Source organism: Mesorhizobium sp. M0898 (assembly GCF_040319695.1).
GTDB lineage: Bacteria > Pseudomonadota > Alphaproteobacteria > Rhizobiales > Rhizobiaceae > Mesorhizobium.
Genome location: NZ_JAMYOE010000001.1, coordinates 111,336 through 338,858 on the forward strand (window position 1 = coordinate 111,336; position 227,523 = coordinate 338,858).

At 62.1% G+C, this 227,523-nt stretch carries 222 protein-coding genes, 2 tRNA genes, 1 pseudogene and 1 riboswitch (2 of these 226 running past the window's edge); of the genes and pseudogenes, 107 read left to right on the forward strand and 118 right to left on the reverse strand.

The features are described 5' to 3' along the window. The 4 genes from NKH90_RS00560 to NKH90_RS00575 form a co-directional block, all read right to left on the reverse strand. Positions 1–298, reverse strand: partial view of a DnaJ domain-containing protein gene (locus NKH90_RS00560; RefSeq protein ID WP_352816520.1) — the beginning only. Its footprint begins 401 nt before the window's first position; 298 of the gene's 699 nt are visible here — the first part of the coding sequence; it begins with the start codon at positions 296–298; the stop codon falls past the left edge of the window. Beyond that, a complete protein-coding gene (locus NKH90_RS00565) occupies positions 298–1,029 on the reverse strand; it encodes a vWA domain-containing protein (protein WP_352816523.1) in 732 nt (243 codons plus the stop codon). The genes NKH90_RS00560 and NKH90_RS00565 overlap by 1 nt, the downstream gene beginning before the upstream one ends. Before the next feature lie 125 nt (positions 1,030–1,154). Further along, on the reverse strand, positions 1,155–1,592 hold the full coding sequence (locus NKH90_RS00570; protein WP_352466463.1) for a DUF1489 family protein: 438 nt from the start codon (positions 1,590–1,592) through the stop codon (positions 1,155–1,157). Between the two features lie 85 nt (positions 1,593–1,677). Further along, the gene (locus tag NKH90_RS00575; protein WP_352816526.1) at positions 1,678–3,081 is read right to left on the reverse strand and encodes an L-serine ammonia-lyase; all 1,404 of its coding nucleotides are present in this window, start codon (positions 3,079–3,081) and stop codon (positions 1,678–1,680) included. A gap of 170 nt (positions 3,082–3,251) precedes the next feature. Between NKH90_RS00575 and NKH90_RS00580 the strand changes: the two genes are divergently transcribed. Next, positions 3,252–4,007 carry a DUF599 domain-containing protein gene (locus NKH90_RS00580; RefSeq protein WP_352816529.1) on the forward strand — a complete coding sequence of 252 codons (756 nt, stop codon included), beginning with the start codon at positions 3,252–3,254 and terminating at the stop codon, positions 4,005–4,007. Here NKH90_RS00580 and NKH90_RS00585 read toward each other — a convergent pair. From NKH90_RS00585 to NKH90_RS00610, 6 genes are all read right to left on the reverse strand, one after another. Then, positions 3,944–4,753: a YdcF family protein gene (locus tag NKH90_RS00585; RefSeq protein ID WP_352816532.1), complete on the reverse strand. Its 810-nt coding sequence runs from the start codon at positions 4,751–4,753 to the stop codon at positions 3,944–3,946. The two genes, NKH90_RS00580 and NKH90_RS00585, sit on opposite strands and share 64 nt — an antisense overlap. 27 nt (positions 4,754–4,780) lie before the next feature. Beyond that, positions 4,781–6,346, reverse strand: coding sequence for an amidase (locus tag NKH90_RS00590; RefSeq protein WP_352816535.1), 1,566 nt, complete (start codon positions 6,344–6,346; stop codon positions 4,781–4,783). Next, complete coding sequence (locus tag NKH90_RS00595; protein ID WP_352448798.1) at positions 6,346–6,804, reverse strand: GNAT family N-acetyltransferase; 459 nt, start codon at positions 6,802–6,804, stop codon at positions 6,346–6,348. Before NKH90_RS00595 ends, NKH90_RS00590 begins: the two co-directional genes overlap by 1 nt. Before the next feature lie 7 nt (positions 6,805–6,811). Continuing rightward, positions 6,812–7,099, reverse strand: a complete 288-nt coding sequence (gatC, locus tag NKH90_RS00600; RefSeq protein ID WP_023674910.1) for an Asp-tRNA(Asn)/Glu-tRNA(Gln) amidotransferase subunit GatC — start codon at positions 7,097–7,099, stop codon at positions 6,812–6,814. 75 nt (positions 7,100–7,174) lie between these two features. Then, entirely contained in the window at positions 7,175–7,591 is a 417-nt protein-coding gene (locus tag NKH90_RS00605; RefSeq protein ID WP_352816539.1) for a hypothetical protein, read from the reverse strand. Between the two features lie 24 nt (positions 7,592–7,615). Continuing rightward, positions 7,616–8,323 carry a metal-dependent hydrolase gene (locus NKH90_RS00610; RefSeq protein WP_352816514.1) on the reverse strand — a complete coding sequence of 236 codons (708 nt, stop codon included), beginning with the start codon at positions 8,321–8,323 and terminating at the stop codon, positions 7,616–7,618. A gap of 116 nt (positions 8,324–8,439) precedes the next feature. Here NKH90_RS00610 and ruvX point away from each other — a divergent pair, with 116 nt between their 5' ends. Then, positions 8,440–8,925 carry a Holliday junction resolvase RuvX gene (ruvX, locus tag NKH90_RS00615; RefSeq protein ID WP_352471671.1) on the forward strand — a complete coding sequence of 162 codons (486 nt, stop codon included), beginning with the start codon at positions 8,440–8,442 and terminating at the stop codon, positions 8,923–8,925. On the opposite strand, the gene NKH90_RS00620 is transcribed toward ruvX, so the two are convergent. From NKH90_RS00620 to NKH90_RS00630, 3 genes are all read right to left on the reverse strand, one after another. After that, positions 8,892–9,203, reverse strand: coding sequence for a DUF6105 family protein (locus tag NKH90_RS00620; protein WP_352471672.1), 312 nt, complete (start codon positions 9,201–9,203; stop codon positions 8,892–8,894). The two genes, ruvX and NKH90_RS00620, sit on opposite strands and share 34 nt — an antisense overlap. Continuing rightward, positions 9,203–9,757 (reverse strand): hypothetical protein, encoded by a 555-nt coding sequence (locus NKH90_RS00625; RefSeq protein WP_352471674.1) that lies wholly within the window; start codon positions 9,755–9,757, stop codon positions 9,203–9,205. The genes NKH90_RS00620 and NKH90_RS00625 overlap by 1 nt, the downstream gene beginning before the upstream one ends. Before the next feature lie 159 nt (positions 9,758–9,916). Further along, complete coding sequence (locus NKH90_RS00630; RefSeq protein WP_352502371.1) at positions 9,917–11,545, reverse strand: DNA alkylation response protein; 1,629 nt, start codon at positions 11,543–11,545, stop codon at positions 9,917–9,919. A 155-nt stretch (positions 11,546–11,700) separates the two neighbouring features. Here NKH90_RS00630 and NKH90_RS00635 point away from each other — a divergent pair, with 155 nt between their 5' ends. From NKH90_RS00635 to NKH90_RS00720, 20 genes are all read left to right on the forward strand, one after another. Further along, entirely contained in the window at positions 11,701–12,663 is a 963-nt protein-coding gene (locus NKH90_RS00635) for an aspartate carbamoyltransferase catalytic subunit (protein WP_352448791.1), read from the forward strand. Then, positions 12,663–13,949 (forward strand): dihydroorotase, encoded by a 1,287-nt coding sequence (locus NKH90_RS00640; protein ID WP_352816544.1) that lies wholly within the window; start codon positions 12,663–12,665, stop codon positions 13,947–13,949. The genes NKH90_RS00635 and NKH90_RS00640 overlap by 1 nt, the downstream gene beginning before the upstream one ends. Before the next feature lie 58 nt (positions 13,950–14,007). Continuing rightward, positions 14,008–14,595: a glycerol-3-phosphate 1-O-acyltransferase PlsY gene (gene plsY, locus NKH90_RS00645; protein WP_352455728.1), complete on the forward strand. Its 588-nt coding sequence runs from the start codon at positions 14,008–14,010 to the stop codon at positions 14,593–14,595. Continuing rightward, a complete protein-coding gene (gene dprA / locus NKH90_RS00650; protein ID WP_352540581.1) occupies positions 14,592–15,716 on the forward strand; it encodes a DNA-processing protein DprA in 1,125 nt (374 codons plus the stop codon). Before plsY ends, dprA begins: the two co-directional genes overlap by 4 nt. Positions 15,717–15,761: 45 nt before the next feature. Next, on the forward strand, positions 15,762–16,157 hold the full coding sequence (locus NKH90_RS00655) for a hypothetical protein (RefSeq protein ID WP_352816548.1): 396 nt from the start codon (positions 15,762–15,764) through the stop codon (positions 16,155–16,157). Between the two features lie 298 nt (positions 16,158–16,455). Further along, entirely contained in the window at positions 16,456–17,718 is a 1,263-nt protein-coding gene (locus tag NKH90_RS00660) for a site-specific integrase (protein ID WP_352816551.1), read from the forward strand. A gap of 143 nt (positions 17,719–17,861) precedes the next feature. Continuing rightward, positions 17,862–18,071: a hypothetical protein gene (locus tag NKH90_RS00665; RefSeq protein ID WP_352816553.1), complete on the forward strand. Its 210-nt coding sequence runs from the start codon at positions 17,862–17,864 to the stop codon at positions 18,069–18,071. Beyond that, positions 18,068–18,277 carry a hypothetical protein gene (locus tag NKH90_RS00670; protein ID WP_352816556.1) on the forward strand — a complete coding sequence of 70 codons (210 nt, stop codon included), beginning with the start codon at positions 18,068–18,070 and terminating at the stop codon, positions 18,275–18,277. Before NKH90_RS00665 ends, NKH90_RS00670 begins: the two co-directional genes overlap by 4 nt. Next, a complete protein-coding gene (locus NKH90_RS00675) occupies positions 18,274–18,825 on the forward strand; it encodes a helix-turn-helix domain-containing protein (RefSeq protein WP_352816559.1) in 552 nt (183 codons plus the stop codon). The genes NKH90_RS00670 and NKH90_RS00675 overlap by 4 nt, the downstream gene beginning before the upstream one ends. Beyond that, positions 18,822–19,127 (forward strand): DUF6074 family protein, encoded by a 306-nt coding sequence (locus NKH90_RS00680; RefSeq protein ID WP_352816562.1) that lies wholly within the window; start codon positions 18,822–18,824, stop codon positions 19,125–19,127. Before NKH90_RS00675 ends, NKH90_RS00680 begins: the two co-directional genes overlap by 4 nt. Positions 19,128–19,243: 116 nt before the next feature. Continuing rightward, a complete protein-coding gene (locus NKH90_RS00685) occupies positions 19,244–19,876 on the forward strand; it encodes a hypothetical protein (RefSeq protein ID WP_352816565.1) in 633 nt (210 codons plus the stop codon). A gap of 288 nt (positions 19,877–20,164) precedes the next feature. Further along, entirely contained in the window at positions 20,165–21,406 is a 1,242-nt protein-coding gene (locus tag NKH90_RS00690; protein ID WP_352816568.1) for a phage portal protein, read from the forward strand. Beyond that, positions 21,399–21,923, forward strand: coding sequence for an HK97 family phage prohead protease (locus NKH90_RS00695; protein ID WP_352816571.1), 525 nt, complete (start codon positions 21,399–21,401; stop codon positions 21,921–21,923). The genes NKH90_RS00690 and NKH90_RS00695 overlap by 8 nt, the downstream gene beginning before the upstream one ends. Further along, complete coding sequence (locus NKH90_RS00700) at positions 21,920–23,059, forward strand: phage major capsid protein (protein WP_352816573.1); 1,140 nt, start codon at positions 21,920–21,922, stop codon at positions 23,057–23,059. Before NKH90_RS00695 ends, NKH90_RS00700 begins: the two co-directional genes overlap by 4 nt. 29 nt (positions 23,060–23,088) lie before the next feature. Next, entirely contained in the window at positions 23,089–23,532 is a 444-nt protein-coding gene (locus NKH90_RS00705; RefSeq protein WP_352816575.1) for a hypothetical protein, read from the forward strand. Positions 23,533–23,706: 174 nt separating this feature from the next. Beyond that, positions 23,707–23,979 (forward strand): spike base protein, RCAP_Rcc01079 family, encoded by a 273-nt coding sequence (locus NKH90_RS34775; RefSeq protein ID WP_502898792.1) that lies wholly within the window; start codon positions 23,707–23,709, stop codon positions 23,977–23,979. Positions 23,980–24,346: 367 nt separating this feature from the next. After that, positions 24,347–24,952, forward strand: a complete 606-nt coding sequence (locus NKH90_RS00710; RefSeq protein WP_352816577.1) for a head-tail connector protein — start codon at positions 24,347–24,349, stop codon at positions 24,950–24,952. Between the two features lie 29 nt (positions 24,953–24,981). Next, a complete protein-coding gene (gp17, locus tag NKH90_RS34780) occupies positions 24,982–25,326 on the forward strand; it encodes a tail completion protein gp17 (protein WP_502898796.1) in 345 nt (114 codons plus the stop codon). A gap of 47 nt (positions 25,327–25,373) precedes the next feature. Next, on the forward strand, positions 25,374–25,730 hold the full coding sequence (locus NKH90_RS00715; protein WP_352817166.1) for a phage terminase small subunit P27 family: 357 nt from the start codon (positions 25,374–25,376) through the stop codon (positions 25,728–25,730). Beyond that, positions 25,699–27,315 carry a terminase large subunit gene (locus tag NKH90_RS00720; protein ID WP_352816580.1) on the forward strand — a complete coding sequence of 539 codons (1,617 nt, stop codon included), beginning with the start codon at positions 25,699–25,701 and terminating at the stop codon, positions 27,313–27,315. The genes NKH90_RS00715 and NKH90_RS00720 overlap by 32 nt, the downstream gene beginning before the upstream one ends. A gap of 8 nt (positions 27,316–27,323) precedes the next feature. Here the strand turns inward: NKH90_RS00720 and NKH90_RS00725 are convergent, their stop codons facing one another. The 4 genes from NKH90_RS00725 to NKH90_RS00740 all read right to left on the reverse strand — a co-directional run bounded on the left by NKH90_RS00725 (position 27,324) and on the right by NKH90_RS00740 (position 30,305). Next, positions 27,324–27,794, reverse strand: a complete 471-nt coding sequence (locus NKH90_RS00725; protein WP_352816583.1) for a hypothetical protein — start codon at positions 27,792–27,794, stop codon at positions 27,324–27,326. Positions 27,795–28,090: 296 nt separating this feature from the next. Further along, positions 28,091–28,510, reverse strand: a complete 420-nt coding sequence (locus tag NKH90_RS00730; RefSeq protein WP_352816586.1) for a hypothetical protein — start codon at positions 28,508–28,510, stop codon at positions 28,091–28,093. A 251-nt stretch (positions 28,511–28,761) separates the two neighbouring features. Next, complete coding sequence (locus NKH90_RS00735) at positions 28,762–29,055, reverse strand: sunset domain-containing protein (RefSeq protein ID WP_352816588.1); 294 nt, start codon at positions 29,053–29,055, stop codon at positions 28,762–28,764. A 344-nt stretch (positions 29,056–29,399) separates the two neighbouring features. Further along, positions 29,400–30,305: a hypothetical protein gene (locus NKH90_RS00740; RefSeq protein ID WP_352816590.1), complete on the reverse strand. Its 906-nt coding sequence runs from the start codon at positions 30,303–30,305 to the stop codon at positions 29,400–29,402. Between the two features lie 85 nt (positions 30,306–30,390). Here NKH90_RS00740 and NKH90_RS00745 point away from each other — a divergent pair, with 85 nt between their 5' ends. Both NKH90_RS00745 and NKH90_RS00750 read left to right on the forward strand, forming a co-directional pair. Next, complete coding sequence (locus NKH90_RS00745; protein ID WP_352816593.1) at positions 30,391–30,759, forward strand: hypothetical protein; 369 nt, start codon at positions 30,391–30,393, stop codon at positions 30,757–30,759. 81 nt (positions 30,760–30,840) lie between these two features. Continuing rightward, a complete protein-coding gene (locus tag NKH90_RS00750; RefSeq protein WP_352816597.1) occupies positions 30,841–31,086 on the forward strand; it encodes a hypothetical protein in 246 nt (81 codons plus the stop codon). Positions 31,087–31,349: 263 nt separating this feature from the next. Here the strand turns inward: NKH90_RS00750 and NKH90_RS00755 are convergent, their stop codons facing one another. Both NKH90_RS00755 and NKH90_RS00760 read right to left on the reverse strand, forming a co-directional pair. After that, the gene (locus tag NKH90_RS00755) at positions 31,350–31,829 is read right to left on the reverse strand and encodes a hypothetical protein (protein WP_352816600.1); all 480 of its coding nucleotides are present in this window, start codon (positions 31,827–31,829) and stop codon (positions 31,350–31,352) included. Between the two features lie 235 nt (positions 31,830–32,064). Beyond that, complete coding sequence (locus tag NKH90_RS00760) at positions 32,065–32,775, reverse strand: hypothetical protein (RefSeq protein ID WP_352816603.1); 711 nt, start codon at positions 32,773–32,775, stop codon at positions 32,065–32,067. An 80-nt stretch (positions 32,776–32,855) separates the two neighbouring features. Between NKH90_RS00760 and NKH90_RS00765 the strand changes: the two genes are divergently transcribed. Further along, a complete protein-coding gene (locus tag NKH90_RS00765) occupies positions 32,856–34,181 on the forward strand; it encodes an AlbA family DNA-binding domain-containing protein (RefSeq protein WP_352816606.1) in 1,326 nt (441 codons plus the stop codon). A gap of 171 nt (positions 34,182–34,352) precedes the next feature. Here the strand turns inward: NKH90_RS00765 and NKH90_RS00770 are convergent. Further along, positions 34,353–34,428: transfer RNA gene (locus NKH90_RS00770), tRNA-Lys, on the reverse strand. Positions 34,429–34,537: 109 nt separating this feature from the next. Further along, entirely contained in the window at positions 34,538–34,750 is a 213-nt protein-coding gene (locus NKH90_RS00775; RefSeq protein WP_352816609.1) for a hypothetical protein, read from the reverse strand. Here NKH90_RS00775 and NKH90_RS00780 point away from each other — a divergent pair. After that, a complete protein-coding gene (locus tag NKH90_RS00780; RefSeq protein ID WP_352766632.1) occupies positions 34,737–35,198 on the forward strand; it encodes a BA14K family protein in 462 nt (153 codons plus the stop codon). The genes NKH90_RS00775 and NKH90_RS00780 overlap by 14 nt on opposite strands. Positions 35,199–35,276: 78 nt before the next feature. Here NKH90_RS00780 and glpK read toward each other — a convergent pair whose 3' ends face one another. The 15 genes from glpK to NKH90_RS00855 all read right to left on the reverse strand — a co-directional run bounded on the left by glpK (position 35,277) and on the right by NKH90_RS00855 (position 51,714). Next, complete coding sequence (gene glpK, locus NKH90_RS00785; protein WP_352816612.1) at positions 35,277–36,770, reverse strand: glycerol kinase GlpK; 1,494 nt, start codon at positions 36,768–36,770, stop codon at positions 35,277–35,279. Positions 36,771–36,915: 145 nt separating this feature from the next. Beyond that, the gene (locus tag NKH90_RS00790) at positions 36,916–38,643 is read right to left on the reverse strand and encodes an ABC transporter substrate-binding protein (RefSeq protein ID WP_352471681.1); all 1,728 of its coding nucleotides are present in this window, start codon (positions 38,641–38,643) and stop codon (positions 36,916–36,918) included. A 78-nt stretch (positions 38,644–38,721) separates the two neighbouring features. Next, positions 38,722–38,988 carry a DUF2160 domain-containing protein gene (locus NKH90_RS00795; RefSeq protein ID WP_352471796.1) on the reverse strand — a complete coding sequence of 89 codons (267 nt, stop codon included), beginning with the start codon at positions 38,986–38,988 and terminating at the stop codon, positions 38,722–38,724. A 173-nt stretch (positions 38,989–39,161) separates the two neighbouring features. After that, on the reverse strand, positions 39,162–40,076 hold the full coding sequence (locus NKH90_RS00800; protein ID WP_352448784.1) for a carbohydrate ABC transporter permease: 915 nt from the start codon (positions 40,074–40,076) through the stop codon (positions 39,162–39,164). Between the two features lies 1 nt (position 40,077). Next, the gene (locus tag NKH90_RS00805) at positions 40,078–40,944 is read right to left on the reverse strand and encodes a carbohydrate ABC transporter permease (protein ID WP_023674893.1); all 867 of its coding nucleotides are present in this window, start codon (positions 40,942–40,944) and stop codon (positions 40,078–40,080) included. A gap of 1 nt (position 40,945) precedes the next feature. Next, a complete protein-coding gene (locus NKH90_RS00810) occupies positions 40,946–42,013 on the reverse strand; it encodes an ABC transporter ATP-binding protein (protein ID WP_352471682.1) in 1,068 nt (355 codons plus the stop codon). Between the two features lie 9 nt (positions 42,014–42,022). After that, entirely contained in the window at positions 42,023–43,102 is a 1,080-nt protein-coding gene (locus tag NKH90_RS00815) for an ABC transporter ATP-binding protein (protein ID WP_352540586.1), read from the reverse strand. A gap of 39 nt (positions 43,103–43,141) precedes the next feature. Continuing rightward, positions 43,142–44,668 carry a glycerol-3-phosphate dehydrogenase gene (glpD, locus tag NKH90_RS00820; protein ID WP_352471685.1) on the reverse strand — a complete coding sequence of 509 codons (1,527 nt, stop codon included), beginning with the start codon at positions 44,666–44,668 and terminating at the stop codon, positions 43,142–43,144. A 125-nt stretch (positions 44,669–44,793) separates the two neighbouring features. Beyond that, positions 44,794–45,561, reverse strand: coding sequence for a DeoR/GlpR family DNA-binding transcription regulator (locus NKH90_RS00825; RefSeq protein WP_023674889.1), 768 nt, complete (start codon positions 45,559–45,561; stop codon positions 44,794–44,796). A 128-nt stretch (positions 45,562–45,689) separates the two neighbouring features. Then, a complete protein-coding gene (locus NKH90_RS00830) occupies positions 45,690–47,102 on the reverse strand; it encodes a pyridoxal phosphate-dependent decarboxylase family protein (RefSeq protein WP_352816617.1) in 1,413 nt (470 codons plus the stop codon). 58 nt (positions 47,103–47,160) lie between these two features. Then, complete coding sequence (locus NKH90_RS00835) at positions 47,161–47,892, reverse strand: proteasome-type protease (RefSeq protein WP_254817354.1); 732 nt, start codon at positions 47,890–47,892, stop codon at positions 47,161–47,163. Between the two features lie 31 nt (positions 47,893–47,923). Continuing rightward, the gene (locus tag NKH90_RS00840) at positions 47,924–48,718 is read right to left on the reverse strand and encodes a transglutaminase family protein (RefSeq protein ID WP_352816620.1); all 795 of its coding nucleotides are present in this window, start codon (positions 48,716–48,718) and stop codon (positions 47,924–47,926) included. Positions 48,719–48,779: 61 nt separating this feature from the next. Beyond that, positions 48,780–49,721 carry an alpha-E domain-containing protein gene (locus tag NKH90_RS00845; protein WP_023674885.1) on the reverse strand — a complete coding sequence of 314 codons (942 nt, stop codon included), beginning with the start codon at positions 49,719–49,721 and terminating at the stop codon, positions 48,780–48,782. A 171-nt stretch (positions 49,722–49,892) separates the two neighbouring features. Beyond that, positions 49,893–51,305: a circularly permuted type 2 ATP-grasp protein gene (locus NKH90_RS00850; RefSeq protein WP_352816623.1), complete on the reverse strand. Its 1,413-nt coding sequence runs from the start codon at positions 51,303–51,305 to the stop codon at positions 49,893–49,895. Positions 51,306–51,477: 172 nt separating this feature from the next. After that, a complete protein-coding gene (locus tag NKH90_RS00855; protein WP_023674883.1) occupies positions 51,478–51,714 on the reverse strand; it encodes an Lrp/AsnC ligand binding domain-containing protein in 237 nt (78 codons plus the stop codon). A gap of 236 nt (positions 51,715–51,950) precedes the next feature. Here NKH90_RS00855 and NKH90_RS00860 point away from each other — a divergent pair, with 236 nt between their 5' ends. Then, on the forward strand, positions 51,951–52,370 hold the full coding sequence (locus NKH90_RS00860) for a DUF4864 domain-containing protein (RefSeq protein WP_352455762.1): 420 nt from the start codon (positions 51,951–51,953) through the stop codon (positions 52,368–52,370). Between the two features lie 9 nt (positions 52,371–52,379). Here NKH90_RS00860 and NKH90_RS00865 read toward each other — a convergent pair whose 3' ends face one another. The 8 genes from NKH90_RS00865 to coaD all read right to left on the reverse strand — a co-directional run bounded on the left by NKH90_RS00865 (position 52,380) and on the right by coaD (position 58,580). Then, positions 52,380–53,759, reverse strand: a complete 1,380-nt coding sequence (locus NKH90_RS00865) for a glycosyltransferase family protein (protein WP_352682859.1) — start codon at positions 53,757–53,759, stop codon at positions 52,380–52,382. Positions 53,760–53,980: 221 nt separating this feature from the next. Continuing rightward, positions 53,981–55,111, reverse strand: coding sequence for a tRNA guanosine(34) transglycosylase Tgt (gene tgt / locus NKH90_RS00870; protein ID WP_352502505.1), 1,131 nt, complete (start codon positions 55,109–55,111; stop codon positions 53,981–53,983). 8 nt (positions 55,112–55,119) lie between these two features. Then, entirely contained in the window at positions 55,120–55,389 is a 270-nt protein-coding gene (locus NKH90_RS00875) for a hypothetical protein (protein WP_352816625.1), read from the reverse strand. Next, the gene (gene queA, locus NKH90_RS00880; RefSeq protein WP_352540593.1) at positions 55,379–56,464 is read right to left on the reverse strand and encodes a tRNA preQ1(34) S-adenosylmethionine ribosyltransferase-isomerase QueA; all 1,086 of its coding nucleotides are present in this window, start codon (positions 56,462–56,464) and stop codon (positions 55,379–55,381) included. Before queA ends, NKH90_RS00875 begins: the two co-directional genes overlap by 11 nt. A gap of 12 nt (positions 56,465–56,476) precedes the next feature. After that, positions 56,477–56,875 carry a hypothetical protein gene (locus tag NKH90_RS00885; RefSeq protein WP_352682863.1) on the reverse strand — a complete coding sequence of 133 codons (399 nt, stop codon included), beginning with the start codon at positions 56,873–56,875 and terminating at the stop codon, positions 56,477–56,479. Beyond that, a complete protein-coding gene (locus NKH90_RS00890; protein WP_352471694.1) occupies positions 56,872–57,384 on the reverse strand; it encodes a peptidylprolyl isomerase in 513 nt (170 codons plus the stop codon). The genes NKH90_RS00885 and NKH90_RS00890 overlap by 4 nt, the downstream gene beginning before the upstream one ends. Before the next feature lie 29 nt (positions 57,385–57,413). Beyond that, entirely contained in the window at positions 57,414–58,004 is a 591-nt protein-coding gene (locus tag NKH90_RS00895) for a peptidylprolyl isomerase (RefSeq protein ID WP_352471695.1), read from the reverse strand. A gap of 75 nt (positions 58,005–58,079) precedes the next feature. Beyond that, a complete protein-coding gene (gene coaD / locus NKH90_RS00900; RefSeq protein ID WP_352448768.1) occupies positions 58,080–58,580 on the reverse strand; it encodes a pantetheine-phosphate adenylyltransferase in 501 nt (166 codons plus the stop codon). A 195-nt stretch (positions 58,581–58,775) separates the two neighbouring features. On the opposite strand from coaD, the gene NKH90_RS00905 reads away from it, so the two are divergent. Next, positions 58,776–58,928 (forward strand): hypothetical protein, encoded by a 153-nt coding sequence (locus NKH90_RS00905; protein WP_352540595.1) that lies wholly within the window; start codon positions 58,776–58,778, stop codon positions 58,926–58,928. A gap of 53 nt (positions 58,929–58,981) precedes the next feature. On the opposite strand, the gene gyrA is transcribed toward NKH90_RS00905, so the two are convergent. Together gyrA and NKH90_RS00915 are read right to left on the reverse strand one after the other, a co-directional pair. After that, positions 58,982–61,786: a DNA gyrase subunit A gene (gene gyrA / locus NKH90_RS00910; protein ID WP_352471697.1), complete on the reverse strand. Its 2,805-nt coding sequence runs from the start codon at positions 61,784–61,786 to the stop codon at positions 58,982–58,984. Between the two features lie 149 nt (positions 61,787–61,935). Next, positions 61,936–62,763, reverse strand: coding sequence for a helix-turn-helix transcriptional regulator (locus NKH90_RS00915; RefSeq protein ID WP_352816630.1), 828 nt, complete (start codon positions 62,761–62,763; stop codon positions 61,936–61,938). Between the two features lie 86 nt (positions 62,764–62,849). Between NKH90_RS00915 and NKH90_RS00920 the strand changes: the two genes are divergently transcribed. Next, positions 62,850–63,380, forward strand: a complete 531-nt coding sequence (locus NKH90_RS00920; RefSeq protein WP_352816633.1) for a hypothetical protein — start codon at positions 62,850–62,852, stop codon at positions 63,378–63,380. 75 nt (positions 63,381–63,455) lie between these two features. Next, the gene (locus NKH90_RS00925; protein ID WP_023674869.1) at positions 63,456–64,085 is read left to right on the forward strand and encodes a MarC family protein; all 630 of its coding nucleotides are present in this window, start codon (positions 63,456–63,458) and stop codon (positions 64,083–64,085) included. An 8-nt stretch (positions 64,086–64,093) separates the two neighbouring features. On the opposite strand, the gene NKH90_RS00930 is transcribed toward NKH90_RS00925, so the two are convergent. After that, complete coding sequence (locus NKH90_RS00930; RefSeq protein ID WP_023674868.1) at positions 64,094–64,519, reverse strand: OsmC family protein; 426 nt, start codon at positions 64,517–64,519, stop codon at positions 64,094–64,096. Between the two features lie 123 nt (positions 64,520–64,642). Next, positions 64,643–65,155 (reverse strand): single-stranded DNA-binding protein, encoded by a 513-nt coding sequence (locus NKH90_RS00935; protein ID WP_352448761.1) that lies wholly within the window; start codon positions 65,153–65,155, stop codon positions 64,643–64,645. 208 nt (positions 65,156–65,363) lie between these two features. Here NKH90_RS00935 and NKH90_RS00940 point away from each other — a divergent pair, with 208 nt between their 5' ends. The 9 genes and pseudogenes from NKH90_RS00940 to NKH90_RS00980 all read left to right on the forward strand — a co-directional run bounded on the left by NKH90_RS00940 (position 65,364) and on the right by NKH90_RS00980 (position 72,638). After that, positions 65,364–65,753 carry a cupin domain-containing protein gene (locus tag NKH90_RS00940; protein WP_352816638.1) on the forward strand — a complete coding sequence of 130 codons (390 nt, stop codon included), beginning with the start codon at positions 65,364–65,366 and terminating at the stop codon, positions 65,751–65,753. An 82-nt stretch (positions 65,754–65,835) separates the two neighbouring features. After that, positions 65,836–66,150 carry an ArsR/SmtB family transcription factor gene (locus NKH90_RS00945; RefSeq protein WP_352448759.1) on the forward strand — a complete coding sequence of 105 codons (315 nt, stop codon included), beginning with the start codon at positions 65,836–65,838 and terminating at the stop codon, positions 66,148–66,150. Next, on the forward strand, positions 66,147–66,671 hold the full coding sequence (locus NKH90_RS00950; RefSeq protein ID WP_352816641.1) for an SRPBCC family protein: 525 nt from the start codon (positions 66,147–66,149) through the stop codon (positions 66,669–66,671). Before NKH90_RS00945 ends, NKH90_RS00950 begins: the two co-directional genes overlap by 4 nt. Positions 66,672–66,697: 26 nt before the next feature. Then, positions 66,698–66,931: pseudogene (locus NKH90_RS00955) on the forward strand (ATP-dependent Clp protease proteolytic subunit); the annotation flags it as partial. A 14-nt stretch (positions 66,932–66,945) separates the two neighbouring features. Next, entirely contained in the window at positions 66,946–67,308 is a 363-nt protein-coding gene (locus NKH90_RS00960) for a hypothetical protein (RefSeq protein WP_352816644.1), read from the forward strand. A 696-nt stretch (positions 67,309–68,004) separates the two neighbouring features. Next, complete coding sequence (gene uvrA / locus NKH90_RS00965) at positions 68,005–70,926, forward strand: excinuclease ABC subunit UvrA (RefSeq protein ID WP_352471703.1); 2,922 nt, start codon at positions 68,005–68,007, stop codon at positions 70,924–70,926. Beyond that, the gene (locus NKH90_RS00970; RefSeq protein ID WP_352540604.1) at positions 70,926–71,336 is read left to right on the forward strand and encodes a DUF302 domain-containing protein; all 411 of its coding nucleotides are present in this window, start codon (positions 70,926–70,928) and stop codon (positions 71,334–71,336) included. The genes uvrA and NKH90_RS00970 overlap by 1 nt, the downstream gene beginning before the upstream one ends. Continuing rightward, positions 71,333–71,803, forward strand: coding sequence for a GNAT family N-acetyltransferase (locus NKH90_RS00975; protein WP_352816648.1), 471 nt, complete (start codon positions 71,333–71,335; stop codon positions 71,801–71,803). The genes NKH90_RS00970 and NKH90_RS00975 overlap by 4 nt, the downstream gene beginning before the upstream one ends. Positions 71,804–71,831: 28 nt before the next feature. After that, positions 71,832–72,638, forward strand: a complete 807-nt coding sequence (locus tag NKH90_RS00980; RefSeq protein ID WP_352816651.1) for a DUF72 domain-containing protein — start codon at positions 71,832–71,834, stop codon at positions 72,636–72,638. 45 nt (positions 72,639–72,683) lie between these two features. Here the strand turns inward: NKH90_RS00980 and NKH90_RS00985 are convergent, their stop codons facing one another. The 6 genes from NKH90_RS00985 to urtA all read right to left on the reverse strand — a co-directional run bounded on the left by NKH90_RS00985 (position 72,684) and on the right by urtA (position 78,872). Further along, entirely contained in the window at positions 72,684–72,884 is a 201-nt protein-coding gene (locus NKH90_RS00985; protein ID WP_352816654.1) for a hypothetical protein, read from the reverse strand. A gap of 211 nt (positions 72,885–73,095) precedes the next feature. After that, on the reverse strand, positions 73,096–73,791 hold the full coding sequence (gene urtE / locus NKH90_RS00990) for an urea ABC transporter ATP-binding subunit UrtE (protein ID WP_352682903.1): 696 nt from the start codon (positions 73,789–73,791) through the stop codon (positions 73,096–73,098). Between the two features lie 70 nt (positions 73,792–73,861). Next, complete coding sequence (urtD, locus tag NKH90_RS00995) at positions 73,862–74,608, reverse strand: urea ABC transporter ATP-binding protein UrtD (RefSeq protein WP_023674855.1); 747 nt, start codon at positions 74,606–74,608, stop codon at positions 73,862–73,864. A gap of 7 nt (positions 74,609–74,615) precedes the next feature. Then, positions 74,616–75,848, reverse strand: a complete 1,233-nt coding sequence (urtC, locus tag NKH90_RS01000; protein WP_352455696.1) for an urea ABC transporter permease subunit UrtC — start codon at positions 75,846–75,848, stop codon at positions 74,616–74,618. After that, positions 75,845–77,461, reverse strand: coding sequence for an urea ABC transporter permease subunit UrtB (urtB, locus tag NKH90_RS01005; RefSeq protein ID WP_352816657.1), 1,617 nt, complete (start codon positions 77,459–77,461; stop codon positions 75,845–75,847). Before urtB ends, urtC begins: the two co-directional genes overlap by 4 nt. 100 nt (positions 77,462–77,561) lie before the next feature. After that, positions 77,562–78,872, reverse strand: a complete 1,311-nt coding sequence (gene urtA / locus NKH90_RS01010; protein WP_352455694.1) for an urea ABC transporter substrate-binding protein — start codon at positions 78,870–78,872, stop codon at positions 77,562–77,564. Positions 78,873–79,173: 301 nt separating this feature from the next. Between urtA and NKH90_RS01015 the strand changes: the two genes are divergently transcribed. Further along, positions 79,174–79,569, forward strand: coding sequence for a hypothetical protein (locus tag NKH90_RS01015; RefSeq protein ID WP_352502497.1), 396 nt, complete (start codon positions 79,174–79,176; stop codon positions 79,567–79,569). A 46-nt stretch (positions 79,570–79,615) separates the two neighbouring features. Here NKH90_RS01015 and NKH90_RS01020 read toward each other — a convergent pair whose 3' ends face one another. Next, positions 79,616–80,326: a purine-nucleoside phosphorylase gene (locus NKH90_RS01020; RefSeq protein ID WP_352682887.1), complete on the reverse strand. Its 711-nt coding sequence runs from the start codon at positions 80,324–80,326 to the stop codon at positions 79,616–79,618. Positions 80,327–80,409: 83 nt separating this feature from the next. Next, positions 80,410–82,983 carry a cell cycle histidine kinase CckA gene (gene cckA / locus NKH90_RS01025; RefSeq protein WP_352816662.1) on the reverse strand — a complete coding sequence of 858 codons (2,574 nt, stop codon included), beginning with the start codon at positions 82,981–82,983 and terminating at the stop codon, positions 80,410–80,412. A gap of 203 nt (positions 82,984–83,186) precedes the next feature. Here cckA and NKH90_RS01030 point away from each other — a divergent pair, with 203 nt between their 5' ends. After that, positions 83,187–83,939, forward strand: a complete 753-nt coding sequence (locus NKH90_RS01030; RefSeq protein WP_352816664.1) for a hypothetical protein — start codon at positions 83,187–83,189, stop codon at positions 83,937–83,939. 83 nt (positions 83,940–84,022) lie between these two features. Here the strand turns inward: NKH90_RS01030 and dksA are convergent, their stop codons facing one another. Continuing rightward, complete coding sequence (gene dksA, locus NKH90_RS01035) at positions 84,023–84,439, reverse strand: RNA polymerase-binding protein DksA (RefSeq protein WP_023674847.1); 417 nt, start codon at positions 84,437–84,439, stop codon at positions 84,023–84,025. 260 nt (positions 84,440–84,699) lie between these two features. Here dksA and NKH90_RS01040 point away from each other — a divergent pair, with 260 nt between their 5' ends. The 6 genes from NKH90_RS01040 (at position 84,700) to NKH90_RS01065 (ending at position 91,247) form a co-directional block, all read left to right on the forward strand. Then, complete coding sequence (locus NKH90_RS01040; RefSeq protein WP_352471715.1) at positions 84,700–85,203, forward strand: SixA phosphatase family protein; 504 nt, start codon at positions 84,700–84,702, stop codon at positions 85,201–85,203. Between the two features lie 62 nt (positions 85,204–85,265). Then, positions 85,266–86,744: a YcjX family GTP-binding protein gene (locus NKH90_RS01045; RefSeq protein ID WP_352816667.1), complete on the forward strand. Its 1,479-nt coding sequence runs from the start codon at positions 85,266–85,268 to the stop codon at positions 86,742–86,744. Then, positions 86,741–87,835, forward strand: a complete 1,095-nt coding sequence (locus NKH90_RS01050) for a YcjF family protein (RefSeq protein ID WP_352770349.1) — start codon at positions 86,741–86,743, stop codon at positions 87,833–87,835. Before NKH90_RS01045 ends, NKH90_RS01050 begins: the two co-directional genes overlap by 4 nt. Positions 87,836–87,922: 87 nt before the next feature. Continuing rightward, a complete protein-coding gene (locus NKH90_RS01055) occupies positions 87,923–88,477 on the forward strand; it encodes a hypothetical protein (RefSeq protein WP_352816669.1) in 555 nt (184 codons plus the stop codon). Positions 88,478–88,842: 365 nt separating this feature from the next. Continuing rightward, positions 88,843–90,678: a monovalent cation:proton antiporter-2 (CPA2) family protein gene (locus NKH90_RS01060; RefSeq protein WP_352682898.1), complete on the forward strand. Its 1,836-nt coding sequence runs from the start codon at positions 88,843–88,845 to the stop codon at positions 90,676–90,678. 20 nt (positions 90,679–90,698) lie between these two features. Further along, on the forward strand, positions 90,699–91,247 hold the full coding sequence (locus NKH90_RS01065) for a DUF924 family protein (RefSeq protein WP_352448961.1): 549 nt from the start codon (positions 90,699–90,701) through the stop codon (positions 91,245–91,247). 24 nt (positions 91,248–91,271) lie between these two features. Here NKH90_RS01065 and folK read toward each other — a convergent pair whose 3' ends face one another. The 3 genes from folK to folP are packed head-to-tail and all read right to left on the reverse strand — an operon-like array spanning position 91,272 to position 92,988. Continuing rightward, the gene (gene folK / locus NKH90_RS01070) at positions 91,272–91,796 is read right to left on the reverse strand and encodes a 2-amino-4-hydroxy-6-hydroxymethyldihydropteridine diphosphokinase (RefSeq protein ID WP_352471720.1); all 525 of its coding nucleotides are present in this window, start codon (positions 91,794–91,796) and stop codon (positions 91,272–91,274) included. Beyond that, positions 91,780–92,139: a dihydroneopterin aldolase gene (folB, locus tag NKH90_RS01075; protein WP_352471721.1), complete on the reverse strand. Its 360-nt coding sequence runs from the start codon at positions 92,137–92,139 to the stop codon at positions 91,780–91,782. Before folB ends, folK begins: the two co-directional genes overlap by 17 nt. 3 nt (positions 92,140–92,142) lie before the next feature. Then, positions 92,143–92,988 carry a dihydropteroate synthase gene (folP, locus tag NKH90_RS01080; RefSeq protein ID WP_352540612.1) on the reverse strand — a complete coding sequence of 282 codons (846 nt, stop codon included), beginning with the start codon at positions 92,986–92,988 and terminating at the stop codon, positions 92,143–92,145. Between the two features lie 96 nt (positions 92,989–93,084). Between folP and NKH90_RS01085 the strand changes: the two genes are divergently transcribed. Beyond that, on the forward strand, positions 93,085–93,702 hold the full coding sequence (locus NKH90_RS01085; protein WP_023674836.1) for a DUF922 domain-containing Zn-dependent protease: 618 nt from the start codon (positions 93,085–93,087) through the stop codon (positions 93,700–93,702). Positions 93,703–93,903: 201 nt separating this feature from the next. Continuing rightward, a complete protein-coding gene (locus NKH90_RS01090; protein WP_352540613.1) occupies positions 93,904–95,385 on the forward strand; it encodes an MDR family MFS transporter in 1,482 nt (493 codons plus the stop codon). Positions 95,386–95,411: 26 nt separating this feature from the next. Here the strand turns inward: NKH90_RS01090 and NKH90_RS01095 are convergent, their stop codons facing one another. The 3 genes from NKH90_RS01095 to NKH90_RS01105 all read right to left on the reverse strand — a co-directional run bounded on the left by NKH90_RS01095 (position 95,412) and on the right by NKH90_RS01105 (position 97,309). After that, positions 95,412–96,440: an NAD(P)/FAD-dependent oxidoreductase gene (locus NKH90_RS01095; protein WP_352540614.1), complete on the reverse strand. Its 1,029-nt coding sequence runs from the start codon at positions 96,438–96,440 to the stop codon at positions 95,412–95,414. 82 nt (positions 96,441–96,522) lie between these two features. Further along, positions 96,523–96,843 carry a 2Fe-2S iron-sulfur cluster-binding protein gene (locus NKH90_RS01100; RefSeq protein WP_023674833.1) on the reverse strand — a complete coding sequence of 107 codons (321 nt, stop codon included), beginning with the start codon at positions 96,841–96,843 and terminating at the stop codon, positions 96,523–96,525. A gap of 97 nt (positions 96,844–96,940) precedes the next feature. Beyond that, a complete protein-coding gene (locus NKH90_RS01105; protein ID WP_292660938.1) occupies positions 96,941–97,309 on the reverse strand; it encodes an Hpt domain-containing protein in 369 nt (122 codons plus the stop codon). Between the two features lie 285 nt (positions 97,310–97,594). Between NKH90_RS01105 and NKH90_RS01110 the strand changes: the two genes are divergently transcribed. Further along, complete coding sequence (locus NKH90_RS01110; RefSeq protein WP_352816674.1) at positions 97,595–103,981, forward strand: apolipoprotein A-IV repeat region-like domain-containing protein; 6,387 nt, start codon at positions 97,595–97,597, stop codon at positions 103,979–103,981. 104 nt (positions 103,982–104,085) lie between these two features. Here NKH90_RS01110 and NKH90_RS01115 read toward each other — a convergent pair whose 3' ends face one another. Genes NKH90_RS01115 through NKH90_RS01130 form a run of 4 tightly spaced genes read right to left on the reverse strand, consistent with a single transcriptional unit; the run spans position 104,086 to position 108,171 of the window. Continuing rightward, a complete protein-coding gene (locus NKH90_RS01115) occupies positions 104,086–104,742 on the reverse strand; it encodes an ABC-type transport auxiliary lipoprotein family protein (RefSeq protein WP_352471800.1) in 657 nt (218 codons plus the stop codon). A gap of 37 nt (positions 104,743–104,779) precedes the next feature. Beyond that, positions 104,780–106,153 (reverse strand): MlaD family protein, encoded by a 1,374-nt coding sequence (locus NKH90_RS01120; protein ID WP_352471728.1) that lies wholly within the window; start codon positions 106,151–106,153, stop codon positions 104,780–104,782. A gap of 13 nt (positions 106,154–106,166) precedes the next feature. Beyond that, a complete protein-coding gene (locus NKH90_RS01125) occupies positions 106,167–106,985 on the reverse strand; it encodes an ABC transporter ATP-binding protein (protein ID WP_352613792.1) in 819 nt (272 codons plus the stop codon). Between the two features lies 1 nt (position 106,986). Then, entirely contained in the window at positions 106,987–108,171 is a 1,185-nt protein-coding gene (locus tag NKH90_RS01130; protein ID WP_352816678.1) for an ABC transporter permease, read from the reverse strand. Between the two features lie 78 nt (positions 108,172–108,249). Between NKH90_RS01130 and dgcA the strand changes: the two genes are divergently transcribed. Next, positions 108,250–109,233 carry an N-acetyl-D-Glu racemase DgcA gene (gene dgcA / locus NKH90_RS01135; RefSeq protein ID WP_352502484.1) on the forward strand — a complete coding sequence of 328 codons (984 nt, stop codon included), beginning with the start codon at positions 108,250–108,252 and terminating at the stop codon, positions 109,231–109,233. Here dgcA and NKH90_RS01140 read toward each other — a convergent pair. Further along, positions 109,204–110,421, reverse strand: coding sequence for an MFS transporter (locus NKH90_RS01140; protein ID WP_352471733.1), 1,218 nt, complete (start codon positions 110,419–110,421; stop codon positions 109,204–109,206). The two genes, dgcA and NKH90_RS01140, sit on opposite strands and share 30 nt — an antisense overlap. A gap of 127 nt (positions 110,422–110,548) precedes the next feature. Then, entirely contained in the window at positions 110,549–111,370 is an 822-nt protein-coding gene (locus NKH90_RS01145; RefSeq protein ID WP_352816681.1) for a UDP-2,3-diacylglucosamine diphosphatase, read from the reverse strand. Between the two features lie 120 nt (positions 111,371–111,490). On the opposite strand from NKH90_RS01145, the gene NKH90_RS01150 reads away from it, so the two are divergent. From NKH90_RS01150 to NKH90_RS01170, 5 genes are all read left to right on the forward strand, one after another. Beyond that, complete coding sequence (locus NKH90_RS01150; RefSeq protein ID WP_352816684.1) at positions 111,491–112,270, forward strand: SDR family oxidoreductase; 780 nt, start codon at positions 111,491–111,493, stop codon at positions 112,268–112,270. An 85-nt stretch (positions 112,271–112,355) separates the two neighbouring features. Further along, positions 112,356–112,733 (forward strand): hypothetical protein, encoded by a 378-nt coding sequence (locus NKH90_RS01155; RefSeq protein ID WP_352816687.1) that lies wholly within the window; start codon positions 112,356–112,358, stop codon positions 112,731–112,733. A 52-nt stretch (positions 112,734–112,785) separates the two neighbouring features. Then, positions 112,786–113,049: a hypothetical protein gene (locus tag NKH90_RS01160; protein WP_352816690.1), complete on the forward strand. Its 264-nt coding sequence runs from the start codon at positions 112,786–112,788 to the stop codon at positions 113,047–113,049. Further along, a complete protein-coding gene (locus NKH90_RS01165) occupies positions 113,046–113,354 on the forward strand; it encodes a hypothetical protein (protein WP_352816693.1) in 309 nt (102 codons plus the stop codon). Before NKH90_RS01160 ends, NKH90_RS01165 begins: the two co-directional genes overlap by 4 nt. A 216-nt stretch (positions 113,355–113,570) precedes the next feature. Next, positions 113,571–115,895: an NADP-dependent malic enzyme gene (locus tag NKH90_RS01170; protein WP_352682916.1), complete on the forward strand. Its 2,325-nt coding sequence runs from the start codon at positions 113,571–113,573 to the stop codon at positions 115,893–115,895. 12 nt (positions 115,896–115,907) lie between these two features. Here the strand turns inward: NKH90_RS01170 and NKH90_RS01175 are convergent, their stop codons facing one another. Next, positions 115,908–116,528 (reverse strand): DUF1287 domain-containing protein, encoded by a 621-nt coding sequence (locus NKH90_RS01175; protein ID WP_352613795.1) that lies wholly within the window; start codon positions 116,526–116,528, stop codon positions 115,908–115,910. A 267-nt stretch (positions 116,529–116,795) separates the two neighbouring features. Between NKH90_RS01175 and NKH90_RS01180 the strand changes: the two genes are divergently transcribed. Beyond that, on the forward strand, positions 116,796–117,980 hold the full coding sequence (locus NKH90_RS01180) for a DUF2865 domain-containing protein (RefSeq protein ID WP_352766696.1): 1,185 nt from the start codon (positions 116,796–116,798) through the stop codon (positions 117,978–117,980). Here the strand turns inward: NKH90_RS01180 and gltX are convergent. The 5 genes from gltX to NKH90_RS01205 all read right to left on the reverse strand — a co-directional run bounded on the left by gltX (position 117,898) and on the right by NKH90_RS01205 (position 124,495). Further along, the gene (gene gltX, locus NKH90_RS01185) at positions 117,898–119,271 is read right to left on the reverse strand and encodes a glutamate--tRNA ligase (RefSeq protein ID WP_352471740.1); all 1,374 of its coding nucleotides are present in this window, start codon (positions 119,269–119,271) and stop codon (positions 117,898–117,900) included. The genes NKH90_RS01180 and gltX overlap by 83 nt on opposite strands. Before the next feature lie 133 nt (positions 119,272–119,404). Then, entirely contained in the window at positions 119,405–121,210 is a 1,806-nt protein-coding gene (locus NKH90_RS01190) for an ABC transporter ATP-binding protein (RefSeq protein ID WP_352613797.1), read from the reverse strand. A 382-nt stretch (positions 121,211–121,592) separates the two neighbouring features. Continuing rightward, complete coding sequence (locus tag NKH90_RS01195) at positions 121,593–122,006, reverse strand: GNAT family N-acetyltransferase (RefSeq protein ID WP_352770323.1); 414 nt, start codon at positions 122,004–122,006, stop codon at positions 121,593–121,595. 27 nt (positions 122,007–122,033) lie between these two features. Next, on the reverse strand, positions 122,034–123,716 hold the full coding sequence (locus NKH90_RS01200) for an NAD+ synthase (protein WP_352770321.1): 1,683 nt from the start codon (positions 123,714–123,716) through the stop codon (positions 122,034–122,036). A 65-nt stretch (positions 123,717–123,781) separates the two neighbouring features. Continuing rightward, positions 123,782–124,495: a DNA-3-methyladenine glycosylase I gene (locus NKH90_RS01205; protein WP_352770319.1), complete on the reverse strand. Its 714-nt coding sequence runs from the start codon at positions 124,493–124,495 to the stop codon at positions 123,782–123,784. An 83-nt stretch (positions 124,496–124,578) separates the two neighbouring features. Between NKH90_RS01205 and NKH90_RS01210 the strand changes: the two genes are divergently transcribed. Both NKH90_RS01210 and NKH90_RS01215 read left to right on the forward strand, forming a co-directional pair. After that, positions 124,579–125,142: a DUF1003 domain-containing protein gene (locus NKH90_RS01210; RefSeq protein WP_023680015.1), complete on the forward strand. Its 564-nt coding sequence runs from the start codon at positions 124,579–124,581 to the stop codon at positions 125,140–125,142. After that, the gene (locus tag NKH90_RS01215; RefSeq protein WP_352502473.1) at positions 125,139–125,726 is read left to right on the forward strand and encodes a DedA family protein; all 588 of its coding nucleotides are present in this window, start codon (positions 125,139–125,141) and stop codon (positions 125,724–125,726) included. The genes NKH90_RS01210 and NKH90_RS01215 overlap by 4 nt, the downstream gene beginning before the upstream one ends. Before the next feature lie 3 nt (positions 125,727–125,729). On the opposite strand, the gene NKH90_RS01220 is transcribed toward NKH90_RS01215, so the two are convergent. The 6 genes from NKH90_RS01220 to NKH90_RS01245 form a co-directional block, all read right to left on the reverse strand. Continuing rightward, complete coding sequence (locus NKH90_RS01220; protein WP_352770316.1) at positions 125,730–126,317, reverse strand: hemerythrin domain-containing protein; 588 nt, start codon at positions 126,315–126,317, stop codon at positions 125,730–125,732. 40 nt (positions 126,318–126,357) lie between these two features. Further along, entirely contained in the window at positions 126,358–126,717 is a 360-nt protein-coding gene (locus tag NKH90_RS01225; RefSeq protein WP_352471749.1) for a diacylglycerol kinase, read from the reverse strand. A 77-nt stretch (positions 126,718–126,794) separates the two neighbouring features. Next, positions 126,795–127,214 (reverse strand): GFA family protein, encoded by a 420-nt coding sequence (locus tag NKH90_RS01230; RefSeq protein ID WP_352770313.1) that lies wholly within the window; start codon positions 127,212–127,214, stop codon positions 126,795–126,797. 149 nt (positions 127,215–127,363) lie between these two features. Continuing rightward, positions 127,364–128,737 carry a class II 3-deoxy-7-phosphoheptulonate synthase gene (locus tag NKH90_RS01235; protein ID WP_254820158.1) on the reverse strand — a complete coding sequence of 458 codons (1,374 nt, stop codon included), beginning with the start codon at positions 128,735–128,737 and terminating at the stop codon, positions 127,364–127,366. Between the two features lie 179 nt (positions 128,738–128,916). Further along, positions 128,917–132,414: a transcription-repair coupling factor gene (mfd, locus tag NKH90_RS01240; RefSeq protein WP_352770309.1), complete on the reverse strand. Its 3,498-nt coding sequence runs from the start codon at positions 132,412–132,414 to the stop codon at positions 128,917–128,919. 13 nt (positions 132,415–132,427) lie between these two features. Then, on the reverse strand, positions 132,428–132,715 hold the full coding sequence (locus NKH90_RS01245) for an FAD assembly factor SdhE (protein WP_352471754.1): 288 nt from the start codon (positions 132,713–132,715) through the stop codon (positions 132,428–132,430). A gap of 91 nt (positions 132,716–132,806) precedes the next feature. On the opposite strand from NKH90_RS01245, the gene recG reads away from it, so the two are divergent. Further along, positions 132,807–134,915: an ATP-dependent DNA helicase RecG gene (gene recG, locus NKH90_RS01250; protein ID WP_352816698.1), complete on the forward strand. Its 2,109-nt coding sequence runs from the start codon at positions 132,807–132,809 to the stop codon at positions 134,913–134,915. On the opposite strand, the gene NKH90_RS01255 is transcribed toward recG, so the two are convergent. Together NKH90_RS01255 and glmS are read right to left on the reverse strand one after the other, a co-directional pair. Further along, entirely contained in the window at positions 134,867–135,619 is a 753-nt protein-coding gene (locus tag NKH90_RS01255) for a DUF502 domain-containing protein (RefSeq protein WP_352502468.1), read from the reverse strand. The genes recG and NKH90_RS01255 overlap by 49 nt on opposite strands. Before the next feature lie 80 nt (positions 135,620–135,699). Beyond that, positions 135,700–137,523 (reverse strand): glutamine--fructose-6-phosphate transaminase (isomerizing), encoded by a 1,824-nt coding sequence (gene glmS, locus NKH90_RS01260; protein ID WP_352502467.1) that lies wholly within the window; start codon positions 137,521–137,523, stop codon positions 135,700–135,702. A gap of 287 nt (positions 137,524–137,810) precedes the next feature. Between glmS and NKH90_RS01265 the strand changes: the two genes are divergently transcribed. Then, complete coding sequence (locus tag NKH90_RS01265; RefSeq protein WP_352817170.1) at positions 137,811–138,104, forward strand: hypothetical protein; 294 nt, start codon at positions 137,811–137,813, stop codon at positions 138,102–138,104. A 1-nt stretch (position 138,105) separates the two neighbouring features. On the opposite strand, the gene glmU is transcribed toward NKH90_RS01265, so the two are convergent. Together glmU and NKH90_RS01275 are read right to left on the reverse strand one after the other, a co-directional pair. Then, positions 138,106–139,467, reverse strand: a complete 1,362-nt coding sequence (gene glmU, locus NKH90_RS01270) for a bifunctional UDP-N-acetylglucosamine diphosphorylase/glucosamine-1-phosphate N-acetyltransferase GlmU (RefSeq protein WP_352816702.1) — start codon at positions 139,465–139,467, stop codon at positions 138,106–138,108. A gap of 130 nt (positions 139,468–139,597) precedes the next feature. After that, positions 139,598–140,545, reverse strand: a complete 948-nt coding sequence (locus NKH90_RS01275; protein ID WP_352816705.1) for an AraC family transcriptional regulator — start codon at positions 140,543–140,545, stop codon at positions 139,598–139,600. 128 nt (positions 140,546–140,673) lie between these two features. On the opposite strand from NKH90_RS01275, the gene NKH90_RS01280 reads away from it, so the two are divergent. Next, positions 140,674–141,567 carry an SDR family oxidoreductase gene (locus NKH90_RS01280; protein WP_352816708.1) on the forward strand — a complete coding sequence of 298 codons (894 nt, stop codon included), beginning with the start codon at positions 140,674–140,676 and terminating at the stop codon, positions 141,565–141,567. Between the two features lie 24 nt (positions 141,568–141,591). Here NKH90_RS01280 and NKH90_RS01285 read toward each other — a convergent pair whose 3' ends face one another. Further along, positions 141,592–142,338 carry a cytochrome c biogenesis CcdA family protein gene (locus NKH90_RS01285; RefSeq protein WP_352471765.1) on the reverse strand — a complete coding sequence of 249 codons (747 nt, stop codon included), beginning with the start codon at positions 142,336–142,338 and terminating at the stop codon, positions 141,592–141,594. Between the two features lie 188 nt (positions 142,339–142,526). Here NKH90_RS01285 and NKH90_RS01290 point away from each other — a divergent pair, with 188 nt between their 5' ends. The 9 genes from NKH90_RS01290 to rpmG all read left to right on the forward strand — a co-directional run bounded on the left by NKH90_RS01290 (position 142,527) and on the right by rpmG (position 152,208). After that, positions 142,527–142,904, forward strand: coding sequence for a COG4315 family predicted lipoprotein (locus tag NKH90_RS01290; RefSeq protein ID WP_352502462.1), 378 nt, complete (start codon positions 142,527–142,529; stop codon positions 142,902–142,904). A gap of 446 nt (positions 142,905–143,350) precedes the next feature. Continuing rightward, positions 143,351–145,966, forward strand: a complete 2,616-nt coding sequence (gene topA, locus NKH90_RS01295; RefSeq protein ID WP_352816711.1) for a type I DNA topoisomerase — start codon at positions 143,351–143,353, stop codon at positions 145,964–145,966. Between the two features lie 6 nt (positions 145,967–145,972). Further along, complete coding sequence (gene rnr / locus NKH90_RS01300) at positions 145,973–148,279, forward strand: ribonuclease R (RefSeq protein WP_502898793.1); 2,307 nt, start codon at positions 145,973–145,975, stop codon at positions 148,277–148,279. Then, on the forward strand, positions 148,279–148,731 hold the full coding sequence (locus NKH90_RS01305) for a DUF983 domain-containing protein (protein WP_023679976.1): 453 nt from the start codon (positions 148,279–148,281) through the stop codon (positions 148,729–148,731). Before rnr ends, NKH90_RS01305 begins: the two co-directional genes overlap by 1 nt. A gap of 72 nt (positions 148,732–148,803) precedes the next feature. Further along, on the forward strand, positions 148,804–149,538 hold the full coding sequence (locus NKH90_RS01310) for an NUDIX hydrolase (RefSeq protein WP_352502460.1): 735 nt from the start codon (positions 148,804–148,806) through the stop codon (positions 149,536–149,538). A 16-nt stretch (positions 149,539–149,554) separates the two neighbouring features. Then, positions 149,555–150,730 (forward strand): MFS transporter, encoded by a 1,176-nt coding sequence (locus NKH90_RS01315; protein WP_352770286.1) that lies wholly within the window; start codon positions 149,555–149,557, stop codon positions 150,728–150,730. A 110-nt stretch (positions 150,731–150,840) separates the two neighbouring features. Further along, a complete protein-coding gene (locus NKH90_RS01320; RefSeq protein ID WP_352471771.1) occupies positions 150,841–151,302 on the forward strand; it encodes a YqfO family protein in 462 nt (153 codons plus the stop codon). Between the two features lie 51 nt (positions 151,303–151,353). Beyond that, positions 151,354–151,722, forward strand: a complete 369-nt coding sequence (locus NKH90_RS01325) for a YybH family protein (RefSeq protein ID WP_352816715.1) — start codon at positions 151,354–151,356, stop codon at positions 151,720–151,722. Positions 151,723–152,040: 318 nt separating this feature from the next. After that, entirely contained in the window at positions 152,041–152,208 is a 168-nt protein-coding gene (gene rpmG / locus NKH90_RS01330; RefSeq protein WP_006201775.1) for a 50S ribosomal protein L33, read from the forward strand. 68 nt (positions 152,209–152,276) lie between these two features. Here the strand turns inward: rpmG and NKH90_RS01335 are convergent, their stop codons facing one another. The 8 genes from NKH90_RS01335 to NKH90_RS01370 form a co-directional block, all read right to left on the reverse strand. Next, complete coding sequence (locus NKH90_RS01335) at positions 152,277–153,344, reverse strand: ABC transporter ATP-binding protein (RefSeq protein ID WP_352682943.1); 1,068 nt, start codon at positions 153,342–153,344, stop codon at positions 152,277–152,279. A gap of 4 nt (positions 153,345–153,348) precedes the next feature. Then, the gene (locus NKH90_RS01340) at positions 153,349–154,197 is read right to left on the reverse strand and encodes a carbohydrate ABC transporter permease (RefSeq protein WP_352502457.1); all 849 of its coding nucleotides are present in this window, start codon (positions 154,195–154,197) and stop codon (positions 153,349–153,351) included. Further along, a complete protein-coding gene (locus NKH90_RS01345) occupies positions 154,197–155,120 on the reverse strand; it encodes a carbohydrate ABC transporter permease (protein WP_352816719.1) in 924 nt (307 codons plus the stop codon). Before NKH90_RS01345 ends, NKH90_RS01340 begins: the two co-directional genes overlap by 1 nt. A 212-nt stretch (positions 155,121–155,332) precedes the next feature. Further along, positions 155,333–156,610: an ABC transporter substrate-binding protein gene (locus NKH90_RS01350; protein WP_031212851.1), complete on the reverse strand. Its 1,278-nt coding sequence runs from the start codon at positions 156,608–156,610 to the stop codon at positions 155,333–155,335. Positions 156,611–156,639: 29 nt separating this feature from the next. After that, entirely contained in the window at positions 156,640–157,827 is a 1,188-nt protein-coding gene (locus NKH90_RS01355) for a PLP-dependent transferase (RefSeq protein ID WP_352816722.1), read from the reverse strand. 14 nt (positions 157,828–157,841) lie between these two features. Then, positions 157,842–158,558, reverse strand: a complete 717-nt coding sequence (locus NKH90_RS01360; RefSeq protein WP_352816389.1) for a FadR/GntR family transcriptional regulator — start codon at positions 158,556–158,558, stop codon at positions 157,842–157,844. 463 nt (positions 158,559–159,021) lie between these two features. Next, positions 159,022–160,395: a PleD family two-component system response regulator gene (locus NKH90_RS01365; RefSeq protein ID WP_352471778.1), complete on the reverse strand. Its 1,374-nt coding sequence runs from the start codon at positions 160,393–160,395 to the stop codon at positions 159,022–159,024. A gap of 33 nt (positions 160,396–160,428) precedes the next feature. Next, complete coding sequence (locus tag NKH90_RS01370) at positions 160,429–160,800, reverse strand: response regulator (protein ID WP_006334976.1); 372 nt, start codon at positions 160,798–160,800, stop codon at positions 160,429–160,431. 218 nt (positions 160,801–161,018) lie between these two features. Here NKH90_RS01370 and NKH90_RS01375 point away from each other — a divergent pair, with 218 nt between their 5' ends. After that, on the forward strand, positions 161,019–161,318 hold the full coding sequence (locus NKH90_RS01375; protein WP_352502452.1) for a DUF3572 domain-containing protein: 300 nt from the start codon (positions 161,019–161,021) through the stop codon (positions 161,316–161,318). Beyond that, complete coding sequence (locus NKH90_RS01380) at positions 161,315–161,968, forward strand: hypothetical protein (RefSeq protein WP_352816726.1); 654 nt, start codon at positions 161,315–161,317, stop codon at positions 161,966–161,968. Before NKH90_RS01375 ends, NKH90_RS01380 begins: the two co-directional genes overlap by 4 nt. 9 nt (positions 161,969–161,977) lie before the next feature. Here NKH90_RS01380 and NKH90_RS01385 read toward each other — a convergent pair whose 3' ends face one another. Together NKH90_RS01385 and NKH90_RS01390 are read right to left on the reverse strand one after the other, a co-directional pair. Continuing rightward, on the reverse strand, positions 161,978–163,306 hold the full coding sequence (locus NKH90_RS01385; protein WP_352816729.1) for a hypothetical protein: 1,329 nt from the start codon (positions 163,304–163,306) through the stop codon (positions 161,978–161,980). 348 nt (positions 163,307–163,654) lie between these two features. Beyond that, positions 163,655–164,230, reverse strand: a complete 576-nt coding sequence (locus tag NKH90_RS01390) for a GNAT family N-acetyltransferase (protein WP_352816732.1) — start codon at positions 164,228–164,230, stop codon at positions 163,655–163,657. Positions 164,231–164,298: 68 nt separating this feature from the next. Between NKH90_RS01390 and NKH90_RS01395 the strand changes: the two genes are divergently transcribed. Then, positions 164,299–165,627 (forward strand): DNA polymerase IV, encoded by a 1,329-nt coding sequence (locus NKH90_RS01395; RefSeq protein ID WP_352471784.1) that lies wholly within the window; start codon positions 164,299–164,301, stop codon positions 165,625–165,627. A 150-nt stretch (positions 165,628–165,777) separates the two neighbouring features. On the opposite strand, the gene NKH90_RS01400 is transcribed toward NKH90_RS01395, so the two are convergent. Continuing rightward, complete coding sequence (locus NKH90_RS01400) at positions 165,778–166,284, reverse strand: hypothetical protein (protein WP_352816736.1); 507 nt, start codon at positions 166,282–166,284, stop codon at positions 165,778–165,780. A 173-nt stretch (positions 166,285–166,457) separates the two neighbouring features. Here NKH90_RS01400 and NKH90_RS01405 point away from each other — a divergent pair, with 173 nt between their 5' ends. After that, positions 166,458–167,339 carry a DMT family transporter gene (locus tag NKH90_RS01405; RefSeq protein WP_352471788.1) on the forward strand — a complete coding sequence of 294 codons (882 nt, stop codon included), beginning with the start codon at positions 166,458–166,460 and terminating at the stop codon, positions 167,337–167,339. Positions 167,340–167,353: 14 nt separating this feature from the next. Here the strand turns inward: NKH90_RS01405 and dnaE are convergent, their stop codons facing one another. Together dnaE and NKH90_RS01415 are read right to left on the reverse strand one after the other, a co-directional pair. Beyond that, positions 167,354–170,881, reverse strand: a complete 3,528-nt coding sequence (dnaE, locus tag NKH90_RS01410) for a DNA polymerase III subunit alpha (RefSeq protein ID WP_352816739.1) — start codon at positions 170,879–170,881, stop codon at positions 167,354–167,356. Positions 170,882–171,345: 464 nt separating this feature from the next. Further along, entirely contained in the window at positions 171,346–173,358 is a 2,013-nt protein-coding gene (locus tag NKH90_RS01415; protein ID WP_352816742.1) for an acetyl-CoA carboxylase biotin carboxylase subunit, read from the reverse strand. A gap of 213 nt (positions 173,359–173,571) precedes the next feature. Here NKH90_RS01415 and NKH90_RS01420 point away from each other — a divergent pair, with 213 nt between their 5' ends. The 7 genes from NKH90_RS01420 (at position 173,572) to NKH90_RS01450 (ending at position 178,571) form a co-directional block, all read left to right on the forward strand. Beyond that, complete coding sequence (locus NKH90_RS01420; protein WP_352816745.1) at positions 173,572–174,699, forward strand: S-(hydroxymethyl)glutathione dehydrogenase/class III alcohol dehydrogenase; 1,128 nt, start codon at positions 173,572–173,574, stop codon at positions 174,697–174,699. Further along, positions 174,696–174,968, forward strand: a complete 273-nt coding sequence (locus NKH90_RS01425; protein ID WP_352451332.1) for a hypothetical protein — start codon at positions 174,696–174,698, stop codon at positions 174,966–174,968. Before NKH90_RS01420 ends, NKH90_RS01425 begins: the two co-directional genes overlap by 4 nt. A gap of 20 nt (positions 174,969–174,988) precedes the next feature. Continuing rightward, positions 174,989–175,558, forward strand: a complete 570-nt coding sequence (gfa, locus tag NKH90_RS01430) for an S-(hydroxymethyl)glutathione synthase (RefSeq protein WP_352451333.1) — start codon at positions 174,989–174,991, stop codon at positions 175,556–175,558. Between the two features lie 66 nt (positions 175,559–175,624). Further along, positions 175,625–176,092, forward strand: coding sequence for a YaiI/YqxD family protein (locus NKH90_RS01435; protein WP_352454435.1), 468 nt, complete (start codon positions 175,625–175,627; stop codon positions 176,090–176,092). 5 nt (positions 176,093–176,097) lie between these two features. After that, positions 176,098–176,775: a DUF1345 domain-containing protein gene (locus tag NKH90_RS01440; protein WP_352473888.1), complete on the forward strand. Its 678-nt coding sequence runs from the start codon at positions 176,098–176,100 to the stop codon at positions 176,773–176,775. Positions 176,776–176,878: 103 nt separating this feature from the next. After that, a complete protein-coding gene (locus tag NKH90_RS01445) occupies positions 176,879–177,760 on the forward strand; it encodes a cytochrome b/b6 domain-containing protein (protein ID WP_352816747.1) in 882 nt (293 codons plus the stop codon). A 1-nt stretch (position 177,761) separates the two neighbouring features. Further along, positions 177,762–178,571, forward strand: a complete 810-nt coding sequence (locus tag NKH90_RS01450; RefSeq protein ID WP_352816750.1) for a molybdopterin-binding protein — start codon at positions 177,762–177,764, stop codon at positions 178,569–178,571. Positions 178,572–178,594: 23 nt separating this feature from the next. Here NKH90_RS01450 and NKH90_RS01455 read toward each other — a convergent pair whose 3' ends face one another. Then, a complete protein-coding gene (locus tag NKH90_RS01455; protein WP_352816753.1) occupies positions 178,595–179,197 on the reverse strand; it encodes a DUF3011 domain-containing protein in 603 nt (200 codons plus the stop codon). 86 nt (positions 179,198–179,283) lie between these two features. Here NKH90_RS01455 and NKH90_RS01460 point away from each other — a divergent pair, with 86 nt between their 5' ends. Continuing rightward, the gene (locus tag NKH90_RS01460) at positions 179,284–180,114 is read left to right on the forward strand and encodes a transporter substrate-binding domain-containing protein (RefSeq protein ID WP_352816756.1); all 831 of its coding nucleotides are present in this window, start codon (positions 179,284–179,286) and stop codon (positions 180,112–180,114) included. 358 nt (positions 180,115–180,472) lie between these two features. Continuing rightward, the gene (locus NKH90_RS01465) at positions 180,473–181,048 is read left to right on the forward strand and encodes a Fic/DOC family protein (RefSeq protein ID WP_352816759.1); all 576 of its coding nucleotides are present in this window, start codon (positions 180,473–180,475) and stop codon (positions 181,046–181,048) included. A 170-nt stretch (positions 181,049–181,218) separates the two neighbouring features. Here the strand turns inward: NKH90_RS01465 and NKH90_RS01470 are convergent, their stop codons facing one another. After that, positions 181,219–182,217, reverse strand: coding sequence for a hypothetical protein (locus tag NKH90_RS01470; protein WP_352816760.1), 999 nt, complete (start codon positions 182,215–182,217; stop codon positions 181,219–181,221). A gap of 204 nt (positions 182,218–182,421) precedes the next feature. Beyond that, positions 182,422–182,508: riboswitch (glycine riboswitch) on the forward strand. Between the two features lie 148 nt (positions 182,509–182,656). On the opposite strand from NKH90_RS01470, the gene gcvT reads away from it, so the two are divergent. Genes gcvT through gcvP form a run of 3 tightly spaced genes read left to right on the forward strand, consistent with a single transcriptional unit; the run spans position 182,657 to position 186,976 of the window. Next, a complete protein-coding gene (gene gcvT, locus NKH90_RS01475) occupies positions 182,657–183,775 on the forward strand; it encodes a glycine cleavage system aminomethyltransferase GcvT (protein ID WP_352816762.1) in 1,119 nt (372 codons plus the stop codon). A gap of 5 nt (positions 183,776–183,780) precedes the next feature. Further along, complete coding sequence (gcvH, locus tag NKH90_RS01480; protein ID WP_352451343.1) at positions 183,781–184,149, forward strand: glycine cleavage system protein GcvH; 369 nt, start codon at positions 183,781–183,783, stop codon at positions 184,147–184,149. Between the two features lie 16 nt (positions 184,150–184,165). Next, entirely contained in the window at positions 184,166–186,976 is a 2,811-nt protein-coding gene (gcvP, locus tag NKH90_RS01485; protein WP_352816764.1) for an aminomethyl-transferring glycine dehydrogenase, read from the forward strand. 72 nt (positions 186,977–187,048) lie between these two features. Here gcvP and NKH90_RS01490 read toward each other — a convergent pair whose 3' ends face one another. After that, complete coding sequence (locus NKH90_RS01490; protein ID WP_352500839.1) at positions 187,049–188,218, reverse strand: GGDEF domain-containing protein; 1,170 nt, start codon at positions 188,216–188,218, stop codon at positions 187,049–187,051. Between the two features lie 272 nt (positions 188,219–188,490). Here NKH90_RS01490 and parE point away from each other — a divergent pair, with 272 nt between their 5' ends. Together parE and NKH90_RS01500 are read left to right on the forward strand one after the other, a co-directional pair. Then, a complete protein-coding gene (gene parE / locus NKH90_RS01495) occupies positions 188,491–190,542 on the forward strand; it encodes a DNA topoisomerase IV subunit B (RefSeq protein WP_352816767.1) in 2,052 nt (683 codons plus the stop codon). A 42-nt stretch (positions 190,543–190,584) separates the two neighbouring features. After that, positions 190,585–192,651, forward strand: a complete 2,067-nt coding sequence (locus tag NKH90_RS01500) for an FUSC family protein (protein WP_352816769.1) — start codon at positions 190,585–190,587, stop codon at positions 192,649–192,651. Here NKH90_RS01500 and NKH90_RS01505 read toward each other — a convergent pair. Continuing rightward, on the reverse strand, positions 192,648–193,769 hold the full coding sequence (locus NKH90_RS01505; RefSeq protein WP_352816772.1) for a DUF2336 domain-containing protein: 1,122 nt from the start codon (positions 193,767–193,769) through the stop codon (positions 192,648–192,650). The genes NKH90_RS01500 and NKH90_RS01505 overlap by 4 nt on opposite strands. Positions 193,770–193,879: 110 nt before the next feature. Here NKH90_RS01505 and NKH90_RS01510 point away from each other — a divergent pair, with 110 nt between their 5' ends. Together NKH90_RS01510 and NKH90_RS01515 are read left to right on the forward strand one after the other, a co-directional pair. Continuing rightward, the gene (locus NKH90_RS01510) at positions 193,880–194,371 is read left to right on the forward strand and encodes a MaoC family dehydratase (protein WP_502896453.1); all 492 of its coding nucleotides are present in this window, start codon (positions 193,880–193,882) and stop codon (positions 194,369–194,371) included. A gap of 3 nt (positions 194,372–194,374) precedes the next feature. Further along, positions 194,375–195,256, forward strand: coding sequence for an HpcH/HpaI aldolase/citrate lyase family protein (locus NKH90_RS01515; protein WP_352500843.1), 882 nt, complete (start codon positions 194,375–194,377; stop codon positions 195,254–195,256). Between the two features lie 20 nt (positions 195,257–195,276). On the opposite strand, the gene NKH90_RS01520 is transcribed toward NKH90_RS01515, so the two are convergent. Beyond that, complete coding sequence (locus NKH90_RS01520; protein WP_352816777.1) at positions 195,277–195,861, reverse strand: nitroreductase family protein; 585 nt, start codon at positions 195,859–195,861, stop codon at positions 195,277–195,279. A 156-nt stretch (positions 195,862–196,017) separates the two neighbouring features. Between NKH90_RS01520 and NKH90_RS01525 the strand changes: the two genes are divergently transcribed. Then, positions 196,018–196,983 (forward strand): RgsD C-terminal domain-containing protein, encoded by a 966-nt coding sequence (locus NKH90_RS01525; RefSeq protein WP_352817173.1) that lies wholly within the window; start codon positions 196,018–196,020, stop codon positions 196,981–196,983. Between the two features lie 159 nt (positions 196,984–197,142). On the opposite strand, the gene thrS is transcribed toward NKH90_RS01525, so the two are convergent. The 4 genes from thrS to NKH90_RS01545 all read right to left on the reverse strand — a co-directional run bounded on the left by thrS (position 197,143) and on the right by NKH90_RS01545 (position 200,867). Beyond that, a complete protein-coding gene (gene thrS / locus NKH90_RS01530; RefSeq protein ID WP_352816780.1) occupies positions 197,143–199,116 on the reverse strand; it encodes a threonine--tRNA ligase in 1,974 nt (657 codons plus the stop codon). 167 nt (positions 199,117–199,283) lie between these two features. Beyond that, complete coding sequence (gene blaOXA / locus NKH90_RS01535; RefSeq protein WP_352816783.1) at positions 199,284–200,099, reverse strand: class D beta-lactamase; 816 nt, start codon at positions 200,097–200,099, stop codon at positions 199,284–199,286. Positions 200,100–200,245: 146 nt separating this feature from the next. Beyond that, a complete protein-coding gene (gene yidD, locus NKH90_RS01540; RefSeq protein ID WP_352451412.1) occupies positions 200,246–200,620 on the reverse strand; it encodes a membrane protein insertion efficiency factor YidD in 375 nt (124 codons plus the stop codon). A 79-nt stretch (positions 200,621–200,699) separates the two neighbouring features. Next, positions 200,700–200,867, reverse strand: a complete 168-nt coding sequence (locus NKH90_RS01545; protein WP_352473909.1) for a hypothetical protein — start codon at positions 200,865–200,867, stop codon at positions 200,700–200,702. A gap of 91 nt (positions 200,868–200,958) precedes the next feature. Here NKH90_RS01545 and NKH90_RS01550 point away from each other — a divergent pair, with 91 nt between their 5' ends. Then, on the forward strand, positions 200,959–201,873 hold the full coding sequence (locus NKH90_RS01550) for a LysR substrate-binding domain-containing protein (protein ID WP_352500847.1): 915 nt from the start codon (positions 200,959–200,961) through the stop codon (positions 201,871–201,873). On the opposite strand, the gene NKH90_RS01555 is transcribed toward NKH90_RS01550, so the two are convergent. Then, a complete protein-coding gene (locus NKH90_RS01555; protein WP_023678879.1) occupies positions 201,870–202,316 on the reverse strand; it encodes an iron-sulfur cluster assembly scaffold protein in 447 nt (148 codons plus the stop codon). The two genes, NKH90_RS01550 and NKH90_RS01555, sit on opposite strands and share 4 nt — an antisense overlap. Positions 202,317–202,556: 240 nt before the next feature. Here NKH90_RS01555 and folE point away from each other — a divergent pair, with 240 nt between their 5' ends. The 3 genes from folE to NKH90_RS01570 all read left to right on the forward strand — a co-directional run bounded on the left by folE (position 202,557) and on the right by NKH90_RS01570 (position 204,754). Then, the gene (gene folE, locus NKH90_RS01560; RefSeq protein ID WP_352466975.1) at positions 202,557–203,192 is read left to right on the forward strand and encodes a GTP cyclohydrolase I FolE; all 636 of its coding nucleotides are present in this window, start codon (positions 202,557–202,559) and stop codon (positions 203,190–203,192) included. A gap of 35 nt (positions 203,193–203,227) precedes the next feature. Beyond that, on the forward strand, positions 203,228–203,698 hold the full coding sequence (gene hisI / locus NKH90_RS01565; RefSeq protein WP_352473912.1) for a phosphoribosyl-AMP cyclohydrolase: 471 nt from the start codon (positions 203,228–203,230) through the stop codon (positions 203,696–203,698). Positions 203,699–203,782: 84 nt separating this feature from the next. Then, entirely contained in the window at positions 203,783–204,754 is a 972-nt protein-coding gene (locus NKH90_RS01570; RefSeq protein ID WP_023678882.1) for a patatin family protein, read from the forward strand. A gap of 19 nt (positions 204,755–204,773) precedes the next feature. Here NKH90_RS01570 and recJ read toward each other — a convergent pair whose 3' ends face one another. From recJ to NKH90_RS01595, 5 genes are all read right to left on the reverse strand, one after another. Further along, a complete protein-coding gene (recJ, locus tag NKH90_RS01575; protein WP_352451358.1) occupies positions 204,774–206,558 on the reverse strand; it encodes a single-stranded-DNA-specific exonuclease RecJ in 1,785 nt (594 codons plus the stop codon). Positions 206,559–206,618: 60 nt separating this feature from the next. Further along, entirely contained in the window at positions 206,619–207,602 is a 984-nt protein-coding gene (glpX, locus tag NKH90_RS01580; protein ID WP_352451359.1) for a class II fructose-bisphosphatase, read from the reverse strand. Positions 207,603–207,746: 144 nt separating this feature from the next. Then, complete coding sequence (locus tag NKH90_RS01585; RefSeq protein WP_352816787.1) at positions 207,747–209,060, reverse strand: homoserine dehydrogenase; 1,314 nt, start codon at positions 209,058–209,060, stop codon at positions 207,747–207,749. Between the two features lie 40 nt (positions 209,061–209,100). Next, the gene (locus tag NKH90_RS01590) at positions 209,101–210,318 is read right to left on the reverse strand and encodes an LL-diaminopimelate aminotransferase (protein ID WP_023678886.1); all 1,218 of its coding nucleotides are present in this window, start codon (positions 210,316–210,318) and stop codon (positions 209,101–209,103) included. A 40-nt stretch (positions 210,319–210,358) separates the two neighbouring features. Then, positions 210,359–210,691 (reverse strand): hypothetical protein, encoded by a 333-nt coding sequence (locus NKH90_RS01595; RefSeq protein WP_352647805.1) that lies wholly within the window; start codon positions 210,689–210,691, stop codon positions 210,359–210,361. A 151-nt stretch (positions 210,692–210,842) separates the two neighbouring features. On the opposite strand from NKH90_RS01595, the gene phaC reads away from it, so the two are divergent. The 3 genes from phaC to NKH90_RS01610 all read left to right on the forward strand — a co-directional run bounded on the left by phaC (position 210,843) and on the right by NKH90_RS01610 (position 214,365). Then, positions 210,843–212,669: a class I poly(R)-hydroxyalkanoic acid synthase gene (gene phaC / locus NKH90_RS01600; protein WP_352816790.1), complete on the forward strand. Its 1,827-nt coding sequence runs from the start codon at positions 210,843–210,845 to the stop codon at positions 212,667–212,669. Between the two features lie 216 nt (positions 212,670–212,885). Next, positions 212,886–214,115, forward strand: a complete 1,230-nt coding sequence (locus NKH90_RS01605) for a YcbK family protein (protein ID WP_352816792.1) — start codon at positions 212,886–212,888, stop codon at positions 214,113–214,115. Positions 214,116–214,290: 175 nt separating this feature from the next. After that, positions 214,291–214,365 (forward strand) — tRNA-Glu (locus tag NKH90_RS01610). Positions 214,366–214,489: 124 nt separating this feature from the next. Here the strand turns inward: NKH90_RS01610 and NKH90_RS01615 are convergent. Then, entirely contained in the window at positions 214,490–214,786 is a 297-nt protein-coding gene (locus NKH90_RS01615; RefSeq protein ID WP_023678889.1) for a DUF982 domain-containing protein, read from the reverse strand. A gap of 296 nt (positions 214,787–215,082) precedes the next feature. Here NKH90_RS01615 and map point away from each other — a divergent pair, with 296 nt between their 5' ends. Beyond that, complete coding sequence (gene map, locus NKH90_RS01620; RefSeq protein WP_352451363.1) at positions 215,083–215,910, forward strand: type I methionyl aminopeptidase; 828 nt, start codon at positions 215,083–215,085, stop codon at positions 215,908–215,910. Between the two features lie 52 nt (positions 215,911–215,962). Continuing rightward, positions 215,963–216,709, forward strand: coding sequence for a RadC family protein (gene radC / locus NKH90_RS01625; protein WP_352766770.1), 747 nt, complete (start codon positions 215,963–215,965; stop codon positions 216,707–216,709). Between the two features lie 88 nt (positions 216,710–216,797). Here radC and NKH90_RS01630 read toward each other — a convergent pair whose 3' ends face one another. From NKH90_RS01630 to NKH90_RS01640, 3 genes are all read right to left on the reverse strand, one after another. Continuing rightward, positions 216,798–219,377: a bifunctional diguanylate cyclase/phosphodiesterase gene (locus tag NKH90_RS01630; protein ID WP_352766965.1), complete on the reverse strand. Its 2,580-nt coding sequence runs from the start codon at positions 219,375–219,377 to the stop codon at positions 216,798–216,800. A 447-nt stretch (positions 219,378–219,824) separates the two neighbouring features. Then, a complete protein-coding gene (locus tag NKH90_RS01635) occupies positions 219,825–220,868 on the reverse strand; it encodes a class I SAM-dependent methyltransferase (protein WP_352816795.1) in 1,044 nt (347 codons plus the stop codon). Positions 220,869–220,927: 59 nt separating this feature from the next. Next, entirely contained in the window at positions 220,928–222,022 is a 1,095-nt protein-coding gene (locus NKH90_RS01640; RefSeq protein WP_352685539.1) for a glycosyltransferase family 4 protein, read from the reverse strand. 494 nt (positions 222,023–222,516) lie between these two features. On the opposite strand from NKH90_RS01640, the gene NKH90_RS01645 reads away from it, so the two are divergent. From NKH90_RS01645 to ctaD, 6 genes are all read left to right on the forward strand, one after another. After that, positions 222,517–222,873 (forward strand): SPW repeat protein, encoded by a 357-nt coding sequence (locus NKH90_RS01645; protein WP_352451366.1) that lies wholly within the window; start codon positions 222,517–222,519, stop codon positions 222,871–222,873. A 131-nt stretch (positions 222,874–223,004) separates the two neighbouring features. Then, positions 223,005–223,454: a DUF2231 domain-containing protein gene (locus tag NKH90_RS01650; RefSeq protein ID WP_352470450.1), complete on the forward strand. Its 450-nt coding sequence runs from the start codon at positions 223,005–223,007 to the stop codon at positions 223,452–223,454. Beyond that, the gene (locus NKH90_RS01655; RefSeq protein ID WP_352816798.1) at positions 223,454–224,800 is read left to right on the forward strand and encodes a PQQ-dependent sugar dehydrogenase; all 1,347 of its coding nucleotides are present in this window, start codon (positions 223,454–223,456) and stop codon (positions 224,798–224,800) included. The genes NKH90_RS01650 and NKH90_RS01655 overlap by 1 nt, the downstream gene beginning before the upstream one ends. Positions 224,801–224,893: 93 nt before the next feature. After that, entirely contained in the window at positions 224,894–225,082 is a 189-nt protein-coding gene (locus NKH90_RS01660) for a hypothetical protein (protein WP_352567649.1), read from the forward strand. Positions 225,083–225,141: 59 nt separating this feature from the next. After that, positions 225,142–225,957 carry a cytochrome c oxidase subunit II gene (gene coxB / locus NKH90_RS01665; RefSeq protein ID WP_352500857.1) on the forward strand — a complete coding sequence of 272 codons (816 nt, stop codon included), beginning with the start codon at positions 225,142–225,144 and terminating at the stop codon, positions 225,955–225,957. 91 nt (positions 225,958–226,048) lie between these two features. Then, positions 226,049–227,523: the 5' portion of a cytochrome c oxidase subunit I gene (ctaD, locus tag NKH90_RS01670; RefSeq protein WP_352816800.1), read on the forward strand. The gene runs 295 nt beyond the window's last position; 1,475 of the gene's 1,770 nt are visible here — the first part of the coding sequence; its start codon is at positions 226,049–226,051; its stop codon lies beyond the right edge, outside the window.

Sequence of the window (227,523 nt, forward strand, 5' to 3'; positions counted from 1 at the left end):
CGTGATCGAGTTCCATCTCAAGCGCCGCCGTACGAACTGTCGAACGCTTGCCTGCCGCCAGTTTGGCTGCCGGCCGATTCATGCGCATGGAGCCGTACCAGGCGAGCGCAGCCGACAGGATCAAGCTCCCGATGCCCTCGCGCCCGACCAGCAGCACGGCGACGCCGACCAGCCCGAGCAGCACAGGTCCAAGCGTCCTCATGCCGCCTGCAAGCTTCGCCGGATCGGCGCGCAGGAAGATGGTGAGCATGCCGAGAAACACCAGAAGCAATGCTACGAAAGCGATAATCGCGCCCATCAGTTTCCGCCGCCCCGCATATGCTCGATCATCAGTCGGTCCTCCGGCCTGCCCCGGGCCTCCAGTGCCTTCAGCCCGCCGGTGGCAAACACGGCGACGGACGAAAGCAGGCCGGCCAACGTCGCGGCAGCCCGCCGATCGAACCTGAACCAGGCCCCTTTCGACAGCCGCGCAATTTCCTTGAACGCCTTTTCCGCAGCGGCATCATGGCCCTCCTGAAAGACGAAGACAGGAACGCCGTGCAGACCGAGGCTGCCGGCCTTTTCGGCCAGATCATCTATGTTTTCTTCCATCGCGTCGCCGATATAGACCAGCGCGTTGACCTTGGCCGCCGCCGTCTGTTTCAGCGCGTGGGCGAGCACCTTGCCGATCTGGGTACGGCCGCTGCGGCAGTTGATGCGCGTCATCAGCTGTTTCAGAGCTGCGGTATCGGTGACGAATGCGGATGAGCGGCACTCGCCAAGGCCGCGAAAATGGACAAGTTGAACCTTGAGCGCCCCGGCCTTGCCGACGGCGTCGAACATCTCGGCCTGCAGCGCACAGGCGAGATCCCAGGTCGGCTGGCGGCTCATTGTCGCGTCGAGGGACAGGATCAGCCTGCCTGAACCGGTGGCGGATGCAGCGAGCGTCCTTGCCTGACGGAGAAACGCGTCGATGTCGCCGGTGCTCGATTGAGACTCGACCGGCGCAGGATTGGCCCTTGCAGGCACGGGCTGCTTCTTGTCGCTCATGACATTCAAGATGTGGCGTTGTTCCCCGGCTTGCAAGCCCAGATGGGGCGACCTGGAGGACCTGTGATGATGGCACCTGCGGACAGCGCTTCGGCTGGTGGTCTTGGCGTTTGCGTTTCTCGGCGTCAGAGCAGGCCGAGATCGGCAAGCTCACGCCTGAGCTTCGGCGGCATCTCGATCAGCCCGGCTTTGCCCTTGCCGAGATCGGCCGGCGCGTCCGCCGGCTTCAGGTAGCGCCACCCCTGGAATGCACGGCGCGGTTGCCAGTCAGTGCGCACGACCTCGGGATCGAGGATCAGATGGCAACGGCCGATGCCCTCGTCATCGGTGAAGGGCCGGATTTCGGTGATCAGCTGGCGGCATTGGACATTGCCCTTGATCACCCAGTAGAGCGAGCCGCCGTCGGTAATCTCGGCGCCACGCGTCGGCACCATGCGGGTGGTGTGGTAGTGCTCGGCCGGTTCGCCGGCGCGGCGCCGCTCGTCGAGACGGAAGGCAATCCACTCTTCCAGATCCTCGACGCTGTCACAGCCGACGCAAAGCTTTATGAGATTGAGAGACATCGTTTAAGGTTTAGTCCAGCACGCGAACGCGTCAACGGCCTGATCGACTTCTCCACAGTGGTGGTCCATGCCGCCAGATTGGCGCTCAGCACTCCACGACATTGACGGCCAATCCGCCAAGGCTGGTTTCTTTGTACTTTTCGTTCATGTCGAGGCCGGTCTGGCGCATCGTCTCGATCGCGGCATCGAGCGGCACGAAATGAACGCCGTCGCCCTTGATGGCCAGCGAAGCGGCGGTCACCGCCTTGACGGCACCAAGCGCGTTGCGCTCGATACACGGCACCTGCACCAGGCCGCCGACCGGATCGCAGGTCATGCCGAGATGATGTTCCAGCGCGATCTCGGCAGCATTCTCGACCTGCTCGGGCGTGCCGCCCATGACGGCGCACAATCCCGCCGCAGCCATTGCCGAAGCCGAACCGACCTCGCCTTGGCAGCCGACTTCCGCCCCCGAGATCGAAGCATTGGTTTTGATGATGCCGCCGACGGCCGCCGCCGTCAGCAGGAAATCGCGAATGCTGGGCTGGTCGGCTTCGGGATGGAAATGCAACCAGTAGCGCAGCACTGCGGGCAGAGTGCCGGCCGCCCCATTGGTTGGCGCGGTGACGACACGGCCGCCGGCGGCGTTCTCCTCGTTGACCGCCATTGCATAGATCGACAGCCAGTCATTGGCGAGCAGCGGGTTGGGCCGGTTCTGCTGCCATTGCTCCTGCAGCTTGTCGTGCAGCATCCGCGCACGACGGCGCACCTTCAGTCCGCCCGGCATGACGCCGTCTTGCGACAGGCCGCGCTCGATGCACCCCTTCATGGCGCTCCAGATGTCGTCGAGGCCGGCGTCGAGCTCCTCGCGCGACATCTGCGTTTCCTCGTTGACGCGCTTCATCTCGGCGATGGAAAGGCCACTTTTCGCTGCCATTGAGAGCATTTCGACGGCGTTCTTGAACGGATACGGAACCTTCTTGCCTTCGGTTGTCGCCGAGCCCCTCGCCTTCATCCGCTGCAGTTCTTCCTCGGACACTACGAAGCCGCCGCCGATCGAATAATAGACGCGCCTCAGCAGCAACCGGTCGCCGGCATCATGGGCAGAGAAGGCCATGCCGTTGGCGTGACCCGGCAGCGGCGTCTTGCGATCCAGCACAAGATCCGTTGCCGGGTCGAAACGGTAGGACGGATGGCCGGGCGGCGAAATCCGTTTCTCGGCGGCGATGCCAGCGACGATGCCGTCTGCTAGGTCGGGATCCACCGTCTGCGGCGTCTGGCCCGCGAGGCCGAGCACCACGGCTCGGTCGGAGCCATGGCCGATGCCGGTATAGGCGAGCGAGCCATGCAGGCTGGCAGCGATCCGGTCGACCTTGGCGCCGGCCGGGCGCGGCCAGTCGTCTCCCGCAATCTCGTCGAGAAACCGCCGCGCGGCCGTCATCGGCCCCATCGTGTGCGAACTCGATGGGCCGATGCCGATCTTGAACAAGTCGAAAACCGAAAGGAACACGTGGGCGTTTTCTCCTGGGACCCTGTTGAGGTCTACATATAGGAATTCCCATCATGTTTTCCGCTGTTTTGAAGATTGCGGCGCTGCGCCTGCCGACCTTGTTTGCTCCGGCAGCGACATTCCAGCTTCGGCCATCGAAGCGTTACTGCCGCCTGTGGTAAAAGCAACGCATGAGCGATTCCTTTCACCTATCGACGGCCGACCTTGCGGCGCTGGGGTTCTTCCTTACCGCGTGGGTGCTGCATACGCTCGCCGCCGACGGAATGCTGGTCAGCCGCATGTCGCTGACGAGGGCTATGAACACGCAGCGCGAGGCCTGGATGCGGACCATGGCCGAACGCGAGATCCGCATCGTCGACACCGCCATCATGAGCGGGCTGCAACAGGGGACCGCCTTCTTTGCCTCCAGTTCGCTGATTGCGATCGGCGGCTGTTTTGCCCTGCTCGGCGCCTCCGATCAGGTTCTGACCGTGCTGAGCGACCTGCCGTTTGGCGCCACGTCCTCACGCGCAGCCTTCCAGACGAAGGTGCTCGGGCTGGTGCTGATCCTGGCCTTTTCCTTCTTCAAATTCGGCTGGGCTTACCGGCTGTTCAACTATTGCTCGATCCTGATCGGCGCCGTGCCGATTCCGCATGGCGAGGCGTCGCGCAATCCGGTCACCGAAACGGCGGTGTGGCGTGCCGCGCGCATGAACATGTTGGCCGGAAAGCATTTCAATTCGGGCCTGCGCGGCGTGTTCTTCTCGATTGGCTATCTTGGCTGGTTCGTCGATCCCGCGGTGTTCGTCCTGTCGACGCTGCTGCTCCTGGCGGTGCTGGTGCGCCGCCAGTTTTTCTCGGCGGCGCGGCAGGCGGTGCTCGGTCAGCCGCCCGGCCCAACATCCGGCGCCGGAAAAGGCCGGTCTATCCGGCCCGACAGCCAGTAGGCAATCAGCCCGATCCATTCACGGGTCGCGATGGTTGTGGTCTGCAGTGCTTCGTTGGCATCCGTGCGGAACAGGCCGATGCCTTCCCTGCCGGAGGTGCGGTAGTCGACCGGCCACGGAACCGTCGCAAAACCGGCTTTGTCGAACAGCGCCTTGGCGCGTGGCATGTGGAAGGCCGAGGTCACCAGCAGCCAGGTCTCGCCCGGTTTTGGCGTGATCAGTTGCTTGGTGAAGACCGCATTCTCGTAGGTGTTGCGTGATTTGCCCTCAAGGACCAGCCGATCGGCCGTCACGCCGAGCGCAGTGAACAGGCGTGGAGCTGTCGCCGCATCGCCCTCGTCTTCGCGGACCATTGCAATGGGGCCACCTGAAATGACGACCCTCGCTGTCGGAAAACGCCGTGCCAGCACGGCTGCCTCGACCAATCGGTCGCCACTGGCGTTGAGTTCATAGCCACCGCGGACGAAGTTGATGGCGCTCTCCATACCGCCGCCGAGCACAACGATTCCGTCAACTCGTTCCGGCAGCGGTGGCTTGGGGAAACGCTCCTCGAGCGGATTAAGCATCACTGCGCCGAGCGAGGTCCACGCCGAGAGTGCAAGGACAAGGAATGCCAGCACGCTGCCGGTGGCAAACAGCCTCTTGCGCCCGACCAATGCCGCAAGCAATCCAGCCAGCAGCAGGATGATCGCGAGATTAAGCGGCTGGACGAAGAGCCACAGAGCCTTGGAGACATAGAAGAACATCCCTCACCCCTCAGATGAGAAACGATCCTACCACCATTTTTCCGGCTGAAATGTGCCGGCCGCCTGTTCGATGACGTGGGCGGTCTGGAACAGCGTTTCCTCGTCGAAAGGCCGGCCGATCAGCTGCAGGCCGAGCGGCAGTCCCTTGGCGTCGAGCCCGGCTGGAACCGCTATGCCGGGCAAGCCGGCCATGTTCACCGTCACCGTAAAAATGTCATTGAGATACATCTTGACCGGGTCGGCGGCCATGTCCTCGTCGGCGATGCCGAAGGCAGCGGAAGGCGTTGCCGGCGTCAGGATGACGTCGACGCCTGCTGCAAATACATTTTCGAAGTCACGCTTGATCAGGGTTCGAACCTTCTGCGCCTGCAGATAGTAGGCATCGTAATAGCCGGCGGAAAGCACATAGGTGCCTATCATGATGCGGCGCTTGACCTCCCGCCCGAAGCCGGCGGCGCGGGTCTTTTCATACATGTCGACAATGTCCTTGCCGGGCACGCGCAAGCCATAGCGGACGCCGTCGTAACGGGCGAGGTTGGACGAGGCTTCGGCCGGCGCCACGATGTAATAGGCCGGCAGCGCGTATTTTGTGTGCGGTAGCGAGATATCGACGATCTCGGCGCCGGCATCCCGCAGCCAGGCAATGCCTTTCTGCCACAGCGCCTCGATCTCCGCGGGCATGTCGTCGACACGATATTCCTTTGGGATGCCGACCTTCATGCCTTTGATCGGGCGGCCGATCGCCGCCTCGTAGTCCGGCACCGGCAGGTCGACGGACGTCGTGTCCTTCGGGTCGACCGAAGCCATCGACTTCAACAGGATCGCGGCATCGCGGACGTCGCGCGCGATCGGCCCGGCCTGGTCGAGCGACGAGGCGAAAGCTACGATCCCCCAGCGCGAGCAGCGGCCGTAGGTCGGCTTGATGCCGACCGTGCCGGTGAAGGCGGCGGGCTGGCGGATCGAGCCGCCGGTGTCGGTGGCGGTAGCGCCGGCGCACAGGAAGGCCGAGACCGCTGATGCCGAGCCTCCGGACGAACCGCCCGGCACCAGTTGGGCATTGTCCAACGTGCGCGCGGTCCTGGTGCCGCCCGCCGAAACGAAGCCGCCCTCGCCCTGATGTGTCGTCGGCATCACCACCGTGTCGAGGCGCGAACGCCGCCACGGGTTGATGACCGGCCCGTAATGCGAGGTCTCGTTGGACGAGCCCATGGCGAACTCGTCCATGTTGAGCTTGCCGAGCATGACGGCACCATCCGCCCACAGATTGGCGGTGACCGTCGATTCGTAGCGCGGCTTGAAGCCGTCCAGCACATGGCTGCAGGCCTGGGTGTGGACGCCTTCGGTGCCGAACAAATCCTTGATGCCGAGCGGGATACCCTCGAGCGACCCGCCCTCGCCCTTGGCCAGTTTCGCGTCGGAGGTCTTGGCCATGTCGCGCGCCTTGTCGTCGGTGACCACGACGTAGGCATTGAGCGCCGGATTGGCTCGCTCGACCGCCGATAGATAAGCCTCTGTGATTTCGGTGGCTGTGATCTCCCTGGAGCGCAATTTGGCGCGGGCCTGCGAAATCGTCAGCTGGGTAAGGTCGCTCATCAGGCAAGGCTCTTTTCGTAAAACACCGACCACTCGGAATCGGGATAATCCAGCACCGGGCCGCAGCGCGAAAAACCGGCGCGTTCGTAGACGGTCCAGGCGGCGGGATGACGGTCGCCCGTCTCCAGCACCAGACGCTTAAGCCCTTCTTGGCGCGCCAGCGCCTCGATACGCTCGACAATCTTCGCGCCGATCTTGTGGCCGCGATGCGACGGTCGCGTATACATGCGCTTGACCTCGCCGACGACAGCATCGTGGCGCTTCAGTGCGCCGCAACCGATGGCAAGGCCGTTGTCGCGGGCGATGAAGACGGTCGTGTCGCGGTCCGCCATCTGCTCGACCGTCAAATGGTAGCAATGCTCCGGCGGCGTCAGCTCCAGCAATGTGGCGTTGAGCTCCTCGACCAGCCCACGCACATCGTCCTGCAGCGGCGTCTCAGCCGCGATGTCGATTGCCATCGGCCTGCTACTCCACGACCTTCGGCACAAGGAAGAAATTTTCTTCGGTCGCCGGTGCATTGGCGACGATGTCGGCTGCCTTGCCGCCGTCGGTGACGACGTCCTGGCGCTTTTTCATTGCCATCGGCGTGACCGAGGTCATCGGCTCGACGCCGGAAACATCGACCTCGTTCAACTGCTCGACAAAGCCCAAAATGGCGTTCAATTCGCCGGTCATGCGCTCTGCATCCTCCTCGCTCACCGCAATACGGGCAAGATGCGCGACGCGCTTCACAGTTTTTATATCAACGGACATGTTTGTGCCTCGGGAAAACCAGCGCTATAGCGGCGCGGCGCGTGCCACGCAACATGCATCGTGCCTTCAACTGCCCTATGGCATCGCCACGCCGTCGCAGAGGAAATAACTGCCGCCGTTGCCGCTCTGCTCGCCTTCGTCGGCGGCAGGCCGAACCGATACCAGGTCGATCTGCTTCGGGCTCATCTGTGTCAGTGAGAGAACATCGGGAAAGACGTAGCCCGGCTCCTGGCATATAGCGGTCACCGCCCAGCTCGGTGAGCGTGTCGCCTTGGTGATCTGCAGGAATTCACAATTATATTCGATGCTTTCCAGGCCATTTGCCGACAGCACGATATTGCCGCCCTCGATCACCGTCTGCAGCGTATCCTTTTTGGCCTGCGCGCAGAGGTCCTCCGATTGCAGATAGACGCCATCGATGAAATTTTCCGCGGCCAGCGTCGGCGACGCGGCAACCAGCATTGAAATGCAAAGAGAATTTCTCAAGCGCATCGTATCGTTCCGGACCGGCTTTCTTTACAGCGTAATCGTCTCGCCGATCTTCGGCAACGCAACTTTCACACCCGATCCATCCAGCCCGGCCACGAATTTGTCGGCGGTCTGATCGATCATCGGAAATGTGCCGAAGTGAGCGGGAACGACCGTCTCGAACTTGAAGAAACGCTGGCAGGCAAGGGCTGCTACCGCGCCACCCATGGTGAAGCGGTCGCCGATCGGCACGATGCCGATCTTCGGTTCGTGCAACTCGTTGATCAGCGCCATGTCGGAAAAAATGTCGGTGTCGCCCATATGATAAAGCGTCTTGTCCTCGGGGAAGTGCAGGACGAGCCCGCCCGGATTGCCGAGATAGGTATTCTGGCCACCCTCGCCCGGAAAGGACGATGAATGCAGAGCCTGAACGAAGGTGGTGGTGAAGCCGCCGCAATCGACGGTGCCGCCGATATTGCCGGGATTGATCTGCTTGTCACCGACACCCTTGCCGACCAGGTACATGCAAATCTCGAAATTGGCGACCAGCATCGCGCCGCTCTTCTTGAGCGCTTCGACGGCGCCGCTGATGTGGTCACTGTGGCCATGGGTGAGCAACACGTGCGTGATCCCTTCGGCCGGCCCTTCCCAGCCGCCCGCCCATGACGGATTGCCGACCAGATAGGGGTCGATGAGGATTTTCGCGCCTTCGATTTCGATTCTGAATGCCGAATGTCCGTACCAGGTCAGTTTCATCAATGCTTTCCTCGATTTTTGCTTCGGTAGAGGATAGAACGCCGACGGCGAAATTAAAGTGCCGCGCACGCTTTGCGCGTATAGGACGTGCGGCGTCGCGGTCAAAGGAAAAGCCGTTGGGCATCATCACCATCGAGGAGTTGCCGGCCCGGCTGGGCGGCGGCAAGACCCTGGCCGGTCTCGACCTTGGCGACAAAACGATCGGCGTGGCGGTTTCGGACCGCGGCTTGTCGTTCGCGCACCCGCGCCCCGTCATCATGCGCAGGAAATTCTCGCTCGATGCCGCAGTGCTGCTCGCCCTGTTGCAGAAGGAGAATGCCGGCGCCGTGGCAATCGGCCTCCCCATCAACATGGACGGCTCGGAAGGCCCGCGCGCCCAAAAATCCCGCGCTTTCGTCCGCAACATGGCTGGATTGACCGATCTGCCGTTCGTCTTTTGGGACGAAAGGCTGTCGACGGTGGCGGCCGAGCGAACACTGATCGAGATGGATTTTTCCCGCAAGAAACGCGCCGGCAAGATCGATTCAGCGGCGGCCGCTTTCATCCTCCAGGGCGTTCTCGACCGGCTTCAGGCGCTCGGCGTCGATGCCTGGTCGAAATAGCGGTTGCGCATCGCCGTGATCCAGCCACCAATCGTCTTGCGGCGGCGAAATGCCCAGAACGCCACCAGCAGCACGCCGTCGAATACGCAAGCTTTCGCCACCATGCCCGGAATGAGCGCCGGATCGACGCCCAGCATCTGTCCATAGAGCTGGAAGACGAGATCGTGTAATTGGCGGCTCAGCATGACATACCCGAAATTGATGTCGTTGAGCGACAGAAAGAACCAGCCCCAAAACAAGAGGAGCGGAGCCGCCCACAGCGCGAACAAGGTGCGCATCAGCGGTCATCCCTCGAATCCAGCCGGCCGGAAATGCGGGCAAGCGAGGAATTATGCGCCGCTGCCTTGGCCATGACATGCGCGGCCGCTCGGATTTCGCCGGTCCCTGGAGCTGCCGCGGCAACGGTCGACCGCCGCTCCGCGAGCACCGCGACATAGGACGCCAGAAGTGCCGCCAATTGCACCGCGACAATCATGAACAGCCCATTGATGCCTTGCGCGGCGCCGCCGATGACGATCAGCGACAGCACGCCTAAGGCGGAAATGAAGGCGATTCGCATGACGCTGTCGGCGGGATCCGGGTTGGTCGTGTCGCTGGTCAGTGCTTCAACAAAGGCCCAGCAGAACAGCACCGCGACGACAAGCAGTGCCACGGCGAGCGGCGCCACGACGACGGCGTTTTCGAGATCGGCAAATCGAGTGTTCTGGACGGGAACGCCCAGTACGCCAAGGGCCGTCGCCACGCCTCGATTCCCGTCGATGCAAATGAACGCCAGCAGGGCGAAAACGGCCGCCCAATGCAATGCCAGAAAAGAGCTCAGAATATGCCGCATGACGCTCCTGCTTCGCAGGGCAAAGCCGCTCAAGCTGAACAATCCTTGCCTTAACCATAACACTGGGCTTTGCCACCGGCCGCCGCAATGGAAACCATTCGTTAAGGTTAACGGCCATCCACAGGCTCGCGAGAGCGGCAGCGAATTGGGCGACGGCCCTTAGTTGATCGGCGGGTAGAGCGTATCGATGATCATGCGCGCATCATGGCGGGAATCGATCATGCCATAGGTATTGCGCCACTGGCCGGCGAGGCGCGTTTCGACGAAGGCGTCGGCGATCCGCCCTGCCCCCAACCTGCGAAGCTCTGCCGCCGCCGCCGACAATGCCAATTGCTCGGTCAAGAGCCGCGCCGAGCCCTCGTCGGTTGCAGCGACCTGCATTGCCGCTTTGAGCACGCCGACGGTGCCGCGTCCGCCGGCGCCGAGATCGCGGTCGATGCCGGCCAGCACGTCATCGAACAGGCCGGGTGCACGCCCCAGCACACGTAGCACGTCGAGCGCCATGACGTTGCCGGATCCCTCCCATATCGCGTTGACCGGAGCTTCGCGATAGTAGCGGGCGAGCGGCCCCTCCTCGACATAGCCATTGCCGCCGAGGCACTCCATCGCTTCATAGAGCAGCGGCGGCGCAATCTTGCAGACCCAGTATTTGACGACCGGCGTCATGGCGCGCGCGAAGGCCGCCTCGCCGCGGTCGCCGGCCGCCTCGTCGAAGGAGCGCGCCAGCCGGAACGACAGCGCAGTAGCGGCGGCAACGTCGAGCGCCATATCGGCCAGCACCCGCTGCATCAGCGGCTGCTCGACCAGATTGGTTCCGAACACCTTGCGGTGGCGCGTGTGGTGGACGGCCTCGGCCAGTCCGGCCCGCATGATCGCCGATGAGGCGACGGCACAGTCGAGCCGCGTCAGGGTCACCATGTCCATGATCGTCTTCACGCCCGCGCCGGGCTCGCCGACCATCTCGCCGATGGCATTGACGAATTCCACCTCCGACGAGGCATTGGATCGGTTGCCGAGCTTGTCCTTCAGCCGTTGAAAACGGAAGCCGTTGCCGGATCCGTCGCCGAGCAGGCGGGGAACGAGAAAGCACGACAGTCCCTCCGGCACCTGTCCGAGCACCAGGAAGGCATCCGACATCGGCGCCGACATGAACCATTTGTGGCCGGTCAGGCGATAAAACCCGCTGCCGGCGCGCTCGGCCCTGGTGACGTTGGCACGGACATCGGTGCCGCCTTGCTTCTCGGTCATGCCCATGCCGAGTGTCAGCCCGGCTTTTTCGACCGGCGGCTTTTGGCTTTGATCGTATTTGCGCGTCGTCACCCGGGGCGCCCATTCGCGAAACAGCTTCGGGCTGGCCATCAGCGCCGCCAGCGAAGCGCTGGTCATGGTGATCGGGCAGAGATGCCCGGTCTCGAGCTCAGCCGTGAGGTAAAAGCGCGCGGCGCGCACCTGATGGCGGCGGCCTATCTCGGCATCGCCATTCTCCCAGACCGACGAATGCAGCCCGTTGGCGACTGAGCGGCGCATCAGTGCGTGATAGGCGGGGTGAAACTCGACCTGGTCGATGCGCCGACCCTGGCGGTCGTGGGTCCTGAGCTTCGGCGTCTCGACATTGGCAAGACGGGCCAGTTCCTGCGCCTCATGGGTCAGAACGAAACGGCCAAGCCCGTCGAGGTCCTTGCGCACCGGATCGGAAAAGCGCTCGGCTAGCTGGATCAGCAACGGATCGCCCCGCCAGGCGTTGCCGCCGGCCAGCGGCGGCGGCTGGTTGGTCACGTCGTCGGTCACGCTTCGTCCTTATCACCTGAAGTCTGCGAATCCAAAGTCATCGCGGTTTATAGCCTATGGCCGGCGGCGCGCGACGAAAATACCGGGGAGAACCAATCCAATCCCAAGCCAGTGCTTGCAGCCGCGGAGCCTCCCCCCTATAGCAGCGACTTGAGATGACCGACGCATCGTCCCTGCCACTTTATCCCCACCGCCATCTTCTGGGCATCCGCGACCTTTCCCCTGCCGACATCGAGCTTCTGCTCGACCGGGCGGACAGGGCCGTTGCCATCTCGCGGCAGTCGGACAAGAAGACATCGACGCTGCGCGGCCGCACTCAAATCAATCTCTTCTACGAAGCCTCGACCCGTACCCAATCGTCATTCGAGCTGGCCGGCAAACGGCTCGGCGCCGACGTCATGAACATGTCCGTAGCGAGTTCGTCGGTGAAAAAGGGCGAGACGCTGATCGATACGGCGATGACGCTGAATGCCATGCGTCCCGACATATTGATCATCCGCCATCAATCGGCCGGCGCGGCAGCACTTCTTGCCCAAAAAGTCGGCTGTTCGGTGGTCAATGCCGGCGACGGCGCCCATGAGCACCCTACCCAGGCGCTGCTCGACGCACTGACCATCCGCCGTGTCAAGGGTCCGCTCTCGAAGCTGATCGTGGCGATCTGCGGCGACATCCTGCATTCGCGCGTGGCCCGCTCCAACATCATCCTGCTCAACGCGCTTGGTGCCCAGGTCAGGGTCGTCGCCCCTTCGACGCTTTTGCCCGCCGGCATCGAGAAGATGGGCGTCATCGTCACACGTTCCATGGCCGAGGGTCTGAAGGACGCCGACGTGGTAATGATGCTGCGCCTGCAGCGCGAACGCATGGAAGGCGCTTTCGTACCGTCGGTGCGCGAATATTTCCGCTATTTCGGCCTCGACGCGGAGAAGCTGAAGGCGGCCAAGGACGGTGCGCTGGTCATGCATCCCGGCCCGATGAACCGCGGCGTCGAGATCGCCTCCGAGATCGCCGACGGCCCGCAAAGCGTTATCCAGGAACAGGTTGAGATGGGCGTCGCCGTGCGCATGGCGGTTATGGAAGCGCTGCTCGACCCCCGTCGAAATCACGAGGGCCGCGCCTAATGAGCATTACGGTCTTCCGCCGGGCCCACATCGTCGACCCGTCGCGCGGCATCGATGAGGTCGGCACCGTCATCGTTGAAGGCCGCAAAATCGTTGCCGCCGGCAAGGCGGCCTTGAACCAGGGCGCGCCCGACGGCGCCACCATCATCGACTGCGCCGGCAAGACTATCATCCCCGGATTGATCGACGCGCGCGTCTTCATCGGCGAACCCGGCGGCGAACACCGGGAGACCATTGCTTCGGCGAGCATCGCTGCGGCGGCCGGCGGCGTCACCTCAATCGTCATGATGCCCGATACCGACCCGGTGATCGACAATGTCGCACTGGTCGAGTTCGTGCTGCGCACCGCCAAGGACACCGCCATCGTCAACATCTTGCCGGCAGCAGCGATCACCAAGGGGCTGGAAGGCCGCGAGATGACCGAATTCGGCCTGCTGCGCGAGGCCGGCGCGGTCGCCTTCACCGATGGCCGGCATTCTATTGCCAGCGCGCTGGTGATGCGCCGCGCGCTGACCTATGCGCGCGATTTCGGTGGCGTCATCGCGCATGAAACCCAAGACGCCGACCTCGCTTCGGCCGGCGTGATGAACGAAGGCCTTTACGCAAGCTGGCTTGGCCTTGCCGGCATTCCGCGCGAAGCCGAATCGATCCCCTTGGAGCGCGATCTCGCGTTGGCTCGCCTGACCGGCGGCGCCTATCACGCTGCCAAGATTTCGACGGCTATGGCGGCAAGCGCGGTAGCACGCGCGAAAGCCGATGGCGCCAATGTCACATCAGGCGTGTCGATCCACAATCTGTCGCTCAACGAGAATGATGTCGGCGAGTACCGCACCTTCTTCCGGCTGACGCCGCCGCTGCGCGCCGAGGAAGACCGGCTGGCGATGATCGAAGCGATCAAGGACGGCACCATCGACCTCATCGTCTCCTCCCACGACCCGCAGGACGTCGACACCAAGCGCCTGCCCTTTGCCGATGCCGCGGCCGGCGCCATCGGGCTGGAAACGCTGCTAGGCGCAGCGCTGCGGCTCTATCACAATGGCGACGTGACGCTGCTCCGGCTGGTCGAGACACTGTCGACCGCGCCGGCAAGATTGTTCGGCCTGCCCGGCGGCACGCTGAAACCGGGGGCATTGGCCGACCTTGCGCTCGTCGATCTGGACGAGCCATGGGTCGTCAGCGAGAGCGGCATCCGCTCACGCTCGAAAAACACCTGTTTCGAAGGCGCACGACTGCAAGGCAAGGTCTTGCAAACGATGGTGGCGGGCCGCACAGTGTTTTCGGCCTAGGACGAAAACAGGCGTCACGGCTTAAAATCCGCTCAGCCAAGGAAAGTTCGGGGGAACAATGGCTTACAGTCCCGTCTTGGCATTGGTGTTCGGCTATCTTCTCGGCTCGATCCCGTTTGGCCTGCTGATCACCCGTGCCGCCGGCCTCGGCGACGTGCGCAACATCGGCTCCGGCAACATCGGCGCCACCAATGTGCTGCGCACCGGCAACAAGAGCTTGGCCGCGGCCACGCTTCTGCTCGACGCCCTTAAAGGCACCGCGGCGGTGCTGATCGCAGGCCGCTTTGCGCCCGAGCTCGGACTTTGGGCCGGCTTCGGCGCGTTTTTAGGTCATCTCTTTCCGGTCTGGCTCGGCTTCAAGGGGGGCAAGGGTGTCGCCACTTACCTTGGCGTGCTGATCGGCCTTGCCTGGCAGGCGGCGCTGATCTTCGCCGTCGTCTGGCTGGCGGTGGCCTTCCTGTTCCGCTTCTCCTCGCTTGCGGCACTGACGGCAGCAGTCGTGGTGCCCATGGCGCTGTATTTCCTGAGCACGCCGCAGATTGCCGGGCTTTTCGCGGCGATGAGCCTAATCGTCATCGTAAAGCACCGCGCCAACATTGCGCGGCTGCTTGCCGGCACCGAGGGTAAGATCGGGGCCAAGGAGTGAGCGAGCCCGACGCCGGGCCGCGCCTCAGCGACCGGCAGCGGCTGAGCTGGCTTCGTCTGATCCGCACGCCGAATGTCGGCCCGGCTTCCTTTCGCGACCTGATCAACCGGTTCGGTTCGGCCGAAGCAGCGCTATCGATGCTGCCCGAGCTGATGATTTCGGGTGGCGCCAAAAAAATCGTCCGCATCCCGTCCATTGCCGAGGCCGAGGCGGAGCTGGAGACCGCCCGGCGGGCTGGCGCCCGCTTCGTCGGCATCGGCGAAGCGGATTATCCGCCGCTGATGAAAAGCATGGATCATCCGCCGCCGCTGCTCGCGGTCAGGGGCAATAGCGCGGTGTTCCGCTTGCCAGCGGTCGCCATCGTCGGCGCTCGCAACGCATCGCTGGCCGGCATCAAGATGGCGCGGATGCTGGCGGCGGATCTCGGCCGCGACGGCTATGGCATCGTCTCCGGCCTGGCGCGCGGCATCGATACGGCCGCGCACCAGGGCAGCCTTGCGACTGGCACAATCGGCGTGCTCGCCGGCGGCCTCGATTTGCCCTACCCGCCCGAAAATGCCGGCCTGTGCGACGAGATCGCCGAACGCGGCGGCGCCATCATTTCCGAAATGCCGTTTGGGTGGCAGCCGCGCGCACAGGATTTTCCGCGCCGCAACCGGCTCGTCGCCGGTGCTGCATTGGGATTGGTGGTGGTCGAGGCCGCACAGCGCTCCGGCTCGCTGATCAGCGCCCGCCTCGCCGGCGAGATGGGCCGGCTGGTCTTTGCCGTTCCCGGTTCGCCGCTCGATCCGCGCGCTGCCGGCGCCAATGGCCTGCTCAAGGACGGCGCAACCCTTGTCACCGAGGCCGCCGATATCACCAGTGCGATCGCCCCGCTGGTCGGCGCCTGGGCCCCAAGGACATCGCCGCTTGAGGAGCCGCCCGACTTTTCGGCAACGCCGCCGCCGCGCGAGGACGACCGCGACCGCGTCGTCGAGGCGCTCGGCCCGACGCCAGTGGCGGTAGACGAGATCATCCGCCACACCGGCCTGCATCCCGCCCAAGTGTTCATGGTGCTGCTGGAGCTCGACCTAGCCGGACGGCTCGAGCGCCATGCCGGCGGTAATGTCTCGCTGATTTGACCGAGAGCTTGCGCATGTCCCGGCACGCAATTCCGACGTGATTCCATGACCGATCTAGGTGAGAAGCCAAAGCAGACGCTGTTCACTCGTACGACGGCCCTCGTTTGGGCAGCGTTGAGCGTCATGCTGGCGCTGAAATGGTCGATGGATCTCGGCATGCTGGGTTTTCCCGACGGCTACATAACGCCCTTCGCAAGAGCAACCAGCACGCTTTTGGGCATTCTGACGGCAGCCTGCATGGCCCAGGGTCTCTACTTTTTCCTGGCCGGTGTGTTCGGCAGGAAGGTAAGCGCCGTCGGTCTTTGCCTGCAAATCCTTGCCGCAGCGGTTCTCACCGTGGTGCCAGTGCTTATCTTGAAGGATTGTCCGCATTCACAGCTGTGCAGCAGAGCGTATGAGGCGCTCACCGGCACGATGATGGACGATGGGGCGGGCGGCTAAAGCCACTGCATGCGTTCGGCACGAGGTTGTCACCCATGTCTTAGGTACAATCTGTTACCTATGTCTCCGGGTTGGACAATCTTGATTTTGGTGAGCGCGATGGGATTCGAACCCATGACCTACTGATTAAAAGTTTGGGTTTTTGATCTATGGCTGTCGATGGCGATAATTGGAGCCAATGGCGAAATAACTGATAAATATTGACTTTTTGGCTCATCGGGCAATAGATTCCGTTGTGACGCATTGGCGTCCATGGGCGGACGTGTTTCCCCCGTGTTCCCCGGGAGGGTGCCTACTGATGGAAAATCGGACGAGGATCACGAATACAACGGTTGCCGATGCACTGCCTTTGGCAAAGGAATATGTCATCTGGGACGCAGCCATATCGGGCTTTGGCCTGCGGGTCAGGCCAACCGGCGGCAAGAGCTATATCTTCACCTATCGCACCGCTGGCGGCCGCGCGGGGCGTGTCCAGCGTGTCACCATAGGAAACGCCCTGAAGCTGAAAGCCGATCCCGCCAGGGAACAGGCAAAGGCTCTTGCGGGCCAATACCACGGCGGCGGTAATCCGGCGGCAGATGTCGGCGCCGAAAAACTCGAGGCAACGGCGCAGAGGAACGCACCGACGGTTGCTCAGGCGCTCGACCGGTTCATCAAAGACCACGCCAAAGTCACGCTGAAAGAAAAGACGTGGAAAGAGTACGAGAGGATCAGCGAGAAGATTCTGAAGCCGCACTTGGGCAAGCTGAAGGTCGCCGCGATGACCTCGAAAGACGTGTCAGAACTCTATCACTCGATCCGCGAAAAGCCGACGCAGGCGTCATTGGCCGTAAGGGTGTTGTCGTCAGCCATGGGCATGGCTGAGGAGTGGGGCTTGCGGGATGCCGGTTCCAATCCGTGCAGGATCCGACTGAAGGGAAGTCGGCGCCGGGAGCGGCTGTTCAGCGACACGGAGGTTTCTCGACTACTCGCGGCGATAGACGCACATGAGAAGGCCGAGAAGATGACGAAGCCGGTGGCGCTTGGCCTGCGGCTTCTATTCGCCACAGGATGCAGAGCCGGGGAGATTTGCTCTCTTCAGTGGTCCAACGTCGATCTCGAAGAAAGATGGCTGGAATGGCGCGAGCACAAGACTGACGGCGGCGGCTCCTTGCGCAAGGTCATCACTCGGGAGGCAGCAAGGCTGCTAGAGAGCGCTGAGCGCATAGAGGAAGTCGACTGGGTTTGCCCCTCCCCTGCTCTGAAGCGATTGCGCGTGGAAACGCTGGAGGCTGCATTCGAGCGCGTGATGAAGGCGGCAAAGGTGCCGGCAAACGAGAATGCTACCCTCCACCTGATACGGCATTGGTTTGCCACAGCCACCTATTCCGACCCGTCAATACCCCTGCCGCTGCAAATGGCGATCGTCGGACATCGGTCGGTAGCCACGGCCATGCGTTACGCCCACGTTGCCCGGGAAGCCCATCAGAAGGCCGCACTGTCTGCCGAAAAGAAGCGTTCCGCTGCAATCAAGGCGGGCGCAAAACGGGGCAAACTCCTGCAGTTTCCGAAAAAAGTTTGAAACCAGAGAAAGCCCTTCTCTCCGTTGAGGTTTCGGCCTGTACCAGAAATTCTATGAACAGAAACCTTTAGGCATAGCCGTTGTTTCCCAACTGAAAGCGTCCACATCCATCGTTGCTAATGCTTAACGATGGAGACCCAATCGTGAACACCAACAAACTGCTCTTGCCCGTAGATGCCGGTATCTTTCTTGGGCCGGAGGGTCATCCCGTCCCGACAACCACCTTGCAATGGTGGAGGACCAAGGGTCGCGGCCCAAGGTATATCAATCGCGGCGGCCGGATTTTCTACCGTCAATGCGATCTTGATGAGTTCATCGAAAAGAGCGTGACAGAACCGGGAACTGTCGCATGACCCACGCCGACGAACTCGCGCGGCTGTTCATCCAAGCTGAGGAAGCCCGGTCCCGACTTGACAACCTGCTACGCCAGCGCGAAGGCGCACAAGAGGGCCGAGGGTTGGCGCCAAGGCCCGCAGAGATCGACAAGGCCCGCGACCGTCTAGAGGCTGCAGAGGCGCTGCTGTTGCGCGCGCACGAGCGCACGGCGGCTCGCGCATGATCGACATGGACGATGAAAACTCAACGTTGTTCAACCACCTGGCGGTGGCCAAGAAGCCGTGGCGATGGCGCGCGCTACTGCGAAGGGCGGACCTCCCCGCCAGTGCTTACAAGGTTGGCCTCGCGCTCGTTGACAAGTTCTTGAACAATTCTGATGGGCGCTGTTTTCCAAGCGCGTCGACGCTGGCTGACGAGTGCAGCATTCTTGTGAGGACGGTCTACGACGGAATCGCGGCGTTAAAGGAGGTGGGATTGTTGAAGACCGAGAGGCGGTTTGATGGCTCTTTGGACTTCATTTTTTTGCTGCCCCCAATAACGGAAAAACGTGAGAGGCAGTCACGGAAATCCGGGAGTGGCAGTCACGGAAATCCGGGAATTAACTTAGACAATGAACTTCCCAAGCTAACTATCCAAGACCGTAGCGCCGGCTCGGGGGCGCCTTCGGCGGACCTTCGGTCTTCCCTCGCTTCGCTCGGGACCCTCGCTAGTAGCAGCGACACTTTCAACCACGATGATGATTTCGAAGAGAGCAAGAGGGGGTGCGCATGAACAGCCACTCTGATCTTCCCCTTTTTTCCTGGCAACCACCAAGGTGCACGATGATCCCATTCCCTCCCGGAAAGCGTATCGGCAAGATTCGAACCGTCGCCGAAAAATGGCTCGCTCAGCGAACGCCAGGGTTGGCAAAGAAGTATGCGGAACAGATCGACGGTGATTTGCAGCGTCATTTCGACCTGTTGAATATCCTCCCCGATGAACGCGCCAAACTGACTGTCGAGTTCTGGAGCGCCGTCCGGGCCGAGATCACCAGGCAGCGGCCGAGTTCGAGGCCGGGCGGCAGCGCCGCATGATCTTGTGTCCTTGGCGACTAGCGATAGCTACGCCTTGTGTGTTTGCGCTTGACGGTCGAATCTGCGAGACCTATATAAATCTTCGACGGATTTAAATAGGTCAGACGCGGATGAGCATGAAAATCCTGAAAGAGGAAGCCGCTCGGCTGTTCCCGAATGTCGCGCAGTTCGACCAGAAGCTTTACACACGCTTGGCCGCTATCGGACTGGTTGCTCGCAAGCGGCCTGGCCGATCATACGACAGACTCGAGCCGCGGGAGATCGCGGCATTTCTCCTCGCCAGACTGTCGGCCGACTACCTTGACGAAGCGGTAGCGGTCTTGAGCGCGGTGCATGACATGCCCGGAAAGATCGACGGCGTTCCCGCCCATTGGACAGAATGCCGTGCCATGACCACAGGCACCTTGCTGGACTGGATCTCCGCACTGGTGGCGGACTTCATGGCCGGCAGGGCGGACAAGGACGAAGGTCTCGGCAGTTGTGAGATCCGCCTTGCGGTCCCGTTGCCAACGGTTCAGATCGGCCTCAAGCCAAGCCGGTGGCAATCCGACAAGATCGGCAAGCAGTGGGCGGCATTTGAGGGTCGGTTCGCTCGATCACCCGACTACGATGACGACGGTGATCAACTCAGCGACCTAGCCGCGATCGAAGCGACACAGCCGAAATCTCTGAGGATGACGGCGATTGTCAGTGAAAGGTCGATCGACCTTGCGACGGTTCGCGCCTTTGCGCGGGCGTTTTTCCAATGAGGGCCGCGACTTTGCCCGCCGTCAATGTGATCCCGGAGACCCTTAAAGGTGACGTCCTTTGGGGAGCAAAGAGCATCGCCCGATTTCTGGATTGTTCACCCGACTTTGTCGAAACGCTATGCGAAGATCAGTCCGCGCCAGTCCGAAGGAGGGCCGGCCGGATCTGTGCCCTGAAGTCGGATTTGGTCGCCTGGCTTTCCGACGCTGCCCCTCGATAGCACCTTTCAGCCCTTTTGAGCCGCTTCTAGCCCGCTGTCCAAATCAGCGGCGCCCTCACAAATTCCGATCATGTTTGGATGGTTCGGAAAATCGAAGGCGGAAGTTCGGGCGGTTGAGCCCGAAACGCACGTTTACGTCGTCGGTCCGGAAGGCGTCCGGTCACTTTCCCACCCATCCGACGAACTGCTTGCGCTCTTCGGCGCGCAGCCGACGGCGGCAGGTGTCCAAGTTGGAACGCGCACCCCGCTGAAGTGCTCTCCCGCTTTCGCGAGCATCCGATTGATTTCCGAGCTCGCGGGCGAATTGCCCGTCCACATATTCCGGCGGGGTAAAGACGATTCCCGCGACCGTGTCAGAGATCATCCAGTCGAAACGCTTCTCAATAATTTTGCAAATCCTTGGACGAGTGGCGCTCAATTCCGCCGCGAGACGACACTTGCAGCCCTGTTAGAGGGCCATGGCCTGGCGAAGGTGATACGCGTCCGCAAGGAAATTCGTGAACTGCAGCCGCTCTGCGGTGTCACCATCAAAGCCGACGAGTACACCGGCGAACCGAAGTATGTGACGCCAAAGAAGGGCGGCGGGACTGACGATCTATCTTGGCGCGACGTCCTCGACGTGGCCGCGCTTGGCGGCGAAGCGCCGGCGAAACTGGCACGAGAGGCCATCGCCCTTTCCCTCATTCTGGAAAGCCACGGCGCCCGGTTCTTTAAGAACGGCGGCCGGCCGTCCGGAATTTTGAGCTTTAAGACTGCACTCGGTCCCGGTGTTGCAAACGAGATCGCCGATGCCTGGCATGAGGCGACCGACGGCGGCAAGCGTGGCGGCGTTGTCCCACTTGGCTCCGACGTCACGTACACGCCAATCGATTTCACCAGCACTGACAGCCAATATCTCGAAAACAGAAAGTACCAGTCAACCGAGATTGGCCGGTTCTTTGGCGTGCCTCCAACGATGCTTGGCGCGCTCGAGGGAGCGACGTTCACCAACTCGGAAACGCTCGGGAGTCAGTTCCTCGCCTTCGTTCTCAATCCGTGGATTACGGCCTGGAAGGGCGCAATTACCAGGTCAATGCTTACCGAGGACGAGCGCCGCGACCATTACGTGGAATTCGAAACAAAGGCGCTGGTTAAGGCTGATCTGAAGGCCCGCTTCGAAGCTTATGCCCGCGCGGTAGGTGGCCCGTTCTTGCTTCCGAACGAAGCCCGTGCCGCTGAAAACCTGCCGGCAACTGACGGTGGCAACAAGCTTAATCTCCCCCAAGGTGCGCCAGCTCCGGCAACCACAACTGAGGAGCCCGCAAATGCGTGAGACCGTCGACATCCTTGAATTGAGACTCAGCCCACCGGCAGATGATGGAACGGTCGAAGGAATAGCGGTCAAGTTCGATACGCTAGACTCTTATCGGACGACATTCGACCGGCGCGCCTTCGCCTCAGTTGCAAAGCGCCTGCCGATGCTCTGGTCGCACGATCCCGCCCAAGTCGTCGGCTCATGGTCCTCGATCACGATTGCTGACGACGGCTTGCGCGTAAAAGGCCGCCTCAACCTGGAAGTCGAGCGAGCCCGTGAAGTTCGGGCCATGCTGACGCAAGGCGACATCGACGGGATCTCAATCGGTTTTGAAACCATCACTTCCGAGTCCCGCGCCGGCGGCGTCCGCCACATCACCAAAGCCATCATTCATGAGATTTCACTTGTCGCCATCGCCGCAGTGCCGGGCGCCAAGGTCACCGACATCCGACACGGCCGAGACAGCGCGGCGGCCGCATTCATCACCGCAGTCAATGCGGCTACCCGCGCTTTCGGAGAAGGAAAATCAAAATGAAGCACTCAAAAATTGAAACCCGGTCCGCCGTGCGCCTGGAGACGCGCGCCGATCCGGATCCGATTGAAGCGGCAACGCAGGCAGTCGCGGAAATGCGCACGGCCTTCGATGCCCGCATCACCGGCCTTGACGAACTGACAGCACGTCTTGACGAGCTCGAGACACGCGCTGCGCGGCCTGGCACTCAGGAACGGACCGAAGAGCCGACGGTCGAACGGCGCGCGTTCGTGGGCTACATTCGCAGCGGCCGCGAGGCGCTGAGCGCCGACGAGATCCGCGCACTTCGCGTCGGCGACGACACGGCCGGCGGCTTCCTCGCCCCTCCGGAATTCCAGACCGAAATGCAGCGCGAGCTAGTTCAGTACTCGCCGATTCGCGAGGCGGCACGCGTCGGCACAACTGCCCGCGGCTCGGTCATCTTCCCCAAGCGCACGGCGATCACAACCGCCTTGTGGGAAGGCGAAACGGAGGACTCGGAAGAGTCTGAGCCGGCGTTCGGTCAACAGGAAATCTTCGTCCACGAGATGCGGACCTACACCGATGTCAGCAACAAGTTGCTCGAGGATTCGGCGGTCAACATCGAGTCCGAACTCAACATGGCCTTCGCCGAAGACTTTGGCCAAAAGGAAGGCATCTCTTTCGTCAACGGCACGGGAGTGAAGCAGCCTGAAGGCGTGATGCAGAATACCGACATCGCCTACACGGCAAACGGCCATGCCACGATCCTGGCAGCGGACCCGCTGATTACGCTGCTTTACGCACTGCCGAAAGCATACCGTGCGCGCGGCGCCTGGATGATGAACGGCACGACCTTGGCGACGATCCGCAAGCTGAAGGACGGCCAGAACAATTATCTCTGGCAACCCTCATTTCAGGCAGGCGAGCCGGAAACCATCCTTGGCCGCCCCGTGGTCGAAGCGGTCGACATGCCCGACATAGCGAGCGGCGCCTTCCCCATCGTCTACGGCGACTTTGCCGGCGGCTATCGGATCTATGACCGCGTCGGTCTCAGCGTGCTCCGCGACCCGTTCACCCAGGCAAAGAGCGGCCTCGTCCGCTTCCACGCTCGTCGCCGCGTCGGCGGTGCTGTCACGCAGGCCGCACGCTTCCGCAAATTGAAGATGGCGACCACGTAAGCGGCGTCGAAGGAACAAGGAACAAAGAAATGCGTGAACTGAAAAACAGCATCGCGTCTCGGCAGTCGCTGGCGCCGGCATTGCGCACGGTAACGGCGACGGGGACGGCGATCGATCGAGCCGGCTTCGAATCTCTCACCTTCGCTATTCACGTCGGTGACTGGACTGACGGCGAACACGTCGTCCATTTCGAACACTCCGACGATAATTCGGACTTCGATGGAGTCCTTGAAGACGAGCTTGTCGGCGCTTCAGCGGGCATCGCCGGCGCAACCCAAGTCTTTGGTTTGACCGTGGGCGACGATGGAAATTCGCCAAACGGCCCGACCTACGAGAACGAGAATGTTCTGATCGGCTACATAGGCGACAGGCAGTACATCCGCGCGAAGATCACCACCACCGGGGCATCAACCGGCGCCTTCATCGGTATCGACGCCATTCTCGGCCACGCCAGCAAGCGGCCAACGGAATAGGACGAGGGGCCCACTCCTTAGAGGCCCCGCGATCAGGCCGCAAACGGCAGCCGACCTCCCCGGGTCCCCCAGTCCTAGTGCGTGCATTGTAGGGGTCAAGGTCAGCAAGTTCGCAACTTTAGGCGGACGGTCACGGCGCGTGGCTGTCCGCCAATCTCAGAAAGGCTTTGGATCATGCATGACCCCTACGAAGACAACCAGCCAGGCCCTGAATCGCTAGGCCGGTCCGCGCGTCTCGTCGTTCCATCGGACTCGGAAGACCTTCCCGTCGTTGCGAAAGCCCTTGTCTTGACCGTGAGGGGCAACATCAGTGTCGTTCCGGTGGCAAACGCCTTGGATACACCGGTGCCATTCATCGATGTTCCTGCAGGCTATCTCATTCCCTTTCAAGTCCGGCGCGTCATGGCCACTGGCACGACGGCGACTGCTTGGACACTGGAAGACTGATGCCGACGCGTGCTCCATCGATCTGCCAATGTGGGCGTCCGATTCCGTCGGGAGTTCGCTGCGCTTGCCGGCTCAAGGCCGATGCAGAGCGAAAGGCCAAATACGATGCGAGGCGACCGACCGCAGCCGAGCGCGGCTACGGCGGCAAGTGGCAGACTGCACGGCTGGAGCATCTCGGCAAGCATCCGTTGTGCGAGCGCTGCCTGGCGGGCGGTCGACGCGTCAAGGCGACAGTCGTCAACCACCGCATTCCCCACAGGGGCGACAAGCGCCTGATGTGGTCCCGGTCGAACTGGGAATCGGCCTGCGATCACCACCACAATTCAACGATCCAATCCGAAGAGCGCCGGGAAATGAGGGCGGAAAAATGCTGACGCTTGTCACCCCGCCAGACGTCTTTCCGATTTCACTTGCGGAGGCCAAGGCGCAACTTGGTATCAAAATCACCACCGTGCATGACACGCTCATCAACCGCCTGATAGCGGCCGTAACCGCGAAGCTCGACGGCGAAAGCGGGATGCTTGGCCGAGCCCTGGTCACGCAAGAATGGAAGCTGACACTGGATTGCTTCCCGACGGAGATCGTTGTTCCGCTGCCTCCTTTGCAGTCGGTGGAGGAGATCACTTACCTTGATGCCGCCGGCGTTGAGCAAACCCTGGCAACGGACAAATACGCCATTCTCGGCATCGCAGGATCAAAGCGAGCCCGGATCGTTCCGGCTTACGGAAAGTCGTGGCTCGCCACGAGGGATTTTCCCGAAGCCGTCACAGTGTCTTTCACGGCCGGATACGGCGATGACGAAGACAGCGTGCCGGAGCCATTGCGCGCGGCGATCTTGCTTCATGTCGGTCACCTGTTTGAAAACAGAGAGACGACGATCGTCGACGAGCGGACCGCATTCTCTGTCGAGGTGACGCCTTACGGGTTTGACGATCTGATCGCGCCCTATCGGCTTTGGGGGTTTGGCTCGTGACCTCCCTTGGCGACAGCACCCGGAATTTGATGCTCACACTCCTAGAAGACAATCCCGCGCTTCGCGAGATGGCGGGCGTTCGGATCTGGTTTGAGGAAAACATTCCCGATCCAGCACGCTGGCCCTTCGTCACGATCGGGCGCCCGCAACTTCGCTTTATCGAAGGGCGTCGCGAAACGCTGGTCAATGTGTTGTGTTGGGGGCGGACGCTGGACGAAGCGGCGGAGATAGGACGGCGGGCCGTGGCGGCATGCTGCAGTCACACCTCGTCCGACCCGATCAGGCATGACCAAACGTCGTTTGTTCGGCCTGAGAACGCCTCCGGTCCGATGGCCGTTGCGTCGGCATCCCTTGCGAGGGCTTGCACGCTGTGAAGGGCAGAAAACCAGAACTGAGACCGATCGAAGGCGGCTTGTCCGGCGTGCCCCGCGCACCTGACCATCTGTCGGAAGCGGCGGCGGAAGAATGGAACCGGGTGGCGCCGGACCTGGTGAAGCGCCAAATCCTCAACGATACAGCCCTTACGACGTTGGCGCACTACTGCATGGCAAGCGCTCAGGCGCGCGAAGCTGACAAGTCGATCGCAAAGCATGGGCTGTTGATCGACACGCCGGCCGGACCGAAGTCTAATCCCGCCGTCCGAATGCAAACCCAATATCTGGAGATCGCACGCCGGTACGCAATCGAGCTCGGCATAACCCCGTCGTCACGCTCCCGCAAAGGCCTTTCAGGCAAGGAGGAGAGTCGTGGTAACGACGCTGCCGACTTGGGTCTTTGATGACTCCCCGATCGATGATCCGCTTGGCTATGGTGACAGGGTCGTGCGTTTCTTCAGCGCCTTGCGTCATCCGCAGTCGACTGCGCCCGATCGCCGGTTTGTGCTTCCGAAGTTCTGGGAACGCATAATCAGGCGCATCTATGGCCCACGGCATCCGGACGGTCGGCGCATCGTGCGTACAGTCTTTTGCATGATCCCCCGCGGCGCTCGCAAGACTACGACAATCGGCGGCGGGCTCGGGCTGCTTCATTCGGTGGGTCACGAGAAAGTGCCGTCGGGCCAGGTGTTTCTTGGTGCCGGATCACAAGACCAAGCTGACTTGGCCTTCGCCGAAGCAACTGGAATGGTCCGGGCAACGCCGGCGCTCAATGACCTTGTGAAAGTTCGCGGCGACTACTTGGAGCATCCGGTCGCAAAGTCTCACCTTCGCGTGCTGTCTGGTGAGGGCGATCTTGCCCACGGCACGACGCCCGCAGCTGTGTTCCTCGATGAACTGCACATTCTCAAAAACCGAAAGCTCTGGCGGGCACTTAAAACCGGCATGGTGAAATCACCGGGCGCGCTGCTCTGCATCACGACCACGGCCGGGCGTGGTCAATCTGGCCTAGCTTGGGAGGAATATTCCTACGCCCGCCGGATCGCTTTGGGAGAGATCGTCAACCCGGGTTATCTGCCAATCATATTCGAGCCTGAGGACGGCGCAGACTGGCAGGACGAGGCGCTGTGGCACCGCGTCAACCCGGGACTGACCGAAGGCTTCCCCGTGATCGAGGAGCTTCGCCAGGCCGCACTTGAGGCGCGGGAGAAGCCGACGGAGCAGGATGACTTCAAGCAGTACAACATGAACTTTTGGCTAGACCGTTCACTGTCGCCGTTTGTCGACATGGGCGTGTACGACGAAGGCGCGGCGCCGATCAACGTTGAAGCGCAGCGGGAGCGGCCTTGTTGGGTCGCGGTCGATCTCGGGCTAATTCATGATCTTGCTGCCGTTGTGGTTGCCTGGCCGGATGACGACGAGGGTTACGACGTCGCCGCGATGTTCTTCTGTGCGGAGGAAGGCCTTCGCGAGAAGGCGGAAAAGGACAAGGTTCCTTACCTCCAGTGGGCCGAACAAGGCCACATCATCCCGACGCCGGGCAACGTGACGGATTATCGGTCGATCGAAGCGCACCTTCGGATGTTGCGCGAAATGTTCAACGTTCAGGAGATCGCATTCGATCCGGCCTACGCCCAAGCAGTGATGTCGCCATTGCTTGAGGATGGCTTTCCCGTAGTCACGATGCGCCAAGGCTGGGTCACAATGGCGCCAGCTATCAAGGAGCTCGAGCGCGCTATCATCGCCCGACGGTTCCGCCATGGCGGCAATCCGGTGCTGCGCTGGTGCATGGAGAATGTCTCTGTCGAAGTCGACAAGGCCGGCAACAAGTCGATGCACAAAGGAAAAAGCCGGGACCGGATTGACGGAGCGGTTGCCGCCGCAATGGCAGTAGGCCGCGCCTCAGTCGGTGAATCGACCGGACCGTTGACGCTGGAGCAAATCACCGGCCGTGGCGATGGCAAGCTTATGTTTCTCGGGGGCGCCTGATGATCGCGCTAGACGATCTTGAACGCGTCTCTCAGGTCATGAGACATCGCCGCACGCGGAAGCGGATACAGGCCTTTGGCCCGCAAGGAGGTAACGTGCATCCTATGGCGCGCCGCGCGCGCGTCATCGTAGAGGATCTCCTCATCAGCGCAGGAGTCGACCCACGCGACGAAGCTCTTCGCCGCTTGCGTCCCATGCGCGGCGGCAATGCCTATCGCAATGTTGCCGGCAAGCTCGTTGATAGCCTTCCGATCCATGTTGCCGCTCTTCGCAACGCACTGGTCGGATGCGATGCGCCGAAGCTGGACAAGGCCAACTCTGAGGCTGACAGCGGCTTGGATCTCTTCGAAGCTCATTCCCTGCTGGCGGCATTCATGCCGGAACCTGGTCAATGCGTCGTCCTGTCCATCCGGAATCATGCTGAGCGCAAACGCGATAGCAATGATGGCTGTGAAGATCAGAAGGCCCCACTCGATCATCTGAATTCCCCTTATCGCTCTGATTTTCTAGACAATAATCCCAAATCCGAGCGTCAGTCAACAGCAAAGCAAAGCAACGCATGGCATTGCTCACCGCTATCAAAGTCTATCTGCGCACTGTTGATCAGTGGTTCGAAGTCAACCCGATGCATCAAGGGGGGGGGTCTGCACTTTTACTGCGTCGCTCTAGACCGGTGCCACCTCCTTGCGTCGAAAAATATTTCAATTGGAGTTTTCTCGCGCCAGCACCATTTTCGCAGGGAGGCCGGCTTCCAAGACCTTCGTTGGCGGAGCGATCAGCTTTGGGCCGTAGGCCCTTTGTCGCGAACCACTTTGAAGCCTGAAGATTCTAGTGAAGCCAAAGCGACTTCGGCGAATATCTGACAGTTTTCGAAGGGTTCGTTGCCTTCGTGTGCCGTGGCATGGAAGGCCGACAGAATGCCTTCAAACAAGGCGGTGAGCGTCGCGGCGCGGTCCTTCTTTGCCGCTGCGTTCCCATCCCTCGACTGCTGGCCAATTGATATCTTGGGCATGTCGTTGCCTTCGCCATGCATGAGGAATTCGACAAGCGCGCTCATCAGCCATTCGGCATTTTCTCGATCGAGCAACATGTCGACGGTGTCATCATCGTCGGTGACTAACTCAAGCGTGCCTCTCAGCGGCTTGCGTGAGGTCACCTCCACATCACCGTCTTGATACTCAACCAATTTTGGCATGACTTTTCTCCATTGCTTTTTAGTGGCCGTAACGCCCCTAGAGGCGCGGAAAGCCGATTGTTGTTGTTAGGAGTTATGTCGGGCAGTCGTGCTGCTTCTCTTCTCTTCGACGTAGGTTCGTCGGTTGTAACGCGGCTTATTCAAAGGCGCCAAGGGCCGCTTCTCTCAAGGCACGCTGCAAAGGTATCTGACCTATTTCTGCAGTCAAGAGGATCGTGCTTAGCCGGCGATCGCCCCCGCAAGCGGGTGCTTTATCGCCTCGCTTTTCGCCATCCGGGGGCCCGGGCCTCGTCCTCCGAGCAGAACCACGGCTCGCCATATTGGGGGCTGATCTTGGTCTCCCAATAATGCTCTTGACCGGGCACGTGGTAAATGTGCTCTCCGGTGTTGATCGAGATATTGCCCTTGATATTGCAGTCGCCGCCGGCAAGCAGGGACGACGGGTCCGGAACGCTTATGCTGCCAAGCCATTCGGTGGGTATGAACTTCGCGACGGTATCGAGACTGCTCGGGCTCACGGTGAGAAAAGCGGCAAGCGGCACCATCACGAGCGGAGCCAAATATTGGGGTCGCAAAAACTCCGCCGCCTCGCGCGCTTGCGCGAGTGTTCGGCCTGATTGGCACCTTGATCACGCTGGACTTTGCCCACGCCCCTATCTCCCCGAAGAGAGAATGCTGCGTCCGTTGCAGGGGAGAGTCCAGAGTCTGGCGCAGGCCGTGCCCCAGTGAGTTACCCACAGGAAGTCCACAACCGCGGACGATGGGCAATCGCTTAGCGACAAGGGCGCCTTCTCGATCTAATATTACAACGGGCTTAATTGCCCCCCCAAACACTCGGACCCGTTCCTCCTGGTCAAACACCTTCGCGGCGAAGCCAAACTGCGTCACGCTACGCTTCAGGACTTTTCGGAGGAGTGATCTTCTTGTTTTTGCGTCTGACGAGTTTAGTCAGTTTGTCGCGGAAGGTTGGCGGCTTCACGAATCCACTTTCCCAATCTTCATATTCTTTTGCATCGGGCATTAATCGCTGTGCTCTTTCAGACGAAAAGTCAGCTTCCGCGATCTGTGGCAGAGGATTGAAAAACGGAAAGCGATATCTGCGCATCTTGTTGCCGCGTTTATTCAACTCCACGTCAAGACGCGTCGTGAAATAGATGCAGTCATCGCAATATTTTTCGATGGCAAACAGCGTCTGCTTATACGTTTCGTCAGCCCCTTTGTCTGTGTGTATCCCGAGGTAACGGATTGTCCGGACCGAATCGTTGACCGTCGGACCCTCACCGAGCCATTTCTGAATCAATTCATTTCTGGTTCTTATTGACGTATTGAGGGCATCTATCGCCTTATGAATCTCGATCACCAGATTGAGTGTTTTCGTATCAACGGTGATCTTTTCGAACACAACGGTTTCCAAGCGCTCTATCGGAACTTTCGAGATGGGCAAAGTATGCAGTTCCATAGCGCATGCAATCGGTTCGAATTTGTCGCTCGGCTTGGATGCCAATATCCGTTGCAGGTGCGCTTGTACGTTCTTTTCCGTTTCACGAAACCGTTCCAGCATTCCCATTAGATGCTGGCTTTTCAGCGACATGAAGTTATTGCCGATCGCGAACGACAGAGCCAGCGCCTCGTTGAACGCTCTGACACTGGCTAACTTTTCTCGCTTTTGTTCACGCCGAAGAATGGAGACCTGTGCTCCCCATGCGCCAGCGAATGATGCCGTGACACCGACTATCCCTGGCACAAAATTTGGACTGGAATATATAAAATGCAAAAGGCTCGAAAGCTGGCTCATGGGGTCCCCCTCAAGAGTCAGATAAGTCTGAAATCGCCCCTGCGCCAGTGACGATTTGCCGCCTCGCTGTTATGAGACTGTAATCATGGGTAGTACAAAGAAAATTCGGCCGTTGGCATCCAACTCAACTTTGGCGACGCAAGTCAGCCAGCTTGATGACCCAATCGGCTACGTGTTCAGCGTTTGGTGTAAGATGCGTATCAAGGTGCATGAGGTAAGATTAATACTCAACAGCGATCCGCGCTGGCCTGACTACGCGCTCTACGAGTCTATGGACGATCCACAGGATTCATCGGACGAAAACGACTACGGCCCCACCATGCTCATGTGCCTCCACGATGGCCGGACACACAATCCTTACCCCAAGGCGCGATGGGACGACGACTACAAACTCTCTGACGCTTGGATGAATTGGCATCAGGTCAGCTACCTTTATGAAGAACTGCTGCCTTGACCGGAGACAGGAATATGTTCTTATTTCGTTCTCATGGCTCACGACCCCATCGATACGCTCGCAAAGGCGACCCGACACAACATGCTTGTGAAGGTTGAGTGCAGCTGCGGCAATGTCCGCTACTGCCGGTCGGCTGACCTCATGATGGTTTACGGCGGCGGCATCGACCCGCTCAAGCTGAAATTCGACTGCAGCCGGTGTAAGCCCGTGATCAAAATCACCCTGCTTGAGGTGCACCCCGAACACTTGCCAAAGCGGCTGATGATCCATAAGCCGATGAGGGTCGGCGGCAAAATCGTTTGGCACACCGAGAGGTTTCGCGGTTGACCAAGGGCTGGACGTTTCAATCTCTGGTCGAAGACAAGATAGGTGACCGCTTACTGTCACAACTCCGCTTTTTGCCCACCATAACCAGGTGCTCGACCTCCCCAGGCTTCGCGATCGCTTCGGACCGGATGCTTCGGCGATGGCGGACGATCTCATTCCAAAGTTGAAGTGCGCCAAGTGCGGCGGCAGGAGCGTCGGCGTGATCTACACGCCCGATACCAGTCCGAACGCCTACGGCAGGGCCAAAGACGGACGATGAGAGCCTACAAGCGCAAAGTCGTTTGGAGCCAGGTAAGGAACTCAGGAACATTAGCGAGGCCAGCCTTGATGGCTTCCAGCGTTAAAGCCTTCGTTGCCTCCGCTGGCAGCGCTTTGATTTGGTCGACGAGCTTCGAGCGCACGGTAGCCGGCACATCCGATTTCTCGACCCGATCGATCAGGAGCGCTTTCACGGTATCTTCGTGAAACCGGATCGTCACTACTCCAAGAATTGCGGAAAGGCCTCCGTCGTCGGCGAGGAAATCCATCCCGGCCGCAGTGATGCGCGCGTTGGCAGCGTAAAGCCGGCCAGAGAGTTCGCTCGACCACAACGCTTCGGCCAAATCATGTTCGCAAAGGTATTGGAGATTCGCGAAGTAGATGTAGCTATCGCCACCTTCGAATGGCGTGGCTTTAACCCGCTGAGGATAGGAAGCAGCCATGTGATTCAGCATCTTTAATTGAAGATCGCGGTCGAGGATCATGGGACCGTTATACTGCCACTAGATCACCAAAGCCAAATTGCCCCGCGCCCCACAAGGAAGGGAACAAAATTTCGCATACCTCGTTAAAATGCCGGCCGGATGCCTGTCCCAAAATCTTTGTCCGGCTTGTGTCAAAAGGCCCGTTGCCCCCCGCCCTGGCAGCGGGCCATTCAATTGGGGTTTGTTGGCGCCAGCACTAATTTCCCAAGGGACGCCCGACCAAACTATGGAGGGGCTAGTTTTTCAAAGCGTCAGTCGCGAAGTTTGCACCGATCGCCACGATGAAGGCGATAACTACCGCGACAAAAATCGTTCCCACGATCCACTTTCGCGCCCCGAAGCCTTTCGCGCCATGCCCGAAGTTGAAAGTCATAGCGGGAAATAAGAAGAAATAGGTCGGGATGGCGAGTAAGAGCACAGCAACCCCCGCGTACAGAGCGCGAGTGGAGACTAGCCCAACAACCCGGTCTCCAGCCCACAACCCGCCCAGTATCAGCAAGCCTATGGCGACTAAAAAGAAGAGCCCCGAAGCCGAATATGAGGGGGGGCTATATTCGTGAACGCTAACCCTGCTGTAAAGGGCCTTGGCTGCGAGCAAGTCGTTGTTGATCGTATCCGCCAGACCGATCGCTTCGTCTCTCTCGCCGTGGATACGATAACTGCCCGCGTCGGTGCCGTCCGCCTTCAAAATTAGGTCAACAGCTGGTCGGTTTATGAACGGAGCGGAAAACTGGATGCGGACGAGATTCCTGGATTTGACGAGGCTGTCAGCCAGGAGGTCGTCGAGCGATTTGCCAGAGACCTTTCGGCCGCCCGAAAACTCGAATGTCACCTCCGGCGGCTCATCCCGAAACTCTGCGATGTGATTGTAGAGTTCGCGCACCGTTTCCGCGGTGACGACGTAGCATCCCAAGATATCGCGAGAAACTGTTAGCTTCCCTCCCATAGCACCCACGCCCTCCCCTGTTGTGCTAGTTATATCTGACTTGCTTCGGATTTGCAGTTTATGCGGACTATGGGGATGTCGTGGCGGCTATCGAAGACCTTCAACACTTATTTCAGCTCCAAAGCGAAACGCTTGCGACGGAATTCAAGTCGTGGCTCGGCCTGAACACGGCTGCTGGTCGAGCGCCTCTGGCGAAAGCGGCAATCGCACTAGCAAACCACGGAGGCGGTACGATAGTTGTCGGTATGCGTGAGGCTGCAAATATGCCGATCGGGTCCTATCCGCGCCCTCCAGAAATCGATCGCTATACCTCCGACTCCGTGAACGCAGCGGTCAATCGGTATGCCGATCCTCAAATTCATTGCGATGTCGTCCATCTCCGGCATCCTGAGACAGGCCACGAACATGCCTTCGTGGTCGTCCCTGGAGGCTACAGCGTACCCGTGATGGCCGCGAAGGGTACGGACGGCGAGATTCTTGCCCAGAAGGTATATATCCGAAAACCCGGCCCCAAAAGCGAGGAACCATTCACCGCCGATGAGTGGCGGACGCTTCTCGATCGATGCGTTCGTGCCAACCGCGACAGTTTGCTCGATGCGATTCGCGCCATCGTGCAGGGCCAGCCCCTCGATCCGATCGCTAAAGAGCAAATCGACCGGCTGCTGAAATTCACGAATGAGTCCAAAGACAGCTGGCAATCCCGGATTGAGCAGCTCCCCAAAGACGATCCTGCTCGGTTTCTGTTGGGGAGTTACGAGCATTCGTTTCATATCGTGGATGTGCCGCCAGCACCCGGTCTGCGGGAGCTATTGGAGCTCATGCGTAAGGCAAGCGAAACGCGCCTGACCGGCTGGGGACCATTTGTGCTGCTTGAGAGGCTACCCATTGGTCCAGTGCCCGTCGGAGACGTTCTTGAGGCATGGGTAGGGCATCCAAGCGAGAAAATGCGCGACGGCAGGCACGCTGATTTCTGGCGCGCTCGCCCTGACGGAATGCTTTACCAGATACGCGCTCTCGATGAGGACGTCACTGACAAGGCGAAGCCGGGCACAACGATGGACCTGACTATGCCCGTTTGGCGTATCGGCGAAACGCTGCTCTATGTTGCCCGGCTCGCTAGGCTTTTCGGTGAAGACCCGGAAATAGCTGTTCGGGTGAGATACAACGGGCTCAAAGACCGCACGCTGCAAAGTCTGTTCAACTTCCGATACCTCAGTTTCGAACGGCAATGTTTCGTCGACACGGTGCATCTCGTTGGCAAGGCGCGTGCTTCGACAATCGAGGACAACCTCAACGAGGTGCTGCTGCAGCTACTTAAGCCGCTGTATGACGCTTTCAATTTCGCGCCCCTTACACCACAAATGGTTAGTCAGGAGACCGCGAAGTACCGAAACAACCGCTACTGAGAGGTGCCCACGATGAACCTGCCGGCAGCCGCAGAGGCTGGAGCGCTGGCGGAGCCGTTGAGTCGCCCTTGCTGGGGCGGCTTGGTGGTGCTGCCCCGGTGTTGCCCTGATGACTTTCCGGGAAACACCGAATTAGTTGGCTCATCTAATGTTTTGATTATGCTGATGTTTTGGTGAGCGCGATGGGATTCGAACCCATGACCTACTGATTAAAAGTCAGTTGCTCTACCGGCTGAGCTACGCGCTCCCGCGGGCTCAGAAAGGCCGCCCTCGAAATTGCGCGGAACATAGGGAGAGTGCCTCTGCCGGTCAACCGGAAAAAGACGGCTCCCAAACCGGACTTTCCTGCGGCGTCATCATGCCGTGCGGTGCGCTTCGGCGTTGACGGAACTGCCTCCCTCTAGCGCAAGGCCGAAGCTCGCGCTTTGCGGGACAAGCGCAAGCAGCGAATCGAGAGAACCTTTGCAGATCAGCAACTTGGGATTTTTGGCGGAACAATTTGCGCAGCCTGTCCGTTTTTCCGCGACAAGGGACACGCGTTTCAAGGAGAAGATCATGAATAGGATCATGTCGGGCCTGCTGGCGACCACCCTTTCGATCTCATTCGCTGCCGCGGAGATCGTGCCAGTCAACGCTCAGCCCAGCTATGCGCCCCCTGCCCAGGGGCTCACCTCGAATGTCCAGACCGTCCAGTACGAGCCGTGGCGGAGGCACCGGGGTTTCAATCGCGATTTCTCGCGTCGCAATTTTTCGCGTGACGACGGCATGTACTGGCGTGGCCATCGCGGCTATCGCTACTACCGTCCCGGCTACCGCCGCCACGGCGACTTCTGGTTCCCGCTGGCCGCGTTTGCTACCGGAGCGCTGATCACCGGCGCGATTGTCAACCAGAATCGTGTCTATCGTGGCGATGCCCACGTGCAGTGGTGCTATGATCATTATCGGAGCTATCGCGCTTCTGACAACACTTACCAGCCCAACTACGGTCCGCGCCGGCAGTGCCGGTCGCCTTACTGAGTCCCAGATTAGAGGCTGCAAGCCCGCGCCCGCAACGGCGCGGGTTTTTCATTAGTGCGAATCCGGTGGCATCCCTGCCTATTGCGCACTTAGCGTCCTGCGCACAGCGTGGCGCCAACCTGCCAGCTTGGCGGCACGTGTCGAAGCATCCATGTCCGGCTTGAACCGGCGCTCGAGCGCCCAGCTCCTGGCGAATTCCGCGGCCTTCGGCCAGACACCCGCCTTCGAGCCGGCCAGCCAAGCCGCACCGAGTGCTGTCGTCTCGAGAATTGTCGGCCGGTCGACCGGCGCATCGAGAATGTCGGCCAGCCGCTGCATCGTCCAGTCCGACGCCACCATGCCGCCATCGACCCTGAGCACGGTCTTGACCGAGGCGCCTTTCCAGTCCCGGCGCATGGCGTCAAGCAGATCGCGCGTTTGGAACGCAACGGATTCCAGTGCCGCGCGGGCAAATTCCGCCGGCCCCGAATTGCGGGTCAGCCCGAAGATGGCGCCGCGCGCCTCGGCATCCCAGTGCGGTGCGCCGAGCCCGACGAAAGCCGGCACCAGATAGACGTTCTGCGTTGGATCGGCTTCCGCCGCCAATTTGCCGCTCTGCTCGGCCTTGCCGATCACTTTGATGCCGTCCCGCAGCCATTGCACGGCGGCGCCGGCGATAAAGATCGAGCCCTCCAGCGCATAGGTGGTCTTGCCGTTCAGCCTGTAGGCAATGGTGGTCAAAAGCCGGTTCTTAGAACGCACGAGATCGCTTCCGGTGTTGAGCAGCGCAAAGCAACCGGTGCCGTAGGTCGACTTCATCATGCCTGGCTCGAAACAGGCCTGGCCGATTGCCGCCGCATGCTGGTCGCCGGCCACACCGAGGATTCTGATCTCTGCACCAAACAGGCTTTTGTCGGTTATTCCAAAATCATCGGCACAATCTTTCACCTGTGGCAGCATTCTTGCCGGTATGCCAAGAATGGCCAGCAGCTCGTCGTCCCAGGCGTTTTGTTCGATGTTGTAGACCAGCGTGCGCGAGGCGTTGGTGGCGTCAGTGGCGTGGATCTTGCCGCCGGTCAGCCGCCAGATCAAAAAACTGTCGATGGTGCCGGCCAGCAGTTCGCCCTTCTCGGCGCATTTTCTGGCGCCCTTCACCTTGTCCAGCATCCAGGCGATCTTGGTGCCGGAGAAATAGGGATCGAGCAGCAGGCCGGTCTTTCTCGTGAATTTCTTCTCCAGCCCCAGCTTCTTCAGTTTCTGGCATAGCGGCGCGGTGCGACGATCTTGCCAGACAATCGCGTTGTGGATCGGCTTGCCGGTCTGTTTGTCCCAGATGACGACCGTTTCGCGCTGGTTGGTGATGCCGATCGCGGCGACTTCCGCTGCGTTGCGGCCGGCTGTCTTCAGCGCGGCCTTCACCGTTTCCACGACGCTTGCCCATATCTCCTCGGGATCGTGCTCGACCCAGCCGGAGGCCGGATAATATTGGGTGAATTCCTTTTGCCCGCTGCCGACGACCATCATCTTGTCGTCGAACAGGATCGCCCGGCTCGATGTCGTCCCCTGGTCGATTGCAAGGATATATCCGGTCATTCTCTCTCCCGTCGAAGCGAATTCAAGGTGCTGCGATGTCTCGACGCCAGATGGCGCGGAGCCGTTCACGCAAACAGGGGAGACGGCAACATGCCGCCTCCCCTGAGCATGGCGATGCGGGCGCGGACGCCCGCATCAAACGGTCCTATTGCTGCCAGCTCTTCACCAGCTCGTCGTAGTTGATGGTGACCGGCTTTTCCTTCTCGTTCTCGATCTTGAGCTGAGGAGCGAGATTGCCCTTCTTGACCGCGTCCGCATTCCAGTAGGCGAGGTCATGCTCTTCGGCCATCTTCGGGCCAATATCGCCCTGAACGCCCGACTTCTCGATGCGGCTCATCACCTTTTCCTGCTCGGCGCAGAGCGAGTCCATCGCTTCCTGCGCGCTCTTGGCACCCGACGAAGCATCGCCGATCGCCTGCCACCAGAGCTGTGCCAGCTTCGGATAGTCCGGCACGTTGGTGCCGGTCGGCGACCACTGGACGCGCGCTGGCGAGCGGTAGAACTCGATCAGGCCGCCGAGCTTTGGCGCACGTTCGGTGAAGCTCTTGTCGTGGATCGTGCTCTCGCGGATGAAGGTCAGGCCGACATGGCTCTTCTTCACGTCGACCGTCTTCGAGGTGACGAACTGCGCGTAGAGCCAGGCGGCCTTGGCGCGGTCGGTCGGCGTCGACTTCATCAGCGTCCAGGAACCGACGTCCTGATAGCCGAGCTTCATGCCGTCCTTCCAGTAGACGCCATGCGGCGACGGCGCCATGCGCCACTTCGGCGTGCCGTCGTCGTTCAGCACCGCCTTGGCGCTGGCGTCGACCATGCTGGCCGTGAAGGCGGTGTACCAGAAGATCTGCTGGGCAACCGCGCCCTGCGCCGGAACTGGCCCCGATTCGGAGAAGGTCATGCCTTGGGCTTCCGCCGGTGCATAGGCCTTCAGCCAATCGAGGTACTTCTGGATGGCATAGACGGAAGCCGGACCATTGGTGTCGCCGCCGCGCGCCGTGCAGGAACCGACCGGACGCGAATTCTCGTCGACCTTGATGCCCCATTCGTCGACGGGCAGACCGTTCGGAATGCCCTTGTCGCCATTGCCGGCCATCGACAGCCAGGCGTCGGTGAACCGCCAGCCGAGCGACGGGTCCTTCTTGCCATAATCCATATGGCCGTAGACCTTCTTGCCATCGATCTCACGCCCGGTGAAGAACTCGGCGATGTCCTCATAGGCCGACCAATTGACCGGCACGCCGAGGTCGTAGCCGTATTTGGCCTTGAAGTCCGCCTTGTTCTTCTCGTCGTTGAACCAGTCGTAACGGAACCAGTAGAGGTTAGCGAACTGCTGGTCTGGAAGTTGGTAGAGTTTCTTGTCGGGCGCGGTGGTGAACGAAGTGCCGATGAAATCCTTCAGGTCGAGATTCGGGTTGGTGACATCCTTGCCGTCGCCTGCCATCCAGTCGGTCAGGTTGCGCACCTGCTGGTAGCGCCAGTGCGTGCCGATCAGATCGGAATCGTTGACCCAGCCGTCATAGAGGTTCTGGCCGGTCTGCATCTGGGTCTGGATCTTCTCGACGACGTCGCCTTCCTGGATGACGTCATGCGTAACCTTGATGCCGGTGATGGCCGTAAAGGCCGGCGCCAGCACCTGCGATTCATACTGATGCGTGGCGATGGTTTCGGAAACCACCTTGATATCCATGCCGGCGAAAGGTTTCGCGGCATCGATGAACCATTGCATCTCGGCTTCCTGGTCGGCGCGCGAAAGCGTCGAAAGGGGCCCGATTTCCTTATCGAGGAAGGCCTTGGCCTCGTCCATTCCGGCATAGGCATTGCTTGCCCCGAGCAATAGGACAAGCGCAGTTGTTGATGTCAAGAATTGCCGTCGCATGTATTTCCTCCACTGTTAAAGTTCAAAGTGCGATCTGGATCGGCGGCCGGCACGCCGCCGTTCCAACAGTTTCCCCCTCTATACGTAGCGGAACACGCCGACGGCGTAGACCACGGAGAGAGCGAGAGCCCACCACAGATTGGGTCCGACTAGACCCAGCCAAGCGAGATGGATAAAGGCGCTGCCAAGCAGCGACAGGAACAGGCGGTCGCCGCGCGTCGTTTCGAACCGCAGCACGCCGACGCGCGGATTGCCGCCCGGCGAGACGTATTCCCACAACGCCATGCCGCAAAGCAGCAGAAAGATGGTTCCAAAGAAGGCCGCGGTCGGCCACGTCCAGGCCATCCACGAAAAATCGAGGTTGGACGAGAGGTTAAAGCCCCACAGGCGGATATTAGCCGGATCGCTGAAGCCTACCGTTATTGCCACGAAATCGATTTGAAGTGCCACCCAGGCCACGACGACCAGGGCGAGAAGCAGCACGGCCCACCACCATGGGCTTCTGTCGACCTGCTCCATTATACCCTCCCCAGGGCAAAGCCCTTGGCGATGTAGTTGCGCACAAACCAGATGACGAGCGCGCCGGGAATCAGCGTCAGCACGCCGGCTGCGGCGAGCAGCCCCCAATCCATGCCGGCGGCCGAAACGGTGCGGGTCATGGTCGCGGCGATCGGCTTGGCATCGGTTGTCGTCAGCGTACGGGCGATCAAGAGCTCCACCCACGAGAACATGAAGCAGAAGAAGCACGCCACGCCGATGCCGCTCGCAATCAGCGGCATGAAGATCTTGATGAAGAAGCGCGGGAACGAATAGCCGTCGATATAGGCGGTCTCGTCGATCTCCTTGGGTACGCCCGACATGAAGCCTTCGAGGATCCACACCGCCAGCGGCACGTTGAACAGGCAATGCGCCAGAGCCACGGCGATGTGGGTGTCGATAAGGCCGAAGGCCGAATAAAGCTGGAAGAATGGCAGCGCGAACACCGCCGGCGGCGCCATGCGGTTGGTCAGCAGCCAGAAGAACAGATGCTTGTCGCCGAGGAAGCGATAGCGCGAAAAGGCATAGGCAGCAGGCAGTGCCGCAGCCACCGAAATCACCATGTTCATAACCACATAGGTGATCGAGTTGATGTAGCCCGAATACCAGGACGCGTCGGTGAAGATGGTGCGGTAATTCGCCAATGTCGGTGCGTGCGGGTAGAGCGTCAGCGACGAGACGATCTCGCCATTGGTCTTGAAGCTCATATTGATGAGCCAGTAGATCGGCAAAAGCAGAACGATGATGTAGAGCGTCGGCACGATCCACCACCAACGCGACTCCTCGCCGCGACGGCGCATCAGCCGTGCGATCTCGTCCTGCCGTAGCGTGCTGGCGAGCCCTTCCGAAGCTGTCGTCTCGCTCACCCTATCGGCTCTCTCTTCGGTGCGGCTCATCTCAGCGCTCCGCGTCGTAATTGGTCATCACGGTGTAGAACACCCATGACAACAACAGGACGATAAGGAAGTAGACCAGCGACATCGCCGCCGCCGGGCCGAGGTCGAACTGGCCGAGCGCCGTCTTGACGAGATCGATCGAAAGAAAGGTCGTCGAGTTGCCGGGTCCGCCGCCGGTCACCACGAACGGTTCGGTGTAGATCATGAAGCTATCCATGAAGCGCAGCAGCACGGCGATCAGCAGCACGCGGTTCATCTTCGGCAGCTGGATGTAGCGGAACACCGCCCAGCGCGAGGCACCGTCGATCTTGGCCGCCTGATAAAAGGCATCCGGGATCGAGACCAGGCCGGCATAGCAGAGCAGAACGACGAGGCTGGTCCAATGCCAGACGTCCATGATGATGACCGTGACCCAGGCGTCGTATGGGTCTTGCACATAATTATAGTCGATGCCGAGCGCGTTGACGTAATAGCCGAGCAGGCCAATGTCGTTGCGGCCGAACACCTGCCAGATGGTGCCGACGACGTTCCACGGGATCAGCAGCGGCAACGCCATCAAAACAAGGCAAACAGGCACGCCCCAACCCTTCTTCGGCATATTGAGCGCAATGAAGATGCCGAGCGGCACTTCGATCGCCAGGATGATGAAGGAGAAGACAAGGTTGCGGATCATCGCCTGCCAGAAGCGGCTGGAGGAAAGCAGTTCCTCGAACCATTCCGTGCCGGCCCAGAAGAAGACGTTATTGCCGAAAGTGTCCTGCACCGAATAATTGACGACCGTCATCAGCGGTATGACCGCCGAGAACGCCACCAGCAGCAGCACCGGCAGCACCAGGAACCAGGCTCTGTTGTTCCAGGTCTTTTCCACTTCAGGCTCCCATCTCGACGCGCCAGGAATTGGCATAGATGTTGATGCCGGCCGGGTCGAACCGCACCTTCGGATCAGCCGGAACTGTCTCGTCCTCGCCGATGACGGCGGCGATCTCGCGCCCTTCAAGATTGGCACGGACCACCTTGTGGCGGCCGACGTCCTCGACCTTGCTGATCCGGACGGCCATGCCCTTACTGCCCAGGCGCACATATTCGGGACGGATGCCGAGTTCGATGGCGCCGCCGCCCGCCTTGGGCACGCCCGGCAGTTCGATCTGCTGCGAGCCCAGCTTCGCTGTCTTGCCGTCGATCGCCACCGGCATGACATTCATGCCGGGCGAGCCGATGAAATAGCCGACAAAGGTGTGGCGCGGGCGCTCGAACAGCTCCGCCGGTGTGCCGATCTGCACGATTTCGCCGTCATACATGACGACCACCCTGTCGGCGAAGGTCAACGCCTCGGTCTGGTCGTGCGTGACATAGACCATGGTATAACCGAAGCGGCGGTGAAGCTGCTTCAACTGCGAGCGCAGCACCCATTTCATATGCGGGTCGATGACTGTCAAAGGCTCGTCGAACAGGATGGCGTTGACGTCGGAGCGCACCAGCCCGCGCCCGAGCGAGATCTTCTGCTTCTGGTCGGCGGTCAGTCCGCGCGCCTTTCGTTTGGCCATATCGGCCAGCCCGGTCATCTCCAGCGTCTCGCGCACCTTGCGGTCGACGTCGGGCTCCGGCACGCCGCGATTGCGCAGCGGGAACGCCAGATTGTCGTAGACGGTCATCGTGTCGTAGATCACCGGGAACTGGAAGACCTGGGCGATGTTGCGCTCTTGGGTCGACAGATTGGTCACGTCCCTGCCGTTGAACAGCAGCTGGCCATGCGAGGGATGCAGCAATCCCGAAATGATGTTGAGCAGCGTGGTCTTGCCGCAGCCGGATGGGCCGAGCAGCGCATAAGCGCCGCCATCCTCGAACGTGTGGTGCACTTCCTTCAGCGCGAAATCGGCATCCGTGCGCGGGTTCTGCAGATAGGAGTGGCGGATATGATTGACATCGATGCGCGCCATCGCTTCCTCCTAGGCCGCCAGCTTCGGCGCGGCCACGGCACGGCCGTGCTCGTCAAAGACCATGATGTGGCGCGGGTCGATGAACACCTCGACCTCCTCGTCCGGCTCGAAGTCGCGAATGCCATGGGTCAGCATGACCCAGCGCGCATCGGCAAAATCGAGATGGACGAAGCTTTCCGATCCGGTGATCTCGGTGATCGTCACCTTTGCGCGCACCGGCACTGCGGCGGCGTTGGGCCGATCGAGGGACAGATGATGCGGCTGGAACCCGATCGTATAGATCGCATCGGCAATGCCGAAGAGTTCCGCCGGCACCGGCAATTTCACGCCGCCCTCGAGCAGGAAATCCAGACCCTTCTTGGCAAGCACGATGGTGTTGAGCGGCGGATCGGCGAAGGTTCTCGCCGTCACCAGATCAACCGGTTTGCGGAACACTTCGATGGTCGGCCCGAACTGGGTGATGCTGCCTTCGGAAAGCGTCGCCGTGTTGCCGCCGAGCAGCAAGGCTTCGTGCGGCTCGGTCGTGGCATACACAAAGATTGTACCGGCGGCCGCGAAGACTTTCGGCAGTTCCGCGCGTAATTCTTCGCGCAGCTTGTAGTCGAGATTGGCGAGCGGCTCGTCGAGCAGCACGAGGCTGGCATTCTTGACGATCGCGCGGGCCAGCGCGGTGCGCTGCTGCTGGCCGCCCGACAGACTGAGAGGCGTCCGGTCGAGATAGGGCGTTAGTTTGAGAAGGGCGGCGGCATTGCGCACCTCCCTGTCGATCGTTGCCTGATCCGTGCCGGCCACCCGCAGCGGTGAGGCGATGTTTTCGTAGACCGTCATCGCCGGATAATTGATGAATTGCTGGTAGACCATGGCGACGTTGCGCTTTTGCACCGGCATGCCGGTGACATCCTTGCCATCGAACCAGACCGAGCCCGAGGTCGGCACGTCGAGGCCCGCCATCAGCCGCATCAGGCTGGTCTTGCCGGAGAGCGTCGGCCCGAGCAGGACGTTGAGCGAGCCGTGCTGAAGCGTCAGCGAGACGTCGCGGATATGTTCCGCCGCACCCACCGTCTTCGTCACGTTTCTCAGTTCAAGCATGATGCCTCCTCCCAGGCTTTCTGCATCAGTCGGCCGTTCCTATTCGGCAGCCGCTACGTGCTGCCGGCTTATTCCGCGCATGAACTCGTCGAGCACTGCCGCCTGCTCACGGCTGAGACGCAGGCCGCGCTTGGTCCGGCGCCACAATACATCCTCGGCAGTCATCGCCCATTCGTTTTCGACGAGGTAGCGCACCTCGGCTTCGTAGAGATCGGCGCCGAAGTTGCGGCCAAGATCGACGTTCGACTTGGCGAGGCCCAGCAGCTTCCTTGCGCGGGTGCCGTAGAGCCGGGTCAACCGGCGGGCCAGCCGGGCGTCGAGGAACGGGTACGCCGTTTTCAGTTTCGCCACCTCGGCATCGAAGCCGGTGACGGGAAAGTCACCGCCAGGCAGCGGCGCGTTTGCCGTCCATGGTTTGCCGCGCTTGCCGAGAAAACCCTCGATCTTCTCGAGCATCGATTCCGACAATCGGCGGTAGGTCGTGATCTTGCCGCCAAAGGCGTTGACGATCGGGGCGGCACCCTCGCCTCCATCGGCCTTCAGCACATAGTCTCGGGTGGCTTCCTGCGCCTTTGAGGCGCCATCGTCGTAGAGCGGTCGCACCGCGGAATAGGTCCAGACGATATCCGACGGCTTGACCGGCTGCGCGAAATATTCGCTTGCCGCAGCGCAGAGATAGTCGATCTCGGCGTCATTGATCCTGACGTTGTGCGGATCGCCGGGATAGTCACGGTCGGTGGTGCCGATGAGCGTGAACTCGTCCTCGTAAGGGATGGCGAAAATGATGCGCCCGTCCTTGTTCTGAAAGAAATAGGCGCGTGGGTCGTCGAATTTCGTGCCCACGACGATGTGGCTGCCTTGTACGAGGCGGACATTGTGCACGTCGTTCAAGCCGACGGTGGCCGACAGCACCTGATCGACCCACGGGCCGGCGGCATTGACCAGCAGCCGCGCCTTGACCTCCTCGGTATCGCCGGTCCGCACATTTTCAAGCCTGACCGTCCAGAGATTGCCTTCGCGGCGTGCGCTGACGACTTTTGTTCGGGTTCGAATGGTTGCGCCGCGCTCGGCAGCGTCGCGGGCGTTCAACACAACCAGCCGGGCATCGTTGACCCAACCGTCCGAATATTCGAACGCCTTTCGAAACAGCGGCTTCAGCGGCTTGCCGGCCGGATCCTTGGCCATGTCCAGCGTTTTCGTCGGCGGCAGCAATTTGCGCCCGCCAATATGGTCGTAGAGGAAAAGCCCGAGCCGGATCAGCCAGGCCGGACGCAGTCCCTTGGCGTATGGCAGCACGAAGCGCATCGGCCAGATGATGTGCGGCGCGTTCCTCCACAGGACCTCGCGTTCCATCAGCGCTTCGCGCACCAGACGGAATTCGTAGAATTCGAGATAGCGCAAGCCGCCGTGGATCAGTTTGGTCGAGCCGGAAGAGGTCCCGCTGGCCAGATCGTTCATCTCGGCAAGAAAAACCGAAAAGCCACGTCCAACGGCATCGCGGGCGATGCCGCAGCCATTGATGCCGCCACCGATGACGAAAATGTCATGAATCGGTGATGCGCTCAAAGAATCCTCCCTCGACTTCGCATTGCAGCATTTTTGGGTTCTTGCGAAACCGTAGCGGAATTATTTCGAAATGATAACGAATGTCAAACGAAATATGATGGGCGGAAGATGCCGCTACGGCATCTCTAGGAGAGCGACGTTTCGATCAGCTGAACTTCTGCCTCCTGGCAGATCTTACGCACCGACGGGATGTCGCAACGATCGGTGATAAAGGTGTTGACCTGCGACAGATGGCCGATGCGGACGGGCGCGGTGCGCTCGAATTTGGTCTGGTCCGACACCAGGATCACATGTCGGGCGTTGGCGATGATCGCCTGAGCCACCTTCACCTCGCGAAAATCGAAGTCGAGCAGTGCGCCGTCATGGTCGATGGCCGAGGCGCCGATCACCGCAAAATCGACCTTGAACTGCCTGATGAAATCGACCGCGGCCTCGCCGACCACACCGCCGTCGGAACCGCGCACGACACCGCCGGCGATCACCACCTCGATCGAAGGATATATACGCATCCTGTTGGCAACATTGATGTTATTGGTGATGACCATCAGGCCGCTGTGATCGAGCAGCGACTTGCTGACAGCTTCCGTCGTTGTCCCAATATTGATGAACAGAGACGCGTTGTCGGGGATCAGCCGGGCTGCTGCGCGGCCGATCGCCTCCTTCTCCTCGGCGGCGATCTTGCGCCGAGCCTCATATTCCATGTTCTCGATGCCGGAGGGGAACAATGCCCCGCCATGGATGCGGGACAAGAGCCGCTGGTCGCAGAGATCGTTGAGATCCTTGCGGATCGTCTGCGGCGTCACGTTGAAATGCGTCGCCAGCTCCTCGACCAGTACGCGGCCATGGTCCTTGGCCATCTGGATGATTTCGGAATGACGCGGCGACAGATACATCTAGCAACCTCTCATTTTCGTTTTTCTCGTTTATAGCTGAAAACGAAAGCCATGAACAGGTATGGGCCGACTAATGAAAATCGGGCGACTGCAGCGAGAAAAGCTCCGGTGCAATCTCGACGAGGCTATCAACTCAGCCCCCGCGCGATCTCAGTGATGACCGAGAAAGCAGTATCGACGTCCGCCGCAGTCGTTTCGAACTGCCCGACCTGAAAGCGGATCGCCACCTGCCCGTCCACCCGGGTCTGCGTCAGGTAAATGCGGCCGTCATCGTTGATCGCGCTGACCAACCGCAAATTGTGCTCGTCAGAGTCGATGGCCGCAACCGCGAGATGGCGGAATGAGAATAGCGACAGCATGGGTTCCGTGACGATCTCGAAATCCGGTTCCCGAGCCAGCCGCGCGGCGAGGCTCTCGCTCCAGGCAACATGGTTGCGGATCATGTTCCGCAGATTTTCCAAGCCATACGCACGCAGCAGGAACCAAAGTTTCAGAGCGCGGAACCTCCGTCCGAGCGGCACCGACCATTCGGAGTAGTTGATGACCCCGTCGCGGCCATGCGTTTTCAGGAATTCGGGCTTGATCGCCAGCGTGCGGACCAGCTCTTCCGGCTGGCGGATGAACTGCATCGAGCAATCGAACTGTGCCCCCAACCATTTATGCGGGTTGAAGACGATGGAATCGGCATTTTCGGCGCCGGTCCAGAAATGCCGGAACTCGTGGCAGATCATGGCGGAGCCGGCCCATGCGGCATCGACATGCAGGTAGAGCCCGTGCCGCTTCGCCACCTCGGCAACAGCCGCCACATTGTCGGTGCCGCCGGTACTTGTGCCGCCGACGCTGGCGATGATGCCCGCCGGCAGCATGCCGTTTTCGCGGTCGGTAACGATCGCGGCTTCCAGAGCCGCCGTCTGCATGGCGCGGAAGCGTCCGGCGACCGGAATGCGCACGAGGTTCGCCTCGCCGATGCCCGACACCCAGATCGCCCGGTCGATAGAAGTATGGACCTGGTCGGAAGAATAGATCCGCACGACCGGCTGCCCTTGCAAGCCGTTCTTGTTGCCTTGCCAGTCGAGCGCGCGCTCGCGCATTGTCAGCACGGCGGCAAGCGTCGCCGATGAAGCCGAATCCTGCATGACGCCGGAAAATCCCTCCGGCAAACCAAGCGCCTGCCGCATCCAGTCGACGACACGCGTCTCGAGCTCGGTTGCCGCCGGCGAGGTCTGCCAGAGCATGCATTGCGCGGCCATCGCGGAAACCAGATACTCGGCCACGACGGAGACCGGTGCCGCGTTAGCCGGGAAATAGGCGAAGAAACGCGGATGCTGCCAGTGCGTCATGCCCGGCAAGATCTTTTGTTCGAAATCGGCGAAGATTGCCTGCATCGTTTCGCCGTCTTCCGGCGGCGCGGCATCGATGCTTTTGAAGATTTCGCCCGGCTCGACAAGCGGCCGCACCGGTTTTTCGCGAAGGCTGTTTCTGTAGTCGGCGCCCCATTCAGCCGCTCGCAGCGACCATTCGCGGAATTCGTTGCTATTCATCTTCGCCTCCGTAGCGCCTCATCGAGCCGCGATCAAAGAGCACGAAAAACGAAGGTTTTCATTCGGGAAAATCAGGCAGACTGGCAAAGGCGGTCTTCAGCGCGTTCGACCAGCTATCCGAGATCGTACGATAATATTGATCGTCCTGGGTTATTCGCTTTTTGAGGCCGACCTTGAAAGTGTCCTTTTCATAGAACAGCAGGTCGAGCGGCAGGCCGACCGACAGGTTCGACTTCAGCGTCGAGTCGAACGACACCAGCAGCAACTTCACCGTCTCGGCGAAACTCATGGTCCTTTCATACGCACGGATAATGATCGGCTTGCCGTATTTGGTCTCACCGATCTGGAAGAACGGCGTGTCGTCGGTGGATTCGATGAAATTGCCTTCCGGATAGATCATGAACAGGCGCGGCGCGCTGCCCTTGATCTGACCGCCGAGGATGAAGGAGGCGTTGAAGTAGGAATCCGCCTTTTCGCCCGCCGGCGACGAACTGGCGATGACCTCCTTGACGGTGTCTCCGACCAACCGGACTGTCTGGTACATGGAGGGCGTTTCGAGCAGTGTGGCACGGCGCTCCGCCACTGCCTTGGTGCGTTCGTCGAGCAGGCTGACCACGGCCTGCGTCGTCGCCAGATTGCCGGCCGACATCAAAACGATGACGCGCTCGCCCGGCTCTTCCCAGACATGCATCTTCCTGAAGGTCGAGATCGAATCCATGCCGGCGTTGGTGCGCGTGTCCGACATGAACACGAGCCCGCGATCGATCTTCAGGCCGACGCAATAGGTCATCGAATCACTTTGGCAACAATCTTGCCGGGGATTACTGCTCCACGGTGACGGTGACCGCAAGCTGTTCTTCCGCCTGTCCCAGCCGAATTCCAGATACCGGCGTGGCGTCGCGATAATCGCGGCCGGTCGCCACCTTCACATAACGCTCGTCCGGAGAAATGCCGTTGGCGACATCGAAGGCGACCCAGCCGAGGCCCGAGACATGCGCCTCGGCCCAGGCGTGGCTTGCCGCCTGCTCGATGGCCGCATCCATCATCAGGTAGCCGCTGATATAGCGGGCCGGAAAATCCATGGCACGCGCCGCGGCAACGAAGATGTGGCTGTGGTCCTGGCAAACGCCGGTCTTGAGCGCCAGGGCCTCTTCGGCCGGCGTCGTCACGTTGGTGGTGTCCGGCGTATAAGCGACGCGCTCGCCGATCACCGCCATCAACCGGTGCAGCCTTTCGATGTCGGTACCCTTGCCGATCGAGGCAGCAAGCTCGCGAATGCCGCTTCCGATCGTCGTCAGCGGCGTTTCCTGGCCGAACAGCCAGAGCGGCGCGAAACCCTGGTGCGGTCCGCAGACGCCAGCGGTGTCGCGCGTCACCACTTCGCCGGCTGCTTCGACGGTGATGAAGTCGCGCTCGCCCTCGACGCTCAACAGCCGGGTATCATTGCCGAAATGGTCGGTGAAGCGCACTTCCTCGCGTGCGCCTTCGATCCTCAGCGCCCAGGACAGCACCGTCTGGGTGCGCCCGTTCACCGGGAGCAGCCGCAAACGCTGCAACAGATAATGCACCGGCGCATCGTAGCGGTATTCCGTCAGGTGGGTGATCTTCAGCCGCATCGCACTCGTCCCTGGAGCATGAGCTTTTCCGAAAACCGGTCTCCGCTTTTTGGGGTCAGGCTCAATAGAACCTGTAATCCTGCGCGATCTCGTCGCCGAGCCTGGTGTTGTCGCGGATGAAATTGGCCAGGAATTCGTGCAGGCCGGCGTCGAAAATATCCTTGATTGACCCGGCCGTCAGCATGGCCTGGGTCTTGGCAGCCGTCGCATGGCAGGCGTGGCGCTCCCCATAGTCGTCACCCAGGAATTTGAGATGCTCCGTCAGGAAGCGGTAGCAAAAGGTCAGCGAGCGCGGCATGCGGACGTTGAGGATCAGATAATCGGCGATGTTGCTCGGCTTGTAGTCGGCATCATAGACCCAGCGATAGGAACGGTGCGCCGACACCGAGCGCAGGATCGATTCCCATTGGTAGTTGTCGAGCGTCGAGCCGACCCAGGAGATCGACGGCAACAGCACGTAGTATTTCACATCCAGGATACGCGCGGTGTTGTCGGCGCGTTCGACATAAGTGCCGAGCTGCGAGAAATCGAAAATCTCGTTGCGCAGCATCGTGCCGTAGAACGAGCCGCGGATCAGCGCCGTCTCGCGCTTAATTGCGTCGAGCGCGTTGGGCAGGTCGCGCTCGTCGATCGGCTTGGCCAGCATCCGCTTCAGCGACATCCAGGCTTCGTTGATGCTTTCCCAGGTTTCACGCGTCAGTGCGGTACGCACCATGCGGGCATTGTTACGGGCCGTTTCGATAGACGACATCGTGCTCGACGGGTTCGACGTGTCGCGCAGCAGATAGTCGGCGACATTGGCGGCGGTGTAGTCGGAATATTTCTGCGTGAAGCTGGCGTCCGAACCGGCGCTGAGCAGCACCGAATTCCACTCCTCCGAAGCGTTCTGAGTACGAGTCAGCGCCATGCGCAAGCCGGCATCCACCAGCCGCGCCATGTTTTCCGCCCGCTCGATGTAGCGGTTCATCCAGTAAAGCCCGTTGGCGGTGCGGCCGAGAAGCATGTCAGGCGGTCCTGTGGTGAATAGTGAATAGTGAATGGTGAATGGTGACTATCCGGATTCCAGGGCACGATTCCGCGCGCTTCACTTTCGGGCATTTCACCAACATCAACGACCCATATCCTTACCTATTCACTATTCACTATTCACTATTCACTATTCACTACTTCCACTCTAATCATCCAACACCCACGTATCCTTCGTGCCCCCGCCTTGCGAGGAATTGACGACCAGCGAGCCTTCCTTGAGCGCTACTCGGGTCAGCCCGCCGGGCACGATCTGGATACGGTCGGAAACCAGCACATAGGGGCGCAGATCGACATGGCGCGGCGCCAGCCCCTTGTCCGTCAGGATCGGACAGGTCGACAGCGCAAGCGTCGGCTGGGCGATGTAGTTCGACGGTTTTGCCGCGACCTTTTTGGAAAACTCTTCGCGTTCCTTCTTGGTCGCCGCCGGGCCGACCAGCATGCCGTAACCGCCGGAGCCGTGGACTTCCTTGATCACCAATTCATCGATATGCTCGAGCACGTATTTCAGGCTGTCCGGCTCCGAGCAGCGCCAGGTCGGGATGTTGCCGAGGATCGCCTTGCGGCCGGTGTAGAATTCGACGATCTCGGGCATGTAGGAATAGATCGCCTTGTCGTCGGCGATGCCGGTTCCCGGCGCATTGGCGATCGTGATGTTGCCGGCGCGGTAGACGTCCATAATGCCCGGCACGCCAAGTGCCGAGTCGGGGCGGAAGGTCAGCGGATCGAGGAACGAGTCGTCGACACGACGGTAAAGCACGTCGATCTGCTTGTAGCCCTCGGTGGTGCGCATCGCGACATGGCCATCGACGACGCGCAGATCCTGCCCCTCGACAAGCTGCACGCCCATCTGGTCGGCAAGGAAAGCATGTTCGAAATAGGCCGAGTTGAAGCTGCCCGGCGTCAGCACGGCAATGGTCGGCGCGCCCTTGGTGCTTTGCGGCCGCACTGCCGCCAGCGACTGGCGCAAGAGCTGCGGGTAATTCTCAACCGGCCGCACCTTGATCTGCTGGAACAGCTCGGGAAAGAGCTGCATCATCGTCTCGCGGTTCTCCAGCATGTAGGAGACGCCGGACGGCGTGCGCGCGTTGTCCTCCAGCACGTAGAACTCGTTCTCGCTGATGCGTACGATGTCGACGCCGATGATGTGGGTATAGACGCCGGCCGGCGGCCGCACCCCGATCATCTCGGGCAGGAACGCCTCGTTCTTGGCGATCAACTCCTTCGGCACCCGGCCGGCGCGTAAGATCTCCTGGCGATGGTAGATGTCGTCGAGAAAGGCGTTCAGCGCCTGGACGCGCTGCTCGATGCCTTGCGTCAGCCGTCGCCATTCGTTGCCCGAAATGATGCGCGGAACGATATCGAAGGGTATCAGCCGCTCCGATGCTTCCTGCTCGCCGTAGACGGCGAAAGTGATGCCTGTCTTGCGAAAGACGCGTTCGGCGTCCTGCATCTTCTCGGTAAGTCTGGCCGGGTCCTGTTCCTTCAGCCAGCGATCGTAAGCCGAATACGGTTTTCTCAGCCCGGAAACTTCCGGAAGCATTTCATCGAACGCTGCCAATCGCATACTCCCCTGTGGCGCCATTTCACTGGCCTGGCTGGAGAAAATCAAGCGCAATCGGTGATTTGTTGGGCGCCGGCGATCAGTATATCGCACTTGCCTAAAATTAAGGCAGCACCAATAGGGCCTTGATCAGGCTTTGCCTGGTGTCCGGGCACATGCCGGATGCGGATCAAAACGCGCGAAAGGTGACGACCGTGAACGTGTCCTTGATGCCGGGAAGAATCTGCACTTTCTCGTTGACGAAGTGGCCGATGTCTTCCTCGTCGTCGACATAGAATTTGGCGAGCAGGTCGTAGTTTCCGGCTGTCGAGTAGATTTCCGAAGCGATCTCGGCATCGGCCAGGGCGCTGGCAACGTCGTAGGCCTTGCCCAGATCGCATTTTATCTGCACGAAAAATGCCTTCATTGCCTGGTCCTGCTCACATCGCACGCTCTAATCGAGCGGCCCTTGTGGCAGACTGCCGCCCGGCTTTCAAGCATCGGCAATCGCTCAGGCTGTTCTCGCCTCGACAATGCTTTCTCGGCTCGGACACGGACTGCCACGCCGAATGTTTGCGCTCGGCTGAAACCCTGAAGCACTGCAAAGCGTATGGTATCATGTACCTTCAGGCAGCGATTTCTCAGGGACAACGGAGACAGGCCATGCGCCGCGCGTTTTTCGCATTCGCAGTCGTTCCATTCATTTTCGCATCCCAGGCCTTTGCTGGCGACGCCGAAGTCAAAGCGGCGCAGACAGTCATCGATGGGCAGTTGAGGGCGTTCATCGCCAATGACGGAATGACGGCCTACAGCTTTGCTGCACCGAATGTGAAACGCATCTTTCCGACCGTCGATACCTTCATGAACATGGTGACAAAAGGCTATCCGCCGGTGCGCCAACCGCAGACCTACTCCTTCGGCAAAGTTCGCGAGACGAGCCCGACCTCGATCATCCAGCAAGTGCTGATCGTCGGCCCGGATGGCAAGGACTACGAGGCGGTCTACACGCTCGAACTACAGCCTGACGGCAGCTTTCGGATCACCGGCTGCAGCCTGCGTGCGTCCACGTCGCTCAGCACCTAAAGGGGTGTTTCAATCCTGTCGCCGGTAGAGCGTCCAGCTCAGGCCTGAAAACCCCCAATGCCTCGACGCATCGGCCCGTTCATACGCCAGAGCGCATGCGGCCGTAGGTTGGACATGTTCGGCTTGTTTGTCCACGTCCCCTTCGAGGACCAGCCAGGCGGGCCGTTCGGTGCACATCCCGTCGTCTGTGACCAGCAATGCCCGACGATCCATTCGCGCCGCAAAATAGTTGACGACAATGGGGGTGCGGAAATTACCGTCGCTGGCATAGGTGGTTGCGCCGTTCCTGGTCATTTCATCAACGATAGCGGCGTAGGAGCCGCGTCCATATTGATAGAACTGAAGCAGCGACGAAATGCTTCCACTCACCACGATCGCCAGCGCTCCCATCGCAAGCAGCCTGGCAGTTCCGCGAGCATCCAGGCCGCGGCCAATCATCTCGCCGGCCCAGAGCAGCAGCAATGTTCCGCTGATGATGAAATAGCGCGGGAACTCAAGGTTGGGCAGATGCGCCGCCGCCATGAGCAAAGGCAGTCCGATAATCCCGATGGCATAAAGGCTGGCTCGACGACCGCGCCAGACACCGGCGGAGAGGCCGACAAGACCGCAGGCGGCAACGATATAGGGCCCGTCGCCAAACCAGGGTGGCAGGCCGAACAGAGAGCGGATCATCCCGCCATAGCCCTGCGCGAAGGCGGCAATCGAGAATGGCGAAACACCACCGACACTGAAGCCGAACAGCCTGCAGCCGACAAACACGCCGACAGCCAGCGGCAGCACGGCAAGCAAGCCCGGCAGGAAGATCGACGCCAGGTCCGCAACGACGCGGCCGACCTTCGCCGTACGCTGCCAGGCGAGCCAGGCGGTCCAGATTGCGAGGACCGCCACCATTCCGATCATTGTGAGATGGCACAGGAAGCCGAAAAGGATCGCCGCTGCCAAGGCCGCGCCAGACCACCGTCTATTGTCGAGCCGGCGCTCCAGAAAAACCACCGAGAGCAGCGTGAACAGCACAAGGCCGGCATAGCCGCGCGCCTCCGAGCCGTAATGGACCATTGGGTAGCTCACGGCAAACAACAGGCTTGTGGCAATCATCGCCTGTCGTCCGCGCGATGCGGCGCTCGCTGCCGCCGCACCGATCGTGGCAACACCTAATGCTATCGACAGACCTCGCTGGATCAGCGGCGAAGCATCGGGGCCAATGAGATAGAGATAGACCGAGTTGAGGAAATGATTGTTGTCGTGATTGACGCGCCAGAATATCTGGTCGATCGAGGTCAGCGGCTCGATCAGCGCAAAGCTCCAGATCTCGTCCAGCCAAAGGTCGCCGCGCGCGCCAAGCAAGCGCAAGACCAGGCCGGTCACTGCGATCGCCAGAATCGCAAGCAACGACCCAGCCGTCCATCGCTGAACCGCGATGGGGGTCGAAGGCGAAGGCTCGGCGATGCCGTTCGTCCGCACCGTCGTGCCAGGAACTGAAACTTGCCGCGAAACGAACAGGTTCTTGATCCTCGCCCGATGTCGTCCGGCAATGCTTATTGGGCAGTCGTTTCAAAACAGTTCATGGCAGGGACAACTCCTCCCTGGAGCCGGATTCCTGGCGAGCATGCCTACCGGACGGCGAGGTCACCGTTTGCCCATTGCTGCGTGATGATCTCGGCTTCTTCGGCGAACCTGCCAGCCTCGATCGCTTCACGAATGTCGCGCATCAGCTGCTGGTAATAGGACAGATTGTTCCAGGTCAGGAGCATCGCCCCAAGCGCCTCTTGCGAGCGCACCAGATGATGCAAATAGGCCCGCGAATAGTCGCGTGCGGCCGGGCAGTCGCTTGCCTCATCGAGCGGACGCGGATCGTCGGCATGGCGGGCGTTGCGCAGATTGACCTTGCCGCGCCGTGTGTAGGCTAGGCCGTGGCGCCCTGCCCGCGTCGGCATCACGCAGTCGAACATGTCGATGCCGCGCGCCACCGACTTCAAAATGTCGTCCGGGGTGCCGACGCCCATCAGGTAGCGCGGCCGGTCAGCCGGCAGCTCCGGGCAAGTGATGTCGAGCATCTCCAGCATCACCGCTTGCGGCTCGCCGACAGCCAGCCCGCCGATCGCGTAGCCCTTCAGCTCCATTGCCTTCAGCGCCTGCGCCGAGCGCAGCCGCAGATCCGGCACGTCGCCGCCTTGCACAATGCCGAACATCGCCTTGCCGGGCTGCTCGCCGAATGCCGTCTTGCAACGCTCGGCCCAGCGCAACGACAACTCCATGGCACGCTCGATCTCGTTCTGCTTGGCCGGCAGAGCCGTGCATTCGTCGAGCTGCATCTGGATGTCGGAATCGAGCAGCCCCTGGATCTCTATCGAACGCTCTGGCGACATCTCGTAGGCGCCGCCGTCGATATGCGAACGGAAGGTAACGCCGTTCTCGGTCAGTTTCCGCAGCTTCGACAGCGACATCACCTGGAAGCCGCCGCTGTCGGTCAGGATTGGATGCGGCCAGCGGGCGAATTCATGCAGGCCGCCGAGCCGCGCCACGCGCTCGGCGCCGGGTCTTAGCATCAGGTGGTAGGTGTTGCCGAGGATAATGTCCGAGCCGACGCCGCGCACCTGATCCATATACATGGCCTTCACCGTGCCGCCGGTACCGACCGGCATGAAGGCAGGCGTGCGGATTTCCCCGCGCGGCATGGTGATTGCACCACGCCGCGCCCTGCCGTCGGTCGCCAGCACCTTGAAGGTGAATGCGTCAGTCATTGAATTCCCTAGCCATCGAACTCCTTGTCGAATACCGGCGCGTCCGGGGCCTGCTTGTCGAGTGATTGCAGGTAGCGGATGCAGCCGCGCATGAATTTCGGCCACGGCGGCACGGCAATCGCCGGGTCGGTCTTTTCGGGCAAAAGTGACCAGAGGTCGGGATGGTGCCAGCACAGATCATGGCCGGTGGCGTCGCGGTGTTGGCGGATGCCGGCGCGCAGTTTCCTGACCTCGGCGATCAAGGCTTCCCGGTCGAAGGTTTCCAGGTCATCGTCCATCGGTATCCTCCCTGAACAGAAGACTTGCGTCTCCATAGGAATAAAACCTGTAGCGATTCTCGATGGCATGCGCATAGGCCGCCCGCATCGTCTGCAAACCGCAGAAGGCCGAAACCAGCATGAACAGCGTCGAACGCGGCAGATGGAAATTGGTCATCAGCAAGTCAGCGGTCTTGAAACGATAGCCGGGCGTGATGAAGATGTCTGTCGGGCCTGACCATGCGGCCAGCCTGCCGTCCTCGCCAGCCGCGCTCTCCAATAAGCGCAGCGATGTCGTGCCGACGGCGATAATGCGCCCTCCTTTTGCTTTCGCCGCATTCAGCGCCTCGGCGGTTTCCGGGCTGACCGAACCGGTTTCGGCGTGCATCTTGTGGTCGGCGGTGTCGTCCGCCTTCACCGGCAGGAACGTGCCGGCGCCGACATGCAGCGTGACGAAACGGCGCTCTATGCCCTTGGCGTCGAGCGTCGCAAACAGCTCCGGCGTGAAATGCAGCCCTGCCGTCGGCGCGGCGACCGCGCCCTCCTCCCTCGCATAAATGGTCTGATAGTCGCTGCGGTCGCGTTCGTCGTCGTCACGCTTGGAGGCGATGTAGGGCGGCAGCGGGATGTGGCCGACTGCATGCAGCGCCTCGTCAAGGAACGGACCTGACAGGTCGAAGCCGAGCAGCACCTCGCCGCCTTCTCCCTTCTCGATCACGGTCGCGTCGAGCTGGCCGAGAAGGCAGGAATTGGCGTCATGACCGAAATGGATACGATCGCCGGCGGCGATGCGCTTGCCCGGACGCATGAAGGCCAGCCAGCGGTCGGGCGCCATCCGCATATGCAGCGTGGCTTCGACCTGCGCCGCCGCCTCGCCGCGCCGCCTGATGCCTTTCAGCTGTGCCGGAATGACCTTGGTGTCGTTGAAGACCAGCACATCACCGGCCTTGAGCAGGGCCGGCAGGTCGCGCACCGTCCGGTCTTCGAGCCCCTCACCCGGCCTGACCACCAGCATCCTGGCACTGTCGCGCGGCTCGGCTGGGCGAAGCGCGATGCGCTCCTCCGGCAGATCGAAGTCGAAAAGGTCGACGCGCAAGAGATCCCCGCCTCAAGGTTCCGGGCAGGTCACCGCCCAGGCGCCGACACCGTCTATGCTCAATGTGCCGCCCATCGCGAAGCTGGACTGCTCGCTGGCCTTGACCAGCCGCAATTTGGCGACGATCGAGCTGATGCCTTCGTCGGTGAGGTCGATCAGCATGCGCTCGTCGTCTTCGAATGCCTGTCCAACGATGACTTTCGTTGAGCCTGGCTGTCCATCCGTGGTCCATGTCTTGCCGCCGGCATCCAGCCACACACGCGCGACCGCAATGACGGCCGTGTGTCCCATCAAAACGTCGATCGATGCCGCGCCGCCGTCGGCGCTGCAGACGATCGATTCCGTTGCCAGCGCCGGAGTGGCCGCCGCGACGAGCACAAATGCGATTGCCGCGACAGCCCGGCCGGTCATTTCACGTCGGCCGCGACCTTGAGCGACACGATCTTGTCAGGATCCTGCACCGGTTCGCCGCGCTTGATCTTGTCGACGTTGTCCATGCCTTCGATGACCTGGCCCCATACCGTGTACTGGCGGTTGAGGAAGGCGGCATCGTCGAAGCAGATGAAGAACTGCGAATTGGCCGAGTTCGGGTTCTGCGAGCGCGCCATCGAGCAGGTGCCGCGGCCGTGGTTGGCGTTGGAGAACTCGGCCTTCAGATCGGGTTTGTCGGAACCGCCAGTGCCGGCGCGCGATGGCGCGAAAGACGGCTTGTTGGAATTGCCGAACTTCACGTCACCGGTCTGCGCCATGAAGCCGTCGATGACGCGGTGGAAGACCACGCCGTCATAGGCGCCTTCGCGCGCCAGCTCCTTGATACGGTCGACATGGCCGGGCGCCAGATCTGGAAACAATTCGATGACGACCTTGCCCTTGGTCGTGTCCATGATAAGCGCGTTCTCGCGGTCCTTGATTTCGGCCATGTCAGAAATATCCTTTTGAACAATTGGGGTTACTTGCCGTCCGCGGCGATGCGCACCTTGATCATGCGATCGGGGTCGGTCACCGTGCCGTTCTGCGCCTCGTCGCCTTTCTTGATGTGGTCCACCAACTCCATGCCGCTGACGACATTGCCAACGATGGTGTACTGGCCATCGAGCGGCGGTGCCGGCGCGAACATGATGAAGAATTGCGAATTGGCGGAATTCGGATCGTCGGAGCGGGCCATGCCGACCACGCCGCGCTGGTAGTGCTCCGTGCTGGAGAATTCGGCCGGCAGGTCAGGAAGATCGGAGCCGCCGGTGCCGACAGCGTCGGCATTGAAGCCGCTCTTCATGTTGCCGAACTTGACGTCGCCGGTCTGCGCCATGAAGCCGTCAATGACGCGGTGAAAGGCGACGTTGTCGTAGGCGCCCTGGCGCACCAGCTTTTTGATCTGCGCGACGTGCTTCGGCGCAAGGTCGGGCCTCAGCGCGATGGTCACGTCGCCGTCCTTCAGCGTTACGATCATGGTGTTTTCCGGATCGGCGGCAAAGGCCGACACGGATGCGGTCACAAGACCGGCAAGCACGGCAAGCAAGAAGGCAAGCTTTTTCAGCTGCATGGGATCTTTCTCCGAATATCTTCGTTCATGCATGTCGTTACCCAAAGCCGGGTTCCACTTTGGGTGACATGCATTTTATTTCGCGAATTTGGCGGTGAGCGCGCCGGCCACGGCCGCCGGCACGAAGGGGCGGATGTCGCCTCCCATCGAAGCTATCTGGCGCACAAGTGTGGCGGTAATGGTGCGCACTGAAGGGCTGGCGGGCAGGAACACCGTCTGCAGCTCCGGCGCCATGGTCTCGTTCATGCCGGCCATCTGCATCTCATAGTCAAGGTCGGTGCCGTCGCGCAGGCCGCGGATCATGATCGAGGCGCCATGCTTCCTGGCCGCGTCGATTACCAACCCGTCGAAGGCGACTACTTTGATACGCGCACCGTCGCTGCCGAATTCTGCCTTCGCGGCCGTTTCGATCAGGCCAACCCGTTCCTCGAAGGAAAACAACGGCTTCTTGCCGGGATGGATGCCGATCGCCGCATAGATTGTATCCGCCACGGCCAGCGACGCCTTCAGCACGTCGAGATGGCCGTTGGTCAGCGGGTCGAAAGAGCCGGCATAAAGGGCGATGCGTTCGGTCATGGCAGGTGCTTCTAGCGAGCCTCTCTCCTAAAGGCAAATCCGATCGCCAGCCCGCGCCGTGAACCTTTTGGCCGACGTGAACGACAGATGAATGTGCCGCTCACAACAGCTTCACGCAGTGTTCACTAAGTTGCAGCTGCAGGAGATGAAACCAAACACCCATCTAGTCGTTGTTAGGCGCAGGAGAACACGCACATGCTGATCTACATGCTCGCCACCGCAATGACCGTCGCCATGCTGATCGCCACCGTATTCGGGTTGCATCAGGAAGCACAGCGCGTCCGCGCCAAGGCCAATACCAAGCGGTTCGAAGGCTTCGGCAACCGCAGGCCTTATCGCCGCTTCTAGATTGCGGGTGTCTTCACACGCCGGCCCACAGGGCTGGCGTCGTCGTGCCAAACTCACTCGACGGAAGTATCGGGCTCCCTACCATCGGCATCGGCAACAGCGCCGCTTTCAGCATTCTCTTCGATCTCTTCATCCGCTTGCGGTTCTGAAATTCGCTCCACCGAAACGACCTTCTCGCCCTCTGCGGTATTGAAGATGGTAACGCCCTTGGTGGCGCGGCTGGCGAAACGAATGCCGTTCACTGGAACACGGATAACGGTGCCGCCATCCGAAACCAGCATGATCTGATCGTCATTGCCGACCGGGAAGGTCGCCACCAGGCGGCCGATTTCGGCCGTTTTCGAGACGTCGGTGGCGCGAATACCCTTGCCGCCACGGCCGGTCAGGCGGAAATCGTAGGACGATGAACGCTTGCCGTAGCCATATTCCGTCACCGTCAACACGAACTGCTCGTGCGCCTTGAGGAACTCATAGCGGTCGTCGGAAAGCTCCGCCTCTTCGCCGACCTCTTCATTGGTGAGCTGGATTTCTTCCTCCTCGCCGGCCGCGATGTCAGCAGCGAGCCGGCGTTCGGCCACCACCCGCTTGAGGTAGGCGGCACGTTCCGCCGGCGGCGCATCGACATGCTCGATCACCGCCATCGAGATCACCCGGTCGCCATCGGCCATCGCAATGCCGCGCACGCCGACCGAATTGCGGCTCTGGAAGACGCGTACGTCGCTGACCGGAAAGCGGATGCACTGGCCGGAACTTGCCGTCAAAAGCACGTCGTCATTGTCGGTGCAGGTCTCGACGCCGAGGATCTCGTCGCCTTCCTCGTCCAGCTTCATGGCGATCTTGCCGTTGCGGTTGACCTGGACGAAGTCCGACAACTTGTTGCGACGCACGGTACCGCGCGTGGTGGCAAACATGACGTCGAGCTCGCCCCAACTCGTCTCATCCTCCGGCAGCGGCATGATCGTGGTGATGCGCTCGCCCTGTTCGAGCGGCAGCATATTGATCAGCGCCTTGCCGCGCGATTGTGGGTTGCCGATCGGCAGGCGCCAGACCTTTTCCTTGTAGACGATACCGCGCGAGGAGAAGAACAGCACCGGCGTGTGCGTGTTGGCGACGAACAGCCGGGTGACGAAATCCTCTTCTTTGGTCGACATGCCGGAGCGGCCCTTGCCGCCGCGGCGCTGCGCCCGGTAGAGCGACAGCGGCACGCGCTTGATGTAGCCGGAATGGCTGACCGTGACGACCATGTCCTCGCGCTGGATCAGGTCCTCGTCTTCCATGTCCGCCCCGCCCTCGGCGAGCTCGGTACGGCGCGGCGTGCCGAACTCGTCGCGAACGGCGATGAGCTCGTCCTTGACGATCTGCTGGACGCGGGCGCGGGACGAGAGGATGTCCAGGTAGTCCTTGATCTCGTCGCCGATCGTGTTCAGCTCGTCGGCGATCTCGTCGCGGCCGAGCGCGGTCAGGCGCTGCAGGCGCAGTTCGAGGATGGCGCGCGCCTGCTCCTCGGAGAGATTGTAGGTGCCATCCTCGTTGATGCGATGGCGCGGATCGTCGATCAGAAGAATCAGCGATTCCACGTCGCCCGAAGGCCAGCGCCGCTCCATCAACTGCTCGCGCGCCGTCTGCGGGTCCGGAGCGCTGCGGATCAGCTTGATGACTTCATCGATGTTGGCAACAGCGATGGCAAGGCCGACCAGCACATGGGCGCGGTCGCGCGCCTTGCGCAGCAGGAATTTCGTGCGCCGGCTGATCACCTCCTCACGGAAGGCGACGAACGCCTTCAGCATGTCGGTCAGAGTCAGCAATTCCGGCTTGCCGCCGTTCAGTGCCACCATGTTGGCGCCGAAGGACGTCTGCAGCGGGGTGAAGCGGTAAAGCTGGTTGAGAATGACATCGGCGACGGCATCGCGCTTCAGTTCGATGACGACGCGGTAGCCCTGGCGGTCGCTCTCGTCGCGAATGTCGGAAATGCCTTCGATGCGCTTGTCGCGCACCAGCTCGGCCATCTTCTCGATCATCGACGCCTTGTTCACCTGATAGGGAACCTCGGTGATGACGATCGATTCACGATCGTTGCCGCGCGCCTCGACGTTGACGCGGCCGCGCATGACGATGGAGCCGCGGCCGGTCGAATAGGCGCTGTAGATGCCGGAGCGGCCAAGCACGATGCCGCCGGTCGGGAAATCCGGTCCCGGAATAATCTCCATCAGCGCCGGAAGGTCGATCGCCGGATTATCGATGAGGGCAATGGCGCCGTTGCAGACCTCGCCCAGATTGTGCGGCGGGATGTTGGTGGCCATGCCGACGGCGATACCGCCGGAGCCGTTGACCAACAGGTTCGGAAAGCGCGCCGGCAGGACTTTCGGTTCGCTGCCCGACGCATCGTAAGTGTCCTGGAAATCGACGGTGTCCTTGTCGATGTCTTCCAGCAACTCATGCGCGACCTTGGTCAGCCGCGATTCCGTGTAGCGCATCGCCGCCGGCGGATCGCCGTCGATCGAGCCGAAATTGCCCTGCCCGTCGATCAGCGGCACGCGCAGCGACCAATCCTGCGCCATGCGCACCAAAGCGTCGTAGATAGAGGCGTCGCCATGCGGATGGTATTTACCCATCACGTCGGCGACCGGGCGTGCCGATTTCACATATTTGCGGTTCCAGTGATAGCCGCTCTCATAGGCAGCGTAGAGGATGCGGCGATGCACCGGCTTGAGGCCATCGCGCACGTCCGGCAATGCGCGGCTGACGATCACGCTCATGGCGTAGTCGAGATAGGAGCGCTGCATCTCCTCGATGATGGATATCGGCTCGATGCCGGTGGGGCCGCCGTCGGCGCCGCGCGGTGTCTTTTGGTCGGTCAAATCGGATCACAATCTAATCAGGAATCACTTGGTGCTTATATAGGAAGCCAGCCTGAAACTCCAACAATCGCGGCAGTTTTCCAGTGTGGTTTTTAGCGGCAAATTCAAAAGGATAAACCAATTGCGACGATATGGCCGTGGCACCATTTTCACGGGCCTCGCCGGCGGGCGCGATAAGTACCCGGCGCCTCGCCCATCAGCCGCCGGAAACGGCGATTGAAGGTTGATAGATCGTTGAATCCCGCCGAAAAGGCAATCGCCGAAATCGTCCGATCCGACGTCCGCAGACGCACGGCTGCCCTGTGCAGCCGCGCTCTCAGCAGGAATTGGTAGGGCGTCATACCGGCAACGTGCCGGAAGGTGCGCAGGAAATGGTAAGGGCTGGTGGCGGTCTCGTCGGCGAGTTCGGCAAGCGAGATCGGCCGGTCGGCATCGACTTCGATGCGCCGCACCGCTTCGGCGACACGCTTCTGGTCACGGCGGCTCGGCGTCCGCCCCCGATCCGTAGCGCTGCAAGCCGCTGTTACCGCGGCACCGGCAATGCGCAGGGCGAGTTCCTCGAACGCGCCGGTGTCGGCCATCTCGCGCGCCGCCTCCGCTTCGGCAAGCAGCGACACCAGCGCCGGCAAGGGCGGCAGGCGCGGCGTGCCGAAATCGAGCGTCTTGGCGCCCGGCACGTCGGCGACGATCCGCTCCATATAGGCCGGTCCGAAATGGAAGGAGAGGCAACGGTCGCCGGCGCCATGCTCGTGCCCGCATTCGTAGCATGTGCCGGGATTGCCGAGCAGGAGCGCGCCTGGCGCCAGCATCGCCGTGCCCTCGCGCGCACGATAGCGGAAGGTGCCGTTGGTTACGGCGGCAACGCAGAAATCCCGATGCTCCTCCTCGAATGGCCTGTCGGCGGCGCTAGCGGTGCAGATGACATCCGACACCTGCCAGCCTCGGCCCGACGCCAGCCCGTGCGCGCTCGTCGTCATCGCCGAAACATAGCAACTTTTCCCAAGCGCAGAACCCCTGTCGGCCTCTATGCTTGCCGGTCTCCTGACAAGATGAGAGCGAAGCCATGTCCAATTCCTTTACCACGGTGCTGCACAGCGATGGGCCCGTACCGGCCCTTGCCGAGAAACTGAATCTTTATGGCCGCTTCGTCGGCGCCTGGACGTTCGACGCCACGCGCCATCTCGAGGACGGTCAGGTGCTGACCGGGCGCGGCGAAGTGCATTTCGGCTGGGTGCTCGAAGGCCGCGCGATCCAGGACGTATGGATCCTGCCTGCCCGTGACGCCGGCCCCTCGCCCTCGCTCGGCAAATGGACCTTCTATGGCACGACGTTGCGTGTCTATGATCCCGGCGTTGACGCCTGGCACATCTTCTGGAGCGATCCGCGCAATCAGTACTACAGCCGCCAGCTCGGCCGTGCCGAGGGCGACACCATCATCCAGCAAGGCGCAGACGGCACCGGATCTGCTGTGCGCTGGAGCTTTTCGCGCATCACCGAAAATTCGTTCCGCTGGCTGGGCGAACGCTCACAGGACGACGGCGCCACCTGGCGTCTCGAAGTCGAGTTTCTGGCGCGCCGGGCCGTCAGCCCCTGATCCGCACGGTTTCCACTGCCTCCGCTTTGCTCTACCAATCCCGTTATCCGGCTTTGCCGGCGGGGGAGGGTCAGCATGCCGAGCTTCGACAGCCTGTTCAACGCCTTCGTCACCATACTGGTGACGATCGATCCGCCCGGCCTGGCGCCGCTCTTCCTCGCCGTGACCCGCGGCATGAACCGCGAGGAGCGCAACCAGGTCTCCGTGCGCGCCTCGGTCATCGCCTTCCTGGTAATGGCGTTGTTCGCAATCGCCGGCGCGTCGATCCTGTCAGTCTTCGGCATCACTCTGCCGGCCTTCCGCGTCGCCGGCGGCTTTCTGCTGTTCTTCATCGCCTTCGAAATGGTGTTCGAGCGCCGGCAGGACCGCAAGGAGAAGATCGGCGACGTCGCCATCACCAGGGACATGATCCACAACATCGCCGCCTTTCCGCTGGCGATCCCGCTTATTGCCGGTCCCGGCGCGATTTCGGCGACCGTCCTGCTCTCAAGCTCGTTTCAGGGTTTGGGCGCGCAGACAGCCCTTGTCGGCATCATCGCCATCTGCCTCGTCATCACCTACCTGGTGTTCGTGCTGTCAGAGCGCATCGACCGTATCCTCGGCCAAACCGGCCGTTCGATCCTGACAAGGCTGCTCGGCGTCATCCTGGCGGCGCTCGCCGTACAGTTCGTCGCCGACGGCATCAAGGCGCTGATGGCGACGTAGGAACAGCCCTACTTCGCTGTCGTTTCAATGACTTCGAAGTCGTGGGTAATCTCGGCAGTCTTGGCCATCATTGCCGAGGCCGAGCAGTATTTCTCGATCGAAAGCCCGATCGCCCGCTTCACCTTGTCGTGTGATAGCGCCCGCCCCTTGACGACAAAATGCATGTGAATGCGGGTGAACACCCTGGGATCGGCTTCTGCACGGTCGGCATCGAGTTCGACCACGCAATCTTCGACCGCCTCGCGCCCCTTTTCGAGGATATGGACCACGTCATAGGCCGAGCAGCCGCCAGTGCCGATCAGCACCAGTTCCATTGGGCTCGGCCCCGGCGTCTTGCCCTCCGGCCCGAACGCAGTGCCTAGCACCAGCTTGTGCCCATTGGCGGACTCGCCAACGAAAGTGCGCTCCTCGACCCATTTGACCCTTGCCTTCACCTGATACGTCCTTTCACCGCTCAAACGCACAACGTCCCAAAAATCCAAGACAGATTTTCGGGACGCCATTTCGTGGCCAAGGTGCCGGCGCTTTTCGCCGCAAGGGCAGTCCGCTCCGAGAAATCAGAACGGGATTTCGTCGTCCAGCTCGCGCGACGAACCACCGCCGCCGCCCTTGTTGGCGCCACCGCGATTGAAACTTTCGCCCGGGCCGGACTGGCCGAAATCGGAACCGCGGCTCGCACCACCACCGGCATAGTTGCCGACCTGGCCGCCGCCCTCGCCCCGCGCATCGAGCATCTGCAGCTCGCCGCGGAATTTCTGCAACACGATTTCGGTCGTATAGCGGTCATTGCCGGTCTGGTCCTGCCATTTGCGCGTCTGCAGCTGGCCCTCGACATAGACCTTCATGCCCTTCTTCAGATACTGCTCGGCCACCTTGGCGATCTGGTCGTTGAAGATCACGACATTGTGCCACTCGGTCTTTTCCTTGCGCTCTCCGGACGTCTTGTCGCGCCAGCTTTCCGACGTCGCGATGCGGATGTTGACGACCGGGTCACCCGAATTCAGGCGGCGGATTTCAGGGTCCGCCCCGAGGTTGCCCACCAGAATGACCTTGTTGACGCTACCCGCCATGATACTTCTCCGCGCTCATCCGAAACCGAATTTTTGTCGCCGCACCTTACAGGCTATGGACAATCCCTGCCTGCCGTCGCTGCCTTTTCCCACAAGGTTTTTGTTCTCTTTTCGTTCTATAGGAGAGGCCCTGCACTGTCAATAGTTGTCAGTAAGAAGTAGTGTCTTGGCGTCGAATTTCCACAGACCATGGGATCGAGGCGAACGCATGAAGATGGTTGCGCATAACGATCAGCCGCAAGAAGAGTGGCGGACGGGAGTAAAGACCCGCATGCATGTCTCTGCCCGCAACGGCGCAACTCAACTTTGCATGTTTGAACAATGGGTCGAACCCACCGTTGGCGCCCCGACACATTGGCACCCGGTCGAGGAAGTACTTACCGTCATCGCTGGCAGGGCCGAGATGTGGATCGACGAAGAGCATCTCGTCTTGACTGCCGGACAGTCGCTTGTTGTCGCCGCGTACAGGCAACATGGCTTCCGAAACGTCGGCTCCGAATTGCTTCATATTCATGTTGTGCTCGCGTCACCAGTTTTCGAGGCGACGTTCAACGGATCCCCCGACATGGTGAGACGCTGGCTTCCAGCGAGTTTGTAAAACCTCGCCTGTCTTAAAAAATACCGCCTGTCTTAAAAAACACGGCTTGCCAAACCGATAAGTATTGACTTATGCTTTCGGCATGATCGAAGCAGACATTTTTCGGGCACTAGCGGATCCAACGCGTCGCGCCGTCTATGAGCGGCTCGCCGACGGCGAGATGACGGTGTCGGAACTGCGCACTGGCATACCGGTATCGCAGCCGGCGGTATCGCAACATCTCGCAGTGCTGCGCGGCGCCGGCCTCGTGGTCGAGCGCCGGGCCGGTCGCAACGCCTATTACCGCGTCGATCCGAAGGGGCTTGCGCCACTGCTCGGCTGGATCGAACGCTACCGTGCGTTCTGGCCAGAGCGCATCGAAAGGCTCAAGACGGTTTTGAAGGACATGGACCAATGACCAACCGAGGCAAAGAACGCGCCGAAATGGCCGCAGACAAGATCGAGTTCGAGTGCGAGCTGCCCGAACCGCCGGAACAGGTGTGGCGGGCGCTGACGGTGCCGGACCTGCTCGCGGCCTGGATGATGCCGAACGACATCAAGCCCGAAATCGGCAACCGCTTTGCCTTTAAAGCGCCGAATGCGCCGATCGAGTGCGAAATCCTCGACGCGGATCCCGGACGGCTGCTGCGCTATTCCTGGCGGGAGCGGCCGACGCCCGGCGATACGCAGGTGCCGCCCGGCAATCCCCTGGACAGCGCAATGAACGACAGCCCAGTGGACAGCATCGTCACCTTTACGCTCGACCGCACCGTTTCCGGCGGCACGCATCTGCGCATCGTCCATGATGGTTTTGCTCGGGCAGCAGTGCCGGAGATCGCGATGGCAGGCGCCGGTTGCCGGCTTTCCTTTGACGCGCACACTCCCAGGCACAAGCAGATCGCCGCAAACACCCCGCGCCTCTTCCTGCGCGCGGCCTGAACGACAACAGTCAACGGAGACAACCGATGAGCGGCCTTGCCAATCTGGTGCCGATGGTGATCGAGCAGTCGAGCCGCGGCGAACGTGCCTTCGACATATTTTCGCGGCTGCTGCGCGAGCGCATCGTCTTCATCAACGGCCCGATCGATGACGGCACCTCAGCGCTGGTCTGCGCCCAGCTTCTGTCGTTGGAATCCGACAATCCCGACAAGGAGGTCTCGCTCTACATCAACTCGCCGGGCGGCGTGGTGACCAGCGGACGGAACTGAGGCGATTGAGCGCCCGCAATTTCAGCGCCATCGGTCTGGTCTTGCCGCTATCGCGGCACTATAGTCCGGCGATGACCGCCAGCTGCTCATCCAGCCTGTTATGCCTTGCCATCGCTACCGTTGCCGGCACGAACATGCTGGTGGGTATGGCACTTGCCCAAGATAATTCGACGTCTTCGCAAAAGGGCACCCTGCCCGGTGTGACCAGCGATTATCGCATCGCCGAGCCAGCGCCGCGGCCTGAGCCTGACGATATGGCTCTAGGCAGCGGCAACGGCACCTTCAAGATTGGCGATACCGACGTTCGGATTTCCGGTAGCATCACCATTGATGTCGCTACCGGCGGGGTCAGGCCCTCCAGCCGCTAAGTTCGCCTGGTGTGAACCACAAATATTGCGCTTCAAACGAACAGCCCCGCCATTGCTTTGCAACTGACGGGGCTTTCTTGGATCTGAAATCCAAATTGCCGGGAGTGTACTGCCGGCTTTTTATTTCGGATGCTTCGCGGCGTTCAGCCGACGATCCGACTAGCAGTCTCTGATTGTTGTGGGGATCGGCAGGTCAATGTGGGCAGGTAGCGCTAAACGCCTGACCTGGCTACTTATACCTGCCGCGGCTCCAGCGACACGTGGAGCCTCAAGGAACAATCCGGTGGAGTCATGCCTCTGCTCTCCTTCTGTTCGTTGCGACTGTCGTCGAAGCGCTCATCGCATAACCCGCGGCGTCTCGCAGGCTAGCCCCAGGCCGCGAGGCCATCGAAAGACGGCCGGCTTCGTTGACAATTGGATTCTGCCCCCATGACGCGGGGACGTCAACCTTGAATAGCCGGGTTGCCGAAAAATGTGATCGCGAGACGCTTTGTGAAGCCGGCTGCGCGGGCAGCTTTTGTCAGGAGCGTGTTCGGCCTTTGTTCTTTCCGCTTGCCCGTTCGCGCGAAAGGCGGTTAAACGCTTTGGTCGGGAGTTGTGGCGTCTCTCGAAAAGGCGGCGAAATTACCTACATAGGGGGTGGTCGGGAAAACCCGCCCATCCCACGAATTCCAGATTCTGAGGCGGCGACCGGCGATGGCCGACCATAAATATCTCTCCATTCGCGGGGCACGCGAACACAATCTGAAGAATGTCGATCTCGACCTGCCGCGTGACAGCCTGATCGTCATGACCGGCCTGTCGGGGTCGGGCAAGTCGTCGCTTGCCTTCGACACCATCTACGCCGAGGGCCAGCGCCGCTATGTCGAGAGCCTTTCGGCCTATGCACGGCAATTCCTCGAAATGATGCAGAAGCCGGACGTCGACCAGATCGACGGCCTGTCGCCGGCCATCTCCATCGAGCAGAAGACCACCTCGAAGAACCCTCGTTCGACGGTCGGCACCGTCACCGAGATCTACGATTATATGCGGCTTTTGTTCGCCCGCGTCGGTGTACCCTATTCGCCGGCCACCGGCCTGCCGATCGAGAGCCAGACGGTCTCGCAGATGGTCGACCGGGTGCTTGCGGTCGAGGAAGGCACCCGGCTGTTCATTCTGGCGCCGATGGTGCGCGGCCGCAAAGGCGAGTACCGCAAGGAACTGCTGGAGCTGCAGAAGAAGGGTTTTCAGCGCGTCAAAGTCGATGGCGTCTTCTATGAGATCGCCGACGTGCCGGCGCTGGACAAGAAGTACAAGCACGACATCGACGTCGTCGTCGACCGCATCGTCGTGCGCGGCGATCTGGCGACGCGGCTCGCCGATTCTATCGAGACCGCGCTGAAGCTGGCCGACGGGCTGGCGGTGGCGGAATTTGCCGACAAGCCGCTCGACGCCAGCCAGACCGGCGAGGATTCGGTCAACAAATCGAAGAACGAGACGCATGAACGCATGCTGTTCTCGGAAAAGTTCGCCTGCCCGGTGTCCGGCTTCACCATTCCCGAGATCGAGCCCAGGCTGTTCTCCTTCAACAATCCGTTCGGCGCCTGCCCGACCTGCGACGGGCTCGGCAGCCAACGCGCCATCGACGCCAGCCTGGTCGTGCCCGACGAGAATGTCTCGCTGCGCGCCGGCGCCGTCAGCCCGTGGGCGAAGTCGACCTCGCCCTATTATGCGCAGACGCTGGAAGCGCTGGGCATTGCCTATGGCTTCAAGCTCGGCGACAAGTTCAAGGATTTGAGCGAGGAGGCAAGGCAAGCCGTCCTGCACGGCACCGGCGAGCGCGAAATCACCTTCCATTATGATGACGGTCTGCGCTCCTACAAAACGACGAAAACCTTCGAGGGCGTCATCCCCAATCTCGAGCGCCGCTGGAAGGAAACCGAATCCGCCTGGATGCGCGAGGAGATCGAGCGCTTCATGTCGGCCACGCCCTGCCCGGCCTGCCGCGGCTATCGGCTGAAGCCCGAGGCGCTCGCGGTCAAGATCGCCGGCAAGCACATTGGCGAGGTCACCGAGCTGTCCATCCGCAAGGCCGACCAGTGGTTCACCGATCTGCCCGCTTCGCTCAACGACAAGCAGAACGAGATTGCGGTGCGCGTGCTCAAGGAAATCCGGGAGCGGCTGCGCTTCCTCAACGATGTCGGTCTCGACTATTTGACGCTGTCGCGCAACTCCGGCACGCTTTCAGGCGGTGAGAGCCAGCGCATCCGTCTGGCGTCGCAGATCGGCTCCGGCCTGACCGGCGTACTTTACGTGCTGGATGAGCCGTCGATCGGTCTGCACCAGCGCGACAACGCCCGCCTGCTCGACACGCTGAAGCATCTGCGCGACATCGGCAACACGGTCATCGTCGTCGAGCATGACGAGGACGCCATCCTGCATGCCGACTACGTCGTCGATATCGGCCCGGCGGCCGGCATCCATGGCGGCCACATCATCGCCCAGGGCACGCCGCAGCAGATCATGGCGACGCCCGCTTCGATCACCGGCAAATACCTGTCGGGCGAGCTCGAAGTGGCGACGCCGGCAGCGCGGCGTGAGGCCAAGAAGAACCGCCGGCTGAAGGTCGTCGGCGCGCGCGGCAACAACCTGAAGAACGTCACCGCCGAAATCCCGCTCGGCACGTTTACCGCCGTCACCGGCGTATCCGGCGGCGGCAAGTCGACCTTCCTGATCGAGACCCTGTTCAAGGCGGCGTCGCGCCGCATCATGGGCTCGCGCGAGCATCCGGCCGAGCACGACCGCATCGAGGGGTTGGAATTCCTCGACAAGGTCATCGACATCGACCAGTCGCCGATCGGGCGCACCCCGCGCTCCAACCCCGCCACCTATACCGGCGCCTTCACGCCGATCCGCGACTGGTTCGCCGGCCTGCCGGAGGCCAAGGCGCGCGGCTACCAGCCGGGCCGCTTCTCGTTCAACGTCAAGGGCGGCCGCTGCGAAGCCTGCCAGGGCGATGGCGTCATCAAGATCGAGATGCACTTCCTGCCCGATGTCTACGTCACCTGCGACGTTTGCCACGGCAAGCGTTACAATCGCGAGACGCTCGACGTCCTGTTCAAGGGCAAATCGATCGCCGACGTTCTCGACATGACGGTCGAAGAAGGCGTCGATTTCTTCGCCGCCGTGCCCGGCGTGCGCGACAAGCTGGAGACGCTGAAACGGGTCGGCCTCGGCTACATCCATGTTGGCCAGCAGGCAACGACTTTGTCGGGCGGCGAGGCGCAGCGCATCAAGCTCGCCAAGGAACTATCACGCAAGGCGACCGGCAAGACGCTCTACATCCTCGACGAGCCAACCACCGGCCTGCATTTCCACGACGTAGCCAAGCTGCTCGAAGTGCTGCACGAGCTGGTCGACCAGGGCAACACGGTCGTCGTCATCGAGCACAATCTCGAGGTGATCAAGACGGCTGACTGGGTACTCGATCTTGGCCCCGAAGGTGGTGACGGCGGCGGTGAGCTGGTGGCGTCCGGCACGCCGGAGGACATCGTCCGCGAAAAACGCAGCTATACCGGGCAGTTCCTGAGGGACTTGCTGGAGCGGCGCCCCGGAGGCAAGCGCGAAGCGGCGGAGTGATGGCAAAGAACGGTCTCATCACGGTCCAAAGCCGCTTCGGCGTGGCCGAAACGATCGATCGCCTGGTCGGGACTGTGGAACGTGCAGGATTGCTGGTCTTCGCCCGCATTGACCACGCCGCCGGTGCGCGCATTGTCGAAGCTTCCCTGCGTCCGACCCAGCTTCTGATTTTTGGCAACCCGAAAGGCGGCACGCCGCTGATGCAGGACCGGCAGCTTGCCGGCATCGATCTGCCGGTCAAGGCACTAGCTTGGGAGGACGAGCAAGGCAAGGTCTGGCTCTCCTACAATGACGCGCACTGGCTCGCTGAGCGCCACGGCTTGGGCGACGCCAGTCGCAATGCCGTCGCCGCGATAGCGGCCGGTATGGACAAGGTGATTGCGGCCGCTGCCGGCGCGGGCCAGTTTTGATCATGAGAGCCGCTCGGGCCGATGATCTCCCCACGGTGATCTCGCTCACCACCGACGCCTACGCGCCCTACACTGCCCTGCTCGGCGCACCGCCGATCCCTGTCACCGAGGACTACGCGCCGCGCATAGAACGCGGCGAGGTCTGGCTTTCGGAGCAGGACGGACACCCGGCCGGCTTGATCGTTCTCGAACGACATGCGGACCATACAATGATCTTCAGCGTCGCCGTTGCGCCCGCCTTTCAGGGCAAGGGTTTCGGCATCGGGCTGCTCGACTGGGCCGAGCAACAGACGCGCCTGTGGAGCTTGCCTGAAATCCGACTCTACACCAATGCCAGAATGGAACGGAACGTTTCGTTGTATAAGGCCTACGGCTTTCGCGAAACGGGTCGCCGGCCCAATCCATATCGGCCAGGATGGACGGTCGTCGACATGGCGAAAGCCGTCGAGACGACCGCCATCGCGTGATCCTTTTCTGCAAACCGGGAGGACGACCATGACTCAATCAGGAACAATCCGCGCCGGCATGGGCGGCTGGACCTTCGAGCCGTGGGACACGTCCTTCTACCCGGACAAATTGTCGAAGGCCAAGCAACTGCATTATGCCAGCCGGCAGGTGCCCACTGTCGAGGTCAACGGCACCTATTATTCGAGCTTCAAGGAGCCGACCTTCGTCAAATGGGCCAACGAGGCGCCGGATGGTTTCGTCTATTCGCTGAAGGGCAACCGCTTCGTCACCAACCGCCGCGTGCTCGGCGAGGCCGGGGAATCGATCATGCGCTTCCTCGGGTCGGGCGTCGCGGCACTTGGCGACAAGCTCGGGCCGATCTTGTGGCAGTTCGCGCCGACCAAGAAATTCGACCCGGACGATTTCGAGGCCTTCCTCAAGCTGTTGCCGGAAAAGCAGGACGGCGTTGCGCTGCGCCACGCGGTCGAGGTGCGCAACGACAGCTTCGTCGTGCCGGAGTTCGCCGCCTTGGCGCGAAAGCACAAGGCCGCCATCGTCTATGCCGACCACGCCAAATATCCGGGGATTGCCGACGTCACCGGCGATTTCATCTATGCCCGGCTGCAGACCGGCAGCGACGACAATCCCGATTGCTATACGCCAAAGGCGCTCGACGAATGGGCGGCGCGCGCAAAAACCTGGGCGGAAGGCAAGGTGCCGGCCGACCTGTCGCGCGCCGATCCTTCAACCGACGCGCCGGTCAAGCCACGCGATGTGTTCGTCTACTTCATCACCGAGGGCAAGGTCCGCGCTCCATTCGGCGCCATCGCGCTGATGAAGCGGGTCGCAGGCTGACGCCCCGCTGTCGGTGGTCCGCCTGGCTTGGTCCTAAACTACCGGCTATGCGGCGCGTTCGTCCGGACGCCGATCAACCCTGACCATCTCGTTAAAGGCATCGAGATCGACATAGAAGACCTTGGTGATCTCCGCGATGAGTTCGTCGTGGTCATACCCCTGCGATTTCAGAATGTTGATGGCTGTCAGGATGTCGACGCGCTCCGTGAGCCGTCGTTTCTGGTAGTCCTCGACATAGCGCTCCATTGACTGGCCCTGGCTCCCAAGCACCCGAAATGTTGGACGACAACAGATCGCTGGAAGGGCTTGCGCGCAAGCGTGCGGACGCAGCCGCGCCTTCCCCTGATCTGCCAAGTTGAAACTGGTACGGAAAGCGGCCGACTCACCAAGGCCAAGCAAAATCTAGCACGCAATCTGCAGCGCGCCAGAGTTGCAAAGTAATGGAATCAATAAGAATTCAGACAGTCAGGAATTTGCGGACGTCCGCCCGGTCGAGATCCTCGGCGGGGCCGGTATGGACGATCTGACCGCGGTCCATGATGTTGACCTCGTCGGCCAATTCCCGGCAGAAGTCGAGATATTGTTCGACCAGAAGCACGGCGATACCGGCCTGGTCGCGCAGATACCGGATGGCGCGGCCGATGTCCTTGATGATCGACGGCTGGATGCCTTCGGTCGGCTCGTCGAGCACCAGCAGCTTCGGCCGCATCACCAGCGCCCTGCCGATGGCAAGCTGCTGCTGCTGGCCGCCGGAAAGATCGCCGCCGCGGCGCGCGAGCATCTGCTTCAGCACCGGAAACAATTCGAAGACGTGACCGGGAATGTTGCGATCGGCGCGCTTCAACGGCGCAAAACCCGATTCGAGGTTTTCCCGCACCGTAAGCAGCGGAAATATCTCCCTGCCCTGCGGCACGAATGCGATGCCCGACCGGGCGCGATCATACGCCGCGCTCCGGTCGAGCGCCTTCCCCTCGAAGGCAACGCTTCCGCTCGTCAGCCGGTGATGGCCGACGATCGATCTCATCAAACTGGTCTTGCCGACGCCGTTGCGGCCGAGCACGCAGGTGATCTTGCCGGCGCCGGCCTTCAGCGAGACGCCGCGCAGCGCCTGGGCAGCGCCGTAGTGCAGCGCGGCATTGGAGACTTCGAGCATGGTCAGCGCTTTCTCCAACGCGTGAAGAACGAAAGATCGAAATGATAGAACGGAACGCGCCAGACCATGTTCATCTCCCCAGATAGACTTCGACGACGCGCTCGTCGGCCGAAACGAAGTCGAGACTGCCCTCGGAAAGCACCGAGCCTTCGTGCAGGCAGGTGACCTTGACGCCGAGCTCGCGCACGAAATGCATGTCGTGCTCGACGACGATGACAGAATGGTCGCGCGCGATGTCCCTGAGCAGCCGCGCGGTTTCCTCGGTCTCGGCGTCGGTCATGCCGGCAACCGGTTCGTCGACCAGCAGCAGCTTCGGATCCTGCGCCAGAAGCATGCCGATCTCGAGCCATTGCTTTTGGCCGTGGCTCAGATTGGCGGCGAGTTCGTCACGCTTGTCGCCAAGCCGAATGATGCCGAGGATGTCGTCGATCTGCCGCACGTCCGCGGCCGAGCGACGGTGGAACAGTGCCGGGAAGATCGAGCGCGGGCCTTTCAGCGCCAGCATCAGATTGTCCTCGATCGTGTGGCTTTCGAAGACCGTTGGCTTCTGGAATTTACGGCCGATGCCCATCATGGCGATTTCGGCCTCGTCGTGTTTGGTTAGGTCGACCTCACCGTTGAAGAAAACTTCACCCGCGTCGGGCCGCGTCTTGCCGGTGACGATGTCCATCATCGTCGTCTTTCCGGCGCCGTTGGGGCCGATGATCGCCCGCATCTCGCCCTTGTCGAGCACCAGCGAAAGGTTGTTGATAGCGCGAAACCCGTCGAAGGAAACCGACACGCCGTCGAGATAGAGGATGGTGTTGCTCTTCGACATCAGGCCATCACTCCGCCGGCTGCGGTTCGGCGCCGGAGGCCGACCAGTCGCCCGGCCTTCTCGCCGCCGAGCGGTCGGTTTTCGGCGGCACCGGCGCATCGGGATCGATGCCGACTTCCTCGGCAACCGAGGCCGCCCGCAGCGCCTTGGCGTTGCCGCGCCAGGAATCCCACATGCCGATGATGCCCTTGGGCAGGAACAGCGTGACGGCGACAAACAGTCCGCCCAGCGCAAACAGCCAGAATTCCGGCAGCACGCCGGTGAACCAGGATTTACCGGCATTGACCAGAAGCGCGCCGATGATCGGCCCGACGATGGTGCCGCGCCCGCCGACGGCCGCCCACACCACCACCTCGATCGAATTGGACGGCTCGAATTCGCCAGGGTTGATGATGCCGACCTGCGGCACGTAAAGCGCACCGGCGATGCCGGCCATCACCGCCGACACGGTGAAGGCGAACAGTTTGACGTTCTCCGCCCGCCAGCCGAGAAAGCGCGTGCGGCTCTCGGCATCGCGCACCGCCATTAAAAGCTTGCCGTACTTGGAACCGACGATTGCCCAGGTGACGAAGACGGCAAACGCCAGCATGACGGCGCTGGCCGCGAACAGCGCCGACCGCGTCATGTCGGCCTGCACGTTGAACCCTAGAATGTCCTTGAAATCAGTCAGGCCGTTGTTGCCGCCGAAACCCATGTCGTTGCGGAAAAACGCAAGCAGCAGCGCATAGGTCATCGCCTGGGTGATGATCGACAGGTAGACGCCGGTGACGCGGCTGCGGAAGGCAAACCAGCCGAAGACGAAGGCGAGCAGGCCGGGCACCGCAAGCACCATGATCGCGGCAAACCAGAAATGGTCGAAACCATACCAGAACCATGGCAATTCCTTGTAGTTAAGGAACACCATGAAATCCGGCAGCAGCGGATTGCCGTAGACGCCGCGCGAGCCGATCTGGCGCATCAGATACATGCCCATCGCATAGCCGCCGAGTGCGAAGAAGGCGCCGTGGCCGAGCGAGAGGATGCCGCAATAGCCCCAGACGAGATCGAGCGCCAAGGCGAGCAGTGCGTAGCAGAGGTATTTGCCGGTGAGCGCGACGATATAGGACGGCACGTAAAACGCACTTGTCGGCGAGACCGCAAGATTGAGCAGCGGCACGACGATTGCAACCGCCAGCAGGATGAAGATGGTGATGGCGACGCGGCGGTCGGCGCCGGCGGCAAAGAAGCGTCCCGTGATCATGCTTCCACCGACCGGCCCTTTAGCGCGAACAGACCGCGCGGCCGTTTCTGGATGAACAGGATGATCAGCACCAGGACGACGATCTTGCCGAGCACTGCTCCGGCATAAGGTTCGAGGAACTTGTTGACGATGCCGAGCGAGAAAGCGCCGACCAGCGTGCCCCAAAGATTGCCGACACCGCCGAAAACGACGACCATGAAGCTGTCGATGATGTAGCCGCGGCCGAGATTGGGCGAGACGTTGTCGATCTGGCTGAGCGCGACACCGGCGATGCCGGCAATGCCGGAGCCGAGTGCAAACGTCAGGGCGTCCACCCACGGCGTCCTGATGCCCATCGAGGCAGCCATGCGGCGATTGGCGGTGACGGCACGCATCTGCAGCCCCCAGGGCGTGCGTTTCATCACGTAGAGCAGCACCGCGAACACGCCGAGCGCGAATACCAGGATCCAGAGTCGGTTCCAGGTCACGGCAAGCTGGCCGATATTGAACGAGCCGGACATCCAGGACGGGTTGCCTACCTCCTGGTTGGTCGGTCCGAACATGGTGCGTACGGCCTGCTGCAGGATCAGCGACACACCCCATGTCGCCAGCAGGGTTTCCAGCGGCCGACCGTAGAGGTAGCGGATCAGCCCGCGCTCGATGACAAGGCCGACGAGCGCCGCCACCAGGAAGGCCAGCGGCAGGGCGATGACCAGCGACCAGTCGAACAGGCCGGGAAAGGAATTGCGGATAACCTCCTGCACGACGAAGGTCGTGTAGGCGCCGAGCATGACCATCTCGCCATGCGCCATGTTGATGACGCCCATGACGCCGAAAGTGATGGCAAGGCCAATCGCCGCCAGCAGCAGCACCGATCCAAGCGATATGCCATACCAGATATTCTGGCCGGCATCCCACAGCGCCAGCGTCGAATTGATGTTGGCGATCGCAGCCGTCGCCGCGTCCTTCACCGCACCTTCGGAACTGGCCTCTACCGACGTGAGCAGCGACACCGCATCGCGGTCGCCGCGCGCACCGATGAGCGCGATCGCGCCCAGTTTGTCGGTCTCCGGCCTGTCGGAAACGAGAATCGACGCGGCGCGGGCCTGTTCTAGCAGCGCCTTGACGCTTGCCACGCTCTCATTTGCGATCGCGGTGTCGAGCGGCTCGATGTTTGCCGCGTCCGGCGTCTTGAACATTGTGTCGGCGGCGGCAATGCGCACGGCCGGATCCTTGGAGCCAAGCGTCAGTGTGCCCAGCGCGTCGCGGATAACGCGGCGCAGCGTGTTGTTGACCTTGATCTTGGTGATGTCGGCCTTGGCAGCTTCGCCCGATCTTTCGCCGGTAAGCGCATCGAGCAGCTCGATGCCGTCGCCGCTCTCCTTGCCGACAAAGACCAGTGAATCGGCCTTGCGCACGTAAAGGCTGCCCTCCGCAAGCGCGGCAAGCGGCCGTTCTACGGCCGGATCGCCGGAAGCCGCAAGCTCCCGCACCACGGCTTCTATCGCCGGAAAATTGGCGGCGGTAGCGAATTTGGCGATGACCACGCGCAGATCTGCTTCGCTGGCGTTCGACGGCAGCAGCATCCCCAGGAGAAGGAGCAGCATCAGGCCAATCGCGCGGATCAGGATCATTGGTTTCTGGTGGCTCTTGAAGATTGAATGTCGCCTCCGGGCAGGCTGGAGGAGGAGCCTGCCCGGAGGCTTGCGGGTCTGGGAGGACAGACCGGGAGGATCAGTTGGTTCCCTTGCCGCCGCATTTGCCGGTGGCAACGTTGAAGTTGCCGCAGGACAGAGGCGCGCGCCAATCGGAGATCAGGTCCTTGGAGTCAGGCAGATAGTCGGACCACTCGTCGCCCATCACCAGGCCGGGCGTCTGCGAGACGGTTTCGAACTGGCCGTCGGCCTGGATTTCGCCGATCAGCACCGGCTTGGTGATGTGATGGTTCGGCATCATCGTCGAATAACCGCCGGTCAGGTTCGGCACCGAGACGCCGACCATGGCGTCGATGACCTTGTCCGGATCGGTGGTGCCGGCCTTCTCGACCGCCTTCACCCACATGTTGAAGCCGATATAATGGGCTTCCATCGGGTCGTTGGTGGTGCGCTTGTCGTTCTTGATGAATTTGTGCCAGTCGGCGATGAACTTCGCGTTCTCGGGCGTGTCGACGCTCTCGAAATAGTTCCAGGCGGCGAGATGGCCGACCAGCGGCGCAGTGTCCAGACCGGCAAGCTCTTCCTCGCCGACCGAGAAGGCCATGACCGGGATGTCCTCGGCCTTGATGCCCTGGTTGCCGAGCTCCTTGTAGAACGGCACGTTGGCGTCGCCATTGACGGTCGAGACCACGGCGGTCTTCTTGCCGGCCGAGCCGAACTTCTTGATCGCCGAAACTTCGGTCTGCCAGTCGGAGAAGCCGAACGGCGTGTAGTTGACCATGATGTCTTCCGCAGCGACGCCCTTGGCCTTCAGATAGGCCTCGAGGATTTTGTTGGTGGTGCGCGGGTAGACGTAGTCGGTGCCTTCGAGAACCCAGCGCTTCACCGAACCGCCGTCCTCGCTCATCAGATAGTCGACCGCGGGAATGGCTTGCTGGTTCGGCGCCGCACCGGTGTAGAACACGTTGCGTTCGCTCTCCTCGCCCTCATACTGGACGGGATAGAAAAGGATGTTGTCGAGTTCGCTGAACACCGGCAGCACCGATTTGCGCGACACCGAGGTCCAGCAGCCGAACACCGCCGCGACCTTGTCCTTGGAGATCAGCTCGCGCGCCTTTTCGGCGAACAGCGGCCAGTTGGAAGCCGGATCGACGACCACCGCCTCGAGCTTCTTGCCGAGCAGGCCACCCTTGGCATTCTGCTCTTCGATGAGCATCAGCATGGCGTCCTTCAGCGTCGTCTCCGAGATCGCCATGGTTCCCGACAGCGAATGGAGGATGCCGACCTTGATGGTGTCGTCGGCCGCCTTGGCGGGAACGCTCATCAGCAAGCCGGCGGTGACCACGCCGGCCGAAAACATTTTTGTTATTGTCGAGAAACTGCCCCTCATACTTTTAAACTCCCAAGCTGGTTAACTGCATCGGAACAGACCATGCAACGGCTGTGCCAATCACCGGCGAAAGATCGGAACGTTTGAGATTTCCAAGCTCTGTCAGTCGGTTAATGTATTAGCCGCAGGAGATGAACCTCGCCTGCCAGGTTTGAAATGAGAAAAGATCACTCGTATCAGCCTAAGTTTTACTCATATACAGGCCAATGCCCGAATTTTGAGCAGCATCATATGAGCGCTGGCGAGGATTGCAGCGCCGCAGCGAAATGGGGCAAGTTCGAACCCTTAAACGAGCGACGCCATGGCCTTCCGAACGTCTTGCATTTTCATCACCATGCTTCTGTTGGCGACGACGACCGTAGCGCGCGCCGGCTTCAGCGACGGCAAGCTGCCGGACGGCTCCTATCATTGCGAAGTCTATCTGCTGGGCATGTTCCTCAGCCTCGGCGACATTACCATCAAGGGAAACGTCTATAGCGGTCCGGTTAGCTTCGGCACCGCGCCGCAGAGTTATAACTACCAGATGGATGCAGACGGGGTGATTACCTGGCTGGGTCCGCTGGGCGGCTACACCAGCGGTGGCAACTCGATCTCGCTTACGCAAGCGACGCTGGAAAGCGGAACCACCCCGTCCTTCGACATCATCATGAAGCAGCCAGACGGCGCCTTTACCGCCTCGACCTGCACGAAGCGTTGAAAAGTACGGAACCTGGCGAGCTTCCCTACTCCGAAGTAGAAGCCGCCTAGCTCTCCGCCGCCATGTCGAGCGCCAGCCGGGTCATATCGGTGAAAAGCCCCTGGCGTTCGGAATAGTCGGTCTGCTCGCCGGTTGCCACATTGTCGACGACGGTCAGGATGGACAGCGCCCGGGCGCCGAAATCGGCCGCAATGCGGTAGAGTGCGCTGGTTTCCATATCCACGGCGAGCGCCCCCTGTGCCTGTGCTTCGGCAAAGCGTTCGCGCCCCAGCGGATGATAAAAAATGTCGCTGCAGATCGTCAGCCCGGCCCGATGGTCGATGCCGAGTTCCGCAGCCCGGGCCAACGCCTGGGCCAACAATGCCGGATCGGGGCCGGCATCGGCACGATAGAGCCCAAAAACCTGGCCGCTCTCGGCATTTTCGCCACGCACCGATTGTGCGATCACCAGGCTGCGCAGCGCCGTCTCGGCGGTCAGGCCACCGCAGGTGCCGGTGCGGATCAACGTTTTCGCACCGTAGAAATCCAGCAGCTCGTGCACGTAGACCAGGAATGACGGGACGCCAATGCCGGTGGACTGGACGCTGACAGGCTTGCCGCGAAACAACCCGGTAAAGCCGAGCGCGCCGCGGCGGCGGTTGACGCAGCGCGGCGCTTCCAGAAAGGTCTCCGCCATCCATTCAGCGCGCTGCGGGTCGCCCGGCAGCAGCACCGTGCTTGCGTAGTCGCCTTTGCTAGCCTCGTTGTGTGGCGTCACGGCATGCTTTCCAAAACCCGTCGCCCGTTTCGCCTGCAATCATGGCAGTCTCACGACATTGCGCAAGCGGAGCGTTGGAAGGGTCAGGATTCCAGCATGTCCTTTACGATCGTGGCCAATTGCTTGAGCGAAAACGGCTTCGGCAAGAAGCCGAAATGCGCGTCGGCCGGCAAGTTCTTGGCGAACGCGTCTTCGGCATAGCCGGACACGAAGATAAACTTGATGTCGGGTTGCCGTTTGCGCAATTCGCCAAGCAGCGTCGGGCCATCCATTTCCGGCATCACCACGTCCGACACCACGACGTCGACCTTGCCGCCGAGCGCTTCGTAGACTTCAAGCGCCTCGACGCCCGACGACGCCTCGTGGACGGTGTAGCCGCGCGATTTCAGCGCCCGCATGCCGCCCATGCGCACGGCGTCCTCGTCCTCGACCAGCAGCACCGTGGCCGAGCCCGACAGATCCTTGGCTGAGTCGGCGATCTTGGCAGGGGCGGCCGGCACTTCTCCAGCCTCGCCCGCCGTCCTTGCCTCCGCAATGTGCCGCGGCAGGAAGATGCGGAACACGGATCCCTTGCCGACTTCGGAATCGCAGAAGATAAAGCCGCCTGTTTGCTTGATGATGCCATAGACCATGGACAGGCCGAGGCCGGTTCCCTTGCCAACCTCCTTTGTCGTGAAGAAGGGCTCGAAGATCTTTTTCAGCACATCAGGCGCGATGCCGCTGCCGCTGTCCTCGACCTCGACCAGCACATAGTCGGCCGGAGTGAGTTCGCGGTAGGAAAAGGTCTTGCATTCCCCGGCGCTGACGTTGCGGGTGCGCACCGTGAGGTCGCCGCCGGCCGGCATCGCATCGCGCGCATTGACCGCCAGATTGACCACCACTTGCTCGAACTGCCCGATATCGACCCTGACCGGCCACAGGTCGCGGCCATGGTCGATCTTGAGCTTGATGTCGTTGCCGACCAGCCGGGCAAGCAGCATCCTGAGATCGGCGAGCACGTCGGTCAGGTTGAGCACCTCCGGCCGCAGCGTCTGCTTGCGCGAGAAGGCCAGCAACTGCCGCACCAGCGAGGCCGCCCGGTTGGCATTCTGCTTGATGTTCATGATGTCCGGGAATGACGGATCGGACGGCCGGTGGTTGGTCAACAGCAGGTCCGAGGCCATGATGATGGCGGTCAGCACATTGTTGAAATCATGCGCGATGCCGCCGGCGAGTTGGCCGACCGCCTGCATCTTCTGGCTCTGCGCCATCTGGCCCTCGAGGGCCTTTTGCTCAGTAGTCTCCACGGCATAGACGATGGCCGATTCCTCGGCGCCCTCGCCACCGGTACCGTCTGCGACCGCGTTGACGTAGAAGCGTATGTGGCGCTCCTCATTGCCGGGCAGCACCGTATCGATCGGCTCGATGTCAGCCTGTTGCTGGCGTGCCTTTTCAAAGGCCGCGGCGAAAGCCGGCCGGTCGCGCTCGTGGATCACCGTATCCAGCCGCACACGCCGATCGACCGCGTCGCGGTCGACGACCGAGGAAAACAGCGACAGGAATGGCGCATTGGTGCGCAGGATGCGGCCGGCATGGTCGACGCCGGCTATCGCCATCGGCGTCGAGTTGAAGAACCGCGTGAAGCGTATTTCCGATGCGCGGAGGTCGGCCGAAGCGTCCTCGCCTTGCGTCCGGTTGAGCACGATGGTGCGAGTCGGGCCGTTGAGACCCTCTCGGCTGGCCGAGACACGATGCATGAAGCGCACCGGCAGCGCCTCGCCGGTCATCGTCGTCAGATCGAGGTCGATAACGGCATTGCGCGTGGTACCAGCGTCGGCCTTGACCGAACGGACCAGCGCCATGCCGTCCCCGGCGACGATCTCCGGCAGCGTGATGGCGCCGGGAGTGAAGCTGGCCAGGTCGATGCCCAGCCACTCCGCAAGAGTCGCGTTGATATAGGTCACGCGGCCTTCCTGGTCGGCCGAAAAGAAACCAGCCGGCGCATGGTCGAGGTGATCGATCGCCTTTTGGAGGTCGAGAAAGAACCGCTCCTGCTCGGCCCGTTCCCGCGAGATATCGGCAAGCTGCCAGGCAAGCATGGGCAGCCGCTGGCCGGGAACGCTGAAGGCGCGGGCCCGAACGCGGTACCAGCGCGCGCCCGGTTCGGCGCCTGGCCGAATGGACTGCGCGAGCCGAAACTCGCCGTCGCCCGGCTGGCCGTCCCGCAGGCCTGACGCCAGCCGGTATATGGTCACCGAGGCCTCGGGAACGTCTGAAAGCAAACCTTCGACGGTCTTGAGGTCGGCGGCCGACTCGGCACCCGTCATATCGGCATAGGTCCGGTTGGCGTAGATGATACGGCCTTTGGTGTCGGTGACCAGGAGACCTTGCGACATCGAATCGACGAAAGCTTTCGACAGTTCGTCGCTTGTCGAGCGCGGCGTGATGTGCACGAAGCCGATCGCAGTGGCGAATAGAAAGCCGACGCCGATCATCGCCAGCACGCCAAGCATGCCAAGCAGGAATGGATCGCCAAGGCGCTCGCGGAAAAGGCCGAAGACGATCGCTGCCCCAGTCAGGACGACGATGAAGACGATGAGCCGGGTGACCGCTCCCGGTCGCGTGTTCTGGTCGACGATAGGTACCGGATAGAAATCGCCGCGCGCTTCCTTGGCCATGTGCCCCCTGCTCGTGAATTCCGGTGTCGGTTGAATCATATTCTCAGGGTTGGGAAAAGGCCCGGCTGCAGATGTCCGCTAAAAATGACGCCGTTCGGCTCCCGGCGTTTCAAGCTGTTCACGAAGCGTGAAAGGCAACTTGCGGTGGCCTGCCGCAACAGTCTAGTGTCGCTTCTCTTCGAAAGCTGATTTTGGGGGAACCAATGCTGCAATGGCTGGATGGCGTGGCGGGTCCTGGTTATGCCGCAGCAATCCTATGGACGTTTGCAGTACTTGTCCTTCTGCTCATCATTCTTCTTATCATCAGGCTGATCCGCAGCCTGACGTTCGGGACATTCGTCGCCGGCGGCAGGAACCGCAAGACGCGGCTGGCTGTCATGGATGCCACAGCGGTCGACAGTCACCGGCGGCTGGTGCTGGTGCGCCGTGACGATATCGAGCACCTGCTCTTGATCGGTGGTCCGACCGACGTCGTCGTCGAGCGCGACATCAGGCTCTCGGCGTTGCGGCGCCCGGCATTGACCGGAGACAACGGCCACCAGCCGGCAGCAAGGTCTGCTTCGACCACAGCCGCGCCGGTGAGGCAAGCGCCACCGCAGCCGGCAAGCGTAACCGCGACCCCTGTCCGAGCCCGCCAGACGGCGACGATGCCGGCAACAATGCCGGCGCCGGCGCCGAAATCGGCATCGAACGTCACGCCGTTGCCAAGTTATGGATCCGTCAACGCCAGTGCCTCGCGGCATGCGCAGCCGCCGGCAAGACAGGACTCCCCGGCAAGATACGAGCCGCCGGCACAGCACGAGTCGATTGACGATGCGCTGATGAAGGAGCTGGAGGTTTCCCTCGACGAGCCACGCTTCAGCCAAACGCCGAGCAAGCCGGTGGCGAAGGCATCACCCTCTCTCGACGACGAGATGACGAAGCTCCTCGGCGAGTTGTCCAATCAGAAAAGATAGGCCGATAGCGAACGGCCAATGAAAATGGCCGGAAAACCGGCCATTGTGAACGCTTTACCGATGCCGCTGTTTTTCCCGGCGATTCAGTCGTCGCGGTAGACCTTCTCGCGCCGCTCATGGCGCTCCTGTGCCTCGATCGACAAGGTGGCGATCGGGCGCGCGTCGAGCCGCTTCAGCGCGATCGGCTCGCCCGTCTCCTCGCAATAACCGTAAGTGCCTTCGTCAAGGCGCTGGAGGGCCGAATCGATCTTGGAGATGAGTTTTCGCTGGCGATCGCGGGCGCGAAGTTCGATGGCGCGGTCGGTTTCTGAGGAGGCGCGATCGGCGAGGTCGGGGTGGTTGGCGTTTTCCTGCTGCAGGATTTCGAGAGTTTCGCGCGCTTCGCGCAAGATGTCGTTCTTCCAGGTGACGAGCTTCATGCGAAAGTAGGATTTCTGCCGCTCGTTCATGAACGGCTCGTCTTCGGAGGGTACGTAATCGGCGGTAACGATGTCGTTCATTCGACTCACCCAACAAACCCCAAATTTGGCGCCTATATATTCGCGGACCGAAAGCTGCACAAGGTCAATCGACGACAGTTTCACGCAATTGTTAGTCTCGGACAAAACGGCATCGGCGATGCCCTTTTTGCGAAGAATACGACCGAATCCGTACATGATTCGCTATGCTTGAGGGGCGCTTGCCATTGCGCACGGAGCTCTTCTGATGGCAAATCCTGCGGCGTGCTGACGGGTTCGGTGCCCGGCACAACGGGGATCCGGTGACCAGACTGTACCTGCTGAGGCATGCGAAGGCCGGCTGGGCGCTGCCTGGCGTGGCTGACTTCGACCGCCCGCTCGATCCATCCGGCTTCGCCGATGCCGAAGCGATGGGCGTCCTGATGCGTTCCCGCAAATACGCACCGGCCCTCACCCTTTGCTCAAGCGCCAAGCGCGCCCGTCAGACGCTGGAAAGCCTGGCTGGCCACACGGACACGGGCCGGGTGCTGTTCTGTGACACCCTCTACAGCGACGATGCCGCCGCGTACCTCACTGCCATCCGGCAGAATGGCGGGCTGGATGCCTTGCTCGTCATCGGCCACAATCCGATGATTGAGGATCTCGCCATGGCGCTCTCGGGCGACGGCGACGAGACCGCGCGGGCCATGCTGAACCACGGCTTCCCGACCTCCGCACTTGCGGTGGTCCGGTTCAACGGCAGACTTGCCGAGGCTGCGCCAGGCACCGGCTATCTCGAAGCCTTCCTGACGCCTGCCGATATCTGAGGCCATTTCAAAGCCGCGCATCAAAGCCTATATCGGATCCTGACCGGCCCGCGAGAAGAGATTTGCCATCAGCGCTGACGACTTTTACCGACGAGGCGAAGATTGCCTTGGATACGTTGTCAGGCCGCGCTGCCGGGCTTTTCGCTCCGTCACTGCGTCTTGGCGTGACCGGGCTGTCCCGCGCCGGCAAGACGGTGTTCATCTCGGCCCTTGTGCACAATCTCGTCCATGGCGGACGCTTGCCGCTGTTTGAGGCACAAAAATCGGGGCGCATCGCCCGGGCTTTTCTCGAAGAGCAGCCGGACGACGCGGTCCCACGCTTCCAGTACGAGGATCACATCGCAGCTCTTGTCGACGATCGCGTCTGGCCGGATTCGACGCGTGCGATTTCCGAACTGAGGCTCACCATCGAATACGAATCGGCCTCTGGCTGGAGCCGCATGTTTTCCGCCGGCAAATTGTCGGTCGACATCGTCGATTATCCCGGCGAATGGCTGCTCGACCTGCCGCTGCTCGGCAAGTCCTACGCCGATTTTTCGCGTGAGGCCTTCGAGATGGCCGTGTTGGCGGTGCGTGTCGACCTTTCGCGGGAATGGCGGGCGCTCTCCGATCCGGTCGACCCCAACGCCGAGGCCGACGAGATGACGGCGCGCCGTCTCGCTGAGAGCTTCGCGGCCTATCTCAAGGCCTGTAAACTCGACGAGCGGGCGCTTTCGACCTTGCCGCCCGGCCGCTTCCTGATGCCCGGCGATCTTGAAGGCTCGCCCGCTCTCACCTTCGCGCCGCTGCCGAATCTGGGCGGCCGGCGCGCCCGCTCGGGATCGCTGCAGGCTATGATGGAGCGGCGCTACGAGGCTTACAAGACGCATGTCGTCAAACCGTTCTTTCGCGAACACATCACGCGTCTCGACCGCCAGATCGTGCTCATCGACGCATTGCAGGCATTGAATGCCGGCCCCGGTGCGATGGCCGATCTGGAGCGCGCGGTCACCGAAATTCTGTCCTGTTTCCGGCCCGGCCGGGGCAATTTCCTGAGCGACCTGTTTTCGAGGCGTATCGACCGTATATTGCTGGCCGCGACCAAGGCCGACCATCTGCACCACGAAAGCCACGACCGGCTGCAGGCGATCGTGCGGCGGCTAGCCGACCGAGCCGTGGCGCGGGCGAATTTCACCGGCGCCGACGTCAACGTCGTCGCTATGGCTGCCATGCGCGCGACCCGGGAAGGCACGGTCAAGCAGGGCCGCGAGACTTTGCCGGTCATTATCGGCACGCCATTGCGCGGCGAAAAAATCGATGGCGAAACCTTTGACGGAAAGACCGAAACAGCCATATTTACCGGTGATTTGCCGGAGAAAGTTGATGCGGTGTTCGACGTTTCCGAATCGACCCGCCGGCAGAACAATGACGACCCCGCGATCCGCTTCGTGCGCTTTCGCCCGCCGAAACTCGAGCGCACCGCCGAGGGCGTCACGCTGTCGCTGCCGCATATCAGGCTCGACCGCGCGCTGCAGTTCCTGATCGGAGATCATCTCGCATGAGTGCGCCCCGCAGACCGGCGGCCTTTCGCATCGAGCCGGAGCCCCAGCAGAAGGAAGATTCGACGGCTCACCATGCTGCGTCCGGGGCCGCGCCGGCGCGAAAGCCGCGTACCGTGACGGCGGATCTTGCCGTGGTCACACCGGCGGAGATCGACGTCTTCGACGAGCCTGATATCGTCGCCGCCGAACCGCCGCCGGCGATTGCGCCGCGAAAACGTTCGCTGCTTGGCAGCCTGTTCTTCGGCGCGCTGGGCGTTCTGGTTTCGCTCGCCGTCGGCCTCTGGACCGACCAGCTGATTCGCGACCTGTTCGAGCGCGCCGAGTGGCTGGGCTGGCTGGCTGCCGCTATGGCCGCGATCGCCATCCTGGCGCTTCTGATCATCCTCGTGCGCGAATTCATGGCGATTGCCCGCCTTGCCGAGGTCGAAAAGTTGCAGAAGCGGGCGCTCGATGCGATTGCCCGTGACGATCCGAAGGCCGCCCGCGCCGTGGCCGACGAGTTGTCGGTCTTTGTCTCGGCCAAACCTGAAACCGCGGCCGGCAGGCGCTCGCTGGCCGAATTGCGCGGCGAGATCATTGACGGCGGCAATCTGGTGCGGCTGGCCGAGACCGAGATACTCGGCCCGCTCGACGCCCGTGCCAGGGTGATGATCCTCGAAGCGGCGAAGCGCGTCTCCCTGGTGACCGCGGTCAGCCCCCGCGCGCTGGTCGACGTCGCTTATGTCGTGTTCGAAGCCGGCCGGTTGATTCGCCGGCTGTCGGAGCTTTATGGCGGCCGCCCCGGCACGCTTGGCTTTTTTCGCCTGGCGCGCAGCGTTCTGGCCCATCTCGCGGTCACCGGGTCGATCGCCGTCGGCGACAGTTTCGTCCAGCAGATCGTCGGCCACGGCCTTGCCGCCCGGCTCTCGGCCAAGCTCGGCGAAGGCGTCGTCAACGGCATGATGACTGCGCGCATCGGCATTGCAGCGATGGAAACCGCAAGGCCCCTGCCCTTTTACGCGGTCAGGCGGCCCGGATTGGGCGATTTCCTCTCCGCGCTGACCTCCTTTGCAGCAAAGAAAGAAAAAGAAACATCCGCTTCCGGAACGTGACTATTGCCTTGGGGTGACAAAGCATTAACCAATCTTGTCCATGGTCGGAAGCGTCCAAACCAGTCTCTTTGTTGCCGGGTGTCGTCGATGAAAAGCGTTATTCTGTCCAGCGGGCTGCCCGTGGCGCTCGCGCTTGTCGCAACCGTCGGCATTGCCGGAAAGACCTCGGCGGCGGAACCGGACAAGCAGTTCTTTCGGTCGGTCGAAGGCAAATGGGTCGGCCCCGGGGAAATCGTTGCCGGCAAATACAAGGGCACGAAATTCACCTGCAGCTTCATCGGCTCGACGCCTGACGGCAAGGTCGGCATGTCGCTCGACGGCGGCTGTCGGGTAGGCATGTTCACCCAGCAGATGTCGGCAACGATCGAACACAAGGGCCGGCAGGGCTACAAGGGCAGCTTTATGGGCGGGGCCGCCGGCTCCGGCCTCGACATTATCGGCGGCAATGTCGTCGATGCGCACAAGGTGGTTTTCACCATCAATCGCAATCAGTTGCGCGGCGTTATGCAGGCGCTTGTCCCCGACGACAATTCAATGACGGTGACCGTTGCCGTGCGCGTCGACCAGCTGCTGGTCCCGGTCATCGGCATGAAGTTGAAGCGGATCGATGCAGTCGAGGTCGGCTCTGTAACTCCGAACTGAGCTTTCGGCGTGAAAAAGGCGGCGGCCAAACGGCGCCGCCATCTTTTGATTTGCAAATAAGTGCTCAGCCCTTGATCGCGGCAATCACCTCGTCATAGGCCTTGCAGGCCTCGGCTGCTGTCGTGCCGCCCTGATACTTGGTTGTCACCGCCTGAAAGGGCCGCGACTTGATCGACGCTCGCCCTTCACTGGCCGAAGCCGGGCGTCCTTAGCGCCGGACTGCTGGAACAAGCAACGCGCGGGAGCCCATTATCCTGTTCGGTGCGCCTGCAATATCGCCTTCACAACGCGCCGGATTCGCACTGTTCGATCCGCCCCGAAGCCCCTATCTTGGCCGCTTGTTGCAAGAGAGCGGAACGGCAGGCATGGCGGCAGAGGCATCGAACGGCGATCTGATCCAGGTGGTGGCGCTGCTTGCCGCCGGCGTCGTTGCGGTGCCGATCTTCAGGCGTATCGGACTTGGCTCCATCCTCGGCTATTTGACGGCCGGCGTCGTGATCGGTCCGTTCGGGCTGCGCATTTTTTCCGAATCGGAAGCCATTCTTCATGTCGCCGAACTCGGCGTCGTCATGTTCCTGTTCATTATCGGGCTGGAGATGCAGCCGTCACGGCTATGGGGCATGCGCCGCGAGATTTTCGGGCTTGGCGCGCTGCAGGTCGGCGTCTGCGCGGTCCTGCTGACCGGCGTCGGCCTGGCGGGAGGTTTCCCGATCGCGCAATCCTTCGTCGCCGGCGCCGGTTTCGTACTCACCTCGACGGCAATCGTCATGCAATTGCTGGAAGAACGCGGCGACCTGGCCACGCCCAAGGGCCAGCGCATCGTCTCGGTCCTGCTTTTGGAAGACCTGGCCATCGTGCCGCTGCTGGCGCTGATCGCCTTCCTCGCGCCGGGCGGCGCCGACATGAGCCTGTCGGATCGGTTGACGGAGGTCGGCATCGGCCTTGCCGCGATCGTCGGGCTGGTGCTTGCAGGACGCTATCTGCTCAATCCGTTCTTCCGTATCCTGGCGGATGCGCGCGCCCGTGAGGTGATGACCGCAGCCGCCCTTCTGGTCGTGCTCGGGTCGGCGCTCGCCATGCAGCTTTCCGGCCTGTCCATGGCGATGGGCGCCTTCCTGGCCGGCGTGCTTTTGTCGGAATCGACCTTCCGCCATCAGCTGGAGGCGGACATCGAACCGTTCCGTGGCATTCTGCTCGGACTGTTCTTCCTCGCCGTCGGCATGTCGCTCGACCTGCATGTGGTCGTCGTCAACTGGCAGCTCATTGCCATCTATGTCGTCGCCTACATGATGATGAAGGCGATCGGCATCTATATCGTCGCCCGCATTCTCAAAACCGGCCACCGGGAAGCGCTCGAGCGCGCGGTCTTCATGGCGCAAGGCGGCGAATTCGCCTTCGTCCTCTATTCCGCAGCGGCGGCTGTCGGTATCATCGATAGCCAGGCCAATGCGATGCTGACCGCCATCGTCATCATTTCCATGGTGCTGACGCCCTTAGCGATCATAGCATTGCGGTATCTGACGCCACGCGACGAGCAGTCGCTTGAAGGCGTCGATGTCGCCGAAGGCCTGACCGGCAGCGTGCTGATCATCGGCTTTGGCCGGTTCGGCCAGATCGCCAGCCAGCCGCTTTTGTTGCGCGGGATTGATGTGTCGATCATCGACAATGAGGTCGAGATGATCCAGGCGGCGGCCGATTTCGGCTTCAAGGTCTATTACGGCGACGGCACGCGGCTGGACATTCTGCGTGCCGCGGGAGCCGGGCGCGCACGCGCCGTCCTGATCTGCGTTGACAAGCCCGATGCCGCCGTGCGCATCGCCGAGCTCATCAAGGCGGAGTTTCCATTGCTGACGGTGCTGGCGCGGGCTTTCGACCGCGGCACGGCATTGCAGCTCATTCGTGCCGGCGTCGACTATCAGCTCCGCGAGACGTTCGAATCGGCGCTTGTCTTCGGCGGCTCGACACTGGAAGCTCTCGGCGTCGATCCGGAAGAGGTCGCCGAGGTAGTCGAGGACGTCCGCCGCCGCGATGCTGCCCGTTTCGAACTTCAACAGGCAGAAGGCATCCGCGCCGGGCGGCGCTTCCTCAAAGGCAATATCGGCACCCCCATCCCGACGCCGCTCAGCACGCCACGGCGCGTGGGCCAGGCGCTCAACGAGGAGACCGCCGGCGTGCTGCAGAAATCCGAGCCGGCCGATTAAACGTTGGAAAGACGCGAATGATGAACGAACTGGACGAGCGCGCTGTCTCCATCACCAGATTCTGGCGCGACGCCGGGGAGGACGCGTGGTTCGAGAAGAACGACGCCTTTGATGCCGACTTCCGCACCCGGTTTCTCGATTTGCACTTTGCCGCCGCCCGCCGCGAATGCGACGGCTGGTCCGAACACGCCGAAGGGTCGCTGGCACTGATGATCCTGCTCGACCAGTTTCCGCGAAACTGCTTTCGCGCCACCGGCCACATGTACGCCACGGACCCTCTGGCGCGGCATTTCGCCGGGAAAGCGATCGCTGCCGGCCATGACCTGGCACTCGACGAAGAGCTCCGCGTTTTTCTCTATCTGCCCTATGAGCATTCGGAGGACCTCGCCGATCAGCTCAAATCGGTAGAGCTTACCGCCGCCAAAGCCCCGATCTATCTGAAATATGCGATCGAGCATCGGGACATCATCCAGCGCTTCGGCCGCTTTCCGCATCGAAACAGGATGCTTGGCCGCGAGACGACACCGGACGAACAAATGTTCCTCGACGGAGGTGGGTTCTCCGGCTGATTTCAGGCACCGATGGCGACAGCATCAGGTTTTCCACCAATCCCGGCCTGACGCCAGCCGTTCAATGCCCGATGTGTCGACGGCGGCCAGCCGCTCCGATACGCTCTTGCCGTCGACCACAAGCTCCGGCGCAATTTCTGCCAGCGGCGCCAGCACGAAGGCGCGCTCCAGCATGCGCGGATGCGGCACCTCCAGTCCGGTCTCGTGGATGATGCGGTCGCCGAACACCAGAATGTCGATATCGATCAGGCGTGGACCCCAGCGCTCCTCGCGCACCCGCTTCAGTTTTCGCTCGGCGTCGAGGCAAAGGTCGAGCAAAGCCCGCGGCGCGAGCGCGGTCGAGATTTCGGCCGCCGCGTTGAGGAAATCCGGCTGATCGAGCTTGCCCCAGGGCGGCGTGCGGTAGAGCGACGAAACGGCAACGACGCGTGTTCTCTCGTTGGCATCCAGAATGCCCAGTGCCGCAGCCATCGACTTCGCCGGATCACCGAGATTGCCGCCAAGGCTGAGATAGACGGTGTTGTTGTTGTTACTATTCTGGCCAGACAACGGTCACCTCGACATGATCGAGCACACCCGGCACCGGGGCGTTCGGCTTGCGCACGGTGATCTCGGCCTTCTTGATCTGCGGAAACCGCGCCGTCAGCGCCCTCGCCACTTCGAGCGCCAGCGCTTCGATCAGAAAGCGCCGTTCGCCGGTAATGATCTTCTCGATGACCGCAAAGGCGATGCCGTAATTGACGGTGTCCTCAATGGAATCCTCGACCAGCGCCCGCCCGGGATCCACCATGAGTGCCGCATCGACATAAAAGCGCTGGCCGAGCGTCTCTTCTTCGTCCAGCACACCGTGCCGGGCAAAGAAGGCGCAGTTCTTCATGCGGATGACATACATGGCTCAGCTTTCCCCGATCTCACGTGCCAGCATAGCATCGGCGATGGCCAGCGCATCCACGTTGATTGCGACATCGTGGACGCGAAAGAGATGCGCGCCTTTGAGCCTCAGGATGACGCTGGTGGCCGCGGTCCCGGCGCCTCTTGCGGCTGCGTCGCGGCCGGTGACGGTGCCGATAAAGCGCTTTCGCGATGTGCCGGCCATCAGTGGAAAACCCAGCGCATGAAGCTCGGAAAACCGTGCCATCAGGTCAAGATTTTCCGCTGCCGTCTCCTTGGCAAAGCCGAAGCCCGGATCGAGCACGATATGATCGTCGGCAACACCGCTCCGCCGCGCGATTTCCAGCGACTTCCTGAGGAAGAAGAGCTGATCGGCAATCACGTCCGGCAGTTTCTGCCGGTCCCGTCCCGTGTGCATGACGACAAGGCCAGCGCCGGTTTCGGCCGCGACGCGGGCAATGCCCGGCTCGCGCTGCAGGCCCCAGACGTCATTGACGATATGCGCGCCGGCTTGGACGGCAAGCCGGGCCGTATCCTCGCGATAGGTATCGACCGAGATCAGCGTTCCGCCGGCCTTCACCAGCGCCTCGATGACGGGCAGTATGCGGGTTTGTTCCTCCTTTGCGGAGACCGCAGACGCCCCGGGACGTGTCGATTCTCCGCCGATGTCGATGACAGAGGCCCCCTCCTCGACCATGCGGCGCGCCTGGGCCACTGCTTTTTCCGGCGCATCGAACAGGCCGCCGTCGGAAAAACTGTCCGGCGTGATGTTGAGGATGCCGACGACCACGGCCTTGCCGCCAAGGTCGAGATGGCGTCCGTGCGCCAACTGCCATCGCCCTGTCATCATTGCCCATCAACCATGTTCGATCCCGCGGCGTGGCGGGGGATCAATTCCGTTGCGCCGAGGACGGCGGTAAAGCAAGGTGGGGAAAGAGGCAACACGATGAAACGATCCCTCCTTTGCGCCCTGATGCTCGCTCTGACCGCATTCCCGGCCGGCGCTGCAACTCTCGTCAAGACATATAGTTATTTCCCGATCGGCGGCAGGACGCTCGACGACATCGAGACCCAGCTGTCGAAACTCGGCCCTCAGGTGAAAAGCACCGGGTCGCGGCATCCGGGAGCTACCCAGATGGCGTTCACCACCCGCGTCAGCTATGCGCAAAAGCCGGGCTCGTGCTGGATTGCCGATGCTGTCGTCACCGTCAAGGTCAAGGTCATCCTTCCTGAGTGGCGCCGCCCGCGCAAAGCCGATGCCGGCGTCAGGCTGTTCTGGGATACGTTGTCCGCCGACATCAAGCGCCATGAGGAACGCCACGTCGAGATTGCCAAGAACCACGGCCGCGAACTAGAAGACGCCTTGAAGGCGAGCTACCCGGAAAAGACCTGCGAACTGGCAAAGGCCAAGGCCGCAAAAATCACTGCGGCCATGCTTGCCAAACACGACCAGGACCAGATGCGCTTCGATCGCGTCGAAAGCGCCAATTTCCAAAGCCGCATCCTGCGGCTTTTGCACTATCGCATCGAGCGCATTGAGAACGGCCGGCTCGCTCCCGGCTGAACTCCGCGTCGTCGGACAAAGCCAATTTTGCCGAAACATAGTGCCAGCTTCGGAAAACTTTCGAGCCGCTGTCGAAATCGGCCTATAGCGAACGACATATGCCAGGTTCGCAGGGATCAGCCTCCGGCAAACGCCAATCGGCGTACTAGATGCTTCCCAGCCCGTCGCGGACGTGTACGCAGGCATAATGGATGAACGGATATGGACCAGGCTGTCGACAAGCAAACGATGGTGGAAACCAACGCGCCGCTGAACGAAACCGAGAAAAACGCCATCATCGGCGGCGTGCTTTTGTCGATGCTGCTGGCGGCGCTCGACCAGACCATCGTCGCGCCGGCGATGCCGACGATGGCACGTCTGCTCGGGCATGCCGAATATCTGCCATGGATCGTGACCGGCTATCTTCTGACCGCGACCGCCGTGGCGCCGCTCTACGGCAAGATCTCCGATATTTATGGTCGCCGGCCGACCGTCTATGCTGCAATCCTGATCTTTCTCGCCGGCTCGCTGGTCAGCGCCACGGCCCCTAACATGCTGGTCCTGGTTGTCGGCCGGGCGATCCAGGGCGCCGGCGGCGGCGGTCTGTTCGCCCTGACGCAGACCGTGATCGGCGACCTCGTGCCGCCGCGCGAGCGGGCCCGATACGCCGCCTGGATCTCGGGCACATGGGCCGTCGCCAGCATCGCCGGGCCGCTGCTCGGCGGCACCTTCGCCGAACATCTGCATTGGTCGCTGATCTTCTGGATCAACATTCCGCTGGGCCTGCTGGCCATGGCGATCATCAACAACCCGCTCAAGAAGCTGCCGATCGCCGCAAAACATCACCGCATCGACGGCCTCGGCGCGCTGCTTCTGGTCGCGGCCACCTCGCTGCTGCTGCTTGCCTTGAACTGGGGCGGCAGCGAGTATCCGTGGCTGTCGCCTGAAATCCTTGGACTGCTCGCCTGCTCGGCGGTGTTCTGGAGCGCGTTCGCGCTGCGGCTCATGCGCGCGGCCGAACCGCTGATCTCGCTCGAAGTGCTCGGCAATCCGATCGTTCTCGCCGGCACATTGTCGATGTTCCTGCTGCAGGCCGCCAATGTCGGCTTGTCGGTCTATCTGCCGGTCTACCTGCAGTCGGTCGTCGGCCTGTCGGTCAGTCAATCGGGCACCGCATTGCTTGGGCTGATGCTCGGCACGGTGGCCGGTGCGACCTTCAGCGCGCGAATGATCCCGCGCTTTTTTCACTATAAACGCATTGCCATGATCGGAACTGTTTTCTCGATCCTGTGCCTCGGCGTGCTCAGCCTGGTCGCCGGGCATGCCTCACTGTTGCTCGTCGAGGTGTTGACGACCTGCGTAGGCCTGGGCACAGGCACGACCTTTCCGGTTGCCACCGTCTCGGTCCAGAACGCCGTCGATCGTATGCACCTTGGCGTGGCGACCGGCGTTCTCACCTTCCTGCGCTCGCTGGGCAGCGCGCTTGGCGTCGCTATGCTCGGTGCCGTCGCCCTTGGTTACGGGCTGCCGCTGGCCAGCGAAGGCACGCAGCCGGCCGGCCATATCGCCTCGGCCATGCCGTTCGTGATGATCTTTCTTGCCGCGGCCGCGATCTTGCTGTTGTCGCTCATCACGCTCTGGCTGATGCCGGAGAAAACGCTTCGCGGCCATGCCGAGGCTGTGGCCCCAACCCTGGCCGAATAGACCTGTCCGGCGAAATCCGGCGAGCTTCAGTCGACCACGCCGAGCTTCTTGTGCAGGCTGGTCGACGAGGTCGTATACTGGAATACGATGCGCTCGCCGGGGCTGATGATGCGCTTGGCTGCCTGCGCCATCAAGGCGACCTCGTGGAAGCCCGACAGGATCAGCTTCAGCTTGCCGGGGTACCAGTTGATGTCGCCGACGGCGAAGATGCCGGGAACCGACGTCTGGAATTTTTCGGTGTCGACCGGGATCAGGTTCTCGTGGAGGTTGAGCCCCCATTCGGCGATTGGGCCGAGCTTCATCGTCAGGCCGAAGAACGGCAGCATCCGCGTGCACGGCACTTCGACATCGCCCTCCGGCCCCTTGATCGTGGCCGAGACTAGCTGGCCGTCGCTGCCGGTCAGGCCAGTCACCTGTCCAACCTGGAATTCCAGCTGCTTCATCTCCTGCATGGCATACATCTTGTTGACACTGTCGGGCGCTGCGCGGAATTCGGGCCGCCGGTGCACCAGCGTCACGCTCTTGGCGACCGGCTGCAGGTTCAGCGTCCAATCGAGCGCCGAATCGCCGCCGCCGACGATGACGAGGTCATGGCCGCGAAAGTCCTCCATCCGGCGCACCGAGTAGAACACGCTCTTGCCTTCATAGGGTTCGATGCCTGGAATCGGCGGCCGCTTCGGCTGGAACGAACCGCCGCCGGCGGCAATCACCACAATTTTGGTTTCGAACACCTCGTTTTCGTCGGTAATGACGCGGAAGCTGCCGTCGTCCAGCCTTTCCAGGCTCGAAACCATGCGGCTATAGGTGAATTCGGGCTTGAACGGCGCGATCTGCTCAAGCAGCTTGTCGACCAGGCCTTGCGCCGAGATCGAGGGCCAAGCCGGAATGTCGTAGATCGGCTTTTCCGGGTAGAGTTCGGCGCATTGCCCGCCGGGCCGGTCGAGTATGTCGATCAGATGGCACTTCATGTCGAAGAGGCCGAGCTCGAATACGGCAAACAGGCCGACAGGCCCTGCCCCGACAATGAGTACGTCCGTCTTGGTGATAGCGGTCATGAAGCATGCGCCTTTATGGGAAAACGGCGCGACACTGCATGACCATTGGTCCGCTGCCAAGCGGCAGCCGCAAAAATCGGCTTCAGCCCTGGCGGGCCGGCACACGCACGACCAGCCCGTCGAGGGCGTCGCGCACCTTGATCTGGCATGACAGCCGCGAGTTCGGCTGGACCTCGTAGGCGAAATCCAGCATGTCCTCTTCCATGGCTTCCGGCTCGCCGACCTCCGCCGTCCAGGCTTCGTCGACATAAACATGGCAGGTCGCGCAGGCGCAGGCGCCGCCGCATTCCGCTTCTATTCCCGGCACCGCATTGCGGATCGCATTTTCCATGACGGTCGAGCCGTTTTCGGCATCCACGTCAAAATGCGTGCCGTCATGGGCGATGAAGGTCAGCTTGGTCATTTGTCACCTGAAGGGAGTCTGAGCCGACATAATCACTCTGCCGGACAAGTCAACTGCGGCGCCAAAGCGCCGCTGTGTGGCGTTTTGGGAATAAGCGCTACCGGCTGATGGCGGCGACGAAGTCGCGCACTTCTTCGATCAGCGAGCCAAGCCGCTTCAGCGTGCTGGCGTCTTCGGGCCGGCATTCGATCGCGCTGGCGCAATCGGCAATGGCGAAGGCGCCGACCCCGCGCGCCGAGCCTTTGAGCCCGTGTGCCAATAGCAGCCGCTGCCTGACATCCGCATCGACGATCTTGTCGCGCACCGACAGCGCCTGCTGCACGAACAGAGCCAGCACCTCCTGCTCGAGGCTCCGATCGCCCATCGTCTGGCGCGCAAGATGCGCCAGGTCGATCGGCCGCGCCCCGGCTGTCCCCGACACGTCGCCGCCGGGCATCGAGAAGGCAATGCCGTTTTCGCCACGTATCACTTTGAGACTCCGTTCTTCGCCCGCCGCAAAAACTAGGCGTATCCGGTGGACAACGGGTTAATGATTGGCCCGGAAAAATGTCGCGATAACGGCGCCGGAATCACGGCTGTGTTAACCTTATATTTAAAGTTTTACGTATCGGGCGGAATGCATGTTTTCTTTACCCGGCTGTGTCATTACGATACGACAGGTCCATTTTCAGCCTCCTGCGCGGGACACGCTAGGCAGAATCAATAAGCAGAACCATAAGTCCCGCGGCAGCTTGTACAGGGTAGCGAAGGCATGGCGAAGAAACCAACGACGACAAGAACGCTCGACAGCGACGTAGCCAGGGAACTTGAAAAGGCACTTGATATCGATCTGAGCGGCGATGCCGGCGGCGACTTCGACATGGCTGCATCCATGGAAGATCTCGAAGCGCAAATATCGGAAGCCGCCGACGAGCTGGCGCGCGAAGGTCGCAGCCAGAACGAAGCGCCTGCCCCGGACCAGACCCAGAACGCGGCACCTGCCGCCAATCAAAGCCAGATCGCAAATCCCGCGCCAAAGGCCAAGCCGGCTGAGTTGCGTCCTGTCGCAACGCGCAATGGCTCGCAGCCGGCAGCTTTCTCGCCGGCCAACGACGATCGTCAAAAAGACTATAAGACGCTCCTGCACACCCTCAATCGGCGCGCCTCGAACACGATCTACTGGGTCGTGGCTTTCGTTTCGCTGGCCTGGATCGCCGGCGCTGGCGGCCTTGCGAACCTGTTGTTCGGACCTGGCATCTGGAACATCCGCACCTTCGATCAGTTTTTCGCCCGTCCGGAGCTGATCGGCCTGGCGGTCGCGGCAATCGTGCCCGTCATCCTGTTCTGGGCATTCGCAGTGATGATTCGCCGCGCTCAGGAGATGCGCCTTGCCGCGCAGTCGATGACCGAGGTGGCCTTCCGTCTGGCCGAGCCGGAAAATCTTGCCCAGGATCGCGTCATGATGATCGGCCAAGCGGTTCGCCGCGAGGTGGCAGCCATGGGCGAAGGCATCGAACGCACGCTTGCGCGTGCCGTCGAGCTCGAAACGCTGGTCCACAGCGAGGTGAACCAGATCGAGCGCTCCTATTCAGAGAACGAGTCCCGCATCCGCTCGCTGGTCGACGGGCTGGGCAGCGAGCGCGAAGCGGTCGTCACCCATGCCGAGCGCGTGCGCGCCTCGATCACCGGCGCCCACGAGACACTGAAAGACGAGATCAACGCCGCCAGCGATATCATTCGCGACAGCATTCTCAACGCCTCGACCAAGCTGTCGATGACGATCAACGAATCCGGCGACACGCTGATCGACAGGATCAACGGAAGCTCGATGTCGATCTTCGATTCGGTGGAAGGCCGGCTCGAATCGATCACCGATCGCCTGTCGACGTCGGGCGAGGCCTTCGCCAGCCTGCTCGACACCCGGATCGCCAAGCTGACGGACACCACCGATGGCCTGACGCGGTCACTGACCGACCTGCTCGACGACCGCACGAGCGGCATGGTGTCGCTGCTCGGCGGTGCCGCCCGCACACTCAATTCGGAATTCGAAGCCAGCCTCAACGGCATCGAGCGGACGCTTGCCGAACGTGGCCAGGCGCTGATCAGCGAGTTCCAGACCCGCGCCGAGGCGCTCGACACCGGCACGCAGAAGCTCAACGCCGCGCTGGAGGCTCGCGCACGCCAGATCAACGAGACGCTGGTCGAGCGCGCCCGCGAAATCGCCCACACCTTCCAGGATAGCAAGGAGACGCTGTCGGCGATGATCGATCAGGGCAAGACCCAGATCGGCGCCGACATGGCCGACATCATTTCATCGACCTCGACCATGCTTGAAGCCCGCGCCGGCGATTTCGCCGGGCGCATGGAAGCGGCGCGCCATGTCGTATCGCGTTCGTTCGATACGGACATCGAGCGGCTTGCCGATGCTCGCGCCGGCATCGAGGAAGCCGTCGAGAACCACAGCCGCAAGCTTTCCGAAAGCCGCGACCGGATGGCGGCGGCAATGCAGGCCGATCTGGCGAAGTTCGCCGAAGGTCGCGCCGAAATCGACGCAGCGGTGGCTAACCAGGTGCAGAAGCTAGCCGAAGGCCGCGGCCTGATCTCGCGCGCCCTTGAAGAGGATCTGCGCAAGGTCAATGAATCGCGCGCAGCGATCGACGCTTCGCTGGGCAGCCATCTCGAAAGCCTTGAAGAGGGTCGCAACAGGCTTGCCCAGGCCTTGAACGAAGACTCTGGAAAACTCGTGCAAGCCCGCACGATAATTGATGAAATGGTTGCCGGGCATGTCGGCAAGCTCGCCGAAGGCCGCAGCATCCTTTCGCGCGCGCTCGAGGCCGACCTCGGCAAACTGGCAGAGAGTCGCGCCAGCATCGACGGCCTCGTCGCCGGTCAGGTCGAAAAGATCGCCGAGGGCCGCGCCATACTCGCCAGTGCGCTGGAAGCCGACATTGCCGGCATCAATGGCCTCATCGAGGCCCATTCGGCGAAATTGGCGCGAGACCGCAGCGGGCTTTCCCAGTCACTCGATAACGACCTGTCCGACATCAGGAGCCTGATCGCCGATCATTCGGGCAGGCTCGCCGATGATCGCAGCCTGCTTTCGAAGACGCTTGAAGACGATCTTGCCAAGCTGGCCGAAAGTCGGTCGAGCATCGACGGGCTGGTTGCCGGCCAGGTCGAGAAGCTGGCCGAAGGCCGCGACATCCTCAAGCGCGCGCTGGAATCGGACCTGAACGCTATCAAGGGCGTCATCGCCGGCCAGTCCGAAAAGCTGGCGGAAGACCGTGGCCAGTTGTCGCGGGCACTGGAGAGCGACCTGCAGGCCGTGCGGGGCGTTGTCTCCGATCACATGAACAAGCTCGCCGAAGACCGTTCGACCCTTTCGAAGGCGCTCGAAGACGATCTCGCCAAGTTGGCCGAAAGCCGCTCGAGCATCGATGTGATGGTTGCCGGCCAGGTCGAAAAGCTGGCAGAGGGCCGCGACATCCTCAAGCGTGCGCTCGAAGCCGATCTGAGCACCGTCAAGGGCGTCATCGCCAGCCAGTCCGAAAAGCTGGCGGAAGACCGTGGTCAGCTGTCGCGGGCACTGGAGACCGATCTCGAGACTGTGCGGGGCGTCGTCTCCGAACATATGAACAAGCTTGCCGAAGACCGTTCGGCCCTGTCGAAAGCGCTCGAGGACGATCTTGCCAGGCTGGCAGAGAGCCGTTCGAGCATCGACGGGCTGGTCGCCGGCCAGGTCGAGAAGCTGGCTGAGGGTCGCGACATCCTCAAGCGCGCCTTGGAAGACGATCTTGCCAAGCTGGCCGAAAGCCGCTCGAGCATCGACGGACTGGTTTCCGGCCAGGTCGAGAAACTGGCCGAAGGCCGCGATATCCTCAAGCGCGCCTTGGAGGCCGATCTCAACACGATCAGGGGCGCCATCGCCGATCAGTCGCAGCTATTGACCGATAATCGCGCGCAGTTTTCGCGTGCGCTGGAAGCCGATCTCGGCAACGTCAACAGCCTTGTCGCAACCCACGCAGAGAAGCTCGTCCAGGACCGCTCGACCCTGTCGAAGGCGCTCGAGGACGATCTCGCCAAGCTGGCCGAAAGCCGCTCGAGCATCGATGGGCTGGTCGCCGGCCAGGTCGAGAAACTGGCGGAAGGCCGCGACATCCTCAGGCGCGCGTTGGAAGCCGACCTGGAGAGGCTTGCAATGAGCCGCAGCGAGGTCGACGAGATTGTCGCCGGTCATGTCGGCAAGCTGAGCGAGGGCCGCGACATGCTGACCCGCGCATTGCAGGACGATCTCTCCAGGCTCGCCGAAACGCGCAAGGATGTCGACCGTTCGCTGTCCGGCCATATCGACCAGATCGCCGCCAGGAGCACCGACATCTCCGATGCGATCGCTGCGGACGTAGAAAAGATCGAGCAGGCGTTCAGCCGGCAGACAGGCATCATTGAAGAGCGCGCCAGCACAATGGAGCGGGCGCTGTCGACGGGTGTCGACAACGTGCGCAGTGTGCTCGAAAGAAGCGCGGTCTTCGTCGCCGGCGCGCTGCGCGAGAAGGTCATGGAAGTTACCAGCGCGCTGCATGAGCAGGCGGGCGCGGCATTCAGCGATGCCGACCGCAAGATCGCCGAGCGCGCCGAGCAGACCTCGGCCGCCCTGCTCGCCAGGGCGGAGGACATCGCCCGCACCTTTGAAGAGGCGGATCGTCGCCTCGCCGCCCGCGCCGAGGATACGTCGAGCGCACTGATTGCCCGCGTCGACGACACGTCGAACAGCTTGCTCGCGCGTGCCCAGGAAACGGCCGATCAGCTGGCAGCCAGAGCAAGTGAGATTGCCGGCACCTTCGACGCGGCGGACCACAGGCTGGTCTCTCGCGCCATCGAAACGGCCCAGTCGCTGGCTGCGCGTGCCGGCGACATCCTGCGCAATTTCGAAACAGCCGACGAGCGGCTGGGCGTGCGCATCGGCGAATCCGCCGAAGCGCTCGCGGCACGCGCGTCGGATCTCGGCCGCATTTTCGATGCCGCCGACCAGCAACTTATTTCGCGCATTGCCGAGGGCTCCGAAGCACTTTCGGCCCGTGCGTCCGAGATCGGCCGCATCTTCGAGGAGGCCGATCATCGCCTGGTGTCCCGTATCGCTGACAGCAGCACCGCAATCGGCGAACATGCCGACACCATTGTCGGTGCCTTCACCAGCACCGAGCAGCGGGTTGCCGAACGCGCCAGGCAGACTGGCCAGGAACTCGCAGTCCATGCCCGTGAAATCGAGCAACTGCTTGCCGGTGCCGACGAACGCCTGGCATCGAGTGCTGCCGCCACTGCGGCCCGCGTCGAGGAGCAGGTCGCCAGCGTCGAGAACCGCCTCGCTTACTCCGCCGAGACAATGGGCCAAAAGCTCAACGAACAAGTCTCGGGTGCCGAAGCGCAACTGGTCTCGCGTGCCAACACCATCGCCGAAACCTTCACCGCGGTCGGCCAGCATATCGGTCAGAGCACCAATGACGCTGCAAAGACCATCGGTGCCAATACTCGCGAGCTCAGTACGATGCTTGCGGCCCGTTCGGCAGAAATATCGAAAATCCTGGACGAGACGGCGCGGCCTCTGGTCGAGCGCTTCGCCCAGGGCGGCTCCGAGCTGCAAAAGAGCATGGAAGAGGTCACCGAACGTGCGACCGAGAAGCTGCGCAATCAAAACGCCGCCCTCGTCGACGCCATCGCCAGCCGCACGGCCGAAACCCTGTCGGCCGTCGAAGGCGCGCGCTCGACGCTTGCCGACAGCGTTGCCGACCTCATCGGCCGCATGACCACCTCCAGCTCGCAGCTCGGTCAATTGATCGAGCAGGCGGCGACCAATCTCGGCCAGGTCGACGAACGCCTGACCGGGAGCACGCAAAGCTTCGCGGCGACCACGGAAAAGACCGCGCAGACCTTCGCCAGTTCGGCGCGTCTGGTCGATTCGAACACGACGCGGCTCACCGAGCTGTCGTCGTCGACCTTGCGCGAGGTTGCTTCAATCGCCACCAAGTTCGACGAGCACAGCCGGTTGCTTTCCAGTGCCTCGGACCTGTTGAGCTCGGCCCAGAGCAATCTCGAGCACACGCTCGAAAGGCAATCGTCGCTGGAGGACCTTGCCGTCGGCCTTGTCAAGAAGTCGGAAGATCTCGAAAGGGTCATGCGCTCGTTCGAGAATCTGGTCGGCCAGACGCTGCAGAACGCCGAAGGCAAGACGCTGGAATCCGCCGACAAGATCCGTACCGCGATTTCCGAAGTGGTCGATTCGGCAACCAAGCGCTTTGCCGATGCGACCGAGGAGATGCGGCGTACCGCCGGCTCGATCAAGAGCGAGCTCGACCTCACCCGGGCCGAGCTTAAGAAAGGCGTCATCGAGATGCCGGAAGAGGCAAAGGAATCAACCACGGCTATCCGCCGTGCCGTTTCCGAGCAGATCAACGCGCTGAAGGAACTTTCTGAAATCGTTGCGAAATCTGGCCGCAGCGCCGACAGTTCGGAACAGCGCAACCTGCGTCCGGCGCCGCAAGCGCCTGCCGCACGCCCCGCCGAACCGCCACGTCGCCCGGCTCCGGCTCCCGAACAGCGCCGTGCACCGCAGGCGCCTTCGGGCGAGACGGCGCTGCGCGGCACACTCGACCTCGAACGTCCCGCAGACCAAGCGCCGCGCCAGCGCGATCCCAACGGCCGTACGCCGCAGGGCGGTTGGGTGCGTGATCTCCTGACCGGTGCATCGCGCGAAGACGACGCCAAGCCGGCAGCGCCTGCCGAAGCGCCGCGCCCGGCTCCCGCTGCGCGTTCGCCGCTTCATGTCGTGGAATCGCTGAACTCGCTCTCGGTCGATATTGCACGCGCCATCGATCACGATGCCTCGATCGAGCTGTGGAACCGCTACCGCCGCGGCGAGCGCGACGTCTTCACGCGCCGACTTTACACGCTGAAGGGCCAGCAGACGTTCGACGAGATCCGCCGCAAATATCAGTCGGAGGCGGAGTTCCGCGCTGCTGTCGATCGTTACTGCGACGATTTCGAAAAGCTGCTCAAGGACGTGTCGCGCAACGACCGCGACAACATCATGGCGCAGACCTACCTGACGTCGGACACCGGCAAGGTCTACACCATGCTGGCCCACGCCAGCGGCCGCCTGCACTAAGCGGGCGACAGAGAACAAACGAAAAGGCGGGATTTCCCGCCTTTTTCATGCCGTACTGAATTCCATTGGCGCTGTAGAGTGCCGTGCCGGCAGTTCCGACTGTGTCAGATCACGGTGTCCGTCCAGCGGACGATTTGCCCGGCCGCATCGCCGAACGCGGCATCGAGCGCGCCGACATAGGCCTGGTTGCCATTGCCCGAAACGGGCGCGATGGCGCTAAACGTCTTCGAAGCGCGCACTTCACCGTTGCGGTCATTCAATAGGCGCACGAACAGCTCGACCTCGGCATGTTCGCCGCCATCGACACGCACCTCAAACGAGCGGATCTCAACGATCACCTGATAGTCGATCGCCAGCCCCTCGCCTGGCTTGCCGACGCCGGTGAAGCTGCCCGAGCGCTGGAACGTCTCTGCCAGCCGCGCCTGTACGATCATCGGCAGCCGGTCGGCCCATTGCGCGCCCTTGAGATACTGGATCGATCGCGGCGATGGCTTGATGACGATGTTCTGGCTGTCCAGCGCCTTGAGCGCCGATGGCTGGGCGATGAGGATCTGGCGGCGGCTGTGGGCACGCGCTTCCAGCGACGGCGCCGAAAGCTCGAACGTATCCAGCGGCGCCGGTCGGCCGCCTGGCAAAGCCGCGCAGCTTGCTAGCGAAAGCGCCAGCAACACCGCCCCAACCTTAGACCCACCCGATGTGATGCTGCCTGAACTGATCGACTTCAAACGCGATCCCCCCCGGATCGTGGAAACAACGCGCATCTGCAAGCTTTGTTCTTGCGGTGGTCGGGGATCGAAGTCAACGGCGCACCCTGCCGTCGAACTGCCGGACCTCGCCCTCGCCGCCGGACAAAATCCGTTGTGGGTTGCGGCTGAGATCGGTTACCGCCTCTTCGATGCGGTTGATCGAACGGCGGCTGTCCTGGACCAGCGCTTCGACGTTTTGCAGCCCCTGTCCCGAGAACCGCGCCAGATTGTCGGTAATGGTACCGAGACGGGCGTTCAGCGTGTCGGCGACCTGCTTGAACGATTTGAGCGTCGCCCTGGCATCGGCCATGACGCCGTCGGCCTGGCCGGAGCCGAGCAGTTTGTCGACCTTGGCAAGGATACCGTCGACTCGCACCGAGGCATCGTTGAGGCGTCCTGCAAGCTGGTGCGCGTCTTTGATGGTTTCATCGATGTCGTCGGCTCGGTTTGCGAACCTGTTGGTCACCTTGGCGATGTCGGCAGCAGCCTCGTTGGCGTTTTCGCTGGCCTTCTGGATATTGGCCAGCGCGGTGCGAACCTCAGCCGGATCGATGCCGTCGAGAACGCCGTCGACCTTGGCCAGCGTGCCTTGCGTCTTCTGGGCGAAGTCGTTGATCGAGCCGACCGCGGTGTCCACGTTCTTGATGACCGTGTCGAACTGCTTGCTGGTTTCCTTCAGGTTGGAAGTGACTGTGTCGACATTGGCGACGATGCTCTTGATCTGGTCCTTGTCGACGGCGTTGAGTAGCCCTTCCGCCGCCTTCAGGGTGCCGTCGAGCTTGCCCGAAACACCCTTCAGTTCGTCCGCCAGCGAGCTGACGCTAGCCAGGAACTTGTCGACGCCGTCCGCATTCCTGGCCAGTGCATCGGAGAAGGTCTGGACATTGTTGACGGTCTGCGTCAGCGGCCCGCGAACATCCTTGGTGAAGCCTTCGAGCTCCGAAAGAACCTTGTCGGCGCGGGTGAAGATGTTCTGCGCCGTCTGCAGCAGGTTGGTGACCGCCGACGGATTGGCGACGATCTCGGCGACACGGCCTTCCTTTTCCGCCTCGTCGAGAAGTTTTGGCTCCTTGGGGTCGGCGCCCTTGAGCTCGATGTTGGCCTGGCCGGTGAGGCCGGCAAGCCCGATATCGGCCTGCGTCGACTTGGTGATAGGTGTATTCCGGTCTATTTCGGTGTCGGCGATAGCAGCGGTCGGATTGTCGACGTCGATATAGACACGGCGCACGTCGCCGACTTTGACGCCATTGAACAGCACGAAACTGCCACGGCCGAGCCCCGAAGCGGAGCCTGGAATGCGCACGCGCAGCACCGTCGTCTCACCCTTTTCGCCGATTGCCGCCGTCCAATAGACGAAAGCGAAAGCCGCGAGGATCGCGGCCAGCGTGAAAATGCCGACAATGACGTAGTTGGCCCTGGTTTCCATTGCTCACTTATGGCTATGCGCGCGCCGCAAGATCAAGTTGCCGGGCGCGTTTTCCGCGGAAATAGGATTTTACCCAGGGTTCCTCGCTCCTGAGCATGTCGTCGATCGTGCCCTCGACCAGCACTTTCTTTTTGCCAAGCACCGCCACGCGGTCGCACGCCGTAAACAGCGTGTCGAGATCGTGCGTGACCATATACACGGTCAAATCCATCGTATCGCGCAGCTTGACGACCAATTCGTCGAACTCAGCCGCGCTGATCGGATCGAGCCCGGACGTCGGTTCGTCGAGAAAAACGATGTCCGGGTCGAGTGCCAGGGCGCGCGCCAGCGCAGCACGCTTGATCATGCCGCCGGAGAGCTCGGAGGGGAATTTCTGCGCCGCATCCGGAGGCAGTCCGACCAGCTCGACCTTGAGCATGGCAAGTTCGTCCATCAGCTTCTTCGGCAAATCGAGATATTCGCGCATAGGCACCTGAACGTTTTCGAGGACCGTCAGCGCCGAAAAAAGGGCGCCATGCTGGAACAGCACGCCAAGCCGCATGTCGATGCGAAGGCGCTCCCTTTCGGTTGCCTTCTCGACGTCAACGCCGAACAGTTTGATTGTTCCCGATTGCTTGCGCGTCAAGCCAAGGATGGTGCGCAAGAGAACAGATTTGCCGGCACCCGAGGCACCGACGAAGCCGAGAATCTCCCCGCGCCAGATATCGAGCGACAGTTTGTCGAGAACGACCTGATCGGCGAACGACACCGTGACGTCGTGCGCCGACAGCACGATCTCGTCTTCTTTGGCTTTCGCCGCCACCTTGGTCGTGTTTGTGCCCGGCAGCGCCATCTCAGAACTCGATCGCTGCATAGAACATGGCGAAAAGCCCGTCGAGGATAATGACCACGAAGATCGACTTCACCACGGAGGCGGTCACATGCTGGCCAAGCGATTCGGCGCTGCCGCCAACCTTCATGCCCTCGACCGAGGCAATTATGCCGATGATCATGGCCATGAACGGCGCCTTGATCAGGCCGGCAAAGATGGTGCTGAGGTCGATTGCGACACGCAGCCGGTCGATGAACGCTGCCGGTGCAATATCGGAGTAGAGCCATGCAGCCAAAATGCCGCCGCCCAGCGCGGCAAAGTTGGCGATGATCGTCAGGCAAGGCAGCGCGACGACCAGCGCGACCAGCCGCGGAAACACCAGCACGCCGATTGGATTAAGACCGATCACCTTCAGCGCATCGACCTCCTCGCGCATCTTCATCGAGCCGATCTCGGCGGTGATCGCACTGCCGGAGCGGCCGGCGATCATGATCGCCGTCATCAGCACGCCGAGCTCGCGCAGGATCAGCACCCCGACCAGGTCGACGACGAAGATGTCGGCGCCGAAATAGCTGAGCTGATAAGCGCCTTGCTGGGCGACGATCGCACCGACGATGGCCGACATCAGCACGACTACCGGTATGGCGCCGACACCCATGCGATCGATCTGGTTGAAGATCGCCGCCATGTTGACGGCATGGCCGCGGCCAAGCTTCATCTGAGAGCCGCGTATCGTGGCGCCGAGGATATTCATTGCGGCCAGGAAATCGTCGCGCATCTCATAAACGCGCCGGCCAACCGCCTCGAGCCCGCGAATCATGAAGTTGGGCGGCTTTGCTGGACCTGATTCGGGCTCGCGACGAACGGCGTCCCCGACGGCGCCAAGCAGGATCGAGGCGATCTCGCTCTGCCCCTGCATCGTGATCTCGACGCCCTTTTTTTCGAAGCTGCTGACCAGGCGGTCGATCAGCCACGCCCCGGCAGTGTCCATCTTCTCGATTTGTGAAAGGTCGAGCGCCAGCGTCTTGAAGCCGCCGCGCTTCTCGATCTTGCGCATCTCGGCATCGACCAGCGCCACGGTACGTGTCGTCCAGGTTCCCGAGAAAGCGCAGCCGAGAACGTCGCCCTCCTCGCCGATCGCGATGCGCGGCTGGTGGTCGGGCTCCTTGGCAGGGCCGCTTGCGTCGCGTTTGCGGATGGTCAACATGGCGTCCTGTTTAGCCTGACGGGGCCGACCTGTCGATTTGCCGACATCCTCCTTGTTGCACAGCCGGAGCAGAAAAATATGGCGCGTGTCATTTCGGTCGAGGCCGAGCGCTTTCCGATAGCCGGGACCTTTACCATTTCGCGCGGCTCGAAGACCGAAGCGGAGGTGATTTCCTGCGCCATCACCGAAAACGGCCGTACAGGACGCGGCGAATGCGTCCCTTACAAGCGCTATGGCGAGACCATGGAGGGTGTGCGCGACGCGATCGAGGCTATGCGCAGCGAGATCGCGCACGGCATCAGCCGCATCGCCCTGCTCGATGCCATGCCTGCCGGCGCGGCACGCAACGCCATCGATTGCGCGCTCTGGGACCTGGAAGCGAAGATCAGCGGAACACCGGTGGCGCATACGATACGAACCGTTCCGTTACGACCGCTCGAGACTGCGTATACATTGTCGCTCGCCGAGCCGGAGGCGATGGCGGCGCAGGCCCGCGCCAACGCCCAGCGCCCGCTACTCAAGGTCAAGATCGGCGGCGACAACGACATCGCGCGCATCCGTGCAGTGACGGCGGCAGCACCCGACAGCCGAATCATTCTCGACGCCAACGAGGGCTGGAATAACGACAACATCGTCGCAAACCTCGCCTTTGCCGCCGAGCACGGTATCGCCTTGATCGAACAGCCGCTGCCGGCGGGACATGACAGTATTCTTCGCCACATCGCGCATCCGGTACCGATCTGTGCCGACGAAAGCGTGCACGAGGCGAAGGACCTTGAAGCACTTGTCGGCCTTTACGACGCCGTCAACATCAAGCTCGACAAATCGGGTGGCCTGACCGCTGCACTCGTGCTTCGCGACCGCGCCCGCGAACTGGCTCTTGGTGTCATGGTCGGCTGTATGGTCGGCACATCGCTTGCGATGGCGCCGGCCGTGCTGTTGGCGCAGGATGCCGATTTCGTCGATCTCGACGGTCCGCTGCTGCTGGCCCGCGACCGCGTTCCCGGTCTCGTCTACCAAGGTTCGCTGGTGTCACCGCCCGAGCGGGCGCTGTGGGGCTGAACGCGCGGCAAGCCCGATCAGAGCCAGGCCCGTCAGGGCGATCGGGATCATCGCAAAGAAGCCATTCGCGCCGAAGCGGTCGTAAAGAGGACCGGAAATCAGCGTCGCCGCCGCCATGAAGAAGCCATTGGAGAAGTAGGCGATGCCTTGCGCCGCCCCGGTGCGTTCTTCCGCGACCGTCTCACCGATCATCTTTTGCAGGCCGATCAGCACCAGCGCCACCGAAACCGCGTGCAGCGTCTGGATCGCGAAAAACCCGCCAACGCCAAGCCCAAGCCGCCAGATCAGCGGAAAGGCGAACCAGCGCACGATCGCGCCGATCCCGGCAATCAGCATGATCGAGACGACCGAGAAGGAGGCGAAAGCGCGGGTGAAAACGACGAACATGCATATCTCGGCGACGACGCCCCACCCCCACAGAAGCCCGACAACCGAATCGCTGATGCCGATCGACTTCCAGTAGATCGACACGAAACCGTAGAGAAATGCGTGGCTGGCGGTGATGACGCCGACGCCTGTCGAAAAATAGAGGAAGTACCGGTTGAGGAGTTTCGGTGCCGATTGCTGGATATCGGCGGCCGAAAGCGGCGAGGCGCGGCGTGGACGGCCAAGGCGCGGCGCAATCAGTCCGGCGGCTAGCGCGGCACACAGCGCCGCGAAGATGATCACCGGGACAGCCTGGGCACCGCTCGCCGACAGGATGAAACCGCCGGCGAGATTGGCACAGAGATAGGAGATCGAGCCCCATTTGCGCATGCTTGCGTAATTCGAGCCGAAGCGGCGAACACCTGAAAGGGCGAGCGAATCGGCAATCGGCGAATGCGGCGTCCAGACGACCGTCAGGGCCAGCGACACGGCAAGTACCGTTGCGTAGGTCGGCGGCAGGAGGTAGCCGGCGGACAGGATCAGCGATGCGGCGACCAGCGCAACATAGACATTGGCGCGGTCGCTCGCTTTGTCTGCCAGCGCAGTAAGAAAAGGCGTCGTCGCCACGCGCAGGAACATCGGCGCGGCGAGGATCACGGCTATCTGTTCGGCATGGAACCCCTTCGCCTGCAGCCACAGCGGGAAATACGGCACATGCGTCCCGAGCGGAACGAAGAGCGTAAAGAAGATCAAGCTCATGCGCAGTTCGAAATGGCGTGGCTTGACGAGCTGTTCGGGCGAAAGCGGCGGCAGCGAGGACATTGACAGGCGATCCGTCGGCACGGCATTCAGCCGGGTCGGCCCGCCACACCTGCCGCTGCTTAACACGGCGAAAAAGTCGACGAAACCGCTGGACTAACCGATTGAAGCGAGATGCGGCCGGATTTGGTCAAGCCGCCTGGACTGCCCTGCCCTTGATGTCGATCGGCACGAGCACCTCGCTGCCGACCGGAGTCTCCGGCAGGACATGCGCCCAGTGCAGGATCTCCATCCTGCCGTCAAAATGCTCGACCACCGTCGTGCAGCTCTCCACCCAGTCGCCCGTGTTGATGTATTGCACGTCCTCATAGCTTTCGATCGCGGCATGGTGGATGTGCCCGCAGATCACGCCGTCGACATGCGAGCGGCGCGCCTCCTCGGTCAGCACGGTCTGGAACGAGCCGATGAAATTCACCGCCTTCTTGACCTTGACCTTGGCCCAGGACGAGAACGACCAGTAAGGCAGGCCGAGCACCTGGCGCAGACGTGTGATGATGCGGTTGAGCAGCATCGCCGCGTCGTAGGCATAGTCGCCGAGATAGGCCAGCCAGCGCGCATTATGGACGACGGTGTCGAACTGGTCGCCATGGATGACAAGAAGGCGTTTGCCGTCGGCGGTCTCGTGGATGGCGCGGTCGGCGACGACAATGCCGCCGAAATGAACGCCCTGGAACTGTCGCGCGAACTCGTCATGGTTGCCGGCGATGTAGGTGATGCTGGCGCCCTTGCGCGCCTTGCGCAGCAATTTCTGGATCACGTCGTTATGGCTCTGCGGCCAATGCCAGCTTCGTCTCAGGCGCCAGCCGTCGACGATGTCGCCGACGAGATAGATGATATCGGCATCGTGATGGCGCAGGAAATCGATCAGGAATTCGGCCTTCGCCGCCTTCGATCCGAGATGGACGTCGGAGATGAACATGCTGCGGAAAGTGCGAGGCTCTGCGCCGGACATCATTTGTCACCGTTGCTTTCGCCTGAGCCTATGCCCCGATTCATGCAACAACCGTATGACGGTTGCGATTGGTCCAGCCATCCGGATAGGTTGCCGCGGCAATCAGAGGAGAAAATCACCATGGATCTCGGCATTCGCGGCAAGAAGGCCATCGTCTGCGCTTCGAGCAAAGGCTTGGGACGCGGCTGCGCCATGGCACTGGCAGAGGCAGGTTGCGATCTGGTGATCAATGGCCGCAACGCCGACGTGCTGGCCAAAACCGCCGCTGAACTGCGCGAGAAATTCGGCGTCAAGGTGACCGAAATCGTCGGCGACGTATCCAAGCCCGATGTCCAGAAGGCGCTGCTTGCCGCCTGCCCCGATCCCGACATCCTCGTCAACAACAATGGCGGTCCGCCGTTTCGCGATTTCCGCGCGCTCGACCGCGAAAAGATCCTCGAGGGCGTCACCCACAACATGGTGACCCCTGTCGAGCTGGTTCAGGCCGTGATCGACGGCATGGCGGCGCGCGGCTTCGGCCGCATCGTCAACATCACCTCGCTGTCGGTCTATGTGCCTATCCCCGGCCTCGACCTGTCGTCCGGCGCCCGCGCCGGCCTTACCTCGTTCCTCGCCGGCGTCGCGCGCACGGTGGCCGACCGCAACGTGACGATCAACAACATGCTGCCAGGCAAGCTCGACACCGACCGGCTGCGTGATCCGAAGGAGGCCGGCACGCCCGAAGATCCGGCAGCGGCCGCCGCGCGCAAAGCGCAAGCAGCAGCCAACGTTCCGGCCAAACGGCTCGGTACACCGGAGGAATTCGGCCAGATCTGCGCCTTCCTCTGCTCGGTCCATGCCGGTTACCTGACCGGTCAGAACATACCGGTCGACGGCGGCCTCTATGTCAGTGCGTTTTAGTGGGTATCTGACGCTTTGGTATCCGCTGGGAACGGCGGGAAACGACCCATTGCGGACGTTGTAGCCATCAGCATAAGCTCCGCCAATGCAACACTCGTCCCTCGTATCCTTCCTCAACGGCGACAAACTACCGGACGAGCTTTGGCAGGAGATTGAAGCCGAAGTGACCGAATGCGTGACCGCCGCATCCAAGCCTCGCTCGGTGGGGCATGTCATCATCACTGAGGGGCCAAATACGATCATTGACCGTCGGCATGTGGACGTGCTGGTTAACGGGCTGGCGGACGGCACGCTCCCGGTCCAAGCCGCCGCCTATGTTGCCGATGCGCTGATCATGAGCGACGACTTCAACTTTGCGGACGAGGGCGTCTTGGAGGTTCTGTTCTTCCTGTCAGACGAGAGCGCGCCCCTTTCGCGAGAAGAGGTGCAAGCGCTGCAGAGCCGCCTTTCGACGGGACTGTAGCGTCCGCTTTCCATCCATTGCGGGCCTTGCGTCTTTCGCAGATACTGACGGCATGGTTGAACTGGCCGGGCGGAATTATGAAGCAACGATTGGCAGTGATGTTCAACGGGATGGCATGTACCTGGAGCTCGTCGACCAGGACAATCACATAGTGGGCGAGATTTTTTTCTCGGACATTGATGGAAAGATGACGATTGCCTTAGGTCAGCCCGAGGTTTCCGTTGAAGTAGTCGAATGGATGATTGCCAAAGCCAAGGTTCGCCTGCCACCGACTGATCCTGTTTCTCCTAACGACGGATCGGGAGGAGTACTGTGAAAACCTTCGCAGAAAGAATGATCGGCAAGTCGATACGGTCCGTTGGAAGAAGTGAAGAAGGGTACTGGATTACTGTTCTTTTCTCCGACGGCACCGGCCTTACCGTCTATTCAGAGGTGTCGCTGCGCATGAGTGACGCAGCAAGCGGTTCGCACATCGAACGCGTCACATCTACCGATCAAGAGATTACCTTTCACTTGGAAGGGGATGACTTCGTCGCGATCTCGACCGACCGTCAAAAGCACGACGCCGTCGAGTTGTTCGTCTACCAAGACACGGACGGCACCTTTATCGTCGAGAACTAAGCGACCGCCCTCCACACACAATGATCATTCGAACCGGCGCCGACATAGCTCGCCGCAGCACTACTTCGTCGCAAACATCTTCCACAGCAGATCGCAAAGTTAGGGTAATGCGAAGCCATGAGCGTCGCGCTTGCGACATATCACCTCTCGAAAAGCCTCGGCTGCATGCTAAGAGACTCAAAACATCAAACGGACTGAACTGAGGAGGCGGCCGTCATGACAGGCGAAAGCAAGAAGGCGGCTCGATCCGACCTCGACGAAGCAGCGCTCTATTTCCATAAGCACCCCCGTCCCGGAAAGCTGGAAATCCAGGCGACGAAGCCACTGGGCAATCAGCGCGACCTGGCGCTTGCCTATTCGCCGGGTGTAGCTGCCCCCTGCCTTGAAATCCGCGACGACCCGGCAACCGCTGCCGACTATACAGCCCGCGCCAATCTGGTCGGCGTTGTCACCAACGGTTCGGCGGTGCTGGGCCTCGGCAATATCGGTCCGCTCGCCTCCAAGCCGGTGATGGAAGGCAAGGCGGTGCTGTTCAAGAAATTCGCCGGCATCGACGTTTTCGACATCGAGATCGATGCACCGGGCATCGAGCGCATGGTCGAGACGATCTCGGCACTGGAGCCGACCTTCGGCGGCATCAACCTGGAAGACATCAAGGCGCCTGAATGCTTCGAGGTCGAGGAGCAGTTGAAAGCGCGCATGGGCATACCGGTCTTCCATGACGACCAGCACGGCACCGCCATCATCGTCGCTGCCGCCGTGCTCAACGGGCTGGAATTCGCCGGCAAGTCGATCTCGGACATCAAGATCGTCACGTCGGGCGCAGGTGCTGCGGCGCTCGCCTGCCTCAACCTTCTGGTCTCGCTCGGCGCGCGGGTCGAAAACATCTGGGTCACCGACCGGTTCGGCGTCGCCCATAAGGGCCGCGTCGAGGAGATGGACCGCTGGAAAGACCCTTATGTGAAGGACACCGAGGCGCGCGCGCTGGCCGACGTTCTGCCCGGCGCCGACGTGTTTCTCGGCCTGTCTGCCGCCGGCGTGCTGAAGACGGAATTGCTGCACCACATGGCGCCCAAGCCGTTGATCCTGGCGCTGGCCAACCCCAATCCCGAGATCATGCCGGAAGCGGCACGGGCGGCGCGACCCGATGCGATGATCTGCACCGGCCGCTCCGATTTCCCCAATCAAGTCAATAACGTACTCTGTTTTCCTTACATCTTCCGTGGCGCGCTGGATTGCGGCGCAAGTGCCATCAACGAAGAGATGAAAATGGCCGCCGTTCGGGCGATCGCAGCGCTTGCCCGCGAAGAGCCGTCCGACGTTGCCGCGCGCGCCTATTCCGGCGAGACGCCGATCTTCGGCCCGGAGTTCCTGATCCCCTCGCCTTTCGATCCGCGGCTGATCCTGCGCATTGCCCCCGCCGTTGCCAAGGCAGCCTGCGAGACCGGCGTCGCGACCCGGCCGATCACCGATTTCGCCGCCTATATCGACAAGCTGAACCGCTTCGTCTTCCGCTCCGGCCTGGTCATGAAGCCCGTGTTCTCGATGGCCAAGACGTCAAGCGCCAAGCGCGTCATCTATGCCGACGGCGAGGACGAGCGCGTGCTTCGCGCCGCGCAGGTCGTGCTCGAGGAAGGCATAGCCGAACCGATCCTGATCGGCCGCCCGCACGTCATCGAGGTGCGGTTGAAACGCTATGGGCTGCGCATCAAGCCGGGCGTCGATTTCGGCCTGATCAACCCGGAAGATGATCCGCGTTACCGCCACTATGTCGACCTTTTGATCGAGCTTGCCGGCCGCCGTGGGGTGACTACGGAAGCGGCACGCACCATGGTGCGCACCGACAATACGGTGATCGCCGCCCTTGCCCTGAAGCGCGGCGACGCCGACGCCATGGTCTGTGGCCTTGAGGGCCGTTTCGAGCGCCATTTGCGCAACGTCACGCTGATCATCGGGCCACGCGCCGGCATTAGGGATCGCGACCTGTCGACGCTTTCCATGCTGATTTCGCAGCGCGGCATTATTTTCCTCACCGATACCCATGTCTCCGTCGATCCGACCGCCGAGGAGATTGCGGAGATGACCGTTCTGGCGGCCGAGGAGATTCAGCGTTTTGGCATCGAGCCCAAGGCAGCCCTGCTTTCGCATTCGGATTTCGGCTCCCGCGATTCGCCAAGCGCCATGAAGATGCGGCAGGCGGCGGCGATCCTGGCGCGCATCGCGCCCGACCTGCAATGCGACGGCGAGATGCATGCCGACTCGGCACTGTCGGAGCAGCTGCGCCAGCGCGTCTATCCGCATTCGCGGCTGAAGGGCGAAGCCAATCTGCTGGTGTTCCCCAATCTCGATTCGGCGAACATCACGCTGACCGCGCTGCGCACGATGATGGACGCGCTGCATGTCGGCCCGATCCTGCTCGGCACCGACAGCCCGGCGCACATATTGACGCCGTCGGTGACGTCGCGCGGTGTCGTCAACATGACCGCACTGGCAGTGGTCGAAGCCGCGCATAAGGCGCAAGCCATCGTCGAGCTGGGCTAGCCATGGGCCTTCTCAGATTGGCTTGAACCGGAAATGCCCTGTCTGCCTGAAGGCAGACAAAGTGTCCTCTTCCCTGGCGCCGCCGCCGATATTGTGAATGACCAGTCTTCTTGTCGGTACCAATGTGGAGCGATTGGACGACACGATGGCAATATGCGGCAGATTGCCGGGCAGCATCTGGGCGACGAGATCCCCAGGCCGATAATCGGCGGGGTCTTGGCTGACGGGCAAGGCGGCACCGCGCCGCTCGAAATAGACCGCAAGATTGGGCACACGGCGGTGGTCGATGTTGCGGTCCGGCGCTTTCAAGCCCCAAGCCTTCGGATAGGCGGCAAAATTGGCCCGCATATCCTCATGCACCAATTTTTGCAGGTCGAGATCGAAGGCGCGGCGATAGGCACGGATCACGACATCCGTGCACACACCCCGCTCGGGCTCAACGTCCCCGCCCGGATAGGCCAGGCGTGTATAGGTCGGATCGTAGAGTGTGGTGACGCCGATCTGCTCACGGGCAGCTTCGACCAATTTGGTACCCCAATCCGGCGTGATGGGCTTTTCCTGCGCCAAGGCAACCGGCATCGCCAGGCACAAAAGACCAAATTGCAGTGCGGCTCGACGGGTAATCGCGGTCATGCCAAGCCTCCGGGCGTTACTGAATCCAGGCATTCTTCTAGGCGAATACGCCTTTTTTCGTGCAACGCCAGGATGTCGCGGTTCTGGTTCTGTCCGAATATGTCGTGTGGCGTGGTCGATATGACAGCACCGGTCGTGATCGAAGCCGCGCACTGGCGCAAGCCATCGCCGATTTGGGCTGAAGCTGGAATCGGCGGTATGCTAAACAAACGATTAACCGCAAGCGCGGTAGCTTTCTGAACGACAGGCAGGCGGAGTTTCGGAGGGATGACGGGCGCATGTTGGAAGCTGACGCGTGCCGCCGCGCTGCTCGGTGCCCTGCTAATGTGCGACATTGCCGTCACTCAGGCGCGGGCCGCTCCGCGCCTCTGCCGCCAGCTTGAAGCCGATCTTGCCGCCGCTTCTCGTGGTGGCGGCGGCAAACCGGCTTTGCTCAGGAAATATGACGACGCAATCGTCCGGCAGCGCCAGCAGATTTCAAAGGCCGTCAGCCAGGCCAGCAGCGCCGGCTGCGGCTTTTCGCTGTCTCGCCGCAACGCCAACGCATGCGCAGCACTCGACGCCACCATCGATCGCATGGCAGCCAATCTCGACGCCCTGCAGGCCAAGCGCGGCGACCTTGCCGGCGGTGGTTCGCGACGTGATCGTGCGCGCATATTGACGTTGCTTGACGCCAATGGCTGCCGCGATGATGCGGCGGCGCGGACGCCCGCGCCGGTCCGCGAAGCCAACCGTGAAAACGGCAAGCGAAACCTGCTCGACCAGCTTTTGGGCAGTCAGCCCGAAGAGGCCGACCAGGCTGAAGAACTGAGCCAGCCGGGCAACATCCGCACCGTGCTCAACAGCGCCGACATGGGCCAGCCCCAAGGCGAATTCCGCACCATGTGTGTGCGGACCTGCGACGGCTATTTCTTCCCGATGTCGAATGCTGCCTCGCTGGGCGATTTCGAGCGCGATCAGAAGAATTGCGAATCGAGCTGCCCCGGCACCGAGATGCAGGTTTTCTACACGCGCGGCGTGAACAGCGATTCGGCGTCGATGACGTCTTCGGTGACGGGCAGGCCTTATATCGAACTGCCGACGGCCTACCTCTACAAGCAATCCGACATGCCGCGGCCGCCGACCTGCGGCTGCAACGCCGCGCAGAATTTCGAGATCATCGCCGGCAACCCGCCAACCCGGGAACAATCCGAGGCGAATGTAGAGAGTACCCCGTTCATTCCGCTGCCGGTTGCCAGGCCTGATCCGGGCGCCGACCCGGAGTCCTTGGCCAATGCGCAAGACGGCCTCGACCGTGGGGCGATCAGACGCCTTGCTGTCAAACCTGTGCCCTCGCCGACATCGCTGCCGCCGCCGGAGCAGCGCAAGGTCAGGGTCGTCGGGCCAACGTTCCTTCCCGACCCAGCAGCGGCAACAGATCTGCAAGCTCCGGACCCGAAGGCTGTCCCGTAAGCGCCAGCCTGAGCGGCATGAACAGCGCCTTGCCCTTACGGCCGCTCGCCGCTCGGATCTTGCCCGTCCAGTCCTTCCAGACGGTGCCGTTCCAAGGCTCTTCCGGCAGCAACTCGAATGCCTGGCGAAGAAAGTCGCGGTCCTCGTCGGAAAACTCCGCCGGCTCCTCTGGACCGTCTCGAAGCGTACGCCACCAGATCGCCGCATCGGCCAGCCTGTCGAGATTGCCGCGCACGGCCAGCCAGAAAGACTCGGCCTGTTCGCCGGAGATGCCGAGCACGATCAGCCGGTCGCGCGCCTCGGAAAACGGCATGTGATGCAGCAGCGTGCGGTTGAGCACGAAGAGTTCGTCCGGATCGAATTTGGCGGCGGATTTCGATGTTGCAGCCGGATCGAAGCGCTCGACTAGCTCGGCCATCGTTGGCACCGCCACGACGTTTTCCGAGGTGCCGACGAGCACCGCCAGCGAAGCGATCGCCATCGGCTCGATGCCGCTCTCACGCAGGCTCTGGATGGACAGCGCGCCGGTGCGCTTCGAAAGTCCCTCGCCTGATGCCGTTGTCAGGAGATTGTGGTGGCCGAACACCGGCGGCTCCGCGCCAAGTGCTCGGAACAGGGCTATCTGGACGCCGGTATTGGTGACGTGGTCGTCGCCGCGAATGACATGGCTGACGCCCATGTCGATGTCGTCGACAACCGAAGGCAATGTGTAGAGGTAGGTGCCGTCCTCACGCCGCAGAACCGGGTCTGAAAGCGAGGCGAGGTCGACGGTCTCTTCGCCGCGCACCAGGTCGTTCCAGTGGATTTCGGTGCGCTCCGGCTGTAGCGGATCGCTGCTGAAGTTGGGCAGCAGAAAGCGCCAGTGCGGCCGCCGGCCATCGGCCTCATATTCCGCCACCTGCTCGGGTGCCAGCGTCAGCGCCTCGCGGCCATAGACTGGCGGCAGGCCACGCGTGCGGCGCACCTTGCGCCTCAGGTCGAGCTCTTCAGGCGTCTCATAGCAAGCATAAACGAGGCGCGCCTCCTTCAGCCTCTCCAGTGCGGCATCGTAGATTTCGACCCGCCGCGACTGGTACTCCGTGGCATCGGGGAAGATGCCCAGCCAATGCAGGTCATATAGGATAGCGTCGGAAAACTCCTGCGTCGAACGGGCGACGTCGGTGTCGTCGAAGCGCTGGATGAAGCGGCCTTTGTTCTTGATGGCGAACAGCCAATTGAACAAAGCGGTGCGCGCATTGCCGATATGGATGCGGCCGGTCGGTGACGGGGCGAAACGGACGGTAACTGTCATGAGCAGGGCGTACCGGATGGTTTTGCTGTTGACAAGACGCGCCCCCGCGCTCGGCGGCAGACATAGAACATGACAAAGGCGAAGAAAAGACTGCAGCGCCGCACGTCTATCAAGACGCGCGGCACCGCAACCGTCAGATCACCAGGCCTTTGGTCAGTTCAAGCGCCTGGCGTTCGAACAGCCGGCGGTAGATGCCGCCTTGCAGCCGGATCAGTTGGTCATGCGAGCCCTCTTCGACGATGCGGCCGCGATCGAACACCAAAAGCCTGTCCAGCGCCCGCACCGTCGACAGCCGGTGGGCAATGACCAGCGTCGTGCGGCCGACCATCAACCGCTCCATCGCCTGCTGGATCAGCACCTCCGATTCCGAATCGAGGCTCGACGTTGCCTCATCCAGGATGAGAATGCGCGCATCGGCAAGAAAGGCGCGTGCGATTGCAACGCGCTGACGCTCACCACCCGATAGCTTTACGCCACGCTCGCCGACCAGCGTGCCATAGCCTTTCGGCAAATTGGCAATGAAGTCATGCGCGCTGGCCAATCGCGCCGCGTGCTCGATCTCGGCCTGCGTGGCGGCCGGCCGAGCATAGGCGATGTTTTCGGCCAGCGACCGGTGAAACAGGATCGGCTCCTGCTGGACGATTGCGATCTGTGCGCGCAGCGACGCCTGCGCCACATTCGCAATATCCTGGCCGTCGATCAGGATATTGCCCGCAGTCACGTCGTAGAGGCGCTGGATCAGCTTGACGAATGTCGTCTTGCCGGAGCCCGAATGGCCAACCAGCCCAACCCGTTCGCCCGGCGCGATGTCCACCGAAAAGTCGCGATAGAGCGGCAGGCGGTGGCTGCCATAGTGGAACGTGACATTGTCGAAGGTGATACGGCCATCGGTGATCCGGATCGGTTTGGCTCCGGGCCGATCCTCGATGCCGAGTGGTTCGGACTGGAAGTCGACCAGTTCCTCCATGTCGTTGATCGAGCGCTGCAGATTGCGGATATGTGTGCCGATGTCGCGCAGATAGCCTTGCAGCACGAAGAATGAGGTCAGCACGAAGGCGACATCGCCGGCGCTCGCCTGCCCCCACGACCACAACAGCAGGGAGAACCCGATGACCGCTGCCCTCAAAAGCAGCAGCATCGTCCCTTGCGTGGTGCCGTTGACGGTGCCGCGCATCCAGGTGCGGCGCGTGCGACCGCGCCATTTGGCGACGACCTCGGCGAGCCGCGTCTCCTCGCGTTCCTCGGCGCCAAAACCCTTGACCACGGCGTTGCAGCTTACCGCGTCGGCCAGCGAGCCGCCGAGCCGTGTATCCCACGCATTGGCAAGCCTTGCCGCGGGCGCGACATAGCCAAGCGACAGCATCGTCGTCACCGCGATGAACAGAACCGAACCGGTGGCGACGACAGCACCCATCAGCGGCCAGAACCAGCCAAGCAGCAGCGTCGAGCCGACGAGCATGACGACCGATGGCAGCAGCGCGATCAGGATCGTGTCGTTGAGCAGGTCGAGCGCCCACATGCCGCGCGTTATCTTGCGCACCGTCGATCCGGCGAAGCTGTTGGCGTGCCAGTCGGTGGAGAAGCGCTGGACGCGGTGGAAGGCGTCGGCGGCGATATCCGCCATCATCTTCAACGTCAGCTCGACAATGGCCATGAAGGCGAGATTGCGCAGCACGACACCGGTGAGCGCCAGGGCCACCAGCATCGAAAAGGCCGCTGTCGCCGCGTTCCACGCAACATCGTCGGCCGCAGCACTGCTGGCGACGGCATCCACCAGCCGGCCGGAATAGAGCGGCGTCAGCACGTCGGCCAAGGTCGACAGCAGGAATGTGCCCATAATGCCGGCAAGCCGCCACGGCTGACACCGCCAATGGCTGAGCGTGAAGCCAAGAACGCTGCGAAAGGCGCCCGCGCGCAAATCTATTCGAAAACGAGTCATGATGTCATTCGGGCGCAAACGAGCCCGATCCCACGAAAGTAGAAATTGAAAAACCGCGTCGGCGCCGTTTGGCGCCCGGAGATGCGGAGGTTTGGCGTATTTGGCGGCCCTGTAGAGGGGCGGCGACCGGCAGCGGCGAAATACCTGCCTCGGTTCAGCCTTGCCGCGAGGCTATCTCGCGGCGCACTGACCAAGACCTAGGCTTCGCAGCCTCGCATAACGATGTCAAATCCTGGCATTCGGTTCCTCCTGAAGGGGAATCGCGGAGAGGTGTTTATAGAGACGCCTCAACGCCGCGCCAAGTCAGTAGATAGCCAAAAGCGCATCTGGTCCAAGCAGTGAGACGATTTTGCAACAATCGCGGGTTGTGCGCTGCCTCTGTTCAGGTTGCCGGGATACGGTCGAGGCGCATATAGCGGCCATCGGTGGAAGGCCTGAAGCCGAGCTTCTCGTAAACCGCATGGGCGTCGTTGGTCGACAGGCTCCAACGCGTGACCGTCTTGACGTCCGAGTGGTCGATAAGCGCCTGGACAAGCCGGGTTCCGATGCCTTGTCCGCGATACCCGGGCCAGACAATTATGTCGGCGAGATAGGCAAATACCGTACGGTCGGTGATCGCCCGGCCGAAGCCGACCTGATTGCCGCCGACATAGGCGCCGACGCACAGTGAGTTGGCAAAAGCGCGGCGGTGCAGTTCATCGCTGCGGCCGCTGCCCCAATAGCTCGCCTTCAAAATGTCGGATGTCGCCCGGAAGTCGATCCGCGACAGGTCAAAGCTGATTTCAAGGTTGGCCATGGCTAAACCGTTACGCAGGCCAATGGCCTACCCGCGATCCCTGAACCGGTTGGTGATGGGATAACGGCGATCGCGGCCAAAGTTCTTCCTGGTGATCTTCACGCCGGGCGCCGCCTGCCGGCGCTTGTATTCTGCGACGTAAAGCAGGTGCTCGACACGCGCCACCGTCGCCCGGTCATGGCCGCGCGCAACGATCTCGTCGACGCCCATCTCGTTCTCGACCAGACACTCCAATATGTCATCGAGCACTGGATAGGGCGGCAGCGAATCCTGGTCGGTCTGGTTCTCTCGCAGTTCCGCCGAGGGCGCCTTGTCGATGATGTTGGTCGGGATCACCTCGCCGGACGGACCGAGCGCACCCGGCGGCACGTGCGCGTTGCGCCAACTCGACAACGCATAGACCTGCATCTTGTAAAGATCCTTGATCGGATTGAAGCCGCCGTTCATGTCGCCATAAAGCGTGGCATAGCCTACCGACATCTCGCTCTTGTTGCCGGTAGTGACCACCATCGAGCCGAACTTGTTGGAAATCGCCATCAGGATAGTGCCGCGTGCACGGCTCTGCAGGTTCTCCTCGGTAATACCTTCCTTGGTACCCTCGAAAAGCTGCGTCAGCGCGTGCAGGAAACCTTCGACCGGCTCGAAGATCGGCACGATATCGTAGCGGCAGCCGAGTGCGCGGGCGCAGTCCTCGGCATCCTTCAGCGAGTCCTTCGAAGTGTAGCGGTAAGGCATCATCACGGCGCGCAGCCGTTCCTCGCCGAGCGCATCAACGGCAAGTGCCGCGCAGATCGCCGAATCGATGCCGCCGGAGAGGCCGAGCACGACATTCTTGAAGCCGTTCTTGTTGACGTAATCGCGCAGGCCCAACATGCAGGCGCGGTAGTCGGCCTCCTCCTTCTCCGGGATTTTCGACATCGGTCCGTCAGAGCAGACCCAGATGTCATTCTTTCGCTTCCAGGTGGTGACGTTGACCGTCTCCTCGAACTGGCTCATCTGGAAGGCCAGCGTCTTGTCAGAACCTATGGCAAACGATGCGCCATCGAAAACCAGCTCGTCCTGGCCGCCAAGCTGGTTGGCATAGATAATCGGCAGTCCGCATTCGATGACCTGGCGGATAACGATCTGGTGGCGGACGTCGACCTTGCCGCGGTAATAAGGCGAGCCGTTCGGGACCAGCAGGATTTCCGCGCCGCTTTCGGCCAGCGTCTCGCAGACGGCAACCTCGCCCCAGATATCTTCGCAGATCGGCACTCCCACGCGCACGCCGCGGAAATTGACCGGCCCCTGGATCTCGGGGCCGGCCTGGAAGACGCGCTTCTCGTCGAACTCACCGTAATTCGGCAGATCGAGCTTGTAGCGTTCGGCAAGGATCTTGCCGCCATCGGCAAAGATGATCGAATTGTGCGTGCCGGTCTTGCGCTTCAACGGCGTGCCGATGACGAAACCCGGGCCGCCGTCGGCGGTATCGCCGGCGAAATCCTCCGCCGCCCGCTCGCAGGCCTTCAGGAAGGCGGGCTTCAGCACCAGATCCTCAGGCGGATAGCCGGCAAGGAAAAGCTCGGTAAACAGCACGAGGTCGGCGCCTTGGCGGGCGGCATCCGCCCTCGCCTCGCGTGCCTTGGCAAGATTGCCGGCGACGTCGCCGACCGTCGGATTGAGCTGGGCGACGGCGATGCGCAATATGTCTGGAGCGGTCTTGTCTGTCATGCCCGTGGGTTTAGCGCGGCAAAATTCGTCGAGCAATGGCGTTCGTTTGGACCAAACAGTCGATCCTATTCGCCCATATATTCGCGCAAGGCTTCCGGCGGATGGTTCTCGCCGATCGACATTGCCAGAATGCGCGAAATGTGCCGGCGCGGCAGCCCGGTTTCCGCCGCCCAGGCGTTTATCTGTACTTGGATCTTGTCCAGGTCCTTCTTCGATGTCGGGCTCTGCGCGATGTCGAGCCCGGCGTCGCGCAGCGCTGCCGCCATGTCGGCCGAGACGATGAAGGCGTCCCACTCCAGCCAGCGCAGAAAATACTGGCCGGTATTGCCGCCGAGCCGGCTGCCATGCTTGCCGAGATAGGCCATCAATCCGACCTGGTCATCCGCCGGCCAATTGGCCAGGAACTTGCCGAAGCTGCCATGCTCCTTCGACACGCGCTCGACGAAGGCTGCGTTGTCGCGTACGGATTTGATCTTCTGCGGATTGCGGACGATGCGCTTGTCGAATGTGAGATCGTGCCAGAAATCGTCAGGCTGGAACAGCAGCCGCTTCGGCTCGAAGCCAAGAAATGCTTCCTCGAAACCCGGCCATTTCTGCTCGATGACGCGCCAGACAAAGCCGGCGGCAAAAACCCGCTCGGCCATGGTCGACAGGATCCGGTCGTCCGTAATCTTTGCCACCTCGGCATTGTCGGGCATAGGACCCAGCAGCGACGTCAGCGCTGCCTCACCGCCTTTGCGCTTCGCTGCACGGGCGCGAATTTTCTGAAAATCCACCATTGTTTCCTGACCCCATCGCGTCAATCTACCACTTCCCGTAGGAACCGGCAGCGTCTACCTCATCGCGGACGACGGAGGCGACGATGAACAAAACGATCGAGGACCTGGCAAGCCGCTGGCTGAAGCGAAAGCCGGACGGCCTCAGCGCGCTCGAAAGCCGGGTACTGCAATCTACGCTCGAGCGCACCACGATCTCCAAGGACACCAACAAGGCCGTCGCCTTTCACCAGACGTTTGGAGATCGCCTGGCCGACACCATCGCCCGGATCGGCGGCTCTTGGTCCTTCATCCTGGCATTCATTGGCTTCCTGATCCTGTGGACGGCAGGCAATGTCTGGCTCTTGTCGCGCGCCGCCTTCGATCCCTATCCCTTCATCTTCCTCAATCTCGTGCTTTCCATGGTTGCCGCCCTGCAGGCGCCAGTGATCATGATGGCGCAAAACCGCCAGACGGAGCGCGATCGAATCGACGCCGCCCACGACTATGAGGTTAATCTCAAGGCCGAGATCGAGATCATGGCGTTACACGAAAAGCTCGACGAACTGCGCCACAGCCAGATCATCGGCATGCGAGACGAGATCGCCCGGCTGGCCGAGCAGGTGAAGCGCATCGACGACATTCTGTCGAAGCAGCGAACGTCTTCATGACGGAAGTCATCCATCGTCTCATTGAGCAATATGGATTGGTCGCGGTTTTTCTGGGCTGCGTCGCAGAGGGCGAAAGCGCCGCAATTCTTGGCGGTTTTTTTGCGCATCAGCATGTCTTCATCCCGTGGCAGGCGTTTCTCGCAGCCGCGCTCGGCGCCTTCGGTGGCGACACGTTCTTCTTCATCTTGGGACGGAGCTTCGCCGACCATAAATTCGTGATCAGGCTCCGAGCCCGGCCGGGCTTCAGCCACGCCTACCGCCTTGTCACCTCTCATCCCAACATTTTCGTGCTGTCGAACCGCTACATCTATGGCCTCCGCCTGGTCGGCGGCATCGCCGCCGGGCTGTCGGGCATTGCGGCGGCGCGCTTCGTCATCCTCAACGCCATCTCATCGGTGGTCTGGGCGGCACTGTTCTGCACTGTCGGTTATGTCTTCGGGCTGGGCGCGGAGCACATCGTCGGCCAAGCGCTGGCTCGTCACGAGCGATTACTGATCGCTCTGGCAATCGGCCTCGTTGTGGCCATCCTCGGCTGGCTCGCGGCCCATATCGTCGCCAAGAAGGAACTCCACAAGGGAAGCTGATCGTCAATCAATGCCGAGCGCACGATCACCCTTCTCGAGGATCAGCGGAATGATCAGGTCTTCCTCGTCGGCAAGATGCCGGGTCAACATGGCGATCAACCGGCCGTTCTCGTCGGCATAGGCATCGGCGGCGAAACGCTGTTTGTCTTCGCTCTCCTGAAGCGTGCGGATGAAGGCATTTGCCGCCTCGGCATTGCGCTCCAGTCCCTCATGGATTGTGTGGTGATCGGCATCGAGAATCTCGAAGCCGCGCTTCAGACGGGTCTCGGCCCTGGCGAAGACCGGGAAATAATGATGGTCCTCGACATTGTGATGGCCGTCGAGATTGCCGAGGAAATGGTTGAGGCGCGGCGCGAACCAGCGCGCGAATTCCGGCGCGTTCAGCCTACTTTCTCGATAATCGCCGATACCATTGGTGAGCATGCCGCCAAGCTCGCGGAACATGTCGTGCCGCTGCAGCCACATATTGGCTATGCCGTGGATATTGGCATGCGCCTGCCAGTCCTCGCGCGGATATTTTTCGACCAGCCAGTGCAGATCGTCCGGCAGGCCGTCACGTTCAAGCAACAGAAATCCGGTGGTATCGGCCATGTCGGGCCCCTCAGTTGACCGGCATGTAGTGTCTGAAACGTCAGATCGGTACCCCGAGGATCCGCTCGATGACGGCGACGCCCCATACCCCGGCAGCGATCACCACCGAAATCAGCACCGCCAGCGAACCGCAATCCTTGGCCAGTTGGATATCGACGTTGAATTCGCGGCTGAACGCGTCGCATGCCGCCTCGATGCCGGTGTTCAGCACCTCGATCATGATCATGAGCAGCACCGCGCCGATCAGCAACGCATAGCCGCGCCACGATTCCGAAAGGAACCAGCCGAGCGGCAAGGCAAGCACGAGCAGCGTCAGCTCCAGCTGGAAGGCCTCCTCGCCGGCGGCCAGTTTGCGAAACGCCCGCACCGAATTGTAAAAAGCGTCGATCAGTCGCTGCATGCCAAAACCCTTCGGAATCACCGGCAGGGGATAGCGCAATGGCTGGACCAAGGGAATAAGGCGGCCTCTGCAAAGAATCAGCCGTCTGCCACCTTGATCGACGGCGTCGACTTCTCGAACTGCGGCAGCCCGTCATCGATGGCGTAATAATCGCCCTTGTCGCCGACGAAGATATGACATTCGCCTTGGAGCCTGGTTGGCGCGTCGAACAGCCCTGCCATCACCGAAACATAGCCGTCATCGCTCGGCTTCCAGAACAATAGAGAGCCGCATGTCTTGCAGAAGCCGCGCCTGGCGAACGAAGAGGCCTCGTACCAGGTGATGCTCTCCGCGCCGGCGATTGTAATGTCGCGGTCGGCAACGTTGGTCGCCGCATAAAAATGCCCGCTCTGCTTCCGGCACTGCGAGCAATGGCAGTAGATGACACCGCGTAGCGGTCCTCGTGTCTTGAACCGCACTGCCCCGCACAAGCATGATCCGGTGTGACTGTCAGCCATGTCGGCCTCCCGATGCAATTGCCATCGCCTGGCAGGATTCCAGTTTTGCGCGCGTTAGGCACGAGCAAATGCGACACCGGCGGGATTGAATACAAAAAGCGCCGGTTTTCGCCCGGCGCTTCTTCAACGACATCAAAGTTCAGATCATATCAGCCGTTAACGGCCTGCTTGTGCTGGACCGGATGGCTCTTCTTGAGCAGATCGGACACCAGGAACGCCAGCTCGATCGCCTGATCGGCATTGAGGCGCGGATCGCAATGGGTGTGGTAGCGGTCCTGCAGTTCTTCGGCGGTGATGGCGCGGGCACCACCGGTGCACTCGGTGACGTTTTTGCCGGTCATCTCGATGTGGATGCCGCCCGGATGCGTGCCTTCGGCGCGGTGCACCTCGAAGAAGGTCTGCACTTCCTTCAGGATGCGGTCGAACGGCCGTGTCTTGTAGCCGGCGGCCTCGATCGTATTGCCGTGCATTGGGTCGGACGACCACACCACGCTGCGGCCTTCCTTCTGCACCGCGCGCACCAGTTTGGGCAGATGGTCGGCAACCTTGTCGGAGCCGAAGCGGGCGATCAGCGTCAGCCGGCCGGGCTCGTTCTCCGGATTGAGCAGGTCGATGAGCTGCAACAGGCCATCCGGCGTCAGCGACGGACCGCATTTCAGCCCGAGCGGGTTCTTGATGCCGCGGCAATATTCGACATGCGCATGGTCGGGTTGGCGCGTGCGATCACCGATCCAGATCATGTGGCCAGAGGTGGCGTACCAGTCGCCGGAGGTCGAATCGACGCGGGTCAGCGCCTCCTCGTAGCCGAGCAGCAACGCTTCGTGGCTGGTGTAGAAATCCGTCTCGCGCAGCGCGTAATTGGTCTCCGAGGTGATGCCGACGGCCTTCATGAAGTCCATCGTCTCGGTGATGCGGTTGGCGAGCGACTCGTATTTCTCGCCCTGCGGGCTGTCGGACACGAAGCCGAGCATCCATTGATGCACGTTCTCCAGGCTGGCGTAGCCGCCCTGGGCGAAGGCACGCAACAGGTTGAGCGTCGCCGCCGACTGGCGGTACGCCATCTCCTGTCTTGCCGGATCTGGAATGCGCGACTTGGCGTCGAACTCGATGCCATTGATGATGTCGCCGCGATAGCTCGGCAGCGTCACACCGCCCTTGGTCTCATTGTCGGACGAGCGCGGCTTGGCGAACTGGCCGGCGACACGGCCGACCTTCACCACCGGCTGGGCGCCGGCGAAGGTCAGCACCACCGACATCTGCAGGAAGACCCGGAAGAAGTCGCGGATATTGTCGGCGCCATGCTCGGCGAAGCTCTCGGCGCAATCGCCGCCCTGCAGAAGGAATGCGTCACCGGCAGCGACGGCTGCAAGCTGCTTCTTCAGCTTGCGTGCCTCACCTGCAAAAACCAACGGCGGAAACGTGGCAAGCTGGGCTTCCGTGTTCCTCAGCGCGGCAAGATCCGGATAGGCAGGAACCTGCTGGATCGGCTTGGCTCTCCACGAATTCGGCGACCATTTCGTCATCGAAGCACCTAACGCTCTTTCACACGGACGCCATCGCCCGCCAATCCGCCCCATATGGGGTCGCGGCTCCATACACGAAGCCGATTTCCTATTCTAGACCGGAAGTGGTCGCGTGGCGAATGAGCACGGCACTGCGAAAGTGCCGATGCGGCTGTGCCCAGAGCACCAGCCACGCGCTGCTACGCCGCCTTCTCCACCAGCCGCGCCAGCTGCGTCATGACAACCGCTGAGCCAGCCAGCCGCTTCTCGGGCGTCGCCCAGTCACGGCTGAAGACGACGCTCTGGTCGGGTCGGATCTTGGCCAGCGAGCCCTGTTCGCCGATGAGCTTGACCAGCCCGACCGGATTGGGGAATTCCCGCTTGCGGAAATGGACGACGACACCTTTCGGCCCGGCGTCGAGCTTCTCCACGTTGGCCTTGCGGCAAAGCGCCTTGATGAAGACGATCTTCAACAGATGCTTTACCTCTTCCGGCAACGGTCCGAACCGGTCGATCAGCTCGGCGCCGAAAGCATCGATCTCTTCCGTATTTTCGAGATCGCCAAGACGGCGATAGAGCGCCAGCCTGAGCTGCAGATCCGGGACGTAGCTTTCCGGGATCATCACCGCCGTGCCGACGGCGATCTGCGGCGACCAGCCGCCGTCCTGCACCTCGCCGGAATCCTTCACTTCGGCCACCGCCTCCTCCAGCATCTGCTGGTAGAGCTCGAAGCCGACCTCCTTGATGTGGCCCGACTGCTCTTCGCCAAGCAGATTGCCGGCGCCGCGGATGTCGAGGTCGTGGCTGGCCAGCTGGAAACCGGCGCCTAGCGTATCGAGCGATTGCAGCACTTTCAGCCGACGCTCGGCTGTATCGGTTAGCTTGCGGTTGGCGGGCAGAGTGAACAGCGCATAGGCGCGCACCTTCGAACGGCCGACGCGGCCACGCAACTGATAGAGCTGAGACAGGCCGAACATGTCGGCGCGGTGTACGATCAGCGTATTGGCGGTCGGTATATCGAGGCCGGATTCGACGATGGTGGTCGACAAAAGCACATCGTACTGGCCGTCATAAAAGGCATTCATGATATCGTCGAGCTCGCCGGGCGGCATCTGGCCGTGGGCCACCGCCACTTTCAGCTCAGGCACGGATTCGCGCAGGAAATCATGGATTTCCGTGAGATCGCTGATACGCGGTACGACGTAGAAGGAATGGCCGCCACGGTAGCGCTCGCGCAGCAGCGTCTCGCGGATGACCAGCGGATCGAAAGGGGAGATGAAGGTACGCACGGCCATGCGATCGACCGGCGGCGTGGCGATCAGCGACAGCTCACGCACCCCGGTCAAGGCAAGCTGAAGCGTTCGCGGGATCGGCGTCGCCGACAGCGTCAGAACGTGGACGTCGGTCTTGAGATCCTTCAGCCGCTCCTTGTGCTTGACGCCGAAATGCTGCTCCTCGTCGATGATCAGCAGGCCGAGATTCTTGAACGAGATCGAGGAGCCGAGCAGTGCGTGCGTGCCGATGACAATGTCGACTTGGCCTTCGGCGACGCCCTTCTTGGTCTCGGCCAGTTCCTTGGCGCCGACCAGCCGCGAGGCCTGGGCGACGCGGATCGGCAGGCCGGAGAAGCGCTGCGAGAAGGTCTTGAAATGCTGGCGCGACAACAATGTCGTCGGCACCACCACCGCGACCTGAAAGCCTTCCATCGCCGCGATGAAGGCGGCACGAAGCGCGACTTCGGTCTTGCCGAAGCCGACATCGCCGCAGATCAGCCGATCCATCGGCTTTCCAGCGCCCAGATCACCCATGACCGAATCGATTGCCGTTTGCTGGTCGTCGGTTTCTTCATAGGGGAAACGCGCCGCAAACTCGCCATAGAGGCCTTCCGCCGGCACCAGCGCCGGTGCGGCCCGCATTTGTCGCTCGGCGGCGATGCGGATCAGCTCCCCGGCCATGTCGAGCAGACGTTTCTTCAGCCGTGCCTTGCGCGATTGCCAGGCACCGCCGCCAAGCTTGTCGAGCGTCGCCTCGGCCGAATCCGAGCCATAGCGCGACAGCAGCTCGATGTTTTCCACCGGCAAGAACAGCCGATCGTCGCCGGCATAGTGGATTTCAAGGCAATCGTGCGGCGCACCGACCGCCTCGATGGTGCGCAGCCCGATGAAGCGGCCAATGCCATGGTCGGCATGCACGACGATATCGCCTGAAGACAATGCCGAAGCCTCGGCGATGACGTCGGACGCGCGCTTCTTGCGCTTCGAGCGCCGGATCAGCCGGTCGCCGAGAATGTCCTGCTCTGCGACGACGACCAGTTTCTCGGTCTCGAAGCCGGATTCGAGCGGCAGCACGGCCAGGGCCGCCTGCCCTGGCTCAAGCCTTTCGGCTTCGGCAAGCGTCGCCACCGGCTCCAGATTGCCAAGGTGATGCTCGACCAGGATCTGGCCGAGCCGGTCGAGCGAACCTTCAGTCCAGCCGGCGACGACGACACGGCGGCGTGTAGCGCGCTCGTCGGAAATGTGTTTGACGACGACGTCGAAGACGTTGGCGTTAGGGTCGGCGCGTTCCTCGACGAAGCTGCGGCCATGGCGCGAGCCGGCATGGAACACCTTTTTCGCACCGGCATCGGGCGCGTCGAAGGAGGTGAAGTCGATCGCTTCGCGCGGACCAAGCGAGGCAATCAGGTTCTCGGGCGACAGATAAAGCTGATCCGGCGACACCGGCTTGTAGGGCACGGCATCCTTCAAGGCGCCGTCGGCCTGTTTTTTTCGCGCCTCGTAATGATCGAGGATCAGAGTGTGGCGCTCGGCCAGTGCCTCATGCGCCAGATGATCAAACACCACGGGCGCATCCGGCAGGTAATCGAACACGGTTTCCAGCCGCTCATAGAAGAACGGCAGCCAGTGCTCCATGCCGGCAAACCGCCTGCCCTCGCTGACCGCCGCATAGAGCCCATCGTCGCGGGAGGGCGCGCCAAAGGCTTCGATGTAGGCGCGGCGGAAGCGGCTGATGGTTTCCGGCGTCAGCGCCACCTCGCTCATCGCCTGCAGCGCCATCGATTTGCGTTGGCCGATGGTGCGCTGGGTTGCGGTGTCGAAGACGCGGATCGATTCCAGCGTATCGCCGAAGAAATCGAGGCGCAGTGCCTCCGTCCAGCCGGGCGCGAAGAGATCGAGAATGCCGCCGCGCACCGCAAATTCGCCGATGCCGCGCACCGTCGGCACCCGCTCGAAGCCGGAAGTCTCCAGCCGTGACACCAGCGCGTTCATGTCGATCTGGTTGCCGGGCTTGGCGTGAAAGGTCTGCGCCTCGACGAGTTCCGCCGGCGGAATGCGTTGAAGCAAGGCATTCGCGGTGGTGAGAATGACGGCGCGGTGCGGCTTCTTCGCCAGCGCGATCATCGCTGCCAGCGCATCGAGCCGCCTTGCGGCGGCGTCGGCGCCGGGCGAGACGCGGTCGTAAGGCAGGCAGTCCCAGGCCGGCAGTTCCAGCACCGGCAGGCCCGGCGCGGCAAAGGCAAGCGCCTCGACGATCGCCGGCAGGCGCTGGCCGTCGCGCGCCACGAACAGCACCGGCTTGTCAGGGGCGATCTCGTGCGCAGCCTGCACCAGCGCAAAGGCTTCGTAGCCGTCGGCGACGCCATCGACGATGAACTGGCCGGCGCGGCCTTTCGGCAGACCGATCGTAGGGATAAGGCTCATGGCTACACGTTGTTCAGAAGGTCATCTCCCGGCGCGAAGCCAGGATTTTTTGCAGGACGGTACAGTCGATATCCGCCGGAACCGGGCGTTCGCCAGTGACGAGAGGCAGGAATTCGGTGTCGGGAATGTCGAGGAGCCTCTCATATTGGTCGATTTCGTCGCCGGTCAAGGCGCCGATCTCGGCATCGGCGAAGCTGCCGAGTATAAGGTCCATCTCGCGCATGCCGCGGTGCCACGAACGAAACAGAAGCTTGCGGCGGCGGGCATCGAGGCCCTCGCTTGATCGTTTCGTTCCGGTCATCTTGCAATATCCTTGCCCAGGCGGCGCATATAGCGTGGATAGAAGGCGGTGTCAGCCTTGCGCGACAGTCGCCGCAACATAAGCTGACATCATGCGTCCCTCCCTCCTCGATCCGCTGTTTGTCCCGATCACCTCGCTTGCCGGGGTCGGGCCAAAAGTTGGCGCCCTGATCGAAAAAGTCGTAGCAGCCGACCTCGGCGACCGGGCCGCGCGCGCCGGGGATCTCTTGTTCGTGCTGCCGCATACTGTCATCGACCGCCGCAACCGGCCTGGCATCGCCGGCTCGGCGGAAGGCGCCATCGTTACGCTCGACGTCCGCATCGACCGCCACCAGCCGCCGCCACGCGGCAACAGGTCGGTCCCGTACCGGGTCTACGCCCATGACGACACCGGCGAGATCGCGCTGACCTTCTTCCATGCCCATGCCGCCTATCTCGAAAAAGCAATGCCCGTAGGCGAGCATGTCGTCGTCTCCGGCCGCATGGAATGGTTCAACGGCCGCCCGACCATGGTTCACCCCGACCATATCGCACTTGCCGGTGACGCGGAAAACCTGCCGCTGGTCGAGCCGGTCTATCCGCTGACCGCCGGGCTCTCGGGCAAGGTGCTGCGCCGGGCCATCGGCCAGGCGCTGGCCCGCCTGCCGGTGCTACCCGAATGGCAGGACGGTGAGTTCCGGCGCCGCCATGCCTTTCCTGCTTTCAGCGATGCGCTCAACCGCATCCACAATCCTGCCGACCCGATCGACGTCTCTGTCGACGGCGCAGCGTGGCGGCGCCTTGCCTATGACGAGTTCTTGGCCGGCCAGGTATCGCTGGCGCTGGTGCGGGCCAAGGTCCGCCGATTATCTGGCCGGCCATTGGTCGGCGACGGCCGCATAGTCGAACAACTGCGCGTGGCACTCCCCTATTCGCTGACCATGTCGCAGGAAATGGCGCTTGCCGAAATCAACGCCGATCTCGGTGACCCCGAACGCATGCTACGCCTTTTGCAGGGCGATGTCGGCTCCGGCAAGACGGTGGTCGCGCTGCTTGCCATGGCGCGTGCCGTCGAGGCCGGCGGCCAGGCGGCATTGATGGCGCCGACCGAAATCCTGGCGCGCCAGCATCTGGCAACAATTGCGCCGTTGGCGGAACGGGCCGGCCTGCGTGTCGCCGTCCTCACAAGTCGCGAAAAGGGCCGCGAGCGTGCCGACACGCTGACCGGGCTGGCCAATGGTGACATCGACATCGTCGTTGGCACCCATGCGCTGTTCCAGGAAACGGTGACGTTCCGTGACCTCGTGTTCGCCGTCGTCGACGAGCAGCACCGTTTCGGCGTCCATCAGCGCCTTGCTATTACCGCCAAGGGCGATGCGCCCGACATGCTGGTGATGACAGCAACGCCGATACCGCGGACGCTGGTGCTGACTGCATTCGGCGACATGGATGTGTCGAAGCTGACGGAAAAGCCGGCCGGCCGCCAGCCGATCCGCACCGTCACCTTGCCGCTTGGACGGCTCGACGAACTGATCGGACGCATGCTCGACGCCGTCGCCGATGGCCAGAAAATCTACTGGATCTGTCCGCTGGTCGAGGAATCCGAGGAGATCAAGCTGATGTCGGCCGAGGACCGTTTTGCCTCGCTGAAGCCGCTGTTCGGCCACCGCGTCGGCCTGGTGCATGGTCGCATGAAAGGCGCCGACAAGGACGAGGCGATGCGCGCCTTCAAGCAGGGCGACACCCGTATCCTGATCGCCACCACCGTCATCGAGGTCGGCGTCGATGTGCCTGATGCGACGATCATGGTCATCGAGCATGCCGAGCGTTTTGGCCTCGCCCAGTTGCACCAATTGCGTGGCCGGGTCGGGCGTGGCGACAAGCCTTCATCCTGTGTGCTGCTCTACAAGGACCCGCTCGGCGAGACGGCAAAACGCCGTTTGTCGGTGATGCGCGAGACCGAGGACGGCTTCCGTATCGCCGAAGAGGATCTGAAGCTGCGCGGCGAAGGCGAGTTGCTCGGCACCCGCCAGTCCGGCACGCCGGGCTTCCAGGTGGCGCGCATCGAGGCGCATGCCGACCTGCTCGAGGCCGCTCGCGACGATGCGCGGCTGATCCTGTCGCGCGATCCGGAATTGCAGTCCGAACGCGGCACGGCGCTGCGCCTGTTGCTCTATCTGTTCGGCCGCGACGAGGCCGTGCGGCTCCTGCGTGCCGGCTGAGGCATCGTGTCGAGCGGCGGATTGGCAAGCGCGCCGTGGATCTGCTCGCCATTCACCGTCACCATTTTGACCGCCGGCGCCACCAAGCCGGCCGACACGATCAGCTTGGCTCCGTCCTCGATTGTCATGTCGAGCAGCACAATGTCGGATTTCGGCACATACATCAGAAAGCCCGTCGTCGGGTTGGGCGTACATGGCATGAATACGGCAATCAGCGGATCGCCTTCCCGGTCGAGCTTCTGGTTGATCTCGGTTTCCTTCTCGCTGGCGACGAAGACCAGCGACCAGACCCCTTTGCGCGGATATTCGACCAACCCGACCTGGCGGAACATGTCGCCCTTGTTCGACAGCACGGTCTCGAAAATCTGCTTCAGCGAACGGTAGATGCCGCGCACCAGCGGCATGCGGCCAAGCAGGCGCTCGCCGAAGTTGACGATGGCGCGGCCAACGATATTGGCGGTCATAAAGCCGATGAAGGTGATGAGGATCAGGGCAACGATCAGCCCAAAACCCGGCACTGGAAACGGCAGGTACGTGTCCGGATTGTAGTGTACCGGAATGTAGGGTTTCACCCAGGAATCGACCCAGCCGATCAGCGACCAGGCAATGTAGGCGGTAATCGCCAGCGGCGCGCAAACGACGAAGCCGGTCAGGAAATAGTTTCTCAGCCGGGTCATGCCTGAGGTCTTGAGAGCATCCGACATGGTTCACCGCAGCGTGTGTTTGCAGCGCGACACTACTGAACCCCAAGGCGCTTTGGAATGGCGAAGTTTTTAAACGAGACCTATTCCACCGTTACCGATTTCGCCAGATTGCGCGGCTGGTCGACATCCGTGCCCATGAACACGGCGGTGAAATAGGCGAGCATCTGGATCGGCAGTGCGTAGATGATCGGCGAGATGATTTCCGGCACATCCGGCAAAACGATCGTCTCCATCGTCTTCACCGTGGCGTGCGCGGCGCCCTTGCTGTCGGTGATCAGGATGATCTTGCCGCCGCGCGCCGCCACCTCCTGCATGTTCGACACGGTCTTTTCGAAGATGCGGTCATGCGGGGCGATGACGATGACGGGCATGTTCTCGTCGATCAGCGCGATCGGGCCGTGTTTCAACTCGCCGGCAGCATAGCCTTCGGCATGGATGTAAGAGATCTCCTTGAGCTTCAGCGCACCTTCCATGGCCAGCGGAAAATTGGTGTCACGGCCGAGATAAAGCACATTCTTGTAGTGCGAGAGGTCGCGCGCGATCTTTTCGATCTGCCCGTCGAGCTTTAGCACCTGGTTGGCATAACGCGGCGCTTCCGACAGCTCGCGTATCAGCGTTTTCTCGTGCTCCTGCGAAATCGTTCCGCGCGCCACGCCGGCCCGCACCGCCAGCGAGGCCAGCACGGAAAGCTGGCAGGTGAACGCCTTGGTCGAGGCGACGCCGATCTCCGGGCCGGCCAATGTCGGCAGGATGACGTCGGATTCGCGCGCCATGGTCGATTCGCGCACATTGACGACCGCGCCGATCTTCATGCCGGCCTTGCGGCAGTAGCGCAGCGACGCCAGCGTGTCGGCGGTCTCACCCGATTGCGAGATGAAGAAAGCGGCATCGTTCTTCGACAGCGGCATCTCGCGATAGCGGAACTCCGAAGCGACATCGATGTCGACCGGCAGCCGCGCATAGCGCTCGAACCAGTATTTGCTGATCAGCCCGGCGAGATAGGCGGTGCCGCAGGCTGAGATCGCCAGCCGGTCGATCTTGGCGAAATCGAACGGCAGGTCGAGCGGCTTCGAGACGCCGCTGATGAAATCAACATAATGCGCCAGCGTGTGCGAGATCACTTCCGGCTGCTCATGGATTTCCTTTTCCATGAAATGGCGGCGGTTGCCTTTGTCGACCATGAAGCTCGTGCTGAGCGACTGTTGGCGTTTGCGGTCGACCTTGTTGCCGCCCATGTCGAAGATATCGACCTCGTTGCGGCGCACCACCGCCCAGTCGCCGTCTTCCAGATAGGTGATCGAATTGGTGAAAGGGGCAAGCGCAATGGCGTCGGAGCCAAGGAACATCTGGCCGTCGCCATGACCGACCGCGAGCGGCGGGCCATTGCGCGCGCCGACGATCAGATCCTCGTCGCCCTTGAACATGATGGCGAGCGCAAAGGCGCCTTCCAGCCGCTTCAGCGCCTTGTGCGCCGCCTCAACCGGCTTCAGCCCCCTGGCCAGTTCGCGCGCCACCAGATGAGCGACGACTTCGGTATCGGTCTGCGAGGCGAAGCTGTAGCCGTCGCGCATCAGCTCGTCGCGCAATTCGGCGAAATTTTCGATGATGCCGTTATGGACGATGGCGACGCCGTCGGAAAAATGCGGATGCGCATTGCTCTCGTTCGGAACGCCATGCGTGGCCCAGCGCGTGTGGCCGATGCCGATCATGCCGTCGAGCGGTTCGTCCTTCAGCAGGCGCTCGAGATTGACCAGCTTGCCCTCGGCGCGGCGGCGGTCAAGCCTGCCGTGCTCGATCGTGGCGACGCCGGCCGAGTCATAGCCGCGATATTCGAGCCTTTTCAGCGCATCGACGATAAGCGGCGCGACCGGCGAGTCACCGACAATTCCAACGATACCGCACATGGCGCTTGCCCCCGATTCCGACCTCAAACCCGGCGCTATTTAGAGACTGCCGGGCTGTCGCGAAAAATCACATTCCATTTCGTCCGGTATCAGCCGGACTATCCTGCACAGATGCACCATGACAGGGCGCACTTGCAATCCGGTTACTGCAATTGCTCAGTTTCTCCGCTTATGTATCCTATCTCGGCTCAACGGCTCCAGAAATCAGTCAAAGACATGATGCGGCTATAAACGAACGAATTGACACGGTGACGCTTTGGCGTCCGGTTGGTCCCCGCGAACTGGAGTTGATCCAGAGGTCAGGGATGCGCGCCTTTCCTCCTCGACTTGCCGATCAGCCGATCTTCTATCCGGTTACCAGCGAGGCCTATGCCACCCAGATCGCCCGAGACTGGAACGTGCCCGCGAGCGGATCAGGTTTCGTGACGCGTTTCGAGGTGCGTCGCAGCTTTCTGGATCGTTACAGCGTCCAGCATGCCGGCAGCCGGGCGCATCTGGAATACTGGATCCCGGCCGATGACCTGTCGGCCTTCAACGATGCAATTGTTGGCGAAATCCAGCTTGTCGCCGAGTTCCGCTAGTCTACCCTTTTTTGCGGGCCGCCGCGGCCTGAGAAAAACGCTCTCGCAACTCCTTGCCCTTGCCGGGTAGAGTCCGCTGGCGGGCGCGGCCGAAAGCCAGCGCATCGTCGGGTACGCTTTCGGTAATGACGCTGCCCGAGGCGATGTAGCCGCCCTTGCCGATGGACACCGGCGCCACCAGCGAGGAGTTCGAGCCTATGAAGGCGCCCTCGCCGATATCGGTGAAGAATTTCGAATAGCCGTCATAATTGCAGGTGATGGTGCCGGCGCCGATATTGGCGCCGGCACCGATGCGGGCATCGCCGATATAGGTCAGATGGTTGACCTTCGCGCCCTCCTCGACGATCGCCTGCTTGACCTCGCAGAAATTGCCGACCTTGGCCTTGGTTCTCAGATCGGCCCCGGGCCGCAGCCGCGCGAACGGCCCGACATCGCAATTCGACGCGATGGTGGCGCCTTCGATATGGCTGAAGGCATGGATCTTGGCCCCCGTCGCGATTTTCACGCCCGGCCCGAACCAGACATTGGGTTCGACGACCGTATCGGCGCCGATCTCGGTGTCGTGCGAGAAGAACACAGTTTCGGGCGCGATCAGCGTAACGCCAGAAAGCATCGCCTCGCGCCGCCGGCGCTGCTGCCAGATACCTTCCGCCTGGGCAAGCTCGGCACGGTTGTTGATGCCGAGCGCGTTCTCGAAACTGGCTTCGGTGGCGACGACATCAAGTCCCTGGGCAGCGGCGATCTCGACGATGTCGGTGAGATAATACTCGCCCTTGGCGTTCTTGCTGCCGACTTGATCGAGCAGCTTCAGCGCGTGCCTGCCGGCGACCGCCATCAGCCCGCCATTGCAGAAGGTGATCTTTTTCTCCTCGTCCGAGCAGTCCTTCTCCTCCTGGATGGCCACGAGCTTGCCGGCCTTTTCGATAAGCCGGCCGTAGCCCGAAGGATTTTCCGTACGGAAGCCGACCACGACGACGGCCGCACCTTCCGCCAGCTTCAGCCTCGCCGCCGCGAGCGCTTCCGGATCGATCAACGGCGTGTCGCCAAACATCACCAAGATATCGTCATAACCTTTTGATATTGCTGCACGTGCGGCAAGCACGGCGTGCGCGGTGCCGAGACGTTTTTCCTGAACGAAAGCCTCGGCCCTCGGCGCAAACTTGAGTGCAGCCTTGCGCATCTCATCGGCGCCATGGCCGATCACCAGCGCCAATTCGCCGCTGCCGGCGGCTTCGGCCGCCTTGACGACATGGGCAACCATCGGCAGGCCCGCGATTGTGTGCAGCACTTTCGGCACTGCACTCTTCATGCGCGTGCCTTCACCGGCGGCGAGGATGATGGACAGGCAGGATCTCTGGCTCATGGGGACAGCAACCGTTGAAAGGGGTCTGGAATCGAAGCGTTAGTAGCACCGGCGCCATGCTGCACCAATGCGGTTAAATTCCGGTGAGACGGTGGAACCTCCAACCCGCGACACGCTCAAGCCGATCGGCTCAGGCGGCTTCCGCCTCGTTGCGTGATGCGAAGCGGGGTGCTCGGCCACGGCCGTATTGCCGTGGCGAGCAGTACATGACCCGCTTGAAGGCTGTGCTGAAGGCGCTTTCGGATTCGTAGCCGAGCGAAAGCGCTATGACCGCGACGGGATCGCTGGAATTCGTCAGCCGGTCGCCAGCCAGCAGCATTCGCCAGCGCGTCAAATAGTCCATCGGCGACGCGCCAACCGTCTCCTTGAATCTGAGCGCAAAGGTCGATCGCGACATGCCGGCCCGTTCCGCCAGTTCCTGTAGCGTCCAGCCATGCGCCGGATCGTCATGCATGGCGCTGATCGCCGCGCCGATCTGTTTGTCCGCGAGGGCAAAGAGCCAGCCGATGCCACCTTTCAATCCTTCCGAAAGATGCAGCCGCAGCGCCTGAACCAGCATCATGTGGGCGAGGTGCTGGATCATCAGAAAGCCGCCCGGCTGCGGCTCGCGCAGCTCCTGCATCATCCGCTCCACAGACCAGCGCAGCGCCGACTGGTCCGACTCTTTGCGGATATGCACAATGGCTGGCAGCATCCGCAACAGCATGCCGGCATGATTGCCGCCAAGCGCGAAGCGGCTGCTGACCAGAAAGAAATCACCACCGTCATTGTGGGTCACAACACCGCCGGCTCGCGCAGGCGGAAAAATCTTGACGGCTTCAACAGGCGTCAAGCTCATGTCGCTTGCAAGGCGGAAAGGCCGTCCACTCGGCAGCAAGAAGCTGTCTCCCGTCTCAAGGCGCACTGCGTCAGCAACACCCTCCACAGACAGCCAGCACCGGCCGGAGACCACCGCTCCGGTCTTGATGCTTTGCTGCTGGTCGGGGAACTGGATCGACCATTCACCACCAGCATCGAAACCGGCCGACATATAGTTTCGCGGCTTCAGCAGCGAGAGCACATCTGAAAGGGGATCCACAGGTCATTCCGGACGATTGCGAAGATAATACGGACTTTACCGCATAGATCGTATTTTCTCAAGCGCCTATCACGACACAACTGAGCCGCGAAAATGGTCGTGGCCAGAAACGGACAGGAGAAGTCGTGATGCGTGTTTTCGTTACCGGAGCGACCGGATTCGTCGGTTCTGCCGTCGTTCAAGAACTCGTCGGCGCCGGCCATCAGGTGCTCGGCCTCGCCCGCTCGGCGGCGTCGGCCAAGTCGCTTGCAGCCACCGGAGCCGAGGTGCATCGAGGTGACCTCGAAGACCTCGAAAGCCTCAGCAGGGGCGCAGCGGCAGCTGATGGAGTGATCCATACCGGCTTCAACCACGACTTCTCGAAATTCGCGCAAAATTGCGAGATGGACCGGCGCGCCATCGAGGCCTTGGGCGGTGCACTCGAAGGCTCCGAGCGGCCCCTGCTCGTCACCTCCGGGACCGCGCTCCAGGCGCGGGGCCGTATCGCGACCGAGGAAGATGCGCCTGTCCCATCTTCCGCTTCGTATCCCCGCGCCTCCGAAGCGACAGCCGCCGCGCTGGCGGCACGCGGCGTGCGCGCGTCGGTTGTGCGCCTTCCTCCGTCGGTCCATGGCCAAGGCGACCACGCTTTTGTTCCTATTCTCATCGACCTCGCTCGCAAGAAGGGCGTGTCGGCCTATATCGGCGAAGGGCTCAATCGCTGGCCTGCCGTGCATCGGTTCGATGCCGCCCGCGTCTACCGGCTTGCGCTCGAGCATGGAGCCGGTGGCGGGCGATATCACGCGATCGCCGAAGAAGGCGTTCGGTTCAAGGACGTCGCCGGCGTGATCGGCCGGCGCCTGAACGTGCCGGTCGTCGCCAAGTCCGCGGAAGAAGCCGCCGATCATTTTGGCTGGTTCGCTATGTTCGCGGCGATGGATGTCCCGACCTCGAGCGAACGGACCCAGGCGCTGCTGGGGTGGCAGCCGAGCGGACCCGGGCTGATCGCTGATATCGACCAGCCGGGCTATTTCGAAGGCTGAACAGACCCATGTCGGGCGGCAAACCTATCCCAATTGCCCCAGCACCGGAAAATTCTCGAGCAACCAATAGGACACCGCCTGCACGCCGCCGGTCAGGAAAAACACGCCGGCGACCACCAGCAACGCGCCGATGGCCTTTTCGACGCGGCCGAGATGGACGCGGAATTTCCCGAGAAAGCGCATGAAGGCGCCTGAAAACAGCGCCGCAACGAGGAAGGGAATACCGAGGCCGAGCGAATAGGCGGCGAGCAGCAGCGCGCCCTCGCCCACCGTCTCGCGGCCGCCGGCAAGCGTCAGGATCGGCCCCAGCACCGGGCCGATACAGGGCGTCCAGCCAAAGGCGAAGGCCAGGCCCATGACGTAAGCGGCGATCAGGCTGGCCGGCTTGCCTTGTGACTGGAAGCGCGCCTCGCGTGAAAGCAAAGGGATGCGCAGTACGCCGAGGAAATTCAGCCCCATCAGGATGATCAGCACGCCTGCCGCCATTGCCAGCGGCTCCTGCCAGACTCGCAGCAAATGGCCGATGGTCGAGGCGCCGGCGCCGAGCGCGACGAAGACGGTCGAGAAGCCGAGCACGAAGGCGATTGAGGAATTAATCAGCGCGCCTCGCGCGCCGGCCTTTGCCGTAATGCCGGCCTCGCCGCGGAAATCGTCGACCGACACGCCGGCCATATAGCACAGGTAAGGCGGCACCAGCGGCAGCACGCAGGGGGACAGGAAGGAAATTGCTCCCGCCCCGATCGCACTGACATAGCCGACGTCCAATGCCATTTCCGTCTCCCGATGACTGCGCAGCCATATAGCCGCGACAACAGCCGTCCGCCAATCACCATCGCGTGGCCCCATCACATTGGGTAGCAAGTCGGCGTCCGCCCGGGAAGAAAGGGCAGCCAGGCAGCGTTGATCAAACGAAACTGCGTTGTTCCGCACGCTTTTCGAAATGACCCAGGGAGAAGTCCATGAAAACGATCGCAATTGGCATGGCCGCGCTTTTGCTCGGCACTGCCGCATCCTTCGCTGCCGAGGCGTGGAAGGAAGCGGAGGTCGGCGGCACCAAGATCTACACCGACGCCAGCGGCATGACGCTCTACACCTACGACAAGGACGAGGCGGGCAAGTCGAACTGCTACGACAAATGCGCCGCCAATTGGCCGCCGCTGAAGGCTGACGCCAACGCCAAGGCCGAGGGCGAGTGGACGATCGTCGACCGCACCGACGGCACCAGGATGTGGGCCTACGAAGGTAAGCCGCTCTACACGTTCACCAAGGACAAGAAGGCCGGCGACGTGACCGGCGAGGGTGTCGGCGGCGTCTGGCATATCGCCAAGGCCGACTAGGCCTTGAGCTTCTAATCGGCTGTAACAGGCAGTAACACGGCTGGTCGCTGGGAACTCGACCCAACCGCCCCGGCGGCCAGCTTTTCAGCACGGTACTTCCTTGCGACTGTCCGAGCAAAATGCCGGGCTACCGATTGCGCGCTTCACAGCATCTGTTCAAGCAGGGCTGGCGCGTGCTCGATGTTTCTCTTATATCCGCGGAGAGTTTGTCCCGTTCTCCAGGATCAATTGCCGGGTTTGTCCAGCGATAGGCTGCTCATTTCCCTTGTCCAGGATTGCGGAAATCGCATGGCGCGCCGTTGGGTTGCGCATTCGGTACAGGGCCGCATTTTGACTGCTTGGCCTTGACCGGATGCAAAAGCGCGGCCATGTGAGCGACACATTGAACGAGATTTCGTCGCGCGCAGCGGAATTCTTCTGCCGCATCACAACTGATATGAGACCGTATGGACGTCGTCGTCGTCGAATCGCCGGCCAAGGCGAAGACAATCAACAAGTACCTCGGCAAGAACTACAAGGTTCTGGCCTCCTTCGGCCATGTCCGCGATCTGCCGGCCAAGGATGGCTCGGTGCGTCCGGATGAGGACTTTGCCATGTCCTGGGCCGTCGACACCGCGTCTGGAAAGCGTCTCGCCGATATCGCCAAGGCGGTCAAGGACGCCGACGGGCTGATCCTCGCCACCGATCCGGACCGCGAGGGCGAAGCGATCTCCTGGCATGTCCTGGAAGTGCTGAAGCAAAAGCGCGCGTTGAAGGACAAGCCGGTCAGCCGCGTCGTCTTCAACGCCATCACCAAGGCGTCCGTGCTGGAGGCGATGGCCAATCCGCGCCAGATCGACGCGCCGCTGGTCGATGCCTATCTCGCTCGCCGTGCGCTCGACTATCTGGTCGGCTTCACGCTGTCGCCCGTGCTGTGGCGCAAGCTGCCCGGCGCCCGCTCCGCCGGCCGCGTCCAGTCGGTGGCGCTGCGTCTGGTCTGCGACCGCGAATCCGAGATTGAGCGCTTCATCCGCGAGGAATACTGGCAGGTCGCCGCCATTCTCGGTACGCCGCGCAAGGATAATTTCGAGGCGCGGCTGACCGCCTTCGAGCACAAGAAGCTGCAAAAGCTCGACATTTCCAACAAGGCGCAGGCCGACGACATCAAAGCGATGCTCGAAGGCGCCAGCTTCAAGGCGGCGTCGGTCGAAGCCAAGCCGACCAAGCGCAATCCCGGGCCGCCCTTCACCACCTCGACGCTGCAGCAGGCAGCCTCATCGGGCCTCGGCTTTTCGGCCAACCGCACCATGCAGGTGGCTCAGCGGCTCTATGAGGGCATGGAGATCGGCGGTGAGACCACCGGCCTGATCACCTACATGCGAACCGACGGCGTGCAGATGGCGCCGGAGGCGATCTCTGCCGCGCGCGATGCGATTGCCAAGGAATTCGGCCCTAAATACCTGCCTGAAAAGCCGCGCTACTATTCCGCCAAGGCCAAGAATGCCCAGGAGGCGCACGAAGCGATCCGTCCGACCGATTTCATGCGCACGCCGGCTTCCGTCAGGCAGTATCTCGACGCTGACCAGGCGCGGCTTTACGAGATGATCTGGAAACGCGCCATCGCCAGCCAGATGCAGCCGGCCGAGATAGAGCGCACCACGGTCGAGATCGAGGCAGTCAACGGCCCGCGCACCGCCGAGCTTCGCGCTGTAGGCTCGGTTGTTCGCTTCGACGGCTTCCTTGCCGCTTACATCGAGCAGAAGGAAGAAGATTCGGAAGACGAGGAAAGCCGCCGCCTGCCCGAGATCCGTGCCGGCGAGCAGCTCACACGCGAGGCGATCAACGCCACCCAGCACACCACCGAGCCGCCGCCGCGTTATTCGGAAGCTTCGCTGATCAAGAAGCTGGAAGAGTTGGGCATCGGCCGGCCGTCGACTTATACGGCGATCCTGAAGACGCTCGAGGATCGTGACTATGTCACCATCGACAAGCGCAAGCTGGTGCCGCAGGCCAAGGGCCGGCTATTGTCGGCCTTCCTCGAAAGCTTCTTCGAGCGTTATGTCGAGTACGACTTCACCGCTTCGCTGGAGGAAAAGCTCGATGAGATTTCCGACGGCAAGCTCGCATGGAAGGACGTGCTGCGCGATTTCTGGAAGGATTTTTCCGGCGCCGTCGCCGACATCAAGGAGTTGCGCGTCACCGACGTCCTCGATGCATTGAACGAGGAACTGGCGCCGCTGGTCTTTCCCGCGCGGGAAGACGGTTCGAACCCGCGCATCTGTCCGAAATGCGGCACCGGCAACCTGTCGCTGAAGCTCGGCAAGTTCGGCGCCTTCGTCGGCTGTTCGAACTATCCCGAATGCTCCTTCACCCGCCAGCTCGGCGACGCCGCCAATCCCAATGGCGAGAACGGCGGTGGTGAAGACGGCACCAAAGTGCTCGGCAAGGACCCCTATACCGCCGAGGAGATCACGCTGCGCAATGGCCGGTTCGGCCCCTATATCCAGCGCGGCGACGGCAAGGATGCCAAGCGCTCCAGCCTGCCCAAGGGCTGGACGGTCGATTCGATCGATCACGAAAAGGCGCTCGCCTTGTTGTCGCTGCCGCGCGACGTCGGCAAGCATCCGGAATCCGGCAAGATGATTTCGGCCGGGCTGGGGCGCTACGGGCCGTTCGTGCTGCATGACGGCACCTACGCCAATCTCGACAGCATCGAGGACGTGTTCTCGATCGGCCTCAATCGCGCCGTCTCGGTGATCGCCGAGAAGCAATTGAAGGGCAAAGGCGGCCGCAATGGCGGCACAGCCGCTGCGCTCAAGGAACTAGGCGAGCATCCTGCCGGCGGCGGCAACATAGTCGTGCGCGACGGCAAATACGGGCCTTATGTGAATTTCGGCAAGGTCAATGCGACGCTGCCGAAGGGCAAGGATCCGCAATCGGTGACGATCGAGGATGCGGTGGCGCTCATTGCGGAAAAGGAAGCCAAGGGCGGCAACGGTGCCAGGAAGCCCTTCCGCAAAGCGGCCGCGCCTGCGAAGAAACCGGCTGCGGCCAAAAAACCGGCGGCCAGGAAAAAGGGATAGGACGGGTTGGCGCGCAAAGTCTCCGGAAGAAGCCACGGCGATCTGCGCACCGCCGATACCCGTGCCAAGGTCAGGGACAATTACCGGCCTTCACGCGACGAGATACTGCGTTACATCGCCGAAAATCCGGACCGCGCCGGAAAACGCGACATCGCCAAGGCGTTTGCGCTGCGCGGCGAAGACCGTATCTGGCTGAAGGACGTCTTGCGCGACCTGCAGGATGAAGGCCTGCTGACCAAGGAGCGCAAGCGGCTTGCCCGTGTCGGCGCCCTGCCCCACGTCGCGGTGCTCGACATCTTCGGCCGTGACGCCGACGGTGTGCTGCTGGCGCACCCGACCGAAGCGATTGGCAATGGCGAACCTCCGGTCATAGCGATCCGCGTGTCGCGCGGCGGCAATGGCCCGACGCCGGGCATCGGCGACCGCGTGCTGGCCAAGACCTTTCCGACCGACGATCCGGCGGGTCCGGCCTATACGGGCCGGGTGATGAAGATATTCGAGAAGCGCACCGATGCGGTTCTCGGCGTTTTCCGTGTGCTGAAGGACGGCACGTTCCGCATCGAACCGGTGGAAAGGCGTCAGCCGGAGCTGGTCGTCGACAAGGAATTCCAGAACGGCGCCAAGAACGGCGACCTGGTCGAGGTCGAGCCGGCACGGGCCTCGCGCTACGGGCTGCCGCGAGCCAAGGTTCTGGCGGTGTTGGGGTCGCTGACCAGCGAAAAGGCGGTCTCGATGATCGCCATCCACGCACACGACATTCCGCATATTTTCCCCGCCGACGTCATCGCCCAAGCGGAGGCGGTCAAGCCGGCGACGCTTGCCGGCCGCGAGGATTGGCGCGAGCTGCCGCTGCTCACCATCGATCCGGCCGATGCCAAGGATCATGACGACGCGGTGTTCGCCATGCCTGACACCGACGAGAAGAACGCCGGCGGCGTGATTGTCACCGTCGCCATTGCCGATGTCGCTGCATACGTGCGCTATGGCACGGCGCTCGATCGCGAAGCGCTGAAGCGCGGCAATTCGGTCTATTTTCCCGACCGAGTCGTACCGATGCTGCCGGAGCGCATCTCGAACGACCTCTGTTCACTGCGCGAGGGCCAGGATCGTCCGGCGATAGCGGTGCGTATGACTTTCTCGGCCGATGGCCACAAACTCAGACATTCCTTCCATCGCGTCATGATGAAGTCGGCGGCGAAACTCGCCTATCAGCAGGCGCAAGCGGCGATCGACGGCGCACCGGACGACACGACTGGCCCGATCCTCGATACGGTGCTGAAGCCGCTATGGGACGCCTACGCGATCCTGAAGCGCGGCCGCGACACCCGCCAGCCGCTCGAACTCGATCTGCCCGAGCGCAAGATCCTGCTCAAGCAGGACGGCACCGTCGACAAGGTCGTCGTGCCGGAGCGGCTCGACGCGCACAAACTGATCGAAGAGTTCATGATCCAGGCCAATGTCGCCGCCGCCGAGACACTCGAGGCGAAGCGCCAGGCGCTGGTCTACCGCATCCACGATGCGCCCTCGCTCGCCAAGCAGGAATCGCTGCGTGAATTCCTGCAGACGCTCGGCCTGTCGCTGGCGCGCGGCGCGCAAATGCTGCCGAACCAGTTCAACGGCATCCTCGCTCGCGTGCGCGGCGCCGATAATGAGGGGCTGGTCAACGAAGTGGTGCTGCGCTCGCAGAGCCAGGCCGAATATTCGCCCGCCAATATAGGCCATTTCGGCCTCAACCTGAAGCGCTACGCGCATTTCACCTCGCCGATCCGTCGCTATGCCGACCTGATCGTGCATCGTGGGCTGATTGCCGCACTCGGCCTTGGTCCGGGGGGCCTGACGCAGGACGAGGCGGAGCGGCTAGAAGAGGTCTCGGCGCTGATTTCGGCGACCGAGCGGCGCGCGATGGCCGCCGAGCGCGACACGGTCGACCGGCTGATCGCCGCCTATCTCGCCGAGCGCATCGACGACCGTTTCGACGCCCGCATCTCGGGCGTCACCAAATCGGGCCTGTTTGTCCAATTGCCGCAGTACGGCGCGGATGGCTTCATTCCGGTTTCAACCCTGGGCGGCGACTACTATATATACGACGAAACTGCTCGATCGCTTTTCGGAGAACGCACCGGCAAGGGCTATCAGCTTGCTGATCGCGTCGAGGTTCGCCTGATCGAGGTGGCGCCGATGGCCGGCGCGATGCGTTTCGAGATGCTGACCGAGCCAAAGCCGCTGCCCGGCTCCAAACGGTCGTTCCACAAGGCCAAAGGCCGCGCCCGGGCGTCGCAATCGCGTCCAGGCTCGCGCGGCAGGAGACGGTAATGCCAACAGAACTGCAGGTGGAAGAACGGATTTTCGGTGGCGAACATCACTCGGGCCGGACCGCCCGGCCGCTATGGACGGCAATGAAGCGCGGCATGCTCGGCCGCTGCCCGCATTGCGGCGAGGGCAAGCTGTTTCGCGCCTTCGTCAAGACCGTCGACAAATGCGATCATTGCGGCGAGGAGCTCCACCACCATCGCGCCGACGACCTGCCGGCCTATCTCGTGGTCGTCATTGTCGGCCACATCGTGCTCGGGGCCTTCATGGGTGTCGAGGCGACCTCGACGCTGTCTACCTGGCAGCACATCGCCATCTGGGTGCCATTGACCATCATTCTGGCCGTCGTCCTGCTGCAGCCGGTCAAGGGCGCTGTCATCGGCCTGCAATGGGCGTTTTATATGCACGGCTTTGGCGGTGAAGAAGATCTGATCGAGTCGCATCCCGAGGCTTGAAACCGAGGCTGGCGCAATCGGCATGGCTGGACGCCACTTTCGCATCGGAGAAGATTCCGCTAGGTCGACCGCATGGACGTTATGACCAAGGCGGAAGTCGACAAGGTTGAGCGGATCGCGCTCGAGGCCAAGCCCATACGCCCACGCGACGCCGCGACGCTGATCCTGCTCGACCGCAAAGGCGACGAATTCCTGGTGCTGATGGGCCGGCGCCACGCCGGTCATGCCTTCATGCCGGGAAAATTCGTGTTTCCTGGCGGCCGCACAGATCCGGCCGACAGCCGCATCTCAATAGCCACCGCACTTCATCCCGAGGAAGAAGCGAGATTGACCGCTGGTATCGGTCGCACCAGCCCGGCTCGCGCCCGCGCGATTGCCCTGTCGGCAATCCGCGAAACCTATGAGGAGGCCGGCCTGCTGATCGGTCAAAAAGGCGTGTTCGCAACCGCCAGGCGCGACTGGCAGGGCTTTGTCGAACACGGGGTCATCCCATCACTGCAAGCGCTGCGCTTCGTCGCACGCGCCATCACCCCGCCCAACCGGGTGCGCCGCTTCGATACGCGCTTTCTCGCCGCATGGCGCGACGATGTCGCCGTTGAACTGCCGGGTGGCGGTCCGACCAACGAGTTGGAGGACGTCGTTTGGCTGCCGCTGGCCAAGGCCAGGCAAGCCGATATTCCAGACATCACGCGCACGGTCCTGGAGGAACTGGAAATGCGGCTCGCCTGGGATCCGTTGCTGAGCCCCGGCAGTCCCGTGCCGTTCTACCGGCTTGTCCGCAATCGCTTCGTCCGCGAAATTCTCTAGAGCAGCCAGGCATTCCATGACAGTCGATACCCAGCCGCAGGGCAAGGAACGCGTACACTGGCTGCCGATGGTCGCGGCGATCTCGTCGATCAGCGTCGTCGGCATTGCCATCGGCCTTGGCATGCCGCTGCTCAGCGTGATCCTGGAAACGCGTGGCCATTCCGCGTCGATGATCGGTCTCAACACCGCGGTCGCCGGCCTCGCCTCTATCGCCGGCGCGCCGCTCGCCACCCCGCTTGCCATGCGGTTCGGGGTCGCCTGGACGATGCTTGCTATGATCGCCGCCGGGGCGCTGGCCTTTGTCGGTTTCCATTTCGCGCCAGCTTTCTGGATGTGGTTTCCGCTGCGCGTGCTGCTGCATATCGCGCTGACGGTGCTGTTCATCCTGTCGGAATTCTGGATCAGCACCTCGGCGCCGCCACACCGGCGCGGACTGGTCCTCGGCATCTATGCCACCGTGCTGTCTCTCGGCTTTGCCGCCGGGCCTTGGCTGTTCGCCCATCTCGGCAGCAGTGGCTTCCTGCCCTTCGGCGTTACCATCGCCTTGGTTACGCTCGCTGCCATACCGGTCCTGGCGGCACGCAACGAGAGCCCGACGATCGTCTCGGACGGCGAAACCAGCAATTTCCTGCGTTACATCTGGCTGGTGCCGACGGCGACCGCGGCCGTGCTGGTGTTCGGCGCGGTCGAGACCGGCGGCTTTGCACTGTTCCCGGTCTACGGTAGCCGCATCGGCTACTCAGAGGCGGACGCCGCCCTTTTGCTCACCATGATCGGGCTTGGCAACGTGCTGTTGCAGATCCCGATCGGCATGATCAGCGACCGCGTAAGCGACCGTCGCTATCTGCTGATGGCCTGTGCCACCGTCGGGCTTGCCGGCACGGTCTTCATGCCGTACTTCGCGCAGAACTGGCATTTGATGGCAGCGCTTCTGTTCGTCTGGGGCGGTGTGGTCGCTGCCATGTACACAATCGGCCTGGCGCATCTCGGCTCGCAGCTTTCCGGCCACGAATTGGCCTCCGCCAACGCCGCCTTCGTGCTCTGCTACGGCGTCGGCATGGTGCTTGGCCCGCAGGCGATCGGCATCGGCATGGACGCTTTCGGGCCGTCGGGCTTCGGTTGGGCGCTCGGCCTGTTCTTCGCCTGCTATATCGTGCTGGTCGGCACCAGGCTGCTCCACAAAATCCTCTGACTCGGCCCAGCTGCCGACATCGCTCCCACTGCTGACCAACTCCTGACACAACCATGTCAGGAGGGCTCGAGTATATGCTCCCCCAAAGTGCATAAGCAGGGAGACCTCGGATGATCGATAGTGGCTTTGAAACGAAATCGCTGCGGATGGAATTGCTGCTGCTGGTGACCTTTCAGGCACCGGCAGCCGATGTCGACCGCATCATGGAGGCGGTGGTCGCGATCGCGCCGCTCGAAATGGGCAAATATGACAGCAATGCCTTTCAGTCGGCGGACGGCATCGAACGTTACCGGCCGCTTGAAGGTGCCGCCGCCGGCGCCGAGACGGAATTGCGCAGGCGGTCGGGGACTGTCGAGGTGTCGTTCGAACTGCCTGATGACCAGAAGCTCGCCGCACGCGTCGTCGAGGCGATTTATCAGGTTCACAGCTATCAGGAACCGGTGATCCGCATTCAGCCACTGCTTGCCAGCCGCTCCAAGGGTCTCGACGACCGCACCAACCCGAACCGCTGGTGGAACACGACGGGAGACTGGAAGAAGGCGTTACAACCGGAAACCGTCGCGGCGGAGTGACCGGAACCTGGTCGTATCTCGGTTTGAATCTGGCTGTCAGGAAGCCTGCCGATGAATGATGAAGCAAACCGCAAACCGGCAAGCGATCCCCAGGACCTGGCGCGGCTATTGGTTTCTCGCGAGCAAGCGGGAGACGCGGAAGGAGTGGCTGCTCTTTACGAACCCGGTGCCATCCTCGATACCGGCAACGGACAGTTGGCCTGCGGCAGAGATGCCATCCGCCGATTTTACGCCAAGTTGGTGGCAGCGGGACGAAAGTTTGATCTCGGAGATCAGCGTCCGGCTATCATCAACAGGGATTTGGCGCTCACTTCCACGCGCCTTGCCGACGGCACCGTTACTGCGGAAATCGCTCGCCGGCAAGGTGACGGGAACTGGCTTTGGGTGATCGATCAGCCGTCCATCGCTCGATATTCATAGCCAGCATTCAAACTGAGACGCCACCCAGAGGACGGCCGGAGGCACACAGGAGCCTCCCGCGGCTGTCGGCACCCAATCAACTTGTCGGGTTTTGGTAGCACTCAATGTCCGCTTCGTCCCCAGCCTCCATCGGCTGGCATAAACCCGGACAACTCATGTGCTACCTAATCCGGACAACTCATCTGCTTACGACACAGAACCTGGACAAGGGTTGACTTTCCGGGCGCGTTCTTTATGTGTCGCGGCAAGTTTCCCGCGTCCGGGTGTTTCCCGTGCTCCAGCGGCCAAAACTCCACGAACATTCAACGGACGAACATCATGGCCAAAGCCGCAAACATCAAAATCAAGCTTCTGTCGACCGCCGACACCGGTTTCTTCTACGTGACCAGCAAAAACAGCCGCACCAAGACGGACAAGCTGTCGTTCCGCAAATACGACCCGGTCGCCAAGAAGCACGTCGAATTCAAGGAAACCAAGATCAAGTAATCGGGTTTTCTCTCGCAGTACCGAAACGCCGCCTTCCGGGCGGCGTTTTTCATTTCGGGGATACAGGGCTAGCCGATGCGATCGCCGCTTGCCGGATCGAACAGATGGAGCGATGCCGGATCAGCCGACAGGCGCACGGCCTCACCCGGCTTCACGCTGGCCCGGCCCATGGCAAACACGCAGACCTGCTGGCCGGCAAGCCTGGCATAGAACTGGGTGGACAGGCCGAGCGGCTCCACGACACCCACCTCGCCCTTCAGCGCGCCATTGTCGGCGAGCCGGATATGCTCGGGCCGCAAGCCGACGGTGATCGCATCGCCATCCCTGAGCGGCAGGCCGTCCGGCAGCCTCAGCTTCTGGCCGTCGGCCAGGATGGCATCCGGCTTGGCGCCCTTTTCAACCACGGCAGACAGAAAATTCATGCCGGGCGAGCCGATGAACCCGGCGACGAACATGTTGACCGGCCGGTCGTACAGATCGAGCGGCACACCGACCTGCTGGACGAGGCCGTCATGCATGACGACGATGCGGTCGGCCATTGTCATCGCTTCGGTCTGGTCGTGGGTGACATAGACTGAAGTGGTCTTCAATTGCTGGTGCAGCGCCTTGATCTCGGCACGCATGTGAACGCGCAGCTTGGCATCGAGGTTCGAAAGCGGCTCGTCGAAGAGAAAGACCTTCGGGTCGCGTACGATGGCACGGCCCATGGCGACGCGCTGACGCTGGCCGCCGGACAATTGCCGAGGCAGGCGCTGCAGAAGCGCATCGAGCCCGAGCCGCTTGGCGGCACTGTCCACCCTTGCATCGATCGCCGGCTTCCCGGCCTTTCTCAGCATCAGGCTGAAGCCCATGTTCTTCGACACGTCCATGTGCGGATAGAGCGCGTAGGACTGGAATACCATGGCAATGTCGCGGTCCTTTGGCGCAATATCGTTGACCAGGCGCTCACCAATATGGATTTCGCCGTCGGAGACCTCCTCCAGCCCGGCGATCATACGCAGCAGTGTCGACTTCCCGCAGCCGGACGGACCGACCAGAACGACGAACTCGCCGTCGGCGATTTCGAGATCGACTGCGTGCAGAACGCGCACCGCTCCATAGTCTTTGCGGACTTTGTCGAGTGTAACGGAGGCCATCGATCTATCCCTTGACGGCGCCGGCGGTAAGGCCGGTGACGAGGTAGCGTTGCAGGAAGGCAAAGAAGACGCAGACCGGGATCAGCGCCAGGATGGAAGCCGCCATCATCTGTCCCCAGTCGACCGCGAATTTGCCGATATAGGTGAGCAGGCCGACCGCGAAGGTCTTCTGGTCGTCGCTGGAAATCAGCATCAGCGCAAACAGCAACTCGCTCCAGGCGGCGGTAAAGACGAAGCCGAGCGTCGCGCCCATGCCGGGCAGCGTCAGCGGCACGATCACCTTGCGCATCGCCTGCAGGCGCGTGCAGCCGTCGATCATCGCTGCCTCTTCCAGGTCTCGCGGGATGCCGTCGAAGAAAGATTGCATCAGGAAGGTCGCAAAGGCCGTATTGAACGCGGTGTAGATGATGACGAGGCCGGTCAGGCTGTTGATGAGGCCGATCTGCCCCATGATGCGGTAGATCGGCGGAATGACCATCACCAGCGGAAAAGTCTGGGTGAGCAAAAGCAGGATGGCCAGGGTCGCCTTGCCGCGGAAGGAAAATCGCGACATGGCGTAGCCGGCCAGCGTGGCAATGACCGTTACGAAGGCTGCCGTCGACACCGAAACGATAACGCTGTTCAGGAAGTAGCGCGGGAAATCGGTGGCTTCGAGCACGGTGACGAAGTTCTGCAGCGTCGCTTGCGACGGCCAGAAAGTGATGCCTTCGGAATAGAGCAGCCGCTCCGGCGTAACCGAGATCTTCAACGTCCAGAAGATCGGGAACAACGCGAAGGCCATATAGGCGGCGATGGCGCCGTAAAGGCCGATACCGCCGAGGACGCGCGAGGAAGCGGAGCGTCCGGCAATCATCAGACGTGCCTCACCAGCGAACGGCGGATGCCGATAAGCGCAACCGCGTAGACGATGAGCAGCACAAGCAGCAGGACCGCCACTGCGGAGGCATAGCCTTTGTCCAGCGACTTGAACGCGCTGACATAGATATAGACCGGCACTGTGGCGGTCGAACCGGCAGGCCCGCCTTCGGTCATGACGAAGATCAGGTCGGCGAATGTGGCGATCCATATCGTGCGCAGCATGACGGTAATGACGATGGTCGGCGCCAGGAACGGCAGCGTCACCTTGGTGAAGCGCTGCCACGGCGAGGCGCCGTCGATCGCCGCCGCCTCATGCAGTTCTGACGGGATCGACTTCAACGCCGCCAAAAGGGTGATGGCAAAAAAGGGAATGCCGAACCAGACATTGGCGACGATCGGCCCCCACATGGCTGTCGAGGGATCGGAGAGCACGTTGGTTGGCTCGGCTTTCAGCCCCAAGGCGTAGAGCCAATGCGGCAGCGGCCCGATGATCGGGTTGAACAGCCAGGCCCAGGTCAGGCCCGAGAGGAAGGACGGTACCGCCCAAGGCAGGAACACCACGGCCTGCACGATCTTTCTGCCCCGGAACGGCGTATCGAGCAGCAGCGCCAGGCCAAGTCCAAGGAAAAATTGGAAGAACAGGCTGGCTGCCGTCCACCATAGCGTGTTGACGAGCGCCTGCCCGAGCACAGGATCCGACAGCATCGCCTGATACTGCCCAAGCCAGACATATTCGGATTTGAAAGCGGAGAATTTGCGGAACGAGTAGCCGACACCGATAACCAGCGGCACCAGGAGCACGACGACCAGCAGCGCGATCGCCGGGCTGAGATAGAGCCAAGGCTCGATCACGGCATGGGATAGCCGCTTCTTTCGCGGCCTGCCGGCGGATCGGATTTCGGACACGGCATAGGTCATTGGTACTGGATCGTCTCCTGGGTAAGCACGGGCTGGCGACAGCGCCTTCCCCGTTTACGGGGAGATGCCGGTCCACCCTCCGCAGCTGCAGCGCAGCTGCTGCGGAGGACGGGCAGGCAGATGAGAGGCAACACGAGCCACGACGGGTTGGCGCCGCCCTCATCCGTCACTTCGTGACACCTTCTCCCCGTGAACGGGAGAAGGAAGAAGAGCTATTTCTTGTTCTTGGCCAGCCAGTCCTGCTGTTCTTTGGTCAGGAACTTGGCCCATTCGTCGGCCACGTCCTTGGCCGCTTTCTGGCCAAGCAGCACTTCCTGAAAATTCTTGATCGCCACCTGGTCGACGAAATTGCCCAGATTTTCCAAATGCGTCGGAGGTGTCACCATCTCGTATTTGTCGCCGTTGTTCAGTTCCTCGAACCAGCCCTTGAACTGCTCGGTCCTGAAGTGGGCGTCCTGGTCGGCGCCGTTGTGGATTGGAATGACGCCGACTTCCTTTGCCCATTCCAGATTGTCCTTGGGCGACAACAGCGTCGCCATCAGCTTCCAGGCATCGTCCTTGTGCTGGGAATTGGCGAACATCGCCCAGCCGGCATAACCGAGCGTCGGATAGGATTTGCCGCTCGGTCCGACCGGCATCGGCGCCACGGCGAAATCGTCGGCGCTCATCTTGTCGGCGATGCCGAGCAGCGCGTCGGGATCCTGGTTCAGCATGGCGCAAGTGCCGGAATAGAAGCCGGTGACGGTCTCGTTGAAACCCCAGCTCACCGCATCTTTCGGCGCCAGGCCGTTCTTGTACATGTCGGCGAGCATCTGCAGGCCCTTGACCGAGCCTTCCTCGTTGATGGTCGAGGTGCCGTCCTCGTTGAAATAGCCGCCCTTGCCGGCGGCGATGTTCATGAACATATGCATGCCGTTGAAGGCGCCCGGGCCGCCGCGCAGGCAGTAGCCGTATTTGCCCGGTATCGCCGAGATTTTTTTGGAGTCCTCGACGAATTCATCGAGCGTCGCCGGCGGACCGTCCAGACCGGCCTCCTTGAACAGCTTCTTGTTCCAGAACAGCGCGTTCAGGTAATAGCCGTAAGGGATCATGTACTGCTTGTTATCGACCGTCGAGCCGAACTGCTTGGCACGCTCGCCCAGCGTTTTGGCATCGTCCCATTTGGCCATGTATGGCCCGAGATCCTCGAGCTGGCCGTTGGTCGCATAGAGGCCCATCCAGCGTTCTGGCATCTCGACGATGTCGGGCGTGTCGCCGGCCTGCACCATGGTGAGGAACTTCTCGAACGCCTGTCCCCAGGGCAGTGATACCAGCTCGACCTTGACACCCGGATTGGCCGCCTCGAATTCGGCGATCTGCTTCTTGAGGAATTCGGTACGCGGCGGGCTGGTGATGACCTCGACCATCTTGACCGTGGAATCGGCCAGCACGCTGCCGGCGGAAATCGCCAGACCCGCGACGGCACCAAGAAGGATGCTCAGTTTTTTCATGTTCAGCACTCCCATTTTGAACGGCTCCTTTATCTTTTTGCTCTGTCGAAGGCCCGGGCAACATCCGCCCACAGGTCTTCGACACTTTCCAATCCGACACTGAAGCGGATGGTTCGTGGGCTGACGCCGAAGCGCGCCATCGAATTCAGGCCCGGCGTCTGCTCGAGCGAGGCCTTTGCCGGAACGACCAGGCTCTCATGGCCGCCCCAGCTGACGCCGATGCGAAAGAGTTTCAGCGCATCGACGAAAGTCGGGATGTCGACGTCTTCCGTCACTTCGAACGAGAACAGCCCGGCATAGCCGGCAAGCGTCGCCTTGCCTGGATGGTTGGAATAGGCCGGGTGGTTGACCCGCTCGACATGGTCATGCGCTTTCAGCCGTTCGGCGATGGTCAGCCCGCTCTTCATATGGTGCGGCAACCGCAGCGGCAATGTGCGCAGGCCACGCAGCAACAGCCAGGCCTCGAAAGGCGAAAGTTTGCCGCCGAGATAGGAATAGGTCTGCTCGTTGATATGTCGGATATGGGCGGCCGAACCGGCCACCACACCGGCGACGGTGTCGCTGTGGCCGCCGAGATATTTCGAGGCCGAATGCAACACCAGGTCGACACCGTGCGAAATCGGCTTCTGGAACACCGGCGTAGCCCAGGAATTGTCGATCGAGGTGATGATGCCCTGCTCTTTGGCCAGCCGCGCGAGCTGGGTTATGTCCTGGAGCTCGAACATCATCGACGTCGGGCTTTCCAGGTAGAGCAGCTTGGCGCCGGGAAGTGCTGCCGCGACCGCGTCCGGATCGGAACCGTCGACGTAGTCGACCTTGATGTTGAGCCGTGGCAAAAGCCGTTCGAACAGCCGGTAGGCATCGCCGTAGCAATTGCGCACGACAACCATGCGCTCACCGGCACCGACGAAAGCAAGCACCGTGGCGCTGATCGCCGCCATGCCGCTGGAAAAGCCGCGTGCGGCCTCCGCGCCTTCGAGAGCGGCGACACGCGCCTCGAACTCCATGACCGTCGGGTTGTCGCCGCGCGAATAGATCGGCTGATGTCGCCTGCCGGCGAATGTGTCGGCCATCTCGGAATAGTTGGCGAAGGTGAAGAGCGAAGTCTGGTAGATCGGCGGGACCACCGCGCCGCCGGGGAAAGGCTCGTCATGGGCGAGAAGCGTCGCTGCCTCGGCGAGATAGTCGTTTTCGAAACCGGCGGGATGATCGCTCATTTCTGGCCTGAAAGTTAGAGTTTGGCCGCGCCGCGCTTCAGATCGTCCTCGACGGTGGCGATCAGCTTGAGCGCCTCGGCCCGAGCCCCCTCCGGATCGTGCGCGGCAATGCGTTCGTAGATGGTGCGGTGGTAAGGAAAGCTGGCGTGGCCGAAATCACGAACGCCGAGCGGATGCTCCCAGAAACGATGGAACAGTTCGTGCATGGCGGCGATGATCTGCTCGAACAGCGGATTGCCGGAACTGCGGTAGATCGACTGGTGGAATTCCCAGTCCTCCTCCGCCGACATCCCGGCGCGGGTGTGGAAGGCCTGCTCCATAATGTCGAGCTTGCGCCCGATCTCGACGAGATCTGCCTGGCCCGCGCGGACGGCGCACAGGGCGGCGGCTTCCGCTTCCAGTGCCCGGCGGATTTCCAGCGTCTGCATCAGGCTGGTGAAATCATTGCCGCCGGCCAGCGTCAGCGGCATGTGCAGCATGTCCAGCGAGACCACTCCCTTGAGATAGGTGCCGCTGCCTTGGCGCCGTTCGACCAGGCCGAGCCCTTCCCACCGCGTCAACGCCTCGCGCACGGTGTTGCGGCTCACCTTGAGGCGCTCGGCAAGGATTCGTTCGGTCGGCAGTCTCTGGCCGGGCCCGAGAGCTTCCCGCATCACAAAGCCGGCCAGCGCCTTGAGCACCGCGTCGTCACGAGCAGTTGCCTGTATGGGGGAAAGGCCGAATTCGGTCATGCCAACGGGTCACCAAATGGCTCAATGGTCCAACCAATTTCTGCATAGAAGACAGGGCCTGTCAATCGACTGCGGGCGCATACGCCCTGCCCAAGCCGGCTATTTCAAAGGGCGCTGTCGCTGCCGCAATAAAAACCAAACATTTTCCGGGTCTTGGCGTAGAATCCTGATGTGTTTTGAAAATTGGGGGCCGGCCGGCGTTTGGCAGCGGTACGAGGAGGCCACTATGTGCCAGCGCCGGCCGGCCGACCCCACGGACCCAGGAGATGCGGCGGACCTGAGCATCATGGGGTATTCTTCGGGTCGAACCGGCGATCTAGCCTCGTGCCGGTTACGTCTAAGGGCTGCACATTTGCGCAACAACTTATGGAAATCAACCGTTTCTTAACCAAGCCTCGCAAATCGCTTGGATTAAGGTAAATTCGTAACCTTGTCGCGTTGACCCGGCAATTGGTGTTCGGTGCTAAGCCGCCTTGGCGACGACGCGATTGCGGCCGCCGCTCTTGGCTTCGTAGAGCGCAAGGTCGGCGCGTTTCATTAGCGCGGAGACCGTGTCCACCCCTTTCAGCACCGACGAAACGCCGACGCTGACGGTGACTTCGACGGCTTTGCCTTCGGCGCCGACGGGAAACGGCAGTTGGGCGATTTCGGCGCGAATGCGCTCGGCGACCTTTTCGGCCACCGCGCCGTCGGTGTCCGGCATCACCACGACGAACTCCTCGCCGCCGAAGCGGCAGGCCAGGTCGATGCCGCGCACATTCTTGCGCAGCCGCCGCGCGAATTCGCGCAGCACGTCGTCGCCGCCGTCATGGCCATGCGCGTCGTTGATGCTCTTGAAGCGGTCCAGATCGGTGATCATCACCGACAGCGGCCGGCGCCGTGCCACGGCGCGGTCGAACAGCGTCTGCAAATGGCTGTCGAGATAGCGCCGGTTGTGCAGGCCGGTCAGGGCATCGGTCACCGCCATCTCGATGGTCTGGGTGACGCTGGCGCGAAGCTGGTCGTTGTAGCGCTTGCGGCGCACCTGCGTACGCAGCCGCGCGGTCAGCTCCTGCTGGTCGATCGGCCGCATCAGATAATCATTGATGCCGAGTTCGAGGCCGCGGATGATACGCCCCTCCTCGCCCTCGTCCGCCAGAAGGATGATCGGCAGGAAACGGGTGCGATCGAGCGAGCGCAATTGCGAGCAGAGCCTCAGCGGGTCGAAATCGGCGAAGGCCGTCGAGATCATCACGCATTCATACGGCTGCTCGGCGGCCTGGAAGAAGCCTGCATGCGGATCGTTGGCGACGTCGAGATCGGCACTGCCGCGCAGCATCTTCTGGACGCGATCGAACGAGGATTTGCGCTCGTCGACCAGCAGCACCTTCGGCACCGCGTCGTCGGCAGCGAAGTTGCGGCTCAAAAGCTCCTCGATGCCGATATTGCGTGTCGTCGAGGCGCGCAGCCGCAGCTCGTCGGTCAGCGATTTCAGCCTGACCAGGCTCTTGACGCGCGTCATCAGCTGCAGATCGTTGACCGGCTTGGTCAAAAAATCGTCGGCGCCGGCCTCGAGGCCGCGCACCCGGTCCGAAACTTGGTCGAGCGCGGTGATCATCACGACAGGGATGTGCGATGTCGCCGGGTCGCCCTTCAGCCGCCGGCAGACCTCAAACCCGTCCATATCGGGCATCATCACGTCGAGCAGCACGACGTCGACCTTGCCGTTCTCGCAGATCTCGATCGCGTCCGGCCCGTTGGTGGCGGTCAGGACCTCGAAATATTCGGCGAGCAGCCGAACCTCCAGCAGCCTGACATTGGCTGGGATGTCGTCGACGACGAGGATCCGCGCGGTCATTTCACAAAGCTCCGGCTCGGCTAAGAAGGGACATCAGGCATCGCCCAGGTAGGATTTGATGGTTTCGATGAAACGCGGCACCGAGATCGGCTTGGAGATATATGCCTCGCAGCCGCCCTGGCGAATGCGCTCCTCGTCCCCCTTCATCGCGAAGGCGGTGACGGCGATGACCGGGATGACGTGGAGATCATCGTCCTCCTTCAGCCATTTGGTGACCTCGAGGCCCGACACTTCCGGCAGCTGGATGTCCATCAGGATGAGGTCCGGCCTGTGCTGCCGCGCCAGATCCAGCGCTTCCAGGCCGTTGCGTGTGCGCACCGTCTCGTAGCCGCTCGCTTCGATGAGGTCGCGAAAGAGCTTCATGTTGAGCTCGTTGTCTTCGACGATCATAACCTTCTTTGGCATCGATTTCCCGTCCCGGCTGACCTTCCACTCGAAGGGTGCCGTCATGCGCCCCCTTGTCGGCACGCACCAAACCTGTTCCCACTATACGGCAATATGATTGACGAAACGGAAACCGGCCGCCCTAAAAGCGTTCGGATTCCAGGTCGGCGAGCTTGCTGCCGGCGACACTTGCCACTACTGCGAAAACAGAACGATTCCGCCCATGAAGGAAGGTAGCGATGGCAAACGCAGCGTCAATGCGCGAGGAAGCGGAAACCATTGCCGTAAAGGCGTTGGGCTTCGTCGCCGCCGATCCGGAACTTCTGCCCCGCTTCCTGGCGATCACCGGCATCGAAGCCCATTCCATCCGCCGGGCGGCGGGCGAGCCGGGATTCCTGGCCGGCGTGCTGCAGTTCATCCTTGCCCATGAGCCGACGCTGATGCGTTTTTCCGAGGAGACCGGAACGCCGCCCGCCGCAGTCGGCAAGGCATTGCGGGCGCTGCCGCTCGGCGACGACAATCATGAGCATTCGGTATGAGCGACGATCCCGAGACGGCGCGGCAGATCGAGGAGCTGGCCGCCGACGACCGGCCGCTGCTGGTGCTCGACGTCGACGACGTCGTGCTCGAATTCATCCGGCCGTTTCCGCATTTCCTCAAATCGCGCGGCTTCGGCCTGACGCTGGCTTCCTTCCGCCTCACCGGCAACATCGCTGAAACGGCGAGCGGCCGTTTGATCGAACAGCCCGAGGTTACGGCACTTCTGGGGGAATTCTTTGACGCCCAGGCCGATTGGCAAAGCATCACCGACGGTGCCGAGGATGCTCTTGCAGCGCTTAGCGACAGCGCCGAGATCGTTCTGCTAACCGCCATGCCGCACAAGCACCGCGTGGTGCGCCGTGCGCATCTCGACGCGCTCGGATTGCCCTACCCGCTTTTGACCACCGAAATGGCCAAGGGACCGGCGGTGGCCAAATTGCGCGGCAACAAGGGCCGCCCGGTCGCTTTCGTCGACGATCAGCCGTCCAATCTTGTGTCGGTGCAGAACTCGGTCGCCGATGCGTATCTCTTCCATCTGATGGCCGACAATTCGCTGCGCGCTTTCCTGCCGCCGCCGCCGGACGGCGTCAGAGTCGTCGAAGACTGGCGCGACGCCGCGCCGAAGATCGCGAGCGCTCTGGGGCTTTAATGCGAGCGCTCAGGGCTGCAGCTTCGGTCCTGCCCCGCCATTGTCGCCGCCGTCCGAATCCTCGCCCCCGGTCGAATTGTCCGTTCCATTCGCGCCATCATCGCCCGAGTTGTCATCCTGGCCGGCGCTGTCGTCCTGGACTTCATCCGGCCCCTTCAGCATGGCGCCGTTGACCGCAACGGACCCATCGGCCTTGGTGTTGATCACCCATTCCAGCCGGCCATCCGGCAGCGTCTTGCCAAAACCTTTGACGGCCAGCGCAAAGGGGAAGGCCTGCGCCATCTGCTCATCGCTCTTGGCGCCTTCCTTCAAGGCATCGACGATCCTGTCGTAGCCGGCCACAGCGACGGTCACGGTCGCATCAGGCTTTTCGCCGCCCGGGAAAGTCATCTCGCCTTCCATGGCGACTTCGACGTCGCCATTCTTCACGGTCGAGTGGCCGAGGATTACTTTGGGTTTCTTGGCCTTGAAATCGGCGACCAAAGCCTTGCCGAATTCCCCCGGCAACGGCGGATTCTTATTGAGATCAAAGGCTTCGATCGCCTTCTTCGCCATCGTGTCGAGATCGATATTGGTACCGCCGAAGTTGAGGTCGATATCCGTCGGCACCAGTGGACCAGTCCAGGCGGGCAGCAATTGCCGGGGGATCGTCAGACCGGAGGCCTTGATCCCATAGTTGATCTTGCCGTTCTGGGAGACGCCATCCATGCCGCTAGCCAAATCCAACTGCTTCGCACCCCACTTGCCGACTGGGCTCTCAATTGCGAAATCCTTGAAGGCGTACGTTCCATCGATTCTTTCCCAGACAGGCAACGCCGCAAGGAGACGTGACTTAAGTTCCGCCTGATTTACTTTCAGTTTCGCCTCGTCTTCATTAGCGACGGCAAAAGCAAGCAGATCCATCAACGGCTTTGTCCGAACACCCTTGCCGTTTGCATGCACCGAAAATTCCGGCGCATTGAGGGTGACCGGGAAATTCAACCCTCGCTCGGGATCGTTGATTTTGAGGACTTCAGCAAAATTCAAGATCTTTTCCGCGACAGTGAAATCGATGCCGCCGTTCGCCGATTTCGTCGAATTTAGCGTGGCGGTGCCGGCACCGGCAGAGACATCGGCCTCTTGCTTCGGCTCCCGGGTTTTCATCGTCATAGCGTCCATTGACCCCGTGGCGCTGACGAAGGCCACCAGGGCCGGATCATACACACCGGTGAACTTGTTGTTCGACACCGAAAAGTCGATGTGCTGCGGCCCTTGAGGCCCCTTGAAATCGAACGATCCGGTCAGCGACGTATCCGCCGACACGTCCCACTGCCCGTCCTGGCGCGGCTTGACCCGCATGTCGTAAGGCGTGACGTCGAACTTGAAGGAATCCTGTTTCGACAGCAAAGCGACGAGCGGCTTGAAATCGACGGCGAGTTTGTACGCATCGCCGTCGGCAGTGATTTTCACCAGCCCGATATCGAAACCCTGCCTGCCGAAATAATGTGCCAGATCATCGGTAAGCTTCTTCGCGCCTTGGCTGTCGACGGTCTGGGCGAAAGCGGGCGCGCTAAACGCGACGGCGAGAACAAGTGGCAATACACGCTTCACGTCGATTCTCCGTTGTCTCGGGCCAAATCATTGCTTGTATTAGTGAAACAGCGTTACAGCGGCAAGACGCCGGCTGTAGGCCAAAAGCGCATCCGGCTAAAGCACCAGCCGCACCAGCGGTCGGCCTGGCTTACGTTCGACCAATCGCTGGAACCCGGCCTTCTCGAAGACCCGCGACGAGCCTACGAACAGCCCGATCGAGCGCGAATCCTTCGACAGGTCGATCGGGCAGGCCTCGATCAGCCGCGCGCCGTTCTCGCGGGCGAACTCGATGCCGCCTTGGACCAGGCGGTGCGACAGGCCCTTGCCGCGTGCTTTGGTGCGGATGAAGAAGCAGGAGATCGCCCAGACGCCCGGATCGCTGGCGTCGGCGGGGTCGATCGGCGCCGACCCCCTGCCCTGGTTGTTCCATTCGGGCACGTCGGCACGCGGGCCGATCTGCATCCAGCCGACCGCCTGGCCACCCTCGAAAGCCAGCACGCCGGGCGGCGGCCCGGCCCCGATCCGCGCCTTGATGTGGTCCTTGTTGCGCTCCCGGTTGCTCGCGCGGCGTGCTGCGGGCGACAGCCGGAAATGTGTGCACCAGCAGCCGTAGCAGGCGCCTTGCCTACCGAAAAGATCTTCGAAATCCGCCCAAAGCTCGGGCACTAGCGGCGCTATGGTCGTATTCATGAGCTCTCTCCCGGCCCACCGCCTTGTCGTGGCATCCGTCCTGACGTACCATTACATTTGTTCTCTTTATGTTCGCAGCGATGGCGGCCCCTGTCAACAATCCCGAACACGGTTTTTGCCGCGACTGCCTGAGTTTTCAGCGCAGCGAGGCACGCCGTTGCGAGCGCTGCGGCAGTCCACGGCTCGCCCGCCATCCGGAGCTCTACCGGCTGCGCCTTGCCCATATCGATTGCGACGCGTTCTACGCGGCGGTCGAAAAGCGCGACAACCCGGCGTTGAAGGACCGGCCATTGATCATCGGCGGCGGCAAGCGCGGCGTCGTCTCCACCGCATGCTACATTGCCCGCATCCACGGCGTGCGCTCGGCAATGCCGATGTTCAAGGCGCTCGAAGCCTGCCCGGAAGCGGTGGTCCTGCCGCCGGACATGGAAAAATACGTCCGCGTCGGCCGTGAGGTGCGCGCCATGATGCAGGCGCTGACGCCGCTGGTCGAGCCGCTCTCGATCGACGAGGCCTTTCTCGACCTCGCCGGCACCGAGCGCCTGCATGGCCTGCCGCCTGCGGTGGTCCTGGCGCGCTTCGCACTCGGCGTGGAAAAGGAGATCGGCATCACCGTTTCGGCCGGTCTTTCCTACTGCAAGTTCCTGGCCAAGGTGGCATCGGACTTCCGCAAGCCGCGCGGCTTTTCGGTGATCGGCGAGGCCGAGGCTATCGGCTTCCTGGCCGAGCAGCCGGTGACGCTGATCTGGGGGGTCGGCAAGGCCTTTGCCGCCACACTCGAGCGCGACGGCATCCGCACCATCGGCCAGTTGCAGCGCATGGAACGTGGCGATCTGATGCGCCGCTACGGCGTCATGGGCGACCGGCTCTACCGGCTTTCGCGCGGCGAGGACGACCGTCGCGTCGTTCCCGACCAGGACGCGAAAAGCGTCTCGGCGGAAACCACTTTCGATACCGACATCGCCTCCGTCGACGAACTGGTTTCGGTGCTGAGGGCGCTGTCGGAAAAAGTCTCGGCCCGGCTGAAGAAATCCGGCATTGCCGGACGCACCGTCGTCCTCAAGCTGAAGACCCAGGATTTCAGGATCCGCACGCGCAATCGCCAGCTCGGCGATCCGACCCGGCTGGCCGACCGCATCTTTCAGACCGGGCTCGAGCTGCTGCGCAAGGAAGCGGATGGCACGAAATACCGGCTGCTCGGCATTGGCGTCAGCGATCTCTCCGACGATGACCGGGCGGACCCGCCCGACCTGGTCGACGTCCAGTCACGCAAGCGCGCCATGGCCGAAGGCGCCATCGACACGCTGCGCGGCAAGTTCGGCCGCAGGGCGGTGGAAACCGGCTATACCTTCGGCAAGGGCCGCGATGCCCATCCGCCCGAACCGGTCGAGGAATGATACCGGCATGTTTGAGATTCAGGTCAGGCCGAGTCGAGAAGGGTGGTTTCCGAGAACCGGAGCGGAGCGCACTTGTGAGTACGTGAGCACTGGATGCGCAGGAAACCGCGTTTCGCAGGCCGGCCTCACCTGAATCTCAACTTGCCCCAGTCACGTGCGCTGCAGATCGATCCGGGTGGTCACCACACTTTTCCCGGTTTTCGGATCGGTATCGACGACGATCAGCCGCATGCCATTCTCGCCGTTCTTCTCGACCGTCATTTGCGCCTTGCGATCGCCATTGACCTCCTTGGCCCAACGGATGCCGAGATTGATTGCTTTGCCGGAGCGGCTGCCGCTCAATTGCGCCGGCCCGGTGCGCGATCCGACATAGGTGCCGGTGTATTTCGTCCCGCTCGATTTGAGATCGGCGCTGATGGCGCGCGTTACCACGATAAGACCGCGGCAGCTGCCGTCGAGCGATAGCGAGCTCGACGTTGCGTCGGAATTGAAATGACAGGAGACATTCACCGTCGGCGCATCGGTGGTCACCTTGACGATGCCTTTGCCGGCGAAATTCCCCTGGAATGAGCGAAGAAAATCCGGATCGTCGGCATGCGCTGCCCCGGCCCCGGCCGTCAGGCAGCCGGCAAGTACAAATCGTGCAAGTGATTTCATCGGACCGCTCCTCGTTGGTATCCAAAACACAGCACGCAAACACTGAGGGACCAACGCTCCCCTCAGCGGCGGGTTCCGGCTTCAACATCACTGTTTGCAACGCTGCGCGGCTGGCCCAGTCGAATGCGTCGGCTAGCGGTTGCGATGAGCGCTCCGGCTTGCGACATAGCCGCATGGCACCCGCACCCTCGATCCCCAAGGCCGCGTTCTGGATGGCGCTGTCGATCGCCTCGTTCCTGGCGATGTCGGTGGCCGGCCGTGCCACGACGGCCGAACTAAACGTCTTCCAGGTGCTCGAGCTGCGCTCGGTGATCGGCTTTTTCATCCTGTTGCCGCTGGTCATGATGTCAGGCGGTTTTGCGGCGATGCGCACCGGACGCCCGCTGGCTCATATCGCCCGCAACGTCGTCCACTATACCGGCCAGGCTGCCTGGCTCTACGCCCTGACACTGATCCCGCTTGCGGTACTGATCTCGATCGAATTCACGACGCCGATCTGGACCGCTTTGCTGGCCGTCGCTTTCCTCGGCGAAAGGCTCTCCCGGCCACGGCTGGCGGCAATCGTGCTCGGGCTGATCGGCGTTGTGATCATCGTGCGTCCGGGCGTCGGCGCGGTCAATCCGGGACATGTCATCGTGCTGGGAGCCGCGGTCTGCTTCGGCGTCTCGGTGGTCCTCGTCAAGTCGCTGACGCGGACGGACAGCGTCGTGCGCATCATCTTCTGGATGTTGATCATCCAGTCGCTGCTTGGCCTCGTCCCGGCGCTTTACGAATGGCGCAACCCGCCGCTTGAGCTCTGGCCGTGGATCCTGCTCATCGCCTTCACCGGCATGTCGTCGCATTTCTGCATGGCCCGCGCACTTGTCTATGCCGATGCGACGGTCATCTCGCCAATGGACTTTTTGCGCGTGCCGCTGTCGGCGGTGATCGGATGGCTACTCTATCACGAGCAGATCGACGCCTTCACCGCCGGTGGCGCCCTGCTGATCCTCATGGGAAATCTGCTCAACCTGCAGCGGAGAGCACCGCAACCGGCGGAGATCGCCGCTTCATAAGCGTGCGCTAACTCTTAGACCAGTTCCACCTCGACCACGCCCGGCACCGCCCGCATCGCCGACGCGATCTGCGGCGATACGCGGTAGCGGTTGGGCAACTCGATCTCGACCTCGCCCTCGCCGCCTTCCTTGATGACGATGATGCTCACCTGACTGTCGCCACGCTGGCCAAGCTGCGATTGGATTGTCGATGCCGGTGCGTCATTTCTGACGAAGATGCGCAACGCTTTCTGGATACGGCTTGCCTCTTCCTCCAACGACTGCACGGTCTGGATGCGCAGATTGACGCCTTCAGGCCTGTCCTCGGCCGAAACGGTGATCACCACCGAGCGGCCGGGTTCGAGCAGGTCGCGGTATTGCGCCAGCCCCTCGGAAAACAGCACCGCTTCATACTGGCCGGAGGTGTCGGAGAACTGCACGACGCCCATCTTGTTGCCGGTGCGCGTCTTGCGCTCCTGCTTGGTGGTCACCGTGCCGGCGAGCCGGCCGGCGGCAGCACCGCGTTTGACGGCGGCCGAAAACTCGCCCCAGGTCTGCACCCGCATTTTCTGCAGCGCCGCCTTGTATTCGTCGAGCGGATGCGCCGAGAGATAGAACCCGACCACCTGGAATTCACGGTGCAGGCGGTCGGCGGCGAGCCAGGGATCGGTTGCCGGCAAGTTGAGCGCCTGCGACTGTGCGCCGAGCGAGGCGCCAAAGATGTCATGCTGGCCGGTGACGGCATTCTGCTGCGCCAGCGACGCCAGCCCCATCATCCGCTCGACGCCGGCCATCATCGCCGCGCGGTCATGACCGAAGCAGTCGAGCGCGCCGGCCATGATCAGGCTTTCGAAGACGCGCTTGCCGACGATCTTCGGATCGACCCTTTCACAGAAATCGGCGAGGCTCTTGAAGGGTTTTTCGCCGCGCGTGGCGACGATGTGCTCGACCGCCGCATCGCCGACGCCCTTGAGCGCGGCCAGCGAATAGAAGATGCGGTTCTCGCCGACCTCGAAATCCCGGAACGACGTCATGACCGACGGCGCCACCACCTCGATGCCGAGGCGCAGCGCATCCTGGCGGAAATCGGCGAGCTTGTCCGTATTGCCCATGTCGAGCGTCATCGATGCCGCCAGGAATTCGACGGGGTAATGCGCCTTCAGATAGGCGGTCTGGTAGGAGACGACGGCATAGGCGGCGGCATGCGATTTGTTGAAACCGTAGTCGGCAAACTTTGCCAGCAGGTCGAAGATGAAGTCGGCTTGCGGCTTGCCGACGCCGCGCTCGACCGCGCCCGAAACAAAGCGCTCGCGCTGCTTGTCCATCTCGGCGCGGATCTTCTTGCCCATGGCGCGGCGCAGCAGATCGGCTTCGCCCAGCGAATAGCCGGAGAGCTCCTGCGCGATCTGCATCACCTGTTCCTGGTAGACGATGACGCCTTGCGTCTCCTTGACGAGATGGTCGATCTTCGGGTGGATCGACGCCATCTCCTCCTCGCCGTGCTTTCTGGCGTTGTAGGTCGGTATGTTCTCCATCGGCCCCGGCCGGTAGAGCGCGACCAGCGCGATAATGTCCTCGATACAGTCGGGCCGCATGCCGATCAGCGCCTTGCGCATGCCGGCACTTTCCACCTGGAACACGCCGACCACCTCGCCGCGCGACAGCATGGCGTAGGTTTCGGGGTCGTCGAGCGGAATGTGGGCAAGATCGATCTCGATGCCGCGGCGGCGGATCAGCTTGACGGCCCTGTCCAGCACCGTCAGCGTCTTCAGGCCAAGGAAGTCGAATTTCACCAGCCCGGCCTGCTCGACATATTTCATGTTGAACTGCGTGACCGGCATGTCCGAGCGCGGATCGCGGTACATCGGCACCAGCTCCGACAGCGGCCGGTCGCCGATGACGATGCCGGCCGCGTGCGTCGAGGCGTGCCGATAAAGACCTTCCAGTTTCTGCGCCGTATCGAGCAGCGTCTGCACGATCGGCTCACGCTCCGCCTCTTCGGCAAAGCGCGGCTCGTTGGCGATGGCGTCGGCGAGCTTGACCGGATTGGCCGGGTTCGACGGCACCATCTTGCTCAGCTTATCGACCTGCCCGTAAGGCATCTGCAGCACGCGGCCGACGTCGCGCAGCACCGCGCGCGCCTGCAGCGTGCCGAAGGTGATGATCTGGCCAACCTGGTCGCGGCCGTATTTCTGCTGGACGTAGCGGATGACTTCCTCGCGCCGGTCCTGGCAGAAGTCGATGTCGAAGTCGGGCATCGAAACGCGGTCGGGATTGAGGAAGCGCTCGAACAGCAGCGAAAAACGCAGTGGGTCGATGTCGGTGATGGTCGTGGCATAGGCGACCAGCGAGCCGGCGCCCGAACCGCGGCCCGGGCCGACCGGAATCCCTTGTGCCTTGGCCCATTTGATGAAGTCGGCAACGATCAGGAAATAGCCCGGATATTTCATCTTCTCGATGACGGCGAGCTCGAAATCCAGCCTTTCGCGATATTGCTCGACCGTATAGCCGGGCGTCGGCCCGTGCGCCGCCAGCCGCGCCTCCAGCCCTTCATGCGCCTGCCTGGCAAGCTCCTGCGCCTCCGCCTTGACCGCAGCATCGGCGTCGGCGACATCGCGGCCGGCAAAGCGCGGCAGAATCGGATTGCGGGTCTTCGGGTAATACGAGCAGCGCAGCGCGATCTCGACGGTGTTGTCGATTGCTTCCGGCAGGTCAGCGAACAGCCTCGCCATATCGGCCTGGCTTCTCAGGAAGTGGTCGGGCGAAAGGCGGCGGCGATTGTCGGCCGCAACCACGGAACCTTCGGCGATGGCGATCAGGGCGTCATGCGCCTCATAGTCTTCACGAGAGAAGAAAAACGCCTCGTTGGTGGCAACCAGCGGCAGATCGTGGCGGTAGGCGAGGTCGACCGACGACTGCTCGATGGCGCGGTCGTAACCGGAGACCCGCTCAAGCTCGACATAGAGCCGGTCGCCGAACAGGCCCTTGAGCGCCGACAGCCGGGTCTCGGCGAGTTCGCGGCGATCCTGTTTCAAGGCAGTGCCGATCGGACCGCGCGGCCCGCCCGTAAGGCAGATCAATCCGTCGGTGTGGCCCTGCAGCATCTCGCTCGTCAGATGCACCGCTTCGCCGGGCGGTGTCTCGAGGTAGACGCGGCTGACCAGCCTGACCAGATTGCCGTAGCCGGCCTCGGTTGCGGCGATCAGGACGACCGGCCGCATCTCCGGTCCTTGCCGCCTGCGGTCGCGCTGGCTGTCGCTCGCCTCGCCGGAAAAGGCGAGGTCGATCTGGCAGCCGATGATCGGCTGGATGCCGTCCTTTACCGCCTTCTGGGCGAATTCCAGCGCGCCGAACAGATTGTTGGTGTCGGTGACGGCGATTGCCGGGCATTCGTCCTGCACCGCATGGCCGACGATCTTGCCGAGCTGCAAGGCACCTTCGAGCAGCGAATAGGCCGAATGCACGCGCAGATGAATGAATCGACGCGCCGCCGCCTCCGCCCGCGACGCCTTTGCATAGGCCTCGCGCAGCAAGGGATCGCGTGGAAGTCTTTCATCCGCCATGGTTTTTTCGCGCCGCCTCACAAGGACTCAGTCGATGAAGATGTATTGTATTGTCCGGCACCGGGTAACACGAGTCCAGCGGTAGTGATTGGAGCTTTGTGAACTTAGCAATCGCTTCCGCCGGCAGAAAGGCGCTGCCACCGAAGCTGCCAATCTCCCCCCTCGTGGGGGAGATGTCCGGCAGGACAGAGAGGGGCGCTGTCCCGCCGACGTCAGGCTGCAAATAAAAACCCGCCACTGCGGGCGGGTCGCTGGAGCCAGTTAGCACCATACCCAAATTAGTAGCATAGCTGCCGGCACAAAGCAAGAACAAAATACGGCGCGACGGGGAAAAATGCGAATTCCTCGCGGCCTCGCCTTGTCCCTCCTCCACTGAGCGTGCCCAACCAATTGCAAGGTCGCGTTCCTTCGCGCCCCCCTCTGTCCTGCCAACTTCAGACAGAGCGTCGAGGGCGGGTACGGCCTCATGCGAATTCCATGATCACCGCATCGACGGCAAGGCTGTCGCCTGGCCTGGCGTTGAGCTTCGAGACGATGAGGTCGCGCTCGGCGCGCAGCACGTTTTCCATCTTCATCGCCTCGACCACGGCCAACGTCTCACCGGCCTTGACCTCCTGCCCCTCGGCAACGGCAATCGATACGACGAGGCCGGGCATCGGGCAAAGCAGCATCTTCGAGGTATCCGGCGCCACTTTTTCTGGCATCAGCCTTTCGAGCTCGGCGGTGCGCGGCAGCATGGCGCGGACTGTCACCGACATGCCTTTCCAGGCGATGCGGAACCCGTTCAGCACCGGCCTGACTTGCGCCGCGACCTTGCGGCCGCCGACCGTGCCGCGCCAGATGAGATCGCCCGGCCGCCAGTCGGATGCCACCGTCAGCGGTTTGCCGCCGTCGATTGTGAGGTCGAGCTCCATCGGAATGGAAATCATGCCTTCGACGATGGCAACCGAAAGATAATCCCGGCCGATCTTCACCACCCAATCGCGTTTCAAGGCGCCCGAATGCGGCGCCAGCCGCCCGCCCAGCCGGTCGAGCCGGTCGCGGCGCAGCAGTTCGACCGCGGTTGCGATCGCGGCCAGCACCCCTTTCTCCTCGGCGTCTGGCACGATCGGCGCGAAGCCGTCGGGATATTCCTCGGCGATGAACGCCGTCGATAGCCGCCCTTCCCGCCAGCGCGGATGCTGCATCAGCGCCGCCAGGAACGGTATGTTGTGCTCGATGCCGTCGACGACGAAACTGTCCAGCGCTTCCGACATTGCATCGATAGCCGCCAGCCGTGTCGGCGCCCAGGTGCACAGCTTGGCGACCATCGGGTCGTAGAACATCGAGATTTCCGAGCCTTCGGTAACGCCGGTATCGTTGCGGATGACGATTTCGCCGAATTTTCCCTCTTCCGGCGGCCGGTATTTCGTCAGCCTGCCGATCGACGGCAGAAAGTTGCGATAGGGGTCTTCGGCATAGAGGCGGCTTTCCACCGCCGAGCCGTTCAGCTTGACGTCGCTCTGCTTGATGGCGAGCTTTTCGCCGGCCGCCACGCGGATCATCTGCTCGACCAGGTCGATGCCGGTGACGAGTTCCGTCACCGGATGCTCGACCTGCAGCCGCGTGTTCATTTCCAGGAAATAGAAGTTCTTGTCGCTGTCGACGATGAACTCGACGGTGCCGGCGCTCTGGTAGTCGACGGCCTTGGCCAGCGCCACCGACTGCTCGCCCATGGCTTTGCGGGTCTTGGCGTCGAGGAACGGCGACGGCGCCTCCTCCACGACCTTCTGGTTGCGGCGCTGGATCGAGCATTCGCGCTCGCCGAGATAGAGCGTGTTGCCATGCGCGTCGGCGAGCACCTGGATTTCGATATGGCGCGGATCGACGATGAATTTTTCGATGAAGACGCGGTCATCGCCGAACGAGCTTTTCGCCTCCGACCGCGCCCGGTCGAAGCCGTCGCGCACCTCTGCCTTGCTCCAGGCGATGCGCATGCCCTTGCCGCCGCCGCCGGCTGAAGCCTTGATCATCACGGGATAGCCGATTTCGCCGGCTATTCTTTCGGCATGGGCGGCGTTTTCGACGACGCCGAGCCAGCCGGGCACCGTCGACACCTTGGCCGCGTTGGCGAACTTTTTCGATTCGATCTTGTCGCCCATCGCCTTGATGGCCTTGGGCTTCGGGCCAATGAAGACGATGCCTTCCTGCTCCAGCCCTTCGCAGAAGGATGCCCGCTCGGACAGGAAACCGTAGCCGGGATGCACGGCCTCTGCTCCTGTGGCCTTGCAGGCGGCGATGATCTTTTCCGCGACCAGATAACTTTGCGCAGCCGGCGAAGGCCCGATATGCACCGCCTCGTCGGCCATTTCGACATGCACGGCGTCCCGGTCGGCGTCGGAATGGACCGCGACGGTGGCGATGCCCATCTTGCGCGCCGTCTTGATCACGCGGCAGGCGATCTCGCCACGGTTGGCGACCAGGATCTTTGTGAACATGCAGGCCTCGTCCCTCGGCTGCCCTTCTTTTACGGGCTTCCCGTTTTATGGGCTTCAGGGGGCCGGTCAAGGCAAAGTCGGAGCCTATCCCGCATGCAAATCGGCGGGCGCTGACGAAAATCCGGGGTCACAACGTCGCTTCGTGCATAGCGCAGAGCTGAATGGTAAGTTAAATCTAACCTGGATTGCAGACTGCCTTGGGAGGATTGCCTGATGAAAACGCGCGCCGCTGTCGCCGTTGCCGCCGGAAAGCCGCTGCAGATCATGGAGGTCGACCTCGAAGGTCCCCGCGATGGCGAGGTGCTGGTCGAGATCAAGGCAACCGGCATCTGCCACACCGACGAGTTCACGCTGTCGGGCGCCGACCCGGAAGGCCTGTTTCCGGCGATCCTCGGCCATGAGGGCGCCGGCATCGTCGTCGACGTCGGCAAGGGCGTCACCTCGGTCAGGAAGGGTGACCATGTCATCCCGCTCTACACGCCGGAATGCCGGCAGTGCCCGTCCTGCCTGTCGCGCAAGACCAATCTGTGCACCGCCATCCGCGCCACCCAGGGACAGGGCTTGATGCCGGACGGCACCTCGCGCTTCTCGATCGGCAAGGACAGGCTGTTCCACTACATGGGCTGCTCGACCTTCTCCAATTTCACCGTGCTGCCCGAGATCGCGGTGGCCAAGGTCAATGCCGACGCCCCGTTCGACAAGATCTGCTACATCGGCTGCGGCGTCACCACCGGCATCGGCGCTGTCATCAACACGGCCAAGGTCGAGCAAGGCGCGACGGCGGTCGTGTTCGGCCTCGGCGGCATCGGCCTCAACGTCATCCAGGGCCTGCGCCTTGCCGGCGCCGACATGATCATCGGCGTCGACCTGAACAACGACAAGAAGGAATGGGGCGAGAAATTCGGCATGACGCATTTCGTCAATCCGAAGGAGATCGACGGCGATGTCGTGGCCCATCTCGTCAACATGACCAAGCGCGGCGCCGACCAGATCGGCGGCGCCGACTACACGTTCGACTGCACCGGCAACACCAAAGTCATGCGGCAGGCGCTGGAAGCGTCGCACCGCGGCTGGGGCAAGTCGGTCATCATCGGCGTTGCCGGCGCCGGCCAGGAGATCTCGACGCGGCCGTTCCAGCTCGTCACCGGCCGCACCTGGATGGGCACCGCCTTTGGCGGCGCGCGCGGCCGCACCGACGTGCCGAAGATCGTCGACTGGTACATGGCCGGCAAGATCGAGATCGATCCGATGATCACCCACACGCTGAAGCTCGAGGACATCAACAAGGGCTTTGACCTGATGCATGAAGGCAAGTCGATCAGGAGCGTGGTAGTCTATTGAAGGAGGTACTGATCCGGGTTCGGATCCGATATCCGAATTTCAGCGAGTCGCTCAGTATGCAGAGCTGGCAATTCGGCGAACATCTTTGGGTAGCGCTTAGGAATAACAACCGCGTTCGCATCGACCTCGATGAGATCGACCGCGGCAGAGAAGAAATATCGTTTCTCGTGCGCGATACATATCTGAGCAAGGCGCTCAAGGTGGTAGAGCGCGTCAAGCAAGAACACCGTATGGAGAATGAAGCGGTAATCGAAACGGAACCAGCATAGAACCAAGGGAGGAGACAAAAATGCCGGAAAAACTGCATCCTAAAATCGACAATGGACTGCCACGGGAAAAGGCCGATTTTGCCGGCGGCACGCTGGTCTGCGCCTGCACCAGCAACCCGGTCAAGGTGAAGGTCAAGGGCCAGATCGCCCACAACCATGCCTGCGGCTGCACCAAATGCTGGAAGCCGGAAGGCGCGCTGTTCTCGGTCGTGGCGGTTGCCGGTACAAACGACGTGACGGTGACCGAAAACGGCGACAAGCTGAAGATCGTCGATCCGGGCGCGCTGATCCTGCGCCATGCCTGCACCGGCTGCGGCGTCCATATGCACGGCCCGGTCGAGCGCGACCACGCGTTCAAGGGGCTGTCCTTCATCCATCCCGAACGCTTCCAGGAAGACGGCTGGTCACCGCCGGGCTTCACCGCCTTTGTCTCGTCGATCATCGAGTCCGGTGTCGATCCGAGCCGCATGGACGGCATAAGGTCACAGCTGAAGTCGATCGGGCTCGAACCTTATGATTGCCTCAATCCAGGACTGATGGACTATATCGCCACCTGGACGGCCAAGCGGTCCGGCGCGTTGCCGGCCTAGTAGCCGCTCGACTATCATCGATCGAGCCGGGCGACGCCGCCCGGCTCTTTCACATTTGGAACAACGATGCCCGCACCTGCTATTCTCGTCGATGCCGACGCTTGCCCAGTGAAGGCCGAGGTCGAAAAAGTCGCCGAGCGGCACGGCATCGTCGTCACCTTCGTCTCCAATGGCGGCTTGCGTCCGTCGCGCGATCCGATGATCCGCAATGTCGTCGTCTCCAAGGGCGCCGATGCCGCCGACGACTGGATCGTCGAAAATGCCCGGTCCAACGATATCGTGGTGACCGCCGATATCCCGCTTGCCGCGCGCGCGGTGGCGCTTGGCGCCCACGTACTTGGTCCGACCGGACGCCCGTTTACGCCCGAAACGATTGGCATGGCGGTGGCAATGCGCGATCTCAAGCAGCATCTGCGCGAGACCGGCGAAAGCAAGGGCTACAATTCGAGCTTCGCGCCGCAGGACCGCTCGCGGTTCCTCGGCGAGCTTGACCGCATCCTACGGCGGGCGCTGAAATCCGCGTCTGCGGACTGAAGGCCATGGCGACTGGTACCCCGACCAAGATGCCCATGCGACGCCACACGCCGTTCGCGGTGTCGGCCTGCATCGGCGTGGCAGCCTTTGGCGCCGCGCTGGTCTGGCGTGCGCCGCTTGCCTATTCGATCGGCGCCAATGTGTTCTTTGCCGCCTATCTCGTCCTTGTCATCGCCCATATGCCGCGGCTTACCGGCAGCTATCTGCGCAAGAATGCAGGCGACACGGACCTGCCGGTGCTGGCCATCTTCGCGGTCACGCTGATTGTCGTCGCCATTGCCATCATGTCGTTGTTTCAATTGATCAACAGGGAGAAGAGCGCGGACACCGTCGAGCTTATGGTGGCGCTGCTGTCTATCCCGCTTGGCTGGTTGACCATCCATGCGATGGCCGCACTTCACTACGCGCATATCTACTGGTTGGATGGCGATGCGATGGATGGCGACACAAAAAAGAAAATTCCGGTCGGCGGCCTCGACTTCCCGGGCGGCAAGCGGCCGGAAGGCTCGGATTTCCTCTATTTCGCCACGGTGATCGGCATGACGGCCCAAACCGCCGACACCAACATCACGACCTCGCAAATGCGCCGTGTCGTGCTTGTGCATTCGATCCTGTCGTTCTTCTTCAACACGGTCATCGTGGCAGCCGCGGTCAACCTCGCCGTCAGCCTCGGCAGTCCGTAATAAATCCGTGATCGGGTGAAACATCGCTTAGGCTGGCGACGTATTGGGAGGAGAAGAGATCTGACGAGGCCGCGGAACCGCTTGGCAGGGAGGCACGGAAAATATGGAATCAGTTGCCAGAGGCGAAGCCAGCACCGGGGCAGATAGCGCTGCTTCGACGGATGCGACGCTGATCTATCGCCAGTCGCGCTGGACGCGGCTGACGCATTGGCTGTGGGCGATCGCGCTGTTCTTCATGCTGCTTTCCGGCCTGCAGATCTTCAACGCCCGCCCACAGCTCTACATCGGCAAGGAGTCGGGTTTTGGCTACAACAACACCGTCTTCGCCATTGGCGCCGAGAATACGGCGACTGGCCCGCGCGGCTATACCGAAATCTTCGGCAAGCGCTTCGATACCACTGGCGTGCTCGGCTGGTCGGGTCCGGCCGGCCAGGAGACCTCCCGTGCCTTCCCGTCCTGGGCGACGATCCCTTCCTATTACGATCTCGGCACCGCGCGCGTTGTTCATTTCTTCTTCGCCTGGGTGCTGACCAGCACGCTGCTGGTCTGGCTGGTCGCCAGCCTGATCAACGGCCATTTGCGCCGCGATCTTGCCCCGCGCCTCGATGATTTCAGGCGCCTGCCGCGAGACATTGTCGAGCACGCCAAGCTCAGGTTCCACCACACGCGCGACTACAACACGCTGCAGAAGATGGCCTATGGCGGCGTGCTGTTCGTGCTGCTGCCGCTGATGATCATCACCGGCCTTGCCATGTCGCCGAGCATGGATTCGGTGCTGCCGTTCCTGAATGATCTGCTCGGCGGCCGGCAGACGGCGCGCACCATTCATTTCACGGTGATGCTGCTGCTCGTCGCCTTCTTCATCATCCACATCGTGATGATCCTCGCCGCCGGCCCGATCAACGAGCTGCGCTCCATCATCACCGGCTGGTACCGAACCGACCCGCCGGCGCATGGCGACAAAGCGCCAGAGAGGAGTGCCTGACATGGCGAAATTCGAGATCAGCCCCAAGCTACAGATAAGCCGAAGAAAGTTCCTGACCTCGGCCAGCCTCGGCCTTTCCGGCATCATGCTGTCGGGCTGCGACGCCTTCGACAGCCAGCTTGGCGTCGGCGACAGCCTGCGCAGCTTCCTCGAAAGCGCCAATGGCCTGACCTGGCGGGCGCAGCGACTGCTTGCCGGCGCTGATGCGCTGGCGCCGGAGTTCACCGAGGCCGACATTCGCCAGCCGCAGCGGCCGAACGGCGTCACCGCACCGGACGACGATTTCTACAAGGGCCTGCTCGCCAGCGATTTCGCCGACTGGCGGCTGGAGGTTTCAGGCCTCGTCGAAAAGCCGCTGTCGCTGAGCCGCGAGCAGCTGATGAACATGCCGAGCCGCACCCAGATCACCCGCCACGACTGCGTCGAAGGCTGGAGCTGCATTGCCAAATGGACCGGCACGCCGCTGTCGCTGGTGCTCGACCAGGCAGTGGTCAAGCCGCAGGCGCGCTACGTCATGTTCCACTGCCTCGACACGATCGACCGCAGCCTGGCCGGCGACATCAAATATTACGGCTCGATCGACCTGGTCGATGCCCGCCATCCGCAGACGATCCTTGCCTATGGCCTCAACGGCAAGCGGTTGCCGGTCGAAAACGGCGCGCCGCTGCGCGTCCGCGTCGAGCGCCAGCTCGGCTACAAGATGCCGAAATACCTCTACAAGATCGAGCTGGTCGACGGCTTCGCCAATATCGGCGGCGGCAGAGGCGGCTATTGGGAGGACAATGGCTACGACTGGTACGGCGGCATCTGACAGAAACCTGACCTAAGCTTCATCTAACTGTCGTCGTCGCTGTCGTCGCCGTCGCTGCGCAGGGCCGGATTCAGGTCAGGATTGTCGTCAGGGGTGACAAGCTTGCCCAGCCCATGCGGTCCCTGGTAGTTGCCGTGGGTATCGAAGTTGGGGTTGCCCTGATTGTCGAATTGCGGCGTCGGATCGATCCATTGGTCGTAACGGCGCGGGCGCGGCTTCGGATAGTAATTATCGGAATGATGGCGATGCGAATCGCCGTTGTCGAGAATGGCGCCTACCACGCCGCCGACGATAATGGCTGCGGCGACGTCGCCAGCAGAGGGATTGCGGTTGGGGCTGGCGACTGCGAATTCGGCCGAGCAACCATTGTCGACCCAGATGCCGCCGCCGTCATAGCCCCAGCTTCTACCGTATACGCAACGCGCCTTCGACAGCCGGGAGGTCAACTGCACGCCGCGGCGCGTATCGATCCCGCAATAGGAATAGCGGTAATCGGCGCTGGAGCAGACCACGCGTTTTGCCCCCGCAGCCTGCGCTGCCGCCGGCAGCAGCGAAAGCTTCGCCGGATTGCCCAGGATGCAAACCAGGAACATCATCGAACCGGTAACCGCCATCCATGCCGACATCGCAACTCTCCATCAGGGTCCGCTATCGACAGAATGGCACCTCTGTGTAAATCTGACAACCGGACGGGCTCAGCGAGGTTATATTAATGCGCGCTAAGATGATCGCCACAACTATACTTGCCCTTTCTGCGTGGTTGGCTTTGTCGCTGCTGCCAGCCCGGGCGGACGACAGCCTCAAGCGCATCATCGACCAGAAGACACTGACGGTCGGCGTGGCGCTCAACCCGCCATGGATCCTCAAGAAGGCCGACGGGAAGTTCGCCGGCTATGATGTCGACCTGACCAGTGCGCTGGCGTCTGATCTCGGCGTCGACCTGAAGCTGGTCGAGGTGCCCTGGAACGACCTTAAGACAAGACTGCTCAAGGGTGATTTCGACATGATCGCGGCTGGCTACGCCAGCACGCCGGAACGCGCACGCGAGGTGGTGTTCTCCAACCAGACCGGCACCGCCGATATCCGCATGGTTGCGACGATCGCCAGCCTTGGGAAAAGGCCGGGAAAGGCAGTGGCGGCGCCGGGATACAAGATCGCCGTGCTGTCCAATTCCACCGATGAAGCCGCCGCGAAGGAAGCTTTTCCCAAGGCGACCATCCTGTCTTTCGACAATACCTCAGATGTTTTCGCCGCGATCATCGGCGGCGACGCACAGGCAATGGTCGCGACATCGCCAACGCCCCAAATGGCCGCCAGGCTCTATGACGCGAAGTTGACAATGGTGGGCGGCCCGCTGTTGCGGACGCCGGAGGCGTTTGCGATGCGCCCGGACGATGTGCGCCTCATCCAATACGTCAACAACTGGATCGGCGCGCGCACCGCCGACGGCACCATAGGCGGCGTGCGCCGCTACTGGTTCGGCAGCTTCAAATGGATGTCGCGGTTCGACACCAGCGCCAAGCCGGAGCCCGCCAAACAATAGCGTCGCGCGACTGCTTATGCGACCTTGTCGATCAGCGACCGTATTTCAGCGACAGTGGCGCGCTCGCTCCATGATCGTCGGATTCAGCTGTTTCACGGCCGCAAAATTCGCTTTGGTCCCCTTGGCCGGCATGTGCTAGCGTTGCCAGATGAAAAGTCGTTCCCCCAAATTAGATCGCTCGCCAAAGAGCGGACACTATGTCCTGACGAGCAGTCGAGGCGCCAAAATCAGCGCCGTCGAAGGTATGAAGCTAAGTCCACGCATGGGGCATATCCTTGAGCAAAGCTCGCAGCGTGGGCTGAGCGGTGATGAGCGACGCAAGCTCATCAAAGAACAGGCGCGCAAGAAGTAGCGGACCTTGGTCTATGCCGCAGAATCCGATCCTCTGTGCTATCCGGGCACGACCGTCCTTCGCAACCTCCTCGACATTCATGATCAGTCCGAGCTCGACGAGTTTGAGCTCGCTCTGTTTCTGACCCGGGCCGATGAGGCTTTTCCAGCTGGTGATCTGGATTATCCGCACTATCTGGCACTGCATCGTCACCTGTTTCAGGACGTCTATGCGTGGGCCGGTGAACCGCGCACCATCCGCATCGGCAAGGGCGGTAACTGGTTTTGCTACCCTGAGTACATCGATGCCGAGATGCAGCGGGTTTTCGGAGAACTCTCAGCCGCCGGCCATTATTCCAGCACATCAGCCGAGGTCTTTGCAGCTGGCGCAGCGCACGTTCTCGCTGAGATCAATGCGATACACCCCTTCCGAGAAGGCAACGGCCGCACTCAGCTGGCGTTTCTGGCGATATTAGCCGATAACGCCGGCCATGGTTTCGACGATGACGAGCTGGATCGCGATCGTGTAATGAAGGCCATGATCTCAAGCTTTTCCGGCGACGAAGCCCCACTCACGCGCCTGATTCAGGACATTGTCGCTTAAGGGCTGCCTACCGATCCTGGCTGATGTTGCCTGTCCTCGGAAAGGTTAATGCGCTGCCGTCGGCTGTAATCAGTCGCTAGAGATGCGCTTGAGCCTGTCCAGTTAATTGGCTGCCTGTCCGTTCGCATCGCTTCAGGGTTGGCAGTGACGCTCGGTTGCTCGTGAAAGGCTCACGCAACCTTGTCGATCAGCGGCTTCAGCGCCGGGTGGATTTCCGGCGAGGCGTGCTTGATCAGCGTCAGCAGCGCGCGCTCGTTCTCATGCAGCGGCCGGTCGCCGATGTGTTCGGCGAGCCACTTCGCTTCGCCGGCGTCGACCGTCTCGGCGCGGCGGGCCAGTGCCTCGGCTGCCTTGTTCCTCGATTCCCATTCGGCCTCGACGTCGCCCGGTGAGAGATAGGCTTCCATGATGCCGGACAGGCCGCCCGATACCATGCGGCTGAAGAACCCGCCGATCTCCGGATCGGCCTGCTCGAAGAACGAATCCCGGCGCAGCGCCACGTCGCGCACCGGCGGTTCGTAGCCGGCCGAACACATGACGAAATTGGCGATCGCCTTGACGAACAGATCGTTCCAGGACGGATCGTTGTCGCCCGCCGCTGTCCGCTCGTTGATCTCGAACAGCACCTCGGCCTCGGCGCGGCTGATGGCGATGTTGCCATCGCCGCCGTAGGCGTAAAGGATGCGGCGCAACAGCTCGACCTCAGCCTTGGCAATCGACCCAGGGATAAGCCTGCCGCCGGTCATCAGCGGCCCCTTGCCGTCCACGACCGCATGAGCGACCTGCTCCAGCGCATAGCTGGAAAGCGTGCTCGGCGATGATTTGGCAACTTCCAGCACATGCACCAGCAGCTCGAGTTCGGTCTGGCTGTCGACCATGCCGTCGCGCGAAATCGTCCGGATCAGCCAGTCAGCATTGTCTTGCGAAACATAGCCCGCCGGCTTTTCCTGGTGGACGATGAAATCGGTGACGGCCTCGACGAAAAACTCAAGCCATTCTGCGCATTTGTCCCTCGCCGTTGCATCCAGCGCAAACAGCGCCTCGGCCTCGCCGCGCGTTACTAGGCCGTCGCCGAACACTTCGCCGCGCAGCATGACCACGTCTTCCGCCGTGATCCGATTTTTCGAGGCCAGCCCGGCCACCGGCGCGCTCATGATCAATTCGCCCATTGTCTTCCCCGCCCGCCGCCGGTAATTGCCGGCCCTTATGCGGTATATCGGCAAGGTCTTGAGAAACCGGCAAGCGGCGTGGTTAGCGAAGGCTTGCCCGTAAAGAAGGCCCGCGGAAGACCTGGCAGTAAAAATGTCGCCGGCAGGTGACAAGGTGTCGTCCACGGGCTATGGATGACGAGTCGAGGGCTCCTGACCGAGTCCTACCTGTTTGTGGGAGAGAGCAGCGAGAGCTGCCGCCGAAGGGGAAATCGCCCGAAATCTCTCAGGCAAAAGAACCGTAGACGGGAAAGACACTCTGGAAAGTCGGGGCTTGCCCCCGCGCCGAAGGTGTAAGCGCTGCCGACAGAGTTACGGGGCGCGAGTCTCTCAGGCTTCAGACAGAGGGGCACGGACTGGTCGCCATTCGCGGCCGCTTGCGTGCGACTCTGGAGATGACATGACGGGCGACGATACCAAACACCTTCCCCTCGAAGATCTGCACATGGCAGCTGGTGCGCGCTTTGGCGCCTTCGCCGGCTGGTCGATGCCGCTGACCTATCCGGCCGGCGTGATGAAGGAGCACCTGCACAGCCGTGAGCATGCCGGCCTGTTCGACATCTCGCACATGAAGCTGTTCGAAATCAGCGGTACGGGGGCAGCAGCGCTTCTGAACCGCGCCTGCCCGTTCGATGCCGGCGCACTTGAGGTTTCCCAGTCCAAATACACGTTCTTCCTCAATGAGGCGGCCGGCATTCTGGACGATCTGATCGTCACCAGGCTCGGCGCCGAGCGCTTCATGATGGTCGCCAATGCCGGCAACGCCGCCGCCGACGAAAAGCATCTGCGCGCACTGGCCAAAAATTTCGATGCAGAGGGCGATTTCGATGTAAAAGTGGATGCGCTCGACCGCGTCTTCCTGGCCATACAGGGCCCCGAGGCGTGGGCTGCCCTTTCCCGCGCCGGCATCGAGACCGGTTCGCTGGTGTTCATGCACGGCATCGAGCCGCGCGAAAAATGGTTCATGAGCCGGTCCGGCTATACCGGCGAAGACGGCTTCGAGATCGGCCTGCCGGAAGCGGATGCAAGAAACCTCGTCGCCAGGCTGCTCGAGGACGAGCGGGTGATGTGGGTCGGCCTTGCCGCCCGCGACAGCCTGCGGCTCGAAGCCGGACTGTGCCTGCACGGGCTGGACATCACGCCGGAGATCGATCCGGCCAGCGCCGGGCTGATGTGGCCCATCCCCAAGGAGGTTCGCGCCTCTGGCGCCTTCATCGGCGCCGATGCGCTGCGCGCCATCCTGGAGCGTGGTCCGGCGCAAAAACGCGTCGGCCTGAAGCCGGAAGGCCGCCAGCCGGTGCGCGCCGGTGCTGCCCTTTTCGATGCTGACGGCAACCCTGCCGGCCATGTCACCTCAGGCGGCTTCGGCCCCTCGGCCGGTCATCCGGTCGCCATGGGCTACGTCCAGACGCCGCTTGCCAAATCCGGCGCAAAACTGTTCGCCGATGTCCGCGGGACGAAAATCCCGGTCGACATCCACCCCTTGCCCTTCACGCCCCATCGCTACCGCAAAGGATGATTTCAATGGCAAAGACCTATTTCACCGAAGATCACGAATGGCTGCGCGTCGAGGGCGGCATCGCCACGGTCGGCATCACCGATTACGCGCAGCAGCAGCTCGGCGATCTCGTCTTCGTCGAACTGCCGGAGCCGGGGAAGAAGCTGGCCAAGGGCGACACCGCCGTGGTGGTCGAATCGGTCAAGGCCGCATCGGACGTCTACGCGCCGGTCGACGGCGAGATCACCGAGGCCAACACCTCGCTGTCATCGGATCCTTCACTCGTCAATTCGGCGGCAACCGGCGACGGCTGGTTGTGGAAGATGAAGCTGGCCAATGAGCGCCAACTCGACGGACTCCTCGATGAAGCCGCTTACAAAGCCCATATTGGTTGATAGCAGGACCAGGAAGATGACCGCAGCACCCTACCCCTTCTCGGCTCGCCATATCGGCCCGGGCCTCCATGACGTCAGAGCCATGCTGGCGACGATCGGCGTTCCTTCGGTCGAGACCCTGATCAGCCAGGCAGTGCCGAAGTCGATCCGGCTCGACCGGCCGCTGGCCCTGCCCGCGCCCGCAACCGAAGCGGAAGCGCTGGCCGAGCTCGCGGCGACGATGGCAAAGAACACGGTGCAGAAGAGCTTCATCGGTGCCGGGTATCATGGCGTCCACGTGCCGCCGGTGATCCAGCGCAACCTGTTCGAGAACCCGGCCTGGTATACGGCTTACACGCCTTACCAAGCCGAGATCAGTCAGGGCCGGCTGGAGATGCTGTTCAACTTCCAGACACTGGTGACGGAACTGACCGGCCTGCCGGTGGCATCGGCCTCGCTGCTCGACGAGGCGACGGCGGTGGCCGAAGCGGTTGGGATCGCGCTGCGCCATCATCGCGACAAGCGCACCAAGGTGGCACTGGCCGGCACGCCGCACCCGCAGACGCTGGACGTCGTGCGCACCCGCGCCGAGCCGCTCGGCATCGAGGTCGACGGCGAGGTGATCGACGACAACACCGCCGCCCTGCTGGTCTCCTGGCCCGATACATTCGGCGTCTACGGCGACCACAAGGCAGCGATCGACAGGGCCCGTGCTGCCGGCGCGCTGGTCGTCTTCATCGCCGACCCGCTTGGCCTGACGCTGACCGATGCGCCGGCCAGGCTTGGCGCCGACATCGCCGTCGGCCCGATGCAGCGTTTTGGCGTGCCGATGGGCTTTGGCGGGCCGCACGCCGCCTATTGCGCCGTCTCCGACAGGCTGACGCGGCTGATGCCCGGCCGGCTCGTTGGCCAGTCGACGGATAGCAAGGGCCGTCCTGGTTATCGCCTCGCTTTGCAGACACGCGAACAGCATATCCGCCGCGACAAGGCGACGTCCAACATCTGCACCGCACAGGCGCTGCTCGCCAATATGGCGACGGCCTACGCGATCTGGCATGGCCCTGCCGGGCTGCAGGCGATTGCCGGCCGCGTCCACACGCTGGCCAACCGCCTGGCTGCCGGCCTCAAGGCAGCGGGCGTTTCGGTGGTCGGCGACAGCCATTTCGACACGGTGACCGTGAAAGTGAAGGGCAGAGCCGGCGCGATTGCCGCCGCCGCAGAAAAGACCGGCCGGCTGCTGCGCGTCATCGACGCCGACCATGTCGGCATCAGCTTCGACGAGACCTCCACCGAGGCCGATCTGGAGGCGATCGCAGCACTTTTCGGCGCCAAGGCCGGCGTTGCCGCCGGCAGTTCCATGCCAGGAAAACCGCGCGGCAAGGAGTTTCTCACCCAGCCCGTCTTCCGCGAAAACCACTCGGAAACCGACATGATGCGCTTCCTGCGCCGGCTGGCCGACAAGGACCTGGCGCTCGACCGCGCCATGATCCCGCTCGGCTCCTGCACCATGAAGCTCAACGCCGCCGCCGAAATGATGCCGGTGAGCTGGCCTGATGTCGCCAACCTGCATCCCTTCGCGCCGGCAAACCATTCGATAGGCTATCGCGCCATGATCGACGAGCTGGAAGGCTGGCTGGCCGAGATCACCGGCTTCGACGCGGTGACCCTGCAGCCCAATGCCGGCAGCCAGGGCGAATATGCCGGGCTGCTCGCCATTCGCGGCTATCATCTCTCGCGCGGCGAAGGCCATCGCACCGTCTGCCTGATCCCGTCCTCGGCGCATGGCACCAATCCGGCAAGTGCTGCCATGGCCGGCATGAGCGTCGTCGTCGTGCGCTGCACCGAGGACGGCAATATCGATACGGCCGACCTGCAGGCCAAGGCGACCGAGCATGCGCACAACCTCGCGGCGCTGATGTTCACCTACCCTTCGACGCATGGCGTCTTCGAGGAAGGCGCGCGCGACCTCTGTGCGCTGGTTCACAGCCATGGCGGCCAGGTCTATTTCGACGGCGCCAACCTCAACGCGCTGGTCGGCCTCGCCCGTCCCGGCGATATCGGCGCCGATGTCTGCCACATGAACCTGCACAAGACCTTCTGCATCCCGCATGGCGGCGGCGGCCCCGGCGTCGGCCCGATCGGCGTCAAGGCGCATCTGAAGCCATATCTGCCCGGCCACGTCACCGAAGGCTCGGCCCATGCCGTGGCGGCGGCACCGTTCGGCAGTGCCTCCATCCTGCCGATCACCTGGATGTATATTCGCATGATGGGCGCTTCCGGCCTGAAGCAGGCGACCGAGACGGCGATCATCTCCGCCAACTATGTGGCGACGCGGCTTGGCGAGCATTTCCCCCTGCTTTACAAAGGGCGCAACGGACGCGTCGCGCATGAATGCATCCTCGACACCCGCGTGCTCAAGGACAGCGCCGGCATCAGCGTCGACGATATCGCCAAGCGGCTGATCGACTATGGCTTCCACGCGCCGACCATGTCGTTCCCGGTCGCCGGCACGCTGATGGTCGAGCCGACCGAGTCCGAGCCCAAGCGCGAGCTGGATCGTTTCTGCGAGGCCATGATCGCCATAGCCGGCGAGGCAGCCAAGGTGGCGAAGGGCGAATGGCCGTTGGCCGACAATCCTCTGGTCAACGCTCCGCACACCGCCGCCGAGGCATTGGCCGGCCAGTGGACCCATCCCTATTCGCGTCTGGAGGCAGCCTATCCAGCCGGCGATGCCGACACCGCAGCAAAGTACTGGCCGCCGGTGTCACGCATCGACAATGTCGCCGGCGACCGCAACCTTGTCTGCTCCTGCCCGCCGCTGTCGGAATATCTGGGTGCGGCGGAATAGATCATGATCCCGAAAAGTGGAATCCGGTTTTCGGACAAGATCATGGGTCTAACAAGAAGATAGAAACCTCAATCAGGCAGAACGCAAGGCCGGCCCGTCGGCCTTGCTCGCCCGGTCCCGGACGACGACGCGATTTCGCCCGGCGCGCTTTGCCGCATAGAGTGCTGCGTCGGCTTCGGCCAGCACATCGTCGAGACCGGTGCCGTTTGTTCCGCCAAAGCCGATGCCGCCGCTGACTGTGCTTCGCAACGGACCGAGTTGGGTGGCCACGACTTCCGTGCCGAAGGCGACGCTGATCTTGCTCGCAATGTCATAGGCCTTCTCTTCCGTCATCCGCGACATGACGAGCACGAATTCCTCGCCGCCCAACCGGAAGGCGTCGACGCCGGTCCGGGCGTATTTCCTGATGACGGCGGCAAAGCGGCACAGAACCTGGTCGCCGACCGGGTGACCGAATACGTCGTTCGTCCTCTTGAAATGGTCAAGGTCGAACATGGCAACGGACATGAACGGACCGAAGACCCGCTCGCCGTAGAGTGCCGTCAACGCCCGCCGATTCATCAGCCCGGTCAATGGATCGGTCATCGTCTCGGCCTTCAGTTCGATCTGCGCCTGCAAATGGTGCAGGGAGAGCGTCAATGCGCCGAGCCCGGTCATGCAGGCGACGGCCACGACGGAATTCACCCGCTCGGCCCAATTGTCCGGTGCTACACCGAGCACCCATTGGCCCGTGACCAGCAGGACCGCGCCGCAAAGTCCGAACGACAGGGCACAGACGCCGCTCAGGAACGAGACGACCAGCAATATCCGGCGATCGTGACCACCCTCAATCCAGAACATCGCCCCGATGAGCGAGAGCAGCGCCGTTACCGTCGCGTAGGTGACAATAAAGCCGACACCATCAAACCCGAGATACGTCGCGCCCGCGCAAACGGCCATCGCAACCAAGGTCGGCAAGATGGCTCGTCTGTAGTCGCCTATGCCGAGGTATTGCATGGCCGACAGGCAGATGATCAGGAAGCCGAGGCTGAGCAGCGCAAGCACGATCTGGCAAAGCCAGGCGCTTGGATCCCTGGTGTAATGCCAGAACAACACCACATGTGCGACGAGCACGAGAATGCCACACGCCACCGTCAGCACAAAGCGTGCCTGTGGCGCGCTGAACCAGATGGCAAACATGGTGATGCTAAGGCACGTGCCCGACAGCGCCGCCGCGAGCAGGAGCGAACTGTAATCCAACATGCTTAAGCGACTGCCTCTTGAGGGTTCCGCTGCATTCTAGGTCAGCGACAGTCCGCAAATACCGCCTTTTAGCCAATCTTCCGGCGTAACCTTCGGACAGGGTTTACAAAACGTCGATGCTCCACCTTCGACCCCATTTCCGCCGCTTGGCTGTCGAATGGTTTTGCAGTAAGAGGCCCTATCCTCGAACGTAACAGGAACCTCCGTCGCCTGCCCGCCAAAAGCGTGGCAGTATCGGGTGGTGATTCGCAGCATCGGAATCCAGGACCGGCATGGACGACAATAACGATCTTTTCGCCAAATTGGACAAGCAGCCGCAACCGGCTCGCGCCGCCGCGCGCCCGGCCGACCCGCTGGTGCAGGCGGCGAAGCGGCCGGCGCCCCGCGACGCCAGCGAGAGCTATAGTGCCGCCGACATCGAAGTGCTGGAGGGGCTGGAACCGGTGCGCCGCCGCCCGGGCATGTACATTGGCGGCACCGACGACAAGGCGATGCACCATCTGTTCGCCGAGGTCATCGACAATTCGATGGACGAGGCGGTCGCCGGCCATGCGACCTTCATCGATGTCGAGCTTTCCGCCGACGGATACCTGTCCGTCACCGACAACGGCCGCGGCATTCCGGTCGATCCGCACCCGAAATTCAAGAAGCCGGCGCTCGAACTCATCATGACGACGCTGCATTCAGGCGGCAAGTTCGACAGCAAGGTTTACGAGACGTCCGGCGGCCTGCACGGTGTCGGCGTTTCCGTGGTCAACGCGCTGTCCGACCATCTCGAGGTCGAGGTGGCGCTGGGAAGGAAACTTTATCGGCAAAAGTTCTCGCGCGGCATTCCTGTGACCGGCCTGGAGCAGCTCGGCGAGGTGCACAACCGCCGCGGCACGAAGATCCGCTTCCATCCAGACGAGCAGATTTTCGGCAAGGGCGCTGCTTTCGAGCCGACGCGGCTCTACCGCATGGCGCGGTCAAAGGCTTATCTGTTCGGCGGTGTCGAAATCCGCTGGACCTGCGACCCGTCGCTGATCAGGGAAAAGGACACGACGCCGGCCAAGGCAGAATTCCATTTTCCGGGCGGCCTCAAGGATTATCTGAAAGCCTCGCTCGGCGACGAATTCCAGGTGACCCGTGAAATGTTTGCCGGTAAGAGCGAGAAGCAGGGTGGCCACGGTTCGCTCGAATGGGCGGTGACCTGGTTCGGCGGCGACGGTTTTATCAATTCCTATTGCAACACCATTCCGACCGCCGAAGGCGGCACGCATGAGGCCGGCTTCCGCAACGTCCTGACGCGCGGCTTGCGCGCTTATGCCGACCTGGTCGGCAACAAGCGCGCCTCGATCGTCACTTCCGAGGATGTGATGATCTCGGCGGCGGGCATGCTGTCGGTGTTCATCCGCGAACCGGAATTCGTCGGCCAGACCAAGGACAGGCTGGCGACGATCGAGGCGATCCGCATCGTCGAAAGCGCCATCCGCGACCCGTTCGACCACTGGCTGGCCGACAATCCGCAGGAGGCTTCGAAACTGCTCGAATGGGTGATCGCGCGCGCCGACGAGCGGGTGCGCCGCCGCCAGGAAAAGGAAGTGTCGCGCAAAAGTGCGGTGCGCAAACTGCGGCTGCCCGGCAAGCTCGCCGACTGCACGCAGAATGCCGCCGCCGGTGCCGAGCTGTTCATCGTCGAGGGCGATTCGGCCGGCGGTTCGGCAAAGCAGGCGCGCGACCGCGCCAGCCAGGCGGTGCTGCCCCTGCGCGGCAAGATCCTCAACGTCGCCAGCGCCGGCAACGACAAGCTTGCCGCCAACCAGCAGATATCCGACCTCATCCAGGCGCTTGGCTGCGGCACGCGCTCGAGATATCGCGACGAGGACCTGCGTTACGACCGGGTCATCATCATGACCGATGCCGACGTCGACGGCGCCCATATCGCCTCGCTGCTGATCACCTTTTTCTACCAGGAGATGCCGAGCCTGGTCCGCGGCGGCCATCTCTATCTGGCGGTGCCGCCGCTTTATTCGATCCGGCAAGGCGGCAAGGTCGCCTATGCCCGCAACGATGCGCACAAGGACGAACTCCTGCGCACCGAATTCGCCGGGCGCGGCAAGGTCGAAATCGGCCGCTTCAAGGGGCTGGGCGAAATGATGGCTGCCCAGCTCAAGGAAACCACCATGGACCCGAAAAAGCGCACGCTGCTCAGGGTCGACGTTATCGATGCCGAGGCGGCGACCAAGGATGCGGTCGACGCATTGATGGGGACCAAGCCCGAGGCCCGTTTCCGCTTCATCCAGGAACGCGCGGAATTCGCCGAGACGGAAGTGCTGGATATCTGAGCTCCCGCCGCTAGCTTGGCCTTCTGAGCTGGAGACGAGCACTTGACCTGGGCGCGGCTGAAGGACGATATCGGCACGCGGATCGCTGGCCTGACGCGGCCGACGCGCTCGGACTGGATCTTTGCCCTGCGCACCGTTTCGGCCGGCCTCATCGCGATTTTGGCCGCCTATGCGCTGAAGCTCGACCACCCGCAATGGGCGATGATGACGGTGTTCATCGTCGCACAGCCGGTCGCCGGCATGGTGCTGGCGAAGGGGTTTTATCGTCTCCTCGGCACGCTTGCCGGCGCGCTGGCGGCGATCGGGATTACCACTGTTTTCGATGCCAACCCGTGGTTGCTGGTTGCAGTTCTTGCCGTCTGGATCGGCATCTGCTCGCTGGTCTCGTCGCTGCTACGCAATCCGGAAGCCTATGGCGCGGCGCTTGCCGGCTACACCGCGATGATCATCGGCCTGCCGGCTTTCGGCCAGCCGCACCTCGTCATCGATCTCGCGGTGGCGCGCTGCGCGGAAATCGTGCTTGGTATCGTCTGCGCTGCGCTGACCAGCCGGCTGATCCTGCCGAAACTGGCCGCCGACGCCATCATCTCAAGACTGAAACGCAGCATTCTCGACCTGGCGGCCTATGCGGACGGCGCTTTTTCCGGCGGTGATGCGGAAAAGCTTGCCGGGCTGCACCGCAAGCTGATCGGCGACGTCCAGACGCTCGGCGAGATGCGCACCTACGCAAGGCTGGAGGGGCCGAGCCTCGCCACCCGCGCCTATCCGGTCCGGCGTACCATCGGCCAGCTTCTGTCGGCCCTGTCAGCGGCGCGTGCGCTGCATGCCCACGCCGCGCCGAAGAATGCAGCCCTCATCCCCGTTCGCGCCGAGTTGCAGGCCGTTGTCGGCGAACTGGTAGCCAAGCCGGGCGCGCTGGACGATACGGCGCCCTGGGTGGCGCGGCTCGACGCAATCGCCGGCAAGGCGCGACAGATGCCTGACGTCGCGGCCGGGCAAGACATTGACTGGGCTGGCACTGTCACCCGCCTAACCATTGCCGCCGACTTCGCCGAGGCCATGCAGCAAGTGCTGCGCGGCCTGGATGCACTGCGCTCTCCCCTGTCTCGTGCCAGTCGCGAACGGCGGCAGCCGGCACTGGTGGTGCACCGCGATTATCGTGCGGCATCGCGCAATGCCGTGCGCGCAGCTATTGCCACGCTCCTGGTCGCCGGCTTCTGGCTGGCGACGAAATGGTCGGACGCGACGGGCACGGTCATTCTGGTCGCCGTCGTCTCCGGCCTGTTCGCCGCTCGACCCGATCCGATCCGGTCGGCATGGAACTTCTTCGAGGGCACGTTGCTCGCCCTGCCCTTTGCGTTTCTCATCGGCCAGTTGGCGCTTCCGGCTTTGCCAGGCTTCGGATGGTTCATGGTCTTTGTCGTGCCGATCCTGGTACCAGCGGCACTGGCCATGGCCAATCCGCGCTATGTCGGCGTGGCAACGGCCTTTGCCATCAATTTCCTCGCCTTCCTCAGCCCACATCAGGCGATGACCTACGATCCGTTTCCGTTCTTCGCCAATTCGGCATCGGTCCTGGTCGGCATTCTTCTGGCGATCGGCGTCTTCGCCACCGTGCTGCCCGCCGACCCCTGGGTCACCGTCAACCGCATCCTGCAAGCCATGCGCGAAGATCTTGCCCGCCTTTGTCTGCATGAGCGCATGCCGCGGCGACTGGCTTTCGAGAGCCTTGCCTATGATCGGGTCAACCAGTTGATGCCGCTGCTGCAGAACGCCGGCGAGAAAGGCGACGCCGTTCTCGACGGCGGCATTGCTGCCGTTACTGTCGGCCTCGAAATCCTGCGGCTGCGCAACGCGCAACAGAGTTCCGCGATCCCACCTGAAACAGCACTTTCCATCGCCAATTTCCTGCGCGGTCTGGCACGCGAGCTGCTGTTCAGGCGGCCCGGCGAGCCGCAGACGGCGACCGTCGCCGTCGCCAGGCAATATGCAGCTGGCATCGCGGAGCGAAGCGAAGCAGCCGAAATGCTGCAGATCGCCGCCTCGCTGCGCATCATTGCCGCCGCGATCGAGGATTTTCCGGATTTTTTCGAGAAAGACCGGGTTTAAGCAGCGGCGATCGCCAGCGCGTGCCCGCGTGCGTTCTCGCGCAGCGCGTCGAGATGGATCGATTTGACCAGCCCGGCGAGATCGCCTTCGGCGGACTGTCCGCCCAATTCCTTCAGCATCAGCCAGCTGACTTCCTGGACGCCGGCGAGGCGTTTGCCATTGGCGACCTCGCGCCAGACCTTCAGCGCGCGCAGAATGATGGCGTGGGTGGCGGCGGCAAGCCCGGCGCTGCGGAACAGTGCCTGCAGAGCCACGTCATGGCCGCCGGCCAGCAGTGCTCTCACCCGTTGTTCGGACTGTTGGCTGAGCGCGACCAGCGCCGAACCAAAGAAGTCGACCTTGCCGTGCGCAATGGTGCGGACGACGAAGCTTGCGGTCAGGTCGCCGCGCAGGCGCAGATGTTCGACAAGTGCGGTATGTTCCTCTGTCCGCGTGCCTTCGATCAGCGTCACCGAAGCCTTGATGCAAGCATCGCGCGTGACGCGCTCGGCCCTGGCGGCGCCCATCAGCGCCAGCACCAGCGGCGACCCCTTGAGCATCTCCCCGAGCTTGACCAGCAGCATATGCCGGCAATCGGCGGGCAGCCGGGTGTCGGCGATCAGCGCCTCGCGCACCAGAGGCAGATGGCCGTGCCGCTCGGCCATGCGGCGAAAGCTGACGGATGCGATATCGGCGCCGCTGTTGGCGAGCAGCGTGGTGCAAGCCTCCGGCTCACCGATCTCGGCGATCGCCGCCGCAACCGACATCGAGACACGCGGCCGGTCGGCGATCACCTTCTGCGTCGCTTTCTGGCCGCCGGCAACCCGATCAATCAGGTCGGCATCGGTAAGCAGCGGCGAGCGCGCCAGTACCAAAGCGGCCACCTCGGGCTGGTCCGACGCCAGCGCGCTGACGATCTGCGGCGGCGCGTGGTGGCTCATGGAAAGCGCGTCGGCGATTGCCAGTCGCACCTTCGACGATGCGTCGTCGAGCAGCAGCGTCAGCGCCGCCTCCGCAGCGCAGCGGTCCTCGAAAGGCAGGTCCGAGTCGACATAGGCGCGAGCCAGCGCGCTTGCCGCCGCAGCACGCTCCGACACCTTCGCCGTGTGGATCCATTTCAGGAAATGCGAAACGACCATGTCGCCTGCTTACGCCCTTTGCCAGAAGGTTTCTGGTCCCTGTCGAGACCGTAGGCACAAATGGTTTATGAACGGTTCACCATGTTCGTTAACTGGCTTGCGAGCCCGGTATGCAACGCCTATCAACCCTTAAGCAGCGGAGGAGATCGACCATGGCCGGACTTTACCTTGAGGAGTTCGTTGTCGGCCATGTGTTCAAGCACACGCTGCGCAAGACCGTGACCGAAGGCGACAACATGCTGTTTTCGGTGATGACGCTGAACCCGCAACCGCTGCACATCGATTTCGACTTCGCGGCGAAGAGCGAATGGGGCAAACCGCTGGTCAATTCGCTGTTCACACTGGGCCTGATGATTGGCATTTCAGTCAACGACATCACCGTCGGCACCACTATCGCCAATCTCGGCATGAGAGAGACGGTGTTTCCGCACCCCGTCTTCCATGGCGACACCATTCGCGTCGAGACCACGGTGGTTTCGGTGCGCGAATCCAGGTCGAAGCCGGACCGCGGCATCGTCGAGCTCGAGCATCGCGCCTATAACCAGAACGACGTGCTGGTTGCCAAATGCACGAGGCAAGCCATGATGATGAAAAAGGCATAGCCGATGCGTTCTCTGCTCTTCGTTCCCGGCGATTCGGAAAAGAAGCTGGAGAAGGGCTTTGGCGTAGGCGCCGACGTGGTCATCGTCGACCTTGAGGATTCGATTGCTGCGCAGAACAAGGGGTTGGCGCGCGACACAGCGGCGCGTTTCATCGCCGAGCACAGGCACCGGACCAGCTCCGCGATCTATGTGCGCGTCAATGACCTTTCGACCGGACTGACCGACGACGATCTGGCGGCGCTCGTGCCAGCAAAACCAGACGGCATCATGCTGCCTAAGTCGAATAGCGGACTGGATGTCCAGCATCTCTCGGCCAAGCTCAGGGTGCACGAAGCCGAAAGCGGCCTGCCGGATGGAGCGATAAGGATCCTGCCGATCATCACAGAAACGGCTGCAGGCGTCTTGGCCGCAGCGACCTACGCCCGTGCAAGCGCGCGGCTTGTCGGCGTCACCTGGGGGGCGGAAGATTTGTCGGCGGCGATTGGCGCGCGCGCGACGCGCGACGCGAATGGCCGCTACACGGATGTGTTCCGCCTCGCCCGCACCATGACCATGCTTGCCGCAAGTGCCGCGGAAGTCGCGGCAATCGACACCGTCTTTCCGGATTTTCGCGACATGGCCGGCTTCGAGGCCGAATGCGCCGAGGCCGAGCGCGACGGTTTCACCGGCAAGATGGCGATCCATCCGGCGCAGGTGCCGGTTATCAACGCCGCCTTCACGCCTTCGGCGCAAGCGGTGAAAAGCGCCCTGGCGATCGTCGAGGCGTTCGAGGCGGCAGGAAATCCAGGCGTCGTCGGCATCGACGGCAAGATGTACGATCGGCCGCATCTCAAGCTCGCAGAGCGGCTCCTGGCGCGAGCCAAGGCATCGGAGCTTGATCCTTAGGGGTCTGTTCCGCGCCGGAATTATCCCACCCACGGCCCTGAATAGTCGGCATAGAGCTTTGCCGGATCGGGCCGCGGTCGTTCCGGCGCTGGCCCCTGGTAGAAGCCGATATGGACGAAGCCGACGACCCGCTCATGCGGCGCCAGGCCGAGGATCGCCCTGCCCTCGGGCACGTCGGAATACCAGTTGCTGATCATGTTGGTGCCGTAGCCCAGCGCATTGGCGGCAAGCATCAGGTTCATCGCCGCCATGCCGCCGGACAGGAACATCTCCCATTGCGGGATCTTTGGATTTTCCCTAGGGATAGAAATCACGCCGATGACCAGCGGCGCCCGCGAAAAGCGCGCCAATTCCTGGTTGCGCCGGCCTTCCGGCAGCGGCCCTTCGCGCTGTTCGGCAAGTTTTGCCAGCTTCTTGCCGATCTCGATGCGGGCCTCGCCGCGATAGAGGATGAAACGCCAAGGCTCCAGCCGGCCGTGGTCCGGCACCCGTGAGGCGGCGGCGATCATCGTCGCGATCTCCGCATCGCCCGGTGCCGGTTCTTTCAAATCCGGGATCGGCGCGGAATTTCGGGTCAGCAGAAGATCGATGATCGGCGACGCCATGGGCGCAAGTCTCCTGGAATTTGAGCTGAAGCGCACCATCGGGACATCGGGCGGCTTGGCCATTGGCGCGGCGCGCCGGACAAAGAGCCCTGTAGCAGAAGCCGACCGGACTCTTAAGCCTTGAAATTGCCACCGCCTTGGGCTTCAACGCAAGGCATGTTTGAGGGGACATTGCGTCTTTTCCTGATATGGCTCGCTGCCGCACTGTTGATAGTGCCGGTTTCGCTTGCCGTCGCCCAGGATGTAGACGGCCTCGGCGAGCTGAAGCTTCCCGGAATTTCGGGCTATGCGCCTCCGAAAAGCGAGACATCGCTGGCATTGGGCAGCAGCGGGGCGATCACGCTGTCGGCGCAATTGACCGACAAGGGCGCCGACATCACGCGCGGCATAGTCTGGCGCGTCTTCAAACCCGAATCGGCCAGCGACGGCAAGCTGACGATGGTCGCCTCCTCTCATGGCGGCACCGCCATATTCCAGCTCGAGCCGGGTTCGTATCTGGTCCACGCCTCCTACGGGCGGGCCGGCGCCACCAAGCGCATCACCGTCGGCAAGGAAGCCAAGCGCGAGAGTCTCGTGCTCGATGCCGGTGGCCTCAAGCTCGATGCAGTGCTGTCCGGCGGGGTACGCATACCGCCGAAGAAGCTGCGCTTCTCGATCTATGAGAGCCACGCCGCGGCCGATGGCGATCGCGCCCTGATCATACCCGATGTCGAGCCGAACAGCGTCGTGCGGCTCAATGCCGGCACCTACCACGTCGTGTCGACCTATGGCGCGGTGAACGCGGTCATCCGCTCCGACATCCGCGTCGAGGCCGGCAAACTGACCGAAGCGACCGTCGAGCACCGTGCCGCCGAGATGACCATGAAGCTGGTGCGCGAACCAGGCGGCGAGGCGATCGCCGACACCTCCTGGTCCCTGCTCAACGAATCCGGCGATCCGATCAAGGAAACCGTCGGCGCCTTTGCCTCGATGGTGCTGGCCGAGGGCGACTACACCATCATCGCCAAGAACCGCGATCGCATCTACCAGAAGGATTTTACGGTGGTGGCTGGGCACAACCAGGATATCGAGGTTCTGGCCACCGAGGCTTCGGCCATCGATTCCGAGGAAGGCGCCGACTGAGACGCGCCCCTCTAAGCTGCTTTGTGCATGGGTCGCGCCAGCGCGTCGCCGACGCGCACGTCGATCGATCTGCCAGATAGGCGCGCGGCGTGACAGGCATATAAAATATAAAAAATGGCGGTGGATCGCTCCACCGCCATTCGTTGCTGGTCGACTGGTTCAGGCCGCGCGGCGCTTGCGGTCGGGTGTCACCGCCTCGTCGGCAAGCAGCTTCACGGCGGCTGCGAGGCCGAGTGATTCCTGGTCACGCGACCCGAGACGACGGATATTGACCGTTTCTTCCTCGGCCTCGCGCTTGCCGCAGACGAGGATGACCGGCACCTTGGCCAGCGAATGCTCGCGGACCTTGTAGTTGATCTTCTCGTTGCGCAGATCGGCTTCGGCGATCAGCCCCGCCGCCTTCAGCTGCGCAACGACCTTCTGGGCGTAATCGTCGGCATCGGAAGTGATCGTCGCCACCATCACCTGCAGCGGCGCGAACCAGAGCGGGAAATGGCCGGAATAATTCTCGATCAGGATGCCGAGAAACCGCTCCATCGAGCCGCAGATGGCGCGATGCACCATCACCGGCTGCTTCTTTTCCGAATCCGAGCCGATGTAGAAGGCGCCGAACCGTTCAGGCAGGTTGAAATCAACCTGCGTGGTGCCGCATTGCCAGTCTCGGCCGATGGCGTCCTTCAGCACATATTCGAACTTCGGCCCGTAGAACGTGCCCTCGCCCGGATTGACGCCCGTCTTGATCCGGTTGCCCGACCGCGCCGCGATCTTGTCGAGCACGTCCTGCAGCACGCCCTCGGCATGATCCCACATCGCGTCGGTGCCGACCCGTTTTTCGGGGCGGGTCGCCAGCTTGACGGTGATTTCGTCGAAGCCGAAATCGGCATAGGTCGAGAGGATCAGATCGTTGATCTTGATGCACTCGTCGCCGAGCTGTTCCTCGGTGCAGAAGATGTGCGCATCATCCTGGGTAAAGCCGCGCACGCGCATCAGCCCGTGCAGCGCGCCGGACGGCTCATAGCGATGCACATTGCCGAATTCCGCAAGTTTTACCGGCAGATCGCGGTAGGATTTCAGCCCATGCTTGAAGATTTGGACGTGACCGGGGCAGTTCATCGGCTTCAGCGCAAACACCCGGTCGTCGTCGGTGTCGTCGCCAGCAACGGTCACCTTGAACATGTTGTCCCGGTACCAGCCCCAGTGGCCTGACGTCTCCCACAGGCTCTTGTCGAGCACCTGCGGCGCGTTGACTTCCTGATAGCCCTGCTCGTCGAGGCGGCGACGCATGTAATTGACCAGGTTCTGGAACATCCTCCAGCCCTTGGCGTGCCAGAAGACGACCCCGGGGCCCTCCTCCTGGAAGTGGAACAGGTCCATCTCACGGCCGAGCTTCCTGTGGTCGCGCTTCTCGGCCTCCTCCAGCATCGTCTGATAGGCTTCGAGCTGCGCCTGATCGGCCCAGGCCGTGCCGTAAATGCGGGTCAGCATCGGATTGTTGCTGTCGCCGCGCCAATAGGCGCCGGCGACCTTCATCAGCTTGAAGGCGCTGCCGATCTGGCCGGTCGCGGCCATATGCGGGCCGCGGCAGAGGTCGAACCAGTCGCCCTGTGCATAGATCTTGAGATCCTGGTCCTCGGCAATGGCGTCGATCAACTCGAGCTTGTAGCGCTCGCCCTTGTCGGCAAAGATCCTTTTCGCCTTTTCGCGCGACCAGACCTCCTTGGTGAACGGCTTGTTGCGTGCAATGATCTCGCGCATCTTCTTCTCGATCACCGGGAAATCGTCGGGCGTGAACGGCTCGTTGCGGGCAAAATCGTAGTAGAACCCGTTTTCGATCACCGGCCCGATGGTCACCTGCGTTCCCGGCCAAAGTTCCTGCACGGCTTCGGCCAGCACATGGGCTGCATCGTGGCGGATGAGCTCCAGCGCACGCGGGTCCTCGCGGGTGATGATCTCGACTTTGCCCGATCTGCCGATCGGGTCGGAAAGATCGCGCAGCGTGCCGTCGATCGAATAGGCAACGGCCTTCTTGGCCAGCGACTTCGAGATCGATTCCGCCAGGCCGGCGCCGGTCATCGCCGCGTCGTAATCGCGAACGGAACCATCGGGAAATGTCAGGGAAACGGAATTCAGCATAAGATTCTCCTATCCAGTCCCGCAAACGAGCGCGGGTGGTAAAATGCATGTCGCCCAAGACTGCTTAGCGGTTTTGGCGCTACGACATGCATCAGTAAGAGCCGGATGCGTCCGGCGGCGAGCGGTCTTTTATGGGCAGTTTTCGGCGCCGTAAAGCCGGATGTAGGTCACCTGAGGAGATTCGGCAGATCTTTCAGGAACATCGCCCGCGTCTTGAGTCCCTTTGGCGTGTCGGAACGTTTCGTATCGACTACCAGGCGGGCAAAGACGATCTTGCGAGCATCGGTCTGCGCCCAGCCGACAAACCAGCCAAGCGAGCGCTTGTCGGCGCTGTCGCCGAGCCTGGTCGTTCCGGTCTTGCCCTGCACCGTCCAGCCGCCTGCCCGGAAGGTCGGGACAATCGCGCTGGTCATCGCATGGGCCTTGTCCGAAACCGGCAGTTTTCGCGCCAGCAGCTTGCGCAGGAAATCGACCTGCTCGACCGGCGATATCTTGAGCGAAGAATTCACCCAGGAATGGGTGAGGCCGTCATTCTTGCCGGCAGTGCCGGAGACTTCGGTGTTGCCATAGTCCAATCTGGACACATAGCCGGCAAACTGTTTGCTGCCGAGCCGGCGCGTAATCTCGCGTGAGAACCAAAGGACCGAATCCCTTTCCCAGATCGTCGGGTCGACGGTCTTGCGGTCCCGTTTCGGGGCATTGAACTCCGCCTTGTACTCCCAGCTTGGCGTATGCTCGTCGCTCAGGATTCCAGCATCATAGCCGATCAGCGCCAGCGGAACCTTGAATGTCGAGGCGGGGCTGAAGCGCTGATCGCAGGTCCCTTGGCGATACAGCGTCTCGCCGCTTGCGGCGTCGACGATCAGCGTGCATTCGACGTCCCCGAGCGGCGCCGATTGCGCACGGATCGGAAAACCCACCAGCCACGCCAGGACATAGAGAACCACGGCGAAAATGAAGGGAAGTCGGTCTATCCGGCGCATTTGGTAATCTCTCCTGAAGGGTGTCAGGAGCGGCTTAGCGAGGTGTCTTGTCTCGATTTTGTCTCAAATGCGCTATGTCAGCGCAAGCTGCGGTTAACCCTACCAGATCGTAAAAAGCGACCCCTCTGTGCACCGCACAGTTGCGGTCAACTGTCCAGGTCGCCACGTTTTTTCCCGATCCGCCAGTACCGCCATGGCGTGAACCAGAGGTAGCGATCAGCCAGTGCCTCAGGCACCCGGTCGATGCCGTGCGTGCCGAACGGTCCGCAGCGCAGCACCCGGAAAAACCCCATCCAGCCGCCGGCCCACAGCCCGTGGCGGGCGATCGCTTCGTACGCGTATTCGGAACAGGTCGGCAGATGCCGGCAGGAATTGCCGACGAAGCCGGACAGCGTCAGCTGGTAAAGTCGGACAAGCGACGTGCCGAAGACGCGGCCCGGCGTCTTGCGCCACGGGCCGGACCAGTTGCGTCCTTGTCGAATCGGCCTGGCGCCGTGCGCATGCCGATGTTGGCCGACCACCGCAGTCTCCACATCGCGTTTCCCTACGCGATAGATGTGCGCATCGGGCCAGGAACGCAATGCCGTTCCGGCAATCCCGTCATGGCCTGGTAGGGCGAACCGGATAGCGGTCGGGCGTCGGCCTTCGGCATACGGCGACGCTGGTCGGCGGCCTCTCCTCGCACCAATCCCTATGCGGTTTCTCGTCGTACCATTGAAACGTCGCGATCCGCATCACATCGCCCAGAATGTTGAGAAACTGGATCATGGCGGCACTCCTTGAGCACCGATTAGAGCGCCGCTGGCCTTGCTCTTCAAACGAGTATAACGTCCACGTCAGATAACTCTGAGTTATGCGAATGAAGCGCGGACACCTCCCCCTGACGGCTCTGAGAAGCTTCGAAGCAGCCGGTCGTCACCTGAGCTTCAGCCGTGCGGCCGAGGAGCTTTATGTTTCGCAGGCGGCGATCAGCCGACAGATCCGCGAGCTCGAAACCTTCCTGCGCCAACCTTTGTTCTTCCGCCATCATCGCCGCGTCGAGTTAACCGACACCGGCCAGCGGCTGCTCGACCAGTTGGTCAGAAGTTTCGAGGGCATCGACAGGCTGCTTTCGGAATTGACGGCGGCCCCGACGCAGTCCGTGGTGCGTGTCAGCGTCGAGCCATCGCTTGCATCCGTATGGCTGGTGCCGCGGCTCAACCGCTTTCGCGAGTTGCGACCCGACATCGACGTTTCCCTTGAGGTCGACCCGAGATTGATAGAGTTTCGCAGCGATCAGCCCGAACTTGCCCTGCGTTTCAGTGCGCACGCCACCTCATGGCCACGCAGCGAAGCCGAACAGCTTGCCGCGGTCGTCGATTCCCCAGTTCTGTCGCCGGCACTTCTTGCATCCGGCCCAGCTCTGGAAAAGCCGATCGACCTTGGTCGCTATACATTGCTGCACGAAGAAAACCGTCAGGCTTGGGCGCGCTGGTTCGAAGCGGCGGGCGTGACGGCTGATGCCGTGCCTGCGCGCGGCCCGATGCTGGCCGATGCTTCGCTTTCGAAGCAGGCAGCCTTGCTTGGACATGGTGTCGCGCTGGGCGATCTATTGCAGATCGGCGAAGAACTTGCGTCCGGCGCGCTGATCAAGCCTTTCGACATCGACGTCGCGTCGGGCGCCTATTGGCTAGTGGCCAGAAGGCTGAATGACCTTTCCGAGCCAGCCAGGGCTTTTGCCGACTGGGTCCGGGCGGAATTCGCCGAAAGCCGGCGTTTTCTCGCCAAGGTTTAAGCTGCCTCTTCCGCCCGCTTCTTCTCGATCTGGCCGATGGCGTCGACCACTGCGTCGAAGGTCAGCATGGTCGAGGCGTGGCGCGCCTTGTAGTCGCGCACCGGTTCCAGGTATTTCAGGTCGGCGAAGCGGCCTTCGGGCGGCGGGCCGTTTTCCTTCAGCATCTTCAGCATCGTCTCGCGCACGCTGCGCAATTCTTCGGCGCTGGCGCCGACGACATGCTGCGCCATGATCGACGACGACGCCTGGCCAAGCGCACAGGCCTTCACGTCATGCGCGAAATCGCTGACGACGCCATCATCCATCTTCAGATCGACGGTCACCGTCGAGCCGCACAGCTTGGAATGTGCTCGTGCGGTTGCGTCGGGCCGGTCGAGCCGGCCGATCCGTGCGATGTTTCCGGCAAAACCCAGAATTTTCGCATTGTAGACATCGTCGATCATATTTTTCCAATCCGTCGCCGCCCAGCGAACAGTCATTGCCGCTCTGGCGTCTTCCTTTCGCTCGGCACGAACATATATAATGGCGGTAGTCGGGTATCGACAAGGCGACCACAAACCTCGTCATACCCAATTCTGTTCACGCCACTTACGGGCTGGAAACCGGGCGAGTTTCTGACACCCGAAAGGTCGTGGTCCGTTCAACTCGTTCCTCCTGAGAGAGGAACTACGGGAGACGCCTTTATGGACGCCGTTATCAAGAAGCTCATGCCGCGGTCTGCCTATATGGAAAAGCCGGTCACCGACCGGCCGAGCGAGGCCGAAGTCGAAGCCGCTGTGCGCACCTTGTTGCGCTGGACCGGCGACAACCCTGACCGCGAGGGCCTGATCGACACGCCGAAGCGCGTCACCAAGGCGTTCAGCGAAATGTTCAACGGTTATGATATGTGCCCAGCCGAGGAACTTGGCCGCACCTTTGAGGAAGTTGCCGGCTATGACGACCTCGTTCTCGTCAAGGACATATCCTTCCACTCGCATTGCGAGCATCACATGGTGCCGATCATCGGCAAGGCGCATGTCGGCTATCTGCCTGACGGCAAGGTTGTCGGCCTGTCCAAGATAGCCCGTGTCGTCGACATCTTCGCCCATCGCTTGCAGACCCAGGAAGCGATGACCGCGCAGATTGCCGGCGTCATCCAGGACGTGCTCAATCCGCGCGGTGTGGCCGTTATGCTTGAGGCCGAGCATATGTGCATGGCCATGCGCGGCATCCGCAAGCAGGGCTCCACCACGCTGACCTCAACCTTCACCGGCGTCTTCAAGGACACACCCGAAGAGCAGGTCCGCTTCGTCACCATGGTGCGCGGCGGCAGGATCTGATCGGCCTGCCGGCTTCGCTAGATAAGGACCGGCGAATGTCGGCATTGGAATTCCCGAAAGCTCCAACAGACAAGAAGGCACTCGAGGAAGGCGCGGTCCTTTCACCGCGCTTCGATGCTGCCGGCCTCGTCACTGTCGTGGTCACCGATGCCGAAGACGGCATGCTGCTGATGGTCGCGCATATGAATGCCGAGGCGCTGGCGCTGACGCTCGAGACCGGCATCGCGCACTACTGGTCGCGTTCGCGCAACGCGCTGTGGAAGAAGGGCGAAACCTCGGGCAATGTCCAGCAGGTCGTCGAGATGCTCACGGATTGTGACCAGGACGCGATATGGTTGCGCGTCAAAATGCTGGGTCACCAAGCAACTTGTCACACCGGCCGACGTTCATGCTTTTATCGGACGGTGGGGCTGAGCGATGGCAAAGGGACGCTTGCCAGCGACGGCAGCAAGCCGCTGTTCGATGCGGAAAAAACCTATCGAAAGCCCAATACACCATCAATATGAACCATTCGCAGCACTTCAGCCACGTATATTCATGATTTCGATACGGCCCGCCTATAGGATGACCGTGGGACAAGGGAGATTGTGATGCTCGACTGGGCGTCATTGCGCAACAGACCTGACGTTCGGGAGGCCAATGGCCTCTCCTCGGCCGCGGGCGCATCCGAAACCAAATCTCCGGGCAAAACTGGGATTTCGCTGGCATTGGGTGGCGGCTGTGCGCGCGGCTGGGCGCATATCGGCGTGCTGCGCGCGCTTGATGAAGCCGGCATCGAAGTGTCGATGATCGCCGGCACCTCGATCGGCGCGCTGGTCGGCGGCTGCTATGTTGCCGGCAAGCTCGACGAGTTGGAAGAATTCGCGCGCAGCCTGACCAGGCGGCGCATTTTTGGCCTTCTCGACCTCAATCTACGCGGCAGCGGCCTGTTCGGTGGCATGAAGCTCGATGCGCGGCTGCGCGAGCACATAGCCGGCATCCGCTTCGAGGACCTGCCAAAACCATTCGTCTGCGTCGCTTCGGAAATCCGCACCGGCCATGAGATCTGGCTGTCGAGCGGCTCGTTGAGCACCGCAATGCGCGCCTCCTACGCGCTGCCCGGCGTGTTCGAGCCGGTCGCCTGCAATGGGCGTGTGCTGGTTGACGGCGCACTGGTCAATCCGGTGCCGGTCTCGGTCTGCCGTGCCTACGAGCAGCCGCTCGTGGTTGCGGTGAACCTTCACTACGATCTGTTCGGCCGCGCCGCGGTGATCAAGCACAATGCCGGCGAGCTGGTCATCGAGAAAGACGCGCCGAGGGCCGGCCACGCCGATCCCGAACGCCAGTCGCGCGAGACGCGGCTCGGCATTACCGGCGTCATGGTCGAGGCCTTTAACATCATCCAGGACCGCATTTCGCGCGCCAGGCTGGCCGGCGACCCGCCGGACATATCGCTGCAGCCGAAGCTCAGCCATATCGGCCTGACCGAATTCCACCGCGCAGACGAAGCGATCCGTATCGGCTACCAGGCAACGATGGCGCAGATCGGCGACCTGACCCGGCTGCAGACCGTCCTCGCTTAGGCAGGGCGGCAGCGAGCTCTCAGGCAAGCGCCGCGTCGACGATGCGGAACTGCACCGTGCGGTTGCCGTTCCAGTGGTTGCCCGACAGCGAGCCGGCGACATGCACCGGCTTACCCCTGTTCTTGAACAGGAATTCGCCAAGAGCCGTGTCGACCGCGCGAAAGGCGATCGCCTGGATGCGGCCGCCGCTTTCCGACTGCAGGTCGGCGCGGATGTGGTTGCTGCCGACCGCCCGCGCATCGACAAGCCGGTGGCGCGGAAGCGCGAACACCGGCGCAACATGCCCGGCGCCGAACGGCCCTGCCCTCTCAAGCGCATCGAGCAGCGCAAGCGTCGCGCCCTCGGCGGCAAGCGCGCCGTCGATCGCCAGGCTCTCCTCGCCTTGCAGGCGGAACACATCCACCGCCGCGCGCTCTTCGAAGAAAGCCCTGAGTTCGCCGAGCTTCGCCCGCTCGACAGTGATGCCGGCCGCCATTCCGTGGCCGCCGCCCTTGACGATAAGCCCGGCATCGGCAGCCTCGCGCACCAGCCGGCCGAGGTCGAAGCCCGACACCGAACGGCCTGACCCCGTACCGACACCATTGGCGTTGAAGGCGATGGCAAAGGCCGGCCGTCTTGCATGGTCCTTGAGCCGCGAGGCAAGCAGGCCGACAATGCCAGGATGCCAGTTGCTGCTGGCTGTCACCACGATGGCCGGACCATTGCCGCCGGCAAGCTCGGCATCGGCCTCTGAGCGCGCGGCGGCCAGCATCTCCTGCTCCATCGACTGCCGTTCCTGGTTGAGCCGATCCAGCGTCTCGGCGATGGTGCGGGCCTCGACCGGGTCGTCGGTTGCAAGCAGGCGGCTGCCAAGTGCTGCGTCGCCGATGCGCCCGCCGGCGTTGATGCGCGGACCGATCAGAAAGGCCAGATGGAACGTGCTGATCGGCTCGCCTATACGCGAGACCCGCGCCAACGCCGCCAGCCCTTCGTTTCTCTGCTGCCGCGCCACCTGCAGCCCCTTGACCACGAAGGCGCGGTTGACGCCGGTGAGCGGCACCACGTCGCAGACTGTGCCCAGCGCCACCAGGTCGAGCAGGCCAAGCAGGTCCGGCGGTGCGGCATCCGGCAAGCGGCCGCGCAGGATCTTCGCGGTCTGCACCAGGCAAAGGAAGACGACGCCGGCGGCACAAAGATGACCTTGGCCGGAAAGGTCGTCCTCGCGATTTGGGTTGACGACCGCAGCCGCCGCCGGCAGCGGCCCGCCGACCTGATGGTGATCGAGCACCACGACGTCGGCGCCGGCGGCCTTTGCGGCGTCGATGGAAGCAGCACTGTTGGTGCCGCAATCGACGGTGACGATCAGCGTCGCGCCGCGCGAGACGAGTTCGCGCATCGCTTCCGGATTGGGGCCGTAACCCTCGAAGATGCGGTCCGGTATGTAGATCTCCGACGCCACCGAGAAATATGCGAGAAAGCGCTTGAGCAGCGCCGACGAGGCGGCGCCGTCGACATCGTAGTCGCCAAAGATCGCCACTTTTTCCCTGGCCATCACCGCCTGGGCGATGCGAGCGGCGGCCCTGTCCATGTCGGTCAGCGATGCCGGGTCGGGCAGCAGATTGCGGATGGTCGGATCCAGAAACCGCTCGGTCTGCTCGGCGGTGACACCACGCCCGGCCAGCACACGTGCCACGATGTCAGGCACGCCATACCCTTGCGCGATGGCGAGCGCGGCCATGTCCTGACGCTCGGTCAGCCGGTGTTCCCAGGAAACGCCGGTGGCCGACTGCCTGACATCGAGGAAAAAGCGTCTTTCCCCCGTCACGTGACGCGCCGTCTGCAATTTGTCATTGCGCACAATATGCAACGGCTAACTGAGTCGAAATCAAAACTTTTCCAGATCCTGATGCCTGGCTTTGATTTCGCGCACGGTCCGCGATGACGAGCGCAGCACGATCGTGTGCGTGGTGATGAAATTGCGGCCGAACTTGACGCCGGCCAGCATATTGCCGTCGGTGACGCCGGTCGCGGCAAACAGCACGTCGCCGCGTGCCATGTCTTGCGTGTGGTAGATCCGTTTTGGGTCGGAGATCCCCATCTTCGCGGCGCGCGCCAGCTTTTCCGGCGTATCGAAGATCAACCTGCCCTGCATCTGGCCACCGGTGCAGCGCAAGGCGGCAGCTGCGAGCACGCCTTCGGGCGCGCCTCCGGTGCCGAGATAGATGTCGATGCCGGTCTCGTCCGGGTCGGTGGTATGGATGACCCCGGCGACATCACCGTCGCCGATCAGACGGATCGCGGCTCCGGTCGCCCGCACGGCTTCGATCAACGCGCCATGGCGTGGCCGGTCGAGAATACAGGCGGTGATCTCCGCCACCGGCACGCCCTTGGCCCTGGCGAGGCTGGCGATGTTTTCGGCCGGCGAGGCATCGATGTCGATGATGCCGTCGGCATAACCCGGACCGATCGCGATCTTGTCCATATAGACGTCCGGCGCGAACAAAAGGCTGCCTTTTTCGGCAATGGCGATAACGGCCAGTGCGTTGGGCAGGTTCTTGGCGCAGATCGTCGTGCCTTCGAGCGGATCAAGCGCGATGTCGACAGCCGGGCCTTGGCCGGTACCGACCTCTTCGCCGATATAAAGCATCGGCGCCTCGTCGCGCTCGCCTTCGCCGATCACCACCGTGCCGTTGATGGCAAGACGGTTGAGCTCCTGCCGCATGGCATCGACCGCGACCTGGTCGGCGGCTTTCTCGTCGCCGCGTCCGCGCAATCTGGCGGCCGCGACCGCGGCGCGCTCGGTGACGCGCACCAATTCCATGGTCAGTATCCGGTCGAGGCCGGCGACAATGTTCTGGGCCACATTCATCGATGGACAATCCTCGTTGGCAGTTTAGCCTCTCCGCCAGAGACGCGCTTCTTGTGTCAAAGCCCCGTGACAACAGCAAGACCTGCGTTGGACCTTTTTGAAAGCGCAGCAATATCAATCGATTAAACGCAAAATGTGAGACTGCTATCCGGCCCGCTCGATGCGGATGACTTGCGGCTTGTCGGTCAGAAGGCTGTCCCTGGTGATGCCGTCGACGGCCTTGCGCACCGCCGCCTCGGTCGTCTCGTGGGTCACCAGGATGACCGTCTTCTGTGCCTCGGTTTCCGGCCCGGCGGCATGCTGGACAATCGATTCCAGCGAAATGTCGTTGTCGGCCATGCGCTTGGCTATTGCCGCGAAGACGCCGAGGCGGTCGTGCACGGTCAGCCGGATGAAATAGCCGCCGGCATGGCTGCGCATCTGCGCTTTCTTGTAAGGCTTCAATTCCTTCGCCGGCCGGCCGAAGACCGGACCATGCTGGAAGCCAGGCCGGCTCTTGGCGATGTCGGCAATGTCGCCGATCACCGCCGACGCGGTGGCGTTGCCGCCGGCGCCAGGGCCGGAAAGCAGCAATTCGCCGAGGATGTCGGTTTCTATCGCCACCGCGTTGGTGACGCCGTGCACCTGCGCGATGACCGAGGCCGTCGGCACCATGGTCGGGTGCACGCGCTGCTCGATGCCGCTTTCGGTGCGTTGGGCGACGCCAAGCAGCTTGATCCGGTAGCCGAGATCGCCGGCCGCGCGGATGTCGGCCTGGCTGATGTTGGAGATGCCTTCCATGTAGATATCGTTGGCGGCGATCCTCGTGCCGAAGGCAAGGCTGGTCAGGATCGACAGCTTGTGCGCGGTGTCGTGACCCTCGATGTCGAAGGTCGGGTCGGCTTCGGCATAGCCCAGCCGTTGCGCATCCTTCAGGCAGGCATCAAAGGACAGGCCCTCGGCTTCCATGCGCGTCAAAATATAATTGCAGGTACCGTTGAGGATGCCGAAAACGCGGGTCACCGAATTGCCGGCCATCGCCTCGCGCATCGTCTTGATGACCGGAATGCCGCCGGCCACCGCCGCCTCGTAATTGAGCAGCACGCCTTTCCTCTCGGCGATCTCGGCCAATGCCACCCCGTGCTTGGCAAGCAGTGCCTTGTTGGCGGTGACGACGTGGCGGCCGGCCTCGAGCGCCGCTTTGACGGACGAGCGTGACGGGCCTTCGTCGCCGCCGATCAGCTCGACGAAGACATCGATCTCGGCGGTCTGCGCCATCTTGACGGCATCGTCGAACCACTGTGCTGTGCCAAGATCAACGCCGCGGTCGCGTTTGGGATCGCGGGCCGAAACCGCCGACACGACGATGTCGCGTCCGCACTGTCGCGCCAGTTCAGCCGCCTTGTCGCGCAGCACGCGGGCCACCGACGCACCGACGGTGCCGAGCCCGGCAATTCCAACACGCAACGCTTCAGCCATGTCCGGCGACGCCCCATTCAGTCGGTCGATGTGTAGAAAATCAGCGATGCGCGGCGAGCGGTACGACGTTATTCGGCTGCTTGGCGCTGGATGCGAGGAAGCGCTTGATGTTGCGCGCCGCTTGCCGGATCCGGTGCTCGTTTTCGACCAGCGCGATGCGCACGTGATCGTCGCCATGCTCGCCGAAGCCGACGCCCGGCGCCACCGCGACGTCGGCGTGCTCGATCAGGAGCTTGGAGAATTCAAGCGAGCCAAGGTGCTTGAACGGCTCCGGGATCGGCGCCCAGGCGAACATCGATGCCGCCGGTGCGGGAATGGTCCAGCCGGCGCGGCTGAAAGCGTCGACCATGACATCGCGGCGTTTGCGGTAGACGTCGCGCACTTCCGCGATGTCGGCGCCATCGCCGTTGAGTGCATGCGCCGCCGCCACCTGGATCGGCGTGAAGGCGCCGTAGTCGAGATAGGATTTCACTCGCGTCAGCGCCGAGATCAGCCGTTCATTGCCGACCGCAAAACCCATGCGCCAGCCCGGCATCGAAAAGGTCTTCGACATCGAGGTGAACTCGACGGCGACGTCTATGGCGCCCGGCACCTGCAGCACCGAAGGCGGCGGATTGCCGTCGAAATAGATCTCCGAATAGGCAAGATCCGACAGGATGATGATGTCGTTCTTCCTCGCGAAGGCCACCACCTCCTTGTAGAAATCGAGCGAAGCGACCAGTGCCGTCGGATTGGACGGATAATTGAGGATCAGTGCCAGCGGCTTCGGGATCGAATGGCGAATGCCGCGCTCCAGGGCCGGGATGAAGCCGTCGTCCGGCTCGACCTGCAGCGAGCGGATGACGCCGCCCGACATGATGAAGCCGAACGCATGGATCGGATAGGTCGGATTAGGGCAAAGGATCACGTCGCCGGGGGCGGTGATCGCCTGCGCCATATTGGCGAAGCCCTCCTTCGAGCCGAGCGTCGCCACCACCTGGCTGTCCGGGTCGAGCTTCACGCCGAAGCGGCGGGCATAGTAGTTGGCCTGGGCACGACGCAGGCCCGGAATGCCGCGCGACGACGAATAGCGGTGCGTGCGCGGATCGCGTACCACCTCGCAGAGTTTGTCGACGATGGCCTTGGGCGTCGGCAGATCCGGATTGCCCATGCCAAGGTCGATGATGTCGGCGCCGCGCGAACGGGCGCTGGCCTTCAGCCGGTTGACCTGTTCGAAGACATAGGGCGGAAGCCGGCGGACCTTGTGAAATTCTTCCATGGCAGTTCCAGACAGTGAGGTTGCGGTCGCGCGTATAAGCCTATTTGCAACTAGGGTCGAGAGCGGGGTCGCATTTGCCTTCGATCTGCTTCAGCGCCTCGGCGCCGTGTTTTTTTGCCAGCTGGTCCAGCGCTGCCTGGTCCGCAACCTTGACGCCCCCGCCCTTGGCGGCCTGGCTCTGCTCCTCGGCCTTCAGTTGGGCGAGCTTGGCGTTCTTTTCCTCGTCGGTGAATTGTTCGGCCGCCACCTGCGGCCGGATGTTCAGGTTCGGATAGGAACCGGTGTCCTTCGCGCCGACAAGGCCGGTGGCGGGCGCCGCACCTTCCATGTTGCTGCTCGTGCAACCGGCCATCGCCAACAGGACGAGCGCCATGCGGCAAAAACGACCAGTGCCGGAAAAAACGTTCTTGCCAATATTAATCGTCATATTGTTTTCCTGGCGGCCGGGTTAGAGCACATTGGACCCTGTTCGATATCCCATGGTAATATGTCAACAAAACGCTTCGGGAGGAACCCCGCGAACCATGGCCAAAACACCCGATTCGGGCAAAGCGGAAGATGACCAACCTTCGACCGTCGAGCAATATCTGGTGAAGGACCCGGAACGCTTCGCCCTGAACATGGCCCGCATGATCGAGCAGGCCGGCAAAGCCGCCTCGGCATGGGTCGAGCCGCGGGAAAAGGGCGAGGTGCGCGATCACGTCGCCGAGCCGGTCGTCGACATGGTGAAGACGTTCTCCAAGCTCACCGAGTACTGGCTCTCCGACCCGCAGCGCGCGCTGGAGGCGCAAACGCGGCTGTTTTCCGGCTACATGACCGTCTGGGCCAACGCCGTCCAGCGCATCGGCGCCGGCGCCGAGGACGCGGTCAAGCCCGAGCGCGGTGACAAGCGTTTCCAGGATCCGGAATGGGGCCGCAACGCCTTCTTCGATTTCCTCAAACAGGCGTATCTGGTCACCTCGCGCTGGGCGGCCGAACTGGTCGAGCACGCCGATGGCCTGGACGAGCACACCCGCCACAAGGCCGGCTTTTATGTCAAGCAGGTGTCCAATGCCATCTCGCCGTCGAATTTCATCCTGACCAATCCGGAATTGTTTCGCGAGACTGTCGCCTCCAACGGCGAAAACCTGGTGCGCGGCATGAAGATGCTGGCCGAGGACATTGCCGCCGGCAAGGGCGACCTGAAGCTGCGGCAGGCCGATTATTCGCTTTTCGAGATCGGTAAGAATCTCGCGACCACTCCCGGCAAGGTGGTCGGCCGCAGCGACGTCGCCGAAATCCTGCAATACGAACCGACTACCGACACCGTGCTCAAGCGGCCGCTGCTGATCTGCCCGCCATGGATCAACAAATACTACATCCTCGACCTCAACCCGCAAAAATCCTTCATTCGCTGGGCAGTCGAGCAAGGCCACACCGTCTTTGTCATCTCCTGGATCAACCCGGACGAGCGGCACGGCGCCAAGAGCTGGGAGGCCTATATCAGGGAGGGCCTGCAATACGGCCTCGACACGATCGAGAAGGCGACCGGCGAAAGGCAAGTCAACGCCATCGGCTATTGCGTCGGTGGCACGCTTCTCGCGGCGGCCCTGGCGCTGATGGCGCAGGAAGGCGACAACCGCATCAAATCCGCCACCTTCTTCACCACCCAGGTCGATTTTACCTATGCCGGCGATCTAAAAGTGTTCGTCGACGAGGAGCAGGTCGCGGCCGTCGAAAAGGCGATGAACGAGAAAGGCTATCTCGACGGCACCAAGATGGCGACCGCCTTCAACATGCTGCGCTCGGGCGACCTGATCTGGCCCTATGTCGTCAACAACTACATGCGCGGCAAGGATCCCCTGCCTTTCGACCTGCTGTACTGGAATGCCGATTCGACCCGCATGGGCGCTGCCAACCATTCGTTCTATTTGCGCAATTGCTATCTCGAGAACAGGCTTTCGCAAGGCATGATGGAACTGGCGGGCCGCACGGTTTCGCTGAAGGACGTTACCATTCCGGTCTACAACCTCGCCTCTAAGGAGGACCATATCGCGCCGGCGCTGTCGGTATTCCTTGGCTCGAAATATTTCGGCGGCGAGGTCGATTACGTCATGGCCGGCTCCGGCCACATCGCCGGGGTCGTCAATCCGCCGGCGGCGCAGAAATATCACTACTGGACCGGCGGCAAGCCGGCCGGCGACTTCGACCAGTGGCTCGCCGGGGCCACCGACCATCCCGGTTCCTGGTGGCCGCACTGGCAACGCTGGATCGAAGCCAAGGACAATACCCGCGTACCGGCCCGCAAACCGGGCGAGCATATGCAAGTTCTAGGCGAAGCCCCCGGCACCTATGTCAAGGTGCGCGTGTAACCATCTGTAATGTGTGGTGAGTTGACGTGCCGCCAAAAGCGGGCGAAATGGTGCCGTCAACCCTGAGCAGCCTTGATTCATCGTCTAGCCGCCAAATTACTTTGAGGCTTGCAGATTTGACACAGGTCTCGTTTCCGGTTCGGGGAACAAGGGTCATTTCGACGAGACGTTTCGACGCCGCGCCAATGACGAACCGGTCGGATATCGAGGGGGAATTTGGTTTTGAGATCAGCAGGATCGCGCCTCGCGAAGGGAGAGAGCCGCGCCATTGTGGTGGCGCTTTTCTCGGTGCTCCTGGCGTCCTGCACCTCGGCCGGCGACCCGACCATGTCGGTCGGCATGCCAGGCTATAATACCTCGGCTACCGAAATCAGCACGGCCGCCGGTGCGCCCCAGGCCAGCACGGCCGCATCATCGTCGCAGATGACAAGCACACAAATGACGATGAATGCCGACGGCGACGCCAACCTTCCCGAGCAGGTCGCCTATGTGCCGGTGGCCAAGCCAGGGGCCAAGCTCGACGCCGGCTTCCCGATCGCCGTTCCCACGGCAGCCGAGACGATCGCGGGACACACGCCGCAACCGCTGCAACCAAACGCCCAGACGGCTGAACAGGCCGTGGCGCAGAACAGTGCTGATGCATCGAAGCCCGACGCCAAGGCCGCCGAGCCGGCGATGAACAACCCGGTCTATGTGACCGCCGGCGAGATGCCGCAGCCACAGGCCTACGCACCGAAGAAAAACTTCCTGGCCTCACTGTTCAGCGCCACGCCTGCTTCGGCGGCACCTTCTTCGCCGGCCAACAGCAGATCGGGCGGGCAGCCAACGGTCATGCAGGCCAAGGCGACGCCTGCGGCAAAACCCACCGTCACCCTGGCTTTGGCCGATCCGGCTGAAAAGCCGGTGCAGCTGGTGTCGACGGGCGATACCAGCCACTTCACGGCCGATGCGCTGCCCGGCGTGCGCCAGACGGCGCTGTTCGAGATCAAGCGCAAATCCGGCCTCGACGACGAGAGTGACGTCGACCTCAATGAAGACGAAGGTTCGGGTGGCGCCTACCAGGTCGCCTCCGCCGCCGGCCTCGCCCGGCTGGCGCCCAACGGCCTCCTGAAACAGAACGAAAGCGTCGATGTCGCCTGCTTGAAGCCGTCGCTGGTTCGCGTGCTGAAGACGATCGAAGGCCACTACGGCCGCAAGATGACGGTCACCTCCGGCTATCGCGATCCGGCCCGCAACCGCCGCGCCAACGGCGCAAAGAATTCGCTGCACATGTACTGCGCCGCAGCCGACATCCAGGTTCCTGGCGTCTCGAAATGGGAACTGGCGAGCTACATCCGCACCATGCCGGGCCGTGGTGGCGTCGGCACCTACTGCCACACCGAATCCGTCCATGTCGATGTCGGCCCCGAGCGCGACTGGAACTGGCGCTGCCGCAGGCGCGGCTAGGGTGAGGTTCTTCCGGCACTGCGAAGCTCCCCTCGGCGACGTTGCATCATGCCGCAAAAACCAGCTTGGCTGTCGGAAAGTCGCGGTTTGGAGCCAAAGGAAAAAAGTTGTCGCAGCCGGCGGCAGACGGGTTGCCGGTTTGTCGCGACGCAACTATAAGCGCTCACATCTGAGCGCGCCCATCGTCTAGCGGTCAGGACACCGCCCTTTCACGGCGGTAACAGGGGTTCGATTCCCCTTGGGCGTACCAGCATTTCAACTTGGAATATGTCTATCGCCAGCGTGATGCTGCGCCAGCTCTGCTGGGCCCGCCACTCTGATAGGGATGTCGGCAAGAAGAGACGAAGACGACTGAGGACTACGTCGAAGGCTGTCTAAGCCCGCAGTCCCCTCGCCTCGCCGCCGCGCTTGCGCGGAACCATCATGTCCCTGGCAAGCAGCCCGCTCACCCGGCAAAAGGCCATGAAGGCCCGCCATGCGTCTTCGGTCTCGACGATGTCCACCGTGGCGCCAAAACAGGCATTGAACGCGGCCTGATAGGTTGGTCCCTTCCGGCGAACCGGCCACGTTTGCAGGAAATCGAGCGCCTGCTCGACACTGTAGATTTCCTCGACCGGCTGGCCGGGCACAGGCGCGATCCGCACCGGCACCTCGAATTGCAGTCTGTCCATTCGATCTCTCCCGAACTGACACCCCCGCAGCAACGCCGTTCGTCGCAAAAAATTGCCGTGGCGGCTTAATGCTTGGGCCGCTTCTCACCTAGAAATGTGTCGTCACTACGGTGGTCAATGAACCTGGCGAAGCATGGGCCGTTAGAGGCAAAGAGAATGCCCCCAGGCGTGAATATCGCCGGTCTTCGGCGGTCGCCGGCAGTTCGTCCTTGAACCTTGCGCTTTCCAGTGCCAAATCTGGGAAGGTTTCTCTCGCGGAGGCTCATCCAGCCCCGCATCCCTGCAAGACGGATAAAATGGTCACCTATCTCGACGCCGCCACGGCACCGCTCAGAAACACCGGCCAGATCCGTCTTTACGACGAGGAAGGTTTTGTCGGCATGCGCAAGGCTTGCGATCTCACCGCGCGCTGCCTCGACGAACTGGTACCGATTGTGGCGCCCGGCGTCACCACCGAAGCGATTGATCGCTTCGTCTTCGAGTTCGGGATGGACCATGGCGCGCTTCCGGCGACGCTCAACTACCGTGGCTATACGAAATCATCCTGCACCTCGATCAACCACGTCGTCTGTCACGGCATACCCGACAACAAGCCGTTGAAGGATGGCGACATCGTCAATATCGACGTCACCTATATCCTCGACGGCTGGCATGGCGACTCCTCGCGCATGTATCCGGTGGGCACGATCAAGCGTGCCGCAGAGCGGCTGCTCGAAGTCACGTATGAGTGCCTGATGCGCGGCATCGCGGCAATCAAGCCGGGCGCCCGAACCGGCGCCATCGGCGCCGCCATCCAGACCTATGCCGAAGCCGAGCGTTGCTCGGTGGTGCGCGATTTCTGCGGCCACGGGGTTGGCCGGCTGTTTCACGACGCGCCGAATATCCTGCATTACGGCAGCGCCAGCGAAGGCGTCGAGATGCGGCCGGGCATGATCTTCACCGTCGAGCCGATGATCAATCTCGGCCGGCCGCATGTGAAAGTGCTGTCGGACGGCTGGACCGCGGTGACGCGCGACCGTTCGCTGTCGGCGCAGTACGAGCACACGATCGGCGTCACCGAGACCGGCTGCGAGATCTTCACGCTGTCGCCAAAAAACCTCGACCGCCCCGGCCTGCGGGCCTAGTGTCTGGCAGATCGGGCGTTACCTTGCCCGGCAAATGCTGGGTGGGGCAGCCATGAACAATAACGACGACGAGCGGGCCTTCTTTCCCGAAAGGCCAGTGCGATCGCCCGCGAAGGCGGTGGCCGCCGACAAGCCGCATTATCTCGGCCATCGCGACCGCCTGCGCGAGCGCTTCGCCGCCGGTGCCAACACCCTCCCCGACTACGAACTGCTCGAGCTTTTATTGTTTCGGCTGATCCCGCGCGCCGACACCAAGCCGGTCGCCAAGGCATTGCTGGCACGCTTCGGTACATTGGCCGAGGTCCTCGGTGCGTCCGTCGAGCGCCTGCAGGAGGTGAAGGGCATCGGCCCGGCGGTGGCGCTCGACCTCAAGGTGGTTGCGGCAACGGCGCAGCGCATGGCGCGCGGCGAGATCGCCGGCCGCGAGCTGTTGTCGACCTGGACGCAGGTTCTCGAATACTGCCGGTCGGTGATGGCCTTCGAGGAGCGCGAGCAGTTCCGCATCCTGTTCCTCGACAAGAAAAACGCGCTGATCGCCGACGAAGTCCAGCAGGTCGGCACCGTCGACCACACACCGGTCTATCCGCGCGAGGTGGTCAGGCGCGCCTTGGAGCTCTCCGCCACGGCGATCATTCTGGCGCATAACCATCCGTCGGGAGACCCGACGCCGTCGCGCGCCGACATCGAGATGACCAAGCTGATCATCGAGACGGCCAAACCGCTTGGTATTGCCGTTCACGACCACATCATCATCGGCAGGAAAGGCCACTCCAGCATGAAGGGGCTGCTGCTGATCTGAGGTTTGGCGTTGTTTTCAGCTTTGTCCGCTGTACGCCTATGTACCGCAACGTGAAGGCGGTCGGCTCGATAAATTCTGGCGCCGAGGCTCAGCTGGCCGTGCGCAGGCGTCGCGATCGGACAAAGGTCTTAAGTCCCTCGGAATCGAACGCGTGGCCGAAGGCATAACCCTGCAATATGTCGCAGCCCAGGCCCTTAAGTAGCCGTGCATGCTGCATCGTCTCGACGCCTTCCGCCACGACCTCGATACCCAGCGACTTGCCGATTTCAATGATCGACGAGACAACCTGCCTTCTCTGCGGCGATTTGACGATTGGGGTGACCAGCTGCCGATCTATCTTCAGCCGGCGCGGCTGCAACTTCAGCAAACTGACCATCGAAGCGTAACCGGTACCAAAATCGTCTATTTCGATGTCAATCCCCAGTTCTTTTATCTGCTCGATGTTCCACGTGACAAGGTCGTCGTTCTCGTCCAGGAAAATCGACTCAACAAGCTCAAACGAAACTGTTCCCTTCTTGATATTTTGCTCTCGCAGGCTCTTGATGAGCTCCTCATCCTGAAGGCGCCTGGCCGAGACATTGACCGACACCCGCGGAATGTGAAGTTTTGCAGCGGACCACGCTTCGAAATCCGAAAGCGATTGCTTCAATATGGCTTGGTCGATGATCGAGACAACGTTCAGTTCTTCTGCAATCCTCAGGAAGACGTCGGGCGCCAAAATACCCTTTATTGGATGTTTCCACCTCGCCAGCGCCTCAACCCCAACGATTTCGAGCGTCTTTGCGTCAAATTGGGGCTGGTAGAACGGGATGAACTCGTTGCGCTCGAGGCCGCCGAGAATTTCGTCGGCAATCCGCTTGGTATCGACGATTTCGCTTTGCATCGCGTCGGTGAAGAATTCGTATCGATTGCGCCCCCGCCCCTTTGCTCGGTAAAGCGCGATATCGGCGTTCACCAGCAGGTGTTTGGCTTCGACATCTTTTCCGTTATCGACAGCGATTCCCACGCTGACACCAAAACGGCATCGATGACCCTGATAGTAGACCGGTTCGCGCATCTGGCTGATGACGCGGTCGGCGAGCAGCGCCAGCTGCTTGGTATCGTCGCGCACCACGCACAGAACGATGAATTCGTCTCCCCCGATACGGGCGACGAATCCCTCGTCGCCGACCTTCGACCTGAGCACGGTTGACGCGTGAACCAACATCGCGTCACCGGCGGCGTGGCCCAGCGTATCGTTGATGTGCTTGAACCGATCCAGATCTATGTGAAGCAGTGCCGCGTGCCCGCCTGAGCGCCTGGCGTTTGCCGCGTAATGTTCCAGTACCTGGTCGAGGTAACGCCGGTTGGGCAAGCCGGTCAGCGAATCATGAAGCGCGATGTGCTCTATGCGCGCTTTGGCTGACTCGAGTTCTGCATTTTTCGACTCGGACAGCTGTTTTGCACGAACCAGATCCTTGTTCAGCAGGACGTCGGCAGTCACGTCCCATTCCGCGCCGATCATTTTTGGGGTGTCGTTTGCGACCCGGTAAACGATCGCCTTGGACCGGACATGACGGATCTCGCCATCCTGACGCACAATCCGGTACTCCGACAAATATGGTCGTCCGCTGGCCACCGCCCTGTCGAAGTCCGCGTTGGCGCCAGCCAAATCATCTGGGTGGATTGCTCCCGCCCAGTCTGGATAGCCCCGGTGCTCGCCGGTTGGTTTGCCATATATTTCGTTGACGCGATCATCCCACGTAAGCTCGTTGGTCGCGAGATCGTGTTCCCAAACCCCAATAGCCGAAGCTTCCAGGGCGAGTTCCAAGCGTCGTGACAATCGACGCAATTCCGCATAATTGCGCTGTCTTTCGCCAATCAGGCGGCCTGTGACCAGGAAAGGGAACACAACCAAGGCTCCGGCCGTCGCCATGATAGCGCGCAACAACCATGCGTTGCTTGGCGTCGAAGGCCAGCCATTTTTGGGAATGGCCGCGATTTGCCACGAACCGGACGGGAGCACAACGTCGGCTGTCACCGGATCGCTTTTGCTGATCCGCTCACTACCGTAGAATTGGTCTCCATTTTGGCCGAGAGCGTCCCTGCCGATCAGCGCTATGTCAATCCCGAGATCGTCGTCAAGCAGCCCGCTCGCCCGATAAAGACGCTGCACGTCGACAACGGCGGAAATGATGCCCCAGAACCTTTCCGTATTGCCCGCGCTCCGCACGAAAACCGGAAAGCGGCCGATGAAGCCTTGTCCTCCCTGCTTCAGCTCGACGGGGCCGGCAAGCACCAGCTTGCGTTCGTCTCGCGCCCTTAGCGCAGCCGCACGCTGTCGTTCGTTCTTGCGGTAGTCCAGGCCCATCGCCTGCTCGTTACCCTCCATCGGGTACATCAGGGAAACGACCAGATCGGGCGCGCCGGCAATATTGTTCAATTGCGAGTCGGCGCCAAACAGATTGCTCGCGAGTGAGGCGAAGCGTTGCTGTCCCATATAGGGCTCGGTCACGACCGCGGAGACCAATCCACGCACGAGTTGAAGGTTTCCGTTGATATTGCCTTCGAGCTTGGCGCGGATGAGGTTGACCTTGGTCAGCACGTCCGAACGGACGGCCTGGTCCGAGACGACTTTGTTCTGGTGCTCCGCGAACGCAGCGCTGATAAGTATGACGACAAGCGCGATCGCCGCCGGAATATTTGCCGACGAAAAGACGACCTCCTTGATGCCGCCGAACCTAGCGCGGAAAAAAGCCAATAGGCGATTCCTCAAGTGCCATTTCAGGTTTTCGGGTCGACCCGATGAGGAACATTAGCTTTCAATGTTTAATTTGACCTTCACGCTCCTTAGAGCTTTTGCACTTCCGACCGTTGCTGATGTTGCAGGCCCGAGCGGTTGGAGCCAGCTGCCGACTTCCACTGCCATGGTCCCACTGATTGAGATGCGCTGGCGCCGGCGATCCAGCGTCTGTCGACCATTCGCGAGGAGATCTGCTCATCTCAAGGCGCTCGTCTGTGGAAGCGGACCGAGAGAGAGGCCGGCTAGACCTGGCTTGCTCGGAAGATCGAGCAGCGCGAGCGCGATTGCACAAGTCGACGCTCCGACCCGGGTACTCTGGAGCGTTGACCTGGACTAGTGCCCCTCAATCGCCTTGGGAGACACAAGGTATGGTATCTTGCCGACGCTGCGCTTCGTCGCGCCAATGGAATAAGCCATCGGTATCTTGGGAGAGTTCTCCGGCAAGCCGTACATATCCTTGCCGGCCCGCACGGCAAATGAAAAGTGCTGCCACGAAACCGTGTCATGCTCATTGAGAAAATCGAGCGTCAGACCAACTGAAATCAGCGCATTCACCACGTCACTGATCGGGTGGATCCATTCATAATAGCGAGGATGCTTCAAGATGCGATCATCGCCGGTGTAGGTCAGTTCCTCGTTCCAGGCGAGCGGCCGAGCTATCGGCGTTCGCCAGTCGTGCTTCAATTCCAGGGCCGCGGCCTTTCGATCGCACTGAAACAGCAATGGATGGCCCTCGGCCATGTAGAGGCGGCCGCCGGGTCGCAGAAGATCGGCAACCACCCGCGCCCAACGGAACACGTCGTCCAGCCAGTTTACCGAACCCCAGGTAACGTAAGCGATATCAAAGGTCCGGCCGAGCGCTTCCACCGCCTCGAACAGTGGCGCTTCCACGAAGCGCACGTCGGTGCCTGCCTTCGCAGCAAAATCCCGCGCCGCCACGATCGCCGTCGGTGAAAAGTCGAGCCCGGTCACGCTGCCTGCGCCGAGATTCTTCAAGCTGATCGTGTCAAGACCGATGTGACACTGCAGGTGGACGATATCCTTGCCGGCGATATCGCCGAGCTCGCGCGTTTCCAGCTCATAGAGATTGGATCCGCCGGCCAGCACATTCTCGATGTGATAGCTGCCCGTTGTGTCGGTCGAGTGCAGTTCGGCCCGATCATCCCAATTAAGGCGGTTCGCGCCCAGAAACCGTTCCAAATTCCCCCACCCCTGACCGACGCATGGTAAACAAGTCGTTAAAGCACCTTTGCAGCGAAAGTAGCGCGCGTCAATCCGGACCGGGCGGCAGTACGACGCCGCTCGCGAAAGCATTAGTCCCGGGAAGGCTTGCTGCTGATCAAAGGCTTCTGGCGCGATCGCCGCGCCCGGCGACAAGACCCCGCAGGCGCTCCCGGACTCCGCCGTCGTGGTCTGTATGTGGATCAGTCGGTTCCTCAGCCCGGCACAGCCACCATCGCGATATTTCTGGAGAGCTCGTTTGTGGGGGCAACTGCGTCTGCCGTGCCGCTCGTGAGTGCTCGGTAGAGTGCCAGATAATCGCTGCACATGCGCTCGACCGTGAACCGCTTCTCGAACGTCTGCCGCACTCGTGCGCGATCGAGGCTGTCTATGCGCCGGAGCGCGCCCACGGCTTCCTCCACCGTATCCACGATCCATCCGGACACACCGTCATCGATGATCTCCGGGACGGCGCCACGCCGGAACGCAACCACCGGCGTACCGCAGGCCATTGCTTCGATCGTTACGAGACCGAAGGGTTCCGGCCAGTCGATCGGAAACAAAAGCGCTTTCGCATTGCCCAGAAAATCCGCCTTTTGCCGCTCATCGATCTCGCCAATGAACTCCACGTTCGAATGCCGCAGCACTTGCGGCTCGACCCTTTCCTTCCAGAACGACTGGTCCACCTTGTCGATTTTGGCGGCGATCTTCAGGGGAAACCCGGCCCGCGCTGCTATTTGTATGGCGGCTTCCGGCCCCTTTTCCGGCGAGATGCGACCGAGAAACGCAAGATAGCCAGAGGTGTTCGGGTGGAATGGCAGAAGATCGCGGGGTAGGCCATGATGCACGGTTCCAACCCAATTGACGGGCGGCATGGGCCGGCGCTGGTCGAAGGAAATCGAGACCAGGGGAACGTCGTCGAACATCGCATAAAGCTGCGCCAGATCGGGCAGGTCGAGCCTGCCGTGAAGCGTGGTAACCGTTCGTCTGGCAAAATCCCGAATTATGGGGAAGTGCAGAACATCGACGTGGAAATGCAAAACGTCGAATTCACCGGCTCGCCGGCGCACCCGTTCAAGCATCATCACATGGTGCGGACCACCGTCCTGGACCCTGGGGTTCAGGCGCAGCGCGACGTCGCAACACGGCACCAGCTCGGCTGAGGTACGAGAATCGGCGCTGGCGAACAGCGTCACCTCGTGGCCCTGTCGGACAAGTTCTTCGGTCAGATACGAAACAATTCGCTCGGTTCCACCGTAGGTTCGGGGCGGCACGGATTCGGTTAGCGGTGCGATCTGGGCTATTTTCATCTAGAAAATCTTTTCGGCGGCGATCGCCGTCTTTCAAACAAGCTTCGGCGGCAACCAAGACAAGCGAGAGCTTCCCGTTGCGAAGTATTCTATGCAGAGCGCATTTATAGTTGTGCCGTCCGTGCTCCTCCCGTGCAATCAGGTTTCCCTTATTCAACTCCTCTGCATCCAAGAACTGCGATCCACGAGAAATGTTTCACCGGCTCGATAAAAAGACAGAATGAGCTACGCGCCGCCGCCCCGCCGCCCCTGACAGGCAGCCTTTGGATCGCTCGATCACCACCAATTGATCCAGGCGTGCCGGTGCCGAATGGAACATAAAGCCCGGAATTCAGTTAGATAGCTGGATTTGGCTGGAGTACCGCCAGATGCGGAATTCCAGCCGGGCAGGGCACTACCGTGACACGGAGTGAGCGGCTTCGGGCGCATCTCGCCGAACTCAGGCACCACCTTGCCGAACTCGGGAGCCATAAACGCTCCCTATGGAGGATGCCATGAACCAGTGGACAAACGCCAGGCTCTGTGACGTAGCCAACCTGATCCTTGGGGCAATTCTGTTCTTCTCCCCCTGGATCTTCACCTTTGCGGCAGGCCCGCAGACGCAGAACGCCCTCGGCAGCGGAATCTTGATTGTCGTGCTTTCGGTTGCCGCCCTCGCAGCATTTGCCGTGTGGGAAGAGTGGGTGAACCTGGTCGTCGGACTGTGGGTTCTCGCATCGCCCTGGGTGCTTGGATTCCAGGCGACCACGGCGATGACCGTGCATGTCGTGATCGGCATTCTGGTCGCCGTGCTGGCGGCGATCGAGCTCTGGATGATGTATCAGAACCCGCCGACCCAGTCCGCCGCCTAACAGGCGCAGCCAGCCAGCGCCCTTTTTTGGGCCTGACGGATCTATCGGTCGTCTGCCGGTCTCTCGGCAACAGCCGCCGGAGGCCGGGTAGGCGGCGTTTCTTTGGACGAGAATAGGAAGGATGGCGCATTATGGTCGGTGACAATCCGCGTTCGACGGCCAGGATTGCGGGACATCCTATTCATCCGATGCTCGTGCCATTTCCGATCGCCTGCTTCGTCGGCACCCTGCTGACGGATCTAGCCTATTGGCGAACAGCGGAGATGATGTGGGCTGACTTCTCCGCTTGGCTGGTTACCGTCGGCGTGATCATGGGCTGCCTAGCAGCGATCGCGGGGCTGATCGATTTCCTGGCCAATCCGCTGATAAGGGCACAGCCCCCCGCCTGGCCGCACGTGCTCGGCAATCTTCTGGCGCTGGCGTTATCCATCATCAACATGCTCGTGCACACCCGCGATGCATGGACCTCCATCGTTCCTACAGGCTTGATCCTCTCGGCGGTTGTCGTGCTCGTCCTCATCTTCACTGGTTGGCTGGGCTGGTCCATGGTGTACCGGCATCACGTCGGAGTGGCGGATTGATGCGCATAGCAAGCTCCATCGGTCAGACCAGGCGCATCGCGGTGTCCGTCCTCGTTTGCACTGCGGCGATCACTCTTGCAGCGTGCAGCGGCAACGACCCGGACCCCAGCAGTCAGATAGGGCCGAATCCAAAACTGCCGGACCCGATCCAATATTTCTTCCCGCCCATGCATCTCGCTTCCGTGGTCGGATGGAATAGCGACGAGAAGCCGACAGTCGCGCAGGGGCTGCAGATCCAGGCTTTTGTCCACGGCTTGCAGCATCCGCGGTCGCTTTATGTGCTGCCCAATGGCGACGTGCTGGTGGTCGAGTCCAAGGCGCCGGGTGGCGAACCGATCAAACGGCCCAAGGATTTGGTGATGGGCTGGATCGAATCCTGGGTCACCTCGGGCGGCGACAGCGGCCCAAGCAACCGCATTACGCTGCTGCGCGACGCCGATGGCGATGGCAAGCCGGAGCTGACCAGCGTATTCCTCGACCACCTGAACTCCCCCTTTGGCGTGGCGCTGGTGGGAAGCGATCTCTACGTCGCCAATACCGACTCCATCGTCCGCTATCCCTACAACACCGGTGACACAAAGATCACCGCGCCCGGGACGCCGCTAACCGCCCTGCCCGGCGGCCCGATCGACCACCATTGGACGAAGAGCCTGGTGGCAAGCCCCGACGGCTCGCTGCTCTATGTCGGCATCGGCTCGAACAGCAACGTCGCCGAAAACGGCATCGAGGCGGAGAAGAACCGCGCCGCCATCTGGCAGGTAGACAGGGCCACCGGCCGGTCGCGCATTTTCGCCAGCGGTTTGCGCAATCCAAACGGCCTGAGCTGGGAGCCGCAGACCGGGGCGCTCTGGGCAGTGATCAATGAACGCGACGAGCTCGGCCCCAATCTCGTGCCGGATTATCTGACCTCGGTAAAGGATGGCGGCTTCTACGGATGGCCATACAGCTATTACGGCCAGCATCTCGATCCCCGCGTCATGCCCCAACGTCCGGACCTGGTCGCAAAAGCGATCGTTCCGGATTATGCACTGAGTTCCCACGTCGCCCCTCTGGGGCTGGCCTTCTATGCGGCAACCAGCCTTCCCGAGGCATATCGCGGCGGCGCCTTCGTTGGCGAGCATGGCAGCTGGAACCGCACGCGCTTCAATGGCTACAAGGTAGTTTTCGTACCATTCAGCGGCGGCCGTCCGAGCGGCGTCGCTACCGACGTGGTGACTGACTTCCTGGACAAGGACAACAAGGCGCGCGGCCGGCCTGTCGGCCTGGCTGTCGACAAAACCGGGGCCCTGCTCATCGCCGACGACGTCGGCAACACAGTTTGGCGGGTGACATCTGCCGGCCAATAAAGTGGCTCCACTCCCTTCGTCGAGCTGTCGGTCGAGCAGGTGGAGGGATCCCCGACGATCGCCGTTCCGGTGGTTCTGCTAGGCGCATTCGGCGTGCCCGCCATTGCCGGCTACTCCACGCTGACGATGTTTGCCGCGTGGCCGCATCGGGCGGGTGAGCTGGAAATAGATGAGGGCCTGCCGCTGATCACCGCCGAACCGAAGGACCGCCAGCGCCGCGAAATGGTATTTTTGCCCTTCCCACAGCCGGCTCTAGAATTTTCATCGCAAATCAAGTTATGATGCACTTGGTATTTCCCGGGACGGCTTGCGCCGCTTGGAATACCGGGAGGAACCGGGACATGGCCGTTGCGCTTGTACTCGTTCTGATAGTCGTGGGCTCGGTGTTGTTCCACTTCCTGAGCCCATGGTGGTGGACGCCGATTGCCTCGAACTGGGACTATATCGACAACACCATCATCATAACTTTCTGGATCACCGGTGTCGTCTTCGCCGCCGTGGTTCTTTTCATGGCCTATTGCGTCTTCCGCTTTCGTCATCGGGAAGGCAATCAGGCGGCATACGAACCTGAGAACAGGCGGCTCGAATCCTGGCTGACGGTCGTCACCGCGGTTGGCGTCACCGCTTTGCTCGTTCCAGGCCTGTTCGTCTGGAGCCGGTTCGTTACCGTTCCAAGCGACGCAACCGAGGTCGAAGTCGTCGGCCAGCAGTGGCAATGGAGTTTCCGCCTCCCCGGCAAGGACGGCAAGCTCGGCACATCCGACACTCGCGACGTCAACGCTGAAAATCCTCTCGGCGTCATCGCCACCGATGCCAACGGTCAGGACGATGTCGTAGTGGAAGCGGCCGACCTGCACCTCCCGGTAGGCAAACCGGTCAAGATGCTGCTCCGCTCGATCGATGTGCTGCACGATTTCTACGTGCCGGAATTCCGCGCCAAGATGGACATGATCCCGGGCTCGGTCACCTATTTCTGGTTCACTCCGACCAAGACCGGAACCTTCCAGGTCCTGTGTGCCGAACTCTGCGGCCAGGGACATCCGATGATGCATGGCGTGGTCATGGTCGATACTCAGGAAGACTATCTGGCGTGGCTTGGCCAGCAGCAGACTTTTGCGCAGCTGTCCGCGCCCCAGCAGATGGGCTCGGCAGAGTAGGAAACCGGAACGACGGCGCGCCGTCGGGATTGAAGTTAATGCGGCAAGTCCGAACTGTCGGGCTGGCCGAGAAGGGCACGGAGGTGTTCCTATGGTCGATATCACACCTGCAGATGCGGTACCGCCGGCCGAAGTCGCGGAAATGGAACTCTACCATCCGCACAGCTGGTGGACGAAATACGTTTTCTCGCAGGACGCCAAGGTCATCGCCATCCAGTATTCGGCGACGGCGACAGCGATCGGCATGGTCGCGCTGGTGCTATCCTGGCTGATGCGGCTGCAACTCGGCTTCCCCGGCACATTCGACTTCATCACCCCGGAAGCCTACTACCAGTTCATCACCATGCACGGCATGATCATGGTGATCTACCTGCTCACGGCACTCTTCCTGGGCGGCTTCGGCAACTATCTGATCCCGTTGATGGTTGGTGCTCGCGACATGGTCTTTCCCTATGTCAACATGCTGAGCTACTGGATCTATCTGCTCGCCGTGCTGGTCCTGGTGTCGAGCTTCTTTGCGCCCGGCGGACCGACGGGTGCCGGCTGGACGCTCTATCCGCCGCAGGCGATCATGACCGGTACGCCAGGCGGCCAGGACTGGGGCATCATCCTGATGCTTGTCTCGCTGATCCTGTTCATCGTCGGCTTTACCATGGGCGGCTTGAACTATGTCGTGACGGTGCTGCAGGGGCGCACGCGCGGCATGACGCTGATGCGCCTTCCGCTTACTGTCTGGGGTATTTTCACCGCCACCGTCATGGCGCTGCTCGCCTTCCCGGCGCTGTTCGTTGCTTGCGTGATGATGCTGCTCGACCGGGCGCTCGGCACCAGCTTCTTCATGCCGGCGATTGTCGAGATGGGCGAACAGTTGCAGCACGGCGGCGGCAGCCCGATCCTGTTCCAGCATCTGTTCTGGTTCTTCGGCCATCCGGAGGTCTACATCGTGGCGCTTCCGGCCTTCGGCATCGTATCCGACCTGATCAGCACCCATGCGCGCAAGAACATCTTCGGCTACCGCATGATGGTCTGGGCCATCGTCGGAATCGGCGCGCTGAGCTTCGTGGTCTGGGCGCACCACATGTATGTCAGTGGCATGCATCCCTATTTCGGCTTTTTCTTCGCCACAACGACATTGATCATCGCCGTCCCAACAGCCATCAAGGTCTACAATTGGGTGCTGACGCTGTGGCGCGGCGACATCCACCTCACCATACCGATGCTTTTTGCCTTGGCCTTCATCGTCACCTTCGTCAATGGCGGGTTGACTGGGCTATTTCTTGGCAATGTCGTCGTCGACGTTCCGCTGTCGGACACGATGTTCGTCGTCGCCCATTTCCATATGGTCATGGGGGTTGCCCCGATCATCGTAATCTTCGGCGCGATCTATCACTGGTATCCGAAGGTCACCGGCCGGATGCTGAACGAGACACTGGGCCGGTTCCATTTCTGGGTCACCTTCCTCGGCGCCTATCTGATCTTCTTTCCCATGCACTATCTCGGCTTGATGGGCGTGCCGCGGCGGTACAACGAATTGACCGACATGACGATCATGACGGAATCGGCCCA

Bases quoted from the DNA above. Each gene is read 5' to 3' on its own strand.
- urtC (WP_352455696.1), bottom strand. From the start codon at position 75,848: ATGATCACGGGACGCTTCTTTGCCGCCGGCGCCGACCGCCGCGTCGCC.
- NKH90_RS00705 (WP_352816575.1), top strand. From the start codon at position 23,089: ATGCGTGAACTGAAAAACAGCATCGCGTCTCGGCAGTCGCTGGCGCCG.
- NKH90_RS01140 (WP_352471733.1), bottom strand. From the start codon at position 110,421: ATGTCCTCGCTGCCGCCGCTTTCGCCCGAACAGCTCGTCAAGCCACGC.
- gltX (WP_352471740.1), bottom strand. From the start codon at position 119,271: ATGACAGTTACCGTCCGTTTCGCCCCGTCACCGACCGGCCGCATCCAT.
- folB (WP_352471721.1), bottom strand. From the start codon at position 92,139: ATGTATGTCATCCGCATGAAGAACTGCGCCTTCTTTGCCCGGCACGGT.
- NKH90_RS01145 (WP_352816681.1), bottom strand. From the start codon at position 111,370: ATGTCCGGCGCAGAGCCTCGCACTTTCCGCAGCATGTTCATCTCCGAC.
- NKH90_RS00680 (WP_352816562.1), top strand. From the start codon at position 18,822: ATGAACAGCCACTCTGATCTTCCCCTTTTTTCCTGGCAACCACCAAGG.
- NKH90_RS01125 (WP_352613792.1), bottom strand. From the start codon at position 106,985: ATGGCGCTGCCGGGCACAAACACGACCAAGGTGGCGGCGAAAGCCAAA.
- NKH90_RS00610 (WP_352816514.1), bottom strand. From the start codon at position 8,323: ATGAAACTGACCTGGTACGGACATTCGGCATTCAGAATCGAAATCGAA.
- NKH90_RS00895 (WP_352471695.1), bottom strand. From the start codon at position 58,004: ATGCAGCTGAAAAAGCTTGCCTTCTTGCTTGCCGTGCTTGCCGGTCTT.
- NKH90_RS00700 (WP_352816573.1), top strand. From the start codon at position 21,920: ATGAAGCACTCAAAAATTGAAACCCGGTCCGCCGTGCGCCTGGAGACG.
- hisI (WP_352473912.1), top strand. From the start codon at position 203,228: ATGTCGGCATTGGAATTCCCGAAAGCTCCAACAGACAAGAAGGCACTC.
- glmU (WP_352816702.1), bottom strand. From the start codon at position 139,467: ATGAGCCAGAGATCCTGCCTGTCCATCATCCTCGCCGCCGGTGAAGGC.
- NKH90_RS00890 (WP_352471694.1), bottom strand. From the start codon at position 57,384: ATGGCCGAAATCAAGGACCGCGAGAACGCGCTTATCATGGACACGACC.
- NKH90_RS01110 (WP_352816674.1), top strand. From the start codon at position 97,595: ATGGCGAAGAAACCAACGACGACAAGAACGCTCGACAGCGACGTAGCC.
- NKH90_RS00780 (WP_352766632.1), top strand. From the start codon at position 34,737: ATGAATAGGATCATGTCGGGCCTGCTGGCGACCACCCTTTCGATCTCA.
- NKH90_RS00585 (WP_352816532.1), bottom strand. From the start codon at position 4,753: ATGTTCTTCTATGTCTCCAAGGCTCTGTGGCTCTTCGTCCAGCCGCTT.
- cckA (WP_352816662.1), bottom strand. From the start codon at position 82,983: ATGGCCAAGGAAGCGCGCGGCGATTTCTATCCGGTACCTATCGTCGAC.
- NKH90_RS00580 (WP_352816529.1), top strand. From the start codon at position 3,252: ATGAGCGATTCCTTTCACCTATCGACGGCCGACCTTGCGGCGCTGGGG.
- NKH90_RS00935 (WP_352448761.1), bottom strand. From the start codon at position 65,155: ATGGCGGGTAGCGTCAACAAGGTCATTCTGGTGGGCAACCTCGGGGCG.
- NKH90_RS01200 (WP_352770321.1), bottom strand. From the start codon at position 123,716: ATGACAGACAAGACCGCTCCAGACATATTGCGCATCGCCGTCGCCCAG.
- NKH90_RS01255 (WP_352502468.1), bottom strand. From the start codon at position 135,619: ATGTCGGATGCTCTCAAGACCTCAGGCATGACCCGGCTGAGAAACTAT.
- NKH90_RS00755 (WP_352816600.1), bottom strand. From the start codon at position 31,829: ATGATCCTCGACCGCGATCTTCAATTAAAGATGCTGAATCACATGGCT.
- NKH90_RS01370 (WP_006334976.1), bottom strand. From the start codon at position 160,800: ATGCCAAAGAAGGTTATGATCGTCGAAGACAACGAGCTCAACATGAAG.
- NKH90_RS00800 (WP_352448784.1), bottom strand. From the start codon at position 40,076: ATGAGCCGCACCGAAGAGAGAGCCGATAGGGTGAGCGAGACGACAGCT.
- NKH90_RS00840 (WP_352816620.1), bottom strand. From the start codon at position 48,718: ATGCGGCTGAAGATCACCCACCTGACGGAATACCGCTACGATGCGCCG.
- NKH90_RS01455 (WP_352816753.1), bottom strand. From the start codon at position 179,197: ATGTCGGCATGGATGGCGGTTACCGGTTCGATGATGTTCCTGGTTTGC.
- NKH90_RS00790 (WP_352471681.1), bottom strand. From the start codon at position 38,643: ATGCGACGGCAATTCTTGACATCAACAACTGCGCTTGTCCTATTGCTC.
- NKH90_RS01055 (WP_352816669.1), top strand. From the start codon at position 87,923: ATGAAAAGCGTTATTCTGTCCAGCGGGCTGCCCGTGGCGCTCGCGCTT.
- NKH90_RS01285 (WP_352471765.1), bottom strand. From the start codon at position 142,338: ATGGCATTGGACGTCGGCTATGTCAGTGCGATCGGGGCGGGAGCAATT.
- NKH90_RS01380 (WP_352816726.1), top strand. From the start codon at position 161,315: ATGAGCGACGATCCCGAGACGGCGCGGCAGATCGAGGAGCTGGCCGCC.
- NKH90_RS01050 (WP_352770349.1), top strand. From the start codon at position 86,741: ATGAGTGCGCCCCGCAGACCGGCGGCCTTTCGCATCGAGCCGGAGCCC.
- NKH90_RS01515 (WP_352500843.1), top strand. From the start codon at position 194,375: ATGCGTTCTCTGCTCTTCGTTCCCGGCGATTCGGAAAAGAAGCTGGAG.
- NKH90_RS01390 (WP_352816732.1), bottom strand. From the start codon at position 164,230: ATGAATACGACCATAGCGCCGCTAGTGCCCGAGCTTTGGGCGGATTTC.
- dgcA (WP_352502484.1), top strand. From the start codon at position 108,250: ATGGCGCGTGTCATTTCGGTCGAGGCCGAGCGCTTTCCGATAGCCGGG.
- NKH90_RS01170 (WP_352682916.1), top strand. From the start codon at position 113,571: ATGACAGGCGAAAGCAAGAAGGCGGCTCGATCCGACCTCGACGAAGCA.
- NKH90_RS01220 (WP_352770316.1), bottom strand. From the start codon at position 126,317: ATGGCCGATACCACCGGATTTCTGTTGCTTGAACGTGACGGCCTGCCG.
- NKH90_RS01585 (WP_352816787.1), bottom strand. From the start codon at position 209,060: ATGGCTGAAGCGTTGCGTGTTGGAATTGCCGGGCTCGGCACCGTCGGT.
- NKH90_RS01315 (WP_352770286.1), top strand. From the start codon at position 149,555: ATGACAGTCGATACCCAGCCGCAGGGCAAGGAACGCGTACACTGGCTG.
- NKH90_RS00980 (WP_352816651.1), top strand. From the start codon at position 71,832: ATGACTCAATCAGGAACAATCCGCGCCGGCATGGGCGGCTGGACCTTC.
- NKH90_RS01195 (WP_352770323.1), bottom strand. From the start codon at position 122,006: ATGGCCAACCTTGAAATCAGCTTTGACCTGTCGCGGATCGACTTCCGG.
- urtD (WP_023674855.1), bottom strand. From the start codon at position 74,608: ATGTCGAAGAGCAACACCATCCTCTATCTCGACGGCGTGTCGGTTTCC.
- NKH90_RS01130 (WP_352816678.1), bottom strand. From the start codon at position 108,171: ATGTTGACCATCCGCAAACGCGACGCAAGCGGCCCTGCCAAGGAGCCC.
- uvrA (WP_352471703.1), top strand. From the start codon at position 68,005: ATGGCCGACCATAAATATCTCTCCATTCGCGGGGCACGCGAACACAAT.
- urtB (WP_352816657.1), bottom strand. From the start codon at position 77,461: ATGATCCTGATCCGCGCGATTGGCCTGATGCTGCTCCTTCTCCTGGGG.
- NKH90_RS01545 (WP_352473909.1), bottom strand. From the start codon at position 200,867: ATGATCCAGTTTCTCAACATTCTGGGCGATGTGATGCGGATCGCGACG.
- NKH90_RS01280 (WP_352816708.1), top strand. From the start codon at position 140,674: ATGCGTGTTTTCGTTACCGGAGCGACCGGATTCGTCGGTTCTGCCGTC.
- urtA (WP_352455694.1), bottom strand. From the start codon at position 78,872: ATGAGGGGCAGTTTCTCGACAATAACAAAAATGTTTTCGGCCGGCGTG.
- NKH90_RS00620 (WP_352471672.1), bottom strand. From the start codon at position 9,203: ATGCGCACCTTGTTCGCGCTGTGGGCGGCTCCGCTCCTCTTGTTTTGG.
- NKH90_RS00735 (WP_352816588.1), bottom strand. From the start codon at position 29,055: ATGGTGCCGCTTGCCGCTTTTCTCACCGTGAGCCCGAGCAGTCTCGAT.
- NKH90_RS01180 (WP_352766696.1), top strand. From the start codon at position 116,796: ATGACGGGCGCATGTTGGAAGCTGACGCGTGCCGCCGCGCTGCTCGGT.
- NKH90_RS00590 (WP_352816535.1), bottom strand. From the start codon at position 6,346: ATGAGCGACCTTACCCAGCTGACGATTTCGCAGGCCCGCGCCAAATTG.
- folP (WP_352540612.1), bottom strand. From the start codon at position 92,988: ATGATGACAGGGCGATGGCAGTTGGCGCACGGACGCCATCTCGACCTT.
- NKH90_RS00660 (WP_352816551.1), top strand. From the start codon at position 16,456: ATGGAAAATCGGACGAGGATCACGAATACAACGGTTGCCGATGCACTG.
- NKH90_RS00885 (WP_352682863.1), bottom strand. From the start codon at position 56,875: ATGACCGGCCGGGCTGTCGCGGCAATCGCATTTGTGCTCGTCGCGGCG.
- topA (WP_352816711.1), top strand. From the start codon at position 143,351: ATGGACGTCGTCGTCGTCGAATCGCCGGCCAAGGCGAAGACAATCAAC.
- NKH90_RS00740 (WP_352816590.1), bottom strand. From the start codon at position 30,305: ATGAGCCAGCTTTCGAGCCTTTTGCATTTTATATATTCCAGTCCAAAT.
- plsY (WP_352455728.1), top strand. From the start codon at position 14,008: ATGGCTTACAGTCCCGTCTTGGCATTGGTGTTCGGCTATCTTCTCGGC.
- NKH90_RS01155 (WP_352816687.1), top strand. From the start codon at position 112,356: ATGCAACACTCGTCCCTCGTATCCTTCCTCAACGGCGACAAACTACCG.
- NKH90_RS01615 (WP_023678889.1), bottom strand. From the start codon at position 214,786: ATGGACAGACTGCAATTCGAGGTGCCGGTGCGGATCGCGCCTGTGCCC.
- NKH90_RS01645 (WP_352451366.1), top strand. From the start codon at position 222,517: ATGAACCAGTGGACAAACGCCAGGCTCTGTGACGTAGCCAACCTGATC.
- NKH90_RS34775 (WP_502898792.1), top strand. From the start codon at position 23,707: ATGCATGACCCCTACGAAGACAACCAGCCAGGCCCTGAATCGCTAGGC.
- NKH90_RS01415 (WP_352816742.1), bottom strand. From the start codon at position 173,358: ATGTTCACAAAGATCCTGGTCGCCAACCGTGGCGAGATCGCCTGCCGC.
- NKH90_RS01375 (WP_352502452.1), top strand. From the start codon at position 161,019: ATGGCAAACGCAGCGTCAATGCGCGAGGAAGCGGAAACCATTGCCGTA.
- gatC (WP_023674910.1), bottom strand. From the start codon at position 7,099: ATGTCCGTTGATATAAAAACTGTGAAGCGCGTCGCGCATCTTGCCCGT.
- NKH90_RS00725 (WP_352816583.1), bottom strand. From the start codon at position 27,794: ATGATCGAGTGGGGCCTTCTGATCTTCACAGCCATCATTGCTATCGCG.
- NKH90_RS01245 (WP_352471754.1), bottom strand. From the start codon at position 132,715: ATGACCGGAACGAAACGATCAAGCGAGGGCCTCGATGCCCGCCGCCGC.
- NKH90_RS01085 (WP_023674836.1), top strand. From the start codon at position 93,085: ATGAAACGATCCCTCCTTTGCGCCCTGATGCTCGCTCTGACCGCATTC.
- folE (WP_352466975.1), top strand. From the start codon at position 202,557: ATGGACGCCGTTATCAAGAAGCTCATGCCGCGGTCTGCCTATATGGAA.
- NKH90_RS01310 (WP_352502460.1), top strand. From the start codon at position 148,804: ATGGACGTTATGACCAAGGCGGAAGTCGACAAGGTTGAGCGGATCGCG.
- gfa (WP_352451333.1), top strand. From the start codon at position 174,989: ATGCCGGAAAAACTGCATCCTAAAATCGACAATGGACTGCCACGGGAA.
- NKH90_RS01090 (WP_352540613.1), top strand. From the start codon at position 93,904: ATGGACCAGGCTGTCGACAAGCAAACGATGGTGGAAACCAACGCGCCG.
- NKH90_RS00655 (WP_352816548.1), top strand. From the start codon at position 15,762: ATGACCGATCTAGGTGAGAAGCCAAAGCAGACGCTGTTCACTCGTACG.
- NKH90_RS01470 (WP_352816760.1), bottom strand. From the start codon at position 182,217: ATGGGCGAATTGATCATGAGCGCGCCGGTGGCCGGGCTGGCCTCGAAA.
- blaOXA (WP_352816783.1), bottom strand. From the start codon at position 200,099: ATGCGCCGGATAGACCGACTTCCCTTCATTTTCGCCGTGGTTCTCTAT.
- NKH90_RS00825 (WP_023674889.1), bottom strand. From the start codon at position 45,561: ATGTATCTGTCGCCGCGTCATTCCGAAATCATCCAGATGGCCAAGGAC.
- NKH90_RS01650 (WP_352470450.1), top strand. From the start codon at position 223,005: ATGGTCGGTGACAATCCGCGTTCGACGGCCAGGATTGCGGGACATCCT.
- NKH90_RS01350 (WP_031212851.1), bottom strand. From the start codon at position 156,610: ATGAAAAAACTGAGCATCCTTCTTGGTGCCGTCGCGGGTCTGGCGATT.
- NKH90_RS01290 (WP_352502462.1), top strand. From the start codon at position 142,527: ATGAAAACGATCGCAATTGGCATGGCCGCGCTTTTGCTCGGCACTGCC.
- NKH90_RS01095 (WP_352540614.1), bottom strand. From the start codon at position 96,440: ATGACCGCTATCACCAAGACGGACGTACTCATTGTCGGGGCAGGGCCT.
- gp17 (WP_502898796.1), top strand. From the start codon at position 24,982: ATGCTCACACTCCTAGAAGACAATCCCGCGCTTCGCGAGATGGCGGGC.
- NKH90_RS01400 (WP_352816736.1), bottom strand. From the start codon at position 166,284: ATGAAATCACTTGCACGATTTGTACTTGCCGGCTGCCTGACGGCCGGG.
- NKH90_RS01550 (WP_352500847.1), top strand. From the start codon at position 200,959: ATGAAGCGCGGACACCTCCCCCTGACGGCTCTGAGAAGCTTCGAAGCA.
- NKH90_RS00625 (WP_352471674.1), bottom strand. From the start codon at position 9,757: ATGCGGCATATTCTGAGCTCTTTTCTGGCATTGCATTGGGCGGCCGTT.
- NKH90_RS00950 (WP_352816641.1), top strand. From the start codon at position 66,147: ATGACCAACCGAGGCAAAGAACGCGCCGAAATGGCCGCAGACAAGATC.
- NKH90_RS01395 (WP_352471784.1), top strand. From the start codon at position 164,299: ATGTTCGCAGCGATGGCGGCCCCTGTCAACAATCCCGAACACGGTTTT.
- NKH90_RS00985 (WP_352816654.1), bottom strand. From the start codon at position 72,884: ATGGAGCGCTATGTCGAGGACTACCAGAAACGACGGCTCACGGAGCGC.
- NKH90_RS00605 (WP_352816539.1), bottom strand. From the start codon at position 7,591: ATGCGCTTGAGAAATTCTCTTTGCATTTCAATGCTGGTTGCCGCGTCG.
- NKH90_RS01305 (WP_023679976.1), top strand. From the start codon at position 148,279: ATGCCAACAGAACTGCAGGTGGAAGAACGGATTTTCGGTGGCGAACAT.
- NKH90_RS01385 (WP_352816729.1), bottom strand. From the start codon at position 163,306: ATGCGGGTCAAGCCGCGCCAGGACGGGCAGTGGGACGTGTCGGCGGAT.
- NKH90_RS01525 (WP_352817173.1), top strand. From the start codon at position 196,018: ATGTTTGAGGGGACATTGCGTCTTTTCCTGATATGGCTCGCTGCCGCA.
- NKH90_RS01215 (WP_352502473.1), top strand. From the start codon at position 125,139: ATGACGGAAGTCATCCATCGTCTCATTGAGCAATATGGATTGGTCGCG.
- NKH90_RS01365 (WP_352471778.1), bottom strand. From the start codon at position 160,395: ATGACCGCGCGGATCCTCGTCGTCGACGACATCCCAGCCAATGTCAGG.
- rpmG (WP_006201775.1), top strand. From the start codon at position 152,041: ATGGCCAAAGCCGCAAACATCAAAATCAAGCTTCTGTCGACCGCCGAC.
- map (WP_352451363.1), top strand. From the start codon at position 215,083: ATGGTCACCTATCTCGACGCCGCCACGGCACCGCTCAGAAACACCGGC.
- NKH90_RS00760 (WP_352816603.1), bottom strand. From the start codon at position 32,775: ATGGGAGGGAAGCTAACAGTTTCTCGCGATATCTTGGGATGCTACGTC.
- NKH90_RS01160 (WP_352816690.1), top strand. From the start codon at position 112,786: ATGGTTGAACTGGCCGGGCGGAATTATGAAGCAACGATTGGCAGTGAT.
- NKH90_RS01060 (WP_352682898.1), top strand. From the start codon at position 88,843: ATGGCGGCAGAGGCATCGAACGGCGATCTGATCCAGGTGGTGGCGCTG.
- NKH90_RS00970 (WP_352540604.1), top strand. From the start codon at position 70,926: ATGGCAAAGAACGGTCTCATCACGGTCCAAAGCCGCTTCGGCGTGGCC.
- NKH90_RS01510 (WP_502896453.1), top strand. From the start codon at position 193,880: ATGCAACGCCTATCAACCCTTAAGCAGCGGAGGAGATCGACCATGGCC.
- NKH90_RS00730 (WP_352816586.1), bottom strand. From the start codon at position 28,510: ATGCCAAAATTGGTTGAGTATCAAGACGGTGATGTGGAGGTGACCTCA.
- mfd (WP_352770309.1), bottom strand. From the start codon at position 132,414: ATGAGCCTTATCCCTACGATCGGTCTGCCGAAAGGCCGCGCCGGCCAG.
- NKH90_RS01190 (WP_352613797.1), bottom strand. From the start codon at position 121,210: ATGACTCGTTTTCGAATAGATTTGCGCGCGGGCGCCTTTCGCAGCGTT.
- NKH90_RS01490 (WP_352500839.1), bottom strand. From the start codon at position 188,218: ATGTTGGATTACAGTTCGCTCCTGCTCGCGGCGGCGCTGTCGGGCACG.
- NKH90_RS01335 (WP_352682943.1), bottom strand. From the start codon at position 153,344: ATGGCCTCCGTTACACTCGACAAAGTCCGCAAAGACTATGGAGCGGTG.
- NKH90_RS01345 (WP_352816719.1), bottom strand. From the start codon at position 155,120: ATGACCTATGCCGTGTCCGAAATCCGATCCGCCGGCAGGCCGCGAAAG.
- NKH90_RS00595 (WP_352448798.1), bottom strand. From the start codon at position 6,804: ATGGCAATCGACATCGCGGCTGAGACGCCGCTGCAGGACGATGTGCGT.
- coxB (WP_352500857.1), top strand. From the start codon at position 225,142: ATGGCCGTTGCGCTTGTACTCGTTCTGATAGTCGTGGGCTCGGTGTTG.
- NKH90_RS00640 (WP_352816544.1), top strand. From the start codon at position 12,663: ATGAGCATTACGGTCTTCCGCCGGGCCCACATCGTCGACCCGTCGCGC.
- NKH90_RS00815 (WP_352540586.1), bottom strand. From the start codon at position 43,102: ATGCTTGAACTGAGAAACGTGACGAAGACGGTGGGTGCGGCGGAACAT.
- NKH90_RS01505 (WP_352816772.1), bottom strand. From the start codon at position 193,769: ATGGTCGTTTCGCATTTCCTGAAATGGATCCACACGGCGAAGGTGTCG.
- NKH90_RS00940 (WP_352816638.1), top strand. From the start codon at position 65,364: ATGAAGATGGTTGCGCATAACGATCAGCCGCAAGAAGAGTGGCGGACG.
- gcvP (WP_352816764.1), top strand. From the start codon at position 184,166: ATGACCGCAGCACCCTACCCCTTCTCGGCTCGCCATATCGGCCCGGGC.
- NKH90_RS01015 (WP_352502497.1), top strand. From the start codon at position 79,174: ATGGCCTTCCGAACGTCTTGCATTTTCATCACCATGCTTCTGTTGGCG.
- NKH90_RS00635 (WP_352448791.1), top strand. From the start codon at position 11,701: ATGACCGACGCATCGTCCCTGCCACTTTATCCCCACCGCCATCTTCTG.
- coaD (WP_352448768.1), bottom strand. From the start codon at position 58,580: ATGACCGAACGCATCGCCCTTTATGCCGGCTCTTTCGACCCGCTGACC.
- NKH90_RS00945 (WP_352448759.1), top strand. From the start codon at position 65,836: ATGATCGAAGCAGACATTTTTCGGGCACTAGCGGATCCAACGCGTCGC.
- NKH90_RS01235 (WP_254820158.1), bottom strand. From the start codon at position 128,737: ATGACGAAATGGTCGCCGAATTCGTGGAGAGCCAAGCCGATCCAGCAG.
- gcvH (WP_352451343.1), top strand. From the start codon at position 183,781: ATGGCAAAGACCTATTTCACCGAAGATCACGAATGGCTGCGCGTCGAG.
- NKH90_RS01420 (WP_352816745.1), top strand. From the start codon at position 173,572: ATGAAAACGCGCGCCGCTGTCGCCGTTGCCGCCGGAAAGCCGCTGCAG.
- tgt (WP_352502505.1), bottom strand. From the start codon at position 55,111: ATGACTGACGCATTCACCTTCAAGGTGCTGGCGACCGACGGCAGGGCG.
- NKH90_RS01570 (WP_023678882.1), top strand. From the start codon at position 203,783: ATGCTCGACTGGGCGTCATTGCGCAACAGACCTGACGTTCGGGAGGCC.
- NKH90_RS00915 (WP_352816630.1), bottom strand. From the start codon at position 62,763: ATGACGACGAGCGCGCACGGGCTGGCGTCGGGCCGAGGCTGGCAGGTG.
- NKH90_RS00745 (WP_352816593.1), top strand. From the start codon at position 30,391: ATGGGTAGTACAAAGAAAATTCGGCCGTTGGCATCCAACTCAACTTTG.
- NKH90_RS00875 (WP_352816625.1), bottom strand. From the start codon at position 55,389: ATGGACGATGACCTGGAAACCTTCGACCGGGAAGCCTTGATCGCCGAG.
- NKH90_RS01555 (WP_023678879.1), bottom strand. From the start codon at position 202,316: ATGATCGACGATGTCTACAATGCGAAAATTCTGGGTTTTGCCGGAAAC.
- NKH90_RS01435 (WP_352454435.1), top strand. From the start codon at position 175,625: ATGCCCGCACCTGCTATTCTCGTCGATGCCGACGCTTGCCCAGTGAAG.
- NKH90_RS01655 (WP_352816798.1), top strand. From the start codon at position 223,454: ATGCGCATAGCAAGCTCCATCGGTCAGACCAGGCGCATCGCGGTGTCC.
- dksA (WP_023674847.1), bottom strand. From the start codon at position 84,439: ATGAACGACATCGTTACCGCCGATTACGTACCCTCCGAAGACGAGCCG.
- NKH90_RS00710 (WP_352816577.1), top strand. From the start codon at position 24,347: ATGCTGACGCTTGTCACCCCGCCAGACGTCTTTCCGATTTCACTTGCG.
- recG (WP_352816698.1), top strand. From the start codon at position 132,807: ATGCGTCCCTCCCTCCTCGATCCGCTGTTTGTCCCGATCACCTCGCTT.
- NKH90_RS01595 (WP_352647805.1), bottom strand. From the start codon at position 210,691: ATGGCGCTCGTCCTGTTGGCGATGGCCGGTTGCACGAGCAGCAACATG.
- NKH90_RS00810 (WP_352471682.1), bottom strand. From the start codon at position 42,013: ATGGCGCGCATCGATGTCAATCATATCCGCCACTCCTATCTGCAGAAC.
- NKH90_RS01205 (WP_352770319.1), bottom strand. From the start codon at position 124,495: ATGGTGGATTTTCAGAAAATTCGCGCCCGTGCAGCGAAGCGCAAAGGC.
- NKH90_RS00795 (WP_352471796.1), bottom strand. From the start codon at position 38,988: ATGGCCTGGACGTGGCCGACCGCGGCCTTCTTTGGAACCATCTTTCTG.
- NKH90_RS00775 (WP_352816609.1), bottom strand. From the start codon at position 34,750: ATGATCCTATTCATGATCTTCTCCTTGAAACGCGTGTCCCTTGTCGCG.
- NKH90_RS00690 (WP_352816568.1), top strand. From the start codon at position 20,165: ATGTTTGGATGGTTCGGAAAATCGAAGGCGGAAGTTCGGGCGGTTGAG.
- NKH90_RS01320 (WP_352471771.1), top strand. From the start codon at position 150,841: ATGATCGATAGTGGCTTTGAAACGAAATCGCTGCGGATGGAATTGCTG.
- radC (WP_352766770.1), top strand. From the start codon at position 215,963: ATGAACAATAACGACGACGAGCGGGCCTTCTTTCCCGAAAGGCCAGTG.
- glmS (WP_352502467.1), bottom strand. From the start codon at position 137,523: ATGTGCGGTATCGTTGGAATTGTCGGTGACTCGCCGGTCGCGCCGCTT.
- NKH90_RS01230 (WP_352770313.1), bottom strand. From the start codon at position 127,214: ATGGCTGACAGTCACACCGGATCATGCTTGTGCGGGGCAGTGCGGTTC.
- glpX (WP_352451359.1), bottom strand. From the start codon at position 207,602: ATGAATGTGGCCCAGAACATTGTCGCCGGCCTCGACCGGATACTGACC.
- NKH90_RS01405 (WP_352471788.1), top strand. From the start codon at position 166,458: ATGGCACCCGCACCCTCGATCCCCAAGGCCGCGTTCTGGATGGCGCTG.
- NKH90_RS00675 (WP_352816559.1), top strand. From the start codon at position 18,274: ATGATCGACATGGACGATGAAAACTCAACGTTGTTCAACCACCTGGCG.
- NKH90_RS01590 (WP_023678886.1), bottom strand. From the start codon at position 210,318: ATGGAAGAATTTCACAAGGTCCGCCGGCTTCCGCCCTATGTCTTCGAA.
- NKH90_RS01640 (WP_352685539.1), bottom strand. From the start codon at position 222,022: ATGAAAATAGCCCAGATCGCACCGCTAACCGAATCCGTGCCGCCCCGA.
- NKH90_RS01460 (WP_352816756.1), top strand. From the start codon at position 179,284: ATGCGCGCTAAGATGATCGCCACAACTATACTTGCCCTTTCTGCGTGG.
- NKH90_RS00855 (WP_023674883.1), bottom strand. From the start codon at position 51,714: ATGAAGGCATTTTTCGTGCAGATAAAATGCGATCTGGGCAAGGCCTAC.
- gcvT (WP_352816762.1), top strand. From the start codon at position 182,657: ATGACGGGCGACGATACCAAACACCTTCCCCTCGAAGATCTGCACATG.
- NKH90_RS01325 (WP_352816715.1), top strand. From the start codon at position 151,354: ATGAATGATGAAGCAAACCGCAAACCGGCAAGCGATCCCCAGGACCTG.
- NKH90_RS00845 (WP_023674885.1), bottom strand. From the start codon at position 49,721: ATGCTTCTCGGCCGCACCGCCAACGGGCTTTACTGGATGAACCGCTAC.
- urtE (WP_352682903.1), bottom strand. From the start codon at position 73,791: ATGCTCGAAGTCTCCAATGCCGCGCTGCACTACGGCGCTGCCCAGGCG.
- NKH90_RS00920 (WP_352816633.1), top strand. From the start codon at position 62,850: ATGTCCAATTCCTTTACCACGGTGCTGCACAGCGATGGGCCCGTACCG.
- NKH90_RS00695 (WP_352816571.1), top strand. From the start codon at position 21,399: ATGCGTGAGACCGTCGACATCCTTGAATTGAGACTCAGCCCACCGGCA.
- NKH90_RS01030 (WP_352816664.1), top strand. From the start codon at position 83,187: ATGCTGCAATGGCTGGATGGCGTGGCGGGTCCTGGTTATGCCGCAGCA.
- NKH90_RS01520 (WP_352816777.1), bottom strand. From the start codon at position 195,861: ATGGCGTCGCCGATCATCGATCTTCTGCTGACCCGAAATTCCGCGCCG.
- NKH90_RS01115 (WP_352471800.1), bottom strand. From the start codon at position 104,742: ATGCGCGTTGTTTCCACGATCCGGGGGGGATCGCGTTTGAAGTCGATC.
- NKH90_RS01065 (WP_352448961.1), top strand. From the start codon at position 90,699: ATGAACGAACTGGACGAGCGCGCTGTCTCCATCACCAGATTCTGGCGC.
- NKH90_RS00925 (WP_023674869.1), top strand. From the start codon at position 63,456: ATGCCGAGCTTCGACAGCCTGTTCAACGCCTTCGTCACCATACTGGTG.
- NKH90_RS01360 (WP_352816389.1), bottom strand. From the start codon at position 158,558: ATGACCGAATTCGGCCTTTCCCCCATACAGGCAACTGCTCGTGACGAC.
- NKH90_RS01100 (WP_023674833.1), bottom strand. From the start codon at position 96,843: ATGACCAAGCTGACCTTCATCGCCCATGACGGCACGCATTTTGACGTG.
- NKH90_RS01440 (WP_352473888.1), top strand. From the start codon at position 176,098: ATGGCGACTGGTACCCCGACCAAGATGCCCATGCGACGCCACACGCCG.
- NKH90_RS01450 (WP_352816750.1), top strand. From the start codon at position 177,762: ATGGCGAAATTCGAGATCAGCCCCAAGCTACAGATAAGCCGAAGAAAG.
- NKH90_RS00670 (WP_352816556.1), top strand. From the start codon at position 18,068: ATGACCCACGCCGACGAACTCGCGCGGCTGTTCATCCAAGCTGAGGAA.
- NKH90_RS00565 (WP_352816523.1), bottom strand. From the start codon at position 1,029: ATGAGCGACAAGAAGCAGCCCGTGCCTGCAAGGGCCAATCCTGCGCCG.
- glpK (WP_352816612.1), bottom strand. From the start codon at position 36,770: ATGACCGGATATATCCTTGCAATCGACCAGGGGACGACATCGAGCCGG.
- NKH90_RS00685 (WP_352816565.1), top strand. From the start codon at position 19,244: ATGAAAATCCTGAAAGAGGAAGCCGCTCGGCTGTTCCCGAATGTCGCG.
- parE (WP_352816767.1), top strand. From the start codon at position 188,491: ATGGACGACAATAACGATCTTTTCGCCAAATTGGACAAGCAGCCGCAA.
- NKH90_RS01445 (WP_352816747.1), top strand. From the start codon at position 176,879: ATGGAATCAGTTGCCAGAGGCGAAGCCAGCACCGGGGCAGATAGCGCT.
- NKH90_RS01355 (WP_352816722.1), bottom strand. From the start codon at position 157,827: ATGAGCGATCATCCCGCCGGTTTCGAAAACGACTATCTCGCCGAGGCA.
- NKH90_RS01175 (WP_352613795.1), bottom strand. From the start codon at position 116,528: ATGACCGCGATTACCCGTCGAGCCGCACTGCAATTTGGTCTTTTGTGC.
- thrS (WP_352816780.1), bottom strand. From the start codon at position 199,116: ATGCTGAATTCCGTTTCCCTGACATTTCCCGATGGTTCCGTTCGCGAT.
- NKH90_RS01225 (WP_352471749.1), bottom strand. From the start codon at position 126,717: ATGCAGCGACTGATCGACGCTTTTTACAATTCGGTGCGGGCGTTTCGC.
- NKH90_RS00830 (WP_352816617.1), bottom strand. From the start codon at position 47,102: ATGAATAGCAACGAATTCCGCGAATGGTCGCTGCGAGCGGCTGAATGG.
- NKH90_RS01340 (WP_352502457.1), bottom strand. From the start codon at position 154,197: ATGATTGCCGGACGCTCCGCTTCCTCGCGCGTCCTCGGCGGTATCGGC.
- NKH90_RS01210 (WP_023680015.1), top strand. From the start codon at position 124,579: ATGAACAAAACGATCGAGGACCTGGCAAGCCGCTGGCTGAAGCGAAAG.
- NKH90_RS01150 (WP_352816684.1), top strand. From the start codon at position 111,491: ATGGATCTCGGCATTCGCGGCAAGAAGGCCATCGTCTGCGCTTCGAGC.
- phaC (WP_352816790.1), top strand. From the start codon at position 210,843: ATGGCCAAAACACCCGATTCGGGCAAAGCGGAAGATGACCAACCTTCG.
- NKH90_RS00570 (WP_352466463.1), bottom strand. From the start codon at position 1,592: ATGTCTCTCAATCTCATAAAGCTTTGCGTCGGCTGTGACAGCGTCGAG.
- NKH90_RS00835 (WP_254817354.1), bottom strand. From the start codon at position 47,892: ATGACCTATTGCGTCGGCCTGAAGATCGATCGCGGGCTCGTGTTCATG.
- NKH90_RS00905 (WP_352540595.1), top strand. From the start codon at position 58,776: ATGCTGATCTACATGCTCGCCACCGCAATGACCGTCGCCATGCTGATC.
- NKH90_RS00750 (WP_352816597.1), top strand. From the start codon at position 30,841: ATGCTTGTGAAGGTTGAGTGCAGCTGCGGCAATGTCCGCTACTGCCGG.
- NKH90_RS01120 (WP_352471728.1), bottom strand. From the start codon at position 106,153: ATGGAAACCAGGGCCAACTACGTCATTGTCGGCATTTTCACGCTGGCC.
- dnaE (WP_352816739.1), bottom strand. From the start codon at position 170,881: ATGGCGGATGAAAGACTTCCACGCGATCCCTTGCTGCGCGAGGCCTAT.
- NKH90_RS00860 (WP_352455762.1), top strand. From the start codon at position 51,951: ATGCGCCGCGCGTTTTTCGCATTCGCAGTCGTTCCATTCATTTTCGCA.